Source organism: Thermobifida alba, from assembly GCF_023208015.1.
GTDB classification, from domain to species: Bacteria; Actinomycetota; Actinomycetes; order Streptosporangiales; family Streptosporangiaceae; genus Thermobifida; species Thermobifida alba.
In genome coordinates this window covers 3197470-3428155 of record NZ_CP051627.1, presented here as the reverse complement: position 1 = coordinate 3428155, position 230686 = coordinate 3197470, and the positions used below count along the sequence as shown (strand labels likewise).

Sequence of the window (230686 nt, the reverse complement as noted above, 5' to 3'; positions counted from 1 at the left end):
GGGCCCTGCTGCCGGCCGTTGACGGCGGTGTACCACTGCTCCTGCGGCGGCAGCGGCGGCGGGCCGTCCGGGGCCGCGGGCGGCTGCTGGGGCTGCTGGACGCCGCCGAACGCGGCCGCCATCTGCTGGCCCATGGCGATGCCCATGCCCATCCCCATGCCTTCGCCCATGCCGCCGCCGGGGTTCTGCGCGGCGCTCTCCATCGCGTTGGCCGCCTGGAACCTGGCGTACTGGTCGAGGTTGCCCACGATGCCCATCTGGGAGCGCTTGTCGAGCGCCTCCTCCACCTCGGTCGGCAGGGAGATGTTCTCGATGATGAACCGGGGGACGGCGACGCCGATCGACGCGAGTTCGGCGCTGAGCACCTGGGCCAGCCGCTCCCCGATGGCGTGCTGGTTGGCCGCGAGGTCGAGCACGGACAGCCCGCTGGCGGCCAGCGCGGGACCGAGGTGGCCCACGATCCGCTGGCGCAGGTGCTCGGCGACCTCCTCGGTGCGGAACTGCGGGTCGGTGCCGACCAGCTCGCGCAGCAGCAGCGGCGGGTCGACGACGCGCAGGGAGTAGCCGCCGAACGCACGCAGCCGCACCATGCCGAACTCGGGGTCGCGGACGATGACCGGGTTCTGCGTGCCCCACTTCAGGTCGGTGAACTGGCGGGTGTTGAAGAAGTACACCTCGGCCTTGAAGGGCGAGTCGAACCCGTACTTCCATCCCTTGAGGGTGCTCAGCACGGGCATGTTCTGCGTGGTGAGGGTGTGGGTGCCGGGCGCGTAGACGTCGGCGATGCTCCCCTCGTTGACGAACACCGCGAGCTGGCCCTCGCGGACGACGAGCTTGGCTCCCATCTTGATCTCGTTGTCGTGGCGGGGGAAGCGCCAGGTGATCGTGTCGCGGCTGTCGTCGAGCCATTCGATGATGTCGATGAACTCGCCGCGGATCATGTCGAACAGACCCACACTGTGTCCTTCCTCGAACAGGGCTGCCGCTGCGGTCGGGCGGGCCGCCGCACCAGCTGGCAGACTTCCCCCGTAGGACGTCTCGCCTGTAAAAACGGTTCCGGTGCGGTAGGTGGCCGGGGGTTGGCTCGGGGTGTTCGCGTGGTAGGCGGGAGGAGGGGGGCTCCCCGGCCGCGCGGGGAGCGGACGGGGACCGCCCCGCGCGCCGCCCGGCGGGGGCGGGGAGCACACGGAACGGGAGACGACGACAGTGGTGCGACGCAAGACCATCGTGACCGCCCTCAAGCGGATCCTGTTCGGCGTGCTGGCGGCCCAGCTGGCGGTGGCCGCCGCGCTCGTCGCCGTCGACACCTGGCGCAGGCGGGTCCGCCCCTACCGCGCGGTGTTCCCGCGGACCGCGCCCGCCACGACCCTGGTGGACGGGACCGAGGTCACGGTCTACACCTACGGCGAGGACCTCTTCCGGGACATGCTGGCGGCGATCCGCTCCGCACGGCACCGCGTCCTGTTCGAGTCCTTCATCCTCAAGGGCGACCGCCTCGGCGCGGAGTTCAAGCGGGCGTTGATCGAGGCGGCCGAGCGGGGCGTCGAGGTCTTCGTCGTCTACGACGGGTTCGCCAACCTGGTGGTGCCCCGGCGGTTCTTCGACTTCCCGCCGACGGTCAACGTCATCCGCTATCCGGCGTTCCGGCCGGGGGTGCTGCTGCTCGACGTGCGCAAGTCCGGGCGCGACCACCGCAAGATCCTCACCGTGGACGGCCGGACCGGGTTCGTCGGCGGCTACAACGTGGGGGCGGTGTACGCCACCGAGTGGCGGGACACGCACCTGCGCCTGGTCGGCCCGGCGGCGTGGGAGCTGGAGAACGCCTTCTCCGACTTCTGGAACACCAACCGCAGGAGCGGCCAGCCGCGGCTGGAGGACGTCGGCGCCGACCACTGGCATCCGCGCATCCGGGTCCACCGCAACGTCCCGGAGGTGCTCATCTACCCCATCCGCGCGATGTACCTGGAGGCGATCGACCGGGCCAAGGAGCGCATCCGCATCACCCAGGCGTACTTCATCCCCGACCGGGAGATCCTGAGCGCGCTGATCGCCGCGGCCCGCCGCGGGGTGGAGGTGGACGTGCTGGTCCCCGAACGGTCCAACCACGTCATCGCCGACTGGCTGGCTCGCGGGTGCTACACGGCCCTGCTGCGCGGCGGCGTCCGCCTGTGGCTCTACCAGAACGCCATGGTCCACGCCAAGACCGCCACCATCGACGGCCAGTGGAGCACCGTCGGCACCGCCAACGTCGACCGGCTGAGCCTCACCGGGAACTACGAGATCAACGTGGAGATCATCGACGACGGGGTCGCGGCCCGGCTGGAGCAGGTGTTCGCCAACGACCTCACCAACGCCCGCCGGCTGACGCTGGGGGAGTGGCGGCGGCGCCCGTTCATGGCCAAGTTCAGCGAGGCCGTCCTGGCGCCGTGGCGGCCCCTGCTGTAGCCGGGCGGACAGCACAGAACCTCCCCCCTCCGCGCGGGAGGGAGGAGGCCGGTCGCTCCCGGTGCGGCGAAGGCCGGGAACAGGACCGGTCTGTGCGGGGGTGTGCGGAGGTCACTGCATGCCGCGTCCGCTAGCGGTGCTGCCGTGCGACTCCCGCTGCCTGCGCAGCCCCAGCAGGCCCAGCAGCCCCAGGAGTCCGGTCAGGCCCCACAGGCCCCAGCCTCCGCCGCCCTTGTCCCGGTCGTACTGCTGCTGGTGCTGCTGCGGTTGGCCGTCGGCCACGGAGACCGCCGCGGACCGGGCCGGCACCGGTGTCCCCTCCGCCGCCGCGACACCGGTGAACGGAACGGCTGCCAGGGAAAGGGACAGGCCCAGTGCGGCAAGAAACCTCTTCATGGCTCCCCCGAATGCGTAGGTCCGTCGCCATGCTGCTGCGACAGGCGCGGAGAATCGTTGTTTTCGGGCTCTGTCCCGGATATCCGGAAGCCGTTGAATCAAACATTTATTTCTACATTCTCCCTGCTCAGATGGTTTTGTGGCGGCAGGGCCGGGCGGGTAAAAATCCTCTGGGAAACACTTTGTCCCGCTGTGGAAGATTGTTGTCGTCCAAGGGGGCGGAAGCATTTTTCCGGCGGTTGGCCGCTCTTCCTCCCGATGCGGAGGCCCGCCCCGCCCGGTGCGGACGGCGGGGCGGGCCTCCACTAGGCTGTGACCAGAAGAACCAAAACGGTCATGGAGTCACGACGTGGGAGCGGAACGAGCGGAGCGGATCCTCGACGCGGCAGCGGAACTGATCGCCCGGTACGGCTACGCCAAGACCAGCGTCAGCGATGTCGCCCGCGCCGCGGGAATCGCCAAGGGCGCCATCTACCGGGAGTTCCCGAGCAAGGAGGCCGTACTGGAGGCCCTGCTGGACCGCCAGACGCGGCGGCTGACCGGGGCGGTCGCCCGCGCCGTGCGCGAGGACCCCGTGGGGGCGCGGCTGTCCACCGTCTACCGGCACGCGCTGGGCGCGCTCGCCGCGGACCCGCTCATGCGCGCCCTCTACACCGCCGACAGCCAGGTGCTGGGCGACGTCGTGCGGCGGCGCGGCCCCGAACGCTACGGCCCCCGGCAGCGCCTGGTGGTGGAGTTCGTCTCCCGCATGCAGCGGGCCGGGCTCATCCGCGCCGACCTGGCCGCAGAGGCCGTCGCCCACGTGCTCGGCATCCTCTCCGTCGGCCTGGTCGCCATCGAGTCCACGGTCGGCTCCGAGGCGGCCCCGCCGCTGGAGGAGACCCTGGAGGCGCTCAGCGCACTCCTCGCCGACGGTTTCGAGACCGGTCCCGGCGCCGACTCCGCGGACGGGCGGCGCGTCTTCGACTCCTTCCTCGCCGACCTGGCCGCCGCAGCGCAGCCCCCGCCCGACAGCGCACGCCGAGAGTGAGAGGAGAGCGCCCGTGCCCCTCGACGCCGCCACCGTCCACGACCTCCGCACCGACCACGGACCCGTCCGCTACTACCGGGCCGGGGAGTCCGGGCCCGCCGTGGTCCTGCTCCACGGGGCCATGCTCGACACCGCCCCGCTCACCTGGGGGCGGACGGTCGCCGCGCTGGCCGACTCCCACCGGGTGTTCGCCCCCGACCTGCCGCGCCACGGCGGCAGCCGCCCGTGGCACGGACCGACCGACCAGGAGGGCCTGGAAGCCGTCCTGGCCGAACTGCTGGACCACTGGGAACTGTCGAGGGCGAGCCTGGTGGGGCTCTCCCTCGGCGGCGGCATCGCCGCCGGGTTCGCCGCGCGCCGCCCCGAACGGGTGGACCGGCTGGTGCTGGTCGCCCCCGGCGGCATGGAGGGCCGCCGGATCGCCCAGGGCACCACCTACCTGCTGCTGCACACGCCTTTTCTGCTGCGGCTCGCCACGGTGCTGCTCGCCCGCGGTCCGCGGCTGCTCCGCGCCACGCTGGCGGCGGCCCTCGTCGAGGGCGAACGCAACCCGGACTTCGCGGAGATCGCCGCACTGGCCGAGGAGGAGGCGCGCGCCAAGCACGAGGCGGGGGAACTCGCCCTGGACGACTGGCAGATCCGCTCCTACGGTTGGCGCCGCATGCGCACCGACCTTCGCCCGCTGCTGCCCCGCATCACCGCCCCCACCCTGGTGGTGCGCGGCGACGCGGACACCGCCGTGCCGCTGTCCGCCGTCGAGGAGGCCGCCCGGCTCATCCCCGGGGCCGAGCTGCTGCGGATTCCGCGGGCCGGACACCTGCTGCCCCGCGACCGCCCCGAGGAGTTCCACGCGGCCCTGCGCGCCTTCCTCTGACCCCGGCCCGGCACGCCGGGGGCGCCGCCGCGCACCGTCCCCCCGGTCACAGGTCGACGACCACCTTCACGTCGTCGGCTCCGCCGTCCCGGAACGCCTCGTGCGCGCGTTCCAGGGGCAGGCGCCGGGTGATCATCCGGGTCAGCCAGGTGCGGTCGGCCCAGGACAGGGCGCGCGCGGCCAGTTCGTAGTGGCGCAGGTTGGCGTTGACCGAGCCGAAGAACGCGTCGTTCTCCAGGACGATGCTCCGGTTGAGCGCCCCGGCGTCCACGGGGATCCGCGTCCCGGCGGAGGACAGCCCGACGAGGCAGACGACCCCGAAGGGCGCGTTGGTGGTGATCGCGTCGAGGACGAGCCGGGGCGCCCCGGTGGCCTCGACGACCACCTCCGGGTTGACCGCCGCGGCGACCTCGGCGAGGCCGCCGGTGTGGTAGGTCGCGTCGAGGGCCGCCACCAGTTCCGGTTTCACACCGCTGTCCACCTGGTCGAGGACGTGCACCTCCAGGCCGCGCTGCAGGCCGAACAGGGCGGCCAGCAGCCCGATGGGGCCGGCGCCGGTGACGAGCAGGCGCCGCGGGTCGAACCAGGAGCGGCCGCCGACGCGTTCGATCTGCTCCCACGCCTTGGCCACCACCGAGGCGGGTTCCAGCAGGACGCCGACCTCCTCCAGTTCCGGGGCGAGCCGGACCGCGTACTCGGCCTCCACCGTCCACCGCTCGGAGCCGTAGCCGTGCCGCTCCTTGATGCCGCGTTCGGTGAACCGGCCGTTGCGGCACGCGTCGAAGTCGCCGTGCGCACACGCCCCGCAGGGTTGGGGGTCCGGGCGGCGGACGACCCCGACCACCAGGTCGCCCGGGGCGAAGCCGCTGCCGGGCGGGGCCGCGCGCACCCGGCCCAGCGACTCGTGGCCCAGGACCAGCCGGTCCGCGCCCTCGGGGGCCGAGCCGTGCAGGCCCCCGACGATCTCGTGGTCGGTGCCGCAGATGCCCAACGCCACACCGTCGACGAGGAGTTCCCCCTCGCCCGCCACGGGCTCCGGGACCTCGCCGACCTCCACCGATCCGGCTTTTCCGGGGACCACCGTCAGAGCGCGCATGCTGTCTTCCTCACTGGACGTTCCGCTGTTGCCGGTCCCGTCGGCTCTCCGCCTCCGCTTCCTTCCGGTCCTCTTCCCGGGAGACGAACTCGGAAAGACGGGTCCGCCATTTCTGCACCCTGGCCTGCATCGAGAGCTGGGGCCGCCACGACACCCACGGCAGCCACGGCACCGCGACCGGCCGGGTGACGCGCGGCCGGTCGATGTCCTCCTCGAGCGCGCCCTGGACGTCCTGCGGGTCGATCCCGGCGAACAGCATGATGTCGGTGGCGACCAGCAGCACGGCGAGGTGCGTGGAGACGGTCAGCGGGTCGTCGTCGGAGGGGCGGCCGCCGAATGGGCGGGCGGCCTCCAGGGCCCGGTCGACCGCGCGCTGGCGGGTGGCCCGGTTGTTGAGGTCCTTGGCGAGCATGTCGAGCGACGCCGCGATCTCGCACACCATCGGAGCGAACCGGTGCCGCTCCTCGGTGCTCATCGCCGCGGTGGTGCGGGCCAGGGTCAGGCAGCTCTCCCCCAGGTAGACGAGCCGGTCGACGTGTTCGTCCTCCCGGGTGATCGGCTCCAGGTCCCCCCACCGGATGGTGGAGCTGCGCACGGTGTGCCGGCTGCTCTCCCTCGTCTGGGTGAGGTTGGAGATCGGTTTGCTCAGCCCGCCCAGCCGGTCGACGGTCTCCTCGGCGGAGACGTCGTCGTCGCGGGCCAGCGCGTGTCCGGTGTCGTCGAGCATCCGCGCCATCTCCGCCAGCGCCTCGGCCTCGGCGCGGCGCAGGATGGCGACCACCCGTACCGGGAACAGCAGCTGGCTGATCACCAGGGCCACCCCGGCGCCGATCAGCGCGTCGGCGAGCCGGTGCAGGCTGGCCTCCTCGGCGAAGGTCACGATGAGCATCGCGCTGACGGCGGCCTGGCCGATCACCAGCCGGGCGAAGTTGACCACGATGGCGAAGATCATGGCCACGCCGATGGCGATGGCCAGGCCCCGGTAGTTCGCGCCGACGAGGGCCAGGGTCAGCTCGCCCACCAGGATGCCGATGACCACCCCCAGCAGCAGGCGGACGGCGTTGGCGCCCCGTTCGCTGGCCGAGGCGTTGAGCGCGATGACCGCCGCGATCGGTGCGAAGAACGGATCGTGGGTGGCGGTGAGGTTCTTGGCGAGCAGCCACGCCACGGTTCCCGCGACGACGGCGTGCACGACCGGCCAGAAGTTCTCGGACAGGCGGTCCCGGACGGCGGGCAGCTCGGAGGTCAGCCACCGCCGTCCGGCGTGCAGGAGAGCGCCCAGCAGTCGCATGCCGCCCTCACCCGGACCCGGGCCGACGGCGGCCGTTGGGGTGCGTGGGAACGGTCATGCGCCCACCGGTACCCGGATTGCCCCGAGGAATGTGCTGACCGGTGATTTTTCCGGGCGCGGTACCGGGGGACCGGGGCGGGGCCGCGGCGGGCCGGCCACGGGACCGGAAGTGTCCGCCCGTCGCCGGGGGGAACACTGTGGGGCGGGAAGGGGGAGGGCGGGCTGGAGCCCAGAAACTAGGATGTCCTACTATTTAGTTGGGCGTCCTACTAATCCGCTTCTCGATCCGGGAGGTCCCGATGAACGACAAGGCCAAGCCGGACTCGCTGCACCGTCCGACGAACCCCGTCCGGTTCGTCACCGCGTCCAGCCTGTTCGACGGGCACGACGCGGCGATCAACATCATGCGACGCATCCTGCAGTCGCAGGGAGCCGAGGTCATCCACCTGGGACACAACCGGTCGGTGCGCGAAGTGGTGGACGCCGCGCTGGAAGAGGACGTCCAGGGCGTCGCGGTCAGCTCCTACCAGGGCGGCCACGTCGAGTACTTCGAGTACCTGGCGGAACTGCTCCGCGAACACGGCGCCGACCACGTCAAGGTGTACGGCGGCGGGGGCGGCGTCATCGTCCCCGAGGAGATCGCCCGCCTGCGCGAGTCCGGGGTGACGATCTTCTCCCCCCAGGACGGCCAGCGCCTCGGCCTGCCCGGAATGATCAACACCCTCATCCGCGACTGCGACTTCGACCTGTGGGAGCACCGCCGGGTCGACGTGGAGTCCGTGGCCTCCGGCGACCGGTTCGCCCTGGCCCGCGCCATCACCGGAGCCGAACTCGGCTGCCTCTCCGACGAGGAGCGCTCCCGACTGCGCTCGGCCGCCGCCGACGTCCCCGTCCTGGGCATCACCGGCACCGGAGGCTCCGGCAAGTCCTCCCTCACCGACGAACTGGTGCGCCGCTTCCGCCTCGACCAGCAGGACAAGCTGCGCATCGCGGTCATCGCGATCGACCCCACCCGCCGCCGCGGCGGCGGCGCGCTGCTGGGCGACCGCATCCGCATGAACTCCCTCGACGGCGACCGGATCTTCTTCCGCTCCCTGGCCACCCGCGGCAGCCGCGAGGTCCCCGACCACCTCGACGACGTGATCAACGTGGCCAAGGCCGCCGGATTCGACCTGGTCATCGTGGAGACCCCGGGCATCGGCCAGGGCGACGCGGCGATCGTGCCGTACGTGGACGTCGCCATGTACGTGATGACCCCCGAGTTCGGCGCCGCCTCCCAGCTGGAGAAGATCGACATGCTCGACTTCGCCGACGTGGTGGCGATCAACAAGTTCGAACGGCGCGGCGCCAAGGACGCCCTGCGCGACGTCGGCCGCCAGATGGTGCGCAACCGCGAGGCGTTCGGCGCCAGACCCGAGGACATGCCGGTGTTCGGCACCTCCGCGGCGACCTTCAACGACGACGGCGTCACCGCGCTCTACCAGCACCTGCGCGGCCTCCTCGCGGAACGGGGCCTCCCGGTGGCCGGGGGCGTCCTGCCGCGCGTCGACGTCCGCCACTCCAGCGGCATCACCCAGGTGGTCCCCTCCAGCCGGGTCCGCTACCTCTCCGAGATCGCCGAGACCGTGCGCGCCTACCGCGCCGAGACCCAGCGGCTCGCCGAGGCGGCCCGCCGCGTCCAGCGGCTGGAGGAGACCGCCAAGGATCTCGCCGACGCCGGCCACGACACCGCCGCCGTCGAGGAGGTGCTCGCCGAGGCCCGCCGGCAGCTGCCGCAGGAGATCGCCGAGCAGATCGCGAACTGGCCCGAGGTGGTGGCGTCCTACTCCGGTGAGGAGCAGGTCGTGACGGTGCGCGACCGCCAGATCCGCACCCGGCTCACCCGCGAGTCCCTGGCCGGCACGAAGGTCCCCCGGGTCGCCCTGCCCCGCTACACCGACCACGGCGAACTCGTGTCGTTCTGGCGGCGCGAGAACCTGCCCGGCTTCTTCCCGTTCACCGCGGGCGTCTTCCCGTTCAAACGCGACAACGAGGACCCCGCCCGCATGTTCGCCGGCGAGGGCGACCCGTTCCGCACCAACCGGCGCTTCAAACTCCTGTCGGAGGGCCAGCCCGCCACCCGGCTGTCCACCGCGTTCGACTCCGTCACCCTCTACGGCCGCGACCCCGACCGCCGCCCCGACATCTACGGCAAGGTCGGCACCTCCGGCGTCTCCGTGGCCACCCTGGACGACATGAAGGAGCTGTACGCCGGATTCGACCTGGCCGCGCCCACCACCTCGGTGTCGATGACCATCAACGGCCCGGCCCCCACCGTGCTGGCGTTCTTCCTCAACACCGTCATCGACCAGCAGCTCGACGCCTTCCGGGAGAAGCACGGCCGCGAACCGGACGAGCAGGAGGCCGCCGAGGTGCGCGCCCACGCGCTGCGGTCGGTGCGCGGCACGGTGCAGGCCGACATCCTCAAGGAGGACCAGGGCCAGAACACCTGCCTGTTCTCCACCGAGTTCTCCCTGCGGATGATGGCCGACATCCAAGAGTGGTTCATCGCCAACGGGGTCCGCAACTTCTACTCGGTGTCCATCTCCGGCTACCACATCGCCGAGGCCGGGGCGAACCCGATCAGCCAGCTCGCGTTCACCCTCGCCAACGGCTTCACCTACGTCGAGGCGTACCTCGCCCGGGGCATGCACATCGACGACTTCGCGCCCAACCTGTCGTTCTTCTTCTCCAACGGCATGGACCCCGAGTACTCGGTGCTGGGCCGGGTGGCCCGCCGCATCTGGGCGGTGGCCATGCGCGACAAGTACGGCGCCAACGAGCGCTCCCAGAAGCTGAAGTACCACGTGCAGACGTCGGGACGGTCCCTGCACGCCCAGGAGATGCAGTTCAACGACATCCGCACCACGCTCCAGGCGCTCATCGCGATCTACGACAACGCCAACAGCCTGCACACCAACGCCTACGACGAGGCCATCACCACCCCCACCGAGGAGTCGGTGCGCCGGGCGCTGGCCATCCAGCTGATCATCAACCGCGAGTGGGGTCTGGCGATGAACGAGAACCCGCTCCAGGGCTCCTTCATCATCGACGAACTCACCGACCTGGTGGAGGAGGCCGTGCTCGCCGAGTTCGACCGCATCAACGAGCGCGGCGGCGTGCTCGGCGCGATGGAGACCGGCTACCAGCGCGGCCGCATCCAGGACGAGTCGATGCTGTACGAGCAGCGCAAGCACGACGGCTCGCTGCCCATCATCGGCGTCAACACCTTCCTGCCGCCCTCCGGGGACGACGGCTCGGCCCAGGAGATCGAACTGGCCCGCGCCACCGAGGAGGAGAAGGAGTCGCAGCTGCGGCGGGTCCAGGCGTTCCGGGAGGCGCACCGGGAGGAGGCCGAGCAGGCGATCGAGCGGCTCAAGCAGGCCGCCATGAACAACGAGAACGTGTTCGCGGTCCTCATGGACGCGGCACGGGTCTGCAGCCTCCAGCAGGTCACCGAAGCGTTCTTCGAGGTCGGCGGCCAGTACCGGAGGAACGTGTGAGAGGTGCGGGGCCGACGGGCCGCTGAGTCGGCCCCGCACGCCCGGCGGCCGGGGGAGGGGTCGGCCGCCGGGACGGACGTCGTCCAGGAGAGGCGGTGGTGAGGTGGCCCGCGACGACATGGGGCATCCCGTGCCCGTGGCCGGTCCGGCGCGGCGCGTGGTGTCCCTGGTGCCCTCGCTGACCGAGGCGATCGCGCACACCCGGCGCGAGGCGCTGGTCGGCGCCACGGACTGGTGCACGCACCCCGCCGACCTGGACGTGGCCCGGGTGCGCGGCACCAAGAACCCGGACCGCGCCGCCGTGGCCGCGCTGGGCCCCGACCTCGTCGTGGCCAACAAGGAGGAGAACCGGGAACTGGACGTGCGCCGGCTGCGCGAGGCGGGCGTCCCGGTGTGGGTGACCGTCATCGAGACGGTGCCGCAGGCGCTGGACTCCCTGGCGCGGCTGTTCGCCGAGGGGCTGCGCTGGCCGGTGCCCTCCTGGCTGACCGAGGCGCGCCGCGCCTGGTCGCGGCCGGTGCCCGCGGCGCGGGCACACGTCGCGATCCCGGTGTGGCGCGACCCGTGGATGGTGGTGGGCTCCGCGACGTTCACCGGCGACCTGGCCCGCCGCCTGGGACTGGCCAACGTCTTCGCCGCCCACCCCGACCGCTATCCGAGGGTCGCGCTCGACGAGATCGACCGCGACGACGTCGACCTGGTGCTGCTGCCCGACGAGCCCTACGCCTTCACCGCCGACGACGGTCCCGAGGCGTTCCGCCGCGCCCCGACCGCGCTGGTCAGCGGACGGCTGCTCACCTGGTACGGCCCGTCGCTGCTGCGGGCCCGCGAGGAGCTGGCCGACCTCGGCCGCTGAGGGCCCGCCCGGGGGCGGGCCGGTGAGTGGTCCGGGTCAGCGGTCGAGGAGCCCGGCCGTACGGGCGCGGTGGACCGCCTGCACCCGGTTGGACGCGCCGAGCTTGCGCATCGCGCTCTTCAGGTACGACTTCACCGTGTTGGGCAGCAGCCCCAGCGCCGCGGCGACCTCGTCGTTGGTGCGGCCCACCGCCACCTCCGCCAGGACGTCGAGCTCCCGCGGCGACAACCGGACCGCCGGAGCCCCGGGCACGGCGGGCGGGGCCGCGGGCGACCGGCCCCGCGACAACGACCGCGCGCGGCGGCACACCTCGACCAGGCGGAGCCGCGCCCCCTCGTCGCGGACCGTCTCGGCGATGTCCGACAGCTCCGCCAGCAGCTCGTCCAGTTCCGCGGCGTCCGGAGCGGCCGCGCCCCGGTCGGCGGGGGGCGCGGCGGACAGCGCGACGGCCAGCCTGCGCTGCACCTCCTCCTCCACCGCGAAGTCCCGCTCCGCCCGCCGCACCACAGAGGCCACGGCCGCCAGCACCCGGTCCCCGAAGTCCACGGTCCGCCTGCTCGCCGCGTACAGCACGGCCCGCGTCACCCCGTCGACCCTTACCGGGGCCGCGACGATCGAACGCAGGTGCTCGGGGGCGACCGCGTGGTCGTAGACGTGCGTGATCTCCTCGGCGGCGAAGTAGTCGTCGACCACCCACGGGCGGGCCAGCGCCAGCGCCCGGCCGCCCAGCCCCGCCCCCGTCTGGACCCGCAGGCTCAGCAGCGACCTCGTGCGGGTCCCGTTGAGCTGCTCGATGACGAAGCCCCGGCCGTCCCGGGTCACCGGACCGCCGAAGGCGACGGGCAGACCGGTCTCCCGGCGCAGGTCCCGCAGGGCGCGGGCGAGCAGCGGAGCGGGGTCGGGGACACGTCGGCCGGGCGGGGTCGTCACGGTCCACACTCCCGATGGGTCATCGCGACAGTGGTGCGGATCACGTTACCCCATTTCGGGGGTGGTGCCCCGGTTCGCTCCCGGAACAGGATGCCCCCGAGAGGCAGGAACGGCCGTGCCGCGGGGACGGGGACCCCGCGGCACGGCCTCCGTCGAGAGCAGAGCACCGAGGGGGAGACGTGACCACCGGTTCCGCCACCGAGAGTTACCGCCGGGCCCGCGACACCCTGCTGCGGCTGTCCGGCGACCACCGAACCGCCGTCGAGACGTTCCGCTGGCCCGACCTGGGCCCCAGGTTCAACTGGGCGGTCGACTGGTTCGACAGCTACGCGCGGGACAACGACGCCACGGCGCTGTGGATCGTCGAGGAGGACGGCAGCGAGGCGAAGTACACCTTCGCCGACATGGTCCACCGGTCCGACCAGGTCGCCGCCTGGCTGGCCGAGCAGGGCGTGGCCCGCGGCGACCGGGTGCTGCTCATGCTCGGCAACCAGGTGGAACTGTGGGAGACGATGCTGGCGGTGATGAAACTCGGCGCGGTGATCATGCCGACCACCACCGCCCTGGGCCCGGCCGACCTGGTGGACCGGGTGACCCGCGGCGGCGCCCGCCACGTCGTCACCTCCGCCGCGAACACGGCGAAGTTCGCCGAGGTGCCCGGCGACTACGGCCGGATCGTGGTGGACGGCGACGTGGCCGGCTGGGCCGACTACCGCGCCGCCCGCGCGATCGCCGAACCGAAGGTGAAGCACCCGGAGACCGCGCCCGACGACCCGCTGCTGCTGTACTTCACCTCCGGTACCACCAGCCGCCCCAAACTGGTGCGGCACACCCAGGCCTCCTACCCGCTCGGCCACCTGACGACGATGTACTGGCTGGGGCTGCGCCCCGGCGACGTCCACCTCAACATCAGCTCGCCGGGCTGGGCCAAGCACGCGTGGAGCTGCTTCTTCGCGCCCTGGATCGCCGAGGCCACCGTCTTCGTCCACAACTACTCCCGGTTCGACGCCGCCGCGCTGCTGGAGCAGATCCGCCGGGCGGGGGTCACCACCTTCTGCGCGCCGCCGACCGTGTGGCGGATGCTCATCAACGCCGACCTGTCGGGCGGCCCGGGCCGGCTGCGGGAGGTCGTCGCCGCGGGCGAGCCGCTCAACCCCGAGGTGATCGAGCAGGTGCGCCGGGCCTGGGGACTGACCCTGCGCGACGGCTACGGGCAGACCGAGATGACCGCCGTCGTCGGCAACGCCCCCGGCTCCCCGGTCAGGCCCGGGTCGATGGGCCGTCCCCTGCCCGGCTGCCCGGTGGTGCTCGTCGACCCCCGGAGCGGACGGCCCGCCGAGGAGGGCGAGATCTGCCTCGACCTGTCCGCGCGTCCGGCGATGCTGATGACCGGGTACCAGGACGATCCCGAACGCAACGCCGAGGCGATGGAGGGCGGCTGGTACCACACCGGCGACGTCGCCCGGCGGGACGCGGACGGCTTCATCACCTACATCGGACGCACCGACGACGTGTTCAAGGCCTCCGACTACAAGATCAGCCCGTTCGAGCTGGAGAGCGTGCTCATCGAGCACCCGGCGGTGGCGGAGGCGGCGGTGGTGCCCGCTCCCGACCCGGTGCGGCTGGCGGTGCCCAAGGCGTACGTGTCGCTGGCGCCCGGGCACGAGCCGACGCGGGAGACCGCGCTGTCGATCCTGCGCCACGCCCGGGAGAACCTCGCGCCGTTCCAGCGGGTGCGCCGACTGGAGTTCGCGGAGCTGCCCAAGACGGTCTCCGGCAAGATCCGCCGGGTGGAACTGCGGCGGCGTGAGGAGGAGTTCGCCGACGGAGCGGCCGGTGCGGTCCCGGGGGAGTGGCGCGACGACCAGTTCCCCGAACTGCGCCGGTAGAGCGGGCGGCGGGGTCCCGGCCCGGGTCAGCGCGGCGGGAGCAGGCCCTGCCCGCCCTGCGCGAGCAGGGCGGGCAGGGCGCGGACGCTCCCGACCGCCCCGGTGGCCGGGTCGAACAGCGCGTCGTCCCGGAAGCAGTAGTGGAGGCGGCTCCAGACCGTCCAGGCGCGCTCCTGGGCCGGCCGGACGACCTGGACGTAGTGCCGCTGCTCGCGGCGGCCGGACACGACCAGCGCCGCACCGGAGGCCGCGCAGGCGACGCAGAGCAGGGCGGTGAGCAGGACCTCGACCGACTCGGAGTCCACGGGCAGGGACAGCAGGAAGCCCAGGATGAGCACGGAGAAGCCCACGGCGAACAGGAAGAGAAGGATGACCACCCCAGAGGGGAGGTCGGTGACGCTCCACAGCCAGGCGAAGAAGAGGAGGAACGCCCCGATCCACACGAGTGCCGGCTCGACGGTGACGAGGATGGGGAGGAACAGGGCGAGGAGGCCGATCGTGGGCGCCGCCTGGCTGGGCGGGCGCACGTAGGGGAACTGCAGCTGCTCGGCCAGTCTCGTCGTGTGGGTCGCGTGGAAGCTGTGGTGGCTGACCGAGTCGACCGTCGCGTGGTGGGCCGAGGGGCCGAGAAAGCTGGTCGGGGCGGGAATCGCGGCGGTTCCGGAGGTCTGGGTCGTCCCGTGCCCGGTCGTGGTGGCGGTTCCGGAGCGCACGATCGCGGAGAGCCGGGCGGAGCGGTCCTGCTCGCCGCAGATAGGACAGTTCGCCATGTCGTCCAGGGAGTCGGTGCGTGGTCCCCGCCAGAATAGCCGCGCCGGGGCGGCGGGTCCCGGCCGTGGCCGGAAGCGGACGGCCGGCCCCGGCTGCCGGGAGGATTCCCCGGTCGTCGCGGGTGGCCGATGACGATCCGGGGATTCGGCGGGATCACGCGGGGCCGGGTCGGTGTGCGGGTGGGCACCCCGAATGGGCGGATGATGGGATGAATGGCGGCGAAGAAAGGAAGGCCGGATCCCGTATCGGCGATAGGTGCCATTTCTGCTGTTCAATGCGGTGCAATCGGGGTGTGTCGGTTGATTGGATATTCAACCACCAATAATTCACGTTGTGAGAGCTTTGGGGGCGCTGTGGGCTCGGCTATGCTGCCGCAGTGGCGGTGAGGCGTCCCGAAGGCCGAAAAGTCATGGAATCGGGACGGGAGGGCGATCCTCTCTCGGAGTCCATTTCATGACAATGAATCCATATTTTTTGGTCTCCGAAGGATGGCGGCGTCAACCGTTGCTGACCCCCTTCCCCACATTTCAGTGACGTGCCTGAACGCGGACCACAATGACTTCTCCGAAAACTGCCCGACCCAAAGCGGGTGCAACGCCGCTGGGTGTCCCCCTTCTCTCGGCCTCCGTGGCCCTCGTGGTCGCGGGATGGGCCTGGGCCGCGTGGAGTGTCCCCTCCTCCGACCGGCTGCCCCTGCTGCTGGCGGGCGGAGCCTCCGTCGCCCTGCTGATCACCTTCGGAGCGGTCGTGCGCCACCAGGCGGTACGGGCCGACCGCGCGGCGGCCCGCGCCGACCGGATCGCCGCCGACGCGCGGCGACTCGTCGACGAGGCCGTTCCCGCCGTGGTGCGGCGGGTGCGCTCCGGCTCCTCCGCGGCCACCTCCCTCGACGGCGTCGACCAGACCGTCGACTCCGTCCACCGCACCGTGCTGGAGACCGTCGCCACCGAGATCGCGCGCAGCGAACGCCAACGCGTCGCCGCGATGGCCGCGTGCGCCACCGCGGCCGGGCGGGTCCAGGCCATCACCACCGCGATGGCCGCCGACCTGCGCGAGATGCAGCAGCGCCACGGCAACGGAACCCCCGGCGTCGACATCCTGGGCGACCTGATGCGCCTGGACCACAGCACGGCCCAGGCGGGACGCGTCGCCGACAGCATCGCGGTGCTCACCGGGGCCCGCAGCGGACGGCGCTGGACCCGCCCCATCCCCATGGAGAGCATCCTGCGCGGCGCGATGGCGCGCATCGGCGACTACCAGCGGGTGCGCTGCCACTCGGCGTCCACCCTCGCCGTCGCCGGGTACGCGGCCGAGGGCGTCATCCACGCCCTCGCCGAGCTCCTCGACAACGCGGCCAAGTTCTCCCCGCCCACCTCCGAGGTCCACGTCTACGTCGAGGAGGTGCAGGCCGGCGCCGCACTCATCGTCGAGGACGGCGGACTCGTCATGAGCGAGGAGGCCCTGCGCCGCGCCCGTGAGGCCGTCGCCAACGGCGGCGACCTGGCCAACCTCTCCGGAACCCGGCTCGGCCTGGCCGTGGTCGGCAGCCTCGCCCGCAAGTACGGCCTGTCGGTCTCCTACCGGCCCTCCTCCCGGGGCGGCACCGCCGCGGTCCTCCTGCTGCCGCAGCGCATCCTCAAACCCGCCGAACCCGTCGCGCCGAACGCTCCGCAGGCCCGACCGCGCCGGGAGCCGGCCCGGCGCCGCCCCGTCCCCGGTCCCAGCCCCGCCCCCTCCGAGGGGACCGCGCCTCCCGAGTCCGCCGCGCAGCCCGCCGTCCACAGCGACAGCGGCCTGCCGATGCGCCGCCGCGGACAGACCCTCGCGGCGGCCCAACGCAGACAACAGACACCGACGCCGCCCGCCCGGCGCACGCCGGCCACCCCCGCGGAGGGCTTCGGGGCTTTCCGTGCCGCGGTACGCAAGACGACCCCTAACCGGACGCAGGAGGACGAATCCTGATGGATCTCGCCAAGCTCAGCTGGCTCCTGGAGAAGCTGCTGGAACGCACCCCCGGCACCCGCCACGCCCTCGTGCTCTCCCGCGACGGCCTGAAGCTGTGCCACACCGCCGGTCTCGGCACCGACCAGGCCGACCACCTGGCGGCCATCGCGGCGGGCATGCAGAGCCTCGCGCACGGCGCGTCCATGGAGTTCGGCGACGGGGCCGGCGGCGTCCGCCAGGCCATGGCCGAGTTCTACGGAGGGCTGCTGTTCATCGTCGAGGCGGGCGCGGGCGCGCACCTGGCGGTCATCGCCGGAGAGGAGGCCGATCCCGGGCTCACCGGACACAACATGAACGAGCTCGTCGAACAGATCGGCGAGCACCTCAGCGTCGGAGCCCGCACCGCCGAACCGCTTTCCGGCCGAGCATGAGCAGAGCCATCGACCGGGAAGGACCCGACCGCCTCTACGTCATCACCTCCGGACGCAGCCGGGGCGGGGACGAGGCGCTCGACGCGGTGACACTGATCGTCGCCGAGTCCGACCCGCTCCCCGGAATGCAGTCCGAGCACGTCCGCATCCTGCGGATGTGCCGGCGTCCCACGGCGGTCGTGGAGATCGCCGCCCGGCTCGAACTGCCCGTCACCGTGGTCCGCATCCTGCTGACCGACCTGCTCGACGCCGGACACGCCACCGCCCGCCACCCCGCCGCCGCGGACCCCGCGACGGCCTCCGTTTCCCCGGCCGTGCTGGAGAAGGTCCTCGTTGCACTCCACAACCTCTGATTCGACAGCGCTGCCCGCCACAGCCGCCCACGGGCTGAAGATCGTCGTCGTCGGCGGATTCGGCGTCGGCAAGACCACCCTGGTGCGCGCGGTCAGCGAGATCCGCCCCCTCAACACCGAGGAGACGATGACCCAGGCGGGAGCCGGGGTGGACAGTCTCCACGGCGTCCCCGGAAAGAGCACGACGACCGTGGCCTTCGACTTCGGCCGCATCACCGTCGACGAGACGTTCGTGCTGTACCTGTTCGGAGCCCCCGGGCAGGAGCGCTTCTGGTTCCTGTGGGACCGGCTGTTCACCGGGGCGCTCGGCGCGGTCGTGCTGGTCGACGCCCGGCGCCTGGAGGACTCCTGGTACTCCATCGACCGGCTGGAAGCGCAGGGCACCCCCTTCGTCGTCGCCCACAACGACTTCGGCAGCCCCCACACCCTCGACCAGATCCGCACGGCCCTCGACCTGGACCCCTCGGTGCCCCTGGTGGGCTGCGACGCCCGCGACCGCGAGTCGGTCAAACGGGTGCTGGTCACCCTGGTCCAGCACGTGATGGCCGCCACCGCGCAGGAGGTCGTCCGATGAGCACGCGGTACGACGCGGCCGGCGACCGCCCCGCCGCCTTCCGCCTGTACGGGCCCCGGTTCCAGACCAGGCCCGCCGAACTGTACCGGCAGATGCGCGCCCAGTACGGTCCGGTCGCCCCGGTACTGCTGGACGGCGACATCCCCGCCTGGCTGGTCATCGGCTACCGGGAACTGCACCACGTGCTCAGCCACCCGGAGGTGTTCGCCCGCAGCTCCCGGCGGTGGAACGCCTGGGACCGGGTCCCCGAGGACTGGCCGCTGCGGCCCATGGTGATGCGCACCCCCACCGTCCTCTACTCCGAGGGCGAGGAGCACCGCCGCCGGGCCGCCGCCATCGGCGACGCGCTCGCCGGAGCCGACCAGCACGAGGTCCGCCAGTACGCGGTGCAGGCCGCCGACCGGCTGATCGACGGGTTCTGCACCGCGACAAAGGCCGACCTGCGCGCCGACTACGCCGCGCGGCTGCCCGCCGTGGTGCTGGGACGGCTGTACGGACTCGACCGGGAACACGCCGAAGTCCTCGCCGACGCCATGACCACCATGATCGACAGCGGACCCGACGCGGTGCGGGCCCAGCAGTTCCTGCTGAAGACCATGGGGGAGCTGGTGGCGGCCCGCCGGAAACGGCCCGGCGCCGACGTGGTGTCCCGGATGATCGGCCACCCCGCCGCCCTCCGCGACGAGGAGCTCATCCCCGACCTGGTGGTGGTGCTGGGCGGGGGACACCAGCCCACCACCGAGTGGCTCGGCAACACCCTGCGCCTGATGCTCACCGACGACCGGTTCGCGGCGTCGCTGACGGGGGCGCGGCGCAGTGTGCGCGAGGCGCTCACCGAGGTGCTCTGGGAGGACACCCCCACCCAGAACTACCTGGGCCGCTACGCCGTCCACGACATCGAGCTGGGCGGACAGCTCATCCGCGCCGGGGACCTGCTGCTGCTCGGCCTGGCCGGAGCCAACAGCGACCCGCGGATCAACCCCGACCCCGACGCCCCCACGGGCCGGGGGAACCAGGCCTACCTGTCGTTCTCCCACGGCGATCACCGCTGCCCCTACCCCGCCCAGGAACTCGCCGAGATCATCGTCACCGCCGGCGTCGAGGTGCTGCTGGACCGGTTGCCCGACGTGGAACTCGCCGTCGGGGTCGACGAACTGCGCTGGCGCCCCTCCCCCTGGATGCGCGGCCTCGTCGCGCTTCCGGTCGTCTTCACCCCCGTACCCCCCACTGGAGGTCAATGATGACTTCGCCCACCGACACCCCGATCGTCCTCGATCCCTACGTTTCCGACCTGGAAGGTGAACGCGAACGCCTCCACGAGGCCGGCCCCATCGCCTGGGTGGAGCTGCCCGGCGGCGTGCGGACCTGGTCCGTCACCCACCACCAGGCCGCCCGCGAGCTGCTCACCGACTCCCGGCTGTCCAAGAACATGGCGCACTGGGGAGCCTTCAACCGCGGTGAGATCTCCCCGACCTGGCCGCTGCTCAGCGTCATCCCCCCGACCCCGACCAACCTGCTGGGCGCCGACGGCGCCGACCACAAGCGGCTGCGGGCCCTCACCGCCCAGGCGTTCACCCCCCGCCGGGTGGAGCAGCTGCGGCCCCGCATCCGCGAGATCACCGCGGAGCTGCTGGACGCCCTGGAGGAACGCGCCGACCAGGTGCAGGACCTCAAGAGCGAGTTCTCCTTCAAGCTGCCGATGAGCGTCATCGGCGAACTGTACGGGGTGGAGGAGGCGGCCCACGGACAGCTGCGCGGCCTCTACGACAAGTTCTTCAGCTCCGTCACCGCGCCCGAGGACTTCGTCGCCACCCGCGACGCGCTGGTCAACTTCTACCTCGACCTGATGGCGAAGAAGAAGGCCAACCCCGGCGACGACCTCACCACCGCGCTGCTCCAGGCCGACGCCGACGGCGACTCCCTGACGGACGAGGAGGTGCTGGGCACGCTCCAGATCGTGGTGGCGGCCGGGCACGAGACCACCGTCAACCTGCTCACCAACACGGTGCGCGCCCTGCTGCGCCACCCCGACCAGCTGGAGCTGCTGCGCGCGGGCAAGGCCACCTGGGAGGCGGCGGTGGAGGAGTCGCTGCGCTGGGACCCGCCCACCACCAACTTCATCTTCCGCTTCGCCACCGAGGACATCGAGTACGGCGGCGTGACCATCGCCGCGGGCGACTCGGTGATGATCTCCTACGGCGCGATCGGCCGCGACCCGGCCCACCACGGGGAGGACCCCGAGGTCTTCGACATCACCCGGTCGGCCGGCCGCCACATCTCCTTCGGCTACGGCCCGCACGTGTGCCCCGGGGCGCCGCTGGCCCGCCTGGAGGCGCAGGTCGCGCTGCCCATGCTGTTCGAGCGCTTCCCCGACATGAGGCTGGCGGTGGCCGACTCCGAACTGGTGCCCAACCCGTCGGTGATCGTCAACAGCCTCAAGGAGTTCCCGGTCGTCCTGCGTCCCTGACCCCGGCCGGGCCCTGCTTCCGACGTGGGGGCCCACGGCCGCGGGCCCCCACGTCGGAAGTGTCGCGCTCTCAGGCCATGCGGGCGGTCGGAACCTTCACCCGGTGCTGCTCCGGAGCCTGCGGCTCGGGCAGGCCGGCCTCGGCGCGCACCGACCGCCCCAGGGCCTCCACCGACGTCAACGCGTCCAGGACGTCCTCGGCCACCACCGGGAACGGCAGGTTGTGGATGGTCTCCTCCGGCGCGGTCGCGGCCTCCACCACCGTGCGCAGCACCTCCTCGTCGACGTCGCCCAGCCCCGCCTCGGTGAGCGTGGTGGGCAGCCCCAGGCGGGCGGTGAACTCGACGAACTCGCGGATCTCCGCGCTGGGCGCCGCCTCCAGGACGAGCTGGGTGATCGACCCGATGTTCACCTTCTCGCCGTGCGCCAGGTGGTGCGTGTGCGGGACGGCGGTCAGCCCGTCGTGGATCGCGTGCGCCGCCGCCAGGCCGCCCGACTCGAAACCCATGCCGGACAGCAGCGTGTTCGCCTCCACCACCGCCTCCACGGCGGGGGTGACCAGGTTCCGCCGCACCGCCTCGACCGCGGGCAGCGCGTTCTCCCACAGGACGTCCCAGGACAGCCGGGCCAGCGCGATCCCGGCGTGCGTGGCCAGTCCGCCGGCCATCGTCGGGCCGCTGGCGCGCTGTGCCGCGCGGGCCTCGATCCAGGTGGCGAGCGCGTCCCCGATGCCGGAGACCAGGAACCGCACCGGTGCGTCGGCGACGAGCTGGGTGTCGACGAGCACGAGGTCGGGGTTGCGCGTGTAGAACCGGTACGACTCGAACGCGCCCTCCTCGGTGTAGACGACCGACAGCGCCGACGTGGGCGCGTCGGTGGAGGCCACGGTCGGCACGCTCACCCAGCGGACGCCCGCCTCGTCCCCGGCGGCCTTGGCGGTGTCGATGGTCGCGCCGCCGCCCAGGCCGACGACCACGTCGCAGCCGTGCTCGGCGACGGTCTCGGCGACCCGCCGCGCCTCGGCCGCGGTGGGAGTCCCGCCGAACTCCTCGAACCGCACCGGCAGTCCCGCCCGCCGGAACGACTCGGTGACCGTGGCCTCGGTCATCCGCCGTACCACGGCGTCGGTCAGGACCAGCGGGGCGGACCCGATCGGCGCGACGTAGGAGCCGAGGTCGGCGAGCACTCCGCGCCCCTGGACGTACCGTGCCGGAGCGATCAGTGAACGCGTCACCGGTGTCGCGGTCGTCTCGGCCATGCTTCTCCTCCTCATCGAACGGTCGGGGCACCGCTAGCCCGACCCTCCGCCGCGTAAACGGCCCCGGGGCCCCGGGACGCGGCTGCCGGTCCTGCGCAGCACCGCCGCGGCGGGGAAGAGGACGGCGAGCGTCACCAGCGACGTGGCGACCACCATGAGCGTGACGCGGGGGTCGCCGAAGCTCTGCGTGGCCACGACCGTCGCCGCCACGATGTTGCGCTGCGCCGTGCCCAGTGCGAGGGCCGAGCGGACGTCGGGCCGCAGGCCGCCCGTGGCGTAGCCGACGGCGAACGCGCCGACGACCAGGAGGAGTGAGGCGAGCAGTGTGCCCTCCACGACCAGGCCGAGGAGTGCGCGGAGGTTCGCCAGGACCGTGGCCGCCACCAGCGCCAGCAGCGCGACCGTCGAGATCCGGCCCAGGAGCGGCCGCAGCCGCCTCCACCGCGGCCGCCACGTCCCGGCGAGCAGGCCGACGGCCAACGGCAGCAGCATCGTCAGCAGGAGCGGCAGGGCGACGGCCCCCGCGGAGACCTCGGCCCCGGGGGTGAGCAGGGGGACCGTGGCCGGCATGAGGACGACGGTGGCCGGGAGCAGCACCACCAGCAGGGTCGTGCTGAACCCGAGGTCCCCCTCGGCCAGTTCGGTCAGCTTGACCTGGAACGGCGCCCCGGCCGCCGCGGCCACCAGCAGCAGCCCCGTCTCCGCCGGCGGTTCCAGCGGCACCAGCCGGACGACGAGGAGGCCCAGCAGCGGCACCGCGACGAAGTTGGCGGCCAGGACGCGCAGCACCCCGCGGACGTTGCGGAGGCGGCCGAGCAGTTCCCGCAGCGGGTTGGCCAGGCCCGCCGAGAGCATGGACGAGACGGAGAAGGCCACGACCGCCGTCTCCCCCAGGGCGGTGAGGAAGCCCATCAGTCGGGTGCGCTGACGACGGGGCCGCCTTCGGGAGGACGCGGCCGGCCCGGATGGGCGGGCGGGACGGGCAGCAGGCCGGCCGCGGTGCGCTCCCACGCCGCCCGCAGTTCGGCGAGCACGTCGGGGTGGTGCTCGGCGATGTCGGCCCGCTCCCGGCCGTCCACCGTCACGTCGTACAGCAGGTGGTAGTCGCCGAAACGGCGCGGCCAGTTGCCCAGCACGGCGCGGTCGCGTCCGTCGCGCAGGTACTTGAACCGGCCCCGCCGCAGCGCCCCCTGGTTGGAGGTGCGCCAGAACAGGTCGTGGTCGGGGAAGTCCGCCCCGTCCACCAGCCAGGGGAGCAGGTCCACCCCGTCCAGCGGCCAGTCGGGGTGGGGGGCGGTCCCGGCCGCGGCGAGCAGGGTCGCCGTCCAGTCCATGGTGATGACGGGCCGGTCGCTCGCCTGGTTCCCGGCCACCGCGGCGGGCCAGGACAGGATCAGCGGCACCCGGATGCCGCCCTCGGTGAGGTCGCCCTTCTCTCCCACGAACGGCCAGTTCTTCGACCACCGCTCACCGCCGTTGTCGGAGGTGAACAGGGTGATGGTGTGCTCGGCGGCCCCGGCGTCCTCCAGTGCGGCCAGCACCCGCCCGACGCCCTCGTCCAGGGCCTCGACGAGTTCGGCGTACTTGGCCAGGGAGCCGCCGTCCAGGTGCATCAGCGGCGAGTTCTCGCGGTCCTGCCGGTAGCGGCGGCGGATCTCCCGCCCGACCGCGCGGTCCTCGGGGCCCTCCCACGGCCAGTGCGGCGCGGTGTAGTTGAGCTGCACGTAGAACGGGCCGTCGCGGTGGTCGGCGATGTAGGCGGCGGCGCGTTCGGACAGCAGCGACGTGTAGTAGCCCGCCTGCTCGACCGGGGTCTCCCCCTCGTACAGGTCGGGTTCGCCGATGGTGTTGACGTGCTCGAAGTAGTCGATGGCGCCGTCGAGGTTGCCGAAGAAGGTGCCGAAGCCGGAGCGGAGCGGGCTGTACCAGGGCAGCCATCCGCAGTGCCACTTGCCGAACATCGCGGTGGCGTACCCGGCTTCGGTGAGCAGCGACGCCAGGGTGGGGTGGTCGGCGGGGATGCCGTTGCCCGGGGCGTGGGTGGTGAGCGGCTCCTCCAGTCCCGCCTGCAGCCGCCCGGGGAAACGCCCGGTGTACAGGCTGATCCGGGTGGAGGAGCACCACGGCGATCCCGCGTAGCCGTGGGTGAAGCGCACTCCCCGGGCGGCGAGCCGGTCGAGGTTGGGGGTGCGGATGGCCGTCGAACCGTAGCAGCCCAGATCGGCCCAGCCCAGGTCGTCGGCGAGGATGAACAGGATGTTGGGGGGCCGTTCGGGGCGTCCCCGTCCCGTGCTCGTGAAGGTCCGTTCCGCTCCTCCGGCGCTCCCGGTCATGGGGCCTCCCTCCCGTGCTGCTCGGGCGGCGCCCGACTACCCCGTGGGCCCCGCCGTATGCACGGGGTCCGGGGGCGGCCGACCGGGGGACGGGTCAGTGCGGACGGGGACGCAGCTCCCAGGGGCGGGGCCAGTAGCGGCGGTTCGGGTTGCGGCGGGGCAGCCGGGACTTGGGCGCGGTGCGCAGCGTGTGGACCAGTTCGGAGACGGTGGCGGCACACACCAGGACGGCCAGCCCGATGCCCTGGTAGGGGGGTTTGAGGACGGCGGTCACCTCCGGGATTCCGGCGTCGTCGTGGAGCACGCAGATCTCGTAGTGGGGGAACTCCTCGCGGGCGAGTCGCAGGTCCTCGGAGGGAATGAGGTGGTACACGGTCACAAGCCTTCGACGGGGGGACGCCGTAGGAAAGGGCGTGCTGCGGGCGGGCTGGGAGCCCTCCGCGGCGGTGCTGCCACGGAGGGTGTCCGGCCGGGGCCGGGGCGCGGCCGGCCGGGAGGGGTGGACGGACACGACACGAACGGAGCCGGGGCAGGGGTGGTCCCGAGGTCCCGGTCCGCGGGAAGGTTCGTCCGGGTCGCCGGGGCGGGCGCGGTGGGGGCGGGTGCGCGGCTCGGACGCGATCGGTTGGCTTGCCCGATCGCCCGCCGGGGATGGTGTCCACGACGGGGTCCGGAGTGCTCAGGCGACAGGAGGGCACACGGCAGCAACATCCTCCGGGGTGGGAGGAGGGTGGGGTCGGTGCTTACCGGGCCTACTCAAACTCTATCCTGCGGCATGCCAAAAAGTGACGATCTTGGTGGGTTCCGGGGTGAAATCTCACCGTCTCGAACTCCCGTCCCACGACGGCTCCCGTGGAAGCGCCAGCTTCCGGTGTCTTCGCGCCCCCGGGCGTCGGATCATCCGGGGCCTTCGAGGGCACGGCGGGCCAGCCAGCCCAGGGAGCGGGTGATCCGGTCGCGCGGCAGGCCCACGGTGTGGCGCTGGTGGCGGTACAGCTCCGGGTCGAGCGGGGTGAGCAGCACGTCGACGAGCACGTCGGGGTCGGGCGTCCCCGCCGCCACGAGCAGGGTGTGCACGTGGGCACGCCAGAAACCGTAGGCGCCGGTGGCGAACCGCCGCGCTCCGGTCTCCGCGCCCAGAGCCAGCGGCAGGTGGCGTTCCAACAGGTCGACGGCCGCGGTGTAGAAGGCGGCCAGCCGTTCGGCGGGCGGAGCGCCGGGACCGAGCGGTGGAGGGCCGTGCAGCATCGCCTCCTGGAGGCGGCGTTCGTGCTCGTCCAGGAGTGCCACCGCGACGTCGGCAGGAGTGGGGAAGCGGCGGTAGAGGGTGGCCCGGCCCACGCCGGCGGCCTCGGCCAACTGTCCCATGGTGACCGTGCGGGGATCGGCTGTGGCGAACAGGCGCTCGGCGGCGGCCAGGATCCGTTCCCGGTTGTGCGCCGCGTCGGCGCGTTCTCTGGTGCGACGCCGGGGCCTGCGGGGAGGCGTTGACGGCTCGCCGGTCGAAGAGCCGTCGGCGGACCGGAGGTCCAGCGGGTTCGGGTGGCTCGACTCGTCGCCATCGTTCATGAACGACACCCTATCTTTCGCCGCACATTAAATGGACATATTGACCGCTTGTTCCCTGGAAGACTAGTTTAAGTGGACACTATGTCCGATTAGGTTGGCCCGGGAGAGCCATGTACACCGCCTTCCTCGCCGTGGCGCTGCTGGTCGGTTGTCTGCTGGCCGTTCAGGCCTCGATGAACCTCCAGCTCAACAAGGCTGTCGGCACGCCCTACGGGGCGTCGACGATCCAACTGGCGCTCGCAACTGGACTGCTCGCGCTCCTCGCCCTGGTCGTGGGGTCTCTGGGCGCGCTGGGACGCCTGCCCGAAGCCACGGGGTGGCACCTCCTCGGCGGTCTGGCCAGCCCCTTCTACATCACCTGCAGCATCCTGCTGTTTCCGCGTCTGGGCGCGGTGGCCTCCGTCGGACTGTTCGTCACGGGCCAGATGTTCGCCTCGCTCGGCCTCGACCTGTTCGGACTGCTGGGAGTGGAACGCGAGGCGCTCGACGCGGGTATGGTCCTCGGCTCCGTCGCGGTCCTGGCAGGCATCGTCGTCATCATCCGGGCCCAGCGGCGCGCCGCCGTACCCGCCCCGGACACGGCGGAGCCCGGTTTCCGGCTGAGCCGCGTCGGGTGGATCACGCTGGGCTTCCTGGCGGGCGCCGTGCTGCCGGTCCAGGGGGCGGTCAACGCCGGACTGCGGGAGGACCTCGGCGAGCCGCTCGCCGTCGCGCTCGTCAGTTTCACGGTGGCCACCCTCACCATCGCCGTCGTGCTGTTCGTGCTGCGTGCCACCAACCGCACCCCGCGCCCACGGTTCGCTCCGCTCCGAGGCATGCCGTGGTGGGGCTGGCTCGGCGCGGCATGCGCCGCCGGATACGTCACCGGCACCTTCCTGGCCATTCCGGTCATCGGGGCCGCCGTCACAGTCGCCCTCACCGTGCCCGGCCAGCAGCTCACCTCCGCCGCTGTCGACCACTACGGGCTGCTCCGGATGCCCCGACGCCCCATGAACACCCCGCGGATCACCGGTCTGCTCCTGCTGCTCGCCGGATCGCTGGCCATCCAACTGCTCTGAGCTCCGGAAGACGCCGGAGACCGCTCCACTCAGCCGCCGAACAGCCAGGACGGTGGGACGCGCACCACACCTGGGCGGTCGTGCGGAGGCCGCGGAAGTCGGGGAGGCTCCGCGGGAAACGGGGGCGAAGGGGCGGGGCATGCGGATCGCGACCTCACTGTCCGGACGGGGAGGGGAGGACGGTTCCGGTAAGGACGTCGCGCGTGGCCGACAGTGCGGACGGGGCTGGGGAGAACCGTTCCCGGAGCATTGCTTTTCTTCTGACTAGTTAGTAAATTCCAGGTACTCTTCCATCACGTTGTCAGAGGTGGGCGGTGCTCGCTGGTCCACCTCGGTCGGAGGCGGCCATGCGGTTTGGAATCATCCTGCCGATCCAGAGTGTCGGCACACCCCTCGACGTCCTCCTGGATGAACTGCGGGCGGAGGTGGCCGCGGCTGATGCCGCGGGGTTCGACGCCTTCTTCCTCCCCGAGTTCCACTCGGCGCGGGGCGGCGGACTGGTGTCCCCCCAGCTCCTCGGTGCCGCGCTGGTGGAGGGCACCCAGCGCATCCGGGTGGGTCAGGCCGTACTGGCCGGCCCGCTGCACCACCCGGTCCGGGTGGCCGAGGACCTGATCATGCTGAGCTGGCTCACCAAGGGACGCGCCCTCCTCGGTCTGGGGGTCGCCCACCAGGTCCCCGACTTCGCCCTCTACGGGGTGCCGCGGGAGAGCCGGTTCCGCAGACTCGTCCAGATGCTGGACGTGGTGCGTGCGGCGTGGCGCAGCGAACCCTTCGACCTGCACGGATACACCGGTCAAGTGACCCCCGCGCCCTACGGCGACCGCGCGCCGGAGATCTGGATGGGCACCCACGGTCCCCGCGGGCTGAAGCTCGCCGGTGAACAGGCCGACGTCTGGCTCGCCGACCCGCAGCGGCACGTCGACGTCATCGCCAAGCTGGCCGAGCGCTACCGGGAGAGCGCCCGGGCGGCGGGGCGCACCCCGAAGGTCGCCCTGTTCCGGGACGGCTGGATCGGGGACTCGCGCGCCGACTGCGAGAAGACCTGGCTGCCCAGCGCGATGGCGGTGCACCGGCTGTACTTCAACGTCGGCACCTACCTGCGCGAGTTCGAACCCTGGGTGGACGAGGTGCGCGACCGCAGCGACTTCACCCCCGAGCTCGTTGCTCCCGGGCGGTTCCTCTACGGCAGCGGCGCCGACATCCGCGAGGAAGTCAAGCAGTGGGCCGAGATCACCGGGTGCGAGTACATCGCGCTGCGGATGCGGCAGCCGGGCGGCCCCGGACACGAGGCCACGCTGGAGGCGATCGCCCGCTTCGGCGAAGAGGTGATCGCGCCGCTCTCTTCCTGAGCCGACGGGCAGCGCGGCACACGGATCTTTCCGTGTCCCGCATCACATATGACGTTGATAATCAACCGGATGGTTATCTGCTTATCGTGGACCGGCCGAAGGAGAAAGCAGGGGGTCCGGCTGACCTCCGGGACCCGGCGAAAGGGAGCGTTCTGATGGGGCAACCTCAGATCACGCAGGGATGGGGTCAGGAGACAGCGGCAGAAGCAGGCCACGCGGCGGTGGCGCTCGCTGAGGAGATACTCCCCATGGGGCAGCTGCTCCTGCGGGGCGCCCGGAGGTGGCCGGACAAGGAGGCCGTCGTCTTCCCCGACCGCCGCATCACCTACCGCGAGCTCGCCGACCGCGCCTGGAGCATCGCGCGCTCGCTGCGCGGACTGGGCATCCGCCCCCGGCAGCACGTCGGCATCCTCATGACCAACCACCCCGACCTCGTCTCCAGCCTCTTCGGGATCGCGATGATGGGCGGGGTCGTCGTCCCCATCAACGCCCGCTACCGCACGAGCGAACTGAAGTTCCTGGTCAAGGACGCCGATCTGAGCGCGGTCATCACCACCGACTGCGGACCCCGTACCGACTTCGCCCAGCTGCTCAGGGACGGCCTCCCCGGACTCGGCGAGGCCTCCGACCCGGCCCGCCTGGACCTCCCCGACTTCCCGGAGCTGCGGGCGGTGGTCACCCTGGCCGACGGGCCCCAGCCGGGGCTGGTCACCGGGGCCGAGTTCCGCGCCATGGCGGAACGGGCGGACGCCGACGAGCTGGCACGCTCCTGCTCCGGCGTGGCACTGCGGGACCTGATGATGATCCTCTACACCTCGGGGACCACCAGCGAGCCCCGGGGCGCGATGCTGACCCACGAGGCGTTCATCCGCATCTGGATGAGTACCGGGCGCTGCTTCGGGATGACGGAAGAGGACCGCTTCTGGGACCCGCTGCCCCTGTTCCACGTCGCCGCGCTGGGGCCGCTGACCTTCACCCTCGGCCACGGGGGGACCTTCATCACCGACGCCTGGTTCGACGCCGAGCGCTCCCTGAAGCAGATCGAGGAGGAGCGGGCCACCCTGCTGTACCCGACCTATCCGCCGATCATGCAGGCGATGCTCACCCACCCCCGCTTCCCCGAGACCGACCTCAGCTCGGTCAAGGCCTACCTCAACGTCGCCCCGCCCGAGACGCTCAAGCAGTTCCAGAAGTTCGCCCCGCACGCCGTGCAGCTGACCACCTACGGCGCGACCGAGTGCGGCCCGGCGAGCTTCAACCGGGTCACCGACAGCGAGGAACAGCGGCTCTACGGGTGCGGCACGGTCCAGCCCGGGGTGGAGATCCGCGTGGTCGGGCCCGACGGCACGGTGCTCGGCCCCAACGAGCCGGGAGAGCTGCACATCCGCGGCTACAACACCTTCTCCGGCTACTACGGGGACCCCGAGAAGACCGCCGAGGCGGTCCTGGAGGACGGGTGGATCCGCATCGGCGACTACGGGACCGTGAACGAGCACGGCCAGGTCATGTTCCTGGGGCGGATCAAGGAGATGATGAAGGTCGGCGGGGAGAACGTGGCCCCTGCCGAGATCGAGGCCCACATCGGCACCCACCCCGCGGTCAAGCTCGCCCAGGCCATCGGTGTGCCCGACCCCCGTCTGGTCGAGGTGCCGGTCGTCTACGCGGAGCTGCACGACGGCCGGGAGGCCACCGAGGAGGAGCTGATCGAGCACTGCCGGGGCAGGATCGCCTCCTTCAAGGTGCCGCGGGCAGTCCGCTTCGTCAAGGGCGACGAGTGGCCCATGTCCACCACGAAGATCCAGAAGTTCAAACTCCGTGAACGCTTCCTCGCGGAGCAGGCCGAGCAGTCCGCGTCAGTCGGGCGGACACGGTGAACCAGGCAGTGGAAAGAGGGCGAGGACGATGGCTGGTACGGGGCTGAACTTCGAGCTCACCGAGGAGCAGGAGCTGCTCCGCCAGACCGTGCGCGAGTTCGTGGAGCGGGAGTGCCCCAAGTCCGCGGCCCGCGAGTGGGAGGCGGCGGAGGAGTTCCCCTACGAACTGACGCGGCGGATCGCCGAGGCCGGGCTCAACGGCATCGGCATCCCCGAGGAGTACGGCGGCCAGGGCGGTGACCTGATCGACCAGGTGATCGTCTGCGAGGAGCTGTCCCGTTCCCTGGCTGGGCTGGCCTGGGCCTGGGGCGTCACGGTGTGGTCGGGCGCCAAGGCGGTCAGCACCTTCGGCACGGACGAGCAGAAGAGGGCACTGCTGCCCTCGATCGCGAAGGGGGAGACGAGGTTCGCCTTCGCCCTGACCGAACCGGGCGGCGGCACCGACGTGCTGCGCGCCATGCGGACCCGGGCCACCCGGGTCGACGGCGGGTTCGTGCTGAACGGCACCAAGATCTGGTCGACCATGTCGAACACCGCCGACCGGATCATGGTGGTGGCCCGCACCTCCGAAGCGGACAAGCCGTCCCGCGGCCTGACGGCCTTCCTGGTCCGGGGCGGGTCCCCGGGGCTGACGGCCAGGCCCATCCCCAAGCTCGGCATGCGCTCGGTGCAGTCGTGCGAGGTGGCCTTCGAGGACGTGTTCGTCCCCGACGAGGACGTGATCGGCGAGGTGGACAACGGCTGGACACAGATCCTGGCCTCGCTCAACAGCGAGCGGATCATGGTGGCGGCGATGTGTACCGGCATCCTGCAGGGGGTGCTGGAGGACGCCGTGGAGTACGCCAAGCAGCGGCACGCCTTCGGGAAGCCGATCGGCGCGATGCAGGCGATCCAGCACGGTATCGCCGACATCGCGATGAAGCTGGAGACAGCGCGGATGCACACCTACCGCGCGGCCTGGCTGGAGCGCGCCGGGAAGCCGTGCGGCGTGGAGGCGACCATGGCCAAGTGCCTGGCCGCCGAGTACGCCGTGGAAGCGGCCGACTTCGGCATCCAGTTGCTGGGCGGCTACGGCTACTCGATGGAGTACGACATGCAGCGCTACTGGCGTGACGTGCGGCTGCTGCGCATCGGCCCGATCAGCAACGAGATGGCCCGCAACTACATCGGCGAGAGTCTCGGGCTGCCGCGCTCCTTCTAGGCGGCACCGAGTGCGTCCGCCCGGCGCGGACACGGCCCCGACGCCCCCGGAGGGCGACCCAGTCCTCCGGGGGCGTGTTCTGTTCTCCGGGGTGGATGGTGAAAGCGCCGTCCAGAAGGCCCCCTCTTCGTATTTGTCGAGGTAGGAGGGGATTTTTTCGGCTTCTCGGGGTGATCGGCACTTTTTTATTTTACTGACCGTATGGTAAATTCATCGGCATGAGGGCTCCCCCGGAGCCAATGACGCCCGATGCGTAAGGAGGAACGGCCGATGGTTGACGGCGGTGAGTCCACAGCCGAGGTCACGATGCGACAGCGCATCGAGGAGCTGCGGCGGCGGCGCGAGGAGTCGCTGCGGATGGGGGGAGAAGAAGGACTCGCCAAGCACCGCGCCTCCGGTCGGCTGCCGGTGCGCGAGCGCATCGACATGATCCTCGACCCCGGCTCGTTCTTCGAGACGGGCGGCCTGGGCCTGCCCGAGCGGCGGATCCACAAGCCGGTGCCCGGCGACGCCGTGGTCACCGGATTCGGCACGATCGACGGACGCAGGGTCGGCCTGATCGGCATCGACGCCAGCGTCCTGGCCGGGACCACCGCCCCCACCAGCATGCGCAAGCAGGGGCGGGTCATCGAGCAGGCGCAGCGCTACGGCTTCCCCCTCGTGCTGCTGTGCGACGCCGACGGCGGGCGGATGCCCGACGTGATGGGCTGGCGCTTCTCCGGGCTCCCGCTCGACTTCGCGACCTTCCTCGGTCCGCGGGAGACCGAGCCGCCGGTGCCGCGTGCCGCGGCCGTGCTCGGCCCCTCCTACGGCGACTCCGCACTGCACGCTTCCACCGCGGACTTCGTCGTGATGAAGCGCGACAGCTCGCTCGCGCTGTCCGGCCCCTCGGTGGTCGAGGCCGCGCTCGGCGAGGAGATCAGCGACGAGGAGCTGGGCGGACCCGAGGCCGTCCAGGACGTCGGCAACGTGCACATGGTCGTCGAGGACGAGCAGGCGGCCATGGACGCCATCGCCGCGTTCCTGTCCTACCTGCCGTCCAACGCCGCACAGCCCGCCCCCGTGGCTCCCGCGGTCGACCCGGCGGTCCCGCCGAGCGAGCTGGAGAACATCGTCCCGGTCGGCAGCCGTTCCGGCTACGACATGAACGACGTCATCGAGGCGATCGTCGACGCCCAGACCATCTTCCCGTGGGGTGCGGCCTGGGGGGCCAGCGTCATCACCGTGCTCGCCCGGATCGAAGGAAAACCGGTGGGCGTCATCGCCAACCAGCCGATCGTCCGCGCCGGTGCGCTCGACCCGCAGGCCCTGGCCAAGGAACGGGCCTTCGTCGACCTGTGCGACACCTACAACATCCCGCTCCTGTTCCTCCACGACGTGCCCGGACTGATGATCGGCCGGGAGGCCGAGCGCGGCGGCGTGCTGCGCGGCTACGAGTCGCTGGTCTCCCGCATCACCACCGCACGGGTGCCCAAGGTCGGCGTGGTGATCCGCAAGGCCTACGGCGGCGGGCACTTCGCGATGGGGGGCCGTCCCACCCACCCGGATTTCCTGTTCGCCTGGCCTTCGGCGGAACTCGGCTTCATGGCCCCCGAAGCCGGCATCCGCACCGTCTACCGGCGCCGTATGGAGAAGGTCCGCGCCGAGCAGGGCGTGGCCGCCCGCGACGCACTGGTCGAGGAGCTGACCAAGGAGTGGCTGGCCGAGTCCGAGCCGTGGGAGGCCGCCGCGCACCTGTCCCTGGACGACGTGATCGAACCCGCCCAGACCCGGGAGGTGGTGGCCCGGGCCATCGAGATCGCCTGGGGAGGCCGCACCGAGCGGGTGGTGCGGGAGTGGCCGCGGTGACGATCCCGGACGGGAGCCGCCCGCCGGCGGTCCGGGGCCGGCCCCGGACCGCCGGCGGGCGCCCCGCGGTGCGAGGTGGACCCGGTGAGGCGGAGGGGTACGTGGTCGACATCGACGAACTGAGGGAGCGGCTGGTCGGCAAGGAGCTGCCCGGGGGGAGCTTCAGCGTGCCTCCCTACGAGTCGTGGCTCATGTCGGACGTGCTCTGCTCGCCTCCCCTCCCCGAGGGCGTACTGCACCCCACGTACGTCTTCCACGCCGGCATGCGGGGGGTGGGCTTCGACATCGCCTCCCTGCTCGACCTGGTCCACTGCCGCCCGGAGGACGGTCCGATGATCGGTGAGACGGACCTGAGGCAGGTCCGTCCCCTGCGGGTGGGCGAGACCCTGCGGGGGAGTGCACGGGTCGTCGACCTGGTCCGCAAGAGGGGCAGGAGCGGAGTCTTCGACCTCATGCGGGTGGAGACGGCGATCCGCGACGAGCAGGGGGCGGCGGTGGCCTTCCTCACCAACACCTACGTCTTCCCGCGGAGGTCGTGAATGGGCACGGTAGCGCCGGGGTTCCGGATTCCCCCGTGGCGGCTGGAGCGGGTCGAGGCGGCCCGTATGAAGACGATGTCGGCGCTCATGCGCGACCCCAACCCCATCCACTTCGACCCTGAGGCCACGCGGGCGCTGGGCCTGGGGGACCGGGTGGTCAACCAGGGGCCGGCGAACCTCGGGTACATCGTCAACATGCTGCTGGAGTGGGTGGGCGACCCCGCGGCGATACGCCGGGTGCGCGTGCGCTTCGAGGCCAACGTCTTCGCCGGGGACCGGGTGGAGGCCGGCGGGGAGGTCACCGAGGTGCGCGACGACGGCGGGGTCCGGGTCGCCGTCTGCGACGTGTGGCTGCGGCGGGACGACGGGCAGCGGCTGGTGTCCGGGACGGCGGAGGTCGTCGTCGACGAGGTCGGCTGAGCGGACCGGACGTGCTGCCTCACCGGGGCGGTGGACCCGCGGCTCCGCGGGTCCACCGCCCCGGCTGCTTGCGGCCCCGTCCCCGGGCACGCAGGGGAGGCAGGCCGTCGCGCTGCGCTCCAGCGGCGGCTCTACGCCGCCGACCTGCAGCGGAACAGGTGGGTCAATTTGCGAACTTCTCCGGCAGCCCTCTTGAACTGGGATGTGACCCTGGTTGCTGTTTGACCGGTAAGTAAGTGACTGTTCGGCCAACAGGCACCTGACTTGTGGTCTTTCCAACGTGGCCGGAGGGCTGATGAACGCAAACAAGCTGCCGTGGTGGCGTCCGGTATCAGTGGTCGCCGTGGTCGGAGCTCTGCTCGCCGCCAGCGCGTGCGGAAGCGGTGAGGGCGGCGGCGCAGCCGGGCCGGAAAGCGGGGACGGCCCGCCGCCGGTGGTCCGCGTCGTGTCGACCAACCCGGTCACCGGGCCCGCCGCGCAGAACGGTATCGCTGCCGACGAGGGCCACCGCCTCGCCATCAAGGAGATCAACGAGTCCGGATTCCTGGGCGACACCACGATCGAGATGGAGGAGGTCGACACCGCCGGAGACTCGCAGACCGCGGCGAGCGAACTGACCAAGGCGATCACCGACGACAGCGTCTCGGCGGTCTTCGGTGCCGTGCAGAGCGAGTCGGCGGTGGCTCAGGCGCCGATCGCGCAGAACAGCAAGATGCCGATCATCTTCACCCAGGCGGGAAGCGACGGCGTGGTGATCGGCGAGTACACCTTCCGCCTCACCCCCACCATGAACGTCTACTACCCCATCCTCTCCAAGTTCATGAAGGAGCAGGGGTGGAAGACGATGGGCATCCTCTACACCGCCGCCACCCCCAGCCTGGAGATGATCGGCGAGGAGACCCTGCCCGCCATGGCTGAGGAGCTGGGCATCGAGGTCGTCAGCTCCGTCGCCACCCAGGGCAGCACCCAGGACTTCACGGCACCCATCTCGCAGCTGCTCAAGGACGACCCCGACGGTGTCGCCGTCCTTCTCATCGGTGCGGCCAACCCGACGGCCATGACCCAGCTGCGCCAGGCCGGATATGAGGGAGCCGTGCTCGGCAGCGCCGCCGCGGCCTCCGGGGTCCTGGACCCCGCAGGCGAGGACGGCGCCGGAATGGTGTGGCCCGTCGGCTACCACCCCTCCATGGAGTACGAGGCCAGCCGGAAGTTCACCGAGGCCTTCCGCGAGGAGTACGGGGAGGACCCCATGTTCAACTCCGCGGACAGCTACGACGCGGCCTGGTTCTTCGCCAGGGCGCTCAAGCGGGCCAACAGCGCCAACCGCGAGGACATCCAGAAGGCGCTCGACGAGATCGCGGCCGAGCCGTGGACCGGCGCGCTGGGTGAGGACCTCACCTTCACCGACCGCATCCTCGACGTCCCCGGGGTGGTCGTCGAGAAGACCGCCGACGGCGAGAAGCTCCTCTACTACGCGTCCGACGTCGAGGAGTAGGGCCATCATGCGGACACCACGCGGCGGGGACGCCCCGGCGTCCCCCCGCCCCCCTTCCCCATCCCCCCGCGTGGAGAGGAGGGACCATGCTGCAGGACCTTCTGGGTGCTGTGACGCTCGGCTCGATCTACCTGATGTTCGCCCTGGGGATGAGCCTGGCCTGGGGAAGCATCGGCATCCTCAACTTCGCTCACGGATCGATCTTCATGTTCGCCGCGTTCGTGGGCTACCTGGTGCTCGCCCAGTCCCCGCTGTCCCTGACCGCACTCGTTGCGCTGGGCGTCACCGTCGGCGCGCTGCTCTCGGTCCTGGTGCACGTGGTCGCCTTCGAGCAGATCACCAGGTGGGCCAAGGACCACCGGACGGCTGAAATGCAGATCCTCATCGGAGGGATCGGTATCGCGGGTATCCCGCTGGCCCTCGCCCAGTACGAGACCAGGAGCAACCCGTTCGGCTTCACCCAGAGCAGCTTCCAGCCGACCATCCACGTGGTCGGCGACCTCCGCGTCAGTGACCTGCAGGTCCTGATCGTGGTCGCGGCCGCGGTCCTGACCACGGCCATCGCACTGTGGCTGCGCCACTCCCGGCAGGGGCTCGCACTGCGCTCGATCGGTGTGGACGCCGAGGTCGCGTCGATGATGGGCGTGAACCGCAGGAGGTTCGCCATCGCCACCATGGCGGTGGCGGGCGGCCTCGCCGGCCTCGCCGCCGTCCTCTACACCTTCTACGTGGGCGCGCTCACCCCGGAAAGCGGTGAGACGCTCATCATCAAGGCCTTCGCCTGCATCATCCTCGGCGGTGTCGGCAGCACGGCGGGGGTGGCCGTCGGCGCGTTCGCCCTGGCATTCGCGGAGACACTCGTGCTCACGAACTTCGGCGGCCTGTGGGGCGATGCGATCTCGTTCAGCCTGATCTTCGCGGTCCTCCTCCTGCGACCCGCCGGGCTCTTCGGCAAGAAGGCGGTGCGACGCACATGAGCGGCTGGTACGGCGCAAACCTGATCCTGGTCCAGAACACGTTCATCGGGCTGGTCCTGGCACTGAGCATCCAGTTCCCGATGCGGATGGGCGTCTTCTCGTTCACCGGGGCCGGAAGCTACGGGCTCGGCGCCTACCTGGCGGCGATCCTGGTCATCGACCACCGCTTCCCGGCGCTGGCGGCCATCGCCGCGGCCATGGCCGTGTCCCTGGTCGTCAGCGTCCTGCTGGGCCTGCTCGTGCAGCAGCTCGACGGGCTCTACCTCGGTATGGCGACGATCGCGTTCTGCCTCATCGTCTCGGTGGCCGCGACCGCCGGGGGCGACCTGACCGGGGGGCCCACCGGCAGGTTCGGCGCCATCAGCGACTTCACCTCCGGGCACATCTACGTGATCGCGGTCGCCGCGCTGCTCCTGGTCGCCCTGACCGAGTTCGGCCGGGTCGGCCGCCGCATCGAAGCGGTCCGCGAAGACCCCGAACTCGCCGCGGCGGTCGGGATCAACGTCCGCGCCTACCGGCTCGCCGCCTTCGCGGCGAGCGGGCTCCTCGGCGGCTGCGCGGGGGCGATGAACCTGCTGGCCCGTACCACGATCACCCCCGTCGACATCGGCTTCTCGCTGGTGATCCTGGCGCTGACCATGATCATCGTCGGTGGCATCCGGTCGTGGAAGGGCGCGCTCATCGGCGCGGTCGTGTTCACCTGGCTTCCGGAACTGCTCGCCGTGGTCGGCAAGTGGGAGCACGTCGTCTACGGGGCCCTCGTCGCCGCCGCGGCGATCTGGATGCCCGGAGGGCTCTACGGGGTGTGGTCGGACGCCAAGTACCGCTACCGGGTGGGCCGCCGCAAGGCTCCTTCCGGAGCGGACCGCTCCGGCCCGCAGACCGGAGCCCCGGAACTGAGGACGGTCGGAGAGGGTGTGGCGGAGCCATGAGCGCACAGACCACCGAGACGGCCCGGGGCGCGGTCCTGGAGGCCCGCGACGTCGCCGTCCACTTCGGCGGGGTCAAGGCGGTCGACGGACTGACGATACGCCTCACCGAGGGCCGGATCTTCGGGATCATGGGGCCCAACGGGTCGGGGAAGAGCACCCTGCTGGGGGCGATCACCCGCCTCACCCCGCTGACCCGGGGCACCCTGGTCTTCGACGGGGCCGAGTTCCACGACGCACCCCCGTCCCAGGTCGCCCGGATGCGGATCGCCCGCACCTTCCAGACCGTGCGGCTGCTGCCGCACCTGACCGTGCGGCAGAACATCCAGCTCGGCGCCGACGCGCGGCAGGACGCCGGGTCCGCCCTCCCGTGGGCGCGGCGGCCGCGCAGGACCGACACCTCGGAGGCGGTCGACACGGCGATCCGGCGCACCGGGCTGGACGACGTGGCCGATCTGCGGCCGCAGGAGCTGTCGTACGGCACCCAGCGGCGGGTGGAGATCGCCCGTGCGCTGGCGATGGACCCGCGGCTGCTGCTCCTGGACGAGCCGACCGCCGGCATGAACCAGAAGGAGCGTGCCGAGATCTCGCGGCTGCTGCGCGAACTGCGTGCGGAGGGGCTGACCCAGCTCCTCGTCGAGCACGACGTGCAGATGATGGTGGACACCTGCGACCACGTCTTCGCGATGAACTTCGGGGTGCTGATCGCTGAGGGACCGCCCGCCGAGGTCGTGCGCGACCCGCGGGTCCAGGAGGCCTACCTCGGCAAGAAATGGCGGGACCATGCTTGAGATCAAGGACCTCCACGTCAACTACGGCAAGGTCGAAGCGGTCCGGGGGGTCGGCATGTCGGTCGACCCCGGCCGGGTGACCCTCGTCCTGGGGGCGAACGGGGCGGGCAAGACCACGACGCTGCGCGCGGTCACCGGGCTGCACCCGCCGGCCTCCGGGCAGGTGCTCCTCGACGGGGAGCGCCTGGAGCGGCACCCGGCCCACCGCGTGGTGCGCCGCGGAGTCGTCCTCGTGCCCGAGGGGAGGCGGGTCTTCGCCCCCCTCAGCGTGTACGAGAACCTGCTGCTCGGCTCCTACACCGCGGCCAGGAGCACGTTCGCCGAGGGCCTGGAGCAGGTGTACACGATGTTCCCGGTCCTGAAGAAGCGCCGCGACAGCGCGGCCGGGCTGCTCTCCGGCGGAGAGCAGCAGATGCTGGCGTTCGGGCGCGCGTTCCTGGCCCGTCCCCGCTACATGCTGCTGGACGAGCCGTCGATGGGCCTGGCCCCGGCGATGGTCGAGTCGGTGCTGTCCAGTGTGCGGGTGCTCGCCGACGCCGGGATCGGCATCCTCATGGTCGAGCAGAACGCCGAGACCGGCATGGACGTGGCCGACGAGGTCGTCGCCATGGCCCGGGGCGAGGTCGTCTACAGCGGCCCGGTCACCGACGCCCGTTCCAACGCCTCGGTGCTGCGGGCCTTCCTCGGCGAGGCGGCCCTGGTCGAGAACTGAGGCGCGGGGAGCCGCCCCCGCGGTCCTGGAGCGGTCCTGCGCGACGCGGGGCCGACCGGTGGGGAGGATCGCGGGGGCGCTCCCGTCCGCGCAGTCGGCGCTGAGCACACACGTCGGGGCCCGTCCCACGGCCGCGGGACGGGCCCCGACGCGGTGTGAGAGGGAGGGTGCCCGGCGCCGGGGGACCGGGGCGTCCGGTCCCCCGGGTACCCCGTGCGGTCAGATGCGCTGGATCAGCGTGGCGGTGCCGATACCGCCGCCGCAGCACATGGTGACCAGGCCGATCTCCTTGTCGGAGCGCTCCAGTTCGTGCAGCAGGGTGGTGATGAGGCGGGCGCCGGTGGAGCCGAGCGGGTGGCCCAGCGCGATGGCGCCGCCGTTGACGTTGACCCGGTCCATGTCCGGCTTGAGTTCGCGCTGCCAGGCGGCGATGACCGGCGCGAACGCCTCGTTGACCTCGAACAGGTCGATGTCGTCGATGGACATGCCGGAGCGTTCCAGGATCTTGCGGGTGGCGGGGATCGGGCCCTCCAGCATCTTCACCGGGTCGCAGCCGACGGTGGTCTGGTCGAGGATGCGGGCGCGCGGGGTGAGGCCCAGCTCCCGGGCCCGGTTCGCCTCGGCGAGCAGCACGGCCGCCGCGCCGTCGGAGATCTGGGAGCTGTTGCCGGCGGTGATCTTGCCGTCGGGCTTGAACGCGGGCTTCAGCTTGGCGAGCGCCTCCAGCGAGGTCTCGGGGCGGATGCCCTGGTCCTTGGTGACGGTGCCGTGCGGCGTCTCGACGGCGACGATCTCCCGGTCGAAGCGGCCCTCGGTGGTGGCCTGGTGGGCCAGCCGGTGGGAGCGCACGGAGAGTTCGTCCAGTTCGGTGCGGTCGATGTCCCACTGGTCGGCGATCATCTCCGCGCCCAGCCCCTGGCCGACCACGTTGTAGCGGTCCAGGAACTCCTTGGGGTAGGGCGTGCCGAACAGCTTCTGGGTCTCGGTGCCGACGGAGAAGGGGACGTGGCTCATGCTCTCCACCCCGGCGCCGATGGCGATGTCGGCGACGCTGGAGGCGATCTGCGCGGCGGCGAAGTTCACGCCCTGCTGGGCGGATCCGCACTGGCGGTCCACGGTGGTGGCCGGGGTCTCGATCGGCAGTCCGGCCTGGAGCCAGGCCGTGCGGCCGATGTTGAAGGACTGCTCGGCGATCTGCTGCACGCAGCCGGCGACCACGTCGTCGACGAGGGCGGCGTCGATACCCGCGCGGTTGATCACCTCGCGGTAGACCGTGCCCAGCAGTTCGTTGGGGTGCAGGTCGCGGAAGTCTCCTTTCTCGCGGTGTCCGCGTGCGATCGGGGTGCGCACGGCCTCCACGATCACGACCTCACGGCCGCTCATCATGCCCATCATGGCCTCCTGTGGATCAAACGGTTGGTCGCTGGTGTGTGCCCGGCCGCGTCGCGGCGGGGCGGGGTGGGTCGGTGGGCGGCGCGCGGTCGCAGGGCCTCCCGTCGCCGCCCTCGGGTGCGGGCGTCCTGAATGTACTTTACGGTAAGTAAAATTGGCGGGTGTGTCCGGCCGGATCGGCGCAGACGGGCCGTCCGGTGCGGGCCGTGCGCCCCGCGCCGGACGGCCGGAGGAGACGCGCGGCCCGGGGGGCTACCGGGCGGCGTCCTCGATCCGGGCCAGCACCGCGCCCGACTCCACGGCGTCGCCGGCGGAGAAGCCGATGTGGGTGATGGTTCCCGCGCGGCGGGCGACCACGGGGGTCTCCATCTTCATCGCCTCCACGACGGCGACGAGGTCGCCGGGGGAGACGGTGTCGCCGACCTCGACCGCGTACTTGATCACGGTGCCCTGCATGGGGGCGCGCAGCTCCGGGGAGTCCGCACCGCCGCCCGCTCCGCCCCCGGCGCGGCCGGAGCGCCTGCGCCCGCTCCGGGAGGCGGTTGCGGTCCCGTTCTCCACGGGGGCGCCGTAGACCGTGATGAGGGTGGGCACGCCGTTGAGGAGCAGTTCGACCTCGCGGCTCCGCAGCGCGGGCGCGGCGGGGGCCGCGGCGGCGGGCTCCGCGGCCTCGGGGCGCTCCGGCAGCTCGGACAGGTCCCACTCGGCCTCCACCGACGTGGTGGCGTGGGTCCCGGCCGCGAACTGCTCGTGCTCCATGGCCAGGGCGTGGAACGGCAGCGTGGACTCGATCCCGGTGAGGACCGTCTCGTCGAGCGCCCGCCGCATGCGCCTGCGGGCCGTGTCGCGGTCCTCGCCCCACACGATCAGCTTGCCGACCATCGAGTCGTACTCGCGCGGCACCTCGTACCCGGACTCGGCGCCCGTGTCCAGGCGCACCCACGGCCCCTGCGGGGCGCGCAGCACGTCGATGCGGCCCGGCGTGGGCAGGAAGCCGGCCGACGGGTCCTCGGCGTTGATGCGCACCTCGATCGCGTGCCCCCGCGGGCGCACGTCGTCCTGGGTGAGCCCCATGCCGTCCCCCGCGGCGATCCGCAGCTGCTGGTGGACCAGGTCCACGCCGGTGACCATTTCGGTGACCGGGTGCTCGACCTGGAGCCGGGTGTTCATCTCCAGGAAGTAGAACGTCTCGCCGTCGGCGTCCAGCAGGAACTCGCAGGTCCCGGCGTTGTGGTAGCCCATCTTCCGGGCGAGGCGGACCGCGGCCTGCGCCATCTGCTCGCGCACGTGGGGCGCCAGTCCCGGTGCGGGCGCCTCCTCCACCAGCTTCTGGTGCCGCCGCTGCAGCGAGCAGTCGCGTTCACCGAGGTGGATGACGGTGCCGTCGAGGTCGCCGAGGATCTGGACCTCGATGTGGCGGGGGCGCTCCAGGTAGCGCTCCAGGTAGCAGGCACCGTTGCCGAAAGCGGCGGCGGCCTCGCGCTGCGCCGCCTCCAGGGCCTCGCGCATCTGTTCGGCGGACCGGACCACCTTCAGACCGCGTCCGCCGCCGCCGAACATGGCCTTCACCGCCACGGGGTAGCCGTGCTCCTCGCCGAAGGCGAGCGCGGTCCCGACATCGGTCACCGCCTCCGGAGTCCCGGGGACGACCGGCACGTCGGCGGCGATCGCGGCCTGGCGGGCGGTCAGCTTGTCACCCATGCTCTCGATCGCTTCGGGGGACGGGCCGACGAAGACGAGTCCGGCGTCGGCCACGGCACGGGCGAACTCGGCGTTCTCGGAGAGGAAGCCGTAGCCGGGGTGGATCGCGTCCACACCGGCGGCCAGGGCGATGTCGATGATCCGGTCGGTGCGCAGGTAGCTCTCCGCGGCCGGGGCGGGGCCCAGCAGGTGCGCCTCGTCGGCCAGCCGGACGTGCGGGGCCGCACGGTCGGCCTCGCTGTAGACGGCGACCGAACGTATGCCGAGCTCCTTGCAGGCACGGATGACACGGACGGCGATCTCGCCGCGGTTGGCGATCAGGACGGCATCGAACATGGGTGTCCCTACTCGTGAGTACGGACCGGCGGGCCGGTCGGGTGCGGATCAGCGTTGTCCGGGCGGAGCCCATCACCGACGGTTGCACCGACCATATCATTCGACTTACCATTTAGTAAGTAAAGATGCTGTGTTCTGCGCCGATTCCGGGGGTGCCTTCGATGGAGCGATCCGTGTTCACCGAGGACCACGAGCTGTACCGCGAGAGCGTCCGACAGTTCGTCGCCAGAGAGGTCGTTCCGCACCGGGCGCGCTGGGAGGAGGCCGGCATCGTCGACCGCTCCCTGTTCGAAGCCGCCGGAGAGGCGGGCTTCCTCGGCATCGCCGCCCCCGAGCGCTACGGCGGCGGCGGAACCCCCGACTTCCGCTACAACGCGATCCTGTCGGAGTGCCTGGCCGAGGCCGACGTGCTCGCCGTCGGACTGGGCCTGTCCCTGCAGGCCGACATCGCCCTGCCCTACCTGCTGGACCACTGCACCCCGGAGCAGGCCGAGCGCTGGCTGCCCGACGTCGTCGCGGGGCGCCGCATCCTCGCCCTGGCCATGACCGAGCCCGGCGCCGGCTCCGACGTCGCCGCGATCACCACGACCGCGGTCCGCGACGGCGACCACTACGTCGTCAACGGCGCCAAGACCTTCATCACCAACGCGCTCAGCGCCGACCTGGTCATCACCGCCGTCAAGACCGACCCCGCGGCCGGACGCAAGGGGATCAGCCTGCTCGTCATCGAGGCCGACACCCCCGGCTTCTCCCGGGGCGCGAAGCTGCCCAAGGTCGGCCAGCACGCCGCCGACACCGCCGAACTGTTCTTCGACGACGTGCGGGTCCCCGCGGCCAACCTGCTCGGTGAAGAGGGGCGCGGCTTCTACATGATCATGGGCCACCTCACCCAGGAGCGGATCGCCGTCGCCGTCCAGGCCACCGCGCAGGCCCGCCGCGCCTACGAGCTGACCCTGGAGTACGCCAGGCAGCGCCAGGCCTTCGGCCAGCCCATCGGCCGTTTCCAGCACAACCGGTTCGTGCTCGCCGAGATGAAGACCGAGACCGACATCGCCCAGGCCTACCTCGACCGGCTGCTGCTCGCCCACGCCGAGGGGACCTTGGACGCCGTCGACGCCGCCCAGGCCAAGTGGTGGACGACCGAACTGTGCCAGCGGATCGTCGACCGCGGCGTGCAGCTGCACGGCGGCTACGGCTACATGCTCGAATCACCGATCGCCAGGGCCTGGGCCGACAGCCGCATCCAGACCATCTACGCCGGGACCACCGAGGTCATGAAGGAGATCATCGGGCGCTCCCTCGGGCTGTGACCCGCAGCCCCGGAGCGCCCCCGTCCGTGTCCTGCCCCGGCAGGCCTTCCCAGAGTGGAGACCAAGTGACGCACCGCCCACTGCCCGACACCATCCGCAGCCGCGACCACGACCGGGTGGCGGTCCTCGAACTCGACCACCCCGACCGCTCCATGAACGTCGTCGACGAGCGGGTGCTGAGCGACCTCGGCCGCCACTTCACTGCCGTGCTGGACGACGACTCGATCGACGCCCTGGTCCTCACCTCCGCCAAGAAGGGCTCCTTCGGAGCCGGAGCCGACGTCTCCTGGCTTCCCGAACTGGCGGCGCGCCCCGACGCCGCGGAGTTCCTGGCCGGCGTCCACGACCTGATGCTGCGCGTCGTCCGCTCCCCCAAGCCGGTCGTGGCCGCCCTCAACGGCGCGGCCTTCGGCGGGGCGCTGGAGCTGGTCCTCGCCGCGCACGCGATCGTCGCCGTGCCCGAGGCCGTCGTCGGCCTGCCCGAGGTCACCCTGGAACTGCTGCCCGGCGGCGGCGGAACCCAGCTGCTGGGCCGCTGGGTCGCCACCGAGGACTGGGTGGAGCTCCTGGTCAGCGGAGGGCGCCTGAACGCGGACCAGGCCCGCGACAGGGGGCTGGTCACCGAGGTCGTCGCGGCCGACGGCCTGCTGGAGGCGGCCCTGCGGCACGCCGCGCGGCTGGTCGCCGACCCGCGGTCGCGGACCGGGCGCTCCCACGACGCCGAGGCCGGTGCGGCGCTGGTGGCGCGGGTCCGCGAGGAGCGGGCGAACAGCCGCGCGGGCCTCACCCCGGCGGTCGAACGCATCCTGGACTGCCTGGCGGTGGGCATCACCGAGGGCATCGAGGCGGGCCTGGCCGCCGAACGCGACAGCTTCCTCGCGCTGCTCCGTTCGCCCCGCGCCCGGGCCGCCATCCACCTGTTCCAGGCCGAGGCCGACATCAAGCGGCGCAGCCGGGGCGCGGACGGCCGCGCCGAGCGGCTCGGCGTCGTCGGCGGCGGCCAGATGGGCTCGGGCATCGCCGCCACCGCCGTGTCGCGCGGCCTGAGCGCACTGGTGCGCGACGTCTCCGCCGAGTCGCTGGACCGCTCCCGCGCCTACCTGGACCGGGTGCTGGCGCGCTCGGCCCCGGAGGACGGAGCCGACCCCCGCGCCGAGCGGTGGCGCGGCACCACCGGCTGGGACGGGTTCGCCGAGACCGACGCCGTCGTCGAGGCCGTGTTCGAACTGCCCGAACTGAAGAACGAGATCCTCACCACGGTGAGCGGCCTGGTGGGCGAGCAGACCCTGCTGGCCACCAACACCTCCGCGATCTCCATCCGCTCCCTGGCCGCCTCGGTGCGCGCCCCCGAGCGCTTCCTGGGCATGCACTTCTTCAGCCCGGTGGAGCGGATGCCGCTGGTGGAACTGATCCCGCACGAGGGCACCTCCGCCGAGACCCTGGCCCGCGCCGCCGCGCTCGGCCGCCGGCTGGGCAAGGTCCCGGTGGTGGTCGGCGACGCCCCCGGCTTCTTCACCTCCCGGGTGTACGCGCGCTGGCTGATCGAGGGGGTGCGGCTGCTGCTGGAGGGGGTGCGCCCCGGGGTCGTCGACTCGGCCGCGAAGGCCGTGGGCTTTCCGGTCGGCCCGCTCCAGGCGCACGACGAGGCCGGCGTCGAACTGGTGGTGCAGGCCAGCATCACCCAGGTCGCCGAGAACGTGATGACCGACCGGATCGACGTCGCCGCCGTCCGCAAGGCCCTGGAGACCCTGCTGGAGGCGGGGGTGCGGGGCCGCCGCCAGGGGCTCGGCTTCTACCGCTACGCGGACGGGCGCCGCGTCGGCCCCAACGACGAGGTGCTGGACGTGCTCGGGGTGGCGCCCGTCGACGCCGACGCCGCGGCGGCGGGGGAGCGGCTGCTGCTGGCCTTCGCCAGCGAGTGCTTCCTGTGCTGGGACGACGGAACCCTGTGCCACCCCGACGACGGCGACGTGGCCTCGGTGCTGGGCATCGGGTTCCCGCGGGCCCTGGGCGGCCCGTTCCACTGGGCGGACGAGGTGGGGGCGGCCCGCGTCGTCGAGCGCCTGGCGGCCGCGGGCGGAGCCGAGTTCCCGGCCGGCGCGGCCCTGGAGGCCCTGGCGGCCGAGGGCGGCCGGTTCGCGGACGCGGCACGGCGCCCCGCGCCCTTCACCGAGCCGGAGGGGGAGTCGGCGTGAGCGGCACCGGCGGCGGCCCCCTCGCGGGGGTGCGCGTCCTCGACCTGAGCCGGCTGCTGCCGGGCGCGTCCTGCACCCGGCTGCTGCGCGACCTCGGCGCCGAGGTCGTCAAGGTGGAGCGGCCCGGGGTCGGCGACGACCTGCGGCACGAGGCGCCCGAGGTCGCCGACGGGGTCTCGGCGGTCCACCAGTTCCTCGACGCGGGGAAGCGGTCGGTCGCGCTCGACCTCAAGAACCCCGACGACGTCGCCCTGGTACTGGCGCTGGGCGAACGGGCCGACGCCGTGCTGGAGAGCTTCCGGCCGGGGGTGGCCGACCGCCTCGGGGTCGGCTACGCTCAGTTCGCCGCACGCAACCCGGCCGTGGTCTACGTGTCGCTGAGCGGCTACGGACAGGACGGTCCGCGCTCGCACGAGCCGGGCCACGACATCAACTTCTGCGCCGAGGCGGGAGTGCTCAGCACCACCGGGAGCGCGGAGAGCGGACCGGCGCTGTCGGCGGTGCTCACCGCCGACATGACCGGGGGGTCGCTCGCGGCGACCGCCGTCCTCGCCGGAGTCCTCCAGGCGAGGGCGACCGGGCGCGGCAGCCACGTGGACGTCTCCCTGTACGAGGCGGCGCACTGGGCGCTGGCCCTGCCCATGTCCGCCCACCTGGCGGGCGGCCCCGACTGGGCGAACCAGAGCGGGCCGCTCAACGGCGGCCTGCCCTGCTACCGGGTCTACGCCTGCGCCGACGGGCGGCACATCGCCGTCGGCGCGCTGGAACCGGTGTTCTGGGAGCGCCTGGTGGCCCTGCTGGACCGCCCCGACCTGGCCGACCGGCGGACCGACCCGACCGCGATCGGCGAGTTGGCCGCGGTCTTCGCGCAACGGCCGCTGGCGGAGTGGCTGGACCTGCTCGGCGACGCGCAGGTGTGCGTCTCGCCGGTGCGGACGCTCCCGGAGGCGGCGGCCGACCCGCACCTGCGGTCCCGCGGCGGAGTGGTCACCGCCGGGGAGGAGTGGACGGTGGAGCAGCCCGGCTGCCCGATCCGCTTCGCGGGCCACGAGGTGCGCCGGGCCGTCGCCCCCGAACTCGACGGCGACGGCCCCTGGGCGCGGGAGCAGGTCAGTCCCGCACCGCCGCGTTCAGGCGCTTGACCAGTCCCCAGCGGTCCCGGACCAGGTCGACGGCGACGACCTCGTCGCCGTCGACCCGGGCCAGCAGGGTCGCCCCGAGGGTGCCGGCGGCGCCCCGCGCGGCGTCGGCCACCCCGGGGAGCCCGCCCGCGTAGTCGCCGTGCACGGTGAGCGCGGCGGCCACCCGGTCGCCGGCCGAGAACAGGTCGTCGACCACCACCCTCTGGCCGGTCAGGAGCGGGCCGGGGGTGGTGCCGGTCTCCAGCAGGCGCACCTGCGGCGCGGTGAACAGGTCGCCCCCGTCGGCCACGGCGCCGTCCAGCCAGGAGCGCAGGGCCTTCTCGGCGCGCTCGGCGCGGGGAGCGTCGCGGGTGGTCGCCCACGGGTCGGGGTGGGGGGCTTCGAGGGGGCGGGTGGTGTCGGACGCGGCCTGCTCGTCGCGGCCGAGGAAGTCCTGTTCCACGCGGCAGCTGAGGAGCCGTTCGCCGTCCCAGCGGTAGAGCGAGATGCCCGGCCAGACCGCGACCTGGGAGCCGTCGGTGCCGAGGGCGCCGTGTTCGCTGAACCGCATGGCCAGACGGTCGCCGGAGAGCACCATGTCGTGCACGGTGAGCATGAGCGTGGGGAAGCGCCGGAAGGTGGTGGTGACCACGCGGCGGTAGTCGGCCATCCCCAGGGACCGTCCGGAGATGGTGATCTCGTAGTCCTCGGACATGATCTCGTCGCAGACCGACGGATCGTGCGCGGTCGTGTAGTCGACGCAGTAGCGGCGCATCAGGGCGACGTAGGGTTCCACGAGCGGCCTCCTCGGGGCGACGGACACTGGTATTTTAATGAACGGTAAGTAGAATACCGAGGAACCGGCGGGTTCGCGCGGCCGGGGCCCGGGTCGCCGCCGGCGGGGCGGCGGGCCGCCGTTGGCTCTTGGCTTACTGTTAAGTAATCTAGGGGGTTGTGATGGATGAGCGCTATGGCATGCTGGCCGTGGCCGTGAAGGATTCGGCGGCGGTGGTCACCCTCGACCGTCCCGAGAAGCTCAACGCGCTGCCGTTCGAGTTCTGGACCGACCTGCAGCGCCTGCTCGCGGACGCCGCCGCGGACCCCCGGGTCCGGGTGCTGGTGGTGCACGGTGCGGGGCGCTGCTTCTGCGCGGGCGGCGACATCGAGGGCTTCGGGGGCCTCGACGACATCCCGGCCCGCCGCCGTTACCAGGACCTCGCCTTCGCCGCGTTCCGCGCCTTCGAGACCTTCCCCAAGCCGACGATCGCCGCCGTGCACGGCTTCGCCCTCGGCGGCGGCTGCGAGTTGACGATGGTGACCGACATCGTCGTCGCCGACAGCACCGCCCAGTTCGGCACCCCCGAGGCGGCGGTCGGCCTGATGCCCGGACTCGGCGTGGTCCGCGGACCCGCCAACACCAACCTGCACTGGCTGAAGCACATGATCTTCACCGGTGAGCGGCTCAACGCGGAGGAGGCCCGCCTCGCCGGACTGGTCACCACGGTGACCCCCGAGGGGCAGCACCTCGACGAGGCGCTGCGCCTGGCCGGCCTCATCGCGGCCAAACCCGCCCTCGCGCTGCAGGTGGCCAAGCGGATTCTCAACCGTGGCAGTGCGGAGGGATACGATTACTCGGTCGAGGCGACCGCCCTTCTCCACGGAAGCCACGACCAGCAGGAGGGCGTGGCGGCGTTCAAGGAGCGGCGCTCCCCTCGCTTCCAGGACAGATAGGGTGCCCCCGTGTCGGTTCACCCGATCGACGGACGGTACGGGAACGGCACCAACGTAGGCGTGGCAGAACAACCCGGATTCGGACCATGTGATGGCTAGGGCAACACCAGAGAAGCGGCGGAGCCGCACCCGGGGGCAGGCGGGAAACGACCGGCGCACCCAGATCATCAAGGTCGCCACCGCGCTGTTCCGCGAGAAGGGCTACCACGTCACGTCGTTGGACGACATCGCGGACCGTATCGGGTTCACGAAGCCGGCCATCTACTACTACTTCAAGAGCAAGGAAGACGTGCTGTTCGCGATCGTGAACAGCATCGTGGACGAGGCGCTGGAACGGTTCCGCGCCATCGCGGACGGGCCGGGCAGCGCAGGAGAGCGCATCCACGCCCTCCTCGTCGAGCACACCCGGACGATCCTGCGGAACCTCGACGCGAACACGGTCTTCTACAACGAGCGCGGTCTGCTCTCGCCCAAGCGGGAGAAGGAGATGCGCCAGCGGGAACGCGAGTACACCGAGGTCATGCGCAGTCTCTACGCGGAGGGCGTGGCCAGCGGGGAACTGCTCGACATCGACCCGTCGGTCGCCACGGCCACCCTGCTGGGCGCTTCGATCTGGTCCTACCGCTGGTTCGACCCGAGGGGCCGGCTCTCGGTCGACGAGGTGGCCGAACAGATCGCGAAGCTCCTGCTCAACGGCTACCGCCGCTGAGCAGGCCGCACCGGTGGAACCGGAGCGGGGGTGTCCGGCCGAAGCCGGACACCCCCGCCGACGTGTTCCCGCCCGGGGTCACACCGCCAGGCCCGCCTCCGCTCCCGAGCGGACCGCGGCCACGAAGTCTGCGGGGCGGTCCGCGTCGCCGACCACGTGGACCTCGTGGCCGGCCAGGGCGTCGACGAGGTCGGCGGCGCGGGAGCGCCAGCCCAGCGCCACGGCCACGTGCTCGGCCGCCAGGGAGTGCTCCTCGCCGTTCGACTCGTAGACCACCTCGCCGGGGCCGACCCGCACCACGCGCGCCCCGGTCACGAACTCCACCCCCCGCTTCCGCAACTGCTTGATCAGGTAGCGGCGGGTGATCGCCTCGATGCCCCGGCCCACCGACGAGGCCATCTCCACGACGGTGACCTTCGCTCCGGCCTCGACGAGCAGTTCGGCGGTCTCGCAGCCGGTGGCGCCGCCGCCCAGCACCGCCACCGGGGAGCCCGCGGCCACCGGGCGGCGGCCGTTCAGGTACTCCTGGGCGTCGTGGACGTGCGGCAGGTCCAGCCCGGGGATGGGCGGCAGCAGGGGAGCCGCGCCCGTGGCCAGGATGACGGCGTCGGGCTTCTCCGCGCGCAGCAGTTCCGGGGTGGCGTCCACGCCGGTGCGCACCTCCACCCCCAGCCGCCGCAGTTCCTGCTCCTGCCAGTCGCGGAACCGGAACACCTCGTGCTTGCTGGGGGCGCTGGCCGCGACTGCCAGCTTCCCGCCGACCCGCGGGGACCGCTCCAGCAGCAGCACCCGGTGGCCGCGTTGGCGGGCGGTCCGGGCCGCCTCCATCCCGGCGGGCCCGCCGCCCACCACGACGACCCTGCGGGAGCGGGCGGCGGGCCGGACCGCCCAGTCCTCCTCCCGTCCGATGGCGGGGTTGACCGTGCACACCACCTCCCCGCCCGGGCCCACCTGGTCGACACAGGCGTTGCAGGAGATGCACGGGCGGACGTCCGCCTCCCGTCCCGCGGCGACCTTGTTCGCCCAGTCGGGGTCGGCGATGAGCCCCCGGCCGATGGCGACGAGGTCGGCGGCGCCCTCGCGCAGCGCACGGCGCGCACTGGCGGGGTCGTGCAGCCGCCCGACCGAGATGACCGGGACGGAGACCGCCTGGCGGACCCGGGCGGCCAGCGGCACGAGCTGCCCGCGCGGCACCCACATCGGGGGAATGGTGGTGTGCAGGGACTTCCAGGTGCCCGAGGAGATGCTCAGGCAGGCGACGCCGTCCTCCTCCAGCCAGCGGGCGACGGTGACGGCGTCGTCGACGGTCGTCCCGCCGGGCAGCGCCTCCTCCCCGCTCAACCGGTAGAAGAGCGGCAGGTCGGGGCAGCGGGCCCGGATCGCGCGGGCCACCTCGCGGGCGAAGCGGGCCCGGTTGGCCAGGGAGCCGCCGTAGGCGTCGTCGCGCTGGTTGGCCAGCGGCGACAGGAAGTCGGAGACGAGGTAGCCGTGCGCGCCGTGGACCTCGACGTAGTCGAATCCGGCCTCCTGGGCGAGTGCCGCGCCCTCGGCGAAGTAGTCGACGATCTCGGCGATCTCGGTGGTGCTCAGCGCGTCGGGCACCGGCGAGACCGAGTTGAGCGGGACCGGTGAGGGGCCGACCCTGCGGCCGGTGAGCACCTGGCGCCCCGGGTGCATCAGCTGGGCTCCGGCCGCGGCGCCCTCGGCGCGGATCGCCTCGGCCAGGCGGGCCAGGCCGGGCAGGTAGGCGCGGCTGTGGATGTGCGGCTCAGGGCCCCGGGTGGCGGGATCGACGAGCAGCGCCTCGACCGTGACCGCTCCCACCCCGCCGGCCGCTCGGCGGCGGTAGTAGGCGACCACCGCGTCGGTGATGTGCCCGTCGCGTTCCAGCCCGGTTCCCATCGGCGCCATGACGATCCGGTTCCTCAGGTGGACGCCCGCGACCTCCAGTGGGGTGAACAGCGGGTCCTCGTCCATACCGCCACCGTCCTTTGTTCGTCTGTGAGTCCCGTACCGGCGAAAATAGTATTCGACTTAACAGTAAGTCAATATGGCAGACTGGGAACGGGCCGCCGGACCCGGCGGCTCCCCGCGGTGACAAGGAGGAACACTCATGGGTGCGAACACCCCGGAGCTGGCGGGACGGGTGGCCCTGGTGACCGGAGCCAGCCGGGGCATCGGGCGTGCGATCGCCCGCACGCTGGCCGCCGACGGGGCGGCCGTGGTGGTCAACTACCGACGCGACCGCGAGGCCGCGGAGAGCCTGGTCGCCGAGATCACCGACGCGGGCGGCCGGGCGGTCTGCGTGGCCGCCTCGGTCGGCGAGGTCGCCGAGGTCGACGCGCTGGCCGACGCCGCGCTCGACGCCTACGGGCACGTGGACCTGCTCGTGCACAACGCGGGTATCGCCAGCCGGGGGCTGCCGGTGGCCGAGACCTCCTTCGAGGAGCTGCACCGGGTCGTCAGCGTGCACGCGCTGGGCGTCCACCGCCTGCTGGGACGGCTGCTCCCCGGCATGCGCGAGCAGCGGCGCGGCGACGTGGTGATGATCTCCAGCAGCGAGGTCAGCGAGATGCGGCCCAACGGGGCCCCCTACAACATGGGCAAAGCCGCCCTGGAGGCGCTGGCCCTCACCCTGGCCAAGGAGGAGGTCCGCCACGGCATCCACGTCAACATCGTCGCCCCCGGCCTGGTCGCCACCGACATGGGCGACCGCCTGGTGCGCGCCAAGCTCGGCGAGGACAGCGCGGAGGCGCTGGACGCGTCGATGCCGCTGGGGCGGGTGTGCCGTCCCGACGACGTGGCCCGGGTGGTGCGCTTCCTGGTCTCCGAGGACGCCGGCTACGTCACCGGGCAGCGGATCGTCGTCGACGGCGGGGTGAACGCCTCGCCCACCGGGTGAGCCGCGACGCGGGGCGCCCGCACGGCGTTCCCGCCCCTCCGTGAACCGGGGCGCGGAACACCGTGCGGACCGGGGCATTGTCCTCCCCGGGGATTGGTGTTACTTTTTTCACTGACTTTACAGTAAGTAAAAAACGGGTGGGGTGGCCCGTGTTCCCCCGGAGCCGGTCGGCGCCGCACCCGCAGGTCTTGCTGTGACGCGTCCAGCCCGCACAGAGGGAGGAAGAGGTGGACGGTAACAAGCCGGACAACACGGGAGGCGTGCTCGTCGACCGGATCATCGACGGCGGCCGGATGGCGGGGATGCAGCTGGGCGTGGTCGTGCTGTGCCTGCTGATCGCCATCATCGACGGTTTCGACGTCGGCGCCATGGGCTTCACCGCCCCGGCGATCTCCCAGGAGTGGGGGATCGACGTCGGCGATTTCGGCCCGGTCTTCGGGGTCAACCTGTTCGGGATGATGGTCGGCGGCATGCTGCTCGGCCCGCTCGCCGACCGCTACGGCAGGCGGAACATGATCATCCTGTCGATCGGGGTCGTCGGTGTCTTCACCGCCGCCGCGGTCTTCGCCACGTCGGTGCAGGTGCTGCTGGTCCTGCGCCTGATCAGCGGTATCGGCATGGGCGGACTGACCCCCAACCTGATCGCCCTGTCCGCGGAGTACGCGCCGGCCCGGGTCCGGTCGACCGTGGTCACGGTCGTGGTCTGCGGAATGACGTTCGGGATGTTCGTCGGCGGCATGGTCTCCTCCGCGCTCATCCCCGCGTTCGGCTGGCAGGCCGTCTTCCACAGCGGCGGCTGGCTCGCGCTCGTGCTGCTGGTGGCCGCTCTGCTCTGGCTGCCGGAGTCCACGAAGCTGCTCGTCCAGCAGGGCTCCCACGACAAGCTCGCCCGGATCCTCCGGAAGATCGACCCGAGCCTGCAGACCGACGGGAGCACCCGGTTCACGATCACCGAGCAGAAGGTGACCCGCTCCCCGATCACCGCCCTGTTCACCGACGGCCGCGCCGTGACGACGCTGCTGCTGTGGCTGGTCTTCTTCCTCAACCTGCTCATCATCTACTTCCTGTCGAACTGGCTGCCGGCGCTGTTCACCCAGGCGGGACTCGGAGACACCAACGCGCTCGTCGCCTCGTCCCTGTACCAGCTGGGCGGCGTCGCCGGCGGCCTGGCGCTCGGCATCCTCAGCGACCGGCGCGGCTCCCTCGTGCAGGCGGTCGGCGGCTGCTACCTGCTCGGCGCGGTGTTCCTCGGCGTGACCGTCCTGGGCATCGGAAGCGCCGCGATCGTGATGGTGACGGTGTTCATCGTCGGCTTCGGCATCAGCGGCAGCATCACCGGCATGAGCGCGGTCGCCGCCCAGGTCTACCCGACCCAGGTCCGTTCCACCGGTGTCGGCTGGGCGTACAGCATCGGCCGGATCGGATCGATCATCGGCCCGACGGTCGGCGGCATCTTCGTGTCCCTGGGCACCGCCCCCACCACCCTGCTGGCCTACATGATCGCCCCGACCCTGTGCGCGGTCGTCTCCGTGCTCGTGCTCGCCGCCCGCAAGCCCACGGCGGCCTCCGCGCAACAGCCCGGACAGGAGGCCGAGAAGGCGGCGTGACCGCAGCCCGGCCACCCGCACCGGTGGCGCCGCCGGACTCCCGGCGGCGCCACCGGCGTCCCTCCCGGGGCACGGCCGTCCCGTGCACGGGAAGAGCGTGAGACGGAGCCCCGCAGCGCAGGCCGTGGTCCGCACGGTCCCCGTGGCCGCCCCCGGTGCAGCGGAACCCGTGCCCGGCGGCCGGACGTGCCGCCCCTCCACCGTCCCCCGGAGTCACGCGGCGCCGGGCGGAAGGGGACCGGGGAGGCCGGAACGGCGGAACTCCGCACTCCCCCCGGTTCGAGCGGCGGTCCCGCGGTGACAGCCGAGGCGACCGCTCCGGTACGGCGGGAAGGGGACGCGACCCGCTAGAGGGCGCTGCCCACCCGGGGGTAGCGTTCGCCCTCGATGAGATCTCCCGGTTTGAAGCCCAGGTCCTCCTCGGCGAACCCGGCCGAGGGCTCGAACCTGGTCTCGGCGTCGATGTAGACGGTCGCCAGGGACAGCCGGTCGGTGTCGGTCTCGTTGGCCCCGGCCATGTGGACGACACGCTCGTTGTGGAAGGTGCAGCCGCCCGCCAGCAGCGGGACGGTGACCCGGGGCAACCAGGCGAACTCGGGATACTTCTCGAAGATCTCCCAGTCCTCGGGGGCCGGCTCGGGAGTCAGGTGGGAGCCGGGGACGAAGGTCATGCACCCCCGCTCCACCGGGACGTCCACCAGGGCCACCCAGGCGGAGAGGGTCGTCCCGCCGTGCCAGGGCCAGTAGGGCTCGTCGATGTGCGGCGGGGTCACCGCGGACTTCTTGGCGGGCTTGCGCAGGATCTCGGAGCGGAACATGCGCAGCGGTCGACCGGCCAGGCGCTCCGCGATCCCGGTGATCCTGGGGTGCAGAGCCAGGCGGCGCAGGGCCGCACTCCTGGTCTCGGCGTCGGCGATCCACTCCATGACGGTCGCCCCCTCGGGGACACCCTCGTCCACCGAGGAGTCCCACAGCTCCTTCTTCGACAGGCCGAGCTGCTCACGAGCGTCGGCGAGGCACTCCGCGACCTCCTCGTCGGTCAGGACCCTCGGAATGTGGAGGAAGCCCTGGCGCCGGTAGAGCTCGACGTCTTCTTCCGAGAGGTTCTCCGGAGTGGTGAGTTCCGCTGTGTTCTTCACGGCAAGGCTCCTTTCGAAGGCGGCCACCCGTCCCGACGGGACCGTTCCGGAGTGGGCACGGCGTCGGGGGGCGGATTCCGTTCTAGTCCCGCAGAGCCCCGGGGGCGGACAACCTCCGACCGCCTTTGTCAGGTCGTCCGGCGGGCGGACCCGCGACTTGACACAGCGGACGGTCCCGCCTTGTCTGCGCCCCCGCGTACCGGGGACGCTCACAGACGGCGTTCCCCTTGAACCGACTACGGCTCCGCGGAGGCCCCGTGAGGATCTTGTTTATTCCGGGCAACAGTCCGTCACCGATTTTTTCGCACGCCTCGTTGGCGACAGCTGCGCGGAACCGCGGCCACGAGGTCATCGTGGGAGGAATCGAATGGGTGCTCCCGGAGATCGCGGCGATCGGGCTCGCCCCGGTCAAGATCGCCGACATATCGGAGGCTGATGTCGCCGAGTTCATGAGCACGGCCCCCGCCGACCCGGTGGAGCAGGCCAAGGCGGTGGGCCGCGTGTACGCGGAGATCGCGCTGCAGAGCCTGGACCCGCTGCTGCGGATGGCCGAGAAGTGGCGTCCGGACATCGTCGTCGGCGGATCGATGTTCTACTGCGCTCCCCTGCTGGCGCACCGGCTCGGAGTGCCGTCCGTCCGTGTGGAGTGGGACCGTGTCGACGCGGCCATCTACGCGCCGGGGGCAGCAGAGGTCCTGCCTCCGCTCCTCACGGAATGGGGGCTCGACGAGGTTCCGGCGCCCGACCTGTGGGTCGACATCTGCCCTCCCAGCCTCCGGCCGACCGTCGATCCGGACCGCCAGGCGATGAGATGGCTGCCCACCAACCCGCAGCGCCCCCTGGAGCCGTGGATGTACGCCAAGGGGGAACGGCCCCGGGTCTACATCACGGCCGGTGCCCGACTGTTCAGCGGCGAGTCCCTGAGCCACATGGCGCGAAGCGTCTCCGACCTGGGGGTGGAGGTGGTCATCGGGGCGCCCGAGAGGGTCGCGGCGGACCTGCGCAAGGAGCTCCCGGACATCCAGGTCGGCTGGGTGCCCCTGGACGTCCTCGCCCCCACCTGCGACATCATCCTGCACCACGGTGGTGGCGTCACGGACATGACGGCGCTGCACGCGGGGGTTCCGCAGGTGATCGTCAACCAGGACATCGCGGCCGAGGCGATGCAGCGCCTCGCCGACCACGGCGCCGCGGTGATGCTCGGAGCGGACGAGCAGAACGCCGAAGAGATCGCGGGGGCCTGCGCCCGGGTGCTTGAGGACCCCCGGTACCGGCAACGGGCGCGCGCGCTCTCCGCCGAGATGGCCGAACTGCCGCCCCCGGCGGAGATCGTCGCCCTCATGGAGAAGTTGGCGGGATGACGGGACGCCGCGGCACGCGGGGACCGACAGCTACCGGAAAGGCGTTTCAGTGACGATCCGTGTGTGGGACTACCTGCCCGAGTACGAGGAGGAGCAGGCGGACATCCTCGACGCGGTCCGCACCGTTTTCGAGTCGGGGCAGCTGATTCTCGGCGAGAGCGTCCGTGGTTTCGAGCGGGAGTTCGCCGCCTACCACGGCGTGGACCACTGCGTCGGGGTGGACAACGGCACCAATGCCGTCAAACTGGGGCTGCGAGCGCTGGGAATCGGCCCGGGGGACGAGGTGATCACCGTCTCCAACACCGCGGCGCCGACCGTGGTGGCGATCGACGACGTGGGCGCCGTCCCCGTGTTCGTCGACGTCCGGGAGGACGACTACCTGATGGACACCGACCAGGTGGCCGCGGCCGTCACCCCGCGCACCAAGGCCCTGCTGCCCGTCCACCTCTACGGCCAGTGCGTCGACATGGCCCCCCTGCGGCAGATCGCCGACCGGCACGGCCTGGTCATCCTGGAGGACTGCGCGCAGGCCCACGGCGCGCGCCGCAACGGCCGCCTCGCCGGAACGATGGGCGACGCGGCGGCCTTCTCCTTCTACCCGACCAAGGTGCTCGGCGCCTACGGGGACGGCGGGGCGGTGGTCACCTCCGACGCCGACGTGGACCGGAACCTGCGCCGACTGCGTTACTACGGCATGGAGGACGTCTACTACGTCGTCGCCACGCCGGGATACAACAGCCGGCTGGACGAGGTGCAGGCGGAGATCCTGCGCCGCAAGCTCGGCAGGCTCGACAAGTACACGGCGCAGCGCCGGGCGGTGGCCGAACGCTACTTCGACGGCCTCGGCGACCTCGCCGAGGCCGGTGACCTGGTCCTGCCGGCCACGACCGAGGGCAACGAGCACGTCTACTACGTCTTCGTGGTGCGCCATCCGCGGCGCGACGAGATCATCGAGCGGCTCAGGCACCACGGCATCTCGTTGAACATCAGCTACCCGTGGCCGGTCCACACCATGACCGGCTTCCAGCACCTCGGCTACGCCCGGGGGGCGCTGCCGACGACGGAGCGCCTCGCCGACGAGATCTTCTCGCTGCCCATGTACCCCTCTCTGCCCCGGGAGCGGCAGGACCGGGTCATCGACACACTGCGCGAAGTCCTGGCCACCCTGTGAGCCCCCGACCCGACCGATCCGGCAGCGCGGCGTGTCACCGCGCGGCCCTGCGAAGGAGCAGCATGACCGAACCAGCGAACGGAGACCTGGCGACCGTGTCCCGGTGCCGTGTGTGCGGCGGCCCGCTCAACCAGTTCCTCGACCTCGGACGGCAACCGCTGTCCGACGCGTTCCTCACCCCCGGGGACGTCGCCGACGAGTACTTCTACCGGCTCGCGGTGGGGTGCTGCGCCTCCTGCACGATGGTGCAGCTGGTGGAAGAGGTGCCGCGGGAGCGCATGTTCCACGAGGGCTACCCGTACCACTCGTCCGGCTCTTCCGTGATGCGTGAGCACTTCGCCCGGACCGCGCGGGACCTGGTCCGGTCCGCGGCTTCCGACGACCCGTTCGTGGTGGAGATCGGGTGCAACGACGGGGTCATGCTGTCCACCGTCCGCGACCTCGGGGTCCGCCACCTCGGGTTCGAACCCTCCGGAGGGGTCGCGCGGATCGCGCAGGCCGGCGGGATCCGGGTGCGCGTGGACTTCTTCGAGGCCTCCACCGCTGCCGAGGTCAGGGCCGAGGAGGGGCCGGCGGACGTCATCTACGCGGCCAACACCCTGTGCCACATCCCCTACGTGGAGTCCATCATGAAGGGGGTGGACGCGCTGCTCGCCCCCGACGGGGTCCTGGTGTTCGAGGACCCCTACCTGGGCGACATCATCTCCAAGACCTCCTTCGACCAGATCTACGACGAGCATTTCTTCTTCTTCAGCGCCGGGTCCGTCGCCGCCATGGCACGGCGGTTCGGGCTGGAACTGGTCGACGTGCAGCACCTCCCGGTGCACGGCGGGGAGGTCCGCTACACGCTGGCCCGCGCCGGGGCCCGCACCCCCTCCGACGCGGTGGCCGAGCTGATCGAACGGGAGGAGGCCGCGCGGCTGACCGATCCGGCCACCCTGCTCGGGTTCGCCTCCGGGGTCGCCCGGATCCGCGACGACCTGACCACGCTGCTGCGCGAGCTGCGGGCACAGGGGAAGACGGTGGTGGGCTACGGCGCCACCGCCAAGAGCGCGACCGTCACCAACTTCTGCGGCATCGGTCCTGACCTGGTGTCCTACGTGTGCGACTCCACGCCCGCCAAGCAGGGGAGGCTGACGCCGGGAGCGCACATCCCGGTGCTGCCGCCGGAGGCGTTCTCCACCCCCTACCCGGACTACGCGCTGCTGTTCGCCTGGAACCACGCCGAGGAGATCATGGCGAAGGAACGGGAGTTCCACGACAACGGCGGGCGGTGGGTGCTGTACGTGCCCGACGTCCGGATCGTCTGACGGGGGGCGGGGCGTGGACGGCACGAACGGCCTGGCCGGGATCTACCGGAGAGCCGAACTCTACGAGACGATCTACCGGGGACGGGGCAAGGACTACGCGGCCGACTCCGCGAGGGTCACCGCCCTGGTCCGCGAACACCACCCCTCCGCGGCCTCCCTGCTCGACGTGGCGTGCGGGACCGGATCCCACCTCAGGTACTTCGCCAAGGAGTTCGACCATGTCGAAGGCGTGGACCTGGCCGCAGACATGGTGAGGCTGGCCCGGAGGAACCTGCCGGGAGTCCCCGTGCACCAGGGGGACATGCGCGACTTCCGGCTCGACCGCACATTCGACGCGATCACCTGCATGTTCAGTTCGATCGGCTACCTGCGCGACGCCGACGAGCTGACGGCCGCACTGGAATGCTTCGGGCGGCACCTGGCCCCCGGAGGGGTGATCGTCCTGGAGCCCTGGTGGTTCCCGGAGCGGGCCCTGGCCCGGCACGTGGTGGGCGACGTCGTCACGGTCGACGGGCGGACGGTCTCCCGGGTCTCCCACGCGGTGCGCCGGGGGGCGGCCCACCACATGGAGGTCCACTACCTCGTCGCCGACCCGGACGCGGGGATCCAGCACTTCACCGACACCCATGTCCTGGCCCTGTTCGAACGCGAGCAGTACGAGGCCGCGTTCGCCCGGGCGGGGTGCCGGGTGGAGTACCTGGGGCCGGAGGAGACGTCACCGGGCCTGTTCGTGGGAGTGCGGACCGGGGAGGAGTGAGAGCGGATGCGTGCACGCAGGCTCGGTGTCGAGGGGGTCGTCGAATTCACGCCGACGGCCTTCCCCGACGAGCGGGGCTTCTTCGTCTCCCCGCTGCAGGAGAGCGTCTTCGTCGAGGCGGTCGGACACGCCCTCTTCCCGGTCGCGCAGGCCAGCTACAGCGTCTCCAGGCGCGGAGTGGTCCGGGGGGTCCACTACACGGCGGCCCCGCCGGGGATGGCCAAGTACGTGTACTGCCCCCAGGGCAGGGCGCTGGACGTCGTCGTCGACATCAGAGTCGGTTCCCCCACCTTCGGCCGGTGGGAGAGCGTCGAACTGGACCGGAGGGGCGCCCGGGCGCTGTACATACCGGCGGGGGTCGGCCACCTGTTCGTGGCGTTGGAGGACGACACGGTGATGTCGTACCTCCTCGCGGGGGAGTACGTGGCGGAGAACGAGCGCGAGATCTCCCCCTTCGACCCGGAGCTGGCCCTGCCGATCCCCGAGGACATCAGCCCGATCCTGTCGAAACGGGACCGCGAGGCGCCCTCCCTCGCCCAGGCGGGGGAGGCCGGGCTGCTGCCGGAGTACGAATGGTGCCTCGCGGCGGAGAAGAGGACGGGGCTCCTCGGAGGCGGGGAGCGGAGATGAGGAGCGGACAGCGGAGCGGCCCGCGACGCGTCGCGGTGATCGGCGGTACCGGCTGGGTGGGCAGACACGTCTCCGAGGCGTTCGAACGGCACGGCCACGAAGTGCTCGTCCTCGCCCGCGGCGCCGCCCCGTGGACGCGGGGCCTCCGCTTCCGCGCTCTCGACCTGGTGGCGGCGCCGGTCCGGGAACTGGTGGAGACGCTCCGCGAGGAGCAGGTCGACGTCGTGGTCAACGCGACCGACGGGGCCAACGCCAGAGACGGCTGGAAACGTACGGAGGCGGAGTTCACCGCCGCCAACGTGGACGCGGCGCGGCGGCTGGTCGAGGCGGTCGCCACGCTCCCCGGGCGGCCCCGCCTGGTGCACATCGGCACCGTCCACGAGTACGGGCCGGTGGAAGCGGGAGTGCTCCTCCACGAGGCGGTCGAGCCGCGGCCGGCGAACGCCTACGCGCGGACGAAACTCGCGGGGTCGCGGGCCGTGCTCGACGCGGCGCGGGAGGGGGCCGTGGACGGCGTGGTGCTGCGGTTGGCCAACGCCTGCGGACCGCACCCCTCCCCCGCCTCGTTTCCGGGCATGCTGCTGCGCCTGTTCCGTGACGCCGCGGCCGGTGGCGAGGCGGTGGTCCGCGTCACCGGCGCGCAGCTGGACTTCGTCGACGTCCGTGACGCCGCGGACGCGGTGCTGCGTGCGGCGACGGCGGCGGACGCGGTCGGCCGTGCCGTCAACATCGGCAGCGGCGTCGCTGTGCCGGTGCGGACCCTGGTGGCCATGATGGTCGCCGTCACCGGGGTTCCGTCCGACGCGGTCAGGGAGGACCGCGGCCCGGCGACCCGGCTGGGCGGCGACTGGGTGCGGGTCGACAACCGGTTGGCGGCACGGCTGCTCGGCTGGAGGCCGCGGTTCTCCCTGGAGGACTCGCTGCGGGCCATGTGGCGGGCCGGGGTCACCGGCTCCCGGGACGCACCGGACCGAGGGGGTCTCCCGAGCCGGTGAGTACGCGTGCCGCGCGGACACCGGAGATCATGGCGGCCTCGGTGGTCGGTGAACTGAAGTAGTCGCCCGCGAAGACGACGGGTGCGCGCTGACCGCGCATCACCTGGACCGACCTGCGGTACCGGCCGGGGGTCGGAAGGGGGAACCCGTAGGGGCGCTCGGCGATCTGGAAGGGTTCGGGGTCGCTGGGGAAGCTCGGCCACATCGTGCGGAGCAGCGGGGTGACCTCGGCGAACTGCTGTTCGGGGGGAAGCCCGAGGAGGCGTCGGGTGACGGCCCGGCCCGGATAGGCGAAGACGAGCAGCTTGTCCACGGTCGTCCCCCGGCCGGTGCGGACCCGCTTGGGATAGGTGATCATGTTCCGGATCTTCGGGTCCTCGGCGCCGCCCGCCATGATGTGGGTCTCGGCGGGCAGGGCGTCCCGGTCCACGAGGTAGGAGACAGAGAGAGCGGGTTCGTACTCCTGGCTCTCCAGGTAGGTGCGCGTCTCCTCGGAGACGGCCCGCTGCGGCAGTGCGGAGGCGAGCTTCGCCGCGATCGGGGCGGGCACGGCGACGACGATGTCGTCGAACTCCTCCGAGACGACGGTCCCGTCGTTCCCCCGCGCGGTCACCCGTACCCGCTCGCCGTCCAGACGCAGCTCCTCCACCTCGTGCCCCAGGCGGACGTCGGCCCCCTCGGCGTTCTTCTCGGCCAGGACCTCCATTCCCCTGGAGAAGACGTAGAACTTGGCGCCGCCCATCTGGGCCAGCATCGCCCGGGCGTGGGACACGGAGATCCGGTCGCAGTCGAAGTTCCAGAACCCCTCGATCTGGGAGCGGAGCATGTAGTCGAAGCCCCTGCGGGACAGGATCCGGTTGCCGTACTCGGTGGCGGTGGTCCCGTCGTCGAACTCCGCCAGCTTCACCGGGTCGAACAGGTCGATCCGGTTCCGGTTGACCAGCATCTCCCGCATGGAGGCGACGATGAAGGCGATCCGGTCGCGCAGCCGCACGTGCCGGTAGGACAGGAGCGCGGTGACGGAGTCGGAGGGAAGTGCGGCGGGAACACCGTTGTCGACGACGAGCAGATTGCTCGAAATGCTCGACAACTCATTCTCCAGCCCGTGTTCCCGGATCATTTCCAGCATCAGTGAATAGATGCTGGCGCACATCAGGTTGATCCCGACGTCGGGCTCGATCTCCGGTCGGTGCCAGGACCGCGCGCGTCCGCCGAGCCCGTCCGCGGCCTCGAAGAGGACGACGTCTCTGCCTGCTTTGACGAGTTCACGTGCGGCGGCACATCCGGCCATTCCCCCTCCGATGACAGCGGTTCTGGAACGGCTGGGCATGGCGCACCTCCGTGGGAGAAAGGAAAACGTTTTTCCGGTGTCGAGCCTAGAGATTTTCGTGGTGGTGTTGAATAGCAGGAGTTTGTGGACGGGAACCTGACATTCTCGGAGGAGAATGCGTGCGTGAAAGAGGCCCCCCGCTCTGCTGCGGGGGGCCGGAGCCGGACCGGGAACGCCTCAGGGCGCCTCGGTCGCGGTTTCCCGTTCCGGAGCGGCCGGCCCCGGCTCCTCCGGGGTTTCGTCGGTGGACTGCCGTCCGCGGAGGACGGTCACGACCAGCACGGCCAGGCCCACGACCACCAGGGCGTTGGTGTAGCTCACCGCGCTCAGCCCCGCCAGGAAGGCCTCACGGGAGGCGTCCAGCAGCGCGGCGGCCGTCGCGGACGGCAGCTCCTCCGCGACCGCGGCGGTGGACGCGAGACTGTCACGGGCGGCCTCGGCCGCCTGCGGCGGCACGTCCGCCGGAATGGAGTCCTCGATGAGGAAGCGGTACACGGCGACGCCCACGGAGCCGAGGGTGGCGACTCCCAGTGCCATGCCCATCTCGCTGCAGGTCTCCGACATCGACGAGGCCGCACCGCTCTTCTCCCGGGGGGCCGAGGCGACGATCAGGTCGATGGTCAGCACCATCAGCGGGCTCAGCCCGAAGGTCACCAGGAGGCTGCCGACCACGGCCCAGGTGAGTCCTCCCGAGGCGGCGTCCGCCTGGCCGAACATCACGTAACCGAGCGCGGACAGCAGCAGACCGCCCGCGATCGCGTAGGGGGCGGGCATCCTGGCGGCCAGGGCAGGGGCCACCATCGCTCCGGCGACGTTCGCCACCGCGTACGGCATCATCCACAGGCCGGCCTGCACCGACGACAGGTCCAGGACGAGCTGCAGGTACTGCGCGAACAGCAGCACGAACGCACCCAGGGTCAGGATGCCCAGCAGCATGCCGATCAGTGCGCCGCTGAACGCGCGGTTGCGGAACAGCTGCAGGTCCATCAGCGGATCGTCGAGCCTGCGCTGCCGGCGGACGAACAGCCAGCCGAAGAAGACCCCGCCCGCGATCGCGACCATCGGAACCGGCGCCCAGCCGACGTCGGCGATCTCCTTGAGCCCGTAGATGACCGGCAGCAGGGCGGCCAGCGACAGCGCCACGCTGACCAGGTCCAGCCGCCCCGCTTCCGGGGCGCGGTACTCGGGCAGCAGGAGCGGTCCCAGCACCAGCAGCAGGAGCATGACCGGCACTCCCATGAGGAACACCGACCCCCACCAGAACCACTGCAGCATCACGCCGCCGATCATCGGGCCCACCGCTCCACCCGCCGAGAAGCAGCTCAGCCAGACCGCGATGGCGAAGCCGCGCTGTTTGGGGTCGTGGAACATGTTGCTGATCAGCGAGAGCGTGGACGGCATCAGCGTCGCCCCGGCGATGCCCAGCAGCGCCCTGGCCACGATCAGCGTTTCGGCGGTGGGCGCGTAGGCGGCCGCGACCGAGGCCGCGCCGAACGCCATGGCGCCGATCATCAGCAGCCGCCTGCGGCCGATGCGGTCGCCCAGGGTCCCCATCGTGATGAGGAACCCGGCGATCATGAACCCGTAGATGTCGAGGATCCACAACTGTTGGGTGTTGCTCGGCCGCAGGTCCTCGGCCAGGTGGGGGAGGGCCAGGTGCAGCACGGTGAAGTCGAGCGCCAGCAGCACGGTGGGCAGGGCCAGGACGGCCAGCCCGATCCACTCCCTGGCCCCGGCCTTCGGAGGCGGAGAGGTGTTGTCTCCTGTGGACATGGGTGGGGTTCCTTCCCAGGTGTTGTCGGAGTCAGGTGCCGTAGGGACGGATGGTGCGGTGGGCCCGCAGCGCCTCGGCCCACCACACGAGCCGGTCGAGCATGGTCCGGGCCGCGGAGTCGAGGTCCTCGTGGCCGACGAGTTTCCCGTCGCCGTCGAGCTGCTCCCAGTAGTTGCGCAGACTGACGGCGGCGCGGACGGTCACCGCCTCGACTTCGGTGAAGACCAGTCGGAGCTGCTCGACGGCGTGCATCCCGCCGGTCCTGCCTCCGTAGGAGACGAAACCGACGGGCTTGGCGTGCCACTCGCTGTAGAACCAGTCGATGGCGTTCTTCAGGGAGGCGGGGAAACTGTGGTTGTACTCGGGAGTGACCACGACGAACGCGTCGGCCGCGGCCAGCCACGGAGCCAGGTCGCGCACGGCTTTCGGCCGGTGCCCGTGGTCCTCCGGGAGCACCTCGGGAAGCCACGCCTGAGCCAGGTCGATGACGTCCACCTCGATGTCGTCGCGCTGCCTCGCCAAGGAGGCGAACCACTCCGCGGCGGTCGGGCCGAAGCGCCCCTCGCGGATGCTGCCGATGATGACCACCACACGGAGACGCTGCTCGGCCATGAGAGATCTCCGTCCCCTCCCGTCGTTTCGGGCCGGACGCGACGAGCATGCGCGACAGGGGTTCCGGAAAAGTTCCGGACGGGCTCCGGAGCGGTCGGCGCGGTCGGAGGCGCCCGGCGACGCTGCGTTACGGTGGGAGCATGCGCTTCGGGGTACTCGGTCCGCTGGAGGTGTGGAGCACCGACGGGGAGACGGTCAGGGTTCCCGAGGTGAAAGTGCGTGCGCTCCTCGCCGACCTGCTGGTGAACGAGGGCCGGCCGGTGTCCGCCGACCGGCTCATCGACGACCTGTGGGGCGACGGCGGCCTTCCCGCCAACCCCGTCCGCGTCCTGCGCGCCAAGATCTCGCAGCTGCGCGGGGTCCTGGAGCGGGCCGAGCCGGGAGGACGGAACCGGTTGGTGCTCCGCCCGTCCGGCTACCAGCTCCTCCTCGAAGCCGACGACGTGGACGCCTTCCGGTTCGGCGAGCTGCTGGACCGGGCCCGCCGCAGCGCCGACCCGCGGACCAGGGGAACGCTGCTGGTCGACGCGCTCTCCCTGTGGCGGGGGGAGGCGCTGGCGGACTTCGCCGACCGGGAGTTCGCACGCCCGGCCGTCACCCGCTGGCAGGAACAGCGGCTCGCGGCGCTGGAGGAGCAGGCCGAGACCCGGCTCGCGCTCGGCGAGCACCACCTGCTCGTCGACGAACTCCGCGACCTGGTGGACCGCCACCCGTTCCGGGAACGGCTGCGCGCGGCGCACATGCGTGCCCTGTACCGGAGCGGACGGCAACGCGAGGCCCTGGAGAGCTTCGAGCAGCTGCGTCTCCTCCTCGCCGAGGAACTGGGACTGGACCCGCGGCCGGAACTGGTCGCGCTGCACCGGGCGATCCTGCGGCAGGACCCCGGGCTGGAGGCCGATACCCCCGCCGTCCCGGCGGTGCCGCGCCCCCGGACGAACCTGCCGGCTCCGGTCACCGACCTGGTGGGGCGGGAGCGGCAGATCGACGAGGTGGGCGCCCTGCTGCGCGGGGGCCGACTGGTGACGCTCACCGGACCGGGAGGAGTGGGCAAGACCCGGCTGGCCACGGAGCTGGCCGCCCGGGTGAAGGACGACTTCCCCGACGGAGCGTGGCTGGTCGAGCTGGGCGGACTGCGGCCGATCCGCGGAGCCGACGCGGCGGGCTCCGCGGCGCGGGTGGCCGAGGCGGTGGCCGCGGTGATCGGGGTCCGTGACACCGCCGACGGACGCCTCGCGGAGCGCGACGCCACGCCGGCCGACCGGTTGGCGGACGCCGTACGGGGCAGACGGGCGCTCCTGGTGCTGGACAACTGCGAGCACGTGGTCGAACCGGCGGCAGCCCTGGTGGAGCGGCTGCTGGGGGCGGCGCCGCAGGTGTGCTTCCTGGCCACCAGCCGCGAGGCGCTGGGCCTGTCCGGCGAGCGGGTGTACGAGGTGCCGCCGCTGGAGCTCCCCGATCCCGCCGAGACCGGGGACGGGGCCGCCGTCCGCCGGTCGAGTGCGGTGCGGCTCTTCGCGGCCAGGGCCGCCGCCGCGGCGCCGAACTTCACCCTCGACGAGTGGACCGCGCCGGCGGTCGCGGCGATCTGCCGGAGACTGGACGGGCTCCCCCTGGCTCTGGAGCTGGCCGCCACCCGGGTACGCGCGTTGGGCGTCCACGAGCTGGCGGACCGCCTCGGCGACCGGTTCCGGCTGCTCACCACCGGAAGGCGGGGGGTGCCGCAGCGGCAGCGGACCCTGCGGGCGGTGATCGACTGGAGCTGGGACCTGCTCACCGACCCCGAACGCACGGTGCTGCGCCGCCTCGCGGTCCACGCGGACGGCTGCACCCTGGAAGCGGCCGAGGCGGTGTGCTCGGGGGACGGCATCGCCGCCGCCGACGTCGCGGACCTGCTGGCACGGCTGGTCGACCAGTCGCTGGTGGCGGTCGCGGACGGCCCGGACGGCCTCCGCTACCGGCTGCTGGAGTCGGTGGCGGCCTACTGCGCCGAGCGGTTGGAGCAGGCCGGGGAGGCCGGCACCGTGCGGGAGCGGCACACCCGCTACTACGCCGCCCTGGCCGAACGGGCCGATGCCCTGCTCCGCGGCCGGGACCAGAGGAGGTGGCTGCGCCGCCTCGACGCCGAGAACGCGAACCTGCGTTCGTCGTTCGACGCCGCTGTGCGCCGGGGAGACGCCGACCTCGCCGTGCGCATGGCGAGCGCGCTGGTGTGGTACCGCTACCTCCGGGGCCGCCTCGGGGAGGCGCGCCGCTCCCTGGCCACGGCCCTGGACCTCCCCGGGGGCTCCCCCACGGCCCGGGCCGAAGCCGAGATCTGGCTGCTCGGTGTGGACCTCATGACGCAGGAGCCGGTCGACCCGACCGGGGCGCTGCGGGCCGTGCTCGACGCGCGCGGACGGTTCGACGACCCGGAGGAGTCGGCCCGGGCCGAGTGGTTCGTCGGGATGGCGCTGCTGGGGTTCGGTGCGCTGAGCGAGAGCGAGCGGCTCGTCCGGCGGGCGTTGACGGTCTTCCGCATGAGGGGCGACCGGTGGGGGACGGCCGCGGCGTTGAGCACCAGGGCGTGGCAGGAGCAGGCCCGGGGCGACCTGGGGCGGTGCGAGGCCGACGGCGGGCGCAGCCTGGAGCTGTTCCGCGACCTCGGCGACCGCTGGGGCCAGTTGCAGGCCATGCCGGTCCTGGCACTGCTGGCCGAGGTCGCCGGGGACTACGGGCGGGCCGCACGCCTGCACCGGGACGGACTGCGCGTCGCCGAGGAGATCGGCCTGTGGACGGAGGTGTCCTACCGGCTGTCCGGCCTGGGGCGTATCGCCGTGCTCAACGGCGAGTTCCGCCGGGCCGAAGAGTTCCACCTGCGGGCCAGGCGCGTCGCGGCGGAGCAGGGGGACCGGTTCGGGGAGTCGTTCGCCGAACTCGGCCTCGGCCTGGGAGCACGGCGCGAGGGACGGTTCGAGGAGGCCGAGACGTACCTGCGGAACTGGCTCGAACGGTCCCGTCGCGGGGAGGGGCCCGCGGCCGTGGCGCTGGGCTTCGCCGAACTCGGGTTCCTCGCCGAACAGCGCGGTGACGCCGCGGCCGCTCTGGAGTCGCACACCGCGGGGCTCGCCGCTGCGGAGGCCACCGGCGACCCCCGCGCGGTCGCCCTCGGACTGGAGGGGGTCGCGGGGGCGAGGGCGCTTGCGGGGGACGCCGTCCTCGCGGCCCGCCTGCTGGGAGCCGCCGCCGCTGCCAGGGACTCGGTGGCGGCCCCGCTGCCGCCGGCCGAACGCGGCGACGTCGAGCGGGCCGCGGGGAGGGCGCGTGCGGCCCTGGGGGAGCAGGCGTTCGCCGCGGAGTTCGAGCGGGGAAGGAGGGCGGGACCGGAGGCGGGTCTCGCCTGGGCGAGGCCGTCCCGCTGTCAGGGGCGGCGACTGACGGAGTGGTCCGGTCCCACCTCGGAGATCTCGTAGTCCCCGTCGGGGAACTGCTCGGTGGGAACGGTGTCGGGCATCGCGGACTCGCGGCGCGGCGGCAGCAGCGCCCGCACGTAGCCGGCCCGTAGCCGCAGCGCCAGGTCCACCGCGCGGACGAGCACGGGGGAGGGGTCGCGGAGGCCGAAAGCCCGGCGCAGGTCCGGGCCGACCAGGGCGGGCAGCAGCGCCTCGGCGACCGCGCGGCCCGCGGGGACCAGGAGGGGCGGCAGCCAACCGGTCAGGACGTCGACGATCATGAAGCGGGTCGCCCGCCACAGCTTCGCCGCCTCGGGGGTGTAGGCGAATTCGGCGGCGACGAAGGAGTCGTGGAAACGCACGAACTCGTCGTAGGAGTCGGGGATGTCCTTCAGCCCCATGAGCTCGCCCATCTCGCGGAAGTGCCGGAAGGCGGCGGTGCGCTCGTGGTCGCTGAGCGGGCGCCAGCCGTACCGCTCCACTCCCCGCAGAGTGGTGACCATGGTGGTGGCCAGGACGAACAGGTACTCCTCGTTGGTGATGCGCCACTGCTCACCGCCGCTGTTGACCTGCTTGACCGCGTTGCGGTGGATGCGGTTCATCTGGCGGACCGCCGCCCGCCCCCGGGGGCTGGTGAAACCGTTCCGGAACGTCTCCCACATGAGGATCGACGTGTCGTCCATCCGCTTGGCGGTGTTCTCCGTCAGTTCCCCCGTGCGCACCAGCAGGCGCGCGATGCTCGGCGGGGCGATGCTGTAGTAGAAGCTGATGCTGCCGGACAGCTGCATGTCCCAGGGGAACTCGTAGGCCATGTCGAGCAGCCAGATGTCGCTGTACGACCGCTCCGGGTCCATGCGCTCGATCTCGCGGAGACGCGCGTACCGCCGGAGCCGCCGTCGACCGATCGGGAGGAGCACTGCCATTCGGGAAACCCCCTTCGTCGCGGCACGGGCCGCGGCCATTCTGGTGTCCGGTGGTCCGGGACGCACGCCGACGGGGCGGAGTGTGTCAGCTCGGCACGGTCCGCCGCCCGTTCCGGAGACCTGACAGACTCTGGACACGCAGTGTTCTCATCCGGTCACTCTGGTGGGAGGTGTAGGGGCGAACTCCACTCAGATTCCTATGACCGGAGCGATCGCGTCCGGTCAGCAGGAGGCGATGGACATGCCCGTGGAACACGGACCGAACACGATGGACCCGGCGCGGGGGCTCGGGGAAACCGCCCGGGGAGGACGCCCCTCCTGGTGGCGCCGCCCCTGGGTGATTCCCCTGGTCGCCGTCGTCCTGGCCTTTCTGGTCTACTCCCTGCCCCCCTACCTGACCCTGGACCCGGAGAAGTCGGCGGTGCCTCTCCGGGAAGGAACGGTTCTGCACTACCCGCTCCTGGTGCTGCACATCGCGACGGGAACGGTGGCGATGCTGACCATGTGCCTGCAACTGTGGCCGTGGCTGCGGCGGCGCCACCCCCGCGTGCACCGGGTGAGCGGGCGCGTCCACGTCATCGCCGGGGCGGTCCCCGGTGCGCTGCTGGCACTGGTGCTGGTCCCGTACGCCTTCCCGGGCCAGCCGGTCGGCGCCGTCGGCAACACGCTCTCCTCGCTGCTGTGGCTGGCCGCGGTGGTCGCCGGGGTCCGCGCCGCGCGGCGCAGGCGGTTCGCCGAGCACCGGCGGTGGATGGTCTACGGCTTCGCGCTGATGATGAACATCGTCTGGGGGAGGGTCATCCCGTTCCTGGCCCTGATCCCGGGAGTCGAGATCTCCGACCAGTTCGTCAAGGAGTGGTCGGGCTGGTTGGGGACAGCGGTCAACCTCCTCGTCGCGCACTGGTGGCTGAGTCGCGCCTCGAAGCGGGCTGTGGCACCAGCCCCCGCCGGGGACCAGGTCTCCTCGGCCGTCGGAGTGCGGTGACCTGCGGTCCCGCGGGCCGACGCCCCCGGGGTGCCTCCGGGGCCCGCTCGGAGTGAGCGGGCCCCGGAGACCTGACAGACTCCCCCGGTGCCCGTTGCCCCGGTCGACCGGCCCGAAGAACCTGTTCACTGTGATTCCGGATAAGCGGGTCCCCGGCGATGCGGAGCGGAACGGGATTCGGCCGGTCCGCCCGGGACCGCCGACCCGGGCGCCGATGCGGGTCCCGCCGGTCCGCCCCCGGTGCTTCCGGCGGACCGCCTTCCCGCCCGGCGCCCACGGAAAGGACGTCCAATGAAGGCTCTGGTGCTGTCGGGGGGGTTGGGAACCCGGCTCAGGCCGTTCAGCCATTCGATGCCGAAGCAGTTGATTCCGGTGGCCAACAGGCCGGTCCTGGAGCACGTCCTGGATGACGTCCGCGCCCTGGGGGTGGCGGAGGTGGGCCTGGTCGTCGGCGAACGCGCCGAGCAGATCGAGGAGACCGTCGGCGACGGATCCCGGTTCGGCCTCCGCGTCACCTACCTTTACCAGGAGAAACCCCTCGGACTGGCCCACTGCGTGCTGCTCGCACGGGACTTCCTGGGGGAGGACGACTTCGTCACCTACCTGGGGGACAACGTCCTGCCCGACGGGGTCGCCGAGATCGCGCGGGAGTTCCGGGAGTCCCGGCCCGCGGCCCAGGTCGTCGTGCAGAAGGTCCAGGATCCGCGGGCGTTCGGAGTCGTCGAACTCGGAGCGGACGGCACCGTGCTGCGACTGGTGGAGAAACCCGAGGAACCGAGGAGCGACCTCGCGCTCGTCGGCGTCTACTTCTTCACCCCCGCCATCCACGAGGCCGTCGCCGCCGTCGAACCCAGCGCGCGCGGTGAGCTGGAGATCACCGACGCCCTGCAGTGGCTGGTGGACCACGGGAGACCGGTCCGGGTCGGCGAGTACGACGGCTTCTGGCGGGACGCCGGGGACGTGGAGGGGGTCCTGGAGTGCAACCGCCGACTGCTGGACCGGATGCGGCCCGCCGTCCACGGAGAGGTGGACGACGCCAGTGTGCTGACCGGTCCCGTCGTCGTCGAGCACGGCGCCCGCGTCCTCCGGTCGAGGATCGAGGGCCCGGCGGTCATCGGAAGCGGCAGCGTGGTGGAGGACAGCGGGGTGGGGCGGCACACCTCCATCGGACGGAACTGCGTTCTGCGCGGTGCGGCCGTCACCGGGTCGATCATCCTGGACGGGGCGGAACTGGCCGGGGTCCGCAGGCTGCACGGCTCCGTCATCGGTAGGGGCGCCTCCGTCAGTGCGGCGGGTGCCGGTCGCCGACTGGTGGTCGGGGACCACAGCGACGTGGAGGTTGAGGCATGAGGATCCTGGTCACCGGAGGCGCGGGCTTCATCGGGTCCCACTACGTGCGTTCCCTGCTCGCGGGCCGATACCCCGGAACGGAGGGGGTCAGAGTCACGGTCCTGGACAAACTCACCTACGCGGGGAACCGGGCCAACCTTCCGGAGCACGCACCCCGACTGGAGTTCGTCCACGGCGACGTCTGCGACGCGCGGCTGGTCGGGGAGCTGATGCCGGGGCACGACGCGGTCGTGCACTTCGCGGCCGAGACGCACGTGGACCGCTCCATCGCGGACGCCGACGCGTTCTTCCGCACCAACGTGATCGGCACCCAGGTGCTGCTGGACGCCGCCCTGGCCGCCGGAGTCGAACGCGTGGTCCACGTCTCCACCGACGAGGTCTACGGGTCCATCGACGAAGGCACGTGGAACGAGGAGGAGCCGATGGCGCCCAACTCGCCCTACGCGGCCTCCAAAGCAGCCTCCGACCTGGTGGTCCGCGCCTTCTGGCGGACGCACGGCCTCGACGTCTCCATCAGCCGCTGCTCCAACAACTACGGGCCCTACCAGCACCCGGAGAAGCTCATCCCGCGCTTCGTCACGAACCTGCTGGAGAAGGAGCCGGTCCCGCTGTACGGCGACGGGTTGAACGTCCGTGAGTGGCTGCACGTCGACGACCACTGCCGGGCCGTCCACCTCATCCTCACGAAGGGGAAGGCGGGAGAGGTCTACAACGTCGGGGGCGGGGACGAGCGGACCAACCTCGAAATCACCGAGCGGCTGCTCGAACTGTGCGGTGCGGACCGTACGGCGATCCAGTGGGTGGCCGACCGCGACGGGCACGACCGGCGGTACGCCCTCGACGGGACCAAGATCCGGGAAGAGCTGGGCTACGAGCCGGAGATCCCCTTCGAACGCGGACTGGCCGACACGGTCGCCTGGTACCGCGAGAACGTCGACTGGTGGAAAGCGGTCAAATACGGCGGTGGACGGAACCGGGGCGAGCGGATCGCGGCCTTCGAGACGTCGCCGACCGCCGGAGGGTGACCGTGGCAGTCCAGCGGAACCCCTCCGTGCTGCCGCGTCCCCGCTGGGAACCGGGGACGGCTGAGCGGATGGCCCGTTCGGTGGCGGCCCGGGGGGACGAGAGGACCGTGCGGGAGACCGCGGACTGGGTCGCCGGACGCGCCGCCTCGGAAGGCTTCCGGGTGGAGCCGATCCCCCTGGCCGGGCTCGACGGGTGGCGGTTCGACGAACGGACCGGGAACCTGGCGCACCACAGCGGACGTTTCTTCACCGTCGAAGGCCTGCACGTCACGGTCAGGAACGGGCCGTTCCCCGAATGGTGCCAGCCCGTCATCCACCAGCCGGAGGTCGGCATCCTCGGCATCCTGGCGAAGGAGTTCGACGGGGTGCTGCACTTCCTGATGCAGGCCAAGATGGAGCCGGGCAACCCCAACCTGGTCCAGCTCTCCCCGACCGTGCAGGCCACGTACAGCAACTACACGGGGGCGCACCGGGGAAGGAAGGTCCACCACATCGACTACTTCGTCCAGCCCGGCCGGGGCCGGGTCCTGGTCGACGTCCTGCAGTCGGAGCACGGCGCGTGGTTCTACCGAAAGAGCAACCGGAACATGATCGTCGAGGTGACCGAGGACGTCGCCCCGCACGAGGACTTCCGCTGGCTGACGCTCGGGCAGATCGGCCGACTGCTGCGCCGCGACAACCTGGTGAACATGGACTCGCGCACGGTCCTGTCCTGCGCTCCGGTGCCCGAAGACGGGACCGAGGCCCTGCACACCGACACCGAGCTGCTGTCATGGCTCACCGGGGAGCGGACCAGGTACGGGGTGACGGCCCGGCGCGTGCCCCTGGCCTCCGTGCCGGACTGGGAGCGTGAGGAGTACGCCATCCGCCACCGGGAGGACCGGTACTTCCGGGTGGTCGCCGTGGCGGTGGAGGCGGGCACCCGCGAGGTGGGCAGGTGGACACAGCCGCTGTTCGAGCCGTACCGGCGCGGCGTCATCGCGTTCCTCACCCGCCGTCTCGGCGGTGTCCCGCACGTACTCGTGCACGCCCGGGTGGAGGGAGGGCTTCCCGGCGTGGTCGAACTGGCGCCGACGGTGCAGTGCGATCCGGGCAACTACGCCCACCTGCCCCCCGGGAGGAGGCCCCCCTTCCTCGACGTGGTGCTGTCCGCCCCGCCCGGGCGCGTCCGCTACGAGGCGGTGCACTCGGAGGAGGGCGGACGCTTCCGCGGCGCGGAGAACCGGGTCATGGTGGTGGAGGCGGACGAGGACGAGGCTCCGCTGTCCCCGCCGCCCGGTTACCGCTGGGTGACCCCCGGCCAGTTGCGGGCACTGGTGCGGCACGGCCACTACCTCAACGTCCAGGCCCGCACTCTGCTCGCCTGCCTCAACACCGGTGCCGCCGTCCTGTGAACCCGGAGGAGCGGATGCCGGGGTGCCGGGCCGGTGTGCTTCCGGTCCGGCACCCGGTCAGCGGTTGTACGGGTGCTCAAGTCGTGCGGAGCGCAGCGCGGACCCCCACCACAGCAGGCGGTCCAGCAGGATCTTGGCCGCCGCCTCCGCGCCCTCCCGGTCGACGGGGCGACCGGACGCGTCGAACTTGTCCCACGCGTCATGGAAGCTGACCGTGTCGCGCAGCGGTACCGCGTGCAGGTCGCTGAGCACCGCGCTCACGTGGTCCACGGACCGCAGCGCTCCGCCTCGCCCCCCGTAGGACACGAAACCGACCGGCTTGGCCTGCCACTCCTCGATGTACCAGTCGATCAGGGTCTTCAGGGAGGCCGGGTAGCCCCGGTTGTACTCGGGGACCACCATGATGAAGGCGTCGGCCGCGGCCAGGCGCGGCCGCAGCGCCTCCACCTCCGGAGGCGCGGTGTCGGTGATCCGCATCGGGAGTCCGGCATCGGCCAGATCGACGACGTCGACGTCGAACTGGCCGAAGGAGCGCGCCTCCTCGGTGATCCACTGTGCGACGGTCGGACCGAAACGGCCCTCGCGGATGCTGCCGATGACCACGGCGAGCCGCAGCGGCGTGTTCGTCACGGTTCCTTACTCCTGTCTTGTCGATGGTGGTTGGGGCAGGCCGGTCTCACCGGCCGAGGATCTCCCGGACGGTCCGGGCGAGGAGACGCACACCGTCGTGCGTGAGTACCGACTCGGCATGGAACTGCAGGGAGGCGAACCCGGGACCGCGCAGGGCGTGGATCTCACCCGTCTCCGCGTCGCGGCTCACCTCGACGGTTCCGGTCCCTTCGCACTCCACCTTGTCCTCACTGCTGACGGCGGCGAAGGAGTTGTAGAAACCGACCCGCTCCCGGTGGCCGAACAGGTCGATACGGTGCTGGACCCCCTGGTTGGGGACTGCGCGTCGGTGCAGGGCGAAACCGAGCGTGCGGCTCAGCACCTGGTGGCTCAGACAGACCGCGAGAAAGGGTCTCCGTTCGGCGAGGAGGGTACGTATCGCTGCCTCCAACCTCGCGATCTTGGGATGTGAGCTGTCGCGCGGATCGCCCGGACCCGGGCCCATTACTATCAGGTGGTGCTCGTCGAAGGAGTACGGTTCGTCGAATCGGCGGACCGTGACGGCGAGGCCGATGGACCGGAGCTGGTGCGCCAGCATCGAGGTGAACGCGTCCTCGGCGTCGATCACCAGGGCGCACAGGCCGGCGAGTTCCGGTACGGGCGTGGATTCGGCGTTCCCGTCCAGCCAGAAACTGGAGAGGTGCATGTTGCGCTCGTCCAGGGCTGTGCGGACCGCCGGGTGGTCGGCCAGCCGCGTCGGCCGCGCGGTCTCCAGAGCGGCGAGCAGACCCGCCGCCTTGGCCCTGGTCTCGGCTGCCTCGGCGGCCGGGTCGGAGTGGCGGACGAGGGTGGCGCCCACACCGATGCGCATCCGGCCGTCCGGGGCGATTTCGGCGGTACGGATGAGGATGGCGGAGTCGAGGGTGCGGTCACCCCGCTCGTCATGGCCGATGAGGGCGAGTGCGCCGCTGTAGTAGCCCCGGCCCCGGGGCTCGTGGCGGCTGATGACCCGGAACGCGCTCTCCAGCGGGCTTCCGGTGACGGTCGGGGCGAACATCGTCTCACGCAGGATCTCCCGCGGGTCGCGGCCGGTGTGGCCCTTGATGTAGTACTCGGTGTGCGCCAGCCGGGCCATCTCCTTGAGGCGGGGGCCGTCCACCCGGATCCCGGAGTTGCAGATCCGGGCCATCATCTTGAGTTCCTCGTCGACGACCATGTACAGCTCGTCGGCTTCCTTGCGGTCCGAGAGGAAGAGCATCACCTCGGCGAGGTCGGGGCCCGACGGCGGATAGCGGTAGGTGCCGCTGATCGGGTTCATCACGGCGACGCCCCCGCGCAGGCTGATGTGCCGCTCGGGTGTGGCGCCGACGAAGGTGCGGCCCGCGGCGTGGACGACGAACGTCCAACTGGCGCCGGACTCCTGCTCCAGGAGCCTGCGGAACAGGGTGAGCGCGCTGTGCGGCGTGTAGTCGGCGATTTCGGCGAGGTAGGAGCGTCCGAGGACGAAGTTGGCGCCCTCCCCCTGCCCGATCTCCTCGGCGATGATCCGCTCCACCGCGGCGGCGTAGGCCTCGTCGCTCACGTCGAAGCGTCCGTTCGCCACCCGGATCCCCCAGTCGGGGATCCGGCCCAGGAGGTCCGCGAGTGCCACGGTCTCCTGCGCGGTGACGGTCATCGCGATCAGCGGCGCGCCGTCGTCGTTGCACGGGAGGGCGCGCTCGGTGAGCTGCCGGTAGGGGATGACGGCGAGCACGTCGTGTCCGGCGCGGCCGGTACGGCGGTCGCGAGGGGGCAGCGGGAGAGCGGCCAGCACCTCGGGCGTGGACACCTCGCCGACGAGTACGTCCACGACCTCGGGACAGCTCGTCTCCGGGCGGTACAGCAGGGCGAACGCCGGGGGAGGCGCTGCCAGGATGCTGCCGAGCAGGTCAGCGTTTCCGGTCCCTCCGCCGCTCATGTCCTCGCCTCCACCGCCAACTCCGGGGAGTCCAGGACCGCCGAGCCGAGGGCGGCCAGGAGGGCTGCGGTGGAGGTGACCACCGCACAGCGCTGGGCGGCGTACTCCAGGGCCATGTGGTGGTACTCCGCGGAGAAGTCGGCCACCGCGTCCGCGGGCAGGAACGGCCGGATGTCGTGGGTGAAGGCGTCCACCGCGGTCATCAGAACGCCGACATGGGCGTACACGCCGCAGACGACCAGTTGGTCGCGGTGGTGGGCACGCATCAGTTCCAGCAGGTCGGAACGGTGAAAGGCGCTGTAGCGCCACTTGGTGAGCACCCAGTCGCCGGGGGCCGGGGCCAGCGGCTCCACCACCGCGCGGTCCTGGGGGACGGCGCTCATGCCGGGCCCCCAGAAGTCCTTCAGCAGGCCGCGCTGCTCGTCGGTCATGTTCCCGGGCTGTGTGGTGTAGGCGACCGGGACGCCGAGTGCGGCGCACCGCTCACGCAGCGCCACGCAGTTGCGCAGCAGTGTCCGGCACGGTTCTCCGGCGGAGTCGAAAGGACGGAGGAAGAAACGCTGCATGTCGTGCACGAGCAGCACCGCGCGGTCCGGGTCGACGGTCCAGCACGCGGTGTTGGCGGGCAGGCCGTCCGCTTCCGGCAGGGGGTAGGGCCGGATGGGTGGGATTCCTGTCATGGTCGTCCTCCGCTTGGTCGGGACTGGGTCTGTCTGGTGGGGCCCGGAACGACGGGTCGCTGTCCGGGACGGCGTCGGTGCGCGGTGCAGGCCTTCGTCTGCGGCCCGCGGGCGCCGACGCGGTGGTGCCCCGGCGGTGGCGGACCCACGGCGGTTCGCCGGACAAGGGCTAGCAGCCGAGAGTGGCGCCTCCGTCCACCGTCAGGGTGTGCATGGTGATGTGCGCGGCCTGGTCGGAGAGCAGGAACAGCACCGAGTCGGCGATGTCGGCGGGCTGGGCCAGCCGCTGCAGCGGAATACCCACGCGGTACGCTTCCGGGTCTCCTCGGAGCGTCGCGGCCGGGCCGGACGCGTCGTGCCACATGGACCGCAGCATCGGGGTGTCGGTCGATCCCGGCGCGACGACGTTGCACCGGATGCCGTATGCGGCGAGTTCCAGACCGAGACACCGGGTGAACGCCGTCGCGGCGGCCTTGGAGGCCGCGTAGGCGGCCATGCCCATGCGTGCCGTCCCCGCGGCGTTGGAGGCCACGGTGACGATGGCTCCGCGCCGGCGCGGGACCATCCGGCGCGCGGCGGCACGGGAGGTGTGGAACACCCCGGTGGCGTTGACCGCGAAGGTGGCGGACCAGTCGTCGTCGGTGAGGTCCCGCACCCCGCCGAGACGGAGTACTCCAGCAGCGTTGACCAGGGAGTGCAGGGGGCCCAGGGTCCGTTCCACCTCCCGCACCACCCCCTCGACCTCGGAGGCCAGGCTCACATCGGCGGCGAACGCCTCGACACGTGCCCCGTCCGCTCTGAGCTTGTCCACCAGGGTGCGTAACTGCTCGGCGTCCCGGTCGACGGCGGCCACCGTGGCGCCTCGCTCGCCCAGTGCCCTGGCGACGGCCGCGCCGATTCCGCTGGCGGCCCCGGTCACCAGGGCGACACTGTCCTCCATGTGCTGCTCCTCTCTGGACGGATTCGGTACTGGACGCCTCCCACCCGGACGGCCGGGGGTCAGTGCAGCCAGGCAGCCGCCACGGCGACGGCCTGGTCCGGGTTCAGCCGCGGGTCGCAGAGGCTGGTGTACTTGGCGGGGACCCGGTCGACGTGGAAGCGGTCGGGGACGCACTCGGTGACGTCCTGCGGGGTGGCCTCCAGGTGGAGCCCTCCGGGGACACCGCCGGCTGACCGCACCGCCGAGTGGAACTCCTGGACCTCGCGGACGATCGCTTCCACGTAGCGGGTCTTGAGGCCGGACGGGGTCCTCACGGTGTTGCCGTGCATGGGGTCGGTGAGCCAGACCACCGGATGCCCTGCGGCGCGGACGGCCTCGACGAGCGGGGGAAGCCTGCGGGCCACGACGCCGGCCCCCATGCGGGCGATGAGGGTGAGCCTCCCCGGCACCCGCCGCGGGTCCAGCCGCTCGCAGACCTCCAGCAGTTCGTCGGTCTCCGTCGTGGGGCCCACCTTGCAGGCCACAGGGTTGGCGATGCCGGAGAGCAGAGCGATGTGCGCGCCGTCCGCGCTCCGGGTGCGCTCGCCCACCCACGGCCAGTGCGTGGAGGCGAGCAGGACGCGTCCGTCGCCGGTCCGGCGCAGCAGCGGGACCTCGTAGTCGAGCAGCAGCGCCTCGTGGCTGGTCCACACGGGGGCGTCGGCGTCGTGGCGCGGGAGGTCCGGACGCCAGCCCAGGTGCCCCATGATCTCGGCGGCGGCCCGATAGCAGGCGACCAGCCGGAGCGGGTCGGGCCTGCGCAGTTCGGGGTCCGGTTCGGGGCTGTTGACCAGGTGTCCGCGGTAGACGGGGAGCTCCCGGCCGCCGACCGTCTCGGTGGAGCGCGAGCGCGGCTTGCCGAACTGCCCGGCGATGCGTGCGGCGCGGACGACGGGCTTGCCCGAGGCGGAGCCGACCATGCGGGCCAGGGTCTCGACCAGACCGGTCTTGGCCGCCACGTCGGCGGCGGTGCTCTCCGCCGGGTCCTCGGCGCAGTCCCCGGCGAGGACGACCAGAGCCTCCCCTGCGGCCACCCGGGCGAGGAGGAGGCGGAGCCGGTCCACATCCTCCGGGCGGACCAGGGGAGGAAGCAGGGCGAGTTCTCGGCGTGCCGCCGGGAGGCGGGGGTCGTCGGCCCAGTCGGGCTGCTGCGGGGCTGGTCCCAGGCGGGTGACCGGAAGACCGGAGTACACTTGCTCCTCCACGTGTGAGGGGAAAAGGGTGAGCGCAGCGGTGCCGGCCGGGGGCCGCGGGGCCCTGCTCCGTCCGGGGCGGGGAAGGGCCGCCCGGGAGGTCACACGGCTCCGGGACGGACGGCGGTCGGCCGCGCCCCCGGGGCGGCCGGGGCGGTCAGGAGGCATGGCCCACCAGGTCCGCCGGCGTTGAGGACAGCGCGACGACGGCGTGCGCGGCCGATGCGAGGGTGACGTGGCGGTGCCATCCGCTGAACGATCGGCCCACGTAGTCGCGTATTCCGACGTGCTCGGAGATCGTCTCGAAGTCCCGGTCGACGGCCCGGACGAATCCGCTCATCCAGGGGACGGCGGTGGCGGCCCACGACGCGGGCAGGGAGGTCGCCCACAGTTCGGTGAGCCACTCCGCGCCGATCCCGCCGATCCCGACGAGTACGGTGTCCCTGCCGCAGTCGGGATGGCTGCGGACCCGCACCGCGGCGACCAGCGCGGTCCGCCGGACCGGGCGTGGACCGCGCTCCCGCCACGTCACCGGCCTGCGGAGTTCCCGAGCGGCACGCATGATCTGGGCGGCCGGCAGTATGTTGCCGCGGTGCCCGGTGAGTGCCTCGTCGACCACGGTCAGCGGCAGGTCTCCGGGGACTCGGACCATCGAGCTGAGCCCCTCGGCGGTGAGCCGCCGCAGGGTCGGCAGGGGGTTCGCCTCGCCGATGTCCACCACCACGGGCCGGGGCGGCAGACCCCAGTCGGCCAGGGCCTCCCGGCACATCTCCACCGCGCAGTCACCCAGTGGCCTGGGAGGTGCGGGACGGGGGGAGGGGACACCGCAGTCGGAGACGTCGTGCCACTGCTCGGGAAGGCGCAGGTGCCAGTTGAGTGGGACGCCGGTTCTGTCCGAGACGGCCCAGAGGCCGACGGCCTGCTGTGCGTTCAACACCTGGCCGTCCACCGGGGAGAAGTACCGGCCCACTCCGACGGAGTGCTGACCGGTCTTGGGAATGACCATCGGACGCACCACCCAGGCCAGCGGCGGGGCGACACGCGCCAGGTAGCCGGCGAGTGCGGCCCGGACCGGCGACCATTCCCAGGTGGAGTTGCAGATGAAGTGGTGCAGGCTCTGGCCCGTCCCGCTACCGCCCAGCAGAGCAGCCATGTTCCGAATCGACTTGCGTCCGGGGGTGCGCAGCAGGCCACGCAGATAATCGAGCCCCCTGCGGCGCTGGTCGCTGCGCCGAAGTGACGCGAACAGTGTTTCGGAAAGTTCTTCGAATACTGGCTCGGAGAGATTTCCCGAATATTTGCGCGGCTGGACCGGAGTGGTTGCTCCAGCATGTTTCTGCAGGTCGCCGACTGCTTCTTGGGTGATGGTATTCATGCTGCCCCCGGTTCGGTGTGGCGGCTGGCACACCTGGTGGACAAAAAGGCCCGGCTTTCTCTGGACTGGAGAAAGAATAGGAATTAGGGGTTTGCTTGGTAAGTAGCAAATCAAAGGCAATAATCTGTTGGCAGGGGTGTGGCTACACATGGCTACTTCCTGTCTGTGTGCCCTGGATTGTTTGACTTCGAGGTAACCGGAATCGCACAGTCAAGGAGCCGGAATCCGTGCGGGAATGCAGCGGACATCCATCTAGGTTGAAGGTGAAGCGGAGATGCTTCCTGCGAAGAAGGTGCTCCTGGCCGAGCCCCGAAGTTTCTGCGCAGGGGTGCGACGGGCGATATCCATCATCGAGCTGGCGCTCGAACGCCACGGCGCCCCTGTCTACGTGCGCAAGGAGATCGTGCACAACCATTACGTCGTGCGACAGCTGAGACAGCGGGGCGCGGTGTTCGTCGACTCGGAGGAAGAGGTCCCTGAGGGCGCGGTGTGCGTGTTCTCGGCACACGGGGTCTCCCCCCAGGTACGCCGGAACGCGGAGGACCGCCGGTTGGACGTGATCGACGCCACCTGCCCCCTGGTGTCCAAGGTCCACCAGGAAGCGCTGCGCTTCTCCCGGGAGGAGCGCACCCTGCTGCTGGTAGGACACGCCGACCACGAGGAGGTGGAAGGCACCTACGGACACGCGCCCGACCGGACGGTCATCATCGAGACGGTCGAGGACGCCCGGCAGCTCGACCTGCCCGCCGACACCCCCGTCGCCTACCTCACCCAGACGACCCTCTCGGTGGACGAGACCAGGGACATCATCGACACCCTCCGCAGCCGCTTCACCGACCTGCGTGGACCGGCCACGGACGACATCTGCTACGCCAGCCAGAACCGGCAGGACGCGATCAAGGCGATCGCTCCCCGCAGCGACCTGGTGCTGGTGGTGGGGTCGCGCAACTCAAGCAACTCCAACCGGATGGTCGAGGTGGCCCGCCGTATGGGCGTCCCCGCCCACCTGGTCCCCGAGGCCGGCGAACTCGACCCGGCCTGGCTCGACGGTGTGCGGACGGTCGGGGTGAGCGCGGGCGCCAGTGCCCCCGAGACCCTCGTCGAGGAACTCATGGAACGACTGGCCGTGTTCGGATTCGAGGACGTGGAGATCGAACAGGTCGCGCGCGAGGACGTCGTCTTCTCCCCGCCGGCCAGGCTCACCCGACAGGACGCGGAGAGCTCCCTGAGCAGGGGAGGGAGAGCATGACGAGCACCGCTGCAGATGTCCGGGCACTGCGCAACCGCCTCATGGAACAGGTGGAGGCGCGACTCACCGACCTCCTGGACACCGAACGGAAACGGTGGGCCGAGGTCGACCCGCGGGCCGCGGTACCGGTCGACGCCGTGGCCGACCTGGTGGCGGCGGGGGGTAAACGGCTCCGCCCGGCCTTCTGCGTCAGCGGGTACCTGGCGGCGGGCGGCGACCCCGGGGACAGGGCCGTCGTGGACTGCGCGGCCGCACTGGAACTGGTCCATGCCGGTGCGCTCATCCACGACGACGTACTGGACGCCTCCGATCTGCGCCGGGGAGCCCCGGCCGTCCACACCCGGTACACCGCCGAGCACCGCTTCCGCGGATGGCGGGGGGAAGCCCGCCGGTACGGGGAGGGGACCGCGATCCTCTCCGGCGACCTGGCGAACATCCTCGCCGACCGCCTCACCCAGAGCCTTCCCGCGCGAGCCCGGCCGCTGTGGAACGAACTGCTCACCGAGATCATCATCGGCCAGTTCCTGGACGTGACGGTCGCCGCCGAGGGCGTCGTCGACCCGGAACTGTCCCGGTGGATCGCGGTGTGCAAGTCGGGCCGCTACAGCATCCACCGTCCGCTGCTCCTGGGCGCCCTGGTCGCCGGGCGGGAGGACCTGGCCGCCACCTTCGAAGAGTACGGCGAGGCCCTGGGGGAGGCGTTCCAGCTCCGCGACGACCTGATCGACGCCTTCGGGCGGAGCGAGGCGGCGGGCAAACCGGTGGGCCTCGACCTGGAGCAGCACAAGATGACCCTGCTGCTGGCTCTGGCGGTCCGCCGGGACCCCCGGGTCCGGGAACTCGTCGACTCCCCGGAGTGGGACGTCCCCGCGCTACGCGACCTGCTGTCCGGAAGCGGCATCAGAACGGAGATCGAACGCCGCATCGACGGCCTCGTGGCACGCGCCGTCGCAGCGGTCAACCAGGCGGAACTGGACGAGGCCTGGCGCGGCGAACTGGTCGTGATGGCGAGGGAGGTCGCCTACCGGGACCGCTGAGGCCACGGCCCGCCTCTTCCGGCTCACCGGCACGCAGCCCAAGGAGTGATCAAGATGAGCCTGTTGGAGACGGTGGACGGTCCCGCGCAGCTGCGTGGGATGACCATCACGGAGCTGACCGAACTCGCCGGGGAGATCCGCGAGTTCCTGATCGAACACGTTTCGCGGACCGGGGGGCACCTCGGTCCCAACCTCGGCGTGGTGGAGTTGACCATAGCCCTGCACACGGTCTTCGAGTCCCCGCGTGACCGTCTGCTCTGGGACACCGGACACCAGTCCTACGTGCACAAACTCCTCACCGGGCGGCAGTCCGGATTCGACCGGCTGCGGCAGGCGGGCGGGCTGTCCGGCTACCCCTCGCGGGCGGAGTCCGAGCACGACCTGGTGGAGAATTCGCACGCCTCGACCGCCCTGTCCTACGCGGACGGCCTCGCCCGGGCCGACGCCTACCGGGGGCACACCGACCGGGCGGTCGTGGCGGTCATCGGTGACGGCGCGATGACCGGGGGAATGGCCTGGGAGGCGCTCAACAACCTCGCAGACGGTCCGGACCGGCCGCTGGTCATCGTCCTCAACGACAACCAGCGCTCCTACGCACCCACGAGGGGAGGAGTCGCGGACCACTTCAGTGCGCTGCGCGCCGGACACGACGGGCCCGGAGTCTTCGAGCAGCTCGGACTGGCCTACACGGGTCCGGTGGACGGACACGACATCGGGGCTCTCCAGGAGGCGCTGCGCCGGGCCCGCGCGCTGGGGCGGCCGGTGGTCGTGCACGTCGTGACCGAGAAGGGCCGCGGCTTCGTCCACACGGAGAACAACGAACTCGACCGCGGACACACGGTGAAACCGATGGACCCGCGCACCGGGAAGGCGCTGGCCCCCTCGACGAAGGGGCGCTCGTTCACCTCCGTCTTCGGGGAGCGGATCGTCGAGATCGCGGCAGAGCGCCCGGACGTCGTGGCGATCACGGCGGCCATGCTGGAGCCGACGGGACTGCTGCCCATGCGGCAACGCTTCCCCGACCGTGTCATCGACGTGGGAATCGCGGAACAGCATGCGGTGACCATGGCCGCGGGGCTGGCCATGGGAGGTGTCCACCCCGTGGTGGCCGTCTACTCCACGTTCGTCAACCGGGCGCTCGACCAGGTGCTCATGGACGTCGCCCTGCACCGCTGCGCGGTGACGTTCGTGCTGGACCGTTCGGGGATCACCGGTAACGACGGCCCCAGCCACAACGGCATGTGGGACATGTCGGTCCTGCAGGTGGTGCCGGGACTGCGCATCGCCGCGCCGCGCGACGGCGCGCGGCTGGCCGAACTGCTCGACGAGGCCGTGGCCTGGTCGGAGGGGCCCACCCTGGTCAGGTTCCCCAAGGGACCGACCGGGGAGGACCTGCCGGCCGAGATGACCTTCGCCGGGATGGACGTGCTGCGGCGGTCCGGCTCGCTGGACGTGCTGGTCGTCTCGGTGGGAGCGCTGGCGCGGGTCGCCCTCGGGGTGGCCGAGGGGATCCGCGCCCAGGGGATCGGTGTGACGGTGATCGACCCGCGCTGGGTGTCACCGGTCAACCCGGGGTTGGCCGACGTGGCACGCAGACACCGACTGGTGGTCACCATCGAGGACAACAGCCGGATCGGCGGGATCGGGGCGACGATCTCCCAGACACTGCGCGACGCCGGGGTGTCCACCCCCCTGCGGGAGTTCGGTGTCCCCCGACGCTTCCTCGGTCACGGAAGCAGGGACGACGTGCTGTCCGAGTGCGGCCTGACCGTCCAGGACATCTCCCTGGCCGTGGTCGGGGCAGTGGCCGACCTGGACGGCGGGAACGGCTACAGCACCCTGGACGGGATCGACGGCGCACTGGCGCGGTTGCTGCTGAGGCACCGGAGCGGAAAGGAGGAACGGTGACGGGGATACCGCTGGGGATGCCGAAGGTCCGCGATCCCGACGGGGCGGCACTGGCCGAACGTCGTCAGTCGCGGCGGATCATGGTGGGTGACGTTGCGGTGGGGGGCGATGCTCCGATCTCGGTGCAGTCGATGACCACCACGGTGACCGCCGACATCAACGCCACGCTGCAGCAGATCGCGGAGCTGACCGCCGCGGGGTGTCAGATCGTGCGGGTGGCGGTGCCCAGTGCCGATGATGCCGAGGCGTTGCCGGTCATCGCGCGCAAGTCGCAGATCCCGGTGGTCGCCGACATCCACTTCCAGCCCAGGTACGTGTTCGCCGCGATCGAGGCGGGCTGTGCGGCGGTGCGGGTCAACCCGGGCAACATCAAGAAGTTCGACGACCGGGTCGGGGAGATCGCCAAGGCCGCGTCCGAGGCCGGGGTGCCGATCCGTATCGGCGTCAACGCCGGCTCACTGGACAGGCGGCTGCTGGCCAAGTACGGCAGGGCCACGCCCGAGGCGCTGGTGGAGTCGGCGCTGTGGGAGTGCTCGCTGTTCGAGGAGCACGGTTTCCGCGACATCAAGATCTCGGTCAAGCACAACGACCCGGTGGTCATGGTCCAGGCCTACCGGCTGCTGGCCCAGCGCTGCGACTATCCGCTGCACCTGGGGGTGACCGAGGCGGGCCCGGCCTTCCAGGGCACCATCAAGTCTGCGGTGGCGTTCGGCGCGCTGTTGGCCGAGGGGATCGGCGACACCATCCGGGTGTCGCTGTCGGCGCCGCCGGCTGAGGAGGTCAAGGTCGGCGCGCAGATCCTGGAGTCGCTGGGGTTGCGCCAGCGCGGGTTGGAGATCGTGTCCTGTCCCAGTTGCGGGCGTGCGCAGGTGGATGTCTACACGTTGGCTGACCGGGTCACCGCGGGGCTGCAAGGGCTGGACGTGCCGCTGCGGGTGGCGGTGATGGGGTGTGTGGTCAACGGTCCCGGGGAGGCGCGTGAGGCCGACCTGGGGGTGGCCTCGGGCAACGGCAAGGGGCAGATCTTCGTCAAGGGCGAGGTGATCAAGACCGTGCCGGAGTCGCAGATCGTGGAGACCCTGATCGAGGAGGCTCTGCGCATCGCCGAGGAGATGCGCGCCGAGGGTGTGGCCTCCGGCGAACCCAGCGTCGACGTGGCAGGCTGACCCCCGCAGACGGGACGGCAAAACCGGGACACCGGTCGTCCGCCGGAAATTCCGGTTTCCCGGGAAGCGACTGTTATCCGTTCGATTCGGCAAAGATGAAACACCTAAAGAGGCAGCCCTGAACCACCGGGGCCGCCTCTTCTTTCTCTGTATTCACACCGGACCGGAGTTTCCCCGGCGGTGTCTTTGTGCCGGCACCTCCGGAGGGGCCTCACCTTGGAGGGAGCAGGACGACCTGATGGGAGTTCTTGGAGGAAGTGGGAGGGGATGGGAGGTGATGAGGCGGCTCGGGGGTGATGGATGGGAAAAGAACTCCTTGTTCCCCTGTGGAGTTTTGGTGGCACTATGGGTAGTTTCCTTCTCGGTGTCTGGCGCCGGTCTGCCCGTTACGTAAGCTGTCGGAAAGGGGAGTAAGTGCGCATCGTCCCACGGAGTCCCATAGGGTTTACCCAGGTCATTGCGGAGCAGGCGAGTACAGTTCCGGCCCATTTCCCCACACCGCTCATCGGTAGAGAGGCCGAGTTCGCCGCTCTCCGAGACAAGATCACCTCTCCGGAGATTCGAATGGTCACGATCACGGGGGCTGCCGGAGCAGGAAAAAGTCGACTGGCCTCGGCCCTCTACACGGACGTCTCCGGGGAGTTCGAGGACGGCGGGTGTTTTCTGGTGCTCGACGGTGCACGGAGCAGGGAAGAGCTGCTCCAAACGCTGATTGGAGCACTCCGGACGGGAGACGCCGACACCGCCGACACTCCGTTGGAATGCCTTGCCGAATACCTGGGCAAACGTCACTTCCTGCTTGTTTTGGACGGATGTGACGAACTTTTGGAATCGCTGCCCACCGTCCTGGTCTCCCTGGTGGCGGCCTGTCCGCGGCTGACGGTACTGGTCACCGTCTGCGAGCCCCTCGGGATCTACGGTGAGGACCTGTTCAGGCTGGCTCCTCTGGCCGTACCCGATCCCGAGGGCGACAGCGACCTGGCCGAACTGGAGAAGGTGGCGTCGGTACGCCTGTTCATCCAGCGGACCCGGGCGGTACGTCCCGGATTCGCCCTCACCACGGAGAACCGCCACGCGGTCGCCCAGCTGTGCGTCCGGACCGACGGGCTGCCGCTGGCGATCGAACTCGCCGCCGCCCGGATGAAGCTGTCGTCACCGCAGGCGCTGCTCGAAAGCCTCGACAGGGACTTGGACGTGCTCTCGGTGGCGGGAAGCAACACCCTGTCCCGCCACTCCTGCATGCGGTCGGCGATCACCTGGCACCTGCTGCGGTTACACCCCGCCGACCAGGAGTTCCTGGGACGGGTCGCGGCCTTCCACGCGGGGTTCGACCTTCCGGCAGCCCGGGGGGTGGGCGGGGTCGGCGAGGCTGAGACGCAGCGCCGTCTGGAGCAGCTCATCGACAAGAACCTCCTCCACGTGGGGGAGTGCCCCGACGGGGACATCACCTTCCAGATGGCCGGTCTCACCAGGCAGTACGTGCTGGAGTGGCTGCGGGAGACCGGGCGGTACACCGAGGTGCTGCGGGGCCACGCCGACTACATGCTGTCCATGAGCGAATCGGTGCGCGACGAGCTCACCGGGCCGGAGCAGGCCCACCACCTGAGCCGACTGGACCAGTGGCACACGGATCTGGAGAAGGCGCTGCGCTTCCTGAACGACAACGGGGACGAGGCCGGGGCTGTACGCCTCGTCTGTGCGCTGCGGTCCTACTGGCAGGCCGTGGGAAGGAGCCGTACGGGAGCGCGTTTCCTGGAGAAGGCGCTCGACACGGCGGAGCTGCCCACCGAGGTCCGCATCGAGGGCGCCGCGACACTCGGTGAGCTCAAGACGGTGATGGGCGAGTACGACGAGGCGCACAGGCATCTGGTCCACGCGCTCCGCGGCTACCGGCAGGCTGGGGACACCGCCGCCGAGGCCTCCTGCCGGAAGGGGCTGGGAACCCTCGCCTACCACCGGGGTGACCTCGACCAGGCCGCCCGTCTCCTGGAGGAGAGCGCGACCGCGCTGCGGAAGGCGGGAGACACCGTGGCCCACGCGGCGGCACTGCGCGACCTGGCCGAGTGCCACCTGGCCGGAGGGGACCCGGCTGCCGCCCGGGCCCCGGCCGAGACCGCGTTGCGGGAGTCCACCCGCAGGGGGGACAGACGCGCCGTCGCGCTCGCCAACCGCGTCCTCGCCGACGTGGAGTTCGCGGTCGGCAACCAGGACAGGGCCGAGCGGCTCCACCGTACCTCCCTGGAGGAGCTGCACTCCCTCGGGGACAGGGGATCCTGCGCCACCGGTCTGGAGCGGTTCGCCGTCCTGCTGGCCAGACGCTACGGGCGTGTGACCAAGAGCTGGCGGCGGACCGCGCGGGGGCTCGGCGCCGCGCGGGCACTGCGGGCCGCAACCGGCTGTGCGGCGCCCCGACCGCTCGCCGCAGTGATCGAGGAGGTACGGGAGCAGGCCCGGATCCGCCTGGGAGACGACGCCTTCGACGAGGAGTGGCGGGCCGGGCGGTCTGCGGGGGTGCATGCCGTGCTGGCCGAGATGACGGCGCCGCTGGACCTCTCCATAACGGAGAGGCAGCGGCGCTACGGGGCGGATGTGCCGCTGACCCAGCGCGAGATCGAGGTTGCCGAACTGGTCGCCCGCGGAATGACCAACCGCGAGATCGCGCGGCGACTGGGCATCGCGGAGTGGACGGCGGTCAACCATCTCCGCAAGGTGATGCGCAAGCTCGACTGCTCGTCGCGGGTCCACGTGGCCAGCTGGGTGACCCGGAGGGAACGGGAGGAACAGGAACGGGCAGGGAGCTGAACGGGCGGGGTCTGGCGGCGGTACGCTGCCGGACCCCGTCAGAGCGCGTGGTACAGGAGGTTGAACACCACGGAACAGGCCACCACGGTGCGGAAGACCACGACCCCCCGCTTGCGTGCCAGAAGCGGGTCCCCGCCGCGCAGGAACCCCACGTACTGGTGCACACGCAGGACCGCGAACGGGAGCAGCACCACCGGGAACCACCACGGAAGCCATCCCGCGAACGCGGGTACCAGCAGCACCAGGAGGTTGCAGGCGGTGAGCAGGCCGAGAAAGATCCTGTTGCCCCGAGGAGAGGTGAGCACCGCGACGGTACGGCGGCCCACCGCCCTGTCACCGGGGATGTCGTTGGTGTTGGAGTAGCCCGCGATGAGCAGTTGGCCGAAGCCGAACAGCAGGCCCTCGGTCAGCAGGAGCGCGGACCACTCCCCCGTGGCCAGGCCGTGCGGTGCGATGACGAACGCCGACGCGGAGAACAGCAGCAGGGCCTCACCCAGCCCGATGTAGCTGAGTTTCAGCCCCCACGAGTACTGCACGCTCAGGACCAGCAGCAGAACCGTGACGACGAGGACCCACAGCGGCCGGTGCGGTGTGTACAGCACGGTGGCCGTCCACCACAGCGCTCCCCACGCGAGGCTCGCGTACCCGTACCACTGTGCCTGGCGCACCGTCAGCTCGCCGGTGAGCAGCGGCTTGCGCTTCAGTGGACGCAGGGCCGTCTTCCCCGCATGCACGTAGTTCGCGGTGTCGCTGCCGTCCTTGATCCCGGTGACGTCGTCCAGCGTCATGACGGCGAAGAGGACGCCGACCTGCCCCAGGGCGAAGAGGAGCAGGGTGGTCAGGGTGACACCGGACAGCCGCTCCGCCGGTTCGAGCGCTGTCCACACGATGACCAGAGCCAGAAGAAAGTCGAGGACGAACTGGTACTTGACCAGTCTGGCGAACTTTCCGACGGTGTACAGAACCCCTTGAGGAACGGAACGGGTGCTGGCGCTCACAGGCATAGGGCGGTTCCCGACTCGTCGCGAATCTCCGGAGAAATACCGGATTCCTTTGGCAGGGAACCGTATTGGCGTTGAAAAGGGCGGGAAATAGCAATTTCTGGCTCAGAGGACGCAGAGGGCCGCTGTGAGCTGGGAGTCCTTGCCACGGGGGAGCCCGGTTCCGTCGTGGACGAGCCGTTCGGGAAGGAAGATCTGACAAACTCTGCCCGTTGACGCGCCGCCGGGTGGGCCGACCGGTCATGCTCCCGAGACATGCGTGCGGCTTTCATCGAGAACTTCGGGCCTCCCGACGCCATCCGCTGCGGGGAACTGCCCCAGCCCCGTCCCGGCCCCACCGACGTCCTGGTCGACGTCGAGGTGACCACCGTCAACCACGTGGACACCTTCGTCCGTTCGGGGGCGTGGCGGACACCGGTCGAGTTCCCCTTCGTGATCGGCCGCGACCTGGTCGGCACTGTCGCCGAGGCCGGCCCCGGAGCCCCCGGCTTCTCCGTCGGTGACCGGGTGTGGTGCAACAGCCTCGGATACGGGGGAAGGCAGGGGGCCGCCGCGGAACGGGTGGTGGTCCCCCGGGACCGGCTGTACCACCTGCCCGCGGGGGTGAGCCCGGAGGACGCCGTGGCTGTCGCCCATCCGGCCGCCACCGCCTACCTCGGCCTGTTCACCCACGGCCGCCTCCGCGCCGGGGAGACGGTGGTCGTCGCCGGAGCGGGGGGCAACGTGGGCGGCGCGCTCGTCGCCATGGCGGCACAGGCCGGTGCGAAGGTCGTCGCCGTGGCGGGTTCCTACGACGCCGACCACTGCCGCTCCCTGGGCGCCTCCGAGGTGGTCGACTACCGGGCCCCCGACGTCGTGGAGCGCATCGCGGCCCTCTGCCCGGACGGCGTCGACCTCTACGCCGATGCGGCGGGGCGCAACAACGTGGCGGAGGTCGTCGACCTGCTGGCGAGGCGGGGACGGCTGGTGCTGCTGGCCGGGATGCACACCCGGGCCGTGCTTCCGGTGGGCGCCCTCTACACGCGGGACCGGTCGGTCATCGGTTTCGCGATCTCCCAGGCGGACGCCGGGGAACTCGCCGAAGCCGCCGGACACGTGGGGCGCATGCTCGCGGAGAAGCGGCTGGCGCCCCGCCGGGTCGAGGTGCTTCCCCTGGCCGCGGCGGCCGAGGCGCACCGCCGGGTGGAGGCCGGCGAGGGGGCGGGACGGCGTTTCGTCCTCCACACCGGTCCCCGTGCCTGATGGGAGGCTGACTTGACCAATCCTGCTCCAATCTTTGGCACGGTGCGACGATGCGTGCGCAGGATCGGGACATGGACATCTCCATCATCGACACCTCGCCCCTCTTCGACCTCAGTGCTCGGATCCTGGTCGCCGCTCCGCCCGACCAGGTCTACGCGGTGGTCAGCGACCTGCCCAGAAGCGGGGAGTGGAGTCCCGAGTGCCGAGGCGGTGAGTGGGTCTCCGGCGAGCCGGGGGCTGTGGGAGCGGTGTTCCGCGGCGAGAACTGCCGCCCCGAAGACGTCGTCGGCTGGGCGCCGCTCGTCCGCGGCGTCTGGCACACCGAGGCGAGGGTCGTCGCGGCTGAACCGGGACGGACCTTCCGCTGGATGATGCTCTCCCACGCCGGAGCCGACCAGGAGAGCATCTGGGGGTTCGACATCGAACCCGACGAGAAGGGCTCCGTGCTGGTCCACCACTTCCGGATGGGACGCGCCACCGTCGGGATCCACAAGATCGTCGCCGACATGGACGAGGCGGACCGCAAGCGGTTCATCGAGGACTGGACCGCGAAGCTGGAGCGCGACCTCGACGAGACGCTGCACCGGATCAAGGGCGCCATCGAAGGACAACGGGACTAGGACAGGGCAACCCGCAGGTACGGGACGACAGGACGGACGAGCGCATGTTCCTACAGCGAATAGCAAACAGAGGTATCAGGCTGGGCACGCTCTTCGACCGGGCCGCGGCCCGGTACCCGGCGAATCCCGTCATCCTCGACCACGATCTCGACATCGCTCCGGACCGGGGACGCCGGCTGACCCTCACCGAGGTCGCCGACCTCGTGGACGACATCGCCTCCCGGCTGTGGGCTCTGCGTATCCGTCCGGGGGACCACGTGGTCGTCCACAAGACGGACGGTTTCGACATCTCCGTCCTGGCCTGCTCCCTGGCGAGGATCGGAGCCATCCCGGTGATGCTGTCGCCGAAGCTGGACGGGAACACGGTGGTGGAGCTGCTGCGCCGTGTGGACCAGCCCTACCTGCTGACCGACCAGGCGAAACTGGAGAAGGAGCTGCCCGGCGAGGTCTTCGAGCTGGCCGAGCGCGTCATCCTCGCGTCCGGTGAGTACGACGGCGCGGTCCCGCTCGCCTCGCTGGAGGGCACGGAGCGGGTGCGTCCCGTGACCATGCCTCCGGACCATCCCACGCTGATCACACACACCTCGGGGACCACGGGGATCCCGAAGCTGGCGGTGCACACCGGCCGCACGCTCCAGGCCCGCTACCGTCCCCAGGCGACGGTGATGTCGCTGGTGGGCAAGAGCGAGCCCATCGCGGTCCACGTGTCCTTCGTCCACTCCCGGATGTACACGGCCATGCCGATCTCCGTACTCCAGGGGCATCCGCTCATCGTCCTGCGCGACGACGAACCCGAGAGTGTGGCGCGGCTGTTCGCCAGGATCCGCCCGGGGTTCATCGAGGCCCACCCCAACACGTTCCTGCGCTGGGAGGTCTTGGCGGACGACCCGCGCGAGCCGCTGGCCAACGTGAGGTACTTCAGCAGTACCTTCGACGCGATCCATCCCAGGACGGTGCAGCGCATGCTGGAGGCGTCGCGCCGCAGCATGCCGCTGTTCGCGCAGGCGTACGGGCAGAGCGAGGTCGGCCCGATCGCCGCGCGGACCTACACCAGGCGCCGCGGGACGGAGGCGGACGGGCGGTGCGTCGGCAGGCCCTTCCCCGGGATGACGGCGGTGCGTGTGGTCAGCCGCGACGGCAAGAAGCCGACCAAGTCCTCACCGGGCTACATCGAGGTGCGCAGCGACGGGCGGATCGTCACCTACCTGGGCGAGCACGAGCGGTGGCGGGGACAGCTGAACGACGGCTGGTGGCGGATGGGAGACCTCGGCTACATCACCCGGTGGGGGTGCCTGCACCTGCTCGACCGCGAGGTCGACGAGATCCCCGGCATCGACAGCACGCTTGAGCTGGAGGACAAGATCCTCGCCCGGCTGCCCGAACTCGTGGAGATCGTCGTCATCCCCTCGGAGAAGGGGGCCCCGGTCCCCGTGGTCTGCACCAGGGACGACAGCCCTCTCGACCGGGCCGCGTGGAATGCGGCGGTCGCCGACCTGCCACCGCTCGAACCGCCGGTCCAGTGGCGGCTGGAGGACCTGCCGCAGACGGCGACGACCAAGATCAAACGGATCGAACTGGCCAGCATGATGCGGCAATGACGGCCGGGGCGTCCGGCAACGGCGCCGGGTGCCCCGGCTCTGCGGGGATGGCGGGGAGACCGCCGGGCCGACGCTCCCGGAACACGGCGGGCTCCGCCGTCCCCGCGGCGCGGTCCGGCGGTCCGGCCCTCTCCGGCCGTTCCGTGCGGCACAGACCTGGCGACAGCCCTCGAACACCGTGATCCTGGTGTGCGGGGAACGCCCGGACGTCCGGGCGGGACCGTGGTGACAGGACCACCGGTGGGGGAGGAGCGGTGACCCAGGTGAGCGGCGGGAGTCCCGGATGATCAGGCTCGACCGTCTGATCAACGTCCTCGGGCGCTTCGGGGTGCGGCTGTACTGCGAGCCAGGGGCACGCGAGGCGGAACTGCGCAGCGTAGTGACGTACGACCCGACCGACCCCCGGCCGGTCGGCGGCGACGTCTTCCTGGCGGTGGGCGTCGCGACCGCCGCGGAGGCGGTCGCGCTGGCGGAGGCGGCCAACGCCGTGGTCGTGCTGGTGCGCACCACTGTGCCGCTCGACGCCGACGTGCTGGACCGCGCCCGCCGTGCCGGGGTCGCGGTGGCCGCCCTCGACCCGGCGGTGTCGTGGAGTCAGCTGGCGGCGGTCGCCTACGGACTGGTGCTGGAAGGCCGGGAGACGGAGGCGGGACGCGGCCCCACCGACCTGTTCGCGCTCGCCGACACCATCGCCGGGGCCGTCGGCGGGCCGGTGACCGTGGAGGACGTGCTGTCGCGGGTGCTGGCCTACTCCAGCCTCCAGGAGCACGCCGACCGCGCGCGCACCCGCACCATCCTGGGGCGGCGGGTCCCCGAACCGGTGCGCGCCGCACTCGCCGAACGCGGCGTCTTCGCCCACCTGGCCGTCTCCGACCGGCCGCTGTTCGTGCCGCCTCTGCGCGAGCACGGCCTCAACGGGCGCGTCGTGGCCGCCGTGCGCGCCGGACGGGAACTGCTCGGCTCCATCTGGGTGGACGCCGAGGCGCCGCTGCCGCCGCCGCGCGCCGCGGCCCTGGTCAGCGGCGCCCGCACCGCGGCGCTGCACCTGCTGCGCGCCCGCGCCAGCGCCGACCTGGAACGCCAGGTCGAGTCCGACGGGGTGCTGCACCTGCTGGAGGGACGCGGCGACGCGCTGGTGACCGCCCAGCTCGGTCTGCCCGTCGGGCCGTTCCGGGTGGTCGCGGTGCAGGCACACGTCGGCGACGACCAGAACGCCGCCGCGCTGCTGGTCTTCGAGCACGTCACCACCGGGTTCGGTTGGGCGCGGCCGGGCCGCAGCGCACTGTTCGGCACCACCGTCTACACGGTCCTGCCCGACACCGGAGCGGACCGGGCCCGCGACTGGGTGGCCGGGGTGGCCGCCGCCCTGCCCGCCGAGGTGGAGGTGCGGGCGGGCATCGGCGGGCGGGCCGAACTCGACCGGCTGCCGGCGAGCCGCCAGGAGGCCGACGAGAGCCTGGCGCTGCACGCCGCCTGCCCCCGCGGGCGCGTCGCCGTCAGCTACGACGAGGCCTGGGACGAGGTCCTGCTGGCGCGGCTGCGCCGGGTGGCGGCCGCCGGACGGGTGCCCGAGCACCACCCGGTGGCGGTGCTCGCCCGGCACGACCGCGAGCACGGCACCCGCCACGTCGAGACGCTGCGCGCCTGGTTCGAGGCGCGGGAGGACCACCGGGCCGCCGCCGCCCTGCTGGGCGTGCACCCCAACACCGTCCGCTACCGGATGCGGCGCATGGCCGAGGTCGCGCACGTCGACCTGGACCACCCGCGCACCCGGCTCGCCCTCGCCGTCGCGCTGGCGGTCGCGGACGACGGTCCCCTTGTTCCGGGTGAACAGTCCTGACCCGCGGTTTTGTCCGCCACGAACAGAGCCTTCCGGGGAATCGTCCGTCATCCTCGGGACAGAGGGATGGAGAACGGCGGTTCGCGGGGGTGGCGATGAGTGGGACGAACGGCAGGAGCGCACCGCGCACGGCGGTGGTGGTCGGGGCCGGGATGGTCGGCCTGTCCACGGCCTGGTTCCTCCAGGAGCGCGGCGTCGAGGTGACCGTGGTGGACCGCGACGCCGTGGCGGCGGGCGCGTCGTGGGGCAACGCGGGATGGATCTCGCCGGGACTGTCGATCCCGCTGCCCGAACCGTCGGTGCTGCGTTACGGGCTGCGGTCGCTGCTGGACCGCAACGCCCCCCTGTACGTTCCGGTCCGCGTCGACGTGGGGCTCTGGTCGTTCCTGCTGCGCTTCGCCGCGCACTGCACCATGCGGTCGTGGCGGCGGTCGATGCGGGGGTTCATCCCGGTCAACTCGCAGTGCCTGGACGCCTACGACCAGCTCGCCGAGAACGGGGTCGCCGCGCCGACGGTCGAGGCGCCGATCACCGCGGCGTTCGAGAAGCGCGCGCAGGCCGCGGACCTGCTCCGCGAGTTGGCGCTGATCCGGGAGTCCGGGCAGGACATCGGCTTCGCCGAGCTGACCGGCGAGGAGGTGCGGGCGCGGATGCCGCAGGTCTCCGAGCGCGTGGAACTGGCGATCCGGCTGGACGGGCAGCGCTACGTGGACCCGGGGGCGTACACGAGGGCGTTGGGCGAGGCGGTGGAGAAGCGCGGCGGAACCGTCCGCGGCGCCTTCACCGTCACCGGTGTCCGCCCCGAGGGCGGCGCGATCGCGGTCCGCTCCGCGGACGGGGAGACCGTGCGCGGCGACGCCGTGGTGCTGGCCGCCGGGTCGTGGATCACCGGCCTGGCCCGCAGTCTGGGGGTGCGCACCCGGGTGCAGGCGGGCCGCGGCTACTCGTTCACGGTGCCCACGGAACGTCCTGTGCCGGGGCCGCTGTACCTGCCCGCCGTGCGCGTGGCCTGCACCCCCTACCAGGGCAGGCTGCGGGTCGCGGGCACCATGGAGTTCCGCGGCCCCGACGACCCGCTGGACCGGGGCCGCATCCGCGCGATCATCTCCTCGGCGCGGCCGCTGCTGGACGGGGTCGCCTGGGAGGAGCGCACCGACGAGTGGGTCGGTCCGCGTCCGGTCACCCCCGACGGGCTGCCGCTGGTCGGCGCGACGAAGGCGCCGGGCGTCTACGTCGCGGGCGGCCACGGCATGTGGGGGTTGACGCTGGGGCCGATCACCGGCCGCCTGCTCGCCGAGCAGATCACCACCGGGAAGAGGACGGAGGCGCTGGCGGCGTTCGATCCGCTGCGCTAGCACGCCGTCCGGTTCCGCGGCGGTCCCGTTCCCCAAGCCGCCGGGGAGGACCGCCGCGGTCACCGGCGGTCGGTGCTGTGGCGGCGGCTGTGGCGGGCGACGCGGACGCGGGTGCCACAGCCCGTCGAGCACCACGCGCGGCGCGGGTGGCTGCGCAGGTAGAAGAGGACGCAGCCGGGGGCGGGGCAGGCACGCAGGAGCTCCCGGTCGGGGCCGGTCAGCAGGTCCACGGCGGCCCGGGCGACACGGGACCGCAGGACGGTGGACGGGTCGTCGCAGGAGAAGCGGCGCAGCGGCGGTCCCTCCCCGGACGGCGGCAGTTCGATCCAGTCCACGCAGGCGCGGGCGGCGGAGTTCACCGCGGCCACGTCGGCGGCGGCGGGAGCCGCACCGTCGGCGGCCGCGCGCAGCAGGCGGCGCAGGGCCTCGCGCAGTTCCACGAAGGCCGCGAGCGCCGCCGGACCGTCCGGACCGTCGAGGGTCGGGCACGGCTCGGCCAGGTCGAGCGGGCCGCGGTGGTCGGCGACCCACTCGTCCAGGTCGGCCGGGGTGCGCAGCACGTCGATCAGTTGCCCGCGGAGTCCGCCCCGGACGAACGTCGTGTTGACCAGGTCCAGCACGAGGTGCTCCCCGCGGACCGGCATGTCCTGCACTGATGCGGAGGTGGCCATCCGCCAACGGTATCCGTCCTTGTGAGCGGTGAGCAGATCTGGCAGACCCCCGAGGGCATCAACTAACGCTTTCTGTCTTCTCTATCCGTTAGCTCTCTCTGTTGATCGGATCACCTGAGATGGCCCACCCCCCGACCGCACCGAAGCGGCCCGCCGCTCTGCTCGCCCGCCTCGCGGGCCGCGCCCCCGCGCCGCCCGGGCCGCGCGTGCTGCTCGTCGCCACCGCCACCAGCGTCGCCGCGCTGCTCACCCTGGCCGCCCTCACCGTGGCACTGGACGTTTTGCTGCTCATCCCGCCGCTCGCGGCGAGCATGGCCCTCGTCACCGGAGCGCCCGCGCTGCCGCTGGCCCAGCCGCGCAGCGTCGTCGGAGGGCAGCTGCTGTCGGCGCTCACCGGCTTCGCCGTGCTCGCCCTGCTCGGTCCGGGGCTGTGGAGCGCCGCACTCGCGGGCGGGCTCGCGCTGGGCGTCATGGCACTGGCCCGCGCCCCGCACTCCCCGGCCGCCGCCACCGCCGTCATCGTCGCCGTGGACGCCCCGCCACCGGTGTCCTTCCTCGCGCTGCTGCTCCCGGCCACGGTGGTGCTCGTCCTGGCAGGCACGGTCGGAGCCCGGCTCTCCGGCCGCCCCTACCCCGCCTACTGGTGGTAGCGAATCCCGAGCCGACGGCGCCGGCACGGACACCCACCCGCACCGAACACCGGGAACCGCCGCGGTCCGGGCGCCCCGCGTCGAGATCGTCACCCCTGTTCCGTTTCCTCCGGTGTGTGAGGGATACCGGTTCACGCACGGACAGCACACCGGGAAGAGGAGGGCGTGATGCGAAGTTCCGGCGCCGACGGAGCCGCAGCCCTGAGACGGGCTCCCGACCACCGTGGAACAGGGCGGTCCCTCTCCTTCGGTACGTTCGTGCTCTGGGGGGCCTGGGGGATCTCGCTCCTCCTCGTCGGTGCCTTCCTCGTGGGACCGCTTCCGCGGCTGGTCCCGTTCCTCGTCTTCCTGCCCGCGATCGTGGCGAGCGTGGGCACGGTCGGGCAGACCGCGGTCATCTCGGTGTGGGTGCTCCTCGTGGCGGTCACGGCCTTCGCCTACCACAACGGGATCACCGGAGTCGACGTCTACCTGCTCATGGTCACCGCGGGGTTCGGCGCGGTGAGTGTCGCGGCCTGCCGGTACCGGATCCGCCACAACGAGGAGGCGTACCGGCTGCGCTTCCGCGAGGAGGAGGTGCGCCGCCTGCGGTCGACCGTCGCCGAACTGCAGCGGCGCATCCTCCGCCCGCTGCCCGCACGGGTCGAGGGGATCGTCGTGGAAGGCCGCTACCGGCCGATCGAGGAGGACCGGATGGTCGGCGGCGACATCTACGAGGTGGTGCGATCCCCGCGCGGGGTGCGGGTGCTGGTCGCCGACGTCCAGGGCAAGGGCCTGCCCGCCGTCGGCACCGCGTTCTCCGTCCTCGGGGCCTTCCGCAGCGCCGCCTACCGCAAGACGGAGCTGAGCGAGGTGGTGGACGTCATGGAGGACGCGGTCGTGCACTACAACTCCTACGCCAGGCAGATCGAGGAGCCCGAGCGGTTCGTCACCGCGCTCGTCCTCGGCCTCGACCGGCGGGGCCGGGTGCGCGTCGTCAACTGCGGACACGTCCCGCCCTACCTGGTGGGTCGTGGCCGCGCCGAAGCGGCCACCAGAGCCGAATCCGGTACCCCGCTGGGCCTCGGCGGACTCCTCGCCGAGCCCCGCGCCGTCGAGGAGTTCGACCTGCCCCCGCACACGGCCCTGGTGATGTGCACCGACGGCGTCACCGAGGCGCGCAACCGCGACGGCGAGTTCTACCCGCTGGCCCAGCGGCTGAGCGCCTGGCAGGACGTCCCCCCGGAACGGATCATCGAGACGCTCGCCGCGGACCTGAGCGAGTTCACCGGGGGGTGCTACCGCGACGACGTCACCGCGCTGACCCTGTACCGGGAGGCCGAGGCGGCCCCGGCGGCGAAGACGGAACGCGCGGCCGGCTGAGCCTGCCGGGGATCACCCGGACGATCCCGCCGGCTCCTCCGCCGCCACCGCCCCGGTCCGGACGTACTCGCGCGTCAGGTCGGTCTCGACGCCTGCACCGAACGGGCCGTCGCCGAAGAAGGGCTCCTCGGTGCCGGCGTGGGAGGCGCTGGCGGTGCAGACCCGCCCGTGCGCGTCGGTCATGGTGACCACCTCCCGCAGGCCCCGCTCCGGTTCGGGATCGGGGAACGACAGGCGCTCCTCGACCACCGGCTGCCGCCCCGGAGGCGGGGGTCCGCAGCCGGTGCCGCTCCCCGCCTCGTCGCCGGGGTCGGCGTCACCGGTGTCCCAGGCGGCGACCACCACCAGCGCGATGCAGACCGCCCCGCCCCGTTGGAGCAGGAAACAGGTCGACGGTCTCCGCCGACTCCACCGGGCAGGCGGTCAGAGCGGCGAGCGCGGTCAGTGCGGACGGGGCCACGGGGATGCTCCCGGTCTCGACTGTCCGTTCGGCGCTTCCCCGTGACGGGGGTTCCCGGTCAGTGGGGCATGACCGTCTCCTGCGGCGCCGAGTCCTCCGACTCCTCGGGCTCCTCGGGGTACTCGCAGGTCAGGTCGATCTCATCGGTGGGACCTGCCTTGGAGGTGGCGGTCATGCAGGCACGACCGTGCGCGTCGATGAACGTCACCAGTTGGATCCGGCTGTCGTCGGAGTCCGGGTCGGGGTCGGGAGGCGACTGCCGCACCGCCGGCCCGGGCTCCCGGCCCGGCGGCGGGTAGTCGCAGTCGATGCTGCTCTCGTCGACCGCCCCGGTCCCCAGGGTCGTGGCGACGAGTGTGCAGGCGCGGCCGTGCGCGTCGGTCAGGGTGATCAGCTCGGTCCAGTCCCACCTCTCGTCGGGGTCGGGGTCGGGAAGCGACTGCCGCTCCTCGCGCACCGGCACCGTCCCCTCCGGGGGGAACTCGCAGTCGACACTGCTCTCGGTCTCATCGTCGGCGGAGACGTATTCGCTCCCCGTCGAGGCGAGGACCACCAGTGCCGTGCAGGCCGCGCCGTGCGCGTTGGTGAAACTCACCAGGTCGACGGTCTCCGCCGAATCGATCATGCAGGAGGTTGCGGCGAGAAGGGTCACGGAAATGGACAGGAATGACATTCCCCGGGTGCTTGTTCGCATTCTCTGCTCCCCGATCTCGACTGCCTGTTCCGACGTGTCCGGCCGGGGAAGAGTTCCCGGGCCGCGCCACCGGAATCCGGGGAATTCGGAGCCGGAGCAGCCGCGGAGGGTCAGTCGAGGTAGACCTCGATTCCGTAGATGAGGAAGGCGAGCAGGAACACCGCGAGGATGCCCGCCACGGCCTGGGTGGCGACCCGGAGCAGTGCACCGCCGCCACCCAGGGGCCTCCTCCGCGGCTCGGGGGCCTCCTCCCGGCTCTCCGCCGCCTGCGGGCCGTGCCTGGCCACGATCTTCTCGGAGAAGTCGCGCAGCCCGTCCAGCGCGGCCCTCCCCTCGGCACTGGCCAGCCAGCCGAGCGCGTCGAAGTCCCGGTCGGCGTTGGCCAACTGTCTCCTGCGGGCCTCCAGTTGGATCTCCAGCACGCTGATGTTCTCCTGCAGGTCCGCCTTCTCCCGCCGGAGTCGCACCGCCTCACGACGGGAGTCCGCCAGCGCGTCGTTGGCGTCCTCCAGCCTGCGCTGCAGGAGACGGTCCTCCCGGGTGCTCAGCATCTCGACGGCGAGGTGCAGGACGAAGATCAGCGCGCCGCACGCGATCATCAGACCGCGCTGGTACCAGGCGGAGCCCCCGAGGGTGCCGACGAAGTCGCCGGAAATTCCGAGCACCGCGGTCGTGGCCAGGAGGGCGGTACGGATTCCCACGCGGAACCGGACGAGGAAACGGATGGCTCACCCCTGCTGTCTCGCCGAATTGCGCTCGCACAATTCTGGCACCGAGATCGACCGGCTGCCAAGAACGGTCTCCGAATTCCGGGTGAAACGGTTCAGGGCCCGGTCAGGTCGCCGGCAGGGCGGCGGCGAGCGCGACCACGCCCACCGAGGCCACCAGGCTGGTGACCGCCAGGATCCGGGCGAGGACCGGGTAGCCCCGGGAGCTGGCCGCGCCGTGCAGCGCGGCGGCCAGCATCACCACGGCGAACAGCGCCAGCTTGGCCGCCAGGATCCGGCCGTAGCCGGGCACCAGCAGCGACTCCCAGGTCACCCCCCGCCGCCAGGCCAGGGCGACGCCGGTGCCGATCTGCAACGGCAGGAAGAACGCCGCCGTCAGCACGCCGAAGCGGCGGCCGACCGCGGTCAGCAGCGCCCCGCGCCGCTCGTCGTCGAGGCCGCGCCGGGCCAGCGGCAGCACCACCAGCGACACGGTGAGCTGCCCGCCCACCCACAGCGCAGCCCCCAGCACGTGCAGGAACCGCACCACAGTCCAGATCGTCAGCACCGGTTCACTCCGTGATCTCGAAGAACCCGCGGGCGCCGTTCTCGGCGTGCCGCATGTCGTGGTCGACGAAGGGATAGGAGCCCGCCTCGGGGAAGACCGTCTCCACGAAGCCGCCCTGCGCGACCGCCAGGTCCAGCGACTGCGCGCCCCCGTCGTCCCCGGGACGCAGGAGGTGGGCGCCCTCCTTGTAGACGGCGTCGAACTGGGCGCCGACCACGTGGAACGAGGTGCCGCTGGTCGGTCCCGCGGCCACCACCCAGATCCGCACCCGCTCGCCGGCCTTCGCGGTCAGCGGCGCGTGGTCGTAGCCGGCGGCGACGCCGTTGAACACCCAGGCGTCCGGCTCGCCCGCGCGCATCCGGGCGACCTGCTCCGCGCTGCCCGGCTCACCCAGGTACAGCTCGCCCTGGACCAGCAGGTACTCGCGGTCCACCGGCTCCAGGCCGGGCGGGTCGACGACCACCGCGCCGTACATGCCGTTGCCGATGTGCTGCGACATCGGCGCGGTCGAGCAGTGGTACAGCCAGGCCCCGGCCTTCTCGGCGCGGAACCGGTAGGTGAGCCGCTCGCCGGGCTGGATCGTGCGCATGGGCTCGTCGGGCGCGAGGCTCCCGGCGTGGAAGTCGATGCCGTGGCCCGTCGTGCCGTCGTTGACGAACGTGACGGTGAACACGTCGCCGACCCTGCCGCGCAGCACCGGGCCGGGCACGTCGCCGTTGAACGTCCACACGTTCTGCCGCACACCCGGGGCGACCTCCATCTCGGTCTCCGCCACGCGGATCTCCACCTCGTGCTCGGTGCCGCCGGGCGCGGGCGGCAACGCGGCGTCGCGCGGCCGCCAGTCCCCGCTCATCTCGCCGGACAGGTTCAACGGCGCGGGAGGGGCGCCGCCGGCGTCGGCGGGGGCGGGGGCGTCAGCGGTGGGACCGGCGGTGTCGATCCGCATCCGCATGCCCGCGGCACCGTGACCCATGACGGTGCACCAGCCCTCCACCGCAGCGGTGACCGTGCCGACCCGGAGCGTGGCGCTCTGCCCCGGTTCCAGGCGGGGGGTGCGCGCCCCGGTGTCCAGCACCAGGTCGTGCGCCTGGTCGTCGTCGTTGCGCACCTGGAGCACCAGGGTGTCGCCGGCGTCGACGGCCACCGTGGCCGGGGAGATCGCCATGTCGCCCAGCACCACCTCGACCGTGCGGGTCGCACCGGTGTCCTGGGCCGCGGCCTGGTCGAGCGCAGTACCGCCGCCCGCCGCCCCCAGGGCGAGGGCGGTCAGCGCCGCCCCCAGCGCGGTGCCCACCGCTCCCGGGGAGGGGAGGGGGTCGCCGCCGCGCCGGTACAGCACCGTCACCGTCACCGCGGCCGCGGCGACCACCGCCGCCAGCAGCAGGGTCCACAGGAGCGTGTCGGCGCTCACCCTTCCTCCTCACGGGTCCGCAGTTCGGCGACGCAGCGGTCGGGCTCGGCGAACGGCCGCAGCCGCACCGCCTCCACCGGCGCCCCCAGTTCGGCCAGCGCGCCGCGCATCATGCCCAGGTGGACGCCGCAGACGATGTCGGGGGCGGACTCGGCGAGCTCCCGGAACGGGCAGCGGTGCAGGTCGATGCCGTCGCCGCTGCGCCGGGGCCGGAAACCGGCCCGGTCCAGCAGTGCCGTCACCGCGCGCAGTGCGGTCTCGGCGTCGGCTCGCCCGCCCGGTTCCGCCGCGCGGACCGCCCGCCGGCCGTAGCCCTGCCCCGCGGCGATCGCGGCGGCCGCGTGGTCGGTGTCCAGCTCGGCGAGGTAGGCGACCAGGGTCTCCGCCAACAGTCGGTAGTTGCGCAGGTCGCCGCCGTCCGTCTCGACCGCGGAGTAGAGCAGGCGGGGGCGGCCGGGGCGGTCCCGCTCCTCGGCGGCGCTGACGACGTAGCCGCGTTCGGCGAGGAGCGCCAGGTGGCCCCGGACGGTGTTGGCGTGCAGGCCGACCCGCTCGGCGATGTCCCGGACGGTGAGCGGGACGGGGGCGCGGCGCAGGGCCTCCAGGACGGCCACTCGGCTCGCGTCCGCGAACACCCGGTGCTCGCCGGGGTCGATGCCGCCGCCTCGTACGGCTCCGTCGTCGGTGTTCTCCACGGCTCCAGTGTAAATACGGTGTTCGCCGTGAAAATTCGGGGTGGGCGTCGGGACCTTCGGCCCCCTCGGGGCACGGCGTCCTCCGAGGCCACCGCCATGATCCGGCAGGCCGCCCGGGCGGGCCAGGGACCAGGGTCCTTTCGAGCGGGAGCCGGTCGGCCTTACCGCCGCCGCGGCGCAGCTGGTGGGGTGGGGACGCGGCGACGCTCCGTGACCGCGGCCGCCGCCGCGGCCTGGTCCGCGCCACCTGGGAGGAGGCCCTGGGGACCGCCGCTGCCCACTGGTGACGGGGGTCGTCTTCCAGGCCACCGGCGCCTACACGATCGGTTTCGCCCTGCTGGCGCTGACCGCCCTCGGCACGGCCGTGTACACGGCACGGGCCTTCACCGCCGTGGAGTGACCGGCGCCCGCGGCCCGGGGCCGCGGGCGCGTCCCGTCCTCAGCCCTGCTGGGCCGGGAAGATGCCGAGGATCTTCGCCGCGCCGGTCTGCGCCGCGACCGAGTCGTCGAAGGTGAACTCGGAGAACAGTTCCGTCGGCGCACCGCCGCGGGCGTGGAACGGGAAGCCGTGGTAGGCGCCGTCGACGTACAGGACGTAGCGGCTGCCGTCGGTGTCCGCCCAGACGCGTTCGATCTCCTTGCCGGGGATCTCGACGAGCACGTCCTCGTCGGAGACGGTGCCGTCCGGGGACAGGGAGAAGGTGTGCAGGGTGGAACGGTCCGTGCTGGTCACACCCCAGTCGGTCACGGTGAAGGGGCCGACGAAGTCCCCCGACGGCCCGCTGAGGAAGTTCTTGGAGGCCACCCGCGTCCCGTCGGTCAGGAAGTGGAAGTCCTCGTCGGCCGCCCCGCCCGGCTCGGTCAGCACCTGGAGTTCGTTGTCGGGGGTGACGGTGTAGGCGGCCGTGGGCAGGAAGACGTTCTCCGGTCCCCGGGTCAGCAGGTGGCCCTCGTACTCGTGGAGGGTCCACGCGTCACGGGGGACGCGGCCCCGCTCCTCGGGCGGGGCGTCGAGGGGGGCTTCGCTGGGCACCGCGAGCACCCGGAACTCCTCCTCGGCCTCGCGCCGCTCCTCGAACCACAGTTCGCTGCCGTCCGGGGAGAACTGCGGGGTCTGGTAGGCGACGCCGCCGTCGGACGCCTCCTCCCCCGTGCCGTCCTCCGCTTCCTCGTCCTCCGGGACCAGGGTCGCCGTCACGCGGTAGGACCGGGCGTCGGGGTCGAGTTCGCCCACCCGGATCTCCCCGTTCGCGGTCTCGTAGGCGGCACGGCGGAAGTCGGCGGTGAAGGCGAGGTCGGCGGGCTCCAGGAAGAAGACGTAGGTCTCGGAGCGGGCCGTCAGCTCGGTGAGGTCGAGGTGGAGTTTCTGGACGCCGTCGTCCACGTTGTGGAAGGTGAGGAAGACGGTCTTGGCCACGGAGTCCTCGGCCAGCCGCACGAAACCGGACAGGGTCTTGGCGTTGACGCCCTGCTCCTCGGGGGACGGAGCGCCGCCGCCCTCCGCGTCGCCGTCTCCGACGCCGCAGGCCGCCAGCGGAAGCAGCAGGGCGAGCAGGGCTGAGGCCGGGGGCCGCAGAGACCGTCTGGTGATTTTCACGATGCGTCCTTCGGATCATCCTGGGGGGAACAGGGCTCTCTCCCGGTCCGGAGAGACGTCGGGGCGCGAACGGACGATTGTGTCGCCTCTGTGGCCCGAGAAAACGGGATTCCGACGAGTGGGACGTGTTTTCCCGCCCGAAGAATAGCGGAGTGTTTCTTCGGGGTGACCATGCGGTTAATCCTGATAAAGAAGATCATCGTGGGATGCGGCGGGACGACGCCATTCCACCGGCTCCGTTTCCGCACGAAAACCCGGTACGGCGCGGACGGCCGCGGCCTCCTTCGACGCGCATCCGCCGCCTCCCCCGGCCGGACCCGCACTTCACGGGGCGTGCCGGCAGGAGCCCACCGCCACCGCGGCAGGCGCCGTGCGCGCGGTGGAAGGAAAAGGCGGCGCACTCCCCGGAAAACACGCCGACCAGCGGGCCCCTTTCCGCCCGGACCGGAGCACAGGAGGAAGAGAAGGAGGACCGCACCCGCGCCCCGGAACGTTCGGAGGCCGCTTCCGGAAAACCCGGAACCGCTTCGGGAGGCGGCGGCCGGCGGGGAAAGAGGCCTCTTCCCGAACCGGCCCCGGACCACCGGCACCCCGGACCGGTCGTGGCGCCGCGCAACGGGAAAAGCGTGCCGCGTTGTGTATCGCGAGTGTATGCCGGTTATCGGGTCGGCACCTACGGTGACTCCGGGATGAACGGAAGGGGGCGGGGAGGGGACCTGCGGCCCTGAGCGGACACCCCGCGGGCACGGAGGTGCCCCTGCCGTTCTCCACAGAGTCCGACAGAAAGGAGTCCGACGTGTTCGAACGCATCGGTGTGCTGGGTGACCGGCTGCTGTCGCTGGTCGTGCCCAGGGCCAGGGCGGCGGCGGTGAGCTGCTGGTACGAGTACCTGCCGATCAGCAGCCCCTGCTTCCGCCGGTACTGCTGCACCGGCAGCGGCATCCCCGGCGGCACCTACTGCACCGGCTACTCGGCCTGCTGAGCCCCAGCGGAACAATGCGGGGTCCCGTGCTCCGCGGTGACCCCCACCCCCACAGAAAGGCCTTCTCCGTGTTCGAGCGTTTCGGTGTGCTGGGTGACCGGCTGCTGTCGCTGGTCGTGCCCAGGGCCAGGGCGGCGGCGGTGAGCTGCTGGTACGAGTACGCCCCGATCAGCAGCCCCTGTATCCGCCGGTACTGCTGCACCGGCAGCGGCATCCCCGGCGGCCTCTACTGCACGCCCTGGGCGTACTGCTCGTGACCGTTCGCGGCGGGCGGTCCGGCCCCGGGCCGTCCGCCGCGGCGCCCCGCCCCGACCCCGTCCCCCGGACCAGAAAGGGTGTTTCCCGTGTTCGAGCGTTTCGGTGTGCTGGGTGACCGGCTGCTGTCCCTGGTCGTGCCCGAAGCGGAGGCGACCGCGGCCTCCTGCGGGTACGAGTACCTGCCGATGCCCTTCTGCTACCGCCGGTACTGCTGCACCGGCCCCAACGGCCGCTACTGCACGTCCTACAAGGCCTGCTGACCGGCTGCCCCGGAGCTGACCGCCGATGGTCCACGTCCTGGTCGCCTGCCGCTGCCTGCTCGCCGTCGTGTTCGCCGCCTCCGCGTTCGGCAAGCTGCGCAGCAGGCGGGCCTTCGAGGAGTTCACCTCCGCCACGCGGCGACTGGCCCCCGGGTGGGCGATCAGGCCGCTCCGGGGAACCGGAGCCACGACCGGCGCCCACCGGCTCGCCGCCGTGGTCGTCGCCGGCGAGCTCGCGATACCGCCGCTGCTGCTCCTGCCCGGTGTCGACGGCGTCGGGTTCGCGCTCGCCGGGCTCCTGCTCGCCGCGTTCACCGCGGCCGTGGTCGCGGTACTGCGCCGCGGCGACCGCGTCACCTGCCACTGCTTCGGCACCGCCGACCAGCCGCTGCACCCCGCGCACGTCGTCCGCAACCTGCTGCTGCTGGCCGTGGCGGGCACCGGGCTCGTCCTGACCCTCGCCGCCCCCGCCGCCGCACCCACCCTCACCGGCGTGGCAGTGGGAGCGGGCGCCGCCGTGGTCGCGGCGCTTCCCGTACTGCTCTTCGACGACCTGCTCGACCTGTTCACGCCCACGACCCCGAGGAGACCGACCACCCCATGACCGCCCTGCTGACCGCCGCCGTCCTCCTGGTCGGCGCACTGTGCGTACTGAACCTCGTCCTCACCGTGGGAGTGATCCGCCGCCTCCGGGAGCACACCGAACTCATCCAGAACATGCCCCGGATGCAGCCGCCCGAGCAGATCATGCTCCCCGCGGGCGAGACGGTGGGGCCGTTCACCGCCGTGACCGAGGACGGAACCGAGGTCAGCCGGGACGACCTGGCCGAGGAGACGCTCGTGGCCGTCTTCTCCCCCACCTGCTCGGCCTGCGCCGAACAGCTCCCGCTCTTCCTGGACCGGGCGCGTTCCTTCCCCGGCGGCCGCGCGAACGTGCTGGCCGTGGTCGTGGGCGGCCGGGAGGAGGCCGCCGCGCAGGCCGAACAGCTCGCACCGGTCGCACGGGTGGCGATCGAGGACCACGGCGGCCCCGTCGCCAAGGCGCTGGACGTCAGGGGCTTCCCCGCGTTCGCCCGCCTGACCGCCGACGGCCGGGTGCTCGCCAGCGGATACCGGACGGACGACCTGGGTGTGCCCGTTGCCGCCTGAACCGTCCACCACGGCAGCCGGCGGGGTCCGGACCAGCCTGCGGGGGGTGGCCGCGGCACTCGCCCTGGCCTGGCGCGCGGGCTGGTACCTGCTGCTCGGACACGGCGCGTGCACCCTGCTGCAGGCGGTCGCCCCGGTGGCGGTCACCTGGCTGACCAAACTGGTGCTCGACGAGATCACGGTCCCGGGGGCCGAAACGGCCCGACTGCTCCTGCTGGGCTGCGGTCTCGCCCTGTCCGGTGCGGCCACGGCCCTGCTCCCGGCCGCGACCCAGTACCTCAACTCCGAGATCCAGCGCCGGGTCGGCCTGCTCTCCCAGGACGAGCTGTTCGCGGCCGTCGAACGCTTCGTCGGCCTCGCCCGGTTCGAGAACCCCGCCTTCCTCGACCGGCTGCGCCTGGCCCAGCAGTCCGGCGGCCAGACCCCGGCCATGGTGGTGGCCGGAGTCTTCGCCCTGGGCAGCGGCGCCGTGACCGTCCTCGGCTTCCTCGGCTCCCTCCTGGTGGTCAGCCCCTGGATGGCCGCGGCGGTGCTGCTGGCCGCCGTTCCGGTGCTGCTCGCCGAACTCCAGCTCTCCCGCAGGCGCGCCGCCATGATGTGGCGGGTCGGCCCGGTGGAGCGCCGCGAGTTCTTCTTCCGCGAGCTGCTCTCCGACGTCCGCGCCGCCAAGGAGCTGCGGCTGTTCGGCATCTCCGGATACCTGCGGGAGCGGATGACCGGGGAACGGCGCACCGCCAACGCCGAGCACCGCCGGATGGACCAGCGGCAGCTGGCCGTCCAGACCGGCCTCGGACTGTTCTCCGCCGCCGTGGCGGGGGTCGGACTGGTGTGGGTGGTGCTCGCCGCCGCCGGCGGACAGCTGACGGTCGGCGACGTCTCCCTGTTCGTCGGGGCCGTCGCCGGGGTGCAGAACGCCCTGGTGCAGCTCGTCCGCGAAGTCACCCTCGCCCACCAGCAACTCCTCATGTTCGACCACTACCTGCGGGTCGTCGACGGCGAACCGGACCTGCCGGTCGCGGCCCGGCCGCGCCAGCTCCCCCCGCTGCGGCGCGGCATCGAACTCCGCGACGTGTGGTTCCGCTACTCGCCGGACCACCCCTGGGCGCTGCGCGGCGTCGACCTGGTCATCCCGCACGGCCAGTCGGTGGCCCTGGTCGGCCGCAACGGCGCGGGCAAGAGCACCCTGGTGAAGCTGCTGTGCCGGATGTACGACCCGGACCGCGGGGCCGTCCTGTGGGACGGCGTGGACCTGCGCGACCTGGACCCGGCCGAGCTGCGCCGCCGCATCGGCGCGGTGTTCCAGGACTACATGGAGTACGACCTGACCGCGAAGGAGAACATCGGCCTGGGCGACGTGGACCGGCTGCGCGCCGACGACGGCGCGGGCATCCGCGCCGCCGCCGAACGGGCCGGGGCGCACCCGATCGTGGCGGGCCTGCCCCGCGGCTACGACACCCTGCTGAGCCGGATGTTCTTCGACGGGGACGGGGACGCGGACAACGGGGTGCCGCTCTCCGGCGGGCAGTGGCAGCGCGTCGCGCTGGCCCGCGCCTACCTGCGCGGCGAACGCGACCTGCTGATCCTGGACGAGCCCAGTTCCGGACTGGACGCCGAGGCCGAGTACGAGATCCACACCGGCCTGCGCGAGCACCGGCGGGGACGCACCAGCCTGCTCATCTCCCACCGGCTGGGCGCGGTGCGCGACGCCGACCGGATCGTGGTGCTGGAGGAGGGCCGGGTGGTGGAGAACGGCGACCACGCGGAACTGATGGCCGTGGACGGCGCCTACGCCCGTCTGTTCGGCATGCAGGCGCGGGGCTACCAGCCGACCGCGGCGGTACCGGGGGAGGAGCCGTGAGCGGGGTCGCCGCGGCGTTCGCGGCGCCGCTCCTGGCGGCCGCGGCGGCCGTGCTGTGGCTGCGGCGGACCCTGGTCGCGGTGGAGGTCCACGGGACGAGCATGGCGCCCACGTTCCACCAGGGCGACCGCGTCCTGGTGCGCCGGCGCGGCCTGGCGCGGCTCCGGGTCGGCGACGTGGTCGTGTTCGCGCCGCCGCGCCTGCCGGGGGAGTGGGGCCGGCCGGCGGGCGGGAGGCGGGTGGCCGGACGGCGGTGGGTGGTCAAACGGGTCGCGGCGCTGCCCGGGGACCCGGTGCCCGCGTCGTGCGCCGCCGCGCCGGGGGTGCGGCCGGGCGGCCCGGTGCCGCCGGGGCACCTGCTGGTGCTCGGCGACAACCCCGGGCACAGCACCGACTCCCGGGAGTGGGGTCCCGTCCCGGCCGACCGGGTGCTGGGGGTGGCGGTGCGGAGGCTCGGCTCCCGCGCGCCGGTCGCCGGCCCCGAGGGGGCGCAGGTGTGACCGGGCCCGCTCCGCGGTGGGGCCGCGGAGCGGGCCCGGTCCCGGTCGGACGGTCCGCGGCCGTGCCGCCGCGGCGCGCCGCCGGGGTCACGGGAAGCGGCCGTCACCGGCGCGCGCTCCGCGCCTTCCGGGCGCCCACCGTCATCCCGTAGGCGGGACGCTGGGGGCTTTTCTCCTTGGTGAAGAGGTCCACCAGCTGGTGGACCAGGTTGAGCGGGTTCTCCCATCTCAGGGGGAAGCCGTTGGAGGCGGACCGCCCCTGCTCGTCCTGCTGCCGGCCCTGGCCGCCCTCCAGTTCGAGGTCCAGGTCGTATCTGTTGCCGTTGCGCCGGTTGTCCCGGTCCCGCGGTCTGTCGTTGGAGTCCCCGTTCTCGGGCTTGCGGTCGTCGCCCCTGTCATCGCCCTTGCCGTTGCCCCGGTCTCTCCCGGAGCCGCCTCCTCGGGGCCCGCCCCGCCGCACCTGGACGACGGCGGGCGAGGAAGCGGACGTGGTCGGGGCGACCGTGCCGCCCTCCGCGGTCAGGGCGTGGAAGGCGTCGTTGCGGCTGCCGTGCTCGTCCTCGTCCGGGGCGTGCCGACCGGACGGAGTGAAATCGACGGGGAGGGGGTTTCCTGCCGTCACGGCCATCGCTGTCCTCTCTGCTGTCGTGGGTGGTCAGGCGCCCAGCAGGACGCCCTGCTGGAGTTGCGGCGCCTTGTCGTCGCCGCTGTAGGCGGAGGCGATCGGGACGAATCCGACGTGGTGGACGCCTCCGTCGCTCCTTCCGCTGCCGCGGCCCCCTCGCCAGGGGGAGGCTTCCGGTCCGCCGTCGGCGCGGTTCCTGCTTCCCGCCTCCGCCAGGTTCCTGATGACGGCGAGCAGCAGTCCCGCCAGGGCGCCGACTCCTCCCAGCTTGGCCAGGTCGCCGAAGAGGCCGCCGTTGAAGCTGAAGGGGATGCCGTCGAGGCCGAACCCCTTCCGGTCGTCGCGGCCCCCGCGTGCGAAGGACCGCGGATCCCTGGCCGACCTGTCGGAGGACTCCCCGAAGTGCTCGTTGAAGACCGCGACGGGGTCGAACGGGTCGTAGCCCAGCTTCCGCTCGGCAAAGTGGCCGGCCACCGACATCGGACTGGTCGGGTTGAAGCCGATCGTCTCCTCGGTGATGGCGTCGACGATCCCCATGGGGTCGAGCGGGTTGGGGACCAGGCTGCCGACGGCGTCCGACGCGAGGTCCGACACGAAGTCCTTGCCGTTCTGCCGCACCGATCCCCGCAGGCCCTGGCGGATCCCGTGCCGGACACCCTGCCGGACGCCCTGGCGGACCACGGTCTTGACCCCCTGCCGGACCAGCAGCCGGGCGCCCACGGAGAGCGCGACCCTGCCGAGGGCGCCGAGGGCTATCAGCGGGAGGGCCATGTCCCACCTCCTTCTTCTCCTTCTCGGTTTCCGGTTCTGCGCCGTTCCGGGCGGTCCGCCCGGAACGGCCGCCTCCTCCTCAGTGGAGGAACGAGACGTGCACGTGGTCGTAGTGGTTCTGGGTGTTGCTCCCGCGGTCCTCCATCAGCCGCCAGCAGCTCTGCGCGAACGTCTCGGGCCTGGTCTCGTCGACGCAGGGCGGGTCCCGGAAGCCCGGACCCGGATTCCAGATCCGCTGGTGCCAGATGAGGTACTTGATTCCCATCTGCTCGTGGTTGGCCATCAGCCAGCGGGCGAGGTCGAACCCGAGGGCGTTCTGCTCCGCGGTGCCCCGGCTCCCGTTGACGTTGGTCATGAAGTCGCAGGCCTTCCCGGCCCCGTGGTCGCCGCTGTCGCCGGTGCGGAGGCACCCCCGCCACCCGGGGCGGTCGAACTCGGGATAGTTGGCGAGGATGGTCCGGTAGGCGTTGCAGGTCAGCTCGGTGACCCGGCCCGCGGTGCCGCAGTCGACCAGGGACCCCGGGGGGATGTCGGCCGCGTGGTAGGGGATGTCGCCGGAGCGGAAGCCGCCGCCCGCGGTGCCCACGTCGGCGGTGCTGACCACCTGAACCCCGGTGACCAGGGCGAAGATCCCGGTGAAGCAGAGGGCGGTCCCCGCGCCCAGGCTCATCCTGCCCGCGTCGGACGTCCTCCGCTGGAAGAGGCGCCGGAGGAGGCGGCCCACTCAGACCACCCCCTCGCCGTGCAGCGCCTCCAGCCGCTCGGTGTCGGTCACCCCGATGACCAGCCAGGTTCCGCCGTCCTCGCGCAGCGAGACCTGGACCTCGCCGAGGTGCAGGGACTCCCGCCCGTCCGGGGCGGCCTCCTCGGCGCGCAGGGACAGTTCGAGGGTGAGGAGCGAGGCGGCGACCATCGGGGCCCCCGTCACCTCGGCGGCCCCCGACGTGGGACGGTCCCACTCGGCGAGTCGGCGCGCCACCGCGTCGGTCGCCGAACCCTCGGCGGAGAGGTGCTGCGCGTACTCGGGGGCCGCCGTCTCCGCCAGCCGGTCGAAGTACTCCCTCTCCGGCTCCCGGGGATCGAACGTGCCCAGGGCCCGCCCGTGCTCGACCGCCGCGGCCAGCGCCCGCTGGAACTGCGTCTCGGACAGCGGGAGCAGGTCGTGCAGCGACGGTCCGGGGGCGTCGGCGCCGTCCTCCCCGTCCCCGCCGGGAAGGCGCACGAGGACGAAGGCCGCGAACAGGAGGAGCGCGGCGACGACCACGACGGTCGCCGCCCGCTCACGGTGGAACAGCAACAGGTCACGCATGCCGGTACGCCTCCCTGGAGCGGGGGTGGTCGCGTGGACCACGGGGGACTGCGGGGACGTGGGTCGGGGGCATGTCACACCTCCTGGGAGGCGTCGCCGGAGGAGAAGAGGTGGCTGACCCGGACGATTTTGCGGATCTCGCCCTGCCGCCACAGGCCTGAGTCGAACTCGTGCTCGTGGATCTGCGCGTACAGCGGCACCCTGGAGCTGTAGGCCTCGATCACGAAGAGCTTTCCGTCACGCCGCCCGGTCACCATCGACACGTGGGAGGGCATGCCGCCGCCCTCGCGGCCGGTGAGGATCATGTCGCCGGGTTGGGCCTGGTCCAGGGAGGGGACCGTCTGGGCCGCCTCCATGACGTACAGGGTGTGCGTGGTCCAGCGGTGGTCCAGGTACCGCTTCGGCAGCCCGGCCGCCTCGTACGCCTTCAGGAGCAGCCCCGAGCAGTCGTAGCCGGTGGGGCCGACCCCGCCCCAGATGTAGGGTTTGCCGGTCTGCGCCCGCGCGAACTGGATGGCCTTCTCGACGGCCGTGCCGTTCAGCGCCTGGGTGCAGTCGGTCTTCACCCCGTTGGGCGGTGCGACGGTGAAGTCGCCGCTGCGGTACTGCGCGGCCTTGTTGCTGACCGCCACCTGGTAGGTTCCGCCCACCCCGGAGCCGTGGTAGCGGCCGACGGCCCACTCGATGCTGTGGCCGCGGTCCATCCAGTAGCGCAGGAAGCCCGCGGCCGAGTGCACGGCGTCGGCGGGGTCCCAGACGTTGACGCGGCCGTCGCCGTTGCCGTCGATGCCGAACCACTGGCCGTTCGTGCCGGGCCTGGGCTTGCGTTCACTGGCGGGCTGGTCCGCCTCACCGCCCCAGGTGTTCGCGGCGTCGCCCAGCGGACCGCCGGTCTTCCCGGTCTCCGGGTGCTTGATGCCGAACTGGAGGGGACCCGCGGCCCCGGCCGGGTTGGCGGTCCCGTACACGATGCCGCTCGGCAGCCGCCCGAGGCTCCCGTAGTGGAGGGTGTCGGGGATGCGGCCGTGGTTGGTCTCGCGCCAGGAGAGGGCGGCCACGTACTCCCACGGGACGTCGAACCGCTCGCCGGCCTCCCTGGCGTACTCCAGGAAGTTCTCGGGGATCGTGTCGGGGTCGGCCGCGCCGGTGAAGCCGCCCAGCGAGGTGGCGCAGGCGCCTCCCGAGCCGCTGGTGAGGCCCAGGTAGTCGAAGATCTGCTCGTGGCCGACCACGAGCGTGACCGACCCCAGGAAGAGGGAGGCGGTCAGGGCGTGGGAGAGCGTGCTGCGCCCCAGGTCCTCCCGGCGGGCGGGGCGCAGTCGGGTCCGCACGGCGCGCCACAGCTCCCGCAGTCGCGGCGCGCCCACGTCAGCCCGCCCCCGAGTCGCCGAGGGCCGCGTCGTAGAAGCCGGTAACCAGCCAGGTGCCGTCCTGGCGCACGAGGGTGGCGGCGTACTCGAACCGCTGCCCGGCGGAGCCGGACGTGGTGACGTCGGCGCGCACCAGGTAGGTGACGCTGTCCGCGGCGAGGTCGCGGATGCCGATGACCTCCGCGGTGACGGCGGTCTCCGCCGTCCCCCCGGGGGCCTCTCCGACGGACGGCGGAAGAGTCTCCTGGGCGGTCAGGATCTCGGCGTATCCGGGCAGGGCCAGTTCCGTGATCCGCTGCTCGCGGTCGCCGTCCGTGCCGAAGAAGACCTCGGTGAACTCCGTGGCGACCGCGGCCGCCCGGCGGAGTTCGGGCACGGAGTTGGGCAGCAGAGCGACCACGTCGGCGCTCTCCGCGGGGGAGGCGGCGTCGTCGGTGGCCGAAGAGGAGGGGGCGGCCGGAGGAGGCTCGGCGGCGCCGCCACCGAAGAGGCGCGTCACGGACAACCCCACGACCAGCACGACGACCACGGTGGCGGCGACGACGAGGACCGTCCGCCGGGGACTGCTGTCGAAGTCGTTCACGATCGCCTCTCACCGATCCTGCTCACGGCGGCCGACAACGGCACGGGGACGGCCGGGGAAATCCCGGGGCGCGGTGCCCGTCCGCCGTTGTTTCGGTCGGCTTCCTGGTCATTTCGGTCATGGCCGGTGGGGAACGGACTCTCCTTCGTCTGTCTCTGTTCGCCCCACCATCGTGGGATGGTTTCTGTGTCATTTCGGTTCTGGGGAGATTTGGCCGGAAGTGGCCAAGAATCCTCTCGAAGAGGGAGAACTTCTGTGCCGCGGTCCGCGTCTACGCGGGAGACACCGGAGACGCTGGAAATGTCCGGGGCATCGGGTAATTCCCAAGCGTGTGATGAGGAGGTGACCGTCGTGGTGGTGGCACTCGGCCGTCGGCCGAACCGGGAGGCCGGACGTCGCGGAGCCCGGGCGGAGGCGATCGCGGACACGACCGGGTCCGTGGACGCGGTGCTGCTCGGCTGCCACGGTGGTGCGGGGACCAGCACGCTGGCGGCACTGCTCGGTACGCCGTGGGATCTGGGCGGCTACACGCCGCAGACACGGCAGGTCGAGACGTTCGGCCGGCCGCTGCTCCTGGTCACCAGGGACAGCGCGCCCGCCTCGGCGCGGACGGTCGAGGCCGTGACCGGGCTCAGCGGATCCGGGGCGGCCATTTCCTGCCTGGTGATCGTCGCCGACGGTTCCGGTCCCGAACCCCGCGAGGCAACGGTGCGGTTCCGGCTCGTCGAGGACCGGGTCGCGCGAATCGTGCGGTTTCCGTTCGTCGCCGGACTGCGTTACGCCGACACCGCGGACGCGGACAAGGTCAGGCTGCCCAGAAAGGCCGAGCGCGCTCTCGCGGAGATTCGCGAGGCGTGCGGGGAGAGGGAACCGGAAGCGTCGGACACGAAGGGACGAGAAGAGTCACAATGAATCTGCTGCTCAACGCATTCGTCAGAATGCAGACGAGTGCCATGGTGCCGCTCAACACGGACGTCAGGAACAACCCCTGGGGCGAGGAGATCACACTGCCCTCCGGTGCGTTCTCCTCCATCGACACCCTTTTCGCCTGGGGCCGCGGCGTCGTCGTGGTCATCGGCATCATCGGCGTGCTGTTCTGCGCCGGGAAGATGGCGGTCGGCAAGTTCGGCCGGTCCGACCTGGCCGCCGAGGGTGTGGGCGGCCTGGTGTGGACCATCCTCGGCATCTCGCTGATGCTGATCGCGGTTCCGCTGATCACGGCCCTGCTCCCGAATCTGGGAACCGAGACCTGATCCATCCCGGACCCTGTGGCGGACACCGTGCCGTGGTCGGAGGCCCCCCGTCGGCCACGGCACCCGGAACGACGAGGAAGAGACCGTGCCCATCCTGCTGAGAGCGTCGGTGCGCGGGCAGGCCGCGGTGATGCGAGCGGCGGAGGCGGGCGGCGGCCCGCTCCCCTGGGCCTGGACCCCCGAACCGCAGCTTCCGACCAGTGTCCTGCCGCCCCTGGAGCAGCTGCTCGCGTGGGGCCGGGGAGTCATCGTCGTCATCGCCGTCATCGGCGTCCTCTACTGCGCGGGGAAGATCGTGGTCGGCAGGCTCGGCCGGTCCGACGTGGCCGTCGAGGGTGTGGGCGGCCTGCTGTGGACGGTCATGGGGATCCTCCTCATGATCATCGCCGTCACGGTGGTCATGACGTTGGTGTCCGGCTCCGGTTCGGAGACCGACACCGACACCGACACCGACGACGGCGTCTTCATCGCGTCCGTGTAGAGCAAGGAGGAGGAAGTGGACGTCCCGACCGCCCCGCTGCTCGCCGCGTCTCCCTGCGGAGCGGAGGACCCGGCGTGGCAGGACTGCGGCAACACCGTTCTCGGCTGGGTCATGGGCCTGGGGACCGTCATCGCGATCCTCGCGCTCCTGATCATCGCCGGGAAGATGGTGCAGGCCAACTTCACCGGCGACCCCTGGATCGCCGCCCGCGGCATGGGGGAACTGCCGTGGGTGCTGCTGGGAATCATCCTGCTGGTGGTCGCGGCCCCGGTCGTCAGCGTGCTGCTGGGCGTCTCCCCGGGAAGCGCCTTCGACACCTGGTACGCCTACCTGGAGGTCCACCTGGACGCCAACCCGGTGCCCATGCCCACCCTGGACCCCTCGCCCTCGCTGCCGGCGGAAATCTGACCGAACCGCCCCGGCGCCGCACCGGCGCCCGAGACCGTCCGGGGGCTCCGTGTCCCGAAGGCTCAGACACGACCAGGAAGTGCAATGGCCAGTCTTGAGGAACTGTCCGAGGACATCGGCAAACTGATCGCACCCGCCATCGAGGGAGTCTTCGGGGTCCTCTGGAACAACGAAGCGGTGAGCAACACCGGCGGGATCCAGGGCAGCGAAGGCATCGCAGCCTTCCAGAACCTGGTCTTCCCGCTGGTGACGCTGCTGGCCACGGCGGGCCTGCTGATCGCGGCGATCCGGCTGCTGTGGTACCGGCGCCTGGATCCGATGATGGACACGGTCAAGGCGCTGCTGGTCCTCGTCTTCACGACCTTCTCCGGGGTCTTCGTCGTCCAGGGGATCGTGGACCTCGGCAACGGGCTGGCCGACTACATCCTCGGCCAGGGCGTCGCGAAGAACTTCGGGGACCGGCTCGCCGAGGACCTGACCAGCATTCCCGAGGGGGACATCATCACCGGCCCCTTCCGGCTGCTGCTGAGCATCATCATCGGGATCGCGGTCGTGGTCGGCGCCACGATCCAGATCGTGGCGCTCTTCTACACCCAGGGAATCGTCTACATCTGCGCGGCCGTGCTGCCGCTCGCGGCCAGTGCGGCGATGATCCCCGGGCCGGGCACCACCATCTTCTCCAGGATCATGGGATGGCTGCTCGGCTCCATCCTGTACAAGCCGGTGATCGCGCTCGTCTACGCCCTCGGCTTCGTCTTCTACTACGAGTCGAGCGGGGACGAGGACGGCGTCTTCCAGTACTTCCTCGGTGTCGCGCTGATCCTCATCGCCACCGGCGCGCTGCCGATGCTGTGGAGCCTGCTCGGCACGGTGGCGACCAAGCTGACCGGAGGCGCGGTCGCCTTCGGCGCGGCCGGCGCCGCCGCGGGCTCGAGCGGTGGCGGGGGCGGCGGCGGGGGCGGCGGCTTCGGGTTCTTCGGCGCCAGCAACGCCGTGCAGGGCTCCGGCGCGGTGAGCCGGGCCGCGGCGATCGACCAGGGGCTGCCCTCGGCCGCGACCATCGCGTCGGCCAGCGGTGCGCTCACGACGGGGGCGACCACGTTGGGGGCGACCGCCCTGGGGGACGGAGGCACCTTCATGGCGGCGAGCACCTCGACCGGTACCGGAGGCGGCCCCGGGGAGGACGGCACCGCGGGGACGCAGAACGGTTCGGCGCTGCCCGAAGGCGCGGAGGACAGCGGTACGTCCGCAGACCCCGGAACCGGAACGACCGGCATGGCCGCGCCCGCAGGAGCCGTCCGGACCGGGACGCTCGGCGGTCCCCCCGCCTCCTCGCTCTCGACCGGCGGGACCGGGGCCCCCAGTGGGGGCGGACCGTCCACCGCCACCCCGACGGGTGCGGGGGTGCCGGGCGGGGCCACGGTGTCCCCGGTCTCGACCGGTGGGGCCGGTGGGCTGGACGGGGGCGGCCCGTCCGGTACCGCTCCGGGTGGTGCGGTGACTCCGTCGGGTGCGACCGGGGCGGAGGGCTCGGGGGTGCCGGGTGCGGTTCCGGTGTCCTACGGGCAGGACGGCGGGCCGACGGGCGGTGCGGTGACTCCGACGGGTGCGGGGGTGCCGGGCGGGGCCGTGGTGTCCCCGGTGTCGAGCGGTGGGCCGGACGGGGGTGGCCAGTCCGGTACCGCTCCGGGTGGTGCGGTGACTCCGTCGGGTGCGACCGGGGCGGAGGGCTCGGGGGTGCCGGGTGCGGTTCCGGTGTCCTACGGGCAGGACGGCGGGCCGACGGGCGGTGCGGTGACTCCGACGGGTGCGACCGGGGCGGAGGGCTCGGGGGTGCCGGGTGCGGTTCCGGTGTCCTACGGGCAGGACGGCGGGCCGACGGGCGGTGCGGTGACTCCGACGGGTGCGGGGATGCCGGGCGGGGCCACGGTGTCCCCGGTCTCGACCGGCGGGGCCGACACCCCCGGCGGAAACGTCCCGACTGGTGCCCTCCCCGCCGCCGCCCCGACCGAAGCGACCGGCGGCTCCGGGGGCGCGAGCGGCGATCCGGGACCGTCGACGCCCAGCGGAGCGGTCATTCCCACCAGCGGAGGCGCTCCCGCGGAGGGGGCGTCCGACTCCGGAGGACCGGACCCGCCACCGCACGCCCCCACACCGGACGTCCCGGCCCACCCCCCGGTCGCCACCGGAGCCGCGGGCCACGACTCCTCCCCGCCCACCGGAGCCGTGGGCGACAGCCCCTCCCTGCCCACCGGAGCCGGCGACGACCCCGGTGACCTCCCTGACGGCGCGCTCTAGACCCAAGGACAGAGAAGAAGATGACACAGCGGACCTACGGCGGGTGGCGCCGCAAACGCAGCATCGGACTGCTCGGCCTGGGCTTCACCTCCACCATGCTCCTCATGGCCAGCCTGGTCGTGCTCATGCTGGTCATGTTCGTCGACCAGCGCTACGCCGCCTACCTCGTGCCGCCCCTCGTGGTGCTCTTCGCCCTGGCCCTCGTCCCGGTGCAGGGCACCTCCCTGCTCGGCTTCGTGCTGACCCGCGTCCGCTGGTGGTGGGCGACCGTCCTCGGACGCACCCGCTACCGCGCCGGGGTCATGGTGGAGCACCCCCGCGCGTTCCAGTTGCCCGGAGTCCTCGCGCCGATCACCCTCCTCTCGGTCGAGGACGGCCGCAACGGCAGGTTCGGCATCGCCTGGAACCGCCGCCTCGGCCACATGACGGCGACCATCCTGGTGTCCTCCAACTCGGTGTGGCTCGCCGAGGAGAGCGACGTCGACACCTGGGTCGCCAACTGGCACAACTGGCTCGCCGGATTCGGCTACATGCCGTGGGTCCCGTGGATCGCGGTGACCGTCGAGTCGAGCCCCGACCCCGGCGCCACCCTGCGCGACAAGATCGCGGCCGAGGTCGACCCCGACTCCCCGGAACCGGCCCGCCGCATCCTGGGCGAGCTGGTGTCCCTGGCCCCCGCGGTGAGCGCCCAGGTCGAGACCCGGATCTCCATCACCTTCGACCCCCGCCGCTTCCCCACCAACCCGAAGGGCCGCATGGAGGCCGCGGCGGAGGTGAACAACTTCCTCAACCAGATCGAGAACGGTCTGGGCGGCTGCGGGGTCAGCGTGATCGGACGGGCCACCCCCGAACAGCTCGTCGCCACCGTCCGCAGCGCCTACGACCCGGCGGCCCGCGGCGTGATGGCGCAGATGCTCGACGCCGCGGAGGACGGCATCGAGACGGCCAACTGGTCGGAGGCCACCCCGGTGGCCGCCGAGACCCTGCACGACCGCTACATCCACGACAGCGGCATGAGCGTGGCCTGGGTCTGGCAGCAGGCGCCGCGGACCCACGTGACCAGCACCGTCCTGTCGCAGCTGCTCACCCCCACCCGGTGGAACAAGCGGACGACGCTGCTCTTCCGGCCCTGGCCCGCCTCCTCCGCGGCACGCGCCCTGGAGAGCCAGAACACCGCGGCCCAGTACAAGAGCGAACTGTCCGCCCGGGTCCGGCACCGGGTCAGCGCCCGGGACAGCCAGGACCTGGCCTACGCGCGGCAGGCCGCCCGCGAGGAGACCATGGGCGCCGGCCTGGTGCAGATGAGCCTCTACACGTCGGTCACCGTGGAGAACCCCGAGGAGCTGGACCGCGCCGTCTCCCACACCGAGTCCTCCGCCGAGACGTCGCGCATCCGCCTGCGCCGCGCGTGGGGTGCGCAGGACGTCGCCTTCGCCACCACGCTCCCGCTGGGAATCTGCCCCCCTTACCTCGCCCAACGGCACTGACCCGACCAGGAGGTCCCGCATGGTCGCCACCCCCGACGACGGAACCGGCTCCGCGGCGCCCGCCCCCCGGTCGTCCCGCGCCGAACGGAAGGAGCGCCGGGCGCGCGCCCGGCGCGAACGCGCGGCCCAGCGCGCCGCCGCCCGCGGCAGGAAGCCGCCCCGGCGCGAACGCGGCGGGAAGTGGACCGACGCCGCCCACGGCAGCGCGAAGGACCTGCCGCCCCCGGTCATGGGCTGGGCGCACCGCGACGGCGGCGTCTCGGTCAACATCCCCCACGTCCCCGAGTACCAGGCCACCACCGCCCAGGCGTGCGGCCTCTTCCCCTTCGTCACCAGCAGCAAGCCGCCCGCGGTCGGCACCCCGATCGGCCGGGACCTGCTCTCCGGCGAGGTCGTGTGCCTCGACCCGCTGGCCTGGCTGCGCGCCGGACTCGTCACCAACCCGGGCTGCTTCGTGCTCGGACAACCGGGAACCGGGAAATCGACGCTGGTCAAGCGGATGGTGACCGGGGCGGTCGCGTTCGGGACGCAGGCGATCATCCTGGGCGACACCAAGCCCGACTACACCAACCTGATCCGCTACCTGGGCGGGCAGGTCGTGCGGATCGGCCGGGGACTGGACCGGATCAACCCCCTCGACGCCGGACCGCTCGGCGCGTCCCTGCTCCACCTCAGCTCCGAGGAGCGCGAGCAGCTCCGCTGGGAGGTCCGCTCCCGGCGCATCGCGCTGCTGATGGCGCTGTGCACGCTGATCCGCGAGGACCGCATCACCAACGCCGAGGAGGTCGTGCTCGGCGCGGCGGTCGACCTGCTCGACGAGCGGCTGGGGCCGCAGACCCCGCCCACCGTCGTCGACGTGCTCCGCGTGGTCGAGGAGGGCCCCGATGAGCTGCGGCGCATGGCCCGCGCCGAAGCCGGGGACCGCTACGACGAGCGCGTGGACGACCTGGTGTTCACGCTGCGGCTGCTGTGCACCGGGTCGCTGGCCGGAGTGTTCGACGGGCCGACGACCAACCCGATCGACCTGTCGGCCCCCGGCATCAGCGTCGACATCTCCCGGGTGGGGGCGGCCGGGGACAAGCTGCTCACCGCCGCGATGCTGTGCACCTGGAGCTACGGGTTCGGCATGGTGGACGCGGCGACGCTGCTCGCCGAGCACGGCGTCATCCGGCCGCGGTCCTACATCGGGGTCATGGACGAGCTGTGGCGCGCCCTGCGCGGCGCCCCCGGCCTGGTCGAGTACGCCGACTCGCTGACCCGGCTCAACCGCAGCAAGGGCATGGCGTCGGTGATGGTGACCCACTCGCTGAGCGACCTGGAGGCGCTGGCCAGCGAGGAGGAGCGGGCCAAGGCGCGCGGGTTCGTCGACCGGTCCGCCATCACGGTCCTCGCCGGACTGCCGCCCCGCGAACTGGCGCGGGTCAACCAGATCACCCCGCTCACCCAGCCGGAGCAGGAACTGGTGTCGTCGTGGTCCTCCCCGGACTCCTGGCAGCCGGGCACCCTGCACCCCGGGCGGGGCCGCTACCTCATCAAGACCGGCGCCGAGCGGCTGGGGATCCCCGTGCAGATGACGCTCACCGGCGACGAGTTCGAGCTGTACGACACCGACCAGGCGATCCGCAGGAGGTGAGCACGGTGGCCAAGGAGACGAGGAAGTACCAGCCGCGCGGCGGGATCATGGCGGCGGGCACGCCGCCGCTGCTCGTCGTGCTCGCGCTGTGGGGCGTGGTCGCCCTGGTGTTCCTGGTGTGGCTGGCGGCGTGGCTCGCCGCGCTGGTCACCCCCGGCGAGGTGGCCCCCTTCGGCGTGCGGTGGGCGTTCTGGCTCTTCACCGGGGACACCGAGAGCGCGTGGCCGGGCACGCCCACGTTCCTGGTCGTGCTGTTCTGCGTCGTGCAGGCCGCCGGCCTGGTCCTGCTGGGCCGGGCGGTCACGCCCTGGGTGCGCGCCCGGATCGGCGGCGGCTACGACCCGGTCAGCGTGCTCAACGTGAACAACTCCGACGTCGCGGAGCTGGCGCTGCCCGAGGCCGCCGAGAAGGCGGTGCGGCTGCGCAAGACCAGCCTGAACGGGAAGAAGCCGAAGGAGCTGCCGGAGGCCGAGGTGGGGCTGGTGCTCGGCGACGTGAAGATGCCCCGCGGCAGAACGGGGAAGCGGCTGTTCGCGTCGTGGGAGGACACCGTCCTCGCCTACATGGCGCCCCGGGCCGGCAAGACCACCGCCCTGGCCATCCCCTACGTGCTCAACGCCCCCGGACCGGCCCTGGCGACCAGCAACAAGGGCGACGTCTGGGCGGCGACGGCGAAGCTGCGGGAGGAGCGCACCGGCGAGCGGGTCTGGCTGTTCGACCCCCAGCACATCACCCACCAGCCGCAGACCTTCTGGTGGAACCCGCTGCGCAACGTCCGCACCGTCGAGGACGCCTACCGGCTGGCCAGCCACTTCGTGCTCACGATCGACGACGACGACTCCAAGAAGGACATGTGGGGTCCGGCCGCCAAGGCGCTCATCTCGCAGTTGGCGCTGGCCGCGGCGCTCGCGGGGGAGAGCATGGACCGGGTGGCCGAGTGGCTGCACGACGCCAAGCAGCCGCGGCCGATCGAGATCCTCTTCGACCACGGGTTCGTCGCCTACGCCGAGGCGCTGCGCGAGACGCAGAACATCGTGAGCGAGACGCGCGACGGCATCTACACCACCGCCCGCACCGCGGCCCGCTGCCTGGACGACCCGGAGATCATGGCCTGGGTGACCCCGCCGGACGACCCCGAGGTCGACGAGTTCGACCCCCGCGACTTCGTCCGCTCCCGGCAGACGCTGCACCTGCTCAGCAAGTCGCGTTCGGCGGCGGCCCCGCTCATCGCCGCGATGACCGACGCGATCTTCATCGCCGCCGAGGAGGCCGCCGAGGGCATGGGCGGCAGACTCGACCCGCCGCTGGTGGCGGTGCTCGACGAGGCCGCCAACATCTGCAAGATCGCGGACCTGCCCGACCTCTACTCGCATCTGGGCTCCCGCGGCATCGTCCCCGTCACCATCCTGCAGAGCTACCGCCAGGGGGTGCGGGTGTGGACGGAGAACGGGATGGAGGCCATGTGGTCGGCCGCGACCGTCAAGCTGTTCGGCGCCGGACTGGACGACCACAAGATCGTCGAGGCGCTGTCCAAGCTGATCGGCCAGCACGACGTGTCCACCACGTCGTTCAGCTACGGCGACGGGAAGGGCAACCACTCGGTGCAGTTGCGCCGACAGGAGGTCATGGAGGGCGCCGACATCCGCCGGATCGGCAAGGGCGAGGCGCTCCTCTTCGCCACCGCGGCCCAGGCGACCCTGCTGCGGATGCGCCCCTGGTACACGAGCGCGGAGGCGCCCGTGATCAGCGCGGCGATCCAGGAGGCCGAGCGGGCGGTCACCGAGGGCGCGCAACGCAGGTACACCAACGACCAGGCCATGGGAGGCCGATGACCGGCCGCCCCCGCGATCCGGGGCGGCGACGCGGTAGGAGAGAGCAGGTGGGCAGATGAGCGACGGACGACGACCGGACGGCCGCCCGGGCGCCGTCGACCGGGACGGCCTCGGGACGGCGTTCGCGGACCCGGCGGGGCGGCGCACGGACCCCGACACCCCCGTCGCCGAACAGGCGCCGCAGGTCGCGGGCGTGGTCGGCGAAGCCGTGCTGGAGGTGCTGACGGCATTCCTGCGCGGCGGGCTCCGCTCCGGCCGCCGGGCGAGGCGGCGGGGGACCGGCAGGGACGGGATCGCCGTGCTCGCGGCGGGCACCCTGCTGGCGCGGGCGCTGCGGAACCGGGCCGCGCGCAACGGCACCGAGGGCGGCCAGATCGTGCACGTGGCCAACCCGAGGAACACCAACCCGGTGAACGTCGAGATCGCCCGGGCGGCCCGGACCGGAGTCGGCGACCGCCGGCTCACCGGAGCGATCCGGGCCGCGGTCCAGCGCAATCCCGACATCCCGCCGCGGATCAGGGAGCACCTGGCCGGACCGGACGGGGACCGGGTGGTCGACCGGGTGCTGGCCGCGATGGACGTCCAGCACGTGGCGACGGCGCTGCGGCACATCAGACGCCAGGACGAGGTGATCGACCACGTCTCCGAGGAGTGGAACGGCGGGCTCGGCTTCGAGGGCTCCTTCGAGGACGCCTGGCGCTACGCGGCCGCCAACCCCGCGATCGGGGGGCCGGACGGCGCGGACCCGTCCGGACTCCCGCAGGGGGCGTGGCGGCGGTTCGCGGAGTGGGACCCCGCGACCGCGCCGACCGAGGAGGTGGTCCACCACCTCAACGCCGCGTGGCTGAGCTCCATCGCGTCGCTGGACACCGAGGCGTTCGGGATGCGGCAGCGCTTCGAGGCGCTCGTCGCCCGCTGGGAGCCGCAGCTGTACGAGGCGTCGACGCGCTGGCTGCTGCGGGAGGCGGCGGCGACCGGGTGGAACAACCTGAACTCGGCGGCGCTCGACCGGATCAGCGCGGCCGAGAACGCCGCACTGTACGCCGACAGCGCGGCGCACTCCGCCGACGGGGAGCCGCTCAGCCTCGCCGAGCAGTGGGCCCGCATCACCACCAGCCCCAACGGGCTGCGGGAACTGGAGCAGCGGGAGATCCGCGACCTGCTGGACGCGTGGGCCGTGCACGGTGGCCTGGCGGGCACGGACCCCACCTCGCTCGCGCCGCCGGCGCTGCGGTCGCTCGCGGCGTTCGGGGAGCGGCTGCTCGAAGCCAACCGGGAGGTCGGGACCGAGTTCCTGGAGCGGCTCCGGGACACGCGGGAACCGCTCCGCGCCTTCGTCGAGGTGTCCCGGAACTCCGACGGCCACCCCTTCGACCCCGGCACCCGGCTCGTCGCCGCGCGGCAGGAGGCCGAGTCCGCGCCGGACGCCGCCCCCGTGGCCGACACCGACCGGGGGCGGCGCACCGCAGGAGGGCTCGCGCTCACCGAGGCCGTCCGGTCGGAGACGGAGCTGCGGCCGTCGTTCGTCGCGGCGGCCGACTACGCGGCAGGCCCCGGCCTGCGGATCGACGAACGCGCCCTGGCCAGCCTGAGCAGGTACCCGGCGGGCCGCACGCCCGACGAGCGCCGGCGGGAGCAGAGCACCGAGCGGCACGCCACCCTGTGAGACCACGGAGCAAGGAAAGGACGACAGCAGCGATGACGGCCACCCCCCAGAGCCGGAACGGCGACACCGCGCCCGCCGCCGAGGAGGACCTGTACGACCCGCAGGAGGAGGAGCTCCAGCAGGTCGGCGGACCGGACGCCAAACCGGTCTTCCGCAACGTCGAGGAGTTCGTCACCTACCGGTTCCTGCCCATGTACTCCCGTCCCGAGGGCGGCCAGTTCCGCTGGTGCAAGGAGTGGTGGCGGCACCCCGAGGCGGTCTCCCGCTTCCACGCCCTGTGGCACGCCTGGGAGGTGCTGCGCTGGGAGCCGGGCACCGGGATGGCGGTGTGGTACCGCGACCACCTCGACTACCAGATGTCCTACATCATGGGCGACACCGGACCGTTCCGCGAGTGCACCTCGCGCCGCCACCAGGATCCCCGCCCCCTCCCGGCCGACCCCGCGCCCGAGGGCTGGTTCGAGGACGAGTGGTAGGGCCGGCGCAGGTCGGCCGGCGCGGTCCGGTGCCCGCGCCGGCCGGTGGCCCCTGCCGCGGTCTCCGCTTCCGGGGCGCTGCCCGGGAAGCGGAGACCGCGGGGCGCGGGCGGAGCGGGGAGCACGGGGAGAGGGCCGGGAGGTGCGGGGCGGGCGTGGAGCGGACCGGCTCCCGGGCGGTGGACCCGGACCGGAGGAAAGGCCGCCCGGATGTCCTGCCGGAAACGGGGCCGGCCCCCGAGCAGGGTTTCCGCCGCGGCAGAGACGGGTTTTCCGAGATTTCTCTTTCAGTTTTCATGTCCCGGGGCCGGTGTGGCGGCCTCCGGCGCCCGGGAGCCGATGGAGCCGAAGAAGAATCCGACAGGTCTCGGGGAGTGGAAGCCCGTGCCGCACGTCCGGACGGAAGCCCCGGCCTTTCCGGTCCCGCCCCACCGGATTTCCGGGCGCGTCCCGTCGTCCGGAAGAGGAATTCCGGGCGGGTGTCGGAGCGGAGGTCAAGGCGGACCGAAACCCCCTCCCCGCCCCGGCCGGAAGCCGCCGTGACAACGGGAGAGGCGGGTGCGTCCCGGGACACCGAGCGGAGCGGGCAACCGTGCGGGGCCGGTGACGGCCGCCCCGGTCCGGCCGCTTCGCCGAGCACGGGAAGACCGGTGCCGAACAGCGGGGAAACACCATTCTGAGCTGCGGTCGCGCCGCAATCCGGTCCCCTGTCCCCGCGCTCGGAGACGGTTTCCCGGAAAGTGCGGCCCGCGGCCGGGGAGGGGAAGGCCCGCTCCCGGCGAACGCCCGTCCCGAAGCGGACACCGGCGCAGCGGGAACCGGAATGGGGGAACCGTTCTCCGCCGCGGATCACCGAATGCACCGAATGGGTTTTCTCCGTATCATCAATCCGAATATCCGGTCGGTCGCCTCCTCCGACACGGCCGACCGCCGTCGCGGTCCTGCGACCCAAGCTGGGGAGGTACTGTGCGACAGCGCATCGCCGCGGCGTGGGCAGTGGTGCGCCGGACCGCCGCCACCGGCACCTTTCTCGCCCTCACGATCGCGCTGGCCTGCACACTGTTCGGCGCGGGAGCGATCGTCCGCGCGGTGGAGCTCTACGACGGCGACGTGTGGCTGTGGAGCAGCCCGGTCGGCCAGCTGGCGCGGACCGACGCACACGACGGGCGGATCGACCTGGTCACCGATGTGCCCGAGTCCGCCGGCAACCGCGTCGAGGTCATCCAGACCGACGACCACCTGATCCTGCACGACCTCGACACCGGCCGCATGACCGCCCTCGATCTGGGGGAGATGGCGTTCTCCGGGCGGCTCGACCTGGGGACGGACCGGAAGCACAGTGTCTTCCTCCACGGGGAGCACGGGGTCGTGGTCGACCGGAGCGCCGGAGAGGTGCGCGCCATCGACCCGACCACCCTCACCGCGACGGGCGAGGTGCTGAAGCTTCCCGCCCCGCTGGAGGGCGGGGCGTTCGACGCCGACGGCGTGCTGTGGCTCGGCGTCCCCAGCCAGGGGACGGTGGCCGCGGTGCGGTTCGCCGAGGGGACCGCGAAGGCCGACGGGGCGGTCGGAGTCGCCGATCCCGCGGACGACATCGCGCTCACCGTGCGGGAGCAGGGCCCCCTCGTGGTGAACCGCTCCGACAACACCATCGTCGAGGTGCGCGACGGCGTCACCGCCGAGATCGAGTCCCCCGTCGCCCTGGCGGACGCGGTCGTACCGCCGAGCACCTCCGGCCCCCTGGTCGCGGTCACCGTGCCGGACGCCGACGCCCTGCTCACCCTGGCCGGTCCGCACGACGGGGCCGAGATCACGGTGATCGACGCGGGGGACGTCGGCCCCGCCGCTGCGGTCCCCTACGAGGGCCGCGTCTACCTGCCCGGCGAGAACGGCGTCGTCCGGGTGTTCGACGCCGCCGGCGGCGAGGCCGAACCGCTGGAGGTGCCCGGCGCCGAAGGCCCCCTCGACCTGGAGGTGCGCGAGGGACACCTGTTCGTCAACGACCCCGACTCCGGTGCCGCGCTGGTCGTCGGCCCGTCCGGGGAGGGCACCGAGGTCGAGAAGTACGACGATCCCCCCGGACCGGGCGGCGGGGCGGCGGACGGCTCCGACGGGACCGGCTCCGGAACCGGAGAGGCCCCCCACGGAACCGGACAGGAGACGCCGCCGGGACAGGAGGCGCCGGACCCCGGGCAGGAGGAGAGCCCCCGCCCGCAGGACGAGGAGCAGGGCGCCGAGGAGCCCACGCGGCCTCCCGCGCCGCCGGACCTGGACCCCGGAACCGAACCGGAGGACGGGATCGAACCGGTCCTGCCCGAACCCACCGGGCCCGCGTCGCCACCGTGGCCCGGCGCCGACCCCGCAGCGCCGACGACGGGCACCGTGGACCCGGTGCGGGCCCCCACCGGAGGGACCCCCGCCGGAGGGGAGGTCACCCCGCTCCCGGGGGCGCCCGTCCCCGTCACCGCGTCGGCCGGGGCCGACGGGGTGACCGTCACCTGGCAGCCCGCCCACTCCCCGGCCGCCCCCGTCACCGGCTACATCGTGAGCTGGGACGGCGGGAGCACGACCGTGGACGGCACACAGCACAGCGTGGTCGTCGACGGCCTGCGCGACGGAGTCCCGTACCGCTTCCAGGTCCGGGCGGTCAACGTCCACGGCCACGGCAACGCGGCGGCCTCGGAGCCGGTCGTGTCCGGCGAGCAGCCGCCCCCGCCCCCCACCGACGTGGCGGTCGAGGCCACCGGCACCACCACGGCCGTGCTGACCTGGACCGCCGTCCCCGGAGCGCACGACTACGTCGTGTCCGGGGAGAGCGCCCACGGACACGTGGCCGCCGTCCGAAGCACCACCGACACCGAGATCGAACTGGCCGGACTGGAACCGGGCGGAACCTACACGTTCACGGTCGCCGCGCGCAGCGGGGGCGGCGCGCAGAGCACGGCGGTCCCGGCCCCGGCCGTGACCCTGCCCCTGCTGGACCCCCCGGAGAACGTGTGGTTCGCGTTCAGCGACACCGGAGACGCCTACGTGTACTGGACGCCCGTGGACGGCGCCGCGGGCTACGAGGTCGTCCCGGCGGACGACTCGCTCGACCCCCGCGAGATCGCCGCGGGAGAGTCCGTGGAGGTCAACGGGAGGCAGTACCAGAGCATCATCTACGGGACGCCGGGCCTGGGCTGCCACTCCTTCACCGTGCGAGCGGTGGACGCGGCCGGGACCGCCAGTCGCCCCAGCGAACCCAGCACCACCGAATGCACCGGCCGCCGCCTCCGCTCCCCGGACGGGGCCGGACACCGACCCACGGGATGACCAGTGACGACCACGAGTAGCAACGACGACACCGGAAGGGCGCACGCCGCCCTCTCCGCCACGGAAGCCAACGACCACGCCGCCACCGTCGACGGCATCGCCGCCGCCATCGGCTCGGCCGTCGCCGGCGCGGCCGAGACGGCGCGTCTGGCGCTGGTGGCGCTGCTGTGCCGGGGGCACATCCTGCTGGAGGACGTGCCCGGGGTGGGCAAGACGCGCCTGGCGCGTTCCCTGGCCGCGAGCGTCGGCGGCGGCCACCGCCGCGTGCAGTTCACCCCCGACCTGCTGCCCTCGGACCTCACCGGGGTGAACGTCTTCAACCAGGAGACCCGGGAGTTCGAGTTCCACGCCGGCCCGCTCTTCGCCAACGTCGTGGTCGCCGACGAGATCAACCGCGCCTCCCCCAAGACGCAGGCGGCCCTCCTGGAGGTGATGGAGGAGGGGCGCGTCACCGTCGACGGCGTGCGCTACGCGGTCCCCGACCCCTTCATCGTCGTCGCCACCCAGAACCCGGTGGAGCTGGACGGGACGTACCGGCTGCCGGAGGCGCAGCTCGACCGGTTCCTGATGCGGCTGTCCCTCGGCTACCCCGGCAGGGAGGCCGAGTTCGCGATCATGCGGGGCGACGGCCTGGCGGAGCCCCGCAGCCTGAAGGGCACCGCCGACATGGAGACGATCGTCCGTGTCCGGGAGGCCGCCGCCCGGGTCCACACGGCCGACACGGTCTACGGCTACGTCCGCGACATCGCGGAGGCCACCCGCAGCCACCCCCGGCTGCGGCTGGGCCTGTCCCCCCGGGCGACCGCGGCGCTCGTCGGCGCGGCACGCACGTACGCGCTCATCCGCGGACGGACCTACGTCATCCCCGAGGACGTGCAGCGCCTCGCCGTCCCGGTCTGGGCGCACCGCCTGGTGCTCACCCCCGAGGCCCTGGTGAGCGGACAGACGGAGACCGACGTGCTCGGCGAGGTCCTCGCCAGCATCGCGGCGCCGCAGCCCGAGCAGGCGGTGAGCCGCTGATGCGCACCGTGCCCGAGCGGACCCCCGCCGAGGGGAGGCCGTGATGCCGACCGCGCGGGGCCTCCTGGTCGCGGGCGGCGGACTGGTGCTCTGCGTCGCCGGAGCGCTCCTCGGCTACCGGGGGGTCCTCCTGCTGGGCGCGCTCGCGCTGCTCGCCGTGGCGGGGGCGTCCCTGTCCGTCCTGGCCGGCCGCCCCACCCGGGCCGGGGTGCGCCGCAGGGTCCCGCTGGCGCGCACCGCACCGGGGCGCGCCGTCACGGTGCGTCTGACCGTGGCGGACGCCGGACGGGGCGGTCCGCTCCGGCTGCGCGAGCGCGTGGCCGCGGCGGGGGAGGAGGGCGGGATCACCCTCGCCCCGGCCGCCCCCGCCCCGTCGGAGGCCGGACGGTGGGAAGCGGCCTACCGGTTGGAGCCGTCCCGGCGCGGCGTCGTGGAACTCGGTCCGCTGCACGTGGAACGGACCGACGTCCTGGGCCTGGCCGCCGCGGGCAGGCCCAGCGGAACCGTGGACCGCGTCCTGGTGCACCCCCGCTGGCGGCGGTTGCGCACGCTGCCGACCGGGCAGGCCAGCACCCCCGACAGCGTGCGCGGCGGCAGCCGCCCCGGCGGGCTCGCCTTCCGCTCCCTGCGCGACTACGTCCCGGGCGACGACGTCCGCCACGTGCACTGGCGCAGCACGGCGCGCAGCGGTCGGCTGCTGGTGCGCGAGTACTCCGACACCTCCGACACGCGGCTGACCGTGCTGCTCGACGACCGGGCCGCCGACGGACGGGAGCGGCTCGACGCGACCGCCGAGGCCGCGGCCTGCGTCGTGGCGACCGCGGCCCTGTCCCGGCTGCCCTGCGACCTCGTGCTGGCCAGCGGCCCCGGCGTGGACGGGCACGCCGGGCTGCCGGCCGCGCTCGACCTGCTGGCCGCGGCCGTGCCCGCGCCGGACGCCGACCTCGCGGCGGCGCTGCGGACCCTGCGGGCGGGGACCGGCGGCGGGGCGGTGGTGCTCGTCAGCGACGCCCCGCACGAGTCCGACCTGCGGGAGTTCGCGGCGCTGCGCGACCGGTTCCCGAGGCTGGTGGCGGCGGTCGTGGGACCGTCCCGCCCCGACGAGGTGGCGGGGGTCACCCTGGTGGCGGCGCGCGACGCCGCGGAGTTCGGCGAGGTGTGGGACGGGGCCCCGTGGACACGTTGACCCTGCGACGCACCGCGACCGCGGGGAGCGGCCCCGCGGCCGCCTCCCGGGTGCCCGCCGTGATCGCGGTGACGGCGGCGACCGCGGCGGGCGGACTCGCGGCGGCCCCCGGCTACACCTCGCCGTTCGGCGCCGGCGCGGTCCTGACGCTGTGGGCGGTGGGCGGCGTGGCGCTGGCCGTGTTCCTGAGCGGACGGCTGTCCCCGGCCGCCACGCTGCTCGCCGGTCTCCCGGCGGCGTTCGCCGGAGCGGTCGCGCTCGCCGTGTGGGCGCCGGGAGGGCACGGCGACCCGCTGACCGACACGCTGGCCGCGCTGCCCCGGGCGGGCAGCCGCTTCCTGGACGGAGCCCCACCGGTCCCGCTCACGGTGGACACCCTGCTGTTCCCGGCCCTGGCGGTGTGGCTGGGCGGTACGGCCGGCGTCCTGGCGTGGCGGTCCGGCCGCGCTCTCGGTGCCCTGGCGCCCGGGACGGTGCTGCTGGTCGGTGCCACCGCGACGAGCGGGACCACGGCCGTGTGGCCCGCCTGCCTGCTGGCGTGCTCGGCCGCGGTCCTGCTCGCCCTGCCTTCCGGAAGCGGAGCCGCGAAACCCGTCGTCGTCGGCGGGGCACGGGTCGAGGAGACGGGCGGTGACGCCGGGAGGCCGGGAAGCGCACGCCGCTGGACCGTCCGGGTGCTGGGCTGCGTCGCGGTCTGCGCCGCCGCCGCGGTGGTCGCGCCGGTCGCCCTCGCGGGATGGCGGGCGGAGCCCGTCGGACTGCGCGGCGGCGGGCCGCAGACCGCCGTGCAACCGGCGGCCAACCCCCTCGGCTACCTGTCGACGTGGGCGGCCAACCCCGACACCGTGCTGATGACGGTGCGCAGCAACCGGGTGAACCAGCTCCGGTGGGTGGCCCTGGCGGAGTTCACCGGGACCACCTGGCTGCCCGAGGGCCGGTACCGCGTCGCGGGGCGTCTGCTGCCGCCCCCCGACCCCGAGCCCCCCAACGCCACCCGGCAGGAGGCCACGGTGACGGTCGAGGAGCTGCCGGGCCCCTGGCTGCCCGTCATCGGTGCGCCGCGGTCGCTCGACGCCGCGGGAGCGGGCTTCGACGCGGAGTCGGGCACCGCCATCGCCGTCGACGGCGCGGCCTCGGGGGCGAGCTACACGGTGAGCGGCGACGTGGCGCGCTGGAGACCGGAGGAACTGGCCGGCCTGCGGCCGCCCACCGACCCCCGGTTCGACCGCTACCGCGTCCTGCCCGGGCCCACACCGCCGCAGGTCGACGTGATCGTCAGGCACGCGACGGCCGAAGGCACCCCCTACGAGCACGCGGTGCGCCTGGCCCGCTACCTGCGGACCAGCTACACCTTCGACCCGGGGGCGCCCGGCGGGCACGGCCTGGCCGACCTCGACCGGTTCCTGGTCGAACCGGGACAGCAGGGCGGCGGCGGCACCTCCGAGCAGTTCGCCAGCGCGTTCGCGGTGCTCGCCCGAGCCGCCGGGCTGCCGAGCCGGGTCGTCGTCGGGTTCGCCCCCGGCATGCGGGACGACGACGGCGACTTCACCGTCACCGCTGGCGACGCCATCGCCTGGGGCGAGGTCTACTTCGAGGGCGCGGGCTGGGTGCCCTTCGACGTCACCCCCGGGGGACGGGAGCCGGGCGGAGACCCGGAGGAGACGTCCGCGAGCGGAACCCCGGGCGCCGGAGCGGAGCCCGGGGCCGAACGGCCGGACGGGACGCCGCACGAGATCGCCGCCCCCGCGCCGGCCCCGGCCGCCGGAACGGCACCGGTCCGGACCGCGGCGGTGGCCCTGGGAGGCGTTGCCGCCGCGGCACTGCTCGTCGTCCTGCTGCGGACGGGCCGCTCCAGGCGGCGGTTGGCCGCGGGACGTCCGGAGGCCGACACGGTGCTGGACGCCTGGCGGGAGATCCGGGAGGCGCTGCGGCTGGCCGGGGTGCGACCCCGCCACGGAGCCACGGTGACCGAGGTGATCAGGGCGGCGGCGCAGGCGGACCCGACCGGCGAGGGGACACGGCGCCTGCGCTACCTGCACCGGTCCGTCAACGCGTTGGCCTTCGGGACGCCCGGGAGCGTCACGCCCCGGGGGGCGGAGCGCGCCGCGGAGGAGGTCCGCGCCTACGTGCGGGACCTGCGCGGGGGACAGGGCCGCCTCCGGAGGTGGAGTTGGTGGCTCGATCCGCGTCCGCTGTTCTGGCGGACACCGTAGAACTTCGGAGGGAGCACGATGACGGCCGGTGGGGACACCCCGGAAGTGCCGGGCTACCGGATCACCGGGATGCTGCGCTCGATGGAGGGGGCGGACCTGTTCCACGCCAGGGCGGAGCGGACCGGGGAGGCGGTGCTGATCCGCGTGGTGCGCGGCGCCCCGGACACGGAGGCGCCGTACTCGGTCGTCCGGGAGGAGGCGCCCGACTCCTACGCGGCGCTGCTGGAGCGCGAGGGCCGACTGGACGCGGACCACGTCGTGGCGGTCGGACTGGCGGTGGCCGCGGAACTGGAGCCCCTGCACGAGGCGGGCATGGTGCACAACTTCATCAGCCCCCGAACGCTGCTGCTGCGCGGTCCCGGAGCCGAACTCGCGGCCACCCGCGCCCCGGCGCTGGCCACGGGGGAGGCGTTCCCCCCGCTGGTCCTCGACCGGGACACCGTGGCGCACCTGCCGCCCGAGGCGTTCGACGGCGGCCGGGTCTCCCCGCGAGCGGACGTCTACCGCCTGGCGTCGACCCTGTGGACCCTGCTCGCGGGGCGCAGTCCCCACGCCGACGGGCCCGGACAGGAGGTCGACTTCGAGACCTACCGGGAGCGGGTGACCGGCCCGGGAGAGCCCGGCGCGCCCCGGGAGGACCTGCCGCCCGGGCTCGACCGGGTGCTGCGGGTCGCCATGTCGCGGGCACCGCGGGACCGCTATCCCGACGCCCGGGCGTTCGCCCGGGCGCTGGCCGCGGTCCGGGACGGCACCGTGGAGGACGACACGGCGACCCCCTCCGAACCGCGGCGTCGCGCACCGGAAATTCCGGAAGACCCGGAACGGCCGGAGGAGCGGGAGACGGCTTCGGGCCTTCCGGAGTCCGGGGCGGTGGAGTCCGCCCCGGAGGAGCCTGGGACGGTGGAGGCTGCTGCGGAGGGGGCCGGGGCGCTGGAGGATGCCCGGGTTCCTTCGGAGGCCGGGACGGTGGAGTCTGTCCTGGAGGGGGCCGGGCCCGAGGTGGTGGAGCCTGTCCCGGACCTTTCGAGGCCTGGGGCGGTGGAGTCCGCCCCGGAGGAGCCTGGGACGGTGGAGGCTGCTGCGGAGGGGGCCGGGGCGCTGGAGGATGCCCGGGTTCCTTCGGAGGCCGGGACGGTGGAGTCTGTCCTGGAGGGGGCCGGGCCCGAGGTGGTGGAGCCTGTCCCGGACCTTTCGAGGCCTGGGGCGGTGGAGTCCGTCCCGGAGGAGCCTGGGACGGTGGAGGCTGCTGCGGAGGGGGCCGGGGCGCTGGAGGATGCCCCGCTTCCCGCGGAGGCCGAGGCCGAGCCGGTCGGGTCTGTGGGATCGGTCGTCGGGGAGCCGGTTCGGGACGGCGCCCCGGCCGGTGCGGAGGAGACCGTTGCCGCGCCGGACTCCCCGGCACCGGTGGTTTCGGAGCAGTCGGCGCTCTCCCCCGGAACCGCCGAGACGCCCACCGGACCGGAACAGGAGGAGGGGAGCGTCCGGAGCGGTCCCGCGACCGACGGCGGCGCGGTTCCGGCCGACATCGCACCGCGGCCGGTCGCGTCGGTCGGGGAGGCCCGGGCCGCCCGGCCCCCCGAGCCCCGGGGAGCCGACGCCGACCACGCCGGCCCGTCCGGCGGCGAACCGTCGGCAGCGGCGCCGGACGGCGCAGGGACGTCCGCCGGAACCGACGTCCCGACGGCGGGCGACACAGAGCCCTCCCGTGGTTCCCCCGGGGCGGCCGGCCGTGTCGAGTTCGGCCGCATGCTGGTCACCGCGACGCTGGCGGCGAGCATCGTGATCGCCGTGGTCGGCGCGGTGGCGCTGGTCGCGGCCTGGTGGTTGGGGCCGGGAACGGCCGGGCAACAGGCCGTCGCACCTTCTGCGGGGGACGGGGCGCCCCCGGCCGCGTCACTGCTTCCGGACGCCTCCCGGAATCCGCGGTGGACGCCCACGGACGTGCGGATCGTCGCCGACACCCAGGACACCGTCACCCTGGCCTGGACCGACAACTCCCAGGGGCGGGCCTCCTACCACGTGGTGGGCGGCCCGGTCGGCGCGGCGCCGGGGACCGTGGCCGAGGGAGAGCCGATGACGACCCGGGTGGAGATCACCGGACTGAACCCGTCGTTCGACTACTGCTTCACCGTGGTGGCCGTCGTCAGCGTGGACGAGGTGGCTCCGTCCGAGAACGTGTGCACCGACCGCTTCAGGAGCGTCTGAGCGGCTGCCGCACCGCAGACGGGGGCGGGACCCGGCCGGGCCCGCCCCCGCGGACGTCCTGGTCCCCGGGACCGCCCCACTCCCGGGGCTACCTCCAGGCGGACCGGATCCTCGGCACGAGGGGGCGGCGGCCCGACTCCCGCTCGTCGGCCGTCGGCCCCGGCAGGATGTGCGGGTGATTGGGGCCGCCGCGTACTCCCAGGGAGCGCACGCGCCGCAGCAGGCACAGCCGCGTCTCGGTGTTCTCGGCCGCCTCGGCCTGCTCCGCCGCGTAGACGCGGAGCAGGCCGGTGAGCTGGTAGCGGTCGGCACCGATCGGGTCGATCAGCCGGGTGTCGGCCAGACGGCCCAGCGCGGCGGTCGCGGCGGTGGTGTCGCAGGCCAGCAGTGTCGACGCCACCGCCGCGTGGAACTCCCCGGCCCGGACCAGGCCGAGTCTGCGGAACAGCGCGGCGGCCCGCCGGTCGGTGGGGCTGTCGCTGGCGCACAGGGGGAGGTAGTCGGCCTCGATGCTGGCGCGCACCGAGCGGTCCCCGCAGCGCAGGGTGTCCAGTCTGTGGTGTTCGTCGCCGAGCAGTCTGGCGAAGGCGGACAGGGACCACTCGCGGCGGGTGAACAGTCGGGTGCCCGCGATCCACAGGGGCAGCGGCTGGTGGTCGCACAGCCGCGCGATCTGCTCCGCGGCCTCGGGTTCGGCGCGGACCCGTTCGGGGCCGCAGAGCGCGGCCAGCAGTTCGACCGCCTCGGGCGGCGGCAGCGGGCCGAGGCCGACGTGTCGGACGCCGTCCAGGGCGCTTCCCCGCATGCGGCTGGTGATCAGCGTCGCCGACTCCGGCCAGGGGGTGAGCAGCGGACGGACCTGCGCCTCGTCCACGGCGTTGTCCAGGACGACCAGCAGGCGACGTCGTTCGGTGAGTTCCCGGAACCGGTAGGCGCGCTCCTCGGGGTCGGCGGAGATCTCCTCGGCGGTCAGGCCGAGTCCGCGGAGCAGGCGGCCCAGAGCGTCGGCGGGGGAGCGGGGTCTGCTGCCGCTTCCGCCGCCGAGGTCGACGTAGAGCTGCCCGTCCGGATAGTGCTCGGTGAGCGAGGCGGCGGCCTTGAGGGCCAGCGCCGACTTGCCGCTGCCGCCGGAACCGTGCACGGCGACGACGGCGGGGTGTGCGCCGGGGTGCGCCCCGGGGCGCAGCGCCTGCTCCAGGACGTGCAGTTCGGCGGTCCTGCCCACGAACGTGGCGGGGGCGGCCGGGAGCAGTCGGGGCGCGGTGCGGCCCGGGGTGAGCCGGACGGTCGGCGGTTCCTGTTCCAGCAGCCGGGGGTCGCGGTGCAGGATGCCCTGCTGGAGCCGGACCAGTTCGGCGCCGGGTTCGATGCCGAGGTGTTCGCGCAGCGCGCGCCGCGCCGCCTGGTAGGTCTCCAGGGCCGCGGCCGGGGAGCCGGCGCGGTACAGCGCGAGCATCAGCAGGCCCCACATGCTCTCCCGCACGGGGGTGTCCGCCACCAGGCGGCGCAGGTCGCCGATGAGGCCCGGGTCGGAGCCGAGCATGAGCCGGGCGCGCATGAGGTCCTCGACGGCGCTGCACCGCTGTTCGTCGAGCGCTTCCAGACGGGGCGCGAGTTCGGGGGTGCGGGGGATCTCCTCGGCGGCGGCGCCCCGCCACAGGGCCAGGCCCGCGGTGAGCGCGGCCTCGGCCGCGGCGGGGTCCCCGTTGCGGAGGGCTTCGCGGCCGAGCCGCTGCTTCTCGGTGAAGACGGATGCGTCGAGTTCGTCGGGACGGACGCGGATCAGGTAGCCGGGGCGGCGGGCGACGATGCGTTCGGGGCCGGGGGAGAGGTGGAGGCGTTTGCGCAACCGGTTCACATAGGTGCGCAGGTTGGCCGTCGCGGACGGGGGAGGTGTGTCGTCCCACAGAGCGGCGGCCAGGCGGTGGAGGGGGACCACTCGGTTGGGCTGGAGGAGCAGCGCGGTCAGCAGGGTGCGTTGTTTGAGCGGGCCGAGGCAGAGATCGCTTCCGTCGTGGAGGACCTGCGTCGGACCGAGGAGACCGAATTCCAGTCCCATAGACCTTTCCGGAGAATCGTTCTTCGTCGTGAGAACAGGTGTCGGTGCGCCTCGGGTCGGGACGCTCAGCGGTGAGAAGTGGTCGAACCTCCTTTTGGGAGCGCTCCCATAGAGAGGGAGAACAGTTTCAGGTAGTAAATGTCACACTTTTTGGGCGAATCGTCCAGAGCAAAGTTCGCTCGGTGGGGCGCGGGGCGGAGGAACCGGAGGCGGGCCGTTCCCGCCGGCCCCGGGCGGCGGGAACGGAAAAAGGCCGGCGGCCCGGGAGACTCCCGGACCGCCGGCTCGAAGGGGCCTTGGACGACGGGCGAGGAGCCCGTCGCGGCCGGAAGGGCCCCGACGGGGCGGAACGGATCAGTGCCGTCCGGGGCCGTGTCCGTGGCCGGGACCATGATCGTGGCCGGGGCCGTGTCCGTGTCCGGGGCCGTGTCCGTGGCCGGGGCCGTGTCCGTGGCCGGGGCCGTGTCCGTGGCCGGGACCGTGGTGCTCCTCGCCCCGAGCCTCCTTCAGGGTCGACTGCAGGGCGAAGAAGGCGGGCTTGCGTTCGAAGTCCTCGGTCATGATCGTCGCCGCGCCCTCACCGGCGAAGAACACCGGGACCCAGGAGTACTTGTCGGTGAAGCCCCAGATCGTGAAGGAGTTGCAGCCCTCCACGGCCAGGCACGCCTCCAGCGCCTGCTGGTAGTAGTCGGCCTGCTGCTCCAGCTGCTCCTCGGTCGGTTCGCCGCTCTCCGGCAGGTCCATGCGCACGTCCAGTTCGGTGATGGCCGTGCTCAGGCCGAGCGCGTCGAACCTCTGCAGGTTCTCCTCCAGGTCGCCGGGGAAGCCGTACCGGGTGCTCAGGTGCCCCTGGGTGGAGAACCCGTGCACCGGCACGCCCTGGTCGAGCAGGTCCTGGATGAGCTCGTAGTAGGCGTCGCTCTTGGCGTTGACGCCATCCACGTTGTAGTCGTTGAAGAACAGCTCCGCTTCGGGGTCGGCCTCGTGCGCCCAGCGGAAGGCGTCGGCGATGATCTCCGGGCCGAGTTCGCGGATCCAGATGTTCTCCTGGGTGCGCAGGTTGCCCTGTTCGTCGAAGATCTCGTTGGCCACGTCCCACTGCTGGATCCGCCCGGCGTAGCGGCCGACGACGGTCATGATGTGGTCGTGCAGGATCTCGCGCAGCTCCTCGGGGGAGTAGTCGCCCTCCTCCAGCCAGGCCGGGTTCTGGCTGTGCCACAGCAGCGTGTGCCCGCGCACGACCTGGCCGTTGTGCTCGGCGAAGTCGACGATGGCGTCGGCCATCTCGAAGTCGTAGCGGTCCGGTTCGGGGTGGATGTACTCCCACTTCATCTGGTTCTCGGGGGAGACCGAACTGAACTGCTGGGCCAGGACCTTGCGGTACTTGTGGTCCGAGGTGAACGGGTCGGGGTAGTCCTGCTCCAGGTGGTGGCCGCCGCCCGCGACGGCGGTACCGACGAAGAAGCCCTCGGGGGCGGCCCAGCGCAGCCGGTCGAACCTGGCGTTGGAGTGGGGCGCGGCCTGGTGGTCGGGGGAGGGTCGCGCGATGGCGGGCGCCGCCATCAGCGGAAGGGACAGGACCGCCGCGGTGAGCGCGGCGGTGAAGGGGCGGAGGGGTTTCATCAGACTCCCAGCTTTGTTGCCGCTATTTTTCCGAAAACTTCCGGAATATTGTGACGAAGGACACTAGAGGGCAATGGGGCAGGTCGTCAATCCCCGCTCTCCGCTCCGGGGGCGTCCGCGGCCTTCGGCGCTCATACTCTGAGTAGGGACAGAGCAAAGAGGAGGATGCGTGGCCGAGACCCCGAGCCGATCCGTGACCATCTCCGCCATCGCGGCGGAAGCGGGCGTGTCCGCGCCGACGGTCTCACGTGTCCTCAACGGGCGGGGCGACGTGGCTCCCGAGACCCGCGAACGCATCGAGAACCTGCTGCGCGCCCGCGGCTACCGCCGCCGCGGCAGCCGGGCCGGCGGCGAACGGCGCGGGGGCGAGCGGATCGGCCTGTTCGACCTCGTCTTCAACGACCTGGACAGCCCGTGGGCGGTGGAGATCATCCGCGGCGTCGAGGACGCCGCCCACAGCATGGGCAGCGGCATCGCGGTGTCGGCCATCCACCGCCAGGCGAGTTCGACCCGGCAGTGGCTGCAGAACGTGCGCTCCCGAGCCAGCGACGGCGCCGTGCTGGTGACCACCGACCTGGACTCCGACCTCCGTACGGAACTGGACGAACTGCACATCCCCGTCGTGGTCATCGATCCGGTCGGCCTCTCCGACCTGACCGTGCCCACAATCGGCTGCACCAACTGGGCCGGCGGGCTCAGCGCCACCAGCCACCTGATCGACCTCGGCCACCGGCGCATCGCCTTCGTCGCCGGGCGGCCCGAACTGTGGTGCAGCCGCGCCCGTCTCGACGGCTACCGGGCCGGCATGGAGACCGCGGGGCTCGACGTCGACCCCGAGCTGGTGGTCCCCGGCCAGTTCGACTACGAGTCCGGCTTCCGTGCGGGCGAACGCCTCTTCGACCTGGCCGAGCCGCCGACCGCGGTGTTCGCGGCCAGCGACCAGATGGCCCTCGGCGTCTACGAGGCGCTGCGCCAGCGCGGCCTGCGGGTGCCCGACGACGTCAGCGTGGTCGGCTTCGACGACCTGCCGCAGGCGCGGTGGTCCTCGCCGCCGCTGACGACGGTGCGCCAGCCCTTGGACGACATGGGCCGACTCGCGGTGCGCACGCTGCGTCGGCTCATGGACAGCGAGGAGATCGAGAGCCCCCGGGTGGAGTTGGCCACCGAACTCGTCGTCCGCGACAGCACCGCTCCCTTACTCAGCGTGGCGAAGAAATGACGCTACGGTATACGTGTTCCCGTTGACGTCGGGGAACGGCTTTCTTCGGTGTCCCTTTGATGTTCCGGAAATTTTCCGGAAAACCCCTGTGGAGGGGCCCCGTGGCGACCATCCGTGGACGCTCCGAGAGGTGGAGCGGCCTCCTCGTCATCCTGCTCGCCGCCGGACTCGTACTCGGTACCGCGGCACCGGCGCAGGCCGAGGCCACCGCCGACATCGTCACCACGACCGGTCGGAGCGGTCAGACGGTGTCACTGACCTTCGACGACGGCCCCGATCCGGACGACACGCCCGCGCTGCTCTCCGTACTGCGTGAACATCGTGTCGAGGCGGTGTTCTGCCTGTGGGGCGAGCAGGTGCGGCAGCATCCCGACATCGTCCGGCAGATCGTGCGGCAGGGGCACACGCTGTGCAACCACTCGATGCACCACGACGACCTGGAGGACCGGCCAGTGGCGCAGATCCGGGCGGACCTGGTGGCGACCAACGCGGCGATCCGCGAGGCGGTGCCGGGAGCCGCCATCCCGTACTTCCGGGCGCCCTACGGCTCCTGGGGGCGAAGCCCCGAAGTGGCGGCCGAACTGGGGATGCAGCCGCTGGGGTGGACGATGGACATCGCCGACTGGGAGTCGCCGGGCACCGCCGAACTGGTCCGGCGCCTCAACGAGGGGGTCACCCCGGGGGCGGTGATCCTGCTGCACGACGGGCTCGGCGACCGCAGTCAGACGGTCCAGGCCGTGGACCAGGTCATCCCGCAGTGGAAGGCCCGGGGGTGGACCTTCACCCTCCCCGCCGGACCGGGACGGCACAGCGGCTCCGACCACCCCCGGAGGGGCTGACCGCGGTGACGCGCCGGTCCGGCGTCGGAGCACCGAGCGGGAGGCGGACCGCGGCGGTGACCGCCGGAGCCGGCCGGGGGAAGGGCGTCGGGGCAGCATTCACGGCCCCCGCGGCAGGACCACGACGGCGGCCGCGAGCGCGGTGACCGGCCCGACCGGGGGCACGGGGCGGTGGACGCGCTGCTCACGTCGGCCACGGCGGAGTACCACACGGTGACCGCGGACACGCCGCTTCCCGTGCCGGCGTGCAACATCCGGACGGGGGACCAGCAGGAAGAACATCCGGGGAGCGCTCTTCGCCGGAGGGGCCCGGACCGGTCGTCACGGGCCGGAACCTGTGCCACGGCTGCCGCCGGAGGTGCGGAGGAAGGGGCTCCCGCGAGTCGGCCGAGCGCACGTCCCCGTCGGGTGGAGCCGGGGGAGGGGCCCGGCGCGGCCCGAAGACGCGTTCGCCTCACGGTAAGTGTGCGCATATTGACAGGGAGGCGTGATTCTCCTTAGTTTCCCCTTAACTTCCGGAAATTTCCGAAAGTTTCGTGCCGTGTAAAGGAGAGCCGTGTGACCACGACCCCCAGAAGCTCCCGGACAGGGAGCCGCCTCCTCGCCACACTGTCCGCCCTCGCCCTCGGCTTCGTCTTCGGCATGGCCGCCCCGGCGCAGGCCGACGTCACCGCCGACATCGTCACCACGACCGGTCAGAGCGGGCAGACGGTGGCGCTGACCTTCGACGACGGCCCCGATCCGGACGACACGCCCGCGCTGCTCTCGGTGCTGAGCAGGCACCAGGTCAAGGCGGTGTTCTGCCTGTGGGGCGACCACGTGCGGCAGCATCCCGACATCGTCCGGCAGATCGTGCGGCAGGGGCACACGCTGTGCAACCACTCGATGCGCCACGACGACCTGGGCAACTGGTCGGCGGCGCAGATCCGGGCGGACCTGGTGGCGACCAACGCGGCGATCCGCGAGGCGGTGCCGGGAGCCGCCATCCCCTACTTCCGGGCGCCCTACGGCTCCTGGGGACAGTCGCCGCAGGTCGCAGCTGATCTGGGGATGCAGCCGCTGGGATGGGCGATGGACATCGCCGACTGGGAGCCGCCGGGCACCGCCGAACTGGTCCGGCGCCTCAACGACCGGGTCACTCCGGGCGCGGTGATCCTGCTGCACGACGGCGGCGGCGACCGCAGTCAGACGGTCCAGGCCGTGGACCAGGTCATCCCGCAGTGGAAGGCCCAGGGGTGGACCTTCACCCTCCCCGCCGGATCGGACTCCCCCGGTGACCCGGGCGAGGAGCCGGGTGACCCGGGTGAGGAGCCGGGTGGTCCGGGTGAGGAGCCGGGCGAGCCGGGTACGCCGGGTGGTCCCTGCGACGTGGACTACGCCGTGGTCAACGACTGGGGCAACGGCATGCAGGGCGCCCTGACCGTCACCAACACCGGGACCTCCCCGATCAGCAACTGGACCCTGCAGTTCACCCTGGCCAACGTGAACATCTCCAACGGCTGGAACGGCGACTGGACCCAGAACGGCTCCCAGATCACCGTGACCGCCCCCGCCTGGAACGCCACCCTCAACCCCGGTCAGAGCACCGAACTCGGCTTCGTCGCCGACAAGACCGGCAGCGTCTCCACCCCCACCCAGTTCACCCTCAACGGAGCCACCTGCTCCTGACGGTGACCTGACCACCTGAACACACCAACGGGGCCGCCGCAGCACACCTGCGGCGGCCCCGCCACACCGGAGAAACGACACACCGGACACCGGGGCCGGAAAAACCGAGAAGCCGCACCCGTGTGGTGCGCACGGCACGTGCGACCAACGGTGCGGCTTTCCTGGGTTCGCTCTGCTGCAGCCTGTCGAACTGCGGAGAGTCGGTGTCTTCAGTGTCCGAGGGGGGACTTGAACCCCCATGCCCTTAACGGGCACTAGCACCTCAAGCTAGCGCGTCTACCTATTCCGCCACCCGGACGGGGTGCTCTCGGCGGCTCGCCGCCGGACAAGGACAACCATAGCAAAACTCTGGCGTGGCCCGTACGTCGATGATCCGGGTCTGGCTGGCCGAATCCGCGGAACGGGCCTCGAAAAGACCGCGGGAACAGGTCGAATCGGCCCGGAGTCCAGCCCGGAGTACGGGACGATGGCGGGAAGACCCGAGCACGGAGAGGAACGGTGTGCGACCCATGACGGACCAGGACGGGATGAGCGCGGCCGAGGTCGAGGTGGTGGACCTGTGCCGGGAGCTCATCGCGATCGACACGTCCAACTACGGGGACCACTCGGGGCCGGGGGAACGGGCGGCCGCCGAGTACGTCGCCGCCAAACTCGACGAGGTCGGTCTGGAGACGACGATCTACGAGCCGCACCCCGGACGCAGCAGCCTGGTGGCGCGGATCGAGGGCACCGACCCGTCCCGGCCGCCGCTGCTGGTGCAGGGACACCTCGACGTCGTCCCCGCGGACGCGGCGGACTGGACCCACCACCCGTTCTCCGGCGAGATCGCCGACGGGTGCGTGTGGGGCCGGGGCGCGGTCGACATGAAGGACATGGACGCGATGATGCTGGCGGTGGTGCGCCAGCGGCTCCGCGAGGGGCGGCGACCGCCGCGCGACATCGTGCTCGCCTTCCTCGCCGACGAGGAGGCGGGAGGGACGTACGGCGCACACTGGCTGGTCGACAAGCACCCCGAACTGTTCGCCGACTGCACCGAGGCGATCAGCGAGGTCGGCGGATTCAGCGTCACGGTCGGTGAGAACCGGCGGCTGTACCTCATCGAGACCGCGGAGAAGGGCCTGGCATGGATGCGGCTGACCGCACGCGGCACCGCGGGCCACGGCTCGATGGTCAACGAGGACAACGCCGTCACCGAGTTGGCCGAGGCCGTCGCCCGGCTCGGCCGGCACCGGTTCCCGGTCCGGCTCACCCCCGCCGTACGGGGCTTCCTGGAGGAGGTGTGCGAGGCGTTCGGCCTGGAGTTCCGCGAGGACGACGTGGAGGCCACCGTGGCCCGGCTCGGTCCGGTCGCCAGCATGGTCGGCGCGACCCTGCGCAACTCGGTCAACCCCACGGTCCTGTCGGGCGGTTACAAGGCCAACGTCATCCCCGGTGAGGCCACCGCGCAGGTGGACGGCCGCTTCCTGCCCGGGCTGGAGGAGGAGTTCTTCGCCGAGATCGACCGGCTGCTGGGGCCGAAGGTCACCCGCGAGTTCATCCGCTACCTGCCCGCCGTGCAGACCGAGTTCACCGGCGGCATCGTCACCGCCATGACCGAGTCGCTGCTGGCCGAGGACCCGGGGGCCAAGGCGGTGCCGTACTGCATGTCCGGCGGCACCGACGCCAAGGCCTTCGCCGAACTGGGCATCCGCAACTTCGGCTTCGTGCCGCTGCGGCTGCCCCCGAACCTGGACTTCGCCGGCATGTTCCACGGAGTGGACGAACGGGTCCCCGTGGACGCCCTCCGGTTCGGGGTGCGTGTCCTGGACCGCTTCCTCGACCTCGCCTGAGCGGACGCCCCGGGGCCGCGTCGGCCGCGGCCCCGGGCCCGGTCGGGGACGGACACGCCCGGTTGCACGGTGAGATGAAGCTCTTACTCGGTGCTACCGTTACTTTGCGTTCGGAGAGTTGGCTCTCCGTGGTAGTGGTGGGATCCGTCCTGCTCAGCCGTCGTCTCTGAGGGGTTGTTCATGGTGTGCTCGGGTCGCGGACGACAGGGCGTGCCCGGTCGCGCGGTCCGCCGCGCCGGTCCTCCCGCTCCCGTCCGTCTCCCGGCCGTCGGCGCTGCGGCAGCGGCCGGAGGGCCGTGCGCCGGAGCCGGCGGGAGGCCCGCCGACGCCGCCTCCCCCGACGCCTCGAAGACGGCGGGAGAACCTGCCACGACCGCCGCCGCTCCTCCTCGGGACGGTGGTGTCTCCCCCTTCTCCGTCGGCCTCCCGGCGCATGGACCGCCACGGCGACGCCCCCGCAGCCGTCCCCACCTGATCAGCCGGTACGCGGCCGCACCCGCCCGGCACGGCACGCGAGCGGACGGTGCCCCCGCAGTCGGGTGACGCCCGGCGCCGCCGCGTCCGCCGAGACCAACTACTGCTCAGAGGGAGAACACCCATGCACGCACCCGTGCGGAACACGACCTTCGCCGCCCTGGTCACCGCGGGTCTCTTCGCGGTCGGTCCGGCGGCGCACGCCGACACGGTCTCCGACGACCACGGGCCGGTGGTCGGCGGGAACGAGTGGGAGCCCCTGGTCGGCACCTCGATCAGGGTCTGCGGTGACTCCATCGCGCTCCTGGAGCACTCGGCGGTCTGCTCCGCCGGAGCCCCGCCGGCCAGGGCGGGCGCGGAACGGCCCGTCCTGCCGGACGAGCCGGGGGAGGCCCCTCACCGGTGCGGAGCCGAGGAGCACTGTCCCATCCGGGACCGGGCCGCCGAGGAGGCCCCGGTCGCCGAGCAGCCCGAGGAGGCCGACAGCGCGGACGAGACCCCGGCCGAGCCGGTGGGGACCGCCGAGCCGGGGCCGGCGGCCGCGGAGGAGCAGCCGTCCGGGGAGGACGTGCCCTCCGGGGAGGGGGCAGTCGCCGCTGCGGCTCCCGAGGGGGTTCTTCCGCAGGAGCCCTCCGGGGCGCCGCGGATCCCGGAGCCGGTCGTGTACCCCGAGGTCCCGAAGACCGCCGCCTACGCGCTCACGGGCACCGGATCCCACGACGCCCCGCTGCTCACCGCGGGGGTCGCCACGGTCCTGCTGGGCGGGGTGGCGATCTACGTCGGATACGGTCTCGGCCGCAGCGACCGTCCGAACCTGTTCCGGTGACGGCGCGGCCGGGCGGCGGTGGACGGTGGAGCGCCGCGTCGCCGACCCGGCCCCGCACCGCCACGGAGGCGGCCTGTCCGCGCCCCGCCGCGGGAGCGCGGACAGGTCCCGGTATGTTTGTGTCTGAAATCACACCAGCCTTGGTTGTCGGATGATCCGGCGTCGTAGGGTGACACGGCGGCTGCCGTCCAGGTACACACGTACCCGGGCCAGCTCCCACCGGCCGTACTCGGCGTGTTCGGTCAGGGCCTGGCGGGCCGCGCTGCGCGAGGTGCCGCGCGGGAAGCGGAGTTCCTGGTATTCGTACTCAAGCATTGCGTTTATTCTGCGACTGCCGACGGGTGTTACGCCAGAGCGTTGACCCGCACGGACTGAGGACAGCGCTCCTCCCCCAGCAGGGGAGAGCCCGGACCGCGGCCCACCACGCGGGCCCGGATGTGCGAGAGGGCACCGGGCGGAGTCGGTTACCGTCGAAGTTTGGGCAACTGACACCGCGCGTCGCGGAGTGGACGCGTGAACGCGAGGCGAGACGTAGGGGAAGACGTGCCACCCAAGAAGGGCAGTGCCGGAGACGGCGTGAAGGACACCGCACGGGGCGGAGGAAACAAGCTCGTCATCGTCGAGTCGCCGGCGAAGGCCAAGACGATCGCGGGCTACCTCGGCCGCGGCTACGTCGTGGAGTCCAGCATCGGCCACATTCGGGACCTGCCGACCAAGGCCGCGGAGATCCCGGCCCGCTACAAGGACGAGCCGTGGGCGCGCCTGGGGGTGAACGTCGACCACGACTTCGAGCCCCTCTACGTCGTCAACGCCAACAAGAAGGCCCAGGTCAAGAAGCTCAAGGAGCTGCTGGCCCAGGCCGACGAACTGTACCTGGCCACCGATGAGGACCGCGAGGGCGAGGCGATCGCCTGGCACCTGCGCGAGGAGCTCAAGCCCAAGATCCCGGTCAAGCGCATGGTGTTCAACGAGATCACCAAGGACGCCATCCGCCATGCCGCCCAGCACACCCGCGACCTCAACCTGCGGCTGGTCGACGCCCAGGAGACCCGCCGCATCCTCGACCGGCTCTACGGCTACGAGGTCTCCCCGGTGCTGTGGAAGAAGGTCATGCCCAGCCTCTCGGCGGGCCGGGTGCAGTCCGTGGCGACCCGCCTGGTGGTCGAGCGGGAACGGGAGCGCATCGCGTTCACCGCGGCCGAGTACTGGGGGCTCAAGGCCGTCTTCGACGCGCCCGCCGGCCGGGACGGGGACGAGCCGACCGTCTTCCCGGCCACGCTGGCCGTCCTCGACGGCGCCCGTGTCGCCCAGGGGCGCGACTTCACCGCCCAGGGCACGCTGCGTTCCTCCCAGGGGGTGCGCCACCTCGACGAGGAGGCCGCCCGGGGGCTCGCCGCCCGCCTGAGCGGGGCCGACTACACGGTGCGCTCGGTGGAGCGCAAACCCTACCGGCGCTCCCCGTACGCACCGTTCCGCACCACCACCCTGCAGCAGGAGTCCTCGCGCAAGCTCGGCCTGTCGGCCAAGCAGACCATGCAGGTGGCGCAGCGGCTGTACGAGAACGGCTACATCACCTACATGCGCACCGACAGCACCACCCTGTCGGAGAGCGCGGTGGCGGCCGCCCGGGCGCAGGTCGCCAGCCTGTACGGCGACGCCTACCTGCCCGCCAAGCCGCGCAGCTACGCCAGCAAGGTCAAGAACGCCCAGGAGGCCCACGAGGCGATCCGCCCGGCGGGCGACACCTTCCGCACCCCCGCCGAGACGGGGCTGAGCGGAGTCGAGCTCCGCCTCTACGAACTCATCTGGAAGCGCACCGTCGCCTCCCAGATGAAGGACGCCGTCGGCGAGTCGGTGAGCGTCCGCGTCGAGGGCGTCTCCAGCGCCGGCGAGCACGCGGAGTTCTCCGCCACCGGAAAGATCATCACCTTCCACGGCTTCCTCAAGGCCTACGTGGAGGGCTCCGACGACCCGCAGGCCGAACTCGACGACCGGGAACGGCGGCTGCCGCCCCTGGCGGAGGGCGACCCGCTGCGGGCCGAGAGCGTCGAGGCCGAGGGGCACAGCACCCGCCCGCCCGCCCGCTACACCGAGGCGTCGCTCGTCAAGGAGCTGGAGGAGCGCGAGATCGGCCGTCCCTCCACCTACGCCACCATCATCGGCACCATCCTCGAACGCGGCTACGTGTTCAAGAAGGGGTCGGCGCTGGTGCCGTCGTTCCTGGCCTTCGCCGTGGTGCAGCTGCTGGAGCGGCACTTCGGCCACCTGGTCGACTACGACTTCACCGCGCGCATGGAGGACATGCTCGACGCCATCGCCCGCGGCGAGGCCGAACGGGTGCCGTGGCTGCGCCGGTTCTACTTCGGCAGCGACGGCGAGGCCGGGCTGAAGGAACTGGTCAGCGACCACCTCGGGGAGATCGACCCCAAGGAGATCAGCTCCTTCCCGCTGCCCGGCACCGACATCGTGCTGCGGGTCGGCCGCTACGGCCCCTACCTGGAGCGCAACGGCCAGCGGGTGAACGTGCCCGAGGACCTCGCCCCCGACGAGCTGACCAGGGAACGGGCCGAGGAGCTGTTCGCCCAGCCCAGCGGGGACCGCGAACTCGGCAAGGACCCGGAGACGGGGCGGACCATCGTGGCCAAGAGCGGCCGTTTCGGTCCCTACGTCACCGAGATCATCGAGGAGCCCGACCCTGCCGAGGCCGAGACCAGGGCGAAGGGGCGCCGCAAGACCGCCGCGCCCAAGCCGCGCACCGCGTCCCTGCTGAAGTCCATGTCGCTGGACACGGTCACCCTGGAGGACGCGCTGCGGCTGCTGTCGCTGCCGCGGGTGGTCGGGGAGATCGACGGCGAGCAGGTCACGGCACAGAACGGACGGTTCGGACCGTACCTGAAGAAGGGCAGCGACAGCCGCTCCCTGGAGACCGAGGAGCAGCTGTTCACGGTCACCATCGAGCAGGCCAGGGAGCTGTTCGCGCAGCCGAAGAAGCGGCGCAGCCGCGCCGCGGCGCCGCCGCTGCGGGAACTCGGCCCGGATCCGGAGACCGGCAGGCCCATGGTGATCAAGGAGGGCCGCTTCGGCCCCTACGTCACCGACGGGGAGAGCAACGCCTCCCTGCGCAAGGGCGACGACGTGGAGTCGATCACGGTGGAGCGCGCCGCCGAACTCCTGGCCGACCGCCGGGCCAAGGCCCCGGCGAAGAAGACGGCGTCCCGCACGACCGCGAAGAAGACCACGGCCAAGAAGACGACGACGAAGAGCACCGCCAAGAAGTCCTGAACGGCGGCCGCGCGGGGGAGGGCCGCGAACCGGGACCCTCCCCCGCGCGGGACCGGGCCCCGGCGGCCCCTCCCGGCCGCCGCCGGGGACGGCCGCGCCCGCCGCTCTGTGCGGACCGGGATCGCGTTTCTCGCCGGACCGGGTGCCCGAAGTCCGGGAGAGAGGCCGCGGCCGCGGAAGAAGCCGGAAAAAGATGTCCGAAAATACCGATAGCGGCCGATCCGTAAGCGTTGCATGATTCGTCCCCATCGCTACGCTGGTCGCCATGAGCAGACCCGCACCCCTCGGAGCGCCCGGCGAGGCGCGCACCGTTCTCGCGATCACGCCGTTCCGGCGGCTGTGGATCTCGCTGTCCCTGTCCAGCCTCGGTGACTGGCTGAGCCTGCTGGCCCTGATGTCCCTGGCCGCGATCCTCACCGAGGGCGAGGAAGCGGTGATCCAGTACTTCGCGGTGAGCGGAGTGGTGGTCCTCAAGGTGCTCCCCTCGGTGCTGCTCAGCCCCATCGCGGGGGTGCTGGCCGACCGCGTCGACCGCCGGCTCACCATGGTCGTCGGCGACGTCGTCCGCGGCCTGCTCTACCTCTCGATCCCCATCGTGGGCCGCCTGGACTGGCTGCTCATCGCCAACTTCCTGGCCGAGTGCGTGGCGCTGTTCTGGGCGCCCGCCAAGGACGCCACCGTGCCCAACCTGGTGCCCCGGCACCGGCTGGAGCAGGCCAACCAGCTCAGCCTGCTCACCACCTACGGTTCGGCCCCGGTGGCCGCGGGACTCTTCGCACTGCTGGCCTCCCTCAGCACGGTGCTGGGCGCCCTCTTCCCCGCGATGCGCGCCCCCGAGGCGGACATCGCCCTCTACATCAACGGCGTCACCTTCTTCGTCGCCGCAGCCGTCATCTGGCGCCTGCCCATTCCCGCTACCCGCACCGCCGACGGCCCCACCCGCCCGTCGGCGTTCCGCGCGTTCTGGGAGGGCCTGCGCTTCGTCGGAACCACCAGGCTGGTGCGCGGCCTGATGCTGGGCATGCTGGGCGCGTTCGCCGCGGGCGGCGCGGTCATCGGCGTGGCGCGGATCTACGTGACCCACCTCGGCGCGGGCAACGCCGGCTTCGGTGTGCTGTTCGGAGCGGTCTTCACCGGGATGGCGATCGGCATGCTCCTCGGCCCCCGCGTGCTGCGCGACCTCAGCCGCCGCCGCCTGTTCGGCCTGTCCCTGATCGGCGCCGGGGCGGCGCTGCTGCTGGTCGGACTGGTCAGCGACATGGTGCTGGCCGCGGTGCTCACCACGGTCCTGGGCGTCGGCGCGGGCATCGCCTGGGTGATCGGCCTGACCCTGCTGGGACAGGAGGTCGAGGACGAGATCCGCGGCCGCACCTTCGCGTTCCTGCACGTCATGGCCCGCGTGGTGCTGCTGGGGTCGGTCGCGGCGGCCCCGCTGCTCGCGGCCACGATGGGGGCCCGCACCCTCCGGGCGGGAGAACTGGCCTACGAGTTCCACGGCTCGGCCGGAGTGCTGCTGATCGCCGCGGTCCTGCTGATCCTGGTGTCGCTGGTGGCCTACTGGCAGATGAACGAGGGCCACGAGACCTCGCTGCTGGCCGAACTGAAGACCGTGCTGGGCGGCAGGGCGCCCGAGGACGACGGGGCCGAACGGCACAGCGGCCTGTTCGTGGTGCTGGAGGGCGGCGAGGGATCCGGCAAGTCCACCCAGGTCCGCGAGATCGCGGTGTGGCTGCGGGAGGAGGGCTTCGACGTGCTCACCACCCGCGAACCGGGAGCCACCAAACTGGGCATGCGGCTGCGCACGATGCTGCTGGACAAGGCGAACGCGGGCATGGCGGCGCGCACCGAGGCGCTGCTGTACGCGGCGGACCGGGCCGAGCACGTCGAGACGGTGATCCGGCCCGCGCTGGAACGCGGCGCGATCGTCGTCAGCGACCGCTACGTCGACTCCACCCTCGCCTACCAGGGCGCCGGACGGGAGCTCGACGCCGACGAGGTCGCCCAGCTCAACGACTGGGCCACCGGGCGGCTGGTGCCGGACCTGACCATCCTGCTGGACCTGCCCGTCGAGGAGGGGCTGCGGCGGCACTCCGACCGCCCCGCCGACCGGCTGGAGTCGGAGTCCCTGGAGTTCCACGAGCGGGTCCGCCGCGGCTTCCTGGAACTGGCTGACCGCGCCCCCGAACGCTACCTGGTGCTGGACGCCAGGGAGCCGCAGGAGGCCGTCACCAAGGCCATCCGGCGGCACCTGCGCCGGATGCTGCCCGACCCGGTCCCCGGCGACGCCGAGGAGATCACCGGGATGATCCCGATCATCAAGGAGTGACCGGCGGGGCGGCGCCGCCGGAGCACCGGGACCGGACCCGGCCTGGAACACGGCCCGGAGGAGCACCCCGCGGCGGACGGGCCGAACCCGCCCCGGCTGTCCGCGCGCCCTCCTATGCTGGGCGGTGATGAGCGTCTTCGACGACCTGGTGGGCCAGGACACGGTGATCCAGCAGCTGCGTTCCGCCGCGAGCGCGGCCGACCGCCTGCTCCGTGGCGGTGACGGCACGGGCATGACCCACGCGTGGCTGTTCACCGGACCGCCCGGATCGGGACGGTCGCGGGCGGCCTGGGCGTTCGCCGCCGCCCTGCAGTGCGACCACGGCGGCTGCGGCCACTGCCCCTCCTGCCACCAGGTGTCCGCCGGCACCCACCCCGACGTGCTGTACGTGCGTCCCAGCGGGCTCAGCTTCGGCGTGGAGCAGACCCGCGAGCTGGTCATGCGCGCCGCCTCCAGTCCCACCGGGGGCCGCTTCCGGGTGGTGCTGTTCGAGGACGCCGACCGCGCCACCGAGGCCGCCTCCAACGCCCTGCTCAAAGCGGTCGAGGAACCCGCCGCGCGCACGGTGTGGCTGCTGTGCACCCCCACCGCCGAGGACCTGCTCGTCACCATCCGCTCCCGCTGCCGTCTGGTGACGCTGCGCACCCCCAGCACCCGGGCGATCGTCGAGGCCCTGGTCGGCCGGGACGGCGTCGAGGAGGCCCGGGCCGTGGAGGCGGCGCGCGCCGCGGCCGGGCACCTGGAGCGTGCCCGCGCCCTGGCCACCGACGAGACGGCCCGCCGACGACGCGAGGAGGTCCTCGCCATCCCCGCCCGCCTCGACAGCCTCGGCGCCTGCGTGCAGGCCGCCGCGCGGCTGTACGAGATCGCCGAGGCCGAGGCCAAGGAGAGCACCGCGGCCCTGGACGAACAGGAGCGGGCCGATCTCAGGGCCGCGTTCGGCGAGGGCGCCACCGGCCGGGGCGTGGCCAAGGCCGTGCGGGGCGCCGCCGGAGCCCTCAAGGAACTGGAGGAGCGGCAGAAACGCCGCGCCACCCGGATCAAACGCGACGCCTACGACACCTTCCTGATGGACCTGGTCGCCTTCTACCGCGACGTGCTGGCCGTCCAGCTCGGCGCGTCGGTGGAGCTGGCCACCGGCGACCACGACGCCGACCTGCGCCGCGTCGCGCGCTCCAGCACCCCGGAGGCCACCCTGCGCCGCATCGACGCCGTCATGGAGTGCCGCCGCCGCATCAGCGCCAACGTCCACCCGCAGATCGCGATGGAGGCGATGACCGCGGCCCTGTACCTGGGCTGAGAGCTCAGCGCCCTGGTGCCGGCCGTCCGCCGGTCCTAGTCTGGCCCCTATGCCCATGATGATGGCGGTGACCTTCGAACGGTACGGACGGCTCCACTACCTCGACCCCGGGCGGACCACCCCCCGCGTGGGCGACAAGGTGCTCGTCCCCACCGACGGGGGCCCCGAGGTGGCCGAGTGCGTGTGGGCGCCGCAGTGGGTCAGCGAGGACGTCGAGGGACTCCCGGTGTGCCTGGGCATCGCCACCGAGGAGGACCTGGCCCGCGCCGAGCAGGCCCGACGCCGCCGCGCCGAGGCGCGCCGTACCGTCCGGCGGCTGGTCCGCGCGCACGGACTGGACATGAAGGTCGTCGGCGTCGACCACGCCGCGGGCAGCGACGTCTTCACCGTCTACTACACCTCGCCCTCGCGGGTGGACTTCCGCGCACTGCTGCGGGAGTTGAGCCGTACCCTGGGAGCGCGGGTACAGCTCACCAGGCTCTCCGCACGCGACGAGGCCCGCCTCCGCGGCGGCATCGGCTCGTGCGGACGCGACCTGTGCTGCGCCACCTTCCTCACCGGCTTCGAACCGGTGACCATGCGCATGGCCAGGGCGCAGAACCTGCCCCCCAACCCCATGCGGATCTCGGGGGCCTGCGGCAAGCTGATGTGCTGCCTGAGATACGAGCACGAGCTGTACCAGGAGTTCAGGGCGGACCTGCCCCGGGGAAGCCGGGTGCGCGTCCCCGACGGCGACGGGGTCGTCATCGGACACGACGTTCCGGCGGAGAGGGTCGTGGTCCGCCTCGACGCCACCGGGCGGCGCTGCTCGTGCGACCGCGCGGACGTCTGCGGTCCCAGACAGGCATACGAGAGCGCCCACCGGGGCGGGACGGAAAGAGCGGGAGCGAGTGGGAACGAAGGGCTGGAGCGGCGCGGTGCTGGCGGTGGCGCTGCTGGCGACGGGATGCGCTGAGACGGACCGCACCGAGGCGTCCGAGGCGCAGGACCCGCTGGCCGTCTTCTACGGGCAGGACATCGACTGGCAGGAGTGCGACGGCCGCTTCCAGTGCGGGACCTTCGAGGTCCCCATGGACTACGACGACCCGTCCGGACGGCGTCTGGAGATCGCGGTGAAGCGGCTGCCGGCCTCCGGGAACGACCGGATCGGCTCGCTGGTGGTCAACCCCGGCGGACCGGGCGGTTCCGGGCTGGACTACGTCAGCGCCGCCCCCGCCGCCTTCAGCCGGCAGGTACGCGAACGGTTCGACATCGTCGGCTTCGACCCGCGCGGCGTGGGACAGAGCTCCCCGGTGTACTGCATGGACAGCGCGGAGCTGGACGAGTTCCTCGGCTTCCAGCTGCAGAGCGCGGACGGCACCGGCGACCCCACCGCGGTCACCGACGCCAGCGTCGAGGAGTTCGTCCGGCTCAACCGCGACTTCGTCGAGGCGTGCCAGGAGCGCTCCGGCGAACTGATCCACCACGTGGGCACCGCCAACGTCGCCCGGGACCTGGACGTGCTGCGGGAGGTGCTCGGCGACGACGGACTCACCTACCTCGGCAAGTCCTACGGCACCTCCATCGGCGCCCACTACGCCGAGCTGTTCGGTGCCAACGTGCGGGCCCTGGTGCTGGACGGCGCGGTCACCCCGCACGGCGACCAGCTGGAGCTCAGCGTCGAACAGGCGGGCGGGTTCACCACGGCGCTGCACGCCTTCGTCGAGGACTGCCTGAGCCGACCCGACTGCCCCCTGGCGGACGGCGACGACGCCACCGTGGCGGACGGCGTCGCGCGGATCGCCGAACTGCTGGAGCGGGCCGCGGCCGAGCCGCTGGACAACCGGGTGGACGACCGCGAGGTCAACCGGACCCGCGTGGAACTGGGGGTGCTCGCCGCGCTGTACAGCGAGTCGTTCTGGCCCCAGGTGCGCGCCGGGCTCACCGAGGCGATCCACGACGGCGACGGCACCGTGCTGCTCCAGCTCGGCGACATGCTGTACAGCCGCGACAGTGGCGGGGTCTACGAGAACTCCCTGGCCGCGCTGATCGCGGTGAACTGCGCGGACCGCCCCGGTCCACGTGACGTCGCCGCCTACGAGGAGGCCGCGCGTACCGTCGGCCGGACGGCGCCGCTGTTCGGCCCCTCCCTGGCATGGGGAGCGCTCACCTGCGCCTACTGGCCCGAGGAGGCGCAGGAGGACGCGCTGTCCGAGATCGACGGCGACAGCGCGCCGCCCGTCCTGGTCGTGGGGACCACCCGTGACTCCGCCACCCCGTACGAGTGGGCCGAGGAGATGGCCGCGGCCCTGGACTCGGGCGTGCTGCTCACCTGGGAGGGGGACGGCCACACCGCCTACGGCTCGGATCCCTGCGTGGACGAGGAGGTCGACGCCTACCTGCTGGAGGGCGAGGTGCCCGAGGACGGGACCGTCTGCGCCCTCTGAGACGTCGGGGCGGGCAGGGCTCCGGACGCTGCCCCCAAAAGGGACAACTCCGGCGACTGGCTCGAACTAGTTAAAATCTGCCCAAAATTCATCCGGGGACGGGGGCACGGCCGGCGATCGGGGGAATGTCCGCCCCAGAAGCGGTGCGACGCAGGGGGAGGGACATGAAGCCGACGAGGAATCCCGCGACTCCGGCAACCACCGGGACGTCTCCGGCGCGACCGCCCGCGATCCCGGAGCAGACCGCGTTTCTCGACGCCTACCCCGACTACGTCGACACCGCCGTACTCGACCGGCTGCGGGCCACCGAATACCGGTACCTCGACGCCAGGAACCACCTCTACCTGGACTACACGGGGGGCGGACTGCCCGCCGAAGCACAGATCAGGGCGCACGCCGAACGGGTGGAGGGGGACTGCTTCGGCAACCCCCACTCGGCCAATCCGACCTCGACCGCCTCGACCGAACTGGTGGAGCAGGCCAGGGCCGCGGTGCTGCGGTTCTTCAACGCCTCCCCCGACGAGTACACGGCCGTCTTCACGCCCAACGCCACGGGCGCCTGCCGCCTGGTGGGGGAGGCGTACCCGTTCGAGCCGGGGACGCGGTTCGTGCAACTGGCCGACAACCACAACTCGGTGAACGGGATCCGCGAGTTCGCGCGGACCCGGGGAGCGCAGATCGACACGGTCGACCTGGCTCCCCCGGAGCTGCGCGCGGACGGGGCCGAGGTGCGCGCCTCGCTGGCCCGTCCCGTGCCCGAGACACTGCAGCCGTCCCACCCCGACGGCTCCGAGGCGCGCGCCGGACTGTTCGCCTACCCCGCGCAGAGCAACTTCTCCGGCGTCCAGCACCCGCTGGAGTGGATCGACCTCGCCCACCGGTACGGCTTCGACGTGCTGCTGGACGCGGCCGCCTACGCACCCGCCAACCGGATCGACCTCGCCGAGATCCACCCCGACTTCATGCCGGTGAGCTGGTACAAGCTGTTCGGCTATCCCACCGGACTGGGCTGCCTGGTGGCGCGCCGGGAGGCGTTGGCGCGGCTGCGGCGCCCCTGGTTCTCGGGCGGCACGATCCAGGCCGTCAGCGTGCTGGGTGACTGGTACCATCCGGCCGACGGCCCGGCGGCCTTCGAGGACGGCACCGTGAACTACCTGTCGATCCCCGACGTGGAGGTGGGCCTGCGCTGGCTGTCGGCGATCGGGATGGACACCGTGCGCACCAGGGTGCGATGTCTCACCGGATGGCTGGTGGAGCGCCTGGCCGCGGCCCGGCACGCCACCGGGACGCCGCTGGTGCGCATCTACGGGCCCACCACCACCGAGGCGCGCGGCGGCACGATCGCCTTCAACTTCCTCGACCCGGCGGGGCGGGTCGTCGACGAGCGCGTCGTGGCACGTGACGCCGCGCGGGCCAACATCTCCCTGCGCACCGGCTGTTTCTGCAACCCGGGGGCGGGGGAGGCGGCCTTCCGGCTGCACCGCGCGGACCTGCGGAAGCCGGAGCTGCGCACCGCCGCCACCCTGGACGAGGTGCTGGCCGCCATCGGCATGCCCACGGCCGGGGCGATCCGGGTCTCCGTCGGCCTGGTCAGCACCCTGGGAGACGTGTCGCGCTTCCTGGACTTCGCCCTCTCCACCTACCTGGACCGCTTCCCCGACACCGACGGCCTCCCGCCCCGCCTGGCCTGCTGACCCGACCGATACCGGTTTCGGGCACGCTCGGGGACACGCTAGACTGACAGCGCCTCGCTCCGAGGCGATGCCGCCTTAGCTCAGTCGGCCAGAGCGACGCACTCGTAATGCGTAGGTCGTGGGTTCGATTCCCACAGGCGGCTCCCAGGTCGAAGGGCCTCTCCCAGCGATGGGGGAGGCCCTTTGCTAACGCCCTTGCTAACACGCGCTCAGCCGTCGCCGTCGGCGAGCGCCTGGGCGAAGACCTCGGCCGCCGCCGTCTCGGCATCACGCACCACGTGCGCGTAGACCCGCAACGTGATCGCCGGATCGGCGTGGCCCAGCCGAGCCGCCACCACGTGAACCGGAACGCCCGCCATGAGCAGTGTGGTCGCGTGCAGGTGCCGCAGGTCGTGCAGCCGAGCAGGCGGAAGAGGGACGGCCGGAGCCGGACGGTCGGTCGGAGCGTTGTGCATCCTGATGAAGGTGCGGAACAGCCCGGTCACCGTGTCCGGGTAGACCGGCTCACCCCACGCCGTGGTGAACACGTAGCCGTCGGGATCGCCGCGCCACTCCTCACCCGCAGTCTCGGCCTCCTCACACTGCCGAACACGGTGCGCGCGCAGCACCCCCGCCGTCCCGGCGTCGATGGTCACCACCCGGGACCGCCCGCTCTTGGTGGTGCCCTCCACCCGGACCCCGCCGACCACCGCAGTGGACCCGGTGATGGTGATGCGCCCGCCGTCGAGATCGACGTCAGGCCACCGCAGGTGCAGCAGCTCACCCCGACGCGCCCCGGTGTAGGCCGCCAGGTGGAAGAACGCGAACAGGCGATGCCCGCGCGCCACCTCCAGGAAGGCCCGCAGTTGCGCCTTGGTCCAGACGTCGCCCACCTCCCGGTAGACGTCCCGAGGCCGCTTGGCCCGCTCCACGGGGTTGCTGGGTAGGAGTTGGTCGACTTCCACGGCGTCGCGGAACGCCTTGCGCAGCACGGCATGCAGGTGGGTCACCGTGCTCACCGCCAGCGGACGGCCGCCCTTGCCACCGCGAGCCCGCAGGTCCCGGTAGAGCTTGGTGAACGTGGACGGCCGCAGCGCCTGGACCTTCACCGACCCGATACGAGGCAGCACGTACAACCGGATGCAGTTGCGGTAGTCGTCGAGCGTACGCGGCTTGACCTCCATCGCGTGCCCGTCCAACCAGTCGGCGAGGTAGTCCGCCACGGTCAGGTCAGAACGTTCGATGTATTCGCCGCGTCGGGCTTTGACTCGTGCTTCGTCGCGGGCGGCTTTGGCTTCGTCTTCGGTGGCGAAGCCGCCGACCCACTTGGGTTTGCTCACTCCGGTTTCCGGGGCGGGGACGCGGATGACGTAGGACCAGGTCTTGCCGGACCACTTGCGTGAGACCAGGACGCGCCGGCCCGCATAGCCCAGGTGCTCACGCCGGTGCGCCTTGGAGGTGCAAAACCCCGGGCGCAGTCCTGGTTTGGCGTCTTTGGGTTGGATGCCGTAGCGCAGCCAGTTCGCACACCTCGGCGAACACGGCTCATAGCGCAACGCCTCCAGGAGGCGTTCGACGTGCTGTTCCTGCGCCACCGTCTGGACGGTGTGGCATTCGGCGATGTCCTTGGTCAGGTACTTGGCCAGGTAGCGGATGCACCGGTCGGCGTCGGGGGATCCGGCAAGCACGCCTTTGGCGTCGACTTGGGGGCCGAAGCGGACCACGTGCAGGGGTTGGGCGTGGGGGTCGGCGTCCAGGGCGTCGAGGGCTTGGTCCCAGGTGGGCAGGACTTCGCCCGTCTGTGGGTCGAGGTAGGAGCTGGTTGCTTCGTCCCAGACGGGAAGGTGGTCGCCGTCGAAGACCACCCGATCAGTCGGAGGCCACCACACCTGGTGGTAGGTGGCCGCCGCGATCTGCCGCAGCTCCGCACGCGGGATCGTGCCGCGGATCGCCATGTGCAGATGCGGAGCAAGACGCCGCTGCGGCTCCACGGTGGCGAAGTACTGCACCTCGAAACCCGCGACGCGGCGGAGGTTCTGCACGAACCGGTCCACCAGCTTGGAAAAGTGCAGGGCATCGCGTGCGGCCCGCCGGTAGTCGTAGGAGGCCGGGTCCACCGGTGTGCCGTCGGAGCGCACCCGCCCGTAGGAGTCACAGGTCAGCGTGACGAACAGCGACGGCCGAAACACCCTGCCGATGTCGGGGTCGGTGAAGGCCCGGCCCACGGTGCGGCGCACCATCGGACGCTTGGGCAACTCCGGGGCATCCTGCCGCCGCCGAGTGGAGCGCACCCGCCGAGGCCGAGACGCCGACGCCGAGGAGGGAGCGGGAGCGACCCGGCCGCGTAGCCCCGAGGCGGCGGTCTCTTCGTCAAGGTCCGCGATCGCCGCATCCAGTTCGGCCAGGGCCTCGGGGTCAGCGCCACGAGCGGCCAGCCGGTCGCGTTCAGCCGTGACCACGGCCCGTTGTTCCACCCAGGCCCGCTGCACCTCGGAGGGATCATCGGGAACCACGGCCGGTTCCTCGGCCAGGTGCCAGCCCTCCTCACACTGGGTGCGCCGCAGGGACCGCTTGCGCCGCGCACAGGCCGGGCAGCGGGATTCCAGCGTGGACCCGCAGGGGACGTCGATGACCTCGCTGGCCCCGGTGGTGGTGTCGATGCGCCGTAGGGCCACCGGGCGGATGCACACCCCGTGGTCGGCGGCGATCTGTTCGGCCACCACCCGCGCCAGAGGTTGGGCCAAACGTTCGGCGCGGGTGGTCTTGCCGGTCGGTGTGGGCATCTACGCGGCCCCTTCCACCACGCGCAGGGTCGCCGTCACCATCGAAGCCGCCAAGGAGTCCTGTTCGACCTCGGCCGCCATAGCGTCAATGTCGCCATCGGACACATACGCCGCCCGCACCCGTACCGGCATGGGCGAGCCCTCCAACCGGACGAACGCCACCCCAGGAAGGGCCGGATCGATCAGGTGAGCATTGGCGCCGCGGTCGCGTGCCCCCTCGCCGAGCACCATGTCGACCTGACTCGCTTCGTCCAGGCGCAGGGCGATCTTGTCAGGGAACAAGTTGCGCAGGTTCATGACCTCCTTGCGCGGATCCTGCAACGCCGCCAGGACGCAAAACCCCACCGAACGCCCCTGGGATGTGAGCGTGGCGATCGCGTTCTCCGCGCGACGCCGCACGTCCCGGTCGGGGTGGTAGGCGGTCAGGAACGCCACCTCATCCAACACCACCACCACGAACGGATCCTCGGTCGTGGGAGTGTGGGAGCGTCGGTGTCCGGCGTAGCGTTCGGCCCGGTTCTGCATCTCGGCCACCGCGTCTTCCAGCAGGGCCACCGCCGCTTCCCCCGTGTCGGCATACCGGGCGAACAGGGAGCGGCCGTAGGACAGTTCCATCCGCTTGGGATCCACCGCCCACACCTGCGCGGTTCCGTCTTCCAGGGCCGGAAGCATGGCGCGGATCGCCGACCAGATCACCGAGCCCTTACCCGAGCCGGTCACCCCCACCACCAGCACATGCGTGCCGTGCAACCTGAGCCGCCACGGTGTGCCGTCCTCCTGAAGCCCCACGGGCAGTGCGCCGAGGTCAGGGACGGCCGGAACGTCGAGCGCGGTAATCGGTTCGGCGAGGGTGTCCCAGCGGGGAAACTCCAAAACCACATCCCGCGGCCCCAGCACGGTCACCCGGCAGGAGGGCGCGCCGAACCCGTGCGCCAACTCGGCAACCCGGTTCTCGAAGTCCGCGGGAGTCGTGCCCGCCACCAGGCGCACGCGCACCCGGTCGGCCCACTCCGAACACGTCACCCGCCGAATCCTGGGAAGGTACTGGCGCTCTTGGTAGGTCTCAGCCAACCCCGCCACCACGAGCACCGGCTGCCACTGACGGGCATACACCCACCACCACCGCCAAGCGGCCAGCAGCCGCAGCCCCACCCACCGGCGAAACGAGGAAGGCCAGCGCCGCCACCACACCAACAACCCCACATCCACCAGCGACCAAGCCACCGCCACGACCACCCAGCCGAACCAGTGCCAGACGAGGAACGAGACAACAGCCGCCACCGTGGCGATGGGGAAGCGGAACGGCAGCCCCACCACCAGGACCACCAGTCGGGCCAGCCAGCGGGCCACGATCAACGCCACCGGCGTGGGCAGCACCGGCGTGGCGAACCGGAACGCCTGCGCCGGAACCGGCGTGGTCACCGACACCTGCTGGGCGGCCGGGCGAGGAGACCACCACATCAGCACCCACCCCCCGCCGAGTCGGCCAGGCGGGAGCGGGCCGCGTCGAGCTGGGCCCGGGCGATCGCCGCCACCTCCACCGCCTCGGGGTCGAAGGAGTGCACGGCGATCCGGGACAGCAGGTCCGCCTTGCGCTCGAAGAACACCACGTCCTCGGCCGGAGTCGACGGGACGCGGTTCGTGGAGCGTTCGCGGACCAGGGCCAGGAACTCGGAGATCTCCCGGGGGGAGACGGGAGGCGGCTGGTCAGCCATAATCAGACACACCTCTTCTGTGGTTCATCGGTTGGCAAGCCGAACGGAAATACGGAGGGGTTGAAGGGGCGGCTCGGTGTTGCAGCACCAGGCCGCCCCGCTTGCTTGTCAGGAGCTAGGCGGCGTCCTTGGCCGCACCACGGCGCGCACCAGCGCCGGGAGCCTTCAGGCCGCGCGCCCGCAGCGAGTAGGCCACCCGAGGGCGACGGCCGTTGTCGTCCACGTAGGGCATGACCGACATGCCCTCGAACTCCACCGGCCGGAACGGCAGCCCCGCCACCTCATCGGGCAGGGTCGGGCAGACCTCGGCCGCCACCTTGACCTTCACCGACTTGGCCTTGCCCCGCGCGTTGGGGTCGGCGTCGATCACCTCCACCGCCCACAACGGCAACCCGGTCTCCCGGTCCACCTCCGGCCGCTTGGTCTCGAAGTTCGTCACCGCCTCCACCCCCAACGCGAACGCCCCATGCGGAAACACCGTCCCAAACGCCACCGGCAACGCACCCTGAATCGCCATCAGGCCAAATCCCATCTATCAGAAACGAGAAGAACCACAACCTGATAGGTCAGGTTGTGGTTCGAGGGTAGGGGTGCGGACCTGATAGGTCAAGTTCGGATCAATGGTATTTCTGACAGGACTAGTGGAGTGGGTAGACGTCCCGAAGTTCGTGCCGATCGCCGGGAAGAACAGCGTCGATCATCTGAAGGGCCGTGCCGTCGACGTCGTGCCCCGTCACCACGATGTTGAGCACCGGAGCGCCGACCGCGATCTCCAACACCTGGGCTTCCTCTGGCGTGGCCGCACGGGCGATGGTGCGCTCCACCGCGTAGTCCAAGCGGATCTTTTTGCGTTCGAAGAGGTGACGGCGGATGCTCGGTCCCAGAGGTTCAGGGGAGGCGAACCGCGTACCGGAAGCCAGTTCCAGCGGAAACCAGGCGGAGACCAGCTCGGTTGGCCCGTCATCATCGCTGATCACATACTGACGTAGGAACGCCTTGGCCGGAGCGGGGAGGCTTAGCAGACCGGCCACCCTAGGAGGAGCCACTACGATCCCGGCTTGCAGTAGTTCGGCTGCCTGCTCTTCCTCAGAGCCCTCCAACAGTTCCAGGCCGGGGCGAGCCGACTCCTCGGCGACCTTGGGTTTGGTTGCGCGCACGTAGGAGCCCGAACCGGTCTGGGTGTAGATCAGCCCCTCATCCCGCAGCACGTTGAGGGCGTTGATCACCGTGGGCCGCGAGACCGCAAATTCCTCGCTCAACTTCCCTTCTGAGGGAAGAGCGTCCCCCGGCCGGTAGACCCCCGAGGCGATGCGTTCGCGGATGATCCGCGCCACCCGCTCGTACTTGCGCTCGCCGCCACCCATCGTCGTTTCCATCCCAGCTCAACCAACATGAACTATCAAGTGACACTGACAGGAGAACCTGTCACAGTCAACCGCCGTAGACGCTCCACAGCAGGTCGAGGACCTCCGCTGAGGTGCTGCTCATCGCTGCCAGTTGAGCGCGCAGCAGCACCGCATCCCCTGCCGTCACGGGTATGCCGTGGTAGACCGCCACCCACCCGCCCCCGCGGAGTGGGCGCACGATCGCACCGGAGAACTCCCGCTGCAACTCTTGGGCGACCAGTCCGCGCAGCCGCGCTATCGCCGCCTCCAGGTCGCCGCCCGTCACCGGAGGACCAACCGTGCCTGGAAGTAGCGCACCAGTTGGTAGGCCGCCTCGTGGGAGTCCGCGCACAGCGCCCGCCGGTAGAAGCCGTCCCGCAGCACGTAGGCCCCGTGTTCAGTGGCCGAGACCCACACCGGCCCCACATAGTCGGGATGCTCCACCCGCAGCTCACCCAGCACCGGAACGAAACGAGCACCAAGCCCCAGCCAGTCCAGACGGACCCGCAGCGCGTTGAGATACCCCGCCTGCCGTGTCGAAGCCGTCACGCCGCCGTCTCCCCGAACGAGGCAACCGTGAGCCGGCCCGATCCGGCACAGTCCCAGCACTCCTGCCGCTGGGGTTCCACGCGCAGCTCGGCCATGGTCGTCCGGTCGAAGCCTCGGCGCAGCCGCGTCCACCGCCATCCACGGCCCCGACAGGCCGTGCACGTCATGCTCGTGTCAGCATCCATGCCCTCAGGCTTTCGCGACCGACATCGCAAACCCATTCCCACGAGCTATCCCAAGTAGGGATAATGGCGGCTCCACCACCGTGAGAGGGGCCGCGATGGCTGGACGAGCACCAGAGCCGATCGCCATTCCCGTTTGGGCGTGGAAACGTGAAGAAATACGCCGTATCTTGCAGGAACGCGATATCGCAGGTTTGCTGAGGTTCGCTCAGCGCTACGGCGGTGCCAGCCAGACCAGGCTTGCCGCAGCCACCGGCATCGCCCAAGGCCGCATCAGCGAAATCCTCAACGGCCGCAAGCGCGTCACCTCCTTCGAGGTGGTCGAACGCATCGCCGACGGCCTGGGCATGCCCGACCAAGCCCGCATGCTGTTCGGTCTGGCCCCCCTGAACCTGGCCATCCTCACTGGGGATAGCACAGCAGCCACGGCCTCCACGGCCCAACTCTCCCCGCCTAGCGTGGAGGAGGAGGAGAAGGAGGACCGAGTGAAACGACGCCAGTTCATCAGCCTTGCCGGAGCAGGCATCGTCGCCACCGCCGGATCACTGACCGGCGCAGATCGTATCGCCGCCGCCCTCACCCGCTACACCACCTCGACCACGGCTCACGGCCCCAGTCTCACCATCGAGGCACTGACCAAGGCCGTGCGCTCAGCCAAGATCGGCTACCAGGCATGCCACTACGGCGCGGTGGCCCAACAGCTTCCCACCCTGCTGGACCGGCTCGCCGCCGCCACGGCCACCTTCACCGGCGACGACCTCCAAACCGCCTACATCCTCCAGGCCGAGGCGTACCACGTGGCGTCCAGCGTGCTGCTCAAGTCTGAGGAACGCGGACTGGCCTGGCTTGCCGCCGACCGCAGTATGCAGGCCGCCGAGCGCAGCGAGAACCCCACCACCATCGGGGCCAGCGCCCGCATTGTCACTCACACTCTGATGAAGGACCGCCACTACGGCCCGGCCACCGAACTCGCTACCAGTATGGCCGAACGCATCGACCACGACACCGCCGAACCGTCTCCGGACTCCCTGTCGGTCTACGGCGCACTGTTGTTGCGAGGAGCAGCAGCTGCCGCGAAGAACGAGGACCGCGCCCAGGCCCTCACTCTGCTGGACGAGGCCGAGGAGGCGGGTCGCCGACTCGGCGGAGACCACAACTACCAGTGGACCGCCTTCGGCCCCACCAATGTTCTCCTCCACCGGGTCACCATCGCCGTCGCCCTGGGTGACGCGGGCAGCGCCATCGACTATGCCCGCCAGGTCCGGTTGGACAACATCGACGTCACCGAACGCAAAGCCACCTTGTTCATCGACGCCGCCCGAGCCTACGCCCAGTGGAACAAACTGGACCGCGCCTACGAAGCGCTGATGACCGCCGAGCGGTTTGCCCCCGAGGAGCTGAGGACCCGCCCAGCCGTCCACCAACTCATCACCGACATCCATGCCCGCTCCACCGGCCACCTGCGCGCCAACATGACCGAACTCGCAGAGCGTGCCGGAATCGCCGCATGACCCAGCAGACCAAAACCCTCTACATCGTGGTGTGCGCCGCCGGCCCCGCCCCCGACGTCGGAATTCTCGTCGGCATGGCCCAGGAGGAAGGCTGGACCGTCCAGGTCATCGCCACCCCGGCCGCAGTCAGTTTCATCGACGTCGAGGCTCTGGAAAAGCAGACCGGCCGCCCAGTGCGCCACACCCACCGCAAACCCGGCCAACCCCGCTCCCCGAAGGCCGACGCCATCATCATCGCCCCGGCCACCTTCAACACCATCAACAAACTGGCCAACGGGATCGCCGACAACTATGCCCTTGATGTCGTGAACGAGGCAATTGGTCTTGGGCTCCCGGTCGCCATCCTGCCCTTCGTCAACTCTGCCTATGTCGCACGTAAGCCCTTCCAGAGGAGTGTAGAACTCCTTCGTCAGGAAGGTGTTCTGGTTCTCATTGGAACTGGGTTGTTTGAACCTCATAAAGCAAAGGGTGGAGAGGTGAAAATGGGGGAATTTCCCTGGAAGGAAGCATTGGCTCAGATCGATAGCACATCCTTTATGTGATTTTCTGTTCGATGTGGGTTTGGAACTTTGGTTGACTGATTTTTGGTGAATGTGGCATGCGGACGAGATTTTAATCTCGGGATTGCGCTTCTTTGTGGTGAGCTTTTTGGTGACTGGTATTGAAAGTGGAAACTTCAAACCCCTGAAAATCAGTGAAGATTTCGATCGGCTCGACGGGGAATAGATTGCCGAATCTGGCTGTATGGGATCAAGGCGTCGGCGCTGCGCGCCGTCGCGGCGTCTGGGGGTGGCCCCGGCTGCGGGCTGCCGCCCGGTCCGGGGCCACCCCCAGACGGCTCCTGGTTCCGCTTGCCGCAGGCGACCGCCCACCGGCCGTAGTCACCGAGCCGTGGTTCCTGGCGTCCTCGGTTCCCGTGGCACTCGATCGCGCGACTCTGCCCGTCTGTGGCTGAGCACTCCGGCGCGATCGAGCACCACGACCGAGGACCGTGGTCGCCCGCCGCTGTGGTTGCCGAAATCCCGGGTGGCGCAGGGCTGACCCGATCCCGCAGCGTCGCCGCCCCCGTGCTAACACGGCTGCTAACAACGGCTCCGAACAGGGCTGGACAGCTCCGAAATCATCGCCCTCCCTGAAAGGCGTCCACCCAGGTCAGACACCGTCTCCGGACATCCCTGGACTTTTCTCGCCAGACTCGTAATGCGTAGGTCGTGGGTTCGATTCCCACAGGCGGCTCCCAGGTCGAAGGGCCTCTCCCAGTCTCGGGAGAGGCCCTTCGCGCGTTCGGTGATCTTGTCCCCAGGGCCATTTCGGCGGCTTTCGGTGACCCTGGGGACAAGATCACGGTGGGCTGCTGCCTCAGGCGAGTCCGAAGAGGACCTCTTTCGCTTCGGGGCCGTCCTCGGAGTAGTGGAGCAGCACGGCGCCGGGGATGGCGGTGGCGGAGACGGCGGCTTCGGGATCGCTCAGCCGTTCGTCGGCCACGTCGATCACCACGGGTTCGCCGTCGTTCTCCCACTCCCAGGATTGGAACCACACCCGCACCCCCGGTTCCAGGGTGCTGTATCCGTGGCTGACCACGCCGTCGTCGACGAGCACCGGGTACACCGACCGGTTGACCCCCCGGGGGACGGACAGCGCGGCCAGGAGCTCCCCGGAGGAGTCCTCCCTGCGGTACTGGTTGTGCTCTGCGGAGTGGAGTGCGACCGACCCGTCCTCCAGAACCCCGATCACCTGCTCCTCCCACTCGCCGAGGAGTTCACCGTCGACCACGTCGAACACCCGGGTGAGGCCGTTCAGGGTCCGCATGGCCAGATGCCGGTCGGTGAGGGGGTCGTAACGGCGGTGGAGCACCCCCAGACCGGGGACGGAGGGGCCGAGGACCTCCTCGAAGCGCCACAGCTCCTCTCCCGTGAACAGGTCGCGGCCGAGCAGACCGGCGCCGTCCTCGTCGTCACCCCCGGTGCAGGAGAACCCCTCCAGGACCACTTCGCCGAGGACGACACTCGCGACGGTGTCGGTGTTGGGACCGTCCACCGCGGTGCACTCGGGGGGATCCTCCCGCACCCACAGGGCTTCGTCGGTCTCCAACGAGCGCCCCTCCAGCGCGGGAGCGTCGAAGGGGTCACGGAGGATCAGCACACCGTCGGACACGTTCCGCCCGAACGCCCCGTTGATCCCGCGCTCGTCGTCGGTCTCCTCGATCGCGACCTGCTTCACCACCTCCCCCGTGGACGGGGCGAGTTCGACCAGCAGCGCGCCGTCCTCGGGGTCCTCGACCTCCATGGCCAGGTAGTCGCCCCGGCGTGAGGCGTAGGCCGCACGGGCGTCCTCCCCGACGCGGTACTGCCACACCTCCTCGCCGGTGTCGCCCGCCAGCGCGACAAAGCCGTCGTCCAGCACCACGACCACGCCGACGGGCACCGCGACCGTGGCGACGAGCCGGACCCCTTCCGGCGCTTCCCAGTCCCAGACGACCTGCTCGATCCGCTGCGGCAGGGAGAGCTCGCGGGGATCGTCGTTCGTGGTGTGCCGGTGTCCGGAGAAGACACCGCAGCCGGCCGCCGACAGCACCACCGCGCCCACCGCCGCCGCCAACCGGACCCGTCTCCTCGCCCGCATCACGAAGCCACCGTCTCCCACCTGCCCCAAGCGGTCTCCAGGGTGGTCAGGAAGTTGTCGACCGCGCTCTTGGTGGTCCCCTGACCGTCGACCCACGGCAGTTCGTCGATGTAGTCGTACATGTTGGCCCGTGCGGCGCTCCGGCTCTCCCCGTTGATCTCCCACTCCTCGGGGTCGAGGGGGATGTAGCGGTCCTCCCCCTCGCCGATGACGGCACCCGGGTGGAGTTCCTCCAGGGCGTCCATGACCGCGGGGTCGTTGGCCGCCAGGGCACTGATGCAGAGGTGCTGCATGTCCTCCACCGCCATCCAGTTGCCCGCGGCGTCGGCGGTCCTACCGGCGGAGGAGTTGTCCGAGATCGTGAGAGCTTCCTTGGCCAGGAACTTCGCCACTTCGATGGTGACCGCCGACACGTTCCGGTCCGCGGCGAATCCGGCGATGGTGTCCACAACCGCGCCGCGCACCTTGTTCGCGTGGTTGACGGCCGCGGTGTTGTCGGCCGCCCGGCGCTCGCTCTCCTGCTCCAGGGCCACGTCGACGAGCCCGAGCAGAGAGCCGTAGGAGTCGGCGCCGCTGTGGTCGCGCTCCCCGTCGCCCAGGGCGAAGTTCCCCATGCTCTCCGCCCCGTAGTAGACGACCTCGTTGTAGGTCTTCTGCGCGGCGTCGGGGTCGCCCATGATGAGCTCGGTGAAGTACCGTCGGCCGTCCGGGCTCAGGTACACGCGGTTCTGCTCGTCGTCCCAGCGTGTGTCGTACTTCTCTTTGCGCTGTTCCTCGTTGACCGCATCGAGTCCTTCCGTGCTGGCGAAGACGTCCATGTAGGAGATGAAGATGTCGGACCAGGAGTCGGCGAGTTCCGGGTTGAGGTGGCCGGCGGCGACGTCGCGCCACGTGACGTCGTCGTCTCCGGTGACCTCGTGGCCGCTGGAGAACACGGCGTTCCTGAACTCCTCGTCCTCCATGCGCTCCACCAGCGCGGCGAGGGCTTCGGCGGACCGCTGCTGCTCGGGCGGGAGTTCCGGCCGGATCTCCGAGTTCTCGTCCACCGGCACACGGTCCTCGGGAGCGGCGGCGTCCTCGGCGATCCAGTCGGTCAGGCTGCGGACCGATGCGCCGCCGTCGTCCCAGTCCGCGGTGAACAGCGATGCCAGCGCGTGGTCGAGCATGTCCTCGGCGGATTCGTACGTCAGCTGCGGCAGGAACTCCCCGTCTTCGCCCCTGAGGTTGGGGTGGACGAAGTCGCCGGTGAGAATGGCGTGGTTCGCGTCCCTGTTCCGGGTCGCGGTCTCCAGGAGGACCCCCACGTCCTCCTGGCTCAGCCAGGCGTCGAAGTTTCCCTCCGAACCGCCCGCGTAGAGCCCCATGGAGAGTATGAGGGTGCTGGAGAACCCCTCGCCGCCCCGCAGGTCGGAATGGGCGTGGCGGAGGAGGTCCGCCAGCGCGCCCGCATCCTCGGACCATTCGTCGATCCGGTAGAGCTCGATGGAGTCCGGAGGCTGGAGCGCCGGACCCTCGGCCGCCCTGCGCACGCTTTCCGGCAGATCGCCGTAGCCGCCGCCGAGGCTGTGGTCGGACAGGGCGAGGAGGCCGTCCCCGAGCACGCCGAGCGCGTGCTCGCGCTCCTCGTCGCCCAGGTGGTCCTCCATCGCGGCGGGGAAGCCGAGCACGCCGTCACCGTTCGGGTTCTCCTCTTCGAGCCGGTTGTAGAAGGCCCGCAGGAAGTCCATCTCCTCGGGGCGGTAGGCCGTCTCCCCCTGCTGGGCCTGCATCGCGTTGGAGTTGATCATGCTCAGCATGAGCATGAGCTCGTGGTAGCGGTTGTCGACGGGTTTTCCCCGGACCAGTAGGCTCCCAGCTCCTCGGCCCACTCCTCGGCGTTCTCCGCGGTCAGTTCCTGACCGTCGATCAGCATCGTGTACTGGTTGGGGTCGAGGTTGTAGAAGGCCCAGGAGTTGATCCCCGCGTCGATGAGCGTCTGGACGTTCTCCTTGGTCGGCCCCTGCCGCAGCCGTTCGGCGACGTCCTCGGCGTTGTTCTCGAAGGCCCGGTAGTTGGCGCGTTCGCGCTCCTCCAGATCCGCCAGCTTCGCCACGACTTCGTCGTAGACGGAACGGCACTTGTTCTCGTCCCCGAACCAGCCGAGGCCCTCCCGTGCGGGGTAGGTGGCGGTGATGGTCTGGCCCTGGTACTTGTCGGGGATCTCGGACCGTTTCGTTCTCAGGAACTCCCACCATTCGGACAGTTGGGATGAGCGTTCTTTTTTGAAGTCCTCCACGTGCTGCGCCCACAGTTCGATCATGGAGGACGCGTAGACGATCGCCGTTCCGGCGTCCCGCCACAGTTGGAGTTCCTCGGCGGACTGGTCCCGGATATTCCAGGCCATGAGATCGGTGAACTGGGTCGCCGTGTTGTTGAACTCGGCGTCGAGGTCGTCCGCTCTGCCCAGGAGTCGGGCCTGGAGGATGTTCAGGTCCTCCGACCGGGCTCTGATCGTCTCGGGATTCGCGGTTGTGGTGCGGGGCAGGAAAGTGATGTCGAAGTAGGCCATCGCGCTCTGCTGTCGGAAGTGCTCGGGAGGAGAAAGGGGGCGGGGGTCAGAAGTTGATCCTCAGATCCATTCCCAGGTCCCAGGGGGTGTTGTAGTCCTCGGCGGACTCGTGGTCGTTCAGGGCGATTTCGGAGGCGCCCGCCTGGATGTTCTCCGCGAGCTGCAGACCGTGTTCCTGCACCTCGACGAGGGCCGGACCGTACTCCTCCCGGTACACCCGCAGCGCGGACGAGATCTCGTCCCTGTGGACGACGGTTTCCGCGTCCTCCATGATCAAATCGAACATGTCGGCCAGTCCCGCCATGGACTCGGCCAGGGCTCCGGCCAACTCGGCGCCCTCGTATCCCTCGATGGGATTTCCGCCGGCCTCGTCGGACATGCTGATCCTCTCTGTTCGGGGGAAGATCGTCCCAGGACGGAAAGACCGCGCCCTGAGTGTGGGGCCGGTGGGATTGTAACCACCTGTCGGTGACCGGGATTCCTGCGGCAGACCCGGAAATCCGGGAAGCCGCCACGGGATGCACGTGCGAACGCCCGGTCTTTTTCACCGCGAAGTCTGCGCGGCGCCGAAAAAAGGGGGCCGGTGGAATCCGCTCTTTCGGTCCGGCTGACCTGGTGGGATTGCGGGGATGGCGTGAATCGGCCACGCGTGCTGCGCACGGAGAAAAGGCCGCCGGGACGCTGCGTCCCGCAGGCGGGGAGAAGCGGATCCCTCCGCGGACCGTGGCCGATTCCGGCCACGTCAAGAATTCGAGAGGTGCGGACGGAAGCGGCTTCGGCCGTGCCGTGTCCGTTTTCACGTTCCGGAAGCCCGGGAGCGGTTGCGGAAAAGGGACACGTGCGGCGGAGAGGCCGTCAGGGCTCGGCGGGTTTTGCCGCCGGACTCGACGGCGGGGCTCTCGGAACCGGGTGCGGAGGCCGCGGGCCGGGCCCGGGACGTTGACCCGCGCCCGACCCGGGACCGGACGTCCGAACCCAGGTCAGCCCTGCGGCACCACCACCGCGCGGCCCTGGATCTTTCCGGCCTCCATGTGCTCGTACACCTGCGGCCCCTCCTCCAGGCCGTAGCGCTCCACGTGGACGTCGAGCACGCCCTGCCGGGCGAGCTCCACCAGTTCGATCAGCTCGGGGCGGGTCCCCCAGTAGCTGGTGCTCACGCGGGTGGCGTACGGCGGCGAGTCGAACGTCACCGGCAGCGTCCCCCCGCCGATGCCGACCACGTCGATGTCGGAGTCCATGCCCGCCATCTGCGCGGCGAGGTCCAGGGTGGCCTGTGCGCCCACGAAGTCGAACACCGCCTGGGCGCCCGCGCCGCCGGTGAGGTCGCGCACCGTGTCCACGGCCCCCGCGTCGGAGGGCAGCGCGTGGTGCGCGCCGCTGCGCAGTGCCAGCTCCCGGCTCTCCTCGCGGATGTCCAGGGCCACCACGGTGGCGGCGGACATCGCGCGCAGCAGCTGGATGCCGACGTGTCCCAGGCCGCCCGCGCCGATGACCACCGCGACGCTTCCCGGGCGGAGCTTGGCCAGGGAGCGCTTGATCGCGTGGTAGGGGGTGAGGCCGGCGTCGGTCAGCGGCACGGTCTTCACCGGGTCGAGGTCCCCGATCGGCACCACGTGCCGTTCGGAGTCCACCAGCAGGTACTCCGCCAGTGCGCCGGGGCGGCCCAGGCCCGGGGGCACGATGCCCAACCCCGCGGCGCGCGGACAGTAGTTCTCCCGGCCCAGCGCACAGGCGTGGCAGGTGCCGCAGCCCCACGGTCCGTAGACGATGACGGAGTCGCCCGCCGAGACGGCGTGCACGTCCTCCCCCACGGCCTCGACCACCCCGGCGCCCTCGTGGCCCAGGGTGAGCGGGAGCTGGTACGGGAAGTCCGCCGCATCCCACCCCATCACCGTCAGGTCGGAGTGACAGACCCCCGCCGCGGTGACCCGCAGCAGGATCTGTCCGGGGCCGGGCTCGGGCACGTCGACGTCGACGACCCGGGGCGGCTGGCCGATCTCCAGGTACTGCACGGCGCGCATGGTCTCCTCCTCCGTGGAACGGGTACGACACCGGGTCAGCTATCCCGCCGGGAGGACACCATGCGGCGGCCGGGGACGAGACGGCGCGAGGCCCGCCCGGGCTCCGGGCGGGCCTCGTCAGGCCGCTGCGGTCGGGGTCAGGCGGCCGGGGAGCGCTCCGCGATCCGGCGCCGCACCTCGTCCATGTCCAGCGCGCGGGCGTCGGCGATGAGCGCCTCCAACGCCTGCTCGGGCAGGGCGCCCGCCTGGGTGTACACGACCACGCCTTCCCGGATCACCATGAGGGTGGGGATGGAGGAGATCCGGAACGCGGCGGCGAGCTCCTGCTGGGACTCGGTGTCGACCTTGCCGAAGACGATGTCCTCGTGACGTCGGGAGACGCGCTCGTAGACCGGGGCGAACATGCGGCACGGACCGCACCACCCGGCCCAGAAGTCGACCAGCACCATGTCCGAGCCGGTCACGGTCTCGGTGAAGTTGTCCTTGGTCAGTTCGATCGTCGCCATCGCTGGTGCGGCTCCTTTCCTCTGGTACCCCTGGGGGTATCAGGGGCAACCGGTGCGCGTGTCGATTTGTTCCGACGCCCCGGGGCCAATCCGCGGAGGGCGGGGCCCCGGCGCTTAGTGTCGGACCATGAGCATGCTGCTGATGCTGGTCGCGTTGCTTGGGGCGGTCCTGGTGATGGCGGTCGGGATGGCGGTCGTGCGCTGGGGAGCGGAGTACCGGGGAGGACGGGCGTTCGACGCGGACGACGTGGACTCCCTGTCCGGGGCGGACGGCGTCGGCGGGTACTGGCCGCCTCCGGCGGAGTCCACCGGACAGGAGCCGGTGCTGCCGCCGCACGTCCTGGGCAGGGTGCGCGTCCTGCTGCGGGAGGGCCGGGAGGCCGAGGCTGTCGAGGCGGTCCGCGAGGCGACCGGTATGGACCTGTACCGGGCGAGGGAGGCGGTCGCCCTGGTCCGGCGGAACGCACAGGAGTGACCGGGGGCCCGGGGCCGGGGCCTTACCCGCACGGGGAACGGCCTGATGGTGGGGAGAGGGGCCCGGCTCCTCCTCGGGACCACGCCCGGGGGAACGGGTTCATGGGGACGGGGAGATCCTGAAGAAATCCGCGGCTCTTTTCGCATTTTGTGCGTGTTGGTTGCGGTGTGACTGCTGAGCCTTGTTTTTCTGATTCCACGCGATTTTCTGGTCTGTCTTCTAAGGTGGTGAGTGAGTAGGGAGGGCCGGTCCCTGTCCGTTCCATCGCGGTTGCATCTGGAATGTGTGCTTTCGTGTGGTGGCGGGAGAGGGCGTCGCGGTGAGTGGAGAGGCTGTGAGTATCCCCCAGGAGCAGCGGAGACCATTGCGGAAGACCCCTGCTGCGGCAGTGCGGACGACCTTCAGTGAGAAGCACATCGAGGCACTTCGGAAATCCGGTTTCCGGAAAACATGGCCAAAGGGGACAATCCTCATTCGTGAGGGTGAGCGTGCTGAAAGCGTCATCTTTCTGGAAAAGGGATTGGTCAAAACCACGGCGCAGGCACCCAACGGTTACACCAGCCTTCTCGCGATCAGAGGAGCAGGTGAGTTGATCGGGGAGGTGTCCTGCCTCGACGGCAGGAGGCGGTCCGCGACCGTCACCGCCATCCAGGACGTGGCTGGGATCGCCATCACCGCCGAGCGGTTCCTCACCCTTCTCAACAGCGACAGCGAACTGAGCTTCGCGGTCATGCGCACCATCAGCACCCGGCTGCGGCACTCCGACGGTCAACGTGTCGCCAGCGGGGCGCACACGGCGGGGATCCGTGTCGCCCGGGTCCTCCTCGACCTCGTCCTCCAGTACGGCGAACCAGCATCGGACTGGGGAGCCGACGTGCTGCAGGTGAACGTCACCCAGGCAGAACTCGCCGGAGCCGCCGGTACCTCCCGGGAGTCGGTGGTCCGTGCGCTCAGGGAGCTCACCCGCAGGGAGCTCGTCGCGACAGGACGGAAACGGATCGTCGTGCTGAACGTCCGGAAGCTCCACGCCTACGTGACCTGACAGCCGTGGTGCTCTGTGTCATTTGACCTGTTGCGGTCGGTGGACGCCCACTATTCATGGATTCCCCGGACCCCCGTCTACGGAGGAATCGATGGCCGCACTGGTCAAACCCCGTTACCACGCCATTCTGGCCGTTGACACCGAGAACTCCGGAGGACGCCCCGACTCCGTCAAGGCATGGCTGCGTCAGCGACTGTACGAGATCGTGGACACCGCGATGCGCGAGGCGGGGATCGACGCCTCCGCCGTCTCCCACCCCCAGGACCGCGGTGACGGAGCGATCTGGCTGTTGTCGGGCGACGTCCCCAAGACCGAGCTGACGTCCCGGTTCATCCACTACCTGCGTGTCGGGTTGCGCGCTTACGCCCAGGTCAGCAGTCCGCAGGCGGCCCTGCGGCTCCGCGTCGCACTGCACGCCGGCGAGGTCGCCCACGACGCCCACGGGTGGGTCGGCATCGACCTCGACACCGCTTGCCACCTGCTCGACCTTCCCGTGGTGCGAGAGGCCCTCGCCTCTTCTCCCGAAGCGGAACTGGTCCTGGCGGTCTCCGACACCTGGTACTCCAGCGTGGTCAACCGCAACCACCCGGAGATCGACGCCCGGGACTTCCGGCAGATCCCCTTCAGGGTCAAGGCCGTGGACACCACGGCCTGGGTCGCGCTGCCCGGCCACGGGCCGTCCGCGCCACGGGAGGAGACGCCCGCCGCACCGGAAGCCGTCCGTCCCGGTGGGACCGGAGGGGGAGACGGCGGAGACGAGAAGAGGAGCGGGGCCACCGTCAACACCGCCAACTTCAGCTCGTTCTCGGGAGCGATGATCCAGGCCCAGCAGGTGTACGGCGGCAACCACTACGAGAGCCACGGCCGGGGTGAGGGCCGGTGACCCAGGAGGAGCCCTCCGTCGCCGGACAGCCTCCGGGAGCGGGACAGCCACCCATCGAAGAGCAGAAAGAACAGAAAGAAAAAGAACAGAAAGAGCAGGAGAAGGCGCCTCCCGCGCCCGAAGAAGAACGGCCCGACATCAGGGAGTTGTGGGACGGCCTGACCGCGGTCGCCGCACAACCGGGCAACACCAGCAAACGCATCAGAACCGAACGCGACGCGTTGCGGGGCCTGTCTGCCCCCTTCGGTCAGGCCACGGTCACGGCCGGTCGGGCCTACGGCGGGGACCACTTCGAGTTCGTCGTGGGCGCTAGACCCGACCGTGTCACGTCGACCCAGGTGGCGGGCGACAAGTACGGGCAGATCACTCAGGCCTTCGTGACACCGTCCTGCTTCCCGGTGGTCGCAGAAGCCGCGCGTTCCCGGCCCGTTCTCCTGCTGCGGGGCAAGCCCGGCAGCGGCAAAGCCACGCTGGCGTTCCGTGTCCTCGTCAACGCCGGACTGCGATCGCTGTACGAGTTCGCTCCCGGAACGGCGCTGGGCGAGCTCGGCGAGGACGACTTCCAGCGGGAGACCGGTTACCTGCTGGCGGACCTGTCCCGCGGTCAGGCGGCCGAGCTCAACCGCTTCGAGGTACAGCGGCTCGCGGGAATCCTGGAGGCCAAGGGGTCCCGGCTGGTGGTCACGATGGGAGCCGAGGTCCGACTGGACGACCCCGGGATCGCCGCGGAAGCCGTCGAGGTGGACCAGTCGGTGGCCCCGCTGCAGGTTCTGGAAGCCCACCTGAGGTGGCGGCTCGGCACCGGCAGCGAGGGCCGGGTGGCGGAGTTCCTGTCCCACACCGACCGGATCAGGGACCTGGTGGGGGAGCAGGGGCCGCTCGCCCGGCTGGGACGCGCCGCGGACGCCGCGCTGCTCCTGGCGGAGGCCAAGGCCTCCGAGCCCGCGGCGAAGGTTCTCGAACAGGTCACCAGTCGGCTGGCGCTCCGGGAGACCAGCGAATTCGACCGGTGGTTCGAAGAACTGGGCGATCTCGACACCCAGTGCCTGGCCCTGGCCGTCGCCGTCTTCGGTGGGGAGACCTATGAGACCGTGGTCCGCCTAGCCCGGGAACTCCAGGACCTGATCCAGCTTCCCGAAAGCATCGACAACCCGGAAAAGCCCAGGTCGGCGCCGATCCGCTCCACCGCGGCCCGGAGGCTCGCGCTCCTGCACGCCGCACGCTTCGAGGAGCAGGGCACCGCACAGCACGGAGGAGTCCCCCGACGTGTGGTGCGCTACCTCGACCAGGAGATGGCCGCCAGGGTCCTCGTCACCGTCTGGGACGAGTACGACGAGATCCGCGTCCACCTCCCCGAGTGGTTGTACCGGTGCGTGGGGGAAGAACCGGCGACGGTCGCGATCCGGGCTGCCGTCGCCGTGGGAATACTCGCCGACCGGGCCTTCGACACGATGCGTACCTCGGTGCTGCAGCGCTGGGCCTCCCGTCGTCCCTCCCGGAACAAGCGGGAAGAGGTTTCGCGCAGGCACAGCGCGGTGGCGGCCGCCCTCCGCACCATGGCGGCCAATCCTCGACTCACCGAACAGGTGCGCGGCCTGGTCCAGGAGTGGGCCGGGAACGAAGAGAACCCGTTCCTCCAGGCCGCGGCAGCCCGATCGACCGTGGCTCTGGCGGCCCTGGGGGAGCAGGGGGCCGCGGAGATGTTCACCCTCCTGCACGAACTCGCCGGGACCGCGGAGTTCTACGTGGTCGACGCGATCCGAGCCGGTGTCGCCGACCTCGTCGAGGAAGCCGACCACCGCCGCGGCGACGTCATCACCCTTCTGAGGCACTGGGTCCACTCCTACGATCCGCAGCGCCGACTGGTCGGTGAGATCGCCTTCCTCTTCACCGCAGCGGACCTGGTCGCACCGGATCCGGGAGGTGGAACCGAGGAGTGGCCGCTGCTGCTGGCCATGAGCACGCGCGACCCGGTGTGTCGGAGGAACGTCGGAGCCCTGTGGGAGACCGTGCTCAACTCCGCCGACCTGTACGGGGAGGCCCAGAGCATCCTCACCGGGTGGGCGCAGAACGTGGACGCGAACCCCGCCGCACGACGGGCGCTGGCCCGACTCCTCCGGGACGCCGCCACCAAACCCCGCACCGTCAGAATCCTCCACTACCTCATCCGGAACTGGTTCGCCTCGGCCGAGCACCCCAGCCCCGAGAACACAGCACGTGAAGTCTTGTCTCTGCTTGACGGGAGGACGCTGCTCCGATGACGCACCCCCCCATGTCCAGGCCACTGGTCTACGGCCCTTTCAACGTCACCCTGCTCGAGGGCGGCCGCAATCCGCGCCCCGGAACGGCATTCGTCTTCTCCCTGGAGAACGGCGACACCGTTGTCCTGAACCGCAGGCTCTCCGCGTCGGAGCGGCTGCGCTACCGGTACCGCTACGAGGTGAACCTCAGTGACTGGGGGTTCACCTGGGACGACCAGTTCCCCAGCAGCACCGGGGGGTTCGACTTCCAGGTGCGGTTGTCCGTCGGTTGGCGTATCTGGGACCCCATCGAGGTCGTTCGGCGCAACATCATCGACGCGAGCCATGTCGAGGTGCGGTTGCGCGGTCACATCCAGACCGCCATGCGGCCGTGGGCGCTGGAGTTCGCGATCGAGGAGAGGGCCGACGCCGAGAAGGAGATGAACGCCCGCAGCCGCACACTCATCCAGCAAATGCCGTTCGGGATCGAAGTGACCGAGTGCCACGTGCGGCTCAGCCTGGACGAGGCGACAGAGACCCACCTGCAGCAGAAGCTCGGCCTGGAACGCACCTACGAGGAGCAGGAGCGCGTAGGACTCCTGGCGATTCAGGAAGCCAGGACGCAGCAGGGCCTCCAGACGATGAGGGACAACTACCAGAACGAGCAGGTCCGCCAGCGCTTCGAGAACCTGACGACCGCGGCTTCCAACGAAGAGACCGGCCTGCTCCGCTGGTCGATCGCGGAGAACCCGGGGCAGACTTTCGAGATTCTGCGGGAGTGGATGGATCGGGGAGAACGCACCCAGCAGCAGAAGATCGAGCTCGTCAAGGAACTGGTCGAAAAAGGACTCATCCAGCCGGCGGATGCGGACCCGATACTCCAGAAGCTCATGGAGGACACCCGTTCGCCCGGTGCCGGACTGCCGCCCGCTCAGCGGTCCGACGGGCCGGGTGCCCCCTCCGCGCTTCCCCCGGCGGTCTTCCTGCCTCCCAGCGAGACGGTGCAAGCGCAGTCGGAGGCACGGCCGGAGCCGCCGAGCGGAGCTGGCCAGGAAACGGCTGGTCAGCAGGGGCTGCCGCGGTTCGACACGGGGACGGGGGCACAGCACGCCTCTCCCGTGCCCGACGGTGTCGTGGGCTGGAAGTCGGTGGGGCGCAAGACGGCCCAGGAGGAACAGGATGACTGACCGACGGCCGAATCCCCCTGCCCCGTCCGTCGGGACGAGGTGGTGGAAGGAATGTCGGCGGTGGCTGGCGGCCCCGCACCACTCCGCGGCGCAAAGACAGCTCTTCCTGCAGCGAAGGCTCGGCATGCTGGTGGTGCTGGCACTGCTGATCGTGGTCTGCGGGCTGTACCTGCCCACGGCGGCGACGCCTTTCGTGGTTGCGGCGCTGCTGGCCGTGCTCGCCTGCGGGGTGGTGCTTCTGGCGGTTCCCGCCCTTCAAGGAGGCCACAGGAGCGAGGAGCGGACCGTGAGAGGTTCCCTGGAGGCCGCGGAGAAACCCGGCCGTCCCCGGACAGCCGGCGCAAGCCGTCCGGCAGGAAAACCAGAACGTCCCGCGCTCCTGCCCGGGCAGTCGGGACTTCCCGACTCCGGTGCAGAGCAGACGGAGGAGCGGGAGGCCGCACCGGAGGGGAGCGGAGAGCCCGCTGAGCAGAACGGGCAGGCAATCCCCGCCCCCCCGTTCTTCCGTCAGCGGTCCTCCCTCAGCGGCGAACCGTGGCGGCTGCCCGCCAGGCCCGCCCACTCGGGCCTGGCCGCCGACCAGGCCACCATCGGGGATCTGGAGGTACGGGGAGCCTCCGTCGTCGGACCGGGCCACCGAGTCGGCGGAACAGTCGGCAAACCACGCCAGGACGCTTACCGTCTCGGCTGTGACTCGGTCGGAGAACACGTCATCGCGGCACTGGCCGACGGCATGTCCGACAGCGAGCACTCCGATGCGGGAGCCGGGGTGGCCGTCGCGGCGCTGGTCGGCGCGTTCCGCAAGGAACTCGACCAGCGGGGATCAGTGGACTTCCTGGGAGCCGAGGAGGCGTTTCTCGCCGCTGCGAGGCAGATGTACAACGCTGCCCAGCAGCGTGGGTGGAACCCGGAGAACGACGTGCGGTCGGTGGCCTTGACCGCCGTCGTCCCCACTCGGGCCGGCGCCGACGGTTTCCGCAGGGTCCTGCTCTCGGGAATCGGGGACACGAGCGCGTGGAAGCTGTGCGGGGACAGGTGGACGCTCCTGCTGGGGGGCAAGGAGCACGGGTACGACGAGGGAAGGGTGCACCACTTCCTGCCGAACACCCCGCGGCAGGTCCGCACCACGGAGGTCTGGCTCCGCAACGGAGAGGTGCTGGTCCTCGCCACCGACGGTCTCGGCGACATACTGCGGGTCCCTTCCGCCGCCCACTGGTTCGCCGAGCAGTGGGCGGCCCCGGTCAGCGCACTCGGTCTGCTGTGGCAGGTCGGCTACGAGGAAGCCCAGTACAACGACGACCGGACGGCGGTCGTGCTGTGGACGCCCCGGACCGTGGAGACACGATGAAAGAGGTGAGGAGCTGGTCGGACAGCCCCTTCGACCGGGTGCTGTCGGCGCGGGACGTGTCGGCCAGAGGAGAGGTCCTGGGGCAGAACGGCGGCGAGTCCACCATCGTCTACGCACTCGCCACGCAGCCCGAGTGGCTGGTCAAGCTCTACAAACGTCCGCTGTCCCCCGCCCAGGCCTCCGTGCTGGACCAGGTCATCGCCCTGCCGGACCGGATGGGCGCGGCCGACCGGGCCGTCGTCGACCGCAGCGCGGCCTGGCCAGTGGCACGGGTGGTCGACGAGGACACGACCGTCGGCGTGGTCATGGCCAGGGCCCCGGCGTGCTTCACCATCGACCTCTGGTCGCCGCGCACGGGAAGGACGAGGAGGGCGCTGCTCACCGTCGACCACCTCGTCCAGGACGACAAGGCCATGAAACGCCAGGGGATCCCGGCCCCCGGGGAGGAGATCCGCGCGGCCGTGGTCATCCGGTACCTGCGTCTGGGGGCGGTGTTGAACCGCCACAACCTGGTCTACGGGGACTGGTCCTACAGCAACGGCCTGTGGGAACCCGGCCAGGGGCGGGTCTTCCTGATCGACATGGACTCCTGCGGTGTCGGGCGACGAGGGTGGATCCTGTCCAACAACTGGGACGATCCCCACTATCCGCGAGGGACCGACCTGGACGTCTACGCCGACCGTTACCGGATCGGACTGCTTGCGCTGCGCGGCCTCAGCGGCTGCCGGGACCAGGACCGGATCAGCACGAGCCTGGACCGGCTGCCGAAGCGGCTCCGCTCCTCGGAGTTCACCCGGCTGCTCGACCGGACTTTGCAGGAGAGCGAACCGGCCAGACGCCCCGAGGTGGCCGAGTTGCTGCAGGCCCTGGAAGAGCACTGGCCCGGCCTGGTCCCCGGCGAGGAGGGGCCCTTCCCTCCTGTGCTGGCCCCGGAGGCCAACGTCACGGGGTTCCGCACGGTCGGGACCTCCCGGAACGGCACCGGCCGGCGTGCAGTCAAGGGCGGTCCGCCCCGCGGGCCGATGGGTTCTGCGCCGCAGCCCACACCGTCTGTCACCGGCTTCGGTCGGACGGCGTCCCCGACATCCCGGAAGAGCAGGCGGGGGGCCGTCCACCCGGCGGTCGTGGTCGCGGCCGTCCTCGTGGCGCTCTGCCTCGCTCTGATCTTTCTCACCCCGCTGTTCTGAGATCTGTCCGCCCAGTCCGCCATTCGAAAGAAAGAGTCAGACATGGCTGTTGCCCCCTCGGTGGAAGGCCCGTTCAAGAAAGGGCTGCCGGTCTACGCCGTCCTCGACACCTCGGGGTCGATGGGGAGGTTCGAGGAGCTGCTCAACGAGACTCTGGAGTCCATCTATGAGGTGATCGACACCACGCCGCAGGTCAGGGAGTTCATTCACCTCTCGGTGGTGTCGTTCAACACGCAGCCGCACGTGGTCACGAACATGACCGAGTTCGACGACGTGACCACCCTTCCCACGGTCAGTTGCGCGGGCACCACCAATTTCGCTCCGCTGTTCCGGAAACTGCGGGACTGCATCGAGTCCGACGTCCCGGCACTCTCGGCGCGGGGGATCAAAGTGCTGCGGCCCGTGGTCTTCCTGCTCACCGACGGTATTCCGACCGACAGCGACGAACAGTGGACGAGGAGCCTCGACGCACTCCTCGATCCGTCCTGGCGGCCGCGGCCCAACATCATCTCCTACGGTTTCGGTGAGGCCCAGGCCGAGGTGCTGGGACGGGTCTCGACCGTCGCCGCCTACATCGCCGAACCGGGACAGGACAACGCCGGTGCGTTGAGTGAGGCGTTGACGAGCCTGCTCAACTCCATGGTCGCCTCGGCCAAGGCGCAGGAGCTCCAGGTCGCCGAAGAGGTCAAGGGATTCCGGTCGGTGCCGCTGGACTACGTGGACCTGTGATCCCCGGATCGTTTCGCGGTCGCGGGGGCGGCCGTGCAGTACTCCCTCCACCGATGGGGACGGGATCGGTGGAGGGACCCTAGTCCCCCGGCAGGACCTGTTCCAGTTCGGGGAAGGCCCGCAGGTAGCCGTCGAGCAGGCGGTGGGCGACGGCCACCGAGTCCACCAGCGGATGGGTGGCGAAGGCCCGCAGTGCGGCGGCGCGCGAACCGGTGCGCACGGCGTCGAGGACCTCGCGCTCCACCGCCTTGACCGTCCGCACCAGCGCGGCCTGGTGCGGTGCGAGCGGATCGACCGCCAGGGGGCGGGCCCCGGAGGCGTCGACCAGGCAGGGCACCTCCACCACCGCGTCGGCGTCCAGGTCGGGCAGGGCGCCCCGGTTGCGGACGTTGACGATCAACCGGGCGGGCTCGTCCCGGAGGATCGCCCGCATCACCGCCAGGGCCACCTGCTCGTAGCCGCCGCCGTCGAGGTCGGCCGCGTCGCGTTCCACCCCTCCGGCGGCGCGGCGGTTGTCGGCCATGTAGGTCTCCTCCCGCTCCCGCCGGGTCCGCTCCCACAAGTCGTGGGCCTCGTCGGGGCGCCGGGCGGCCGCCCGGTAGAACTCCCGCTGCTGTACCACCAGTTGCTCGCCGCGGGTGCGGCCGCCCTCGGAGAGGGTGCCCGCGACCGCCTCCCGGGCCTCCCGGGCCAGGTAGTAGTAGTGCAGGTACTCGTTGGGCAGCGCACCGAGGGCCCGCAGCCACGGCGCGCCGAACAGGCGGCCCTCCTCGAAGGAGGTCAGCGCGGCCTCGTCGGCGAGCAGGTCCGGAAGCCGATCCCGTCCGTCGGCGTACAGGCCGCGCAGCCAGCCGAGGTGGTTGAGGCCCGCGTAGTCGAGGTGGACGCGGGCCGGGTCCAGGCCGAGCGCCCGCGCCGCCCGGCGGCCCAGTCCCACCGGGGAGTCGCAGATCCCCACCACGCGGTCGCCCAGCACCCCCGTCATCGCCTCGGTGATCAGTCCCGCCGGATTGGTGAAGTTGACCACCCACGCGTCGGGGGCGAACCGCTCGACGAGCCGCGCGATCTCGACGGCTACCGGGACCGTGCGCAGCCCGTAGCTGATGCCGCCGGCGCCCACCGTCTCCTGGCCGAGCACCCCGGCGTCCAGGGCCACCCGCTCGTCGAGCACCCGGCCCGCCGTGCCGCCCACGCGGATCGCGGAGAAGACGACGGCGCAGCCGCGGAGCGCGTCGGCCAGGGTGTCGGCGACGCGCACGGTCAGCGGGGGCTCGCCGTACGCGGCCCGGTGCGCGTCGCGCTGGCGGTCCAGCACGGCGCGGATCGCGGCCAGGCGTTCGGGGGCGGTGTCGAACAGCACGACCTCGGTGACGGCCGGGTCCGGCCCCCGCGTGTCGGCCAGCAGCGCCCGGTGCACCAGCGGTACCCGGAAGCCGCCGCCGCCGAGGATGGTCAGTTGCACGTCGCCTCCTCTTCCGCCCGTCTCGGCCGCGCCCCACGGTAGCGCGCGTCGGCGGGGAGGGGGCCGGTTCCGGGGGAGTGCCGCGGCTCCCCGGCCCCGGAGGGCGGCAGGGCGCCGAGGTCACCGGGCAGAAGAGGTTAACCTACGGTTTGAGCACCAGACATGCAGGGAGCCGGTATGGCCACGGACGGAGAGACGGATCCCCGGGAACTGACGGCGGACTACGGGGAACTCGAATCCACTCCCCTCGTTGGGGAGCCGAAGGACGTGCTGGGGGAGAGCCGCGGGGGCGGGGGCCCCGCCATCGACCTGGCGTTGAGCGGGACCGTCTTCTTCGACATCGTGTTGACCGGACTGGCCTCGCCGCCCTCCAGCGGCACCGAGGTCAGCGCCCAGGGCATGGGCTCCTGTCCCGGCGGGGTGGCCAACATGGCGGTGGCCGCGTCCCGGCTGGGCCTGCGCACTGCGGTGGCGGCGGCGTTCGGTGAGGACGTCTACGGCGACTTCTGCTGGGAGACGCTGGCGACGCAGGAGCTGGTGGACCTCTCGGCGTCCCGGCGGATTCCCAACTGGCACTCCCCGTTCACGGTCTCGTTGGCCTACCGGGGGGACCGCAGCATGGTCACCCACGAGCACCCGTCCCCGATCCCGCTGCACGACATGGCCCGCGACCTGCCCCGGGCCAGAGCCGCCTTCGTCAGTCTGAGCAGCGACGGCGAGGTGCCGCAGTGGGCGCTGGAACAGGCCAAGGAGGGCACCCTGCTCTTCGCGGACGTGGGGTGGGACGACAGCCAACGGTGGTCCAGGTCGGTCCTGGAGCAGCTGCGGCACTGCCACGCGTTCATGCCCAACGCGATCGAGGCGATGTCGTACACCCGGACCGGCAGTCCGGCGCTGGCGGTGGCCGCGCTGGCCGAGTACGTGCCGGTCGCGGTGGTCACCGACGGCCCGCGGGGAGCGATCGCGATCGACCAGACCACCGGTGAGGAGGCCGAGGTCGAAGGCATCGTCATCGACGCGGTCGACACCACCGGCGCGGGCGACGTGTTCGGCGCCGGGTTCATCGTGGGCACCCTGGCCGGATGGCCCCTGGAGCGGCGGCTGCGGTTCGCCAACCTGTGCGCGGCGCTGTCGGTGCAGCACACCGGTGGTTCGCTGTCGGCTCCGGGGTGGGCCGACATCGCCGCGTGGTGGGGCCAGTTGTGCGCCTCCCGCCACGACGAGAACCGGGAGCGGCTGAGCCGCGAGTACCGTTTCCTGGGCGAGCTCGTCCCGCTGCCGTGGCTGCCCACCGCGCAGCGCCGGGCCAGTGCCACGATCGGTCTGCGGCCCTGACCGGCCGGCGGCGGGTCTCCGGCGGGGCCGTTACTGCGGGATCGTGACGCAGGCCAGCCGCTCCCCGGCGGTTCCGGCGAGGGCGGGAACGGTCTGGGTGCGTTCGGCGTGGATCACCACCGAGTTGGCCTCGCCCTCGCGGGGCTGCCAGGACACCGACGTCTGGGAGTGGGCGCGCCCCTCGGGGTCGGTGTGGAAGTCCAGCCAGGCTTCGTTCTGGGGGTTGGCGTAGTCGGGGTCGGGCGTGGACGGGTCGGGGGCGGGTTCGTGCTGGTAGTGCCCTCCCGCGTCCTCGGGGTCCGCGCCGCAGGGCTCGGTGTGCAGGTGGGCCCCGTAGTCGCGGTCGCCGATCAGCCCGCTGACGGTGATGGCGATGTCGGAGCCGGAGTTGATCGGGGTGATCGTGACCTCGACGGTGGCCCCCACGGGGACGTTCTGCTCGTCGTAGGTGACGGCGGACGCCCCCTCGCGCCAGGTCTCGAACTCCGCTTTGACCTGGTGGGAGGGGTCCGGCTCGGTTTCTTCGGCGGAGGATCCGCAGCCCGCCAACAGGAGCAGGGACAGGGCCACACCGGCGGTGGTCGACGGGGTGCGCATGGCTGGTGCCTCCTAGGAGGTGACAGAGTTCACGGGCTCGGCCGCATACATTACTCAAAGTGCCTGCGTGAATGCACTACGGCCGGGGGTCCTGTGGGCGAGTCTCCTCACGCGGGGCGGGAAAACGGGTGCGGAAGTCGAACGCCTGCTCGGTGGGGCCCTCCGCGCGGATCAGGTCGAGGCGTTCGCGCGCCTCGGTCAGGGTGGGGATGTGGCCGGCGGGCACCCACCACAGCACCAGGAAACGCTCGGCCAGCGGGACCATCCACTCGCGGCGGCGCAGCAGGTCCAGGTGGTCGCTGCGGTAGGTGAACTCCCACAGCGTCTCGACCGACTCCCACACCGAGAAGTTGATCAGCAGGTCGTCGCCGAAGAAGCGCTCGCCGGTGGCGTCGTTGCTCCCCTCGCAGCGGTAGCGCCACACGAATCCCGGACTGGCATCGGCCAGGGCGTTGATCGGGTCGAGCAGCGCGAAGAACTCCGCGACCTCCGGGGAGCCCTGGGGGGCCTTGAGGGTGCCGACGTTCAACTGGGCCAGGTGGTAACCGCTCATGGAGGGAGTCCACCACGCCTCTGTTTCTAAGTCAATAATTTTCGTTTTTAGAGATGGTGACGCAGCAGTGCCGCCCCCGCGGAGCCATGCGCGCGGTGAAGCCCTCCGCCTGCACGCCCGCGAGCAGGCCGCGCAGCAACTCCAGGTTCATCCCGCAGGCCAGCGGCGGAAAGTCGCGGGCGAGCGTGTGGAACGGACAGTTGCGCAACCGCAGCGTCTCCGGCTCCTCCTCGTCCGCCGCCGGTTCGTAGCCCAGCCGGGTCAGGACCTCGCAGAGCCCGTCCGCGTCGACGGGCCGTTCGACAGCGGCGGCGCCGCCCCTGCGCCTGCCCTCCGCGCGGGCCGCGGCGTGGAGGGACTCCTCGGCGCCCGAGTGCTGCACCGCCTCCGCCAGCAGGTGCGCCGCGGTCTCGTAGTCGCGCGGCGGCAGGTGCACGTTCACCTGGCGGTCGGCGCGCCGGTACAGCTTGGCGGGGCGCCCCGAGCCGGGCCCCTCGCGTCCGGAGAGCTTGCGCCGACTCGTCGTCAGCAGTCCCGCATCCACCAGTTTGTCGAGGTGGAAGGCTGCCAGGGTGCGCCGTATACCCACGGCGTCGGCGGCCTCGGCGCGGCTGGTCTCGCCCTCCCTGCTCACCACGTACTCGTAGAGTCGCCTACGCAGCGGGTCGGCCAGCGCGCCGACCGCGTCGATGTCAGCTTCGCCCATCTCCTCATTGTCGGACAGGAACCGTTGGCCGCGACGCGGCGAGTCCACCACGATGAAGGAAGACCCGCGCCGCCGCGGCCCCGGACGACGGGGAACCGCGGCGGCGCCGCACGGGGACACGGAGGACGGAATGGAACCGGACCGCAGGCACGCCCCCGCCACCGGAGAGCAGACGCTGACCGGCGTCGCGGCCAGTCCCGGAAGGGCCACCGGGCCGGTCGCGGTGCTGGCCCCGCCGCCTGCGCTGCCCGCAAGGCGCGCCGAGGTCGCCGACCCCGCGGCGGAGACCGCCCGTGCCCTGGACGCCCTGGAGCGCGTCGCCGGACTGCTGCGCGGACAGGCCGCCGCCCTCGACGGCGCGGCACGGGAGATCCTGGAGGCGCAGGCCCTCATGGCGGGCGACCCGCAGCTGGCCGCGGGGGTCGCCGAACGGGTCAGGGAGGGGGCCGCCGCGGAGTGGGCTGTGGACGAGGCCATCGCCTCCTACCAGGAACTGTTCCGCTCGGTCGGAGGCCCGCTGGCCGAACGCGCGGCCGACCTCGGCGACATCCGCAACCGGGCGCTGGCGCTGCTGCTGGGGCTTCCCCTGCCCCGGCCCCCCGCCCCCGGACACCCGTTCGTCCTGGTCGCCGAGGACCTCGCCCCCGCGGACACCGCCCGCCTGGACCCCGGGACCGTCCTGGCGATCGTCACCCGGTTCGGCGGTCCCACCGACCACACCGCGATCCTGGCCCGCTCCCTGGGCATCCCCGCGGTGGTCGCCTGCGCCGGGGCGCACCGGCTGTGCGACGGTGTTCCGGTCACGGTCGACGGCGACCGGGGCGAGGTCGTGGTGCGTCCCGCACCGGAGCGGCACGCCGCGGGACGACGGGCCCGCCCGGCCCGCACCGCCGCGGACGCCGCCGGGCCGGGCCGTACCGCGGACGGGCACGGGGTGGCGCTCCTGCTCAACCTGGGCGGGGAGGACCCGCAGCGCGCGGCGCGGTACGACAGCGAGGGCGTGGGACTGCTGCGCACCGAGTTCCTGTTCCTGGACCGCGCCGCCGAACCGACCCCCGAGGAGCAGTACGCCGTCTACACGCGGCTGTTCCGCGCCTTCGGCGACCGCACGGTGACCGTGCGCACCCTGGACGTGGGGGCGGACAAGCCGCTGGCCTTCGCCCCCCAGGAGGGCGAACCCAACCCGGCGCTGGGGATGCGGGGGTTCCGCACCGTGCGCGCCAGGCCCGGACTGCTGCGCCGCCAGCTCGCGGCGATCGCGCGGGCCGCCCGGGACACCGGGGCGCACGTCCGGGTGATGGCGCCGATGGTCGCCACCCCGCAGGAGGCCGCGGACTTCGCCGAGCTGGCCCGCGAGTCCGGTCTCGGCGAAGTCGGCGCGATGGTCGAGGTTCCCGCGGCGGCCCTGCTCGCCGACCGCGTCCTGCGGTGCGTGGACTTCGTGTCCGTCGGCACCAACGACCTCGCCCAGTACACCCTGGCGGCGGACCGCACCCGCAGCACCCTGTCCGACCTGCTGGACCCCTGGCAGCCCGCGGTACTGGACCTGGTCGGCCGGGTCGGTGCGGCGGGCCGGAGCCTGGGGCGGCCGGTGGGGGTGTGCGGGGAGGCCGCCGCCGACCCGCTGCTCGCCCTGGTGCTCGTGGGGCTCGGCGCCACCAGTCTGTCCATGTCCGCCTCCGCCCTGCCCGCGGTGCGCCGTGCGCTGGCCCGCCACAGCCTGCGGGACTGCCGCGAGCTCGCCGCCCTGGCGGTGGAGGCGGCCGGGCCGCGGCAGGCCCGCGCGGCCGTCAGCGACGCGGTCGGCTCCGCGGCCGCGGAGCCGTGAGCCGAGAGCGGCGGACGGCGGCTCCCGTGATTCCGGGGCCGCCGTCGAGAGGAGTGACACACAACCGAGAATGGTTGCTGAAAGTAGTTTATCAATTGCTCAGAGTATTTTTGTGGGGCGCGAAAAGACCGGGACACGGCGCAGTGCGGAAAACTCCGCCCCGCACGCCCAGGAACCGCACGGGACCCGCGGGTCCGGTCACGGACGACCGGCCCCGCGGGCCCGCCCGCGGACAGCGGTCGGTGCTGGAACGGCTCAGCCGGCCTGCCGGGTCACCAGCGCCTGCATGGCGGCGACCGCCGCCGCCACCGTCCGGTGCACCGGAAGCTGACGGTGCAGGCCCACCAGGCGGATCACCTTGGTGACCCGCTCGTTGGGCGCGGCGAGCGCGAGGCTGCCCCCACGCTCCCGCACCAGGTGGTAGGCGTTGATGATGGCATTGAGTCCGCTGGAGTCCATGAAGTCCAGCGCGGAGAAGTCGAGGATCAACCACGGTCCGTGCGCGTCGATCGCGGACTGCACCGCGGAACGCAGGTCACCCGCCGTGGCGATGTCGAGATCGCCCTCCACTGACACGATCACACTGCGGTTCTCGACCCGGGTGCTCACCCCAAGCCTGTACACGTTGTCACTCCTCCCAGCCTCACGAAGTCATGAGGGGTCCCCATCAGCGACCTCAGGCCATGTCACAGACCGGTTGCCCTCAGCGCGGTCCCTACTCGCGCCGATACTCCCGTCCCACGGTGTTCACCCGCACCGTGCGGCGGGGGCGCCTCTCCCCGATCCCCTGGTCGCTCGTAAGGCTTTGGACACACACGGTATTAGCCAAAACGCCAATCGGGAATGGCTGAGAGCAAGAAATTTTCATGTTACAGAGTGCAACCGGTCCGCAAACGGCGGAGCCGCGGGAGGAAAACAGGTCCCCGACCTCGTCAACCGTCCCGCGAGGCCTCCGTGAACGCGGAGAGCAGCCGGTCCGCGGCGAGCGTCGCGGTGATGGCGCCCGAGCGCACCTGCTCCTCCAGACGCGGGGCCAGCTCCCGCACCCGCGGGGCGGTGCGCAGGCTCTCCAACAGCCGGTCCCGGACCTGCGCCCACATCCAGTCCACCTGCTGGCGGCTGCGGAGCTCGGCCAGTTCGCCGGTCTCCTCCAGGGCCGCGCGGTGGGCCAGCACCTGCTCCCACACCTCGTCCAGGCCGGTGCCCTCCAACCCGCTGCAGGTGAGCACCGGCGGAGTCCACGACGGGGAGGCCGGCTGCAGCAGGTGCAGCGCGCGCGACAGCTCCCGGGCGGCCCTGCGGGCCTCCTGCTGGTGCGGACCGTCGGCCTTGTTGACCGCGACCACGTCCACCAGTTCCAGCACGCCCTTCTTGATGCCCTGGAGCTGGTCGCCGGTGCGCGCCAGGGTGAGGAACAGGAAGCAGTCCACCATCTCGGCCACCGTCACCTCGGACTGGCCGACCCCCACCGTCTCCACCAGCACCACGTCGAACCCGGCGGCCTCCATCAGGACCATCGTCTCGCGGGTGGCGCGGGCCACCCCGCCCAGGGTGCCGGCGGAGGGGGAGGGGCGCACGAACGCGTTCGGATCCGCCGACAGGCGCGCCATGCGGGTCTTGTCCCCCAGGATGCTGCCGCCGGTGCGGACCGAGGAGGGGTCCACCGCGAGCACCGCCACCCGGTGGCCCCGCCCGGTCAGCAGGCTGCCCAGCGAGTCGATGAACGTGGACTTGCCCACCCCCGGCACGCCGGTGACGCCCACCCGGTGCGCCTTCCCGCTGTGCGGCAGCAGCCGGACGAGCAGCTGCTGGGCCAGTTCGGCGTGGTCGGCGCGGCGCGACTCCACCAGGGTGATCGCCCGCGCCAGGGTGGGCCGGTGCCCGGCGAGCACGCCCTCGGCGTAGGCGTCGATGTCGATGGTTCTGCTCATGGCTCCTCGATGTTCCAGATCGGTCCGGTGCGGCGGGGACGGGGACGGAACGCGCGGGGACCCCGGACACGCCGGGATCCCCGCGCCCGTCGGACCGCTCAGTGCCCCAGCTGCTCGCGGAGCCGGTCGAGGAGTCCCAGCGCGGCCTCGGCGATGACGGTGCCCGGCGGGAAGATCGCCGTGGCGCCCGCCTCGTACAGGGCGTCGAAGTCGGCGGGCGGGATCACACCGCCCACCACGATCATGATGTCGGACCGGTCCAGCGCCGCCAGTTCCTCGCGCAGCGCGGGCACCAGCGTCAGGTGCCCGGCGGCCAGCGAGGACACGCCGACGATGTGCACGTCGGCCTCCACCGCCTGCGCGGCGACCTCGGCGGGCGTCTGGAACAGCGGGCCCACGTCGACGTCGAAACCGAGGTCGGCGAAGGCGGTCGCGATCACCTTCTGCCCCCGGTCGTGGCCGTCCTGGCCCATCTTGGCGACGAGGATGCGCGGACGGCGCCCCTCCGCCTCCTCGAACTCCGCGACCTTCGCGGCCACCTCGTCCATGGACACCCGTGCCGTCTCCGCGTTCTGCGCCTCGTCCCGGTACACACCCTGGATGGTACGGATCTGGCCGGAGTGCCGTCCGAACACCTTCTCCACGGCCTCGGAGATCTCCCCGACCGTGGCCTTGGCACGGGCCGCGTCCACCGCGTGGGCGAGCAGGTTGTTCTCCAGCGTCGCCCCGCTCGACGTCGCGGCCGCCGCGGCGGTGAGCCGCCGCAGCGCCTCCTGCACGGCGTCCTCGTCGCGCTCCTCGCGCAGCCGCCGCAGCTTCTCGATCTGCTCGGCGCGCACCCGGCTGTTGTCGACCTTGAGGACCTCGATCTCGTCCAGGGTGTCGGGCCGGTACTTGTTGACGCCGATCACCGGCTGGCGCCCGGAGTCGATGCGCGCCTGGGTGCGCGCCGCGGCCTCCTCGATGCGCATCTTGGGGATGCCCGCGTCGATGGCCTTGGCCATGCCCCCGGCCTCCTCGACCTCGCGGATGTGCCCCCAGGCGCGCACGGCCAGTTCGTGGGTGAGCCGCTCCACGAAGGAGCTGCCGCCCCACGGGTCGATGACGCGGGTGGTGCCGGACTCCTGCTGCAGCACGAGCTGGGTGTTGCGGGCGATGCGGGCGGAGAAGTCGGTGGGCAGCGCCAGCGCCTCGTCCAGCGCGTTGGTGTGCAGGGACTGGGTGTGGCCCTGGGTGGCGGCCATCGCCTCCACGCAGGTGCGCACCACGTTGTTGAACACGTCCTGCGCGGTCAGCGACCAGCCGGAGGTCTGCGAGTGCGTGCGCAGGCTCAGCGACTTGGGGTTGGCCGGGGAGAACTGCTTGACCAGCTTGGCCCAGAGCAGGCGGGCCGCGCGCAGCTTGGCGACCTCCATGAAGAAGTTCATGCCGATCGCCCAGAAGAACGACAGGCGCGGGGCGAAGGCGTCCACCTCCAGCCCGGCGTCCAGCCCGGCGCGGATGTACTCGACGCCGTCGGCCAGCGTGTAGGCCAGCTCCAGGTCCGCGGTGGCCCCCGCCTCCTGCATGTGGTAGCCGGAGATCGAGATGGAGTTGAACCGCGGCATCCGCTGCGAGGTGTAGGCGAAGATGTCGGAGATGATCCGCATCGACGGCTGCGGCGGGTAGATGTAGGTGTTGCGGACCATGAACTCCTTGAGGATGTCGTTCTGGATGGTCCCCGCCAGCTTCTCCGGCGCCACCCCCTGCTCCTCGGCGGCCACGATGTACAGCGCCATCACCGGCAGCACCGCGCCGTTCATGGTCATGGACACGCTCATGCGGTCCAGCGGGATGCCGTCGAACAGCTGCCGCATGTCGTAGATGGAGTCGATCGCCACCCCGGCCATGCCCACGTCGCCCTCCACCCGGGGGTGGTCGGAGTCGTAGCCGCGGTGGGTGGCCAGGTCGAACGCGACCGACAGGCCCTTCTGGCCGGCGGCCAGGTTGCGCCGGTAGAAGGCGTTGGACTCCTCGGCGGTGGAGAATCCCGCGTACTGGCGGATCGTCCACGGCTGGTTGACGTACATGGTCGGGTACGGGCCGCGCAGGAACGGCGCGAGCCCGGGATAGGTGTGGAGGAAGTCCAGGCCGTCGCGGTCGGCCCGGGTGTACAGCGGCTTGACGCCGATCCCCTCGGGGGTCTCCCACACCAGGGCGTCGGGGCCCTTGCCGGTGGCCTCGGCCAGGGCCTGACGCCACCGCTCGGCCTGCTCCGGACCGGAGGCCGCCACGGGGGTGCCCGCGGCGATCTCCGCGAAGTTCGGGATGTTCGCGCTCATCGGGCCGCTCCAAGGAAGTCGCTGAGGTCGGTCAACAGGGCCAGTGCGTCGCAGCCGGTGAACACGAAGCCGTCCACCCCGGCGGCGGAGAGGTCGTCGGAGGGCCTGCCGGCCAGCAGCACCCGTTCGGCGCCCGCCTCCCGCAGTGCGGCGACGGTGGCGGCGGCCTGTTCGGCGTAGACCCTGTCACTGGAGCACACGCAGGCGACGCGCGCCCCGCTGTCCCGGAACGCCGCCGCGGCCTCCTCGGGACCGGCCTCGCCGCCGCTGACCGGCTCGATGCCGCCCGCGCGGAACAGGTTCGCGGCGAAGGTCGCCCGCGCGGTGTGCACGGCGACCGGACCCAACGTGGCCAGGAAGACCCGGGGGCGCGCTCCCGTCGCGGCCAGGGTCGCGTCGGAGCGGTCCCGCAGCTCCTCGTACTCGGCGGCGTAGCGGCGCGCGGGCAGCGCGCTGGGGGCGTTCGACGCGGGCGCCGCGGGGGCGGGGGCCCGCTCCAGGACGGGCTCCTCCAGGTGGGGGAACTCGCTCACCCCGGTCAGCGGGTCGCGGCGGTGGGCCAGGTTGACGCGGCGCTCCTCCCACACAGCGTTGACCCGGTCGGCCACCAGACCCGAGGCCAGGGCCTCGGCCATGCCGCCGGCGGCCTCCAGCTCCTGGAAGAACTCCCAGCCGCGGCGGTACAGGTCGGCGGTGAGGCGCTCCACGTAGAAGGAGCCCCCGGCGGGGTCGATGACCCGGGCGACGTGCGACTCCTCCAGCAGCAGCGACTGGGTGTTGCGGGCGATACGGCGGGCCAGCGCGTCGGGCAGGCCCAGCGCCGAGTCGAAGGGGCGGACGGTGACCGCGTCCGCGCCGCCCACGCCTGCGGCGAAGCACGCCAGGGTGGTGCGCAGCATGTTCACGTACGGGTCGCGGCGCGTCATCATCGCCGCGGAGGTGACCACGTGCTGGCGCATGCCGCGGTGCTCCTCGGGCAGGCCGCAGACCTCGGCGACCCGGTTCCACATGGCGCGCGCGGCGCGCAGCTTGGCGATGGTGAGGAACTGGTCGGCACTGGCGGCGAAGCGGAACTCGACGCGTGCCGCGGCGTCGGCCAGGTCCAGGCCGGCCTCGGTCAGCGCGCGCAGGTAGGCCACGCCCGAGGCGACGGCGGCGCCCAGTTCCTGCGCCTCCGAACCGCCCGCCTCGTGCACGGGGGTGCCGTCGGCGACCACCAGGCGCAGGGCGGGGCGGGAGGCGGCGAGCCCGGCGGCGAAGCGCACGGCCGAGGCGACGTCGGCGCGCTCACCGGTGCGGGCGGCCAGCCCGAGCGGGTCGACGCCCAGGTTTCCGGAGACCGCGCTGTCCGGCAGGTCCCGGTCGGCGTACGCGGAGAGCAGGGCCGCCGCGGCGGCCTCGTAGTCGGCCCCGGCGTCCAGGGTGACCGGGGCCAGGTCCAGGTGGACGTCGGCGAGGACCTCGCCGATCCGGTCGACGGGCACTCCGGCCGCGCCCACGCCCAGCCAGATCGAGGTGACGCCGTTCTCCAGGTCCTCCAGCACGGCCCGACGCGCGGCCGCGGCGTCGGGGTGGGCGTGGTGCTGGCGCACGTCCCAGCCGTCGACGACCGCGCCCTGCGGCCGGGCCCCCCGGGTGAACGGCGCGATGCCGGGGAAACCGGACTCGATGTCGTCGCCGCTGTCGTACAGCGGCTGGATGACGATTCCGTCGTAGGTGGTGGTGGTCAGGAGGCTCTCGGGGGCGTCGGACGCCCCGTCGACGTCCGCTCCGCTCTTCCGCAGCACCCCTGCGACCAGGTCGCGCCACTGCTCCTTCGTCACCGAGGGGAACTCGGCGGCGAGGGGAAGGGCGCCGGTGGTCGTGGCTGTGTTCTCCGGCACGCTCATACTCCGAGATGGTAGAGAACGGCATTCGGTTTGGAGCGCACCAGGGTTGGGTGAAAGCGCACCTCAGCCACGCTCTGTGGGCGACGGTGACGGAGTGGCGGGGTCCGTCGGCGGGGTCTCGGGGGCGAAGACGAACCGCTGGCGGTCCTGCACGACGAGGGCGTGGCCGTCGTCGGTGACCGCCTCCACGTAGCCGGGCAGGTCGTCGGCGACGAGGTCCTTGGTCCCGGTTTCGAGCACCACCTGGGAGCCCCCGTCGTCGGCGCGGGTGTCGCCGTAGACGTACCCGGCCAGGGTGAAACGCGGCGAGATGGACCGCTCCGCGGCGTCGTCGAACGTCCACAGCGTCTCGCCCGAGGCCAGGTCCACGGCGACCACCGAGGTCGCGGCGTCGGCCTGCGGCACCAGCAGGACCCCGGCGGCGGCGTCCCAGACGGTGCCGGCGACCGGTGCGGTGGCGAACGCCCTGCCGAGGGGGTTGCTCCCCGGCTCGCGCAGCGTCCACAGCGTCTCCCCGTCGCGCAGGTCGTGCAGGGAGAGCAGGGAGGACTCCTCGGGACTGCTCCAGCGGAGCAGCACGGTCCGGCGGGGGCCGGCGGACTCCTCGGACTCCGCGTCGTCGGCGGGGGAGCCGGTCTCCTCCTCGGGCAGCGGGTAGAAGCCGACCAGACGCGGCCGGGGAGCGGACAGTGCCCGGCCGTCCTCGGCGGCCACGGAGTCGCCGGAGACGCTCCACAGCAGCGCCGCCCCGTCGGACAGGTCGCGGGCCTGCAGCAGCCCGGCGCCGTCGTCCAGCAGCACCACGTCGTCGTGCGCGCCCACCGGGACCCCCAGGTGCGCGGCCGCCTCCTCGCCCTCGTCGTCGGACTCCTCGTCGTCCGCCGGGTCCTCCGCGTCGGTCTCCGCGGGGGCGGTGAACTCGTACGCCCACTCGACGCCGTCCGCCGCGGGGTCGCGGACCACGAACTCGCCGTACGGCTCGGCCGCGGTCCAGCCGGCGGGGGCGCGCACGACCAGTCCGTTGAGGTAGCTCTCCCGGGGGTCGGAACCGCTCCACACCGGCTCGCCGGCCGAGTCCACGACGGTGCGGGTGACGCGGTCGCCCTCGCGCGTGCTCACCTCGAACACGTCCGCGCCGCTCCGGTCCTGGGTGAACCGTTCGATGCTCGACTCCCCCCGCCACAGGACGGAGCCGTCGGCGGCGTCCTGCAGCAGGTGCCGCTCCTCGCTGTTGGAGCTGATGAGGAAGGCATCGCCGACCGCGTGGACGCGCACTCCCCGGGGGTCGCCCAGGATCTCCTGGCCGGGCTCCTGGGAGCCGTGCAGGTACCGCAGCGGCGTCTCGGCCAGACCGGGCGGGACCTCGCCCCGGTAGACCGTGGGGGTCGGCCGCGGAGTGGACGGCGCCGGTTCCCCGGGAGCGTCGCCGTCCGTGCAGGACACCGCGGCGGCCAGCAGGACCGCCCCGGTCACCAGCCGCAAGGTGCCTCGACGCCCGCTGCGCATGTTGCTCCCACTCCCTCGGCCGGAACGCCTGTGCCACGATCCTAGAACCCGTCTCGACGGCGGACACCCGGGCCGTCCAAGTCGTTACCCGGAGTATTCACGGGATTGGGTGCCCGACGGGTGAGGCGGCTGGGGCTAGGCTCCGGACCATGAAGATCTACCAAAGCGAGTTGCGTTCTTTGGAGGGCGAGCCGTTCCGACTGCCGCAGGACCAACTGCTGCTGATCGTCAACGTCGCCTCCAAGTGCGGTCTCACCCCCCAGTACAGCGGACTGGAGAGGCTCCAGGAAGCGTACGCCTACCGGGGGTTCTCCGTGATCGGGGTGCCCTGCAACCAGTTCGCCGGGCAGGAGCCGGGGGACGCCGGGGAGATCCGGCTCTTCTGCGCCACCACCTACGGCATCAGCTTCCCCATGCTGGAGAAGATGGAGGTCAACGGACCCGGCCGGCACCCCCTGTACGCCGAGCTGACCAAGACCCGCGACTCCCAGGGGGTGGCGGGGGACGTCCAGTGGAACTTCGAGAAGTTCCTCGTCGCCCCCGGCGGAAAGGTGCTGCACCGCTTCCGGCCCCGGGTGGAGCCCGAGGACCCCGAGATCATCAGCGCGATCGAGGAGAACCTGCCGAACTGACCACCGGCTCCGGCGCGGCCCGTCGGGGACGCGCCGGGCGGAGAGGGCCGGCGCGGGTCAGGGCTCGCGCCACGGGCCGTCGCGGAGGTCGAACCAGCCGACCCTCCCCGCCAGCGCGTGGTCGATGCGGCGCATGATGCGGCCCGGCATCGGAGGCAGTCCGGCGTAGTCGAACCAGCGCACCTCCAGGGACTCGTCGTCGTTGACGCGGGCCTCGCCCGAGACCGGACGGCAGCGGAAGGTGAGGTCGAGGATCTGCACCCGGTCCCCGTTCGGGTAGGTGTGGGGTTCCTCCATGACCGCGCTGACCAGCACCTCGGGGTGGACGCGGAGCCCGGTCTCCTCCTCCAGTTCGCGCACCAGCGTGGCGGCGGGCTGCTCGCCGGGCTCCACGAGGCCGCCGGGGGTGCACCAGCGCCCGTCGTCGGCGCGCCGGTGCAGCAGGATGCGCCCGTCCGGGGCGACGACCACCGCCGTCACTCCGACCAGGGGCAGCAGTCCGTGTCCCACGTGCTCGCGCAGCCGCAGGACGAATGGGGGTGTCGGCATGGCACCGACCCTACAGAGCCCCGGCGGCGTGCGGCGCGGCGCGTACGATCGGGAGCGGTATGAGAACGATCAGACGCGGCGGCGAGCACCAGATCGACATCAAGAAGTCCCGGTTCATCTGCGCGCTGGCCCGGGTGGCGGACGAGGACGAGGCGCGGGCGTTCATCGCGGAGCGGCGCAGACTGCACTGGAACGCCACCCACAACTGCACCGCCTACGTGCTGGGCGAGGACGGCGGGGTGCAGCGGTCCAGCGACGACGGGGAGCCCGCGGGGACGGCGGGGGTGCCCATGCTGGAGGTGCTGCGCCACCGCGGACTCACCGACACCGTCGCGGTGGTGACCCGCTACTTCGGCGGGATCAAGCTCGGCGCGGGCGGACTGATCCGGGCCTACGGCAGCGCGGTGTCCGCGGCGGTCGACGCGGTGGGGGTCCTGGAGCGGCGCTCGCTGCCGGTGATGACGGTGCTGGCCGACTACCAGCAGGCCGGGCGGCTGGAGAGCGACCTGCGGGAGTCGCCGCACCGGGTGCTGGACGTGCGCTACGGCGCCGATGTCGAGGTGGACGTCGCGCTGGACGGGACCGACCCGGCGGAGTTCGCGGCGTGGGTCGCCGAGATCACCGCCGGGCAGGCCCTCTGCGAACCGCAGGGGGTGACGACCGTGGAGGTCGAGGTGGGCGCGGACGGGACCGCGCGGTGACCGGTCAGTGCCACAGACGCCGCATCGTCCAGTGGTTGGTCGCGGTGTCCAGCACGATGTCGGCGATACCGGGGTGGCCGTGGTCGGACTCGGCCGCCACCCGGACCAGTCGCACCTCGGCGGAGGCGGCGGGGTCGGCGTCGCGCCAGGTGCCGATGACCCGGCGCACCCGGTAGAGGGTGCCGCGCCAGGAGAACAGGGCGGGGGCGTCGCCGGTGGTGGAACGGACGTCGATCTGTTCGTTGTAGAGACTCACCCGCGCACCCTATCGAACACAGGTTCGGATCCGGGGTGTCCGCGGCGGCGCGTCGGGGGCTCACCCTAGTACGAAAAGCCGCGCCGTTCACCCCGGCTGCTTCGGGCGCTCGGTTACCGCAGGGTCACCGATATCGTCGGAAACCGCCGTCCCGGAAGCCGGGGAGTTGACATACTGGCCGGTATGTCGGGTGGCTTATGCTGGGGAACGTGCATAGCCGGGGAGCGACGGCGCCGCAGACGCGCGGTGAACGCGAGAGGCAGGGGAACATGACGCAGTCAACCGAGTCCAGGGCGGTCTCCCCCTCCGTGCCGGACCGCCTCCTGACCGAGGCCACCCGCCTGTTCGCCCAGCGCGGTTTCGACCGGGTCTCGGTCCAGGAGCTGGTCGAGGCCGCCGGGGTCACCAAGGGGGCGATGTACCACTACTTCACCTCCAAGGACGACCTGCTCTTCGCGGTCTACCAGCGCGTCCTGAACCTGCAGATGAGCCGGCTCGCCCAGATCGTCGAGGGCGGGGGAGACGTGACCGAGCGCCTGCACGCGGCGGCCGTCGACGTCGTCCACACCACCGTGGACAACCTCGACGACATGGTCATCTTCTTCCGCTCGTTGCACATGCTCTCCCCCGGACGCCAGCGTGAGGTGCGCAGGGAGCGCCGCAGGTACCACGAACTGTTCCGGTCGCTGGTCGAGGAAGGAATGCGCGAGGGCGTCTTCCACGACAAGATCCCGGCGGATATCGTGGTCAACTACTTCTTCGGCTCGATCCACCACCTGAGCATGTGGTACCGGGCCGACGGCGAGTTGAGCGGCCCCCAGCTGGGTGTCTACTACGCCGACCTGCTCCTGGCGAGCCTGCGGAAGGGCTGACCGGCGCCGCGGGCCGGCTCAGTGCAGTCCGTAGCGCTCCAGTTCGTCGGCGATCTCGTCGAGGAAGGCGTCCACCTCCGTCTCCACGTAGCCGGAGCGCAGCCGGGTGCTGGAGAAGCGGGCTTCCCGCACCTGGGAGGCGGTCAGCGGGGTGTCGGTGGGCCTGCCCTCCACCAGTGCGGCGATGGTCGCCTCGGCGAGGTCGAGGAAGGCGTCCACCTCCTCCTCCGCGTAGCCGACCCGGAGCCGGGTGGTGTTGAAGCCCTTGTTGCGGATGTCCTCGGGGCGCATGCGGGGGGTGACGGGTTCGCGGGGGCGGGGCGCGGCGGCCCGGCGGAAGTACTCGGCACTGTGCTTGCCGGTCCGCAACTGCTGTGAGTACAGGCCGAGCTCCCGCAGGGTCTCGGCGACCTCGTCGAGGAAGGCGTCCACCTCCTCCTCGTCGTAGCCCGGCCGCATCACGGTGGTCCGGAACTGGGACCGCATCACGTCCGAGGCGGTGATGATCTTCGAGGGGCGGGTGCCCTGTTCGAGTGCCCGCAGGGTCTCCTCCACCCTGCGCAGCAGGGCGTCGACGTCCTCTTGGACGTATCCCAGGCGCAGGCGCGAGGTGCTGAACCGCTTGTCGCGCACATCACTGGATGTCAGTGGCATAGCAACATTGTGCAGACTGAGAGTGAGGGGCACCATACACGGGGAAAGCGGAGTGTCCAGAAGGACAGGCGTTTTCGGGAGTCCCGCACCTGCACGGGACACCGGGGCCGCGGGGTCACCGGCGGCCGGAGTCCTCCAGGAACCGGGTCAGGCCCGCGGCGATCCCCTCGGCGGCGAGTGCGCGCCACTCCGGGTCGGTGAGCTTCTCCGCGTCCACGGGGTCGCGCATGTTGCCGACCTCCAGGAAGACCTTGGGCACGGTGGACAGGTTCAGCCCGCCCAGGTCGGTGCGGACGTCGATGCCCTCCTCCCCGAGATAGTCGGAGTAGGGGTGGTCGGTCACCGCGTGGAACTCGTCCCGCAGGGCCTCGCCCAGGGCGTAGGAGGACTCCAGGATGGGCTCGGTGAACCCGGGGACCTCTCCGGGAACGATCACGTGGAAGCCCCGGGAGCCCGGGGCGGCCCCGTCGGCGTGGATGGAGACTGCCGCGTCGGCCTGCGCCTCGTTGCCGATGGCGGCGCGCTCGTCGATGCACGGGCCGACGCCGTCGTCGCTGTCGCGGGTCAGGACCACGGTCGCGCCCGCCTCCTCCAGACGGTCGCGCACCAGCAGCGACAGGTCCCAGTTGAACTCGTGTTCGTCGTAGCCCCCCTCGGTCCGGGCGCCCACCGTGTCGCACTCCTTGGTGGTGGGGCCGGCCGGGACGGGACGGCCGATCCGCTCGGGGGCGTCGGCGTTGCCGCCGTTGTGGCCGGGGTCGAGGACCACGACCCTGCCGGACAGGGGCAGCGGAGCGGAGGGCGACGGGGACACGGCGGAACCGCCGCCCGGTCCGGGCAGCGGCGGGGCCGCGGTCTCGCCGATGGCGGGACGGGCGTCCGGTGGGGGGGACCAGCACGCGGTGGCCAGCAGCACTCCGGCGGCGGCTGCGAGCAGTCGGACGGAGCGGGGGGAGGCGAACGGGCGGGCGGTGATACTTCCTCCGAAAACGGGTTGTCTCGACGGCGGGACGGGCACGGCCGGAAAGGACCGCAACCAACCTATGCCACGTCGGTCGCACCGGGTGCGGTACGGCGAGCGGGGAGGGAAGGGAACCCTCACCCCGCCGCGTGTGGGGGGCCCCGGCACAGGGAACAGAAAACCAGTGGAATGCGTCATATCGCAAGAGGCGCCCGGAACCCCTCCGGGCGCACCGACCCCGTGTCGAGGTGGAGGAATGCGCAAGTCCAACCGCGCCGCAGCCGGCGCTGCCGCCTGGAAGATGGTCTACGACAACACCCAGCAGGGGAAGCCGTCCGTCGCGGCTCGCGTCAAGGCTCTCCCGCGCATGCTGGGAGCCCGGATGCGCGGGCAGTACCAGGAGCTGTCCACCTCGAAGATCGTGCTGTTCCTGGTTGCCCTGGCCTACGTCGTCTCCCCCATCGACCTCGTTCCCGAGCTGTTCATCCCGATCTTCGGGGTCGCCGACGACGTGGGCATCGTGGTCTGGCTGACCGCCGCGCTGCTGGGGGAGACCGAGCGCTTCCTCCACTGGGAGCGGATCGGGGCCGACCACATCGAGGGGGAAGTGGTGTCCTGAACCGCGGGCGGGCCGGGGTGTCGGACACGCCGGGGGGTGGGCCGCCGATGCGGCCCACCCCCCGGGTTTCTTCGGGTGTCGGGCGTCCCCCCGCCGTCCCGCCGAACCGGTGCGGGCGAGGGAGGCTACTCGCTGCGCTGGCTGGGAATGCCGGCCAGGAGAGCGCGGACCTCGGTCTCCCGGTAGCGGCGGTGGCCGCCGAGGGTGCGGATCGAAGTCAGCTTTCCTGCCTTCGCCCAGCGGGTGACGGTCTTGGGGTCCACGCGGAACATGGTGGCGACCTCGGCAGGGGTCAACAGGGGCTCCGCCTCGGGCGTGCGAGTTGACATGTGTACGGCCTCTCCTCCCGGATCTGTGTGTTGATCCTTGAGACTTTCAATCCTGGCGCTTGGTCCGGATGTCCAATATTTCCCTGAGGTCTATATTGGCATCACCCGAGGTGATTGTGCGACCACTTAGCGCGACTTTGTCAAATGGGACCGCAAAGTCGCACATGTAGCGCGTCACGCTGAGTGATTCTAGCGATACGTTTAGTGGCATGTGGCGTATTCGGTCAAAACTTCATTCTCGGGCTGGGGTTTTCGCGATCCGGCGGACCGAAAGTGCGGTGGCAGCGTGCCCTCAAACGGGGTGCCCCCCGCTGTGAAGTACGGTTCCGGATCGGTGGTCCGACCCCTCCTGCCCGTGTAGATCGGGTTGTCAACGTGCGAGCCGACGGTGACCACCGGCTCGTGCGGACGGCTCAGATCCCCTGTGGAACAGGGCTTCCGGGCATCCGTGGTGCACTCTGTAACGGTACCAACACAGTCTATATCGTTACCTATTGGATGGTATGCCCATTTTCGGTAAGGATGATGTCAATTGAGTGACTCGTCCTGGCCTATCCCGCATCTACCCGTCCAAAAACCGAAAACACATCCGCAGAAACCTGGTCGACCAGGTTTGACGGCCCGGGGCAGGGCCCCGGAAGCCCCTGCGCAGGGCCGTCGCAGGCGGATGGACACGCAAACCCGGGAGGCGCGGCTTCAGTTGGCGTGACGCAGCGCACGGACCGCCTCCCAGCGTTTCCGCAGCCGCAGGCGCATCGCCGCCGCCAGCTCCGGGCGCCCCTGCTCCACGGCGGCGAGCGCGGTACGGACCTCCGCGACCGATTGGTCCGACCGCAGTGCGGTGTCGTCGAGCAGCAGGACCAGACCGCCGTAGTCGAGCTCCAGGAGGGCCCGCGGGTGCGCCACCGCCTGCACCCACTCCTCCAGGCGCTCCAGGGCGTACAGGAGCGAGGAACCCGCCGGGGAGCACCCGCTCACCAGCCGGACGGCCCGAGCCAGGCGGGGAAGCGCGTCAGCGGCCCGGGTGACGTAGAGCAGCGTGCGGACCGGCGCCCGCTCCGGGGCGGGCAGGGCGGTCCCGCAGTGCGGGCACGCCCCGCACGGCGGGGCGTTCGGGAGCGGCTCCGCACCGCTGCACTCCAGGGTGAGGTGCCGTTCCTCCGGGGTGAAGGGCACGAACCAGGCGAGCGGCACCTCCCAGGTGCTCGTCAGGATCTGGGAGCGGGTGCGTCCGGTGCGGTCGCGCCACCGCTCGAAGTCACGCTGGGCCTCCTGGGCCACCAGGTCGGGAAGGAACGCCTGGCGCAGTCGCCGCGAGGTCGTGGCACGCAGCGTCGAGAGGGCGAGCCAGCAGCGCAGCCGGGTCTGCCAGGGGCAGACGAACAGCTCGTCGCCGACCCGGCGCACGTAGGCGTCGCCGCTCTCCGACAGGGGGGCGGCCAGCGGCGGGTCGTGGAGCAGCCGCCGGAGGCTCTCCGCGTGCTCGGCCGCCATCGCCTCGCCCCGCCCGCGGCAGCGCGGCGAGTCCGCGTACGCCTTCCAGTACGCCCGCTCGCGACGGGGGAAGGCCGCGAGCGGCTGGTAGAGACGGAGGTAGGCGGTATAGGGGAGCACGCTCGCATAGTGGCACAGAACAGTCGCGGAGCGCGGGGTTTTGGTTCCAGACGTCGGTTGATTTCGGTCAGTAGTTTTGAGACCCTGCCCCCGAGGGGGAGACCAAGCTCACAGGACGCTTCGACCGAGGTCGGATGGGAACCCCCGGTCGCGGCACTCCGCCCCTGGGAGGACGGTGGACGGGGCGCACCCCCGAGGTTTCCGCACGACGGATTCCGGGGATTTTACGCTCCGAAACCTCCTCCTCCGTCGGTGTGACGGAGACGGCACAGCCGGTTGGACGTGGGCGGCGTGGGCAGGTCGCCTCTGAACGGGGTACGGTTGTATCCGTACGTAAAGCTGGTGCCTGTCGTCAGTGCGGTGAGAGCCGCCAGCCCGGCATCGCGGTTTTGCTAGTGAACTGGGGTTTGCGAGAACCCAATCGTTGAGGGGGTCGAGCCAATGGGGCGCGGCCGAGCCAAGGCCAAGCAGCAGAAGGTCGCCCGGCGGTTGAAGTACAGCACCGGTAACACAGACCTTGATCGGCTTCGGGCAGAGCTGGGTGTCGGTGGGGGTGCGTCGAAGTCTTCGGATTCACCGGACGACACGTACCGTGACCCTTACGATGACCTGATCGAACGCTACGCGGACTACGCGGAGAAGTACCCGGGCGGCGACGACTCCGATTCGGAACGTCGCTGATCCGTGGTCCTCACCGTCGACCGGAGCATGTGAACCGCACGGAACCGGGCCCTGTCTCCCGGGTACCGCGCGGCCCTCGAACGAATCGAGCGACTCCGACCGACGGGGACCGGTCTGCCGAAGCAGGAAGCTGAACATCTGAACAGGGTCGAAACCCGGGGCTGTCTCAGTGACGAGAAGCCCCGGTTTCGCATGTCCGCTAAGGGTGCTCCCCGGTGAGGGTCGCCCGACCCGAGCCGGGGACCACCGACCCGAGGACCCAGGACGGCACGTTCCGCTCCGCGAGCACCGCCAGGGCGCGCTCCGCGGAGTCCGCGGCGACGACCGCCACCATCCCCACGCCCATGTTGAACGTGGACTCCATGTCCTCCCGGGAGACCCGGCCGTGTTCGGCGAGGAAACCGAAGACCGGATCGGGGGTCCAGGTGGCGCGGTCCAGCACGGCGTCGACCGTGTCGGGCAGCGAACGGGCCAGGTTGGCGGCCAGGCCGCCGCCGGTGATGTGCGCGAACGCGTGCACCTCGACGGAGTCGACGAGCGCCAGGCAGTCCTTGGCGTAGATCCTGGTCGGGGTGAGCAGGACCTCACCGAGCACCCCGCCCAGTTCGGGGACCTCGGCCCGCAGGTCGAGCCCGGCGTCGGCGACGATACGCCGGATCAGCGAGTAGCCGTTGGAGTGCGGCCCCGACGAGGCCATCGCGATGACCACGTCGCCCGCGCGGACCCGGTCGGGGCCGAGGATCGCGTCGGCCTCCACGACACCGGTGCCCGCACCGGCCAGGTCGTACTCGTCCGGCCCCATCGCGCCGGGGTGTTCGGCGGTCTCCCCGCCGATCAGCGCGCACCCCGCCTGGTGGCAGCCCTCGGCGATGCCGCCGACGATCTCGGCGATCCGCTCGGGGACCACCGAGCCGCAGGCGATGTAGTCGGTCAGGAACAGCGGTTCGGCCCCGCTGACCACGAGGTCGTCCACGACCATCGCGACCAGGTCGATGCCGATCGTGTCGTGCCGGTCCAGTTCCTGGGCCAGCATGACCTTGGTGCCGACGCCGTCGGTGGAGGTGGCCAGCACCGGCGCGGTGTACTTGGCGACGTCGAGCCGGAACAGCCCGGAGAAGCCGCTGGCGTCGGAAACGATTTCGGGCCTGTGGGTACGCGCCACGTGCCGCTTCATCAGTTCCACCGCGCGCTCGCCGGCGGCGATGTCGACCCCGGCGGCGGCGTAGGCGGTGGTGGCACCCTCTGACACGAAAGAAACCTCTTCTGTGCTGGTCGGATTGTTGCGCGACGGTCGCCGCGCAACGGGGGACGGCTGGGAAGGGAGTGGCGGCTAGGTGCGCTTGGGCGCACCGCAGGACTTTTCCAGCAGGTACTTGCCGCGGGAGTCCTCGTCGACCTCGACCGGGTAGACGCCGTCGAAGCAGGCCCGGCACAGCCGGTTCTTCTCGACCCGGGTGGCCGCGACCAGTTCGTCCAGGTCGATGAAGCCGAGCGAGTCCGCGTCGATGGACCGGCGGATCTCCTCGACGGAGAGGTTGCCCGCGATCAGCTCGGCCTTGGTGGCGAAGTCGATGCCGTAGTAGCAGGGCCACATGACGGGCGGGCTGGAGATGCGGACGTGCACCTCGGCTGCGCCCGCCTCACGCAGCATCCGCACGAGGGCGCGCTGGGTGTTGCCGCGCACGATCGAGTCGTCCACCACCACCAGGCGCTTGCCCTCGATGACCTCGCGCAGCGGGTTCAGCTTGAGGCGGATGCCGAGCTGGCGCAGCGTCTGGCTGGGCTGGATGAAGGTGCGTCCCACGTAGGAGTTCTTCACCAGGCCCTGGGCGAACGGGATGCCGCTGCCCTCGGCGTAGCCCACGGCGGCCGGGGTGCCCGACTCCGGAACCGGGATGACGATGTCGGCGTCGGCCGGATGCTGCCTGGCGAGCCGGCGCCCCACCTCGACACGGGTGCTGTTGACGTTGCTCCCGGCGATGGTGGTGTCGGGGCGGGCCAGGTAGACGTACTCGAACAGGCAGCCCTTCGGCTCGGCCGGGGCGAAGCGCCGGGAGACCACGCCGTCGGCGTTGATGAGCAGCAGTTCTCCGGGTTCCACCTCGCGCACCAGGTGGGCGCCGACGATGTCCAGGGCCGCGGTCTCGCTGGCGACCACCCAGCCGCTGTCCAGCCGGCCCAGCACCAGCGGGCGGATGCCCTGCGGGTCGCGGGCGGCGTACAGGGTGTGCTCGTCCATGAAGACCAGCGAGAAGGCGCCCTTGGCCTTGGGCAGCACCTCCAGGGCGGCCTCTTCGGTGGTGCGGTGGGGGCCGGCGGCCAGCAGGCTGGTCAGCACCTCGGTGTCCGTCGTCGCGGTCAGGCGGTCCGACGGCAGCAGCGCCGCGAGTTCCGGGGTGTTGATGAGGTTGCCGTTGTGGCCGAGGGCCAGGCCGCCTTCACGCGCGCTGAAGAAGGTGGGTTGGGCGTTCTCCCACACGGGGGAGCCGGTGGTGGAGTAGCGGCAGTGGCCGATCGCCAGGTGCCCCTTGAGGGAGTCCAGGGTCACCTCGTTGAAGACCTGGGAGACCAGCCCCATGTCCTTGTAGACGACGATGCGTCCGCCGTCGCTGAGGGCGATGCCCGCGGACTCCTGGCCCCGGTGCTGGAGCGCGTAGAGGCCGAAGTAGGTCAGTTTGCTTACTTCTTCGCCGGGAGCCCAGACCCCGAACACTCCACAGGCGTCCTGCGGTCCGCGTTCCAGGGGATCGATGTCCAGGCTGAGACGGCCGTCGGGTTGCGACACGTGGTCCAGCTTAGTGGCTGTCCGCGGGGTCGGAGGCACGCGGGGGCGTTCCGTCCGGGCGGGGCCACAGCGGCAGCACCGCGGACAGGTCGGCGCGTACGCCGCTGGCCGAGACGCGGTGGGAGGCGACCGAGTCCGCCCAGGTGACTTCTCCCACAACCAGCGCGGTCCAGGTCAGCGGGTCGGTCTCGACCACGCCCGGCGGGGTGCCGCGGGTGTGGCGGGGGCCCGCCAGGCACTGCACGGCGCCGTACGGGGGGACCCGGACCTCCAGGGCCTGGCCGGGGTGGCGGGCGGCGAGTTCGGCGAGGGTCGCGCGCACCACGGCCCTGACGGCCGGGCGGTGCGGTGTCAGGCCGCCGCGGTGGGCGCGCAGCAGGGCCCGGGCGCAGGCCGACAGGACCGGCTCCGGCAGATCGGGACCGGAGTAGGGCGGGGCGCCGAGGGCGGCGAGCTGTTCGTCGAGGGCGGAGCGCAGTGCGGCGTGCCGGCGCTGTGCCGCGGTGGGTCTGGGGGCCATCGGAAGATCACGGTTTCAGAACGATTGTCACTCCGCGCAACCGCGGGCGACGGTGGGCAAGTCAACAGTTTGGCCGACGAAAGGAAGCGGTGGTGGCTTGTACGTTAATCTTGTGTTTCGTGGTGATGGCGAGCCGGTGAAGAGCCGGCGGAGTACAGCGTTCTCCTCCGGTTCGGGTCTCGTTCACGCACGATATCCCTGAGGAACGGTCAGTACGTCGACCTGCCGCGACCCCTCCCCGCCAGAGGGGGGCGGTTAGGATGGGATTGCTCCACTACGTCGGCATTCTGGCGGACGCCGGGGTAGCTGTAACTGAACATCGAGTGACGCACCCCGCGTCGCGGACGGCGGGGTGCGGTGCGGTCGCGCCCAAGAGGGACTTCCGCGGGACAGGGCCCGAAAGCCCAGAGGACACGAGCCTTACCGCACTCATGGGAGAAAGATGTGCGTCTTCGCCTGACACCGCGCGATGACAGCTACTACGAGATGTTCGCCGATTTCGCGAACAACCTGGTCCTGGCCTCGCGGCTGCTGGTGGAACTCATCAGCGAGGACGCCGACCGAGAGACCATCGCCGAGAAGATGCGCCAGTGCGAGCAGGCGGGGGACGAACGCGCCCACGCGATCATGCGCCGGCTCAACGCGAGCTTCGTCACCCCCTTCGACCGCGAGGACATCTACCGGCTCGCCTCCAGCCTGGACAACGTCATGGACGCGCTGGAGGCCGCCGTGGACTTCATCGGGCTCTACCAGCTGGACCGGCTCCCCAAAGGCATCATCGACCAGGTCGGAATCCTGGAGCGCGCCGCCGAACTGACCGCGGAGGCCATGCCGCGGCTGCGGTCCATGCGCAACCTCTCCGGCTACTGGGTCGAGATCAACCGGTTGGAGAACCAGGCCGACCAGGTCTACCGGCGACTACTGGCCCACCTGTTCAGCGGCGAGTACGACGCGCTGACGGTCCTCAAACTCAAGGACGTCGTGGACCAGCTGGAAGCCGCGGCCGACGCCTTCGAACACGTGGCCAACACCGTCGAGAGCATCGCGGTCAAGGAAGCCTGACCCCCTCCCCTCCCCGAATCAGGAACACCTCTGCCGTGCTCCTCGAATCCGCCCTGCTCGCAGTGGTCGTGGCGGCTCTGGTCTTCGCGTTCACCAACGGCCTCCACGACGCCGCACACACCATCGTCACCTCCATCGCGTCCAGGGCCCTCACCCCCTGGGCCGCGATCCCCCTGGCCGCGCTGATGACCCTGCTGGGGGCCTTCCTCGGCGAAGGCGTGGCCCGCACCATCGGACAGGACCTCATCGACCCCATCCAGGGCGGCGACGGCCTCGCCGTGCTGTTCGCGGCGCTGTGCGGCGCGGCCGTCTGGAACCTCTTCGCCTGGTACCGGGGCATGCCCTCCTCTGCCTCGCACGCGCTCGTCGGCGGGATGATCGGCGCGGCGATGGCCTCCGCGGGAGAGGTGCGGTGGGGCGGCGTCCTCACCAGCTTCCTGCTCCCCATGCTGGTGGCCCCGCTGCTGGGCTGGCTGCTGGGCTACCTGATCATGCTGGGAATCCTGTGGCTCTTCCGGCACACCAGCCCCCGTTCGGTCAACCGGGGCTTCAAGCTCGCCCAGAGCGTGTCGGCGGCGACGCTGGCGCTGGGCAACGGCCTCCAGGACGCCCAGAAGACCATGGGCATCGTCGTCCTGGCCCTGGTCACCGTCGGCCACCAGAGCGACTACGCCGTTCCGAGCTGGGTGGTGGTCAGCTCCGCGGCGGCGATCTCGCTGGGCACCGCCACCGGCGGTTGGCGGATCATGCGCACCCTGGGGCGGCGGGTGAGCCGCATCGACCCGGCCCGGGGGTTCGCGGTGGAGGCGGCCGTCTCGGCCATCATGGGCCTCACCTCACTGGTCTGGCACGCTCCGGTCTCCAGCACGCACACCACCACCTCGGCCATCGTCGGCGCGGGCACCGCCCGGAGACTGGCGGAGGTGCGCTGGGCGGTGTTCGCCAGCATCGTGAAGTTCTGGCTGCTGACCGTCCCCGCGGCGGCGGTGGTCTCCGCCTGCGTCTACGGACTGGTGCGGCTGGTCTTCTGAGTCCCGGACCGGTGCTGCGACGCTCCTGACGCCGGGGGAGAGGCCGGAGGGGCCCAGAGGCGGCGGACGGTCTCGGCGAGGTGGACACGTCGCTGTTCGGGATCCGGGGAGCCGAGGAGCATGCGGTTCAACTGCGGCAGTGCCTGCCAGCTGGCGGCGAGAGCGATGACGCCGAGCAGGAGGTGGGCCGTGTCGTCGGGGTCCCGGCCCAGCGCGGCGGAGAGTTCACGCACCTTCTGCCGGTAGCGCCGGGTGCGCTGGTCCTCCCCGGGAACGGGCCGGTCGGCGCGTTCCAGGCCTTCCCAGTACAGCAGGCGCGCCAGGTGCGGGTGTCCCTGGTGGTAGTCGAAGACGTCGACGACGTAGGAGGCGAACTCCTCCGGGGTGGCGGCACGCAGCGGTACCGCGTCGACCAGACGGTCGAGTTCTGCCAGGAGTACCGCGTCGAACAGCGACTCCTTGTTGCCGAAGTACTGGTAGATGCGCTCCTTGTTGACCCCGGCCCGAGCCGCGATCCGGTCGACGCGCGCGCCGGACAGCCCGTGTGCGGAGAATTCCGCGACCGCGGCTTCGAGCAGCAGCGCCCGCGTGCGTTCGGTGTCCCAGGCCATGAACGCATGGTAGTGCGGCTCCGGTGGCGGGCGAGGTCGCGCGGACGGCCCCGGCGGCCACGACTCCAACCATCTGGTTGCTTTTTTCCGTCCCGGGTGCCTAGGCTGACCGCATTTCCAACTAAATAGTTGGAACAGTGGCGGCGCGAATCCCGTGCCGTGCTCACAGACGCCAGGAAGAAGGAATCAGTCGTGTCCCTGGTCCACGCGGTCCCGCCCCGGTGTGCGCCCTTCGTGCCGACCCTGCTCGTGATCTCGGCCACGGCCCTGCTCGTGGTCAGCCAGTTCTATGTCGTCATCCCCGTCTTCGACCAGCTCGCCGCGGCCTGGTCAACCGATCAGCGGACGGTGACCTGGACACAGACCGTGTTCGGGTTCGGCTACTCCGCGGGCTTCCTGCTGTGGGGGTGGGCCGCCGACCGGTACGGCGTCCGCAGGACCGTCGTCCTCGGAGTCTCCGCGACAGCGGTGACGACCCTGCTGGTCGCGTTCGCTCCCGGGGTGGGATGGGCGCTGGCCCTCAGGACGCTCCAGGGCGTCAGCGCGGCGACGTTCGCCCCGGCGGCCTTCGCCTATCTGGGCACCCGCCTGGCACCCCACCGCAGGGCTGTGGCCCTGACCACGCTGACCAGTTCGTTCTTCGCCGCTTCCATCGTCGGACAGGTGGCCGCCCAGGCGGTCGGCGGCGCCGACCGCTGGCCGTGGATCTTCCACGCCTCGGGAGCCGCCTTCGCGGTGGCGGCGCTCGCCCTGGCTCTGGTGCTGCTTCCGGAACCGTCGGCGCCGGACTCCGAGGCGCCGCCTCCCAGCCCGCTGGGCGCGATGGGCCCGCTGGTCGCCAAGGCGCCGGTCCTGCTCCTGCTCCTGGCCGTCTCGACCATCATGAGCAGCTTCGTCGCGGTCTACACCGCCGTCGAACTGTCCGGTGCGGTCGTTGATCCCGACCAGCTGCTCCTGTTGCGTGCGAGCGGGCTGCCCGCCATGGTCCTGGTTCCCCTTCTCACCCCCCTGCTCGTCCGGGTACCGCCCGTGGCGCGGGGGGTCGCCGCGCTGGCGGGCTCCGCGGCCGCCACCGCGGGGATCGCCGCGGCTCCGGAGACGCCGTACGTCCTCGGAACGCTGCTCTTCGTCCTCGTGGTCACCGTCGGAACGGCCGCGCCCAGCATGGTGGAGGCCGTCATGGTGCACGCCGTCCGGACGCCCGGAGCCGGAACGGCGCTGTACGTCTTCACCCTGTTCCTGGGAGCGAGTCTGGGGCCCCAGATCAGCGCCCTGGTCGGCTACGACCTGACCGCGACAGCCCTTGCCGCGTCCGGTGTCCTCGGGGCCGGCGCAGCGTGTGCCGTGGCGTCGCACGCCCTGACCCGCGGGCGGAGGCGGACCGGCGACTGAGCGGACGCGCCCCACGGACGGCCGCGGCCCGCCTGGAGACCAGGCGGGCCGCGGCCGTCCGTGGGAACCGGTCTAGCCGAAACGTCCGGTGATGTAGTTCTCGGTCTCCTTCTTCTCCGGCTTGGTGAAGATCTTGTTCGTCTCGCCCATCTCGATGAGCTTGCCGGGCTTGCCGGTGCCCGCCAGGTTGAAGAACGCCGTCACGTCGCTGACCCGGGCGGCCTGCTGCATGTTGTGGGTGACGATGACGATCGTGTAGTTCTCCTTCAGCTTGGAGATCAGGTCCTCGATCGCCAGCGTCGAGATCGGGTCCAGTGCCGAGCAGGGCTCGTCCATGAGCAGCACGCTGGGCTCCACCGCGATGGCGCGGGCGATGCACAGGCGCTGCTGCTGACCGCCGGACAGGCCCGCGCCGGGACGGTCGAGGCGGTCCTTGACCTCCTCCCACAGGTTCGCGCCGCGCAGGGAGCGCTCCACCAGGTCGTCGGCCTCGGACTTGCGCAGCCGCTGGTTGTTGAGCTTGGCGCCGGCGATGACGTTGTCGTAGATGGACATGGTCGGGAACGGGTTGGGGCGCTGGAAGACCATGCCGACCTCGCGGCGCACCGCCACCGGGTCCACGTCCGGCGAGTAGATGTCCTGGTCGTCCAGGAGGACCTTGCCTTCCACCCGGGCCCCGGGGGTGACCTCGTGCATCCGGTTCAGGGTGCGCAGGAAGGTGGACTTGCCGCAGCCGGAGGAGCCGATGAAGGCGGTGACCGACCGGGGTTCGATGGTCATCGAGACGTCCTCGACGGCGAGGAAGTCACCGTAGTAGACGTGCAGTCCGGAGACGTCGATTCGCTTGGCCACTGTGTTTCCTAAAGACCGTGGTTGGTTGGTACTGGGGCGGGCTGTGGGAGGTCAGCGCGTCTTCGGAGCGAAGAAGCGCGAAACCAGGCGGGCGGCGAGGAACAGCAGCATCACGATGATGATCAGGGTCAGCGCGCCGGCCCAGGCACGCTCGTAGTTGATGGCGCCGCCCATGCGGACCTGCGAGTAGATGAACACCGGCAGGCTCATCATCTGCCCCTCGAAGAGGTTGGCGTTGATGGCGACGGCCGAGGAGCCCGCGGTGAGGATGAGCGGCGCGGTCTCGCCGATGACCCGGGCCAGCGCCAGCATCACACCGGTGGTGATGCCCGCGATGGCGGTCGGCAGGACCACCTTGACCACCGTCAGCCACTTGGGGACGCCCAGGGCGTAGGAGGCCTCCCGCAGTTCGTTGGGCACCAGGCGCAGCATCTCCTCGCAGGAGCGCACCACGACCGGGATCATCAGGACCGACAGCGAGATCGCACCGGCCGCGCCGTTGGTCTTGCCCGGGCCGAACAGCAGGATCCACAGTGCCACCACGAACAGGCCGGCCACGATGGACGGGATGCCGGTCATGACGTCCACGAAGAACGTGATGGCCCGCTTGAGCCGTCCCTTGCCGTACTCGACCAGGTAGATGGCGGTCATCAGGCCGATGGGCACCGAGATCAGCGCGGCCATGAGCGTCATCAGCAGGGTGCCGAGGATCGCGTGGTAGGCGCCGCCCGCGTCCATGCTCGGGGTGACGCCGTTCATGGAGACGGTCAGGAAGTAGCCGTCCAGCCGGACCAGGCCCGCGGAGAGCACCGTCCACAGCAGGGACACCAGCGGCACCATGGCGATGCCGAAGCAGACGTAGACGACAGCGGTGACCAGGCGGTCCTTGGCCTTGCGGCCGTTCTCGACGATGGCCGAGGCCACGGTGACGACGACCGTGTAGCCCAGGGCGGTGACGATCGCCCACAGCGCCGGGTTCCACCCGCCGGTCAGGTACAGCAGGCCCGCGGTGACCAGGGCGACGCCGACGAGCAGCACCGGCGGGAAGAGGGTGGGCAGCGTCTTGCCGCCGAGGGAGGACGTGAGCGGTCGGGGCGGCACGGTCTTCTCCGGAGCGGACAGTTTCGTGGCGGACATTTACGCGAACTCCTTGCGGCGGGAGACGACGAAGCGGGCCGCCATGTTCACGATCAGGGTGATGGCGAAGAGGACCAGGCCGGCCGCGATCAGCGCGGAGACGCCGTAGCCGGTGGCCTCGGGGTACTGCAGGGCGATGTGCGCGGCGATCGTCTGGTTGCCGCTCTGCAGCAGGAACCAGGAGATGACCAGGGAAGGCGACAGGATCATGGCCACCGCCATGGTCTCGCCCAGTGCCCGGCCCAGGCCGAGCATCGCGCCGCCGATGATGCCGGGGCGGCCGAAGGGCAGCACCGCCATGCGGATCATCTCCCAGCGGGTGGCGCCCAGCGCCAGGGCGGCCTCCCGGTGCGACTGGGGGACCTGGAGGAACACGTCGCGGGTCATGGCGGTGATGATCGGCAGGATCATGACCGCCAGCACGATGCCCGCGCTGAGCATGGTGCGTCCGGTCGTGGAGACCGGGCCGGCGAACAGCGGGATCCAGCCGAAGTAGGTCTCCAGCCAGCCGTAGAACGGCGTCAGGTGGACGACGAGCCAGCCGATGCCCCACAGGCCGTAGACGACGCTGGGGATCGCCGCGAGCAGGTCCACCAGGTAGCCCAGGACCGCGGCGATGCGGCGGGGTGCGTAGAAGACGATGAACAGGGCGATGCCGATCGCCACCGGAGTGGCCAGGACGAGGGCGATCGCCGCGGCCAGCACCGTGCCGAAGGCCAGGGCGGCCACGCCGAAGGCGGGCTCGTCACGGGTGTTGGCGTCCCACTCGGAGGTGGTGAGGAAGTTCGCGGTGTTCGCGGTCAGGGAGTCGAGGGACTGCAGGAGCAGGAAGGCGGCGACACCGGCCAGGATCGCCAGGATCAGGATCCCTGAACCCTGGGCTCCACCGGCGAAGAGGACGTCGCCGATGCGGCGTTTGCCCCGTGGTGCTCGGGCCGCCGTGGACGGGTCCGTGGTGGTCATGGTGAGACTCCGGTCAGATGATGCGGGTGTGTACCCGGCGGAAGCAGCGTCCGCACTCGACGCGGCTCCCGCCGGGCGAGGGCAGGGCCCGTGACATTGTGGCGTTCGCCCCCGACCAGAACGGAAGGAGCCCGGGTGTCGTTCCGGAGCTACCCGGAAACGAGGGGAAAATCTCTGCTCGGGGCGGGGGAGGAGACTGTCCGCGCGACGGTGCGCCACCGCTGCGGTGCGGAGCGTGTCCGGAACGCCCGGGATGGGGAGGGCGGGCAACGCAGCCAAGGGCGGGGCCCACAGCGGTCTGTGGAACCCCACCCTCGGTGCGGCAGGAGCGGAGTGGATCAGCTCGCAACCCGGATCTGGTCCAGCACGTTCTGGATCTTCTCGCGGGTGGCGTCGGAGAGCGGCGCGGAGCCGGCCTCGTCGGCAGCGGCCTGCTGGCCCTGCTCGCTGATGACGTAGCCGATGAAGCTCTTCACGAGGTCGGCCTCGGCCTGCTCGGCGTACTCCAGGCACACGATCTCGTAGCTGACGAGCACGATCGGGTAGACGCCGGACTCGTCGGTGGCGTAGTCGAGCGTGACGGCCAGGTCGTTCTCGGAGTTGCCCTCGCGAGGCTGGGCGGAGTCGACGATGGCGGCGGCGGCCTCCGGGCTGTACGGGACGAACTCGTCGCCGACGCCGACGGCCACGGTGCCGAAGTCGGCGGCGTGCGAGGCGTCGACGTAGCCGATGGTGCCCGTGCCGCCCTGGACGGCGGAGACGACACCGGAGGAGCCCTGGGCGGCCTCGACCGGGGCGATCGGCCAGTCGCCGCTGACCTCGTGCGGCCAGTTGTCGGGGGCGGCCTCGGACAGGTACTGCACGAAGTTCTCGGTGGTGCCGGACTCGTCGGAGCGGTTCACCGGGACGATGTCGGCGTCGGGCAGTTCGACGTCGGGGTTGTCAGCGGCGATCGCCTCGTCGTTCCACTTGGTGATCTTCTGGTTGAAGATGTCGGCGATCACCTCGGGGCGCAGGTTCAGCGAGTCGATGCCGTCGAGGTTGAAGATGACGGCGATCGGGCTGATGTAGCCGGGGAGGTGGACGACCTCGGAGCCGCAGCGTTCGGTGGCCTGCTCGGTCTCCTCCTCGTCCATGGCCGAGTCGGAGCCGGCGAAGGACACGGCTCCCTCGATGAACTGGGAGCGGCCGGCGCCGGAACCCACCGAGTCGTAGTTGACGGTGGTGTCCGCGCAGGCACCGGTGTAGGCGGCCACCCACGCCGCCATCGCGTTCTCCTGCGAGCTGGCGCCGGCGCCGGCCAGGGTGCCACCGCCCTGCACGCAGTCGACGCTGCCCGCGCTCGCGCCGCTGTTCTCTTCGGGGGCGACTGCCTGGTCACTGCCGCAGGCGGAGAGCGCGAGGGCGCCGGCGAGGGCCGCGCCCGCGATCGTGCCATACCTAGAGAGCTTCACAGCCCGGGTGTCCTTCCTCTGGCTTACTCACCATTCGTGCGGGGAACGGTCGGCGCTCCCGCCGAAAGCCAAGGTAGGGAGCGGAGGTGGCCAGTCGTACCAAAGAAGGTGAACGAGCAGTGAACGTCAGCATGAGGGACGCTGAAAGTACGTCATCCCCACAGTGGAGTTTGAGTGAACGAGGTGAGTTTTGAGGCTTTTGTCCCTAATTGACCTGCAGTGACGTCATAGAGTAGGGCGATTGGCTACCGAACGTGCACGCCCCGCTCACCCGCCCGCGCGGCCGTACATGACGTCGCTCTCCCACAGCTCGAAGCCGAGCGAGCGGTACAGCCGCACCGCGGGACGGTTCTCCTCGTCCACGTACAGCAGCACCCACGGCAGCCCCCGGTCCCGCAGGTGGCGCAGCCCGACCAGGGTCAGCGCCCGCCCCAGGCCGCTGCCCTGCCAGGCGGGGTCGACCCCCACCACGTAGACCTCGCCCACCGGCTCCCCGTCGGTCAGCCCCGCCCCGTCGGCGTGCACCTTGGTCCAGTGGTAGCCGGCGATCCGGCCGCTGCGCGGATCGGCCGCGACGAAGAAGCCAGCCGGGTCGAACCACTCCTCCTGCGCGCGCTGGCGCAGGTCGTCCAGGGTGATACCGCCCTGCTCGGGGTGGTCGGCGAAGGCGCGGGCATTGGTGCGCAGCCACTCCCGCTCGTCGGAGCCCACCCGGAACGTCCGGATCTCCAGGTTCTCGGCGACCTCGGGGGACAGGCGGGGCTCGGGCAGTTCCGGCGCGGCGGACGAGTCCGTGGCGCGCAGCGGCAGCCGCATCTTCCACAGGGCCCGCATCCGCTCCAGACCCGCCGAAGCGGCCAGAGCCCGGGCGGCCTCCAGATCGCCGTGCGCCCACACCCGCAGGCCGCGTGCGCTGGCGTTGGCGAACAGGTCGTCCAGCAGCCGCAGCCCCAGCCCGCGCCGCCGCCACGACGGCGCGACCGCCAACTCCGCCGAGTCCGGCTCCCCCGTGGAGACCTCGGCGAAGGCGAAGCCGCCGAGGGTCGCCTCGCGGCCGGTCCCGACGTACGCCAGGTGGAAGCGCGCCCGGCCGAGGGCCCCGTGCCGGACCCGCAGCAGGGTCTGCTCCGACAACGCTTCGACACCGTCCGCCTCCCGCACGGCCTCGGCCAGGGCGAGCACCGCCGCGACCTGTTCGGAGTCCAGCGTGTCAGTGGTGAGGATGTGGCTCATGGGACGAGCCTACTGACCCGCCCGCACGGTTCCGGTGCTCAGTTCCTGCGCCGCCGGCCGACGTAGGCGTGCCTGACACGCACCCGCCGGACCGGGCCCAGGGGAGTGGCCAGCACCAGCAGGAGCATCAGGACCAGCAGGAGGACGAAGGGGGTGAGGAGGGGGTCGACCCGCTCCTCCTCCTGGGCGACCGTCGCGGCGCCGTCCCCCTGGTTCTCCTCGCCCGGTGTGATCAGCGGGAGTTCGGCGTACTCGTCGGTCGGAGCGGACAGTTCCGGCAGGTCGGCCGCTCCGGTCGGCAGTGGAGCCGGAGACGGGCTGCCGACGGTCCCCGGAGCGCCGGTGGACACCGGGCTGTGCGGAGCCGGAGAGCTCGCGGACGACGGGGGGCGGGGGGAGGCCGGAGGGCGCGTGGACGCCGAAGGGCGGGTGGACGCCGGCTGCTCCGTCGAGGGGGAGGGGGTGGACGGCGGGGAGCTCTGGGCCGGGTCGGGCGTTCTCGTGGGGGTCACCGTGGGGGACGGGGACGACGGCGGCGTCGGGGTCGGCTGGAGCACCGTCACCCAGGCGCTGACCGTGGCCGTTCCCGTGACCTCCGCGGCGGGGCAGGGGTCCTCGCCCGGGGCCGTCCCGGAGGGCACCGGAGCGGAGGTCGTCGGGAGCGTGAGGTCGGACGGGACGGGGGACGGGGGCTCCGACGCCCCGCACGGAGCCGGGTAGGAGTAGGTGACCTCGACCTCGACCAGGATCCGGGACTCCCCGGGGTCCTTCGCCAGGTCTCCGGTGACCTCGGCCTCCGCGGCCTCCCCCGCCTCCAGGACGTCGGGCAGGTCGGTGACGGCGAGCTCCGCCAGGTCGGGCGATCCGGCCGTGGCGGTCGCCTCGGTGATGACGACCTCGGCGGAGTCGAGGGTGTTGTGGATCGACAGGGGCAGGGAGAACGAGGCGCCCGGTTCGGCGGTGCGGCTGTCCAGCCCCAGGCGGAGCGTGGCGTCGGCGGAGGCGGGCAGTGTGGGGACCAGGACGCAACCGATGAAGGCCGCGCCCAGCGGGACTGCGAGCCACGCACGCCGCGGTGTCCGGGACGCGCGCGTGTCCACCCCAGGGGGCATGGGACGGTCCTCCTCGAATCCGAGTCGCGTGCTGTCGACCGTGGACCTGTCCGGCCGGCTGGAAAGCCGCGTGCGACCGGGCCGTGGAACGGCCGGTCGCACGGAGGTCCGGTATGCACCATCCTAGGTCTTTCGGGCGCGGAATACGACCTCTGGGTGGCGGTCCGATAACGGAGTGTCGGCGTTCGGGGCGCGGCCCCCGGCGGCCCGTCGCCGCGGGGTCAGACCCTGTGCCGGGCCAGCGGCGGCTCCGCCTCCTCCGGCCGCGCCGCCGCGCGGTCGTCGGCGGCCCGGGACGCGGAGTCCGCGACGGGGTCCATGACGAAGCGGTAGCCGACGTTGCGCACGGTCCCGATCAGGGACTCGTACTCGGTGCCGAGCTTGGCGCGCAGCCGCCGCACGTGCACGTCGATCGTGCGGGTGCCGCCGAAGTAGTCGTACCCCCACACCTCCTGGAGCAGTTGGGCGCGGGTGAAGACCCGGCCGGGGTGCTGGGCGAGGAACTTCAGGAGCTCGAACTCCTTGAAGGTGAGGTCGAGGATGCGGCCGCGCAGCCGGGCCGTGTAGGTGGCCTCGTCGATGACCAGGTCGCCGCGGCGGATCTCGTCGGGGTCGTCGGCGGCGCTGTCGGCCTGGCCGACCGACAGCCGCAGCCGCGCCTCAACCTCGGCCGGACCGGCGGTGGTGAGCAGGAAGTCGGTCACCTGCCAGTCGGGGGTCAGCGCGGCGACGCCCCCCTCGGTGAGGACGGCGATGAGCGGGCAGTCCAGGCCCGTGGTGTGCAGCAGGCGGCACAGGTTCCGTGCCGCGGCGAGATCGGTGCGGGCGTCCACCAGGATCGCGTCCACCGGCAGGCCGGCCGCGCGGTCGTGTCCGGGGGTCAGCAGGGCGCTCGCCTCGGCGGGCGCGATGCGCACCGAGTGCAGGAGCAGCCCCAGGGCGGGCAGGATCTGATCGGACGGCTCGTTGGAGTTGGTCAGTAGCAGAAGGTGGCTCATGTGCCTCTTCCCGTCACCCGCGAACGGCGTGTACGAAGGCCCCATTGCCCCCGACGAGAATGCTTAGTGGAAAAATCGCCTCCGAGTAAACACAAGGATAATCCGTTGAGGCCTCACGGGACCATCAGGTACTGGGCCGCGGCCAAGGCCGCCGCCGGCCGCGCCGAAGAGACCTACGCCGCAGGGACACTGGACGACCTGCTCGAACAGGTCCGCCGAAAATACGAGGGAAACGCCACACTGCTGAGCGTTCTGAAGCGTTCGTCGTTTTTGGTGAACTCCACTCCGGTGGGCGCGCTGCCCCACGGCGAGATTGTTCTGGAACCCGGATGGACCGTGGAGGTCCTCCCGCCCTTCGCAGGCGGATGATTCGCCGGGGCCGGGAGACCGGAGGGACAGGAGGAGGGGAAAGGCGCCATGTCGGACCGCATCGAGAAGAGTGATAATCCTCACGTGGTCACCATGTTGGGGAAACCGGGGTGCCACCTGTGCGAGGAGGCGCTCGCCGTCATCGCGCGGGTCTGCGCCGAGGTGGGCGCCCGCTACGAGGTCCGCGACCTCACCGTGGCCGACGAGGCGGAGCAGGAGGAGTACTGGGACAAGATCCCGGTCACCTTCGTCGACGGCAGGCAGCACGACTTCTGGCGGGTGGACGAGCGCCGACTGCGCGCCGCGCTGACCGGGGCCCGGTGACCGCGCCGGCGCAGGCCCCGGACGCGCGGAGGCAGGAGGAGGGCCGTGTCGGCCGACGCGGCCCGGGGGCGGGGCGCCCTGCCCCCGCCCCGGACGGGGCCCGCACCGGGGAACGTGTCCGCGTGTGACACTCGGCCCCACTTTGTGCGCGCTTTCACAAGGGCGTAACCTGAGGGCAAATTCTTTCCGGTCGGTTACGTGGCGGACATCACGGGGTTTCCCCGAAACCGGTCCGCGCGCCGACCAGGAGAGGGCCCACAACGCCGATGTCGCCCAGGAGCGCGCACCTGTGACCAGCCGTCCGTCACGGCCTCGGGATAGGGGTATCCCGGAGGCGACAGTCGCCAGACTCCCGTTGTACCTGCGTGCGCTGCAGGCACTGAGTGAACGGGGAACACCCACGGTATCGTCCGGGGAGCTGGCCGCGGCGACGGGGGTCAACTCCGCCAAGCTCCGCAAGGACCTCTCCCACCTGGGGTCCTACGGGACCCGCGGAGTGGGCTACGACGTCGAGTACCTCATCTACCAGATCTCCCGTGAGCTTGGTCTCACCCAGGACTGGTCCGTGGCCATCATCGGCGTGGGCAACCTGGGCCGCGCACTGGCCAACTACGGAGGCTTCGGGACCCGCGGGTTCCGGATCGCGGCACTGCTGGACGAAGCCCCCGAAGTGGTGGGGTCCCGCGTGGCCGGGCTGACCGTACGGCATATTGACAACCTGGAGGACGTTGTCAGCGATGAGAACGTCTCGATCGGAGTGATCGCCACTCCGGCGAAGGCCGCTCAGGGGGTGTGCGACCGGTTCGTCGCGGCCGGCGTCACCAGCATCCTGAACTTCGCCCCGGTGGTACTCAATGTGCCCGACCACGTCGATGTGCGTAAGGTCGACCTGTCCATCGAACTCCAGATCCTGGCCTTCCACGAGCAGCGCAAGTCCGCGGGCCGCCGGGGACCGGACTGGATGGACGTTCTGGAGGTCTGAGTCGACCGGTCACCGGGGCGGCGGGGCGGCGGGCGTCCGACGGACGCGCGTGAGGAAGGGAGCGTCGCGAAGAAGATGGTTGCATTGGAGTGCGGATGAGTGTCCTCGCCCTGGGCGTGAGCCACCGGAGTTCGCCCGTGGCGCTGCTTGAGCGCATGGCGCTGAGCGGTGAGGTCCGTCTCAAGCTCATGGCGGAGATGGTCAACACCCCCGCCGTGAACGAGGCGATGGTGGTCTCCACCTGCAACCGCACCGAGGTCTACGCCGACGTCGAGCAGTTCCACCCGGGAGTGGCCGCCATCTGCGAGCTGCTCTCCGACTACACCGGTGTTTCCCTGGACGAACTCACCCGGCACTGCTACGTGCACTACGAGGAGCGCGCCGTCCAGCACCTGTTCTCCGTCGCCTGCGGGCTGGACTCCATGGTCGTGGGCGAGGGGCAGATCCTCGGCCAGGTGCGCAACGCGCTCAAGGACGCCCAGTACGTCGGCACCCTCGGCCGGGTCCTCAACGACCTCGGCCAGCGCGCCCTGCGCGTCGGCAAGCGCGCGCACACCGAGACCCGCCTCGACCAGGCCGGGGCCAGCATGGTCAGCTTCGGCCTGACCGTCGCCGGACGGTACCTGCCCGCCGCGGCCGACCCCCGGGACCGAACCGCCCCCGCCGCCTGCCCCGTCGACGGCGACCTCGCCGAGGAGGTCACCGCCGCGCTGCCCGCCCCGCAGGCCCTCACCGGCCGCCGGGTCATGGTGCTGGGCGCGGGGTCCATGAGCGCGCTGTCGGCCAACACCGTCGCCCGGCAGGGCGCCGGCCTGGTCCTCGTCGCCAACCGCACCCCCGAACGCGCCGAACGGCTGGCCGAGTGCCTCACCGAGGGGTACGAGTCGGTGCGCAGCCGCGCCGTGCCGTTCGAGGAGGCCGCCGCCCACCTCGCCGACGTCGACCTGGTCATCTCCTGCACCGGAGCCCAGGGCGTCGTGCTCACCGCGGAGGAGGTGGCCGCCGCCGGCGACCGCACCGCCCGCCCCCTGGTCTTCCTGGACCTGGCGCTGCCGCACGACATCGACAAGGCCGTACGCGACCTGCCCGGCGTTTACCTCGTCGGCATCGAGGACCTGCGCGAGGCCGCGGAGGACACCGACGCGGCCGGACAGGTCGCCGACCTCGCCGCGGTGCGCGACATCGTCGCCGAGGAGGTGGCCGAGTACCAGGCGGTCCGCAGCGCCGAGCGCGTCGCCCCCACCGTGGTCGCCCTGCGCAGCAAGGCCCAGTTGGTGGTGGAGAGCGAACTGGAGCGCCTGAACGGGCGGCTGCCCGGCATCGACGACCGCACCCGCGCCGAGATCACCCGCACTGTGCGCCGGGTCGTCGACAAACTGCTGCACCAACCCACTGTGCGGGTCAAACAGTTGGCGACCGGCCCCGACGGGGCCGTCTACGCCGAAGCCCTGCGCGAACTGTTCGACCTCGACCCGGCAATCCCCGACGCGGTCGTCAAGCCCGGCGCCGCGCTCGGTGAGGAGAGATGACATGTCCACCACACCGGCCAGGCTCGGCACCCGCCGCAGCACCATGGCCACCAGCCAGTCCCAGAGGGTCGCCGAGACCCTCACCGAACGCACCGGGGTCCCGGTCGAACTGGTCCTCATCACCAGCTTCGGCGACGTCACCCGCGCCCAGCTGACCCAGTTGGGCGGCACCGGCGTCTTCGTCAGCGCGCTGCGCGACGCCCTGCTCGCCGGGGAGGTGGAGTTCGCCGTCCACTCCCTCAAGGACCTGCCCACCGCCCCCACCGACGGCATCGTGCTCGCCGCCGTGACCGAACGCGACGACCCCCGGGACGCCCTGTGCGCCCGCGACGGGCTGAAGTTCGCCGACCTGCCGCCCGGCTCCACCGTCGGCACCGGCTCGCCGCGCCGCGTCGCCCAGCTCGCGGCGCTCCGCCCCGACCTGCGCTACGTGCCGATCCGCGGCAACGCCGAGACCCGCCTGGGCAAGGTCTCCTCCGGCGAACTCGACGCGGTCGTGCTGGCCTACGCGGGACTGGACCGGGTAGGCCGCCTCGACGACGTCACCGACGTGTTCGAGGTCGAACAGGTCCTCCCCGCCCCCGGCCAGGGCGCACTCGCCGTGGAGTGCCGCACCGCCGACGCCGAGGGCGCCCTGAGCTACCTCGGCGCGGTCGACCACACCCCCACCCGGGCCGCGGTCACCGCCGAGCGCGTCATCCTGGCGGAACTGGAGGCCGGATGCGCCGCCCCGGTCGGCGCCTACGCCGAGTTCGTGGCCGACGACCGCCTCCGCCTGCGTGCCGCGGTCGTCGCCACCGACGGAAGCCAGGCCGTGCGCGCCGAGCAGACGGTCACCGTCACCGAGTTTCCCGACGCGGTCCAGGCGGCCGCCGCACTCGGCCACCAACTCGCCCACGAGATGATCCGGCGGGGGGCCGATCAGATCGTGGCCGACGCCGCGACGGGAAGAGGAGAGATCTGACCAGCGCGTCCCACACGCTGGACCCAGGGACGCGGACAGGTGAGAAGAGGAGCGAAGTGAACCCGCAGACTGAGACCCCGGCGACCGGGGCCGAGGAAGCCGCCAAGCCCGCAGCCGGCCACATCGCGCTGGTCGGTGCCGGGCCGGGCGACGCCGACCTGCTGACGCTGCGGGGCGCCGCGCTGCTGGGGCAGGCCGACGTCGTCCTCACGTTCCGCGAGTTCGGACCGCTCGCCCGGCACCGGGAGGGGCTGCTGCGCCACTGCCGTCCGGACGTGGAGGTCGTCGGCCCCGACGAGTACGGGGACAAGGGAGACGCGTTCGCGGTCGCCAAGGCGGCCCAGGGACTGCGCGTGGTCCGGCTCTACGCCGGTGACCCGCTGCTGGCCTGCCGGGGCGCCGACCTGGCCGAGGCCGCCCGCGACGCGGGCATCGAGTTCGAGATCGCACCGGGGCTCCCCGCGATCACCGCGGTTCCCGCCTACGCGGGGACCGAGCTGATGCCCGCCGGCACCAACGAGCTCCGGGTGCTCGACGCCGCCGACACCGACGTGGACTGGGTCAACGCCGCGCAGAGCAAGGCCACCCTGGTCGTGATGTTCCCCGACGCGCCCAGCGAGGACGACCCGGAGGCGAAGGGACCCGGCCTCGACCGGATCTGCAAGACCCTCATCGCGGGCGGCCGTCCCGACACCACCCCGGTCACGGTGACCCGGATGGGGACGACCACCCAGCAGACCACCGTCACCTCCACCCTGGCCCGCCTGGCCGCCGACCTGAAGGCCTCCGACGCCAAGGGCCACACGGTTCCCCGCCCGTCCCTGATGATCATCGGGGAGGGGGCGCAACGCCAGCGGAAGCTCTCCTGGTTCGAGACCAAGCCGCTGTTCGGCTGGCGGGTCCTGGTACCGCGCACCCGCGAGCAGGCCGCGGCCCTCTCCGACCAGCTGCGCGGCTACGGGGCGGTGCCCGAGGAGGTCCCCACCATCTCGGTGGAGCCGCCGCGCACCCCGCAGCAGATGGAGCGGGCGGTCCGCGGCCTGGTCACCGGCCGCTACCAGTGGGTGGCCTTCACCTCCGTCAACGCGGTCAAGGCCATCCGCGAGCGTCTGGAGGACTACGGTCTGGACGCGCGCGCCTTCGCCGGGGTGAAGGTCGCCGCGGTGGGGGAGCAGACCGCCGCCGCGCTGCAGGCGTTCGGCATCCACCCCGACCTGCAGCCGCCCGAGGACAAGCAGTCCGGAGCGGGCCTGGTCGAGGTGTGGCCGCCCTACGACGCCGAGATCGACCCGATCGAGCGGGTGCTGCTGCCGCGCGCCGACATCGCCACCGAGGTCCTCTCCGAGGGCCTGGTCAAACTCGGCTGGGAGATCGACGACGTCACCGCCTACCGCACCGTGCGCGCCGCGCCCCCGCCCGCGCCCATCCGCGAGGCCATCAAGGGCGGCGGGTTCGACGCGGTGCTGTTCACCTCCTCCTCCACGGTCCGCAACCTCGTCGGCATCGCGGGCAAACCGCACGCCACCACGGTGATCGCCGTGATCGGGCCGGAGACCGCCAAGACCGCCGAGGAGTTCGGGCTGCGCGTGGACGTGCGCGCGCCGAAGGCGTCGGTGGTGGCGCTGGCCGAGGCGCTCGCGGAGTTCGGCGCGGCCCAGCGGCAGGCCGCGATCGAGGCGGGCAAGCCGGTGCTGCGCCCCAGCCAGAAGCGCCGGGGCCGCCGCCGCAAGACCATGCTGTGACACAGGACAGGAGAGGATCCGCATGACGGCCCGTTTCCCGCTGGCCCGGCCGCGGCGACTGCGCGCCACGCCCGCGATGCGGCGGCTGGTCGCGGAGACGCGCGTCCGGCCGGAAGAGCTCATTCTGCCGATGTTCGTCAAGGAGGGCATCGACGCGCCGCAGGAGATCGGCTCCATGCCGGGCGTCCACCAGCACACCCTGGACAGCCTGCGCAAGAGCGCCGAGGAGGCGGTCGGGGCCGGGGTCGGCGGGATCATGCTGTTCGGCGTGCCCGCGGCCAAGGACGAGCGCGGCTCCTCCGCCGACGACCCCGACGGGATCGTGCAGGTGGCGCTGCGAAAGCTCGCCGCGGACCTCGGCGACGAGGTCGTGCTGATGACCGATCTGTGTCTGGACGAGTACACTTCGCACGGACACTGCGGACTGCTCACCGACACGGGCGAGGTCGACAACGACGCCACCCTGGAGCGCTACGCCTCCGCCGCGGTGGCCCAGGCCGCGGCCGGGGCGGCCGTGGTCGCCCCCAGCGGCATGATGGACGGCCAGGTGGGGGCGATCCGCGCCGCACTGGACGGGGCCGGGTACACCGGTGTCGCGATCCTCGCCTATGCCGCCAAGTACGCCTCGGCGTTCTACGGCCCGTTCCGCGACGCGGCCGAGTGCGCGCCGCAGTTCGGCGACCGCTCCAGCTACCAGCAGGATCCCGCCAACGCCCGGGAGGCGCTGCGCGAGGTCGAGCTGGACCTGGCCGAAGGGGCTGACATGGTGATGGTCAAACCGGGACTGGCCTACCTGGACATCGTGGCCAGGGTGGCCGAGGCCGTCTCCGTGCCCGTCTCCGCCTACCAGGTCAGCGGCGAGTACGCGATGGTCGAGGCGGCGGCCCGGAACGGCTGGCTGGAACGGGAACGGGTGATTCTGGAGACCCTCACCTCCTACCGGAGGGCGGGCGCCGGACAGATCCTCACCTACTGGGCGACCGAGGCAGCGCGTCTGCTGCGGTAGCCGGGAACCACTAGAGCACTCCCCGGCGGCCCGGACGGGTGTCGGGGAGCAGAACAGCCCCGACACCCGCGGGCCCCGCGCCACGGGCCCCCGCGCCGGATGTCGGCGGCCGACACTGAGAGTGATGGGGGATTCATGGTCGGTGTGTTGGGCGGCAGACGCAGGCGCCGCCGTCAGAAACCAGCTGCCATGATCGACGCCGCACTGGAGTACGCGGCACTCGGGTGGCCGGTGTGTCGGGGAGCCCACCCCGACCGGGAAGGGCCCCGTGCGTGCACCTGCGACCGGCTGGGCTGCCCCGCGCCGGGCGCACACCCGACGAGCGCGGCGTGGGCGATGGAGGCCAGCACCGACCCCGACGTCATCAGACGCTGGTGGACCGCGGTCCCGGAGGCCAACATCATCCTGCCGACCGGACGCGTCTTCGACGTCTTCGACGTGCCCGCGAGCGCCGGGGTGATGGCCATGGCCCAGATGGACCGCGCGGGGCTGCGCCTCGGGCCGGTGGCGGCCCTGGAGTCCCAGCGCTACCTGTTCTTCGTGGCCACCCGTTCACCCATCGACGAGGACGAGTGGTGGTCCTGCCGCCTGGACTGCTTCCCCGAGACGGTCGAGGACACACCGGGCCTGCGCTGGCACTGCCGGGACAGCTACGTGCCCGCGCCGCCGTCGCTGCTGCCGTCGGGGCGCACCGCCGACTGGATCCGCTCGCCCTTCGGGGGCGACGGACCGGTCCACCTGCCCGACCCGATCGCGGTGCTGAGCATCCTGGCCGACGTGTGCGGAGCCGCGTCCTGACCGGTCAGGCGGGCCGCCAGGTGGTGAGGTGGTCCTCGCTGAGGCCGTGGCGTTCCCGGTGTTCGGCGAGCCAGCGGGCGACCCGCTCGACGGTGCCGCCGTCGTGCCACCGGCGGAGCCACGGCAGGAGTTCGAGCACCCCGGCGAGCAGTGGAACGACCTGTTCCCGGGGCCGCTCCTCGGCGGTGCGGGCCGCGACGAGGCCGATGAGGGCCTCGGCCCGCTGCGCGTGGTCCCAGCCGGCCCAGCCCAGCACGATCGCGGGACCGTCCGGCGGTTCCGTCCCCGGATAGGACAGGAACCGCTCCCGGGGCAGGTCGAGCCGGCCGCGGTTGGCCCAGTACGACGGCTCGCGGAAGTCCGCGGAGGTGTACCTGGGCGGCAGCGGGATGTCCAGGCGCCGTCCGGTGCGGTCCTCCTCCTGCTGCAGGTCCCACACCTTTTGCCACCGCGCGTACTTGCGCAGCCCCGACGGCCGGTAGCGGTACGCGGCCAGGAAGGGGACGTGCTGGTCGGCGACGAGCTGTTCGAGCACCTCGACCAGGTCCGCGCCGGGGCGTCCCAGGTGCTCGGCGGCGTACCACTCGGCCACCGCGGTCACGTCGTCCCCGCCGGGCGCGCGGACCAGGGCCTCGGCCAGTTCGGTGAGGGACAGGGGGCGGGGGACGCCCTCCCGCCCCGGGGCGGAGGCGAACCACAGGCCGGGCTGCTCGCAGCGGTCCAGCAGCCAGGACCGCAGCGCGGCGGCCTGGCGGACCTCCCAGGGCTCGCACTGCCAGCGGCGTTTGTACTCGGGGCGCTCCACCAGGGCCAGGTCGCGGTGCTTCTCGATGAGGTCGATGCGGGCCTGCACGGTCCGGCGGTACTCCTCCGGCCAGTGGCGGGGGAGTTCGGTGACGGGGGCGGCGCCGTGCCGGGCGAACCAGTCGGTCGTGGAGTCGCCGACCGCGATCCGGCGGGCCAGGACGATCTCGAAGGCGCGCTCGCCCGGGGCGATCCCGGGCACCTTCTCGGGGTCGGGGGAGAGCACGGCGGCGGCCTCGGCGTCGGAGAGCAGCCCGTAGAGGCCGTACACCTGCCAGTCCAGCTCCTCCTGCAGCGCGACCATCCGGCGGCGGACCGACTCGGCGGACTCCCGGGCCTCGGCCAGGGCGCGCCGGGAGGGCACGTCCCGGGCCACGACGGCGGCGGGTTCGTGGGCGGCGGCCCGGCGGGCCAGGGAGTCCAGGGTGCGGCCGGGTTCGAGCGGCAGGTGGGCGGGCAGGGGGAGGTCCCGCAGCCTGACCGGGGCGAACTGGTAGCGCTCCGCCCACGCCTCCTCCCGGGAGGCCCGTCCCGCCCCGCCGCTCGCGCCCTGGTTCACCTGCTTGAGCCAGAAGCACACCGCGGCGGAGTTCAGCACCCCCAGCAGCCGCAGGTGGTCCTCCTCGGTGGCCCCCTCCGGGAGCCGCAGCACCGGGGCGCTCCGCCGGAACACCGTCCCGTCCCGGTCCAGCACGAAGTGGTTGTGCGTGGCGGTCTCCGCGCAGGCGATGACGAGCGGGGCGCGGTGCCGGTCGGTGCGGGACACCGCGTACCCGTACCAGGCCGGGCCGTGGTCGCGGGAGGCGCTCTCGGAGCCGGTGCGGTCGCGCAGGAGGGTCCGGTAGGCCCAGAGGAAGCGCTCCGCCTCGGGGGAGAGTGCCGCGGTGGGCGGCTCGCCGGAGTACGGCCACAGCGAGGCGACCGGGGCGACGATCCGGAAGTCCCGGACGGCGTCGCCGTCGGCTGACGGACGCCGGTGCTCCGGGCCGATCCGGGCGCGCTCCAGGACGTCCTCGCCCACCGCGTGGACGCCGTCCTCGCGGAACGGCGCGTCGGGTCCGATCTCGGCGACGAGGTCGCCGAGGCGTTCCGGGGCGTTCTCCAGGCGCCGGTGCAGTTCGTCGGCGCCGTCGCCGCTGAGCGACCAGGGGTGGGCGATGCGCAGGTCGCGGTCGCCGTTGCGGACGCTCACCCAGGAGGTCTCGATACCGGGGCGGTGGATGTTCTCCACGATGGAGCGCCACACGACGCCCTGGGCCGGGTCCTCGGGCGGGGCGGGTTCCCCGCGTACCCCCAGGACCTCGCGGATCGGGTCCCCCCATCCCTGGGTGGTGTTGCGGCCGACGAGGACGACGGTCGGGGTGGTGCGGCCGGGGAGGAACACGCCGGAGGTGTCGACGACGTGGGTGAGTTTCACCTTCCGGCCGAAGAAGTCCTCGACGAGCCGTCGGCCGAACTCGCGTCTCAGCAGCGAGTGGGCGGTGAGCTGCCCCGAGAAGCCCGCGTGTTCGCGGGTGGCCAGCCGGAAGATCCGCTGGGCGAACGGCACCGACAGCGGGTACGTGCCCGAG

Annotated in this window: 199 protein-coding genes, 2 tRNA genes and 1 pseudogene (2 of these 202 running past the window's edge); 116 read left to right on the top strand and 86 right to left on the bottom strand. The window is 71.8% G+C overall.

Annotated features, from left to right (window positions below; genetic code table 11):
• On the bottom strand, positions 1-956 hold the 5' portion of the coding sequence (locus FOF52_RS15155) for an SPFH domain-containing protein (protein WP_248590612.1). It extends 163 nt beyond the left edge of the window; only the first 956 of its 1119 coding nucleotides appear in the window; it begins with the start codon at positions 954-956; its stop codon lies beyond the left edge, outside the window.
• 250 nt (positions 957-1206) lie between these two features.
• Between FOF52_RS15155 and FOF52_RS15150 the strand changes: the two genes are divergently transcribed.
• Positions 1207-2445 (top strand): phospholipase D-like domain-containing protein, encoded by a 1239-nt coding sequence (locus tag FOF52_RS15150; RefSeq protein ID WP_248590611.1) that lies wholly within the window; start codon positions 1207-1209, stop codon positions 2443-2445.
• A gap of 111 nt (positions 2446-2556) precedes the next feature.
• On the opposite strand, the gene FOF52_RS15145 is transcribed toward FOF52_RS15150, so the two are convergent.
• The gene (locus FOF52_RS15145; protein WP_248590610.1) at positions 2557-2841 is read right to left on the bottom strand and encodes a WGxxGxxG family protein; all 285 of its coding nucleotides are present in this window, start codon (positions 2839-2841) and stop codon (positions 2557-2559) included.
• A gap of 349 nt (positions 2842-3190) precedes the next feature.
• On the opposite strand from FOF52_RS15145, the gene FOF52_RS15140 reads away from it, so the two are divergent.
• Together FOF52_RS15140 and FOF52_RS15135 are read left to right on the top strand one after the other, a co-directional pair.
• Positions 3191-3871, top strand: a complete 681-nt coding sequence (locus tag FOF52_RS15140) for a TetR/AcrR family transcriptional regulator (RefSeq protein ID WP_282573509.1) — start codon at positions 3191-3193, stop codon at positions 3869-3871.
• 13 nt (positions 3872-3884) lie between these two features.
• Positions 3885-4745 carry an alpha/beta fold hydrolase gene (locus FOF52_RS15135; RefSeq protein ID WP_248590609.1) on the top strand — a complete coding sequence of 287 codons (861 nt, stop codon included), beginning with the start codon at positions 3885-3887 and terminating at the stop codon, positions 4743-4745.
• Positions 4746-4791: 46 nt separating this feature from the next.
• On the opposite strand, the gene FOF52_RS15130 is transcribed toward FOF52_RS15135, so the two are convergent.
• Positions 4792-5841 (bottom strand): glucose 1-dehydrogenase, encoded by a 1050-nt coding sequence (locus tag FOF52_RS15130; protein WP_248590608.1) that lies wholly within the window; start codon positions 5839-5841, stop codon positions 4792-4794.
• A gap of 10 nt (positions 5842-5851) precedes the next feature.
• The gene (locus tag FOF52_RS15125; protein ID WP_248590607.1) at positions 5852-7132 is read right to left on the bottom strand and encodes an FUSC family protein; all 1281 of its coding nucleotides are present in this window, start codon (positions 7130-7132) and stop codon (positions 5852-5854) included.
• A 299-nt stretch (positions 7133-7431) separates the two neighbouring features.
• Between FOF52_RS15125 and icmF the strand changes: the two genes are divergently transcribed.
• Positions 7432-10674: a fused isobutyryl-CoA mutase/GTPase IcmF gene (gene icmF / locus FOF52_RS15120; RefSeq protein ID WP_248590606.1), complete on the top strand. Its 3243-nt coding sequence runs from the start codon at positions 7432-7434 to the stop codon at positions 10672-10674.
• A gap of 103 nt (positions 10675-10777) precedes the next feature.
• On the top strand, positions 10778-11530 hold the full coding sequence (locus tag FOF52_RS15115; protein ID WP_248590605.1) for a helical backbone metal receptor: 753 nt from the start codon (positions 10778-10780) through the stop codon (positions 11528-11530).
• A 36-nt stretch (positions 11531-11566) separates the two neighbouring features.
• On the opposite strand, the gene FOF52_RS15110 is transcribed toward FOF52_RS15115, so the two are convergent.
• Positions 11567-12460: a LuxR C-terminal-related transcriptional regulator gene (locus FOF52_RS15110; protein WP_248590604.1), complete on the bottom strand. Its 894-nt coding sequence runs from the start codon at positions 12458-12460 to the stop codon at positions 11567-11569.
• Positions 12461-12639: 179 nt separating this feature from the next.
• Between FOF52_RS15110 and FOF52_RS15105 the strand changes: the two genes are divergently transcribed.
• Positions 12640-14349: an AMP-binding protein gene (locus tag FOF52_RS15105; protein ID WP_248590603.1), complete on the top strand. Its 1710-nt coding sequence runs from the start codon at positions 12640-12642 to the stop codon at positions 14347-14349.
• 26 nt (positions 14350-14375) lie between these two features.
• Here the strand turns inward: FOF52_RS15105 and FOF52_RS15100 are convergent, their stop codons facing one another.
• Positions 14376-15119, bottom strand: a complete 744-nt coding sequence (locus tag FOF52_RS15100; protein WP_248590602.1) for a hypothetical protein — start codon at positions 15117-15119, stop codon at positions 14376-14378.
• A 556-nt stretch (positions 15120-15675) separates the two neighbouring features.
• Here FOF52_RS15100 and FOF52_RS15095 point away from each other — a divergent pair.
• From FOF52_RS15095 to FOF52_RS15070, 6 genes are read left to right on the top strand one after another with little or no spacing between them, the layout of a single operon-like run.
• Positions 15676-17082, top strand: a complete 1407-nt coding sequence (locus FOF52_RS15095; protein WP_248590601.1) for a sensor histidine kinase — start codon at positions 15676-15678, stop codon at positions 17080-17082.
• Complete coding sequence (locus FOF52_RS15090) at positions 17082-17495, top strand: roadblock/LC7 domain-containing protein (protein WP_248590600.1); 414 nt, start codon at positions 17082-17084, stop codon at positions 17493-17495. The genes FOF52_RS15095 and FOF52_RS15090 overlap by 1 nt, the downstream gene beginning before the upstream one ends.
• Positions 17492-17848, top strand: coding sequence for a DUF742 domain-containing protein (locus FOF52_RS15085; RefSeq protein WP_248590599.1), 357 nt, complete (start codon positions 17492-17494; stop codon positions 17846-17848). Before FOF52_RS15090 ends, FOF52_RS15085 begins: the two co-directional genes overlap by 4 nt.
• Positions 17829-18422 carry a GTP-binding protein gene (locus tag FOF52_RS15080; protein ID WP_248590598.1) on the top strand — a complete coding sequence of 198 codons (594 nt, stop codon included), beginning with the start codon at positions 17829-17831 and terminating at the stop codon, positions 18420-18422. Before FOF52_RS15085 ends, FOF52_RS15080 begins: the two co-directional genes overlap by 20 nt.
• Positions 18419-19663: a cytochrome P450 gene (locus FOF52_RS15075; protein WP_248590597.1), complete on the top strand. Its 1245-nt coding sequence runs from the start codon at positions 18419-18421 to the stop codon at positions 19661-19663. The genes FOF52_RS15080 and FOF52_RS15075 overlap by 4 nt, the downstream gene beginning before the upstream one ends.
• Positions 19663-20889, top strand: coding sequence for a cytochrome P450 family protein (locus FOF52_RS15070; protein ID WP_248593876.1), 1227 nt, complete (start codon positions 19663-19665; stop codon positions 20887-20889). Before FOF52_RS15075 ends, FOF52_RS15070 begins: the two co-directional genes overlap by 1 nt.
• A 70-nt stretch (positions 20890-20959) precedes the next feature.
• Here FOF52_RS15070 and FOF52_RS15065 read toward each other — a convergent pair whose 3' ends face one another.
• The 5 genes from FOF52_RS15065 to FOF52_RS15045 all read right to left on the bottom strand — a co-directional run bounded on the left by FOF52_RS15065 (position 20960) and on the right by FOF52_RS15045 (position 26049).
• Positions 20960-22147 (bottom strand): glycerol dehydrogenase, encoded by a 1188-nt coding sequence (locus FOF52_RS15065; protein ID WP_248590596.1) that lies wholly within the window; start codon positions 22145-22147, stop codon positions 20960-20962.
• A gap of 33 nt (positions 22148-22180) precedes the next feature.
• Entirely contained in the window at positions 22181-23059 is an 879-nt protein-coding gene (locus FOF52_RS15060; protein WP_248590595.1) for a bile acid:sodium symporter, read from the bottom strand.
• Positions 23059-24480, bottom strand: a complete 1422-nt coding sequence (locus FOF52_RS15055; RefSeq protein WP_248590594.1) for a sulfatase-like hydrolase/transferase — start codon at positions 24478-24480, stop codon at positions 23059-23061. Before FOF52_RS15055 ends, FOF52_RS15060 begins: the two co-directional genes overlap by 1 nt.
• 94 nt (positions 24481-24574) lie before the next feature.
• On the bottom strand, positions 24575-24853 hold the full coding sequence (locus tag FOF52_RS15050; protein ID WP_248590593.1) for a hypothetical protein: 279 nt from the start codon (positions 24851-24853) through the stop codon (positions 24575-24577).
• A gap of 524 nt (positions 24854-25377) precedes the next feature.
• Entirely contained in the window at positions 25378-26049 is a 672-nt protein-coding gene (locus FOF52_RS15045) for a TetR/AcrR family transcriptional regulator (RefSeq protein ID WP_248590592.1), read from the bottom strand.
• Positions 26050-26159: 110 nt separating this feature from the next.
• Between FOF52_RS15045 and FOF52_RS15040 the strand changes: the two genes are divergently transcribed.
• The 12 genes from FOF52_RS15040 (at position 26160) to FOF52_RS14985 (ending at position 39245) form a co-directional block, all read left to right on the top strand.
• Complete coding sequence (locus FOF52_RS15040; RefSeq protein ID WP_248590591.1) at positions 26160-27107, top strand: DMT family transporter; 948 nt, start codon at positions 26160-26162, stop codon at positions 27105-27107.
• Positions 27108-27454: 347 nt separating this feature from the next.
• Positions 27455-28459: an LLM class flavin-dependent oxidoreductase gene (locus FOF52_RS15035; protein WP_248590590.1), complete on the top strand. Its 1005-nt coding sequence runs from the start codon at positions 27455-27457 to the stop codon at positions 28457-28459.
• Between the two features lie 248 nt (positions 28460-28707).
• Entirely contained in the window at positions 28708-30333 is a 1626-nt protein-coding gene (locus tag FOF52_RS15030; protein WP_248590589.1) for a class I adenylate-forming enzyme family protein, read from the top strand.
• Positions 30334-30361: 28 nt separating this feature from the next.
• Positions 30362-31534 (top strand): acyl-CoA dehydrogenase family protein, encoded by a 1173-nt coding sequence (locus tag FOF52_RS15025; RefSeq protein WP_248590588.1) that lies wholly within the window; start codon positions 30362-30364, stop codon positions 31532-31534.
• 270 nt (positions 31535-31804) lie between these two features.
• Positions 31805-33382: an acyl-CoA carboxylase subunit beta gene (locus tag FOF52_RS15020; RefSeq protein ID WP_248590587.1), complete on the top strand. Its 1578-nt coding sequence runs from the start codon at positions 31805-31807 to the stop codon at positions 33380-33382.
• 101 nt (positions 33383-33483) lie between these two features.
• On the top strand, positions 33484-33921 hold the full coding sequence (locus FOF52_RS15015; protein WP_248590586.1) for an FAS1-like dehydratase domain-containing protein: 438 nt from the start codon (positions 33484-33486) through the stop codon (positions 33919-33921).
• Positions 33922-34341 (top strand): MaoC family dehydratase, encoded by a 420-nt coding sequence (locus FOF52_RS15010; RefSeq protein WP_248590585.1) that lies wholly within the window; start codon positions 33922-33924, stop codon positions 34339-34341.
• Between the two features lie 295 nt (positions 34342-34636).
• A complete protein-coding gene (locus FOF52_RS15005) occupies positions 34637-35836 on the top strand; it encodes an ABC transporter substrate-binding protein (RefSeq protein ID WP_248590584.1) in 1200 nt (399 codons plus the stop codon).
• A gap of 86 nt (positions 35837-35922) precedes the next feature.
• Complete coding sequence (locus FOF52_RS15000; RefSeq protein ID WP_248590583.1) at positions 35923-36813, top strand: branched-chain amino acid ABC transporter permease; 891 nt, start codon at positions 35923-35925, stop codon at positions 36811-36813.
• Positions 36810-37745 carry a branched-chain amino acid ABC transporter permease gene (locus tag FOF52_RS14995; protein ID WP_248590582.1) on the top strand — a complete coding sequence of 312 codons (936 nt, stop codon included), beginning with the start codon at positions 36810-36812 and terminating at the stop codon, positions 37743-37745. The genes FOF52_RS15000 and FOF52_RS14995 overlap by 4 nt, the downstream gene beginning before the upstream one ends.
• Positions 37742-38533, top strand: coding sequence for an ABC transporter ATP-binding protein (locus FOF52_RS14990; protein ID WP_248590581.1), 792 nt, complete (start codon positions 37742-37744; stop codon positions 38531-38533). The genes FOF52_RS14995 and FOF52_RS14990 overlap by 4 nt, the downstream gene beginning before the upstream one ends.
• The gene (locus FOF52_RS14985) at positions 38526-39245 is read left to right on the top strand and encodes an ABC transporter ATP-binding protein (protein WP_248590580.1); all 720 of its coding nucleotides are present in this window, start codon (positions 38526-38528) and stop codon (positions 39243-39245) included. Before FOF52_RS14990 ends, FOF52_RS14985 begins: the two co-directional genes overlap by 8 nt.
• Before the next feature lie 219 nt (positions 39246-39464).
• Here FOF52_RS14985 and FOF52_RS14980 read toward each other — a convergent pair whose 3' ends face one another.
• Positions 39465-40640, bottom strand: coding sequence for a thiolase family protein (locus FOF52_RS14980; RefSeq protein ID WP_248590579.1), 1176 nt, complete (start codon positions 40638-40640; stop codon positions 39465-39467).
• A gap of 249 nt (positions 40641-40889) precedes the next feature.
• On the bottom strand, positions 40890-42674 hold the full coding sequence (gene accC / locus FOF52_RS14975; protein WP_248590578.1) for an acetyl-CoA carboxylase biotin carboxylase subunit: 1785 nt from the start codon (positions 42672-42674) through the stop codon (positions 40890-40892).
• Between the two features lie 161 nt (positions 42675-42835).
• Between accC and FOF52_RS14970 the strand changes: the two genes are divergently transcribed.
• The 3 genes from FOF52_RS14970 (at position 42836) to FOF52_RS14960 (ending at position 47321) form a co-directional block, all read left to right on the top strand.
• On the top strand, positions 42836-43984 hold the full coding sequence (locus tag FOF52_RS14970; protein ID WP_248590577.1) for an acyl-CoA dehydrogenase family protein: 1149 nt from the start codon (positions 42836-42838) through the stop codon (positions 43982-43984).
• A gap of 65 nt (positions 43985-44049) precedes the next feature.
• A complete protein-coding gene (locus FOF52_RS14965; RefSeq protein WP_248590576.1) occupies positions 44050-46179 on the top strand; it encodes a 3-hydroxyacyl-CoA dehydrogenase NAD-binding domain-containing protein in 2130 nt (709 codons plus the stop codon).
• Positions 46176-47321, top strand: coding sequence for a CaiB/BaiF CoA transferase family protein (locus FOF52_RS14960; RefSeq protein ID WP_248590575.1), 1146 nt, complete (start codon positions 46176-46178; stop codon positions 47319-47321). The genes FOF52_RS14965 and FOF52_RS14960 overlap by 4 nt, the downstream gene beginning before the upstream one ends.
• Here the strand turns inward: FOF52_RS14960 and FOF52_RS14955 are convergent.
• Positions 47290-48096 (bottom strand): ester cyclase, encoded by an 807-nt coding sequence (locus FOF52_RS14955; RefSeq protein ID WP_248590574.1) that lies wholly within the window; start codon positions 48094-48096, stop codon positions 47290-47292. The two genes, FOF52_RS14960 and FOF52_RS14955, sit on opposite strands and share 32 nt — an antisense overlap.
• A gap of 161 nt (positions 48097-48257) precedes the next feature.
• On the opposite strand from FOF52_RS14955, the gene FOF52_RS14950 reads away from it, so the two are divergent.
• The gene (locus FOF52_RS14950) at positions 48258-49031 is read left to right on the top strand and encodes an enoyl-CoA hydratase/isomerase family protein (protein WP_248590573.1); all 774 of its coding nucleotides are present in this window, start codon (positions 48258-48260) and stop codon (positions 49029-49031) included.
• Between the two features lie 91 nt (positions 49032-49122).
• Positions 49123-49740, top strand: a complete 618-nt coding sequence (locus FOF52_RS14945) for a TetR/AcrR family transcriptional regulator (protein ID WP_248590572.1) — start codon at positions 49123-49125, stop codon at positions 49738-49740.
• Positions 49741-49818: 78 nt separating this feature from the next.
• On the opposite strand, the gene FOF52_RS14940 is transcribed toward FOF52_RS14945, so the two are convergent.
• Entirely contained in the window at positions 49819-51717 is a 1899-nt protein-coding gene (locus tag FOF52_RS14940) for an oxidoreductase (RefSeq protein WP_248590571.1), read from the bottom strand.
• A 136-nt stretch (positions 51718-51853) separates the two neighbouring features.
• Here FOF52_RS14940 and FOF52_RS14935 point away from each other — a divergent pair, with 136 nt between their 5' ends.
• Positions 51854-52642, top strand: coding sequence for an SDR family NAD(P)-dependent oxidoreductase (locus FOF52_RS14935; RefSeq protein ID WP_248590570.1), 789 nt, complete (start codon positions 51854-51856; stop codon positions 52640-52642).
• Between the two features lie 227 nt (positions 52643-52869).
• Positions 52870-54249, top strand: a complete 1380-nt coding sequence (locus FOF52_RS14930) for an MFS transporter (protein ID WP_248590569.1) — start codon at positions 52870-52872, stop codon at positions 54247-54249.
• 347 nt (positions 54250-54596) lie between these two features.
• Here FOF52_RS14930 and FOF52_RS14925 read toward each other — a convergent pair whose 3' ends face one another.
• Positions 54597-55388 (bottom strand): phytanoyl-CoA dioxygenase family protein, encoded by a 792-nt coding sequence (locus FOF52_RS14925; protein ID WP_248590568.1) that lies wholly within the window; start codon positions 55386-55388, stop codon positions 54597-54599.
• Between the two features lie 257 nt (positions 55389-55645).
• On the opposite strand from FOF52_RS14925, the gene FOF52_RS14920 reads away from it, so the two are divergent.
• The 6 genes from FOF52_RS14920 (at position 55646) to FOF52_RS14895 (ending at position 61612) form a co-directional block, all read left to right on the top strand.
• Positions 55646-56749: a nucleotide disphospho-sugar-binding domain-containing protein gene (locus FOF52_RS14920; RefSeq protein ID WP_341849686.1), complete on the top strand. Its 1104-nt coding sequence runs from the start codon at positions 55646-55648 to the stop codon at positions 56747-56749.
• Between the two features lie 49 nt (positions 56750-56798).
• Entirely contained in the window at positions 56799-57920 is a 1122-nt protein-coding gene (locus tag FOF52_RS14915; RefSeq protein ID WP_248590566.1) for a DegT/DnrJ/EryC1/StrS family aminotransferase, read from the top strand.
• Positions 57921-57982: 62 nt separating this feature from the next.
• Positions 57983-59230 (top strand): class I SAM-dependent methyltransferase, encoded by a 1248-nt coding sequence (locus tag FOF52_RS14910; RefSeq protein ID WP_248590565.1) that lies wholly within the window; start codon positions 57983-57985, stop codon positions 59228-59230.
• A 13-nt stretch (positions 59231-59243) separates the two neighbouring features.
• Positions 59244-59987 carry a class I SAM-dependent methyltransferase gene (locus FOF52_RS14905; RefSeq protein WP_248590564.1) on the top strand — a complete coding sequence of 248 codons (744 nt, stop codon included), beginning with the start codon at positions 59244-59246 and terminating at the stop codon, positions 59985-59987.
• Between the two features lie 6 nt (positions 59988-59993).
• On the top strand, positions 59994-60617 hold the full coding sequence (locus FOF52_RS14900) for a dTDP-4-dehydrorhamnose 3,5-epimerase family protein (RefSeq protein ID WP_248590563.1): 624 nt from the start codon (positions 59994-59996) through the stop codon (positions 60615-60617).
• On the top strand, positions 60614-61612 hold the full coding sequence (locus FOF52_RS14895; RefSeq protein WP_248590562.1) for an NAD-dependent epimerase/dehydratase family protein: 999 nt from the start codon (positions 60614-60616) through the stop codon (positions 61610-61612). The genes FOF52_RS14900 and FOF52_RS14895 overlap by 4 nt, the downstream gene beginning before the upstream one ends.
• Here FOF52_RS14895 and FOF52_RS14890 read toward each other — a convergent pair.
• The 3 genes from FOF52_RS14890 to FOF52_RS14880 all read right to left on the bottom strand — a co-directional run bounded on the left by FOF52_RS14890 (position 61563) and on the right by FOF52_RS14880 (position 65328).
• A complete protein-coding gene (locus FOF52_RS14890; protein WP_282573507.1) occupies positions 61563-62942 on the bottom strand; it encodes an NAD(P)/FAD-dependent oxidoreductase in 1380 nt (459 codons plus the stop codon). The two genes, FOF52_RS14895 and FOF52_RS14890, sit on opposite strands and share 50 nt — an antisense overlap.
• A 177-nt stretch (positions 62943-63119) precedes the next feature.
• Positions 63120-64715: an MFS transporter gene (locus tag FOF52_RS14885; protein ID WP_248590560.1), complete on the bottom strand. Its 1596-nt coding sequence runs from the start codon at positions 64713-64715 to the stop codon at positions 63120-63122.
• A 31-nt stretch (positions 64716-64746) separates the two neighbouring features.
• On the bottom strand, positions 64747-65328 hold the full coding sequence (locus FOF52_RS14880) for an NADPH-dependent FMN reductase (protein WP_248590559.1): 582 nt from the start codon (positions 65326-65328) through the stop codon (positions 64747-64749).
• 140 nt (positions 65329-65468) lie between these two features.
• Here FOF52_RS14880 and FOF52_RS14875 point away from each other — a divergent pair, with 140 nt between their 5' ends.
• Positions 65469-68777 (top strand): AfsR/SARP family transcriptional regulator, encoded by a 3309-nt coding sequence (locus FOF52_RS14875; RefSeq protein ID WP_248590558.1) that lies wholly within the window; start codon positions 65469-65471, stop codon positions 68775-68777.
• Here FOF52_RS14875 and FOF52_RS14870 read toward each other — a convergent pair.
• Positions 68726-69679: an oxygenase MpaB family protein gene (locus tag FOF52_RS14870; protein WP_248590557.1), complete on the bottom strand. Its 954-nt coding sequence runs from the start codon at positions 69677-69679 to the stop codon at positions 68726-68728. The genes FOF52_RS14875 and FOF52_RS14870 overlap by 52 nt on opposite strands.
• A 199-nt stretch (positions 69680-69878) precedes the next feature.
• Between FOF52_RS14870 and FOF52_RS14865 the strand changes: the two genes are divergently transcribed.
• The 4 genes from FOF52_RS14865 (at position 69879) to FOF52_RS14850 (ending at position 74433) form a co-directional block, all read left to right on the top strand.
• Positions 69879-70664, top strand: coding sequence for a DUF2306 domain-containing protein (locus FOF52_RS14865; RefSeq protein ID WP_248590556.1), 786 nt, complete (start codon positions 69879-69881; stop codon positions 70662-70664).
• A gap of 291 nt (positions 70665-70955) precedes the next feature.
• The gene (locus tag FOF52_RS14860; RefSeq protein WP_248590555.1) at positions 70956-72014 is read left to right on the top strand and encodes a glucose-1-phosphate thymidylyltransferase; all 1059 of its coding nucleotides are present in this window, start codon (positions 70956-70958) and stop codon (positions 72012-72014) included.
• The gene (gene rfbB, locus FOF52_RS14855; protein ID WP_248590554.1) at positions 72011-73039 is read left to right on the top strand and encodes a dTDP-glucose 4,6-dehydratase; all 1029 of its coding nucleotides are present in this window, start codon (positions 72011-72013) and stop codon (positions 73037-73039) included. The genes FOF52_RS14860 and rfbB overlap by 4 nt, the downstream gene beginning before the upstream one ends.
• 2 nt (positions 73040-73041) lie before the next feature.
• Entirely contained in the window at positions 73042-74433 is a 1392-nt protein-coding gene (locus tag FOF52_RS14850; RefSeq protein WP_248590553.1) for an NDP-hexose 2,3-dehydratase family protein, read from the top strand.
• A gap of 57 nt (positions 74434-74490) precedes the next feature.
• Here FOF52_RS14850 and FOF52_RS14845 read toward each other — a convergent pair whose 3' ends face one another.
• The 6 genes from FOF52_RS14845 to FOF52_RS14820 form a co-directional block, all read right to left on the bottom strand.
• Positions 74491-75063, bottom strand: a complete 573-nt coding sequence (locus FOF52_RS14845; RefSeq protein WP_248590552.1) for an NADPH-dependent FMN reductase — start codon at positions 75061-75063, stop codon at positions 74491-74493.
• A gap of 46 nt (positions 75064-75109) precedes the next feature.
• The gene (locus tag FOF52_RS14840) at positions 75110-76999 is read right to left on the bottom strand and encodes an anthranilate synthase family protein (protein ID WP_248590551.1); all 1890 of its coding nucleotides are present in this window, start codon (positions 76997-76999) and stop codon (positions 75110-75112) included.
• Positions 76996-77679 carry an isochorismatase family protein gene (locus tag FOF52_RS14835; protein WP_248590550.1) on the bottom strand — a complete coding sequence of 228 codons (684 nt, stop codon included), beginning with the start codon at positions 77677-77679 and terminating at the stop codon, positions 76996-76998. The genes FOF52_RS14840 and FOF52_RS14835 overlap by 4 nt, the downstream gene beginning before the upstream one ends.
• 169 nt (positions 77680-77848) lie before the next feature.
• The gene (locus FOF52_RS14830) at positions 77849-78619 is read right to left on the bottom strand and encodes a 2,3-dihydro-2,3-dihydroxybenzoate dehydrogenase (RefSeq protein ID WP_248590549.1); all 771 of its coding nucleotides are present in this window, start codon (positions 78617-78619) and stop codon (positions 77849-77851) included.
• Positions 78620-78678: 59 nt separating this feature from the next.
• The gene (locus FOF52_RS14825) at positions 78679-79851 is read right to left on the bottom strand and encodes a 3-deoxy-7-phosphoheptulonate synthase (RefSeq protein ID WP_248590548.1); all 1173 of its coding nucleotides are present in this window, start codon (positions 79849-79851) and stop codon (positions 78679-78681) included.
• A gap of 157 nt (positions 79852-80008) precedes the next feature.
• On the bottom strand, positions 80009-81226 hold the full coding sequence (locus tag FOF52_RS14820) for an IS701 family transposase (RefSeq protein ID WP_248590547.1): 1218 nt from the start codon (positions 81224-81226) through the stop codon (positions 80009-80011).
• A gap of 274 nt (positions 81227-81500) precedes the next feature.
• Between FOF52_RS14820 and FOF52_RS14815 the strand changes: the two genes are divergently transcribed.
• The 5 genes from FOF52_RS14815 to FOF52_RS14795 all read left to right on the top strand — a co-directional run bounded on the left by FOF52_RS14815 (position 81501) and on the right by FOF52_RS14795 (position 89388).
• On the top strand, positions 81501-82475 hold the full coding sequence (locus FOF52_RS14815) for a 4-hydroxy-3-methylbut-2-enyl diphosphate reductase (protein WP_248590546.1): 975 nt from the start codon (positions 81501-81503) through the stop codon (positions 82473-82475).
• Positions 82472-83512: a polyprenyl synthetase family protein gene (locus tag FOF52_RS14810; RefSeq protein WP_248590545.1), complete on the top strand. Its 1041-nt coding sequence runs from the start codon at positions 82472-82474 to the stop codon at positions 83510-83512. Before FOF52_RS14815 ends, FOF52_RS14810 begins: the two co-directional genes overlap by 4 nt.
• Positions 83513-83566: 54 nt before the next feature.
• A complete protein-coding gene (locus FOF52_RS14805; protein WP_248590544.1) occupies positions 83567-85420 on the top strand; it encodes a 1-deoxy-D-xylulose-5-phosphate synthase in 1854 nt (617 codons plus the stop codon).
• A 17-nt stretch (positions 85421-85437) separates the two neighbouring features.
• Entirely contained in the window at positions 85438-86586 is a 1149-nt protein-coding gene (gene ispG / locus FOF52_RS14800; protein ID WP_248593875.1) for a flavodoxin-dependent (E)-4-hydroxy-3-methylbut-2-enyl-diphosphate synthase, read from the top strand.
• Between the two features lie 414 nt (positions 86587-87000).
• Complete coding sequence (locus FOF52_RS14795; protein WP_282573505.1) at positions 87001-89388, top strand: ATP-binding protein; 2388 nt, start codon at positions 87001-87003, stop codon at positions 89386-89388.
• Between the two features lie 38 nt (positions 89389-89426).
• Here the strand turns inward: FOF52_RS14795 and FOF52_RS14790 are convergent, their stop codons facing one another.
• Positions 89427-90392: a UbiA family prenyltransferase gene (locus FOF52_RS14790; RefSeq protein WP_425265493.1), complete on the bottom strand. Its 966-nt coding sequence runs from the start codon at positions 90390-90392 to the stop codon at positions 89427-89429.
• A 252-nt stretch (positions 90393-90644) separates the two neighbouring features.
• Here FOF52_RS14790 and FOF52_RS14785 point away from each other — a divergent pair, with 252 nt between their 5' ends.
• The 5 genes from FOF52_RS14785 to FOF52_RS14765 all read left to right on the top strand — a co-directional run bounded on the left by FOF52_RS14785 (position 90645) and on the right by FOF52_RS14765 (position 97044).
• Complete coding sequence (locus FOF52_RS14785) at positions 90645-91631, top strand: NADPH:quinone reductase (RefSeq protein ID WP_248590541.1); 987 nt, start codon at positions 90645-90647, stop codon at positions 91629-91631.
• Between the two features lie 71 nt (positions 91632-91702).
• Positions 91703-92251 (top strand): SRPBCC family protein, encoded by a 549-nt coding sequence (locus FOF52_RS14780; protein WP_248590540.1) that lies wholly within the window; start codon positions 91703-91705, stop codon positions 92249-92251.
• Between the two features lie 44 nt (positions 92252-92295).
• A complete protein-coding gene (locus FOF52_RS14775) occupies positions 92296-93849 on the top strand; it encodes a class I adenylate-forming enzyme family protein (protein ID WP_248590539.1) in 1554 nt (517 codons plus the stop codon).
• Between the two features lie 283 nt (positions 93850-94132).
• Positions 94133-95689: a PucR family transcriptional regulator gene (locus FOF52_RS14770; RefSeq protein ID WP_248590538.1), complete on the top strand. Its 1557-nt coding sequence runs from the start codon at positions 94133-94135 to the stop codon at positions 95687-95689.
• 95 nt (positions 95690-95784) lie between these two features.
• Positions 95785-97044, top strand: coding sequence for an NAD(P)/FAD-dependent oxidoreductase (locus FOF52_RS14765; protein WP_248590537.1), 1260 nt, complete (start codon positions 95785-95787; stop codon positions 97042-97044).
• A 59-nt stretch (positions 97045-97103) separates the two neighbouring features.
• Here the strand turns inward: FOF52_RS14765 and FOF52_RS14760 are convergent, their stop codons facing one another.
• Positions 97104-97715 carry a CGNR zinc finger domain-containing protein gene (locus FOF52_RS14760; protein ID WP_248590536.1) on the bottom strand — a complete coding sequence of 204 codons (612 nt, stop codon included), beginning with the start codon at positions 97713-97715 and terminating at the stop codon, positions 97104-97106.
• 119 nt (positions 97716-97834) lie between these two features.
• Here FOF52_RS14760 and FOF52_RS14755 point away from each other — a divergent pair, with 119 nt between their 5' ends.
• Positions 97835-98365, top strand: a complete 531-nt coding sequence (locus tag FOF52_RS14755) for an HPP family protein (RefSeq protein WP_248590535.1) — start codon at positions 97835-97837, stop codon at positions 98363-98365.
• 168 nt (positions 98366-98533) lie between these two features.
• Positions 98534-99727 carry a PP2C family protein-serine/threonine phosphatase gene (locus FOF52_RS14750; RefSeq protein WP_248590534.1) on the top strand — a complete coding sequence of 398 codons (1194 nt, stop codon included), beginning with the start codon at positions 98534-98536 and terminating at the stop codon, positions 99725-99727.
• A gap of 12 nt (positions 99728-99739) precedes the next feature.
• On the opposite strand, the gene FOF52_RS14745 is transcribed toward FOF52_RS14750, so the two are convergent.
• The 7 genes from FOF52_RS14745 to FOF52_RS14705 form a co-directional block, all read right to left on the bottom strand.
• Positions 99740-100072: a hypothetical protein gene (locus tag FOF52_RS14745; RefSeq protein WP_248590533.1), complete on the bottom strand. Its 333-nt coding sequence runs from the start codon at positions 100070-100072 to the stop codon at positions 99740-99742.
• A 173-nt stretch (positions 100073-100245) separates the two neighbouring features.
• Positions 100246-100812 carry a hypothetical protein gene (locus tag FOF52_RS14740; RefSeq protein ID WP_248590532.1) on the bottom strand — a complete coding sequence of 189 codons (567 nt, stop codon included), beginning with the start codon at positions 100810-100812 and terminating at the stop codon, positions 100246-100248.
• 179 nt (positions 100813-100991) lie between these two features.
• On the bottom strand, positions 100992-101582 hold the full coding sequence (locus FOF52_RS14735) for a hypothetical protein (protein WP_248590531.1): 591 nt from the start codon (positions 101580-101582) through the stop codon (positions 100992-100994).
• A gap of 133 nt (positions 101583-101715) precedes the next feature.
• Entirely contained in the window at positions 101716-102156 is a 441-nt protein-coding gene (locus FOF52_RS14730; RefSeq protein WP_248590530.1) for a hypothetical protein, read from the bottom strand.
• 4 nt (positions 102157-102160) lie between these two features.
• Positions 102161-103567: a multicopper oxidase domain-containing protein gene (locus tag FOF52_RS21945; protein WP_282573504.1), complete on the bottom strand. Its 1407-nt coding sequence runs from the start codon at positions 103565-103567 to the stop codon at positions 102161-102163.
• Positions 103564-104262, bottom strand: a complete 699-nt coding sequence (locus FOF52_RS14715) for a helix-turn-helix transcriptional regulator (RefSeq protein WP_248590529.1) — start codon at positions 104260-104262, stop codon at positions 103564-103566. Before FOF52_RS14715 ends, FOF52_RS21945 begins: the two co-directional genes overlap by 4 nt.
• 439 nt (positions 104263-104701) lie before the next feature.
• Positions 104702-105859, bottom strand: coding sequence for a hypothetical protein (locus tag FOF52_RS14705; protein ID WP_248590528.1), 1158 nt, complete (start codon positions 105857-105859; stop codon positions 104702-104704).
• 796 nt (positions 105860-106655) lie between these two features.
• Between FOF52_RS14705 and FOF52_RS14700 the strand changes: the two genes are divergently transcribed.
• The 7 genes from FOF52_RS14700 (at position 106656) to FOF52_RS14670 (ending at position 110866) form a co-directional block, all read left to right on the top strand.
• On the top strand, positions 106656-106841 hold the full coding sequence (locus FOF52_RS14700) for a hypothetical protein (RefSeq protein ID WP_248590527.1): 186 nt from the start codon (positions 106656-106658) through the stop codon (positions 106839-106841).
• Between the two features lie 68 nt (positions 106842-106909).
• Positions 106910-107098 (top strand): hypothetical protein, encoded by a 189-nt coding sequence (locus FOF52_RS14695; protein ID WP_248590526.1) that lies wholly within the window; start codon positions 106910-106912, stop codon positions 107096-107098.
• Between the two features lie 87 nt (positions 107099-107185).
• The gene (locus tag FOF52_RS14690; RefSeq protein WP_248590525.1) at positions 107186-107359 is read left to right on the top strand and encodes a hypothetical protein; all 174 of its coding nucleotides are present in this window, start codon (positions 107186-107188) and stop codon (positions 107357-107359) included.
• Between the two features lie 25 nt (positions 107360-107384).
• Positions 107385-107963 carry a MauE/DoxX family redox-associated membrane protein gene (locus tag FOF52_RS14685; protein ID WP_248590524.1) on the top strand — a complete coding sequence of 193 codons (579 nt, stop codon included), beginning with the start codon at positions 107385-107387 and terminating at the stop codon, positions 107961-107963.
• Complete coding sequence (locus FOF52_RS14680) at positions 107960-108508, top strand: TlpA family protein disulfide reductase (RefSeq protein ID WP_248590523.1); 549 nt, start codon at positions 107960-107962, stop codon at positions 108506-108508. Before FOF52_RS14685 ends, FOF52_RS14680 begins: the two co-directional genes overlap by 4 nt.
• 46 nt (positions 108509-108554) lie before the next feature.
• Entirely contained in the window at positions 108555-110366 is a 1812-nt protein-coding gene (locus FOF52_RS14675; RefSeq protein ID WP_248590522.1) for an ABC transporter ATP-binding protein, read from the top strand.
• Positions 110363-110866 carry a S26 family signal peptidase gene (locus FOF52_RS14670; RefSeq protein WP_248590521.1) on the top strand — a complete coding sequence of 168 codons (504 nt, stop codon included), beginning with the start codon at positions 110363-110365 and terminating at the stop codon, positions 110864-110866. Before FOF52_RS14675 ends, FOF52_RS14670 begins: the two co-directional genes overlap by 4 nt.
• A gap of 103 nt (positions 110867-110969) precedes the next feature.
• On the opposite strand, the gene FOF52_RS14665 is transcribed toward FOF52_RS14670, so the two are convergent.
• The 6 genes from FOF52_RS14665 to FOF52_RS14640 form a co-directional block, all read right to left on the bottom strand.
• On the bottom strand, positions 110970-111494 hold the full coding sequence (locus FOF52_RS14665; RefSeq protein WP_248590520.1) for a hypothetical protein: 525 nt from the start codon (positions 111492-111494) through the stop codon (positions 110970-110972).
• Between the two features lie 27 nt (positions 111495-111521).
• Positions 111522-112262, bottom strand: coding sequence for a hypothetical protein (locus FOF52_RS14660; protein WP_248590519.1), 741 nt, complete (start codon positions 112260-112262; stop codon positions 111522-111524).
• Positions 112263-112341: 79 nt separating this feature from the next.
• Positions 112342-112986: a VldE C-terminal domain-containing protein gene (locus tag FOF52_RS14655; RefSeq protein ID WP_248590518.1), complete on the bottom strand. Its 645-nt coding sequence runs from the start codon at positions 112984-112986 to the stop codon at positions 112342-112344.
• Positions 112987-113571 (bottom strand): hypothetical protein, encoded by a 585-nt coding sequence (locus tag FOF52_RS14650; RefSeq protein ID WP_248590517.1) that lies wholly within the window; start codon positions 113569-113571, stop codon positions 112987-112989. It abuts the gene before it with no gap.
• Positions 113572-113645: 74 nt separating this feature from the next.
• Positions 113646-114938, bottom strand: coding sequence for a C40 family peptidase (locus FOF52_RS14645; RefSeq protein WP_248590516.1), 1293 nt, complete (start codon positions 114936-114938; stop codon positions 113646-113648).
• A gap of 1 nt (position 114939) precedes the next feature.
• Positions 114940-115524, bottom strand: a complete 585-nt coding sequence (locus FOF52_RS14640) for a hypothetical protein (RefSeq protein ID WP_248590515.1) — start codon at positions 115522-115524, stop codon at positions 114940-114942.
• A 438-nt stretch (positions 115525-115962) separates the two neighbouring features.
• Between FOF52_RS14640 and FOF52_RS14635 the strand changes: the two genes are divergently transcribed.
• The 15 genes from FOF52_RS14635 to FOF52_RS21940 all read left to right on the top strand — a co-directional run bounded on the left by FOF52_RS14635 (position 115963) and on the right by FOF52_RS21940 (position 136994).
• Positions 115963-116436, top strand: coding sequence for a hypothetical protein (locus FOF52_RS14635; protein WP_248590514.1), 474 nt, complete (start codon positions 115963-115965; stop codon positions 116434-116436).
• Entirely contained in the window at positions 116433-116777 is a 345-nt protein-coding gene (locus FOF52_RS14630) for a hypothetical protein (RefSeq protein WP_248590513.1), read from the top strand. Before FOF52_RS14635 ends, FOF52_RS14630 begins: the two co-directional genes overlap by 4 nt.
• An 85-nt stretch (positions 116778-116862) precedes the next feature.
• Complete coding sequence (locus FOF52_RS14625) at positions 116863-117258, top strand: hypothetical protein (RefSeq protein ID WP_248590512.1); 396 nt, start codon at positions 116863-116865, stop codon at positions 117256-117258.
• A 15-nt stretch (positions 117259-117273) separates the two neighbouring features.
• Positions 117274-117666, top strand: a complete 393-nt coding sequence (locus FOF52_RS14620; RefSeq protein WP_248590511.1) for a hypothetical protein — start codon at positions 117274-117276, stop codon at positions 117664-117666.
• An 84-nt stretch (positions 117667-117750) separates the two neighbouring features.
• Positions 117751-119964: a hypothetical protein gene (locus tag FOF52_RS14615; protein WP_248590510.1), complete on the top strand. Its 2214-nt coding sequence runs from the start codon at positions 117751-117753 to the stop codon at positions 119962-119964.
• Positions 119965-119984: 20 nt separating this feature from the next.
• Entirely contained in the window at positions 119985-121451 is a 1467-nt protein-coding gene (locus FOF52_RS14610; RefSeq protein WP_248590509.1) for an SCO6880 family protein, read from the top strand.
• A 19-nt stretch (positions 121452-121470) separates the two neighbouring features.
• Positions 121471-123084 (top strand): hypothetical protein, encoded by a 1614-nt coding sequence (locus FOF52_RS14605; protein ID WP_248590508.1) that lies wholly within the window; start codon positions 121471-121473, stop codon positions 123082-123084.
• A gap of 5 nt (positions 123085-123089) precedes the next feature.
• Positions 123090-124916 (top strand): type IV secretory system conjugative DNA transfer family protein, encoded by a 1827-nt coding sequence (locus FOF52_RS14600; protein WP_248590507.1) that lies wholly within the window; start codon positions 123090-123092, stop codon positions 124914-124916.
• Positions 124917-124971: 55 nt separating this feature from the next.
• The gene (locus tag FOF52_RS14595; RefSeq protein ID WP_248590506.1) at positions 124972-126582 is read left to right on the top strand and encodes a hypothetical protein; all 1611 of its coding nucleotides are present in this window, start codon (positions 124972-124974) and stop codon (positions 126580-126582) included.
• A gap of 32 nt (positions 126583-126614) precedes the next feature.
• Positions 126615-127058 (top strand): DUF4913 domain-containing protein, encoded by a 444-nt coding sequence (locus tag FOF52_RS14590; RefSeq protein ID WP_248590505.1) that lies wholly within the window; start codon positions 126615-126617, stop codon positions 127056-127058.
• Between the two features lie 966 nt (positions 127059-128024).
• On the top strand, positions 128025-130370 hold the full coding sequence (locus FOF52_RS14585) for a fibronectin type III domain-containing protein (protein ID WP_248590504.1): 2346 nt from the start codon (positions 128025-128027) through the stop codon (positions 130368-130370).
• A 3-nt stretch (positions 130371-130373) separates the two neighbouring features.
• Entirely contained in the window at positions 130374-131390 is a 1017-nt protein-coding gene (locus tag FOF52_RS14580; protein WP_248590503.1) for an AAA family ATPase, read from the top strand.
• A gap of 43 nt (positions 131391-131433) precedes the next feature.
• On the top strand, positions 131434-132576 hold the full coding sequence (locus FOF52_RS14575; RefSeq protein ID WP_248590502.1) for a DUF58 domain-containing protein: 1143 nt from the start codon (positions 131434-131436) through the stop codon (positions 132574-132576).
• Positions 132564-134789, top strand: a complete 2226-nt coding sequence (locus tag FOF52_RS14570) for a transglutaminase TgpA family protein (protein WP_248590501.1) — start codon at positions 132564-132566, stop codon at positions 134787-134789. Before FOF52_RS14575 ends, FOF52_RS14570 begins: the two co-directional genes overlap by 13 nt.
• 18 nt (positions 134790-134807) lie before the next feature.
• Complete coding sequence (locus tag FOF52_RS21940) at positions 134808-136994, top strand: hypothetical protein (RefSeq protein ID WP_282573502.1); 2187 nt, start codon at positions 134808-134810, stop codon at positions 136992-136994.
• Between the two features lie 88 nt (positions 136995-137082).
• On the opposite strand, the gene FOF52_RS14560 is transcribed toward FOF52_RS21940, so the two are convergent.
• Together FOF52_RS14560 and FOF52_RS14555 are read right to left on the bottom strand one after the other, a co-directional pair.
• Positions 137083-139053, bottom strand: coding sequence for an AfsR/SARP family transcriptional regulator (locus tag FOF52_RS14560; protein ID WP_248590500.1), 1971 nt, complete (start codon positions 139051-139053; stop codon positions 137083-137085).
• Positions 139054-139407: 354 nt separating this feature from the next.
• The gene (locus FOF52_RS14555) at positions 139408-140676 is read right to left on the bottom strand and encodes an endo-1,4-beta-xylanase (RefSeq protein ID WP_248590499.1); all 1269 of its coding nucleotides are present in this window, start codon (positions 140674-140676) and stop codon (positions 139408-139410) included.
• A 169-nt stretch (positions 140677-140845) separates the two neighbouring features.
• Here FOF52_RS14555 and FOF52_RS14550 point away from each other — a divergent pair, with 169 nt between their 5' ends.
• The 3 genes from FOF52_RS14550 to FOF52_RS14540 all read left to right on the top strand — a co-directional run bounded on the left by FOF52_RS14550 (position 140846) and on the right by FOF52_RS14540 (position 144402).
• Positions 140846-141895, top strand: a complete 1050-nt coding sequence (locus FOF52_RS14550; RefSeq protein WP_248590498.1) for a LacI family DNA-binding transcriptional regulator — start codon at positions 140846-140848, stop codon at positions 141893-141895.
• 101 nt (positions 141896-141996) lie between these two features.
• Positions 141997-142734, top strand: coding sequence for a polysaccharide deacetylase family protein (locus tag FOF52_RS14545; RefSeq protein WP_248590497.1), 738 nt, complete (start codon positions 141997-141999; stop codon positions 142732-142734).
• Positions 142735-143292: 558 nt separating this feature from the next.
• A complete protein-coding gene (locus FOF52_RS14540) occupies positions 143293-144402 on the top strand; it encodes a polysaccharide deacetylase family protein (protein WP_248590496.1) in 1110 nt (369 codons plus the stop codon).
• 213 nt (positions 144403-144615) lie between these two features.
• Here FOF52_RS14540 and FOF52_RS14535 read toward each other — a convergent pair.
• A tRNA-Leu gene (locus FOF52_RS14535) sits at positions 144616-144700 on the bottom strand.
• Between the two features lie 211 nt (positions 144701-144911).
• Between FOF52_RS14535 and FOF52_RS14530 the strand changes: the two genes are divergently transcribed.
• Together FOF52_RS14530 and FOF52_RS14525 are read left to right on the top strand one after the other, a co-directional pair.
• Positions 144912-146231, top strand: a complete 1320-nt coding sequence (locus FOF52_RS14530) for a M20/M25/M40 family metallo-hydrolase (RefSeq protein ID WP_248590495.1) — start codon at positions 144912-144914, stop codon at positions 146229-146231.
• A gap of 598 nt (positions 146232-146829) precedes the next feature.
• Complete coding sequence (locus FOF52_RS14525; protein ID WP_248590494.1) at positions 146830-147531, top strand: hypothetical protein; 702 nt, start codon at positions 146830-146832, stop codon at positions 147529-147531.
• A gap of 129 nt (positions 147532-147660) precedes the next feature.
• On the opposite strand, the gene FOF52_RS14520 is transcribed toward FOF52_RS14525, so the two are convergent.
• Complete coding sequence (locus tag FOF52_RS14520; RefSeq protein WP_248590493.1) at positions 147661-147846, bottom strand: DUF5703 family protein; 186 nt, start codon at positions 147844-147846, stop codon at positions 147661-147663.
• Between the two features lie 228 nt (positions 147847-148074).
• On the opposite strand from FOF52_RS14520, the gene topA reads away from it, so the two are divergent.
• The 7 genes from topA to FOF52_RS14485 all read left to right on the top strand — a co-directional run bounded on the left by topA (position 148075) and on the right by FOF52_RS14485 (position 158702).
• Entirely contained in the window at positions 148075-150813 is a 2739-nt protein-coding gene (gene topA, locus FOF52_RS14515; protein ID WP_248590492.1) for a type I DNA topoisomerase, read from the top strand.
• Positions 150814-151078: 265 nt separating this feature from the next.
• Positions 151079-153139 (top strand): dTMP kinase, encoded by a 2061-nt coding sequence (gene tmk, locus FOF52_RS14510; RefSeq protein ID WP_248590491.1) that lies wholly within the window; start codon positions 151079-151081, stop codon positions 153137-153139.
• Positions 153140-153266: 127 nt separating this feature from the next.
• Positions 153267-154439 carry a DNA polymerase III subunit delta' gene (locus tag FOF52_RS14505; protein WP_248590490.1) on the top strand — a complete coding sequence of 391 codons (1173 nt, stop codon included), beginning with the start codon at positions 153267-153269 and terminating at the stop codon, positions 154437-154439.
• Positions 154440-154488: 49 nt separating this feature from the next.
• Positions 154489-155394 carry a PSP1 domain-containing protein gene (locus tag FOF52_RS14500; RefSeq protein WP_248590489.1) on the top strand — a complete coding sequence of 302 codons (906 nt, stop codon included), beginning with the start codon at positions 154489-154491 and terminating at the stop codon, positions 155392-155394.
• Entirely contained in the window at positions 155330-156865 is a 1536-nt protein-coding gene (locus FOF52_RS14495) for an alpha/beta hydrolase (protein ID WP_248590488.1), read from the top strand. Before FOF52_RS14500 ends, FOF52_RS14495 begins: the two co-directional genes overlap by 65 nt.
• Positions 156866-157029: 164 nt before the next feature.
• Positions 157030-158559, top strand: coding sequence for an aminotransferase class V-fold PLP-dependent enzyme (locus FOF52_RS14490; RefSeq protein WP_248590487.1), 1530 nt, complete (start codon positions 157030-157032; stop codon positions 158557-158559).
• Between the two features lie 69 nt (positions 158560-158628).
• A tRNA-Thr gene (locus tag FOF52_RS14485) sits at positions 158629-158702 on the top strand.
• Between the two features lie 66 nt (positions 158703-158768).
• On the opposite strand, the gene FOF52_RS22045 is transcribed toward FOF52_RS14485, so the two are convergent.
• The 8 genes and pseudogenes from FOF52_RS22045 to FOF52_RS14450 form a co-directional block, all read right to left on the bottom strand.
• The gene (locus tag FOF52_RS22045) at positions 158769-159761 is read right to left on the bottom strand and encodes a tyrosine-type recombinase/integrase (RefSeq protein ID WP_341849837.1); all 993 of its coding nucleotides are present in this window, start codon (positions 159759-159761) and stop codon (positions 158769-158771) included.
• A 156-nt stretch (positions 159762-159917) separates the two neighbouring features.
• Positions 159918-161321 (bottom strand): annotated as a pseudogene (locus tag FOF52_RS22040) (replication initiator); the annotation flags it as partial.
• Entirely contained in the window at positions 161322-162782 is a 1461-nt protein-coding gene (locus tag FOF52_RS14475; RefSeq protein ID WP_248593873.1) for an FtsK/SpoIIIE domain-containing protein, read from the bottom strand.
• On the bottom strand, positions 162782-163036 hold the full coding sequence (locus FOF52_RS14470) for a hypothetical protein (protein ID WP_068758654.1): 255 nt from the start codon (positions 163034-163036) through the stop codon (positions 162782-162784). Before FOF52_RS14470 ends, FOF52_RS14475 begins: the two co-directional genes overlap by 1 nt.
• A 115-nt stretch (positions 163037-163151) precedes the next feature.
• Entirely contained in the window at positions 163152-163553 is a 402-nt protein-coding gene (locus FOF52_RS14465) for a plasmid replication, integration and excision activator (RefSeq protein ID WP_248590485.1), read from the bottom strand.
• A 121-nt stretch (positions 163554-163674) separates the two neighbouring features.
• Entirely contained in the window at positions 163675-164412 is a 738-nt protein-coding gene (locus FOF52_RS14460; protein WP_248590484.1) for a GntR family transcriptional regulator, read from the bottom strand.
• A gap of 55 nt (positions 164413-164467) precedes the next feature.
• Positions 164468-164707, bottom strand: a complete 240-nt coding sequence (locus FOF52_RS14455; RefSeq protein WP_248590483.1) for a hypothetical protein — start codon at positions 164705-164707, stop codon at positions 164468-164470.
• On the bottom strand, positions 164704-164970 hold the full coding sequence (locus FOF52_RS14450) for a hypothetical protein (RefSeq protein ID WP_248590482.1): 267 nt from the start codon (positions 164968-164970) through the stop codon (positions 164704-164706). The genes FOF52_RS14455 and FOF52_RS14450 overlap by 4 nt, the downstream gene beginning before the upstream one ends.
• Positions 164971-165346: 376 nt before the next feature.
• Between FOF52_RS14450 and FOF52_RS14445 the strand changes: the two genes are divergently transcribed.
• Positions 165347-166663: a helix-turn-helix domain-containing protein gene (locus FOF52_RS14445; RefSeq protein WP_248590481.1), complete on the top strand. Its 1317-nt coding sequence runs from the start codon at positions 165347-165349 to the stop codon at positions 166661-166663.
• A complete protein-coding gene (locus FOF52_RS14440) occupies positions 166660-167205 on the top strand; it encodes a flavoprotein (protein ID WP_248590480.1) in 546 nt (181 codons plus the stop codon). The genes FOF52_RS14445 and FOF52_RS14440 overlap by 4 nt, the downstream gene beginning before the upstream one ends.
• Positions 167206-168022: 817 nt before the next feature.
• Here FOF52_RS14440 and FOF52_RS14435 read toward each other — a convergent pair.
• The 6 genes from FOF52_RS14435 to trxA all read right to left on the bottom strand — a co-directional run bounded on the left by FOF52_RS14435 (position 168023) and on the right by trxA (position 174360).
• A complete protein-coding gene (locus FOF52_RS14435; RefSeq protein WP_248590479.1) occupies positions 168023-169285 on the bottom strand; it encodes an outer membrane protein assembly factor BamB family protein in 1263 nt (420 codons plus the stop codon).
• The gene (locus FOF52_RS14430; RefSeq protein ID WP_248590478.1) at positions 169285-171087 is read right to left on the bottom strand and encodes a TPR repeat domain-containing protein; all 1803 of its coding nucleotides are present in this window, start codon (positions 171085-171087) and stop codon (positions 169285-169287) included. Before FOF52_RS14430 ends, FOF52_RS14435 begins: the two co-directional genes overlap by 1 nt.
• A complete protein-coding gene (locus FOF52_RS14425) occupies positions 171075-171833 on the bottom strand; it encodes a hypothetical protein (protein ID WP_248590477.1) in 759 nt (252 codons plus the stop codon). The genes FOF52_RS14430 and FOF52_RS14425 overlap by 13 nt, the downstream gene beginning before the upstream one ends.
• Before the next feature lie 46 nt (positions 171834-171879).
• Entirely contained in the window at positions 171880-172212 is a 333-nt protein-coding gene (locus FOF52_RS14420) for a hypothetical protein (protein ID WP_248590476.1), read from the bottom strand.
• A gap of 601 nt (positions 172213-172813) precedes the next feature.
• The gene (locus tag FOF52_RS14415) at positions 172814-173854 is read right to left on the bottom strand and encodes an NAD(P)-dependent alcohol dehydrogenase (protein ID WP_248590475.1); all 1041 of its coding nucleotides are present in this window, start codon (positions 173852-173854) and stop codon (positions 172814-172816) included.
• Positions 173855-173991: 137 nt separating this feature from the next.
• Positions 173992-174360 (bottom strand): thioredoxin, encoded by a 369-nt coding sequence (gene trxA / locus FOF52_RS14410; RefSeq protein WP_248590474.1) that lies wholly within the window; start codon positions 174358-174360, stop codon positions 173992-173994.
• Positions 174361-174487: 127 nt separating this feature from the next.
• Here trxA and FOF52_RS14405 point away from each other — a divergent pair, with 127 nt between their 5' ends.
• The 8 genes from FOF52_RS14405 to FOF52_RS14370 all read left to right on the top strand — a co-directional run bounded on the left by FOF52_RS14405 (position 174488) and on the right by FOF52_RS14370 (position 183451).
• Positions 174488-174835, top strand: a complete 348-nt coding sequence (locus FOF52_RS14405) for a hypothetical protein (RefSeq protein WP_248590473.1) — start codon at positions 174488-174490, stop codon at positions 174833-174835.
• Between the two features lie 283 nt (positions 174836-175118).
• Complete coding sequence (locus FOF52_RS14400; protein WP_341849685.1) at positions 175119-175877, top strand: Crp/Fnr family transcriptional regulator; 759 nt, start codon at positions 175119-175121, stop codon at positions 175875-175877.
• A gap of 91 nt (positions 175878-175968) precedes the next feature.
• Positions 175969-176760, top strand: a complete 792-nt coding sequence (locus FOF52_RS14395) for a hypothetical protein (protein WP_248590471.1) — start codon at positions 175969-175971, stop codon at positions 176758-176760.
• A complete protein-coding gene (locus FOF52_RS14390) occupies positions 176757-179021 on the top strand; it encodes a hypothetical protein (RefSeq protein ID WP_248590470.1) in 2265 nt (754 codons plus the stop codon). Before FOF52_RS14395 ends, FOF52_RS14390 begins: the two co-directional genes overlap by 4 nt.
• Positions 179022-179032: 11 nt before the next feature.
• On the top strand, positions 179033-180187 hold the full coding sequence (locus FOF52_RS14385) for a hypothetical protein (RefSeq protein ID WP_248590469.1): 1155 nt from the start codon (positions 179033-179035) through the stop codon (positions 180185-180187).
• A 124-nt stretch (positions 180188-180311) separates the two neighbouring features.
• Positions 180312-181535: a protein phosphatase 2C domain-containing protein gene (locus tag FOF52_RS14380; RefSeq protein ID WP_248590468.1), complete on the top strand. Its 1224-nt coding sequence runs from the start codon at positions 180312-180314 to the stop codon at positions 181533-181535.
• Positions 181532-182722: a hypothetical protein gene (locus FOF52_RS14375; protein WP_248590467.1), complete on the top strand. Its 1191-nt coding sequence runs from the start codon at positions 181532-181534 to the stop codon at positions 182720-182722. Before FOF52_RS14380 ends, FOF52_RS14375 begins: the two co-directional genes overlap by 4 nt.
• A 42-nt stretch (positions 182723-182764) precedes the next feature.
• Positions 182765-183451: a vWA domain-containing protein gene (locus tag FOF52_RS14370; RefSeq protein WP_248590466.1), complete on the top strand. Its 687-nt coding sequence runs from the start codon at positions 182765-182767 to the stop codon at positions 183449-183451.
• A 79-nt stretch (positions 183452-183530) separates the two neighbouring features.
• On the opposite strand, the gene FOF52_RS14365 is transcribed toward FOF52_RS14370, so the two are convergent.
• Positions 183531-184913 carry a 6-phospho-beta-glucosidase gene (locus FOF52_RS14365; RefSeq protein ID WP_248590465.1) on the bottom strand — a complete coding sequence of 461 codons (1383 nt, stop codon included), beginning with the start codon at positions 184911-184913 and terminating at the stop codon, positions 183531-183533.
• Positions 184914-185090: 177 nt separating this feature from the next.
• Here FOF52_RS14365 and FOF52_RS14360 point away from each other — a divergent pair, with 177 nt between their 5' ends.
• Positions 185091-186248, top strand: coding sequence for a carbohydrate kinase family protein (locus FOF52_RS14360; protein ID WP_248590464.1), 1158 nt, complete (start codon positions 185091-185093; stop codon positions 186246-186248).
• A 30-nt stretch (positions 186249-186278) separates the two neighbouring features.
• On the opposite strand, the gene FOF52_RS14355 is transcribed toward FOF52_RS14360, so the two are convergent.
• The 3 genes from FOF52_RS14355 to FOF52_RS14345 all read right to left on the bottom strand — a co-directional run bounded on the left by FOF52_RS14355 (position 186279) and on the right by FOF52_RS14345 (position 188104).
• Complete coding sequence (locus tag FOF52_RS14355; RefSeq protein ID WP_248590463.1) at positions 186279-186845, bottom strand: superoxide dismutase family protein; 567 nt, start codon at positions 186843-186845, stop codon at positions 186279-186281.
• 76 nt (positions 186846-186921) lie between these two features.
• Positions 186922-187398, bottom strand: a complete 477-nt coding sequence (locus tag FOF52_RS14350; RefSeq protein WP_248590462.1) for a DUF3291 domain-containing protein — start codon at positions 187396-187398, stop codon at positions 186922-186924.
• Positions 187399-187429: 31 nt separating this feature from the next.
• Positions 187430-188104, bottom strand: a complete 675-nt coding sequence (locus tag FOF52_RS14345; protein ID WP_248590461.1) for a helix-turn-helix transcriptional regulator — start codon at positions 188102-188104, stop codon at positions 187430-187432.
• A 130-nt stretch (positions 188105-188234) separates the two neighbouring features.
• Between FOF52_RS14345 and ptsP the strand changes: the two genes are divergently transcribed.
• The gene (gene ptsP / locus FOF52_RS14340) at positions 188235-189932 is read left to right on the top strand and encodes a phosphoenolpyruvate--protein phosphotransferase (protein ID WP_248590460.1); all 1698 of its coding nucleotides are present in this window, start codon (positions 188235-188237) and stop codon (positions 189930-189932) included.
• Between the two features lie 255 nt (positions 189933-190187).
• On the opposite strand, the gene FOF52_RS14335 is transcribed toward ptsP, so the two are convergent.
• The 5 genes from FOF52_RS14335 to FOF52_RS14315 form a co-directional block, all read right to left on the bottom strand.
• Positions 190188-190556 (bottom strand): STAS domain-containing protein, encoded by a 369-nt coding sequence (locus tag FOF52_RS14335; RefSeq protein WP_248590459.1) that lies wholly within the window; start codon positions 190554-190556, stop codon positions 190188-190190.
• 308 nt (positions 190557-190864) lie between these two features.
• The gene (gene meaB, locus FOF52_RS14330; RefSeq protein WP_248590458.1) at positions 190865-191863 is read right to left on the bottom strand and encodes a methylmalonyl Co-A mutase-associated GTPase MeaB; all 999 of its coding nucleotides are present in this window, start codon (positions 191861-191863) and stop codon (positions 190865-190867) included.
• A gap of 98 nt (positions 191864-191961) precedes the next feature.
• Positions 191962-194184 (bottom strand): methylmalonyl-CoA mutase, encoded by a 2223-nt coding sequence (gene scpA, locus FOF52_RS14325; protein WP_248590457.1) that lies wholly within the window; start codon positions 194182-194184, stop codon positions 191962-191964.
• Positions 194181-196073 carry a methylmalonyl-CoA mutase small subunit gene (gene mutA / locus FOF52_RS14320; RefSeq protein ID WP_248590456.1) on the bottom strand — a complete coding sequence of 631 codons (1893 nt, stop codon included), beginning with the start codon at positions 196071-196073 and terminating at the stop codon, positions 194181-194183. The genes scpA and mutA overlap by 4 nt, the downstream gene beginning before the upstream one ends.
• Before the next feature lie 63 nt (positions 196074-196136).
• Positions 196137-197546 carry a hypothetical protein gene (locus FOF52_RS14315; RefSeq protein WP_248590455.1) on the bottom strand — a complete coding sequence of 470 codons (1410 nt, stop codon included), beginning with the start codon at positions 197544-197546 and terminating at the stop codon, positions 196137-196139.
• Between the two features lie 182 nt (positions 197547-197728).
• Here FOF52_RS14315 and FOF52_RS14310 point away from each other — a divergent pair, with 182 nt between their 5' ends.
• Entirely contained in the window at positions 197729-198211 is a 483-nt protein-coding gene (locus FOF52_RS14310; RefSeq protein ID WP_248590454.1) for a glutathione peroxidase, read from the top strand.
• A gap of 57 nt (positions 198212-198268) precedes the next feature.
• Here FOF52_RS14310 and FOF52_RS14305 read toward each other — a convergent pair whose 3' ends face one another.
• Positions 198269-198760, bottom strand: a complete 492-nt coding sequence (locus tag FOF52_RS14305; RefSeq protein WP_248590453.1) for an NUDIX hydrolase — start codon at positions 198758-198760, stop codon at positions 198269-198271.
• 59 nt (positions 198761-198819) lie between these two features.
• Here FOF52_RS14305 and FOF52_RS14300 point away from each other — a divergent pair, with 59 nt between their 5' ends.
• A complete protein-coding gene (locus FOF52_RS14300) occupies positions 198820-199461 on the top strand; it encodes a YigZ family protein (protein ID WP_248590452.1) in 642 nt (213 codons plus the stop codon).
• A gap of 4 nt (positions 199462-199465) precedes the next feature.
• On the opposite strand, the gene FOF52_RS14295 is transcribed toward FOF52_RS14300, so the two are convergent.
• Positions 199466-199717 carry a DUF6504 family protein gene (locus FOF52_RS14295; RefSeq protein ID WP_248590451.1) on the bottom strand — a complete coding sequence of 84 codons (252 nt, stop codon included), beginning with the start codon at positions 199715-199717 and terminating at the stop codon, positions 199466-199468.
• 269 nt (positions 199718-199986) lie between these two features.
• Between FOF52_RS14295 and FOF52_RS14290 the strand changes: the two genes are divergently transcribed.
• Positions 199987-200589, top strand: coding sequence for a TetR/AcrR family transcriptional regulator (locus FOF52_RS14290; RefSeq protein ID WP_248590450.1), 603 nt, complete (start codon positions 199987-199989; stop codon positions 200587-200589).
• A gap of 18 nt (positions 200590-200607) precedes the next feature.
• Here the strand turns inward: FOF52_RS14290 and FOF52_RS14285 are convergent, their stop codons facing one another.
• Entirely contained in the window at positions 200608-201243 is a 636-nt protein-coding gene (locus FOF52_RS14285; protein WP_248590449.1) for a DivIVA domain-containing protein, read from the bottom strand.
• Positions 201244-201358: 115 nt separating this feature from the next.
• Positions 201359-202159 (bottom strand): N-acetylmuramoyl-L-alanine amidase, encoded by an 801-nt coding sequence (locus tag FOF52_RS14280; protein ID WP_248590448.1) that lies wholly within the window; start codon positions 202157-202159, stop codon positions 201359-201361.
• Positions 202160-202460: 301 nt separating this feature from the next.
• Here FOF52_RS14280 and FOF52_RS14275 point away from each other — a divergent pair, with 301 nt between their 5' ends.
• Positions 202461-202823: a YkvA family protein gene (locus tag FOF52_RS14275; RefSeq protein ID WP_248590447.1), complete on the top strand. Its 363-nt coding sequence runs from the start codon at positions 202461-202463 to the stop codon at positions 202821-202823.
• A gap of 125 nt (positions 202824-202948) precedes the next feature.
• Here the strand turns inward: FOF52_RS14275 and bldC are convergent, their stop codons facing one another.
• Both bldC and FOF52_RS14265 read right to left on the bottom strand, forming a co-directional pair.
• The gene (gene bldC, locus FOF52_RS14270) at positions 202949-203152 is read right to left on the bottom strand and encodes a developmental transcriptional regulator BldC (protein ID WP_011293174.1); all 204 of its coding nucleotides are present in this window, start codon (positions 203150-203152) and stop codon (positions 202949-202951) included.
• A 696-nt stretch (positions 203153-203848) separates the two neighbouring features.
• Positions 203849-204766 carry a DUF8083 family protein gene (locus FOF52_RS14265; RefSeq protein WP_248590446.1) on the bottom strand — a complete coding sequence of 306 codons (918 nt, stop codon included), beginning with the start codon at positions 204764-204766 and terminating at the stop codon, positions 203849-203851.
• Positions 204767-205207: 441 nt separating this feature from the next.
• On the opposite strand from FOF52_RS14265, the gene FOF52_RS14260 reads away from it, so the two are divergent.
• Positions 205208-205447, top strand: a complete 240-nt coding sequence (locus FOF52_RS14260; RefSeq protein WP_248590445.1) for a DUF3073 domain-containing protein — start codon at positions 205208-205210, stop codon at positions 205445-205447.
• 199 nt (positions 205448-205646) lie between these two features.
• Here the strand turns inward: FOF52_RS14260 and purM are convergent, their stop codons facing one another.
• From purM to FOF52_RS14245, 3 genes are all read right to left on the bottom strand, one after another.
• Complete coding sequence (purM, locus tag FOF52_RS14255) at positions 205647-206696, bottom strand: phosphoribosylformylglycinamidine cyclo-ligase (protein WP_248590444.1); 1050 nt, start codon at positions 206694-206696, stop codon at positions 205647-205649.
• Positions 206697-206777: 81 nt separating this feature from the next.
• Positions 206778-208232, bottom strand: coding sequence for an amidophosphoribosyltransferase (gene purF / locus FOF52_RS14250; protein WP_248590443.1), 1455 nt, complete (start codon positions 208230-208232; stop codon positions 206778-206780).
• A 10-nt stretch (positions 208233-208242) separates the two neighbouring features.
• Positions 208243-208752, bottom strand: a complete 510-nt coding sequence (locus tag FOF52_RS14245; RefSeq protein WP_248590442.1) for a sterol carrier family protein — start codon at positions 208750-208752, stop codon at positions 208243-208245.
• A gap of 444 nt (positions 208753-209196) precedes the next feature.
• Here FOF52_RS14245 and FOF52_RS14240 point away from each other — a divergent pair, with 444 nt between their 5' ends.
• A complete protein-coding gene (locus FOF52_RS14240; protein WP_248590441.1) occupies positions 209197-209814 on the top strand; it encodes a DUF47 domain-containing protein in 618 nt (205 codons plus the stop codon).
• A gap of 35 nt (positions 209815-209849) precedes the next feature.
• Positions 209850-210845, top strand: a complete 996-nt coding sequence (locus tag FOF52_RS14235; RefSeq protein WP_248590440.1) for an inorganic phosphate transporter — start codon at positions 209850-209852, stop codon at positions 210843-210845.
• Here FOF52_RS14235 and FOF52_RS14230 read toward each other — a convergent pair.
• Positions 210818-211456: a TetR/AcrR family transcriptional regulator gene (locus FOF52_RS14230; protein WP_248590439.1), complete on the bottom strand. Its 639-nt coding sequence runs from the start codon at positions 211454-211456 to the stop codon at positions 210818-210820. The two genes, FOF52_RS14235 and FOF52_RS14230, sit on opposite strands and share 28 nt — an antisense overlap.
• 192 nt (positions 211457-211648) lie before the next feature.
• Between FOF52_RS14230 and FOF52_RS14225 the strand changes: the two genes are divergently transcribed.
• On the top strand, positions 211649-212848 hold the full coding sequence (locus FOF52_RS14225) for an MFS transporter (protein ID WP_248590438.1): 1200 nt from the start codon (positions 211649-211651) through the stop codon (positions 212846-212848).
• Positions 212849-212920: 72 nt separating this feature from the next.
• On the opposite strand, the gene pstB is transcribed toward FOF52_RS14225, so the two are convergent.
• From pstB to FOF52_RS14190, 7 genes are all read right to left on the bottom strand, one after another.
• Complete coding sequence (pstB, locus tag FOF52_RS14220; protein ID WP_248590437.1) at positions 212921-213700, bottom strand: phosphate ABC transporter ATP-binding protein PstB; 780 nt, start codon at positions 213698-213700, stop codon at positions 212921-212923.
• 51 nt (positions 213701-213751) lie between these two features.
• Complete coding sequence (pstA, locus tag FOF52_RS14215) at positions 213752-214837, bottom strand: phosphate ABC transporter permease PstA (RefSeq protein WP_248590436.1); 1086 nt, start codon at positions 214835-214837, stop codon at positions 213752-213754.
• Positions 214838-215800: a phosphate ABC transporter permease subunit PstC gene (gene pstC / locus FOF52_RS14210; protein WP_248590435.1), complete on the bottom strand. Its 963-nt coding sequence runs from the start codon at positions 215798-215800 to the stop codon at positions 214838-214840.
• Positions 215801-216138: 338 nt separating this feature from the next.
• A complete protein-coding gene (gene pstS, locus FOF52_RS14205) occupies positions 216139-217254 on the bottom strand; it encodes a phosphate ABC transporter substrate-binding protein PstS (RefSeq protein ID WP_248590434.1) in 1116 nt (371 codons plus the stop codon).
• 267 nt (positions 217255-217521) lie between these two features.
• The gene (gene mshD, locus FOF52_RS14200) at positions 217522-218487 is read right to left on the bottom strand and encodes a mycothiol synthase (RefSeq protein WP_248590433.1); all 966 of its coding nucleotides are present in this window, start codon (positions 218485-218487) and stop codon (positions 217522-217524) included.
• A gap of 38 nt (positions 218488-218525) precedes the next feature.
• Positions 218526-219599, bottom strand: a complete 1074-nt coding sequence (locus tag FOF52_RS14195; protein ID WP_248590432.1) for a hypothetical protein — start codon at positions 219597-219599, stop codon at positions 218526-218528.
• 221 nt (positions 219600-219820) lie between these two features.
• On the bottom strand, positions 219821-220597 hold the full coding sequence (locus FOF52_RS14190) for a winged helix-turn-helix transcriptional regulator (protein ID WP_248590431.1): 777 nt from the start codon (positions 220595-220597) through the stop codon (positions 219821-219823).
• A 105-nt stretch (positions 220598-220702) separates the two neighbouring features.
• Here FOF52_RS14190 and FOF52_RS14185 point away from each other — a divergent pair, with 105 nt between their 5' ends.
• The 8 genes from FOF52_RS14185 (at position 220703) to FOF52_RS14150 (ending at position 228311) form a co-directional block, all read left to right on the top strand.
• A complete protein-coding gene (locus FOF52_RS14185; RefSeq protein WP_248590430.1) occupies positions 220703-220966 on the top strand; it encodes a MoaD/ThiS family protein in 264 nt (87 codons plus the stop codon).
• Positions 220967-221014: 48 nt separating this feature from the next.
• Positions 221015-221290, top strand: coding sequence for a glutaredoxin family protein (locus FOF52_RS14180; RefSeq protein ID WP_248590429.1), 276 nt, complete (start codon positions 221015-221017; stop codon positions 221288-221290).
• A 289-nt stretch (positions 221291-221579) separates the two neighbouring features.
• Positions 221580-222272, top strand: coding sequence for a redox-sensing transcriptional repressor Rex (locus tag FOF52_RS14175; RefSeq protein WP_248590428.1), 693 nt, complete (start codon positions 221580-221582; stop codon positions 222270-222272).
• Positions 222273-222367: 95 nt separating this feature from the next.
• Entirely contained in the window at positions 222368-223801 is a 1434-nt protein-coding gene (locus FOF52_RS14170) for a glutamyl-tRNA reductase (protein WP_248590427.1), read from the top strand.
• Between the two features lies 1 nt (position 223802).
• Entirely contained in the window at positions 223803-224765 is a 963-nt protein-coding gene (gene hemC / locus FOF52_RS14165) for a hydroxymethylbilane synthase (protein ID WP_248590426.1), read from the top strand.
• A gap of 56 nt (positions 224766-224821) precedes the next feature.
• Entirely contained in the window at positions 224822-226507 is a 1686-nt protein-coding gene (locus tag FOF52_RS14160; protein WP_248590425.1) for a bifunctional uroporphyrinogen-III C-methyltransferase/uroporphyrinogen-III synthase, read from the top strand.
• A gap of 22 nt (positions 226508-226529) precedes the next feature.
• Positions 226530-227513 (top strand): porphobilinogen synthase, encoded by a 984-nt coding sequence (gene hemB, locus FOF52_RS14155; protein ID WP_248590424.1) that lies wholly within the window; start codon positions 226530-226532, stop codon positions 227511-227513.
• A 135-nt stretch (positions 227514-227648) separates the two neighbouring features.
• Entirely contained in the window at positions 227649-228311 is a 663-nt protein-coding gene (locus FOF52_RS14150; RefSeq protein WP_248590423.1) for a bifunctional DNA primase/polymerase, read from the top strand.
• Between the two features lie 4 nt (positions 228312-228315).
• Here the strand turns inward: FOF52_RS14150 and pglX are convergent, their stop codons facing one another.
• Positions 228316-230686, bottom strand: partial view of a BREX-2 system adenine-specific DNA-methyltransferase PglX gene (gene pglX / locus FOF52_RS14145; RefSeq protein WP_248590422.1) — the 3' portion only. It continues 1226 nt past the right edge of the window; 2371 of the gene's 3597 nt are visible here — the last part of the coding sequence; the start codon falls outside the window, past its right edge — the gene reads right to left on this strand; the stop codon is at positions 228316-228318.

What these genes read in the sequence shown, in the direction of transcription:
- FOF52_RS14750 (WP_248590534.1), top strand. Translation starts at nt 98,534, where the DNA reads ATGCGAAGTTCCGGCGCCGACGGAGCCGCAGCCCTGAGACGGGCTCCC.
- FOF52_RS15065 (WP_248590596.1), bottom strand. Translation starts at nt 22,147, where the DNA reads ATGGCCGAGACGACCGCGACACCGGTGACGCGTTCACTGATCGCTCCG.
- FOF52_RS14520 (WP_248590493.1), bottom strand. Translation starts at nt 147,846, where the DNA reads ATGCTTGAGTACGAATACCAGGAACTCCGCTTCCCGCGCGGCACCTCG.
- mshD (WP_248590433.1), bottom strand. Translation starts at nt 218,487, where the DNA reads ATGAGCCACATCCTCACCACTGACACGCTGGACTCCGAACAGGTCGCG.
- FOF52_RS14460 (WP_248590484.1), bottom strand. Translation starts at nt 164,412, where the DNA reads ATGGAAACGACGATGGGTGGCGGCGAGCGCAAGTACGAGCGGGTGGCG.
- FOF52_RS14360 (WP_248590464.1), top strand. Translation starts at nt 185,091, where the DNA reads ATGGCCACGGACGGAGAGACGGATCCCCGGGAACTGACGGCGGACTAC.
- FOF52_RS14305 (WP_248590453.1), bottom strand. Translation starts at nt 198,760, where the DNA reads ATGCCGACACCCCCATTCGTCCTGCGGCTGCGCGAGCACGTGGGACAC.
- FOF52_RS14910 (WP_248590565.1), top strand. Translation starts at nt 57,983, where the DNA reads ATGACCGAACCAGCGAACGGAGACCTGGCGACCGTGTCCCGGTGCCGT.
- FOF52_RS14740 (WP_248590532.1), bottom strand. Translation starts at nt 100,812, where the DNA reads ATGATCGATTCGGCGGAGACCGTCGACCTGGTGAGTTTCACCAACGCG.
- FOF52_RS14820 (WP_248590547.1), bottom strand. Translation starts at nt 81,226, where the DNA reads ATGAATACCATCACCCAAGAAGCAGTCGGCGACCTGCAGAAACATGCT.
- FOF52_RS14890 (WP_282573507.1), bottom strand. Translation starts at nt 62,942, where the DNA reads ATGCCCAGCCGTTCCAGAACCGCTGTCATCGGAGGGGGAATGGCCGGA.
- FOF52_RS14785 (WP_248590541.1), top strand. Translation starts at nt 90,645, where the DNA reads ATGCGTGCGGCTTTCATCGAGAACTTCGGGCCTCCCGACGCCATCCGC.
- hemB (WP_248590424.1), top strand. Translation starts at nt 226,530, where the DNA reads ATGACGGCCCGTTTCCCGCTGGCCCGGCCGCGGCGACTGCGCGCCACG.
- bldC (WP_011293174.1), bottom strand. Translation starts at nt 203,152, where the DNA reads ATGTCAACTCGCACGCCCGAGGCGGAGCCCCTGTTGACCCCTGCCGAG.
- FOF52_RS14435 (WP_248590479.1), bottom strand. Translation starts at nt 169,285, where the DNA reads ATGCGGGCGAGGAGACGGGTCCGGTTGGCGGCGGCGGTGGGCGCGGTG.
- FOF52_RS15090 (WP_248590600.1), top strand. Translation starts at nt 17,082, where the DNA reads ATGGATCTCGCCAAGCTCAGCTGGCTCCTGGAGAAGCTGCTGGAACGC.
- FOF52_RS14560 (WP_248590500.1), bottom strand. Translation starts at nt 139,053, where the DNA reads ATGGGACTGGAATTCGGTCTCCTCGGTCCGACGCAGGTCCTCCACGAC.
- FOF52_RS14500 (WP_248590489.1), top strand. Translation starts at nt 154,489, where the DNA reads ATGCCCATGATGATGGCGGTGACCTTCGAACGGTACGGACGGCTCCAC.
- FOF52_RS14780 (WP_248590540.1), top strand. Translation starts at nt 91,703, where the DNA reads ATGGACATCTCCATCATCGACACCTCGCCCCTCTTCGACCTCAGTGCT.
- FOF52_RS14440 (WP_248590480.1), top strand. Translation starts at nt 166,660, where the DNA reads ATGACCCAGCAGACCAAAACCCTCTACATCGTGGTGTGCGCCGCCGGC.
- FOF52_RS14310 (WP_248590454.1), top strand. Translation starts at nt 197,729, where the DNA reads ATGAAGATCTACCAAAGCGAGTTGCGTTCTTTGGAGGGCGAGCCGTTC.
- FOF52_RS14840 (WP_248590551.1), bottom strand. Translation starts at nt 76,999, where the DNA reads ATGAGCGGCGGAGGGACCGGAAACGCTGACCTGCTCGGCAGCATCCTG.
- FOF52_RS14935 (WP_248590570.1), top strand. Translation starts at nt 51,854, where the DNA reads ATGGGTGCGAACACCCCGGAGCTGGCGGGACGGGTGGCCCTGGTGACC.
- FOF52_RS14290 (WP_248590450.1), top strand. Translation starts at nt 199,987, where the DNA reads ATGACGCAGTCAACCGAGTCCAGGGCGGTCTCCCCCTCCGTGCCGGAC.
- FOF52_RS14810 (WP_248590545.1), top strand. Translation starts at nt 82,472, where the DNA reads ATGACGAGCACCGCTGCAGATGTCCGGGCACTGCGCAACCGCCTCATG.
- FOF52_RS14680 (WP_248590523.1), top strand. Translation starts at nt 107,960, where the DNA reads ATGACCGCCCTGCTGACCGCCGCCGTCCTCCTGGTCGGCGCACTGTGC.
- FOF52_RS14895 (WP_248590562.1), top strand. Translation starts at nt 60,614, where the DNA reads ATGAGGAGCGGACAGCGGAGCGGCCCGCGACGCGTCGCGGTGATCGGC.
- FOF52_RS14385 (WP_248590469.1), top strand. Translation starts at nt 179,033, where the DNA reads ATGTCCAGGCCACTGGTCTACGGCCCTTTCAACGTCACCCTGCTCGAG.
- FOF52_RS15025 (WP_248590588.1), top strand. Translation starts at nt 30,362, where the DNA reads ATGGCTGGTACGGGGCTGAACTTCGAGCTCACCGAGGAGCAGGAGCTG.
- FOF52_RS14865 (WP_248590556.1), top strand. Translation starts at nt 69,879, where the DNA reads ATGACCGGAGCGATCGCGTCCGGTCAGCAGGAGGCGATGGACATGCCC.
- FOF52_RS14300 (WP_248590452.1), top strand. Translation starts at nt 198,820, where the DNA reads ATGAGAACGATCAGACGCGGCGGCGAGCACCAGATCGACATCAAGAAG.
- FOF52_RS14355 (WP_248590463.1), bottom strand. Translation starts at nt 186,845, where the DNA reads ATGCGCACCCCGTCGACCACCGCCGGTGTGGCCCTGTCCCTGCTCCTG.
- FOF52_RS14900 (WP_248590563.1), top strand. Translation starts at nt 59,994, where the DNA reads ATGCGTGCACGCAGGCTCGGTGTCGAGGGGGTCGTCGAATTCACGCCG.
- pstA (WP_248590436.1), bottom strand. Translation starts at nt 214,837, where the DNA reads ATGTCCGCCACGAAACTGTCCGCTCCGGAGAAGACCGTGCCGCCCCGA.
- FOF52_RS14230 (WP_248590439.1), bottom strand. Translation starts at nt 211,456, where the DNA reads ATGGCCTGGGACACCGAACGCACGCGGGCGCTGCTGCTCGAAGCCGCG.
- FOF52_RS14790 (WP_425265493.1), bottom strand. Translation starts at nt 90,392, where the DNA reads ATGCCTGTGAGCGCCAGCACCCGTTCCGTTCCTCAAGGGGTTCTGTAC.
- FOF52_RS14180 (WP_248590429.1), top strand. Translation starts at nt 221,015, where the DNA reads ATGTCGGACCGCATCGAGAAGAGTGATAATCCTCACGTGGTCACCATG.
- FOF52_RS15085 (WP_248590599.1), top strand. Translation starts at nt 17,492, where the DNA reads ATGAGCAGAGCCATCGACCGGGAAGGACCCGACCGCCTCTACGTCATC.
- FOF52_RS14980 (WP_248590579.1), bottom strand. Translation starts at nt 40,640, where the DNA reads ATGATGGGCATGATGAGCGGCCGTGAGGTCGTGATCGTGGAGGCCGTG.
- FOF52_RS14775 (WP_248590539.1), top strand. Translation starts at nt 92,296, where the DNA reads ATGTTCCTACAGCGAATAGCAAACAGAGGTATCAGGCTGGGCACGCTC.
- FOF52_RS15030 (WP_248590589.1), top strand. Translation starts at nt 28,708, where the DNA reads ATGGGGCAGCTGCTCCTGCGGGGCGCCCGGAGGTGGCCGGACAAGGAG.
- FOF52_RS14395 (WP_248590471.1), top strand. Translation starts at nt 175,969, where the DNA reads ATGGCCGCACTGGTCAAACCCCGTTACCACGCCATTCTGGCCGTTGAC.
- FOF52_RS15060 (WP_248590595.1), bottom strand. Translation starts at nt 23,059, where the DNA reads ATGGGCTTCCTCACCGCCCTGGGGGAGACGGCGGTCGTGGCCTTCTCC.
- FOF52_RS14760 (WP_248590536.1), bottom strand. Translation starts at nt 97,715, where the DNA reads ATGGCCACCTCCGCATCAGTGCAGGACATGCCGGTCCGCGGGGAGCAC.
- FOF52_RS14505 (WP_248590490.1), top strand. Translation starts at nt 153,267, where the DNA reads ATGAGCGTCTTCGACGACCTGGTGGGCCAGGACACGGTGATCCAGCAG.
- FOF52_RS14630 (WP_248590513.1), top strand. Translation starts at nt 116,433, where the DNA reads ATGAATCTGCTGCTCAACGCATTCGTCAGAATGCAGACGAGTGCCATG.
- FOF52_RS14555 (WP_248590499.1), bottom strand. Translation starts at nt 140,676, where the DNA reads ATGAAACCCCTCCGCCCCTTCACCGCCGCGCTCACCGCGGCGGTCCTG.
- FOF52_RS15000 (WP_248590583.1), top strand. Translation starts at nt 35,923, where the DNA reads ATGCTGCAGGACCTTCTGGGTGCTGTGACGCTCGGCTCGATCTACCTG.
- FOF52_RS14765 (WP_248590537.1), top strand. Translation starts at nt 95,785, where the DNA reads ATGAGTGGGACGAACGGCAGGAGCGCACCGCGCACGGCGGTGGTGGTC.
- FOF52_RS14195 (WP_248590432.1), bottom strand. Translation starts at nt 219,599, where the DNA reads ATGCCCCCTGGGGTGGACACGCGCGCGTCCCGGACACCGCGGCGTGCG.
- FOF52_RS14755 (WP_248590535.1), top strand. Translation starts at nt 97,835, where the DNA reads ATGGCCCACCCCCCGACCGCACCGAAGCGGCCCGCCGCTCTGCTCGCC.
- FOF52_RS14405 (WP_248590473.1), top strand. Translation starts at nt 174,488, where the DNA reads ATGAGCATGCTGCTGATGCTGGTCGCGTTGCTTGGGGCGGTCCTGGTG.
- FOF52_RS14990 (WP_248590581.1), top strand. Translation starts at nt 37,742, where the DNA reads ATGAGCGCACAGACCACCGAGACGGCCCGGGGCGCGGTCCTGGAGGCC.
- FOF52_RS14880 (WP_248590559.1), bottom strand. Translation starts at nt 65,328, where the DNA reads ATGGCCGAGCAGCGTCTCCGTGTGGTGGTCATCATCGGCAGCATCCGC.
- FOF52_RS15125 (WP_248590607.1), bottom strand. Translation starts at nt 7,132, where the DNA reads ATGCGACTGCTGGGCGCTCTCCTGCACGCCGGACGGCGGTGGCTGACC.
- FOF52_RS14425 (WP_248590477.1), bottom strand. Translation starts at nt 171,833, where the DNA reads ATGGCCTACTTCGACATCACTTTCCTGCCCCGCACCACAACCGCGAAT.
- trxA (WP_248590474.1), bottom strand. Translation starts at nt 174,360, where the DNA reads ATGGCGACGATCGAACTGACCAAGGACAACTTCACCGAGACCGTGACC.
- ptsP (WP_248590460.1), top strand. Translation starts at nt 188,235, where the DNA reads ATGGAACCGGACCGCAGGCACGCCCCCGCCACCGGAGAGCAGACGCTG.
- FOF52_RS14430 (WP_248590478.1), bottom strand. Translation starts at nt 171,087, where the DNA reads ATGCTCATGCTGAGCATGATCAACTCCAACGCGATGCAGGCCCAGCAG.
- FOF52_RS15075 (WP_248590597.1), top strand. Translation starts at nt 18,419, where the DNA reads ATGAGCACGCGGTACGACGCGGCCGGCGACCGCCCCGCCGCCTTCCGC.
- FOF52_RS15045 (WP_248590592.1), bottom strand. Translation starts at nt 26,049, where the DNA reads ATGAACGATGGCGACGAGTCGAGCCACCCGAACCCGCTGGACCTCCGG.
- FOF52_RS14970 (WP_248590577.1), top strand. Translation starts at nt 42,836, where the DNA reads ATGGAGCGATCCGTGTTCACCGAGGACCACGAGCTGTACCGCGAGAGC.
- FOF52_RS14835 (WP_248590550.1), bottom strand. Translation starts at nt 77,679, where the DNA reads ATGACAGGAATCCCACCCATCCGGCCCTACCCCCTGCCGGAAGCGGAC.
- FOF52_RS14875 (WP_248590558.1), top strand. Translation starts at nt 65,469, where the DNA reads ATGCGCTTCGGGGTACTCGGTCCGCTGGAGGTGTGGAGCACCGACGGG.
- FOF52_RS14370 (WP_248590466.1), top strand. Translation starts at nt 182,765, where the DNA reads ATGGCTGTTGCCCCCTCGGTGGAAGGCCCGTTCAAGAAAGGGCTGCCG.
- FOF52_RS14470 (WP_068758654.1), bottom strand. Translation starts at nt 163,036, where the DNA reads ATGGCTGACCAGCCGCCTCCCGTCTCCCCCCGGGAGATCTCCGAGTTC.
- FOF52_RS14490 (WP_248590487.1), top strand. Translation starts at nt 157,030, where the DNA reads ATGAAGCCGACGAGGAATCCCGCGACTCCGGCAACCACCGGGACGTCT.
- FOF52_RS14595 (WP_248590506.1), top strand. Translation starts at nt 124,972, where the DNA reads ATGAGCGACGGACGACGACCGGACGGCCGCCCGGGCGCCGTCGACCGG.
- ispG (WP_248593875.1), top strand. Translation starts at nt 85,438, where the DNA reads ATGCCGAAGGTCCGCGATCCCGACGGGGCGGCACTGGCCGAACGTCGT.
- FOF52_RS14685 (WP_248590524.1), top strand. Translation starts at nt 107,385, where the DNA reads ATGGTCCACGTCCTGGTCGCCTGCCGCTGCCTGCTCGCCGTCGTGTTC.
- FOF52_RS15095 (WP_248590601.1), top strand. Translation starts at nt 15,676, where the DNA reads ATGACTTCTCCGAAAACTGCCCGACCCAAAGCGGGTGCAACGCCGCTG.
- FOF52_RS15145 (WP_248590610.1), bottom strand. Translation starts at nt 2,841, where the DNA reads ATGAAGAGGTTTCTTGCCGCACTGGGCCTGTCCCTTTCCCTGGCAGCC.
- hemC (WP_248590426.1), top strand. Translation starts at nt 223,803, where the DNA reads ATGTCCACCACACCGGCCAGGCTCGGCACCCGCCGCAGCACCATGGCC.
- FOF52_RS15035 (WP_248590590.1), top strand. Translation starts at nt 27,455, where the DNA reads ATGCGGTTTGGAATCATCCTGCCGATCCAGAGTGTCGGCACACCCCTC.
- FOF52_RS14575 (WP_248590502.1), top strand. Translation starts at nt 131,434, where the DNA reads ATGCCGACCGCGCGGGGCCTCCTGGTCGCGGGCGGCGGACTGGTGCTC.
- FOF52_RS14525 (WP_248590494.1), top strand. Translation starts at nt 146,830, where the DNA reads ATGCACGCACCCGTGCGGAACACGACCTTCGCCGCCCTGGTCACCGCG.
- FOF52_RS14245 (WP_248590442.1), bottom strand. Translation starts at nt 208,752, where the DNA reads ATGGCCCCCAGACCCACCGCGGCACAGCGCCGGCACGCCGCACTGCGC.
- FOF52_RS14940 (WP_248590571.1), bottom strand. Translation starts at nt 51,717, where the DNA reads ATGGACGAGGACCCGCTGTTCACCCCACTGGAGGTCGCGGGCGTCCAC.
- FOF52_RS15070 (WP_248593876.1), top strand. Translation starts at nt 19,663, where the DNA reads ATGACTTCGCCCACCGACACCCCGATCGTCCTCGATCCCTACGTTTCC.
- FOF52_RS14650 (WP_248590517.1), bottom strand. Translation starts at nt 113,571, where the DNA reads ATGCGTGACCTGTTGCTGTTCCACCGTGAGCGGGCGGCGACCGTCGTG.
- FOF52_RS14465 (WP_248590485.1), bottom strand. Translation starts at nt 163,553, where the DNA reads ATGGCGATTCAGGGTGCGTTGCCGGTGGCGTTTGGGACGGTGTTTCCG.
- icmF (WP_248590606.1), top strand. Translation starts at nt 7,432, where the DNA reads ATGAACGACAAGGCCAAGCCGGACTCGCTGCACCGTCCGACGAACCCC.
- tmk (WP_248590491.1), top strand. Translation starts at nt 151,079, where the DNA reads ATGAGCAGACCCGCACCCCTCGGAGCGCCCGGCGAGGCGCGCACCGTT.
- FOF52_RS14870 (WP_248590557.1), bottom strand. Translation starts at nt 69,679, where the DNA reads ATGGCAGTGCTCCTCCCGATCGGTCGACGGCGGCTCCGGCGGTACGCG.
- FOF52_RS14805 (WP_248590544.1), top strand. Translation starts at nt 83,567, where the DNA reads ATGAGCCTGTTGGAGACGGTGGACGGTCCCGCGCAGCTGCGTGGGATG.
- FOF52_RS14665 (WP_248590520.1), bottom strand. Translation starts at nt 111,494, where the DNA reads ATGGCCGTGACGGCAGGAAACCCCCTCCCCGTCGATTTCACTCCGTCC.
- FOF52_RS14190 (WP_248590431.1), bottom strand. Translation starts at nt 220,597, where the DNA reads ATGAGCCACCTTCTGCTACTGACCAACTCCAACGAGCCGTCCGATCAG.
- FOF52_RS14830 (WP_248590549.1), bottom strand. Translation starts at nt 78,619, where the DNA reads ATGGAGGACAGTGTCGCCCTGGTGACCGGGGCCGCCAGCGGAATCGGC.
- FOF52_RS14420 (WP_248590476.1), bottom strand. Translation starts at nt 172,212, where the DNA reads ATGTCCGACGAGGCCGGCGGAAATCCCATCGAGGGATACGAGGGCGCC.
- FOF52_RS14345 (WP_248590461.1), bottom strand. Translation starts at nt 188,104, where the DNA reads ATGGGCGAAGCTGACATCGACGCGGTCGGCGCGCTGGCCGACCCGCTG.
- FOF52_RS15005 (WP_248590584.1), top strand. Translation starts at nt 34,637, where the DNA reads ATGAACGCAAACAAGCTGCCGTGGTGGCGTCCGGTATCAGTGGTCGCC.
- FOF52_RS14770 (WP_248590538.1), top strand. Translation starts at nt 94,133, where the DNA reads ATGATCAGGCTCGACCGTCTGATCAACGTCCTCGGGCGCTTCGGGGTG.
- scpA (WP_248590457.1), bottom strand. Translation starts at nt 194,184, where the DNA reads ATGAGCGCGAACATCCCGAACTTCGCGGAGATCGCCGCGGGCACCCCC.
- FOF52_RS14995 (WP_248590582.1), top strand. Translation starts at nt 36,810, where the DNA reads ATGAGCGGCTGGTACGGCGCAAACCTGATCCTGGTCCAGAACACGTTC.
- FOF52_RS14380 (WP_248590468.1), top strand. Translation starts at nt 180,312, where the DNA reads ATGCTGGTGGTGCTGGCACTGCTGATCGTGGTCTGCGGGCTGTACCTG.
- FOF52_RS14590 (WP_248590505.1), top strand. Translation starts at nt 126,615, where the DNA reads ATGACGGCCACCCCCCAGAGCCGGAACGGCGACACCGCGCCCGCCGCC.
- FOF52_RS14150 (WP_248590423.1), top strand. Translation starts at nt 227,649, where the DNA reads ATGGTCGGTGTGTTGGGCGGCAGACGCAGGCGCCGCCGTCAGAAACCA.
- FOF52_RS14660 (WP_248590519.1), bottom strand. Translation starts at nt 112,262, where the DNA reads ATGGCCCTCCCGCTGATAGCCCTCGGCGCCCTCGGCAGGGTCGCGCTC.
- FOF52_RS14945 (WP_248590572.1), top strand. Translation starts at nt 49,123, where the DNA reads ATGGCTAGGGCAACACCAGAGAAGCGGCGGAGCCGCACCCGGGGGCAG.
- FOF52_RS14170 (WP_248590427.1), top strand. Translation starts at nt 222,368, where the DNA reads ATGAGTGTCCTCGCCCTGGGCGTGAGCCACCGGAGTTCGCCCGTGGCG.
- FOF52_RS14885 (WP_248590560.1), bottom strand. Translation starts at nt 64,715, where the DNA reads ATGTCCACAGGAGACAACACCTCTCCGCCTCCGAAGGCCGGGGCCAGG.
- FOF52_RS14985 (WP_248590580.1), top strand. Translation starts at nt 38,526, where the DNA reads ATGCTTGAGATCAAGGACCTCCACGTCAACTACGGCAAGGTCGAAGCG.
- FOF52_RS14610 (WP_248590509.1), top strand. Translation starts at nt 119,985, where the DNA reads ATGACACAGCGGACCTACGGCGGGTGGCGCCGCAAACGCAGCATCGGA.
- FOF52_RS14815 (WP_248590546.1), top strand. Translation starts at nt 81,501, where the DNA reads ATGCTTCCTGCGAAGAAGGTGCTCCTGGCCGAGCCCCGAAGTTTCTGC.
- FOF52_RS14260 (WP_248590445.1), top strand. Translation starts at nt 205,208, where the DNA reads ATGGGGCGCGGCCGAGCCAAGGCCAAGCAGCAGAAGGTCGCCCGGCGG.
- meaB (WP_248590458.1), bottom strand. Translation starts at nt 191,863, where the DNA reads ATGAGCAGAACCATCGACATCGACGCCTACGCCGAGGGCGTGCTCGCC.
- FOF52_RS15130 (WP_248590608.1), bottom strand. Translation starts at nt 5,841, where the DNA reads ATGCGCGCTCTGACGGTGGTCCCCGGAAAAGCCGGATCGGTGGAGGTC.
- FOF52_RS14615 (WP_248590510.1), top strand. Translation starts at nt 117,751, where the DNA reads ATGGCCAGTCTTGAGGAACTGTCCGAGGACATCGGCAAACTGATCGCA.
- FOF52_RS15055 (WP_248590594.1), bottom strand. Translation starts at nt 24,480, where the DNA reads ATGACCGGGAGCGCCGGAGGAGCGGAACGGACCTTCACGAGCACGGGA.
- FOF52_RS15020 (WP_248590587.1), top strand. Translation starts at nt 31,805, where the DNA reads ATGGTTGACGGCGGTGAGTCCACAGCCGAGGTCACGATGCGACAGCGC.
- FOF52_RS14860 (WP_248590555.1), top strand. Translation starts at nt 70,956, where the DNA reads ATGAAGGCTCTGGTGCTGTCGGGGGGGTTGGGAACCCGGCTCAGGCCG.
- FOF52_RS15010 (WP_248590585.1), top strand. Translation starts at nt 33,922, where the DNA reads ATGGGCACGGTAGCGCCGGGGTTCCGGATTCCCCCGTGGCGGCTGGAG.
- FOF52_RS15100 (WP_248590602.1), bottom strand. Translation starts at nt 15,119, where the DNA reads ATGGCGAACTGTCCTATCTGCGGCGAGCAGGACCGCTCCGCCCGGCTC.
- FOF52_RS14950 (WP_248590573.1), top strand. Translation starts at nt 48,258, where the DNA reads ATGGATGAGCGCTATGGCATGCTGGCCGTGGCCGTGAAGGATTCGGCG.
- FOF52_RS14375 (WP_248590467.1), top strand. Translation starts at nt 181,532, where the DNA reads ATGAAAGAGGTGAGGAGCTGGTCGGACAGCCCCTTCGACCGGGTGCTG.
- FOF52_RS14350 (WP_248590462.1), bottom strand. Translation starts at nt 187,398, where the DNA reads ATGAGCGGTTACCACCTGGCCCAGTTGAACGTCGGCACCCTCAAGGCC.
- FOF52_RS14605 (WP_248590508.1), top strand. Translation starts at nt 121,471, where the DNA reads ATGGTCGCCACCCCCGACGACGGAACCGGCTCCGCGGCGCCCGCCCCC.
- rfbB (WP_248590554.1), top strand. Translation starts at nt 72,011, where the DNA reads ATGAGGATCCTGGTCACCGGAGGCGCGGGCTTCATCGGGTCCCACTAC.
- FOF52_RS14285 (WP_248590449.1), bottom strand. Translation starts at nt 201,243, where the DNA reads ATGCCACTGACATCCAGTGATGTGCGCGACAAGCGGTTCAGCACCTCG.
- FOF52_RS14275 (WP_248590447.1), top strand. Translation starts at nt 202,461, where the DNA reads ATGCGCAAGTCCAACCGCGCCGCAGCCGGCGCTGCCGCCTGGAAGATG.
- mutA (WP_248590456.1), bottom strand. Translation starts at nt 196,073, where the DNA reads ATGAGCGTGCCGGAGAACACAGCCACGACCACCGGCGCCCTTCCCCTC.
- FOF52_RS14475 (WP_248593873.1), bottom strand. Translation starts at nt 162,782, where the DNA reads ATGTGGTGGTCTCCTCGCCCGGCCGCCCAGCAGGTGTCGGTGACCACG.
- FOF52_RS15040 (WP_248590591.1), top strand. Translation starts at nt 26,160, where the DNA reads ATGTACACCGCCTTCCTCGCCGTGGCGCTGCTGGTCGGTTGTCTGCTG.
- FOF52_RS14530 (WP_248590495.1), top strand. Translation starts at nt 144,912, where the DNA reads ATGACGGACCAGGACGGGATGAGCGCGGCCGAGGTCGAGGTGGTGGAC.
- accC (WP_248590578.1), bottom strand. Translation starts at nt 42,674, where the DNA reads ATGTTCGATGCCGTCCTGATCGCCAACCGCGGCGAGATCGCCGTCCGT.
- pstC (WP_248590435.1), bottom strand. Translation starts at nt 215,800, where the DNA reads ATGACCACCACGGACCCGTCCACGGCGGCCCGAGCACCACGGGGCAAA.
- FOF52_RS21940 (WP_282573502.1), top strand. Translation starts at nt 134,808, where the DNA reads ATGACGGCCGGTGGGGACACCCCGGAAGTGCCGGGCTACCGGATCACC.
- FOF52_RS14415 (WP_248590475.1), bottom strand. Translation starts at nt 173,854, where the DNA reads ATGCGCGCCGTGCAGTACCTGGAGATCGGCCAGCCGCCCCGGGTCGTC.